The sequence below is a fragment of the Tumebacillus avium genome, from assembly GCF_002162355.1.
GTDB classification, from domain to species: Bacteria; Bacillota; Bacilli; order Tumebacillales; family Tumebacillaceae; genus Tumebacillus_A; species Tumebacillus_A avium.
On the sequence record NZ_CP021434.1, the window covers coordinates 2,966,022 to 3,190,675 of the forward strand.

A 224,654-nucleotide genomic window follows, 5' to 3' on the forward strand; every position below is an offset into this window, starting at 1 on the left:
CCCGCAGCTGGCGATGGCGCCGGGAGCGACGATCGGCGCGGCCGAAGTCCGGCAAGGCGATGGCGAGCAGGCCGACCCGAAAGTGGTCGCGTTCTGGCGGGCGGAGATGATCGCCGCCGCCGAGCATACGGGGCGCGACACGAAGATCGTCTCCGGGATGGTCGACCGCAATGTCGAGATCCCGGGCGTGAAAGAGAAAGGCGAACTGATCTCGCTGTCGGCGGAGCAGGCGGTGCAGCACAAGCTGGCCGATGGAATTTTTCCTGACCTGAACGCAGCGCTGGCCCATTACGGGTACGAGGATGCACCGACGCACGTCTACCAGCCGACCTTGTCGGAGCGGATCGGACGTTTTGTCACCCAGCCGCTGGTGATCCCACTGTTGCTGGTGATCGGGCTGATGGGCTTGACGTGGGAGATCGTCGTGCCGGGCAAATTGTTCCCAGGCGTGATCGGCGCGGGCAGTCTGGCCTTGTATTTCTGGGGGCATATGGCGGCCGGATTTGCGGGCTGGGAGTCGGTGATCCTCTTTGTGGCCGGCGTGGTGCTGATGATCGCGGAGATCTTTGTCGCCGGATTTGGCATCGTCGGGGCGCTGGGTGTGATCGCGCTGGGCTCCGGGGTGGTGCTGGCGGCGCATGACACGTCCTACGGGCTGAAAGCGATGCTGTTTGCGATCATCCTGTCGGTGGTGCTGGGCGCGGTGCTCTTTAAATATTTTGGGCACCTCGGGATGTGGAAGAAGATCATCCTCACCGACCAGCAGGAAAAAGCGGACGGCTATGTGCCGGCGAAAAGCTACCGCCACATGATGTACCAGACCGGGCGCACGGTCACGCCGCTGCGGCCGTCCGGGACGGCGGTGTTCCACGGGCAGCGCTTTGACGTGGTCAGCGAAGGCAACTGGCTGCCGGTCGATACGGACGTCCAGATCGTGCTGATCGAAGGCACGCGCATCGTCGTGCGCCAAGTGGCCGGGGATGCGAACAAGGTGATCCCCGTCCAAGAAGACGAGGAGCAAGAGTAGAAGGAGGAGATTTTTGATGGATGCAACGCTTGTCGGGATGTTAGTCCTGATTGCGATCGGTGTCATCTTATTGGCTGTTATTTTTACATTTGTGCCTGTTATGCTGTATATTTCCGCGTGGGCGTCCGGCGTGCGCGTGTCGATCTTCACTTTGATCGGGATGCGTTTGCGTCGCGTGATTCCGTCGCGCATCGTCAACCCGCTGATCAAAGCGCATAAGGCGGGTCTGAACCTGACCACCAATCAGTTGGAAAGCCATTTTCTCGCCGGAGGGAACGTCGACCGCGTCGTCAATGCGCTGATCGCAGCGGAGCGCGCCGACATCAACCTGGCATTTGAACGGGCGGCGGCGATCGACCTCGCCGGGCGCGACGTGCTGGAAGCGGTGCAGATGTCGGTCAACCCGCGTGTCATCGAAACGCCGATCGTCGCAGCGGTCGCCAAAGACGGCATCGAAGTGAAAGTCCGCGCCCGCGTCACCGTGCGCGCCAACATTGAGCGACTCGTCGGCGGCGCCGGGGAAGAAACGATCCTCGCCCGCGTCGGCGAAGGCATCGTCACGACGATCGGTTCGGCCGAGTCGCACAAGCAAGTATTGGAGAACCCGGATAAGATCTCGCAGACCGTCTTGACCAAAGGGCTGGATGCAGGCACGGCATTTGAAATCCTCTCCATCGACATCGCCGACGTCGATGTCGGCAAAAACATCGGGGCGGAGCTGCAGACCGACCAGGCGGAAGCAGACAAGCGCATCGCCCAGGCGAAAGCGGAAGAGCGCCGTGCGATGGCGGTCGCCCGCGAGCAGGAGATGAAAGCGTACGTCGAAGAGATGCGCGCAAAAGTTGTGGAAGCCGAATCGGAAGTGCCGCGCGCGATGGCCGAAGCCCTGCGCACCGGCAAGCTCGGCGCGGTCGACTACCTGAACCTGCAGAACCTGATGGCCGACACGGAGATGCGCAGTTCCTTCTCCGGCCTGAACGGCGATGACAAATCAGGGGGCGGAGACCTCACCAAGAAGTAGGTGATACAGATGGAGTTTTTCCAATTTGGATGGGTCGTGATCGTTCTGGGCGGCGTCCTCTGGAACATCTTGAAACGGATCAAGCATGAAGCCGACCGCAGCGAATCCGCAAAGCCGAAGCCTAAGCCATGGCAGGATAGGCTGGAGGAATTGCTCAACGCAGTAACAGATCCGCAGCAAACGGCGGTTGCCGTTCCGGCGGAGTCGCCCCCGTCTGAGCACGTCTCTGCGCCCGCTCCTGCCCCGCGCATGAGCAGCGGCGCCAGAGGCCCGGCAGCGCCGTCTAAGCGCGCCGGGCAGCCTCCTGCGCCGTCTGCAGACACTGCGGGGCTCACGAGCCGCCAGAACCTCCGCAACGCCTTGATCTTGCGCGAGGTGCTCAGCGAGCCGCGTGCGAAACAACCATGGCGTCCGGGAGGGCGCAAATAAATCAGGAGAGACCTTCTTTTCTCAGGAAAAGGGGGTCTCTCCTTTTGTTTGTCTTCGTACTAGCAAGGGTGTTTCCAGCATATGTACATAGAAAAGGAGGGTGACCGCTGTGCGCACCAAGTGGCGTCAACGAGTACAAAAACTGGCCGCTGAAATGTTAGACGTGCCAAAAGACTCAGTCCTCGATCTGCCCCGCATCACCCTCATCGGTGGACTGCAACTGTATGTGGAGAATTATCGCGGTGTCAAAGAGTTTCGAGATGACTTGCTTCGCCTGGCGTTGTCCCAAGGCGAACTGTACGTGCATGGCAAGGAATTGACGATCAAAGCGATCTTTCCTGCCGAAGTAGTGATCGAAGGAAACATCTCTGGCATCCAATACAAAGAATAAGCCGTAACAGGAGGAACGCTCATGGTAGGAAGGTGGCTGCTTGATTTTTGGCGGGGCTACGTCGTCGTGACCTTGCGTGGCGAACGCATCCCGGAACTGCTCAATCGGGCGACAGAACAGGGCATTCTGTTTTGGGAGATCAAACAGGTGCGGGAACACGTCTACCGCTTGCGCATGCACCGGGAGGATGTCAGGGCGCTGCGCGGACTGCTCAGCAAGACGCGCACGCGCATTCATTTTGAACGCAAACTGGGGGTGCCTTTTCTGGCTTGGCGGGCGTGGCGGCGAAAATTTTTCGTCGCAGGCGCCCTGACCTTCCTCGCCGCGCTCTACACGCTGACCGCGTTCGTCTGGGAGGTGCAGGTGACCGGCGATCTGAAAGAGGTGCAGGAAGAGCGCATTTTGCAGGCGGCGTCGGAGATCGGGATTCACCCGGGCGTGATGATCGGCAAACTGCCCGACACCGACATTTTGCAGAATCAAATGTTGGACAAAGTCCCCGAGCTCGTCTGGACGGGGATCCAGATTCAAGGCACAAAAATCACGATCCAAGTCGTGGAAAAGATCCCCGGCGTGCAACCGCCGTCGACAGTGCCGCAAAACATCGTCGCCACCAAACAAGGGGTGGTCAAGCAGATTCAGGCCCATCGTGGCGTGGCGGCCGTCAAGCGCGAGACGTTCGTCAAACCGGGCCAGGTGCTGATCTCCGGCGCCTTGATCGACGGCAAGACCAACGTGCATGCCACCGGCGTCGTCAAAGCGGCCGTCTGGTACACGTCCAAGCTCACCGTACCGCTGAACACGACCCGCAAAGCGTTTACCGGAGAAGCGGTGAAAAAGCATTTCCTGACCTTCTGGGGCCATCCGGTGCAGATCTGGGGCTATGGCAAGGTCCCGTATGAGCAGACGGAGGAGATCTCCGAGGACAAGGCGCTGAAAATCGGTGACTTTGTCTTCCCGATTCAGCTCCGCCATTCGACCTATCATGAGGTCAGCGAAGAAAAAGTGACCTTAACTCAGGAGCAGGCTGAAAAAGAAGCGCTTCGGCTGGCAAGAATGGATCTTCAGGGCAAAATTGGAGAGGACGGGAAGTTCACCACACAAAAAGTTTTGCGGAGCACCATAAAAGATGGTAATTTAGAGGTAGAAGTCTTTAGCGAAGTACTGGAAAACATCGGCAAACCGCAAGGATACACGCCGGCACCTCCGCCGGCCGAACCGACAAAATAGAAGCTCTCATCAAAGGAGTGGAATCCTGGATTGGACAACCAACCGATCGTAAAAAAGCTGGCTTTGCAAGATAACCATGAGGCGACGCAACTGTTTGGCCCTCATGATGCCCATCTCAAGCAAATCGAAGGCGCGTTTGCCACCAAGATTCATGTGCGCGGCGTCGAGATCACGATGACCGGGGAGAAGGAAGAGATCGAAGTGCTGGAGAGCCTGTTCTCCGTCCTGCTCAAGCTGATCCGCAAGGGTCAAGTGATCAAAGAGCGCGACGTGGCTTATGCGATCAAGCTGGCGGGAACGGGTTCTGCCGAACAGCTCCTCGAGCTGTACAACGAAGAGATCGCCGTCACCTACAAAGGCAAATCGATCCGCATCAAAACGCTTGGCCAGCGCGACTACATCCACTCGATCAAGAAGCGCGACATCGTCTTTGGCATCGGGCCGGCCGGCACGGGGAAAACGTACCTCGCTGTCGTCATGGCGGTCACCGCGCTGAAGAAAGGCGAAGTGAAAAAGCTCGTCCTGACCCGTCCGGCGGTGGAAGCGGGCGAGAACCTCGGCTTCCTGCCGGGCGACTTGCAGGAGAAGGTCGATCCGTATCTCCGTCCGCTCTACGATGCATTGTACGACGTGCTGGGGCCGGAGAACACCGCCAAATACATGGAGCGCGGGATTATCGAAGTCGCGCCGCTCGCGTATATGCGGGGGCGGACGCTGGAGGATTCCTTCGTGATCATGGACGAAGCGCAGAACACCACGCCGGAGCAGATGAAAATGTTCTTGACGCGGCTTGGTTTTGGGTCGAAAATGGTCGTCACAGGGGACGTGACCCAAATCGACCTGCCGCGGGGCAAACTGTCCGGTTTGAACGAAGCAGTTCGCATCTTGAAAAAAGTCGAGGACATTTCGTTCATCTTCTTGACCGAGCAGGACGTTGTGCGCCATCACCTGGTGCAGAAGATCATCGCGGCTTACGACGTCGAGCAAGGTTGAGCGTTTGACCCGGCAAGGAAAAGGTAAGGAGAAGAAGCCATGATGAGGAGCAATCTGCTGAGGCATATTCGACAGATCACACTTAGTCCGGAAACCAAAAAAAGCCGCTCCTTGCGGGTGACGATCTATGTCGTTCTCTCGGTGCTCCTTTATTTTCTTTTTATCGGCAACGTGCTGCCGGAACGTTACGACTACCATGTCGGCTCGATTGCTGAAAAGCAGATCAAGGCGCCGACCGACGCCGTCGACAAGCGGGCGACCGAACTGGCCCGCGAAGAGGCGGCGGGCAAGATCACCCGTCAGTACAACCGGGACACCGCCGTGGAGCAGCGGGCGGTTGAGAACCTGAACAAATTTTTCGAAACGGTGGAGCGGGTGCAGGATGATCCCGCTTTTACCGAAGCGGACAAGCTGGAAGCGATCCGCAAAGCCAACCTGCAGGCGATGGTCAAGGAAGAGCAGTTGAAGAGCTTCCTAGCCGTCCCTGTTGACAGCTTGCCGGGCATGAACAAAGAAGCGGTGCGCATCGCGGAAAACATCTACTCTGAGGAGATCTATGAAGAGACGATGCCGGTGATCGACACCAAGCTCGATGCTCAGCTCGGCTATTCGGAACTCGGCCGGGATCAGCGGATGGTCGTCCGCGAGCTGGTCAAGACGGTGATCCGTCCAAACATGATCTACGACAAGGACGAGACGGAGAACAAGCGTCAGGAAGCGATGCAAAACGTTTCGCCGACGATGATCTACATGGGTGAGATCATCGTCAAAGAAGGGGAGCGCATTGACGAAGCGACGTACTCCAAACTGAAAGACCTCAAGCTGACCGATGAAGAGCCGAACTACCTGATGTATTTCGGGTTTGCCGGATTTATCGTGCTGTCGGTGCTGGTGCTCGCCTTCTATCTGGAGATGACCGGATCGAAAGTCGGCAAAAACAACCTGCTCCTGCTCTGCCTCGCGATCATCATCGTGCTGACCGCAGCCGGGATGAAGGTGCTGTCGCTCGGCGAGTCGCTCGGCTTTGCCACGATCGGCTATCTGACGCCGGTGGCGATGGGCACGATGCTGGTGACGATCTTGTTCGACACGCAGCTGGGCATTCTGCTCGCCTTCCTGTTTGCGATGTTCACCGGCGTGGCGTTCGATTCGAAGTTTCAGTTTGTGTTTGTGTCGTTTATCGCGGGGCTGGTCGGCACGTTTGCCGTATCCCGCGTCAAGCACCGCATGGTGATCATGCGCGCCGGGTTTATCATCGCCGGGATCAACCTGATCACGATCACGGTGATGCAGGCCTTGGGCTCGTCAGGCACGGAAGTGAGCCAATACTTGCAATCTCTGCTCTTTGGCATCATCTCCGGCGTCTTTACGGCGGTGGTTACGATCGGCGTGCTGCCGTTCCTGGAAAGCTCGTTTGGCATCCTGACGCCGATCTCGCTGCTCGAACTGTCCAACCCCAACCATCCGCTGCTCAAGAAGCTGCTGATGGAAGCGCCGGGCACCTACCACCACTCGCTGATCGTCGGCAACCTCGCCGAAGCGGCGGCCGAAGTGGTGGGAGCCGACCCGCTGCTCTGCCGGGTCGGGGCGTATTATCATGACGTGGGCAAGATGAAGCGTCCGTTGTTCTTCATCGAGAACCAGTTGTCCAAAGACAATCCGCATGACAAAGTCGCGCCAAGCTTGTCGCATCTGATCATCACCTCGCATGTGCGCGACGGGCTGGAGATGCAGGAGGAACACCGCCTGCCCAAGCCAATCCGCGACATCTGCGAGCAGCACCACGGCACGACGATCCTCTGGTACTTCTACAACAAAGCGCTGGAGCAGGACAAAAGCGGGTCGGTCAACGTTGACGACTTCCGCTATGACGGGCCGAAGCCGCAGTTCAAAGAAGCGGCGATCGTCATGCTCTGCGACGCGGTCGAAGCGGCCGTGCGCTCGATGAACCGCCCGACGCCCAACCGCATCGAGTCGGTGATTCACAAGATTTTCAAAGACCGCTTGAACGACGGGCAGCTCGACGAGTGTGACCTGACGCTGAAAGATCTCGACAAGATCGCCGATGCCTTTTTGCGCACGCTCAACGGCATCTATCACGCGCGGATTGAATATCCGGAACTGCCAAAGACAAACTAAACCCGTCAAGCCTATCTCTCAAGTCGCATGTTGAAGGAGTCACAGCTATGGAACCTGTCAATATCACAGTAGAAATCCTCGACGAGTACGGAGAACAGTTCGAATTTGCCGTCACCGAAGTCCTGAACAAAGCGATCGAGCATGCAGCGCGCCACGAAAACATCTCAACCGGCGAAGTGGTGATCTCGCTGGTCGACGACGAAGCGATTCATGAGCTCAACCGCACCTATCGCGGCAAAGACGCGCCGACCGACGTCTTGTCGTTTGCGATGATGGAGGAAGGCGCCGGCGAGCCGGAGATCTTCTTCGACCCGGAGGATGCAGCGGAGCTGGAGACGGAAGATATGCTCGGTGACATCATCATCTCCGTGCCGACCGCCAAGCGTCAGGCGGAGGAGTACGGGCACAGCTTGGAGCGCGAACTGGCGTTTCTGGCCGTGCATGGTTTCCTGCACTTGGTTGGCTACGACCACGGCACGGAAGAAGAGGAGAAAGAGATGTTCTCGCGTCAGGACACCATCATGGAGGCTGCGGGAATCACGCGGGGGTGAAGCCCGGGATGTTTAAAGGCAACAAGCTCCTCATGAGCTTTTCATACGCGATTGAAGGCATGACGCATGCCTTGACCACCCAGCGCAACATGCGGATTCATTTTGTGGTTGCGCTGGGTGCTATGATTTTGAGTCTGGTGCTTGATCTCAGCAAACTGGAGATCGTGCTGGTATTCTTTTCGATCATCGCGGTCGTAGCCGCCGAGTTGTTCAACACGGCGATCGAGGCGGTTGTCGACCTTGCGACCAGCGACTATCATCCGCTCGCCAAAATTGCCAAAGATGTGGCGGCAGCAGCCGTCCTGCTGACGGCAGTGCACGCGGTGATAGTCGGTTTTTTTGTCTTCTTTGACAAATTATTCCCGCTCAAGCTGCGCGACTTGGATGACACGGGGGAGATGGCGGTGTACGTCGCCTTCATTCCGCTGGGCATGCTGGTGCTGCTCTTGATCTCATGGCGGGCCTACACACGATCTAAAAAACAGGGGTGAGCCGAGATGGAACACTTGGAACTGGTAAAATTGGCGAAAGGCGCGCGGGAAAAAGCGTACGTCCCGTACTCCAAATTCCCGGTTGGAGCGGCGCTTTTGCTCGAAGACGGGGAGATCGTCACCGGATGCAACATCGAAAACGCGGCCTTCCCGCTCTGCTGCTGTGCCGAGCGAACTGCGATCTTTAAAGCGGTGTCAGAAGGGAAAGCTAAGATACAAAAGATTGCTGTGGTTGCAGATACGGACGGCCCGGTATCGCCATGCGGCTCATGCCGTCAAGTGATGGCCGAGTTTTGCACAGCCGACACGCCGGTCATCCTGTCGAACTTAAAAGATTCGCTGCGGGAAACGTCGGTCGGCGAACTGCTGCCATTTGCATTCCAAAAGGAGGATTTTGTGGAGTGACCAGTCAAGAGACCAAGCAAAAAACACGCTCCGGCTTTATTGCCATCGTCGGACGTCCGAATGTAGGGAAATCCACGCTGATGAACTACATGGTGGGCCAGAAGGTGGCGATTACCGCCGACAAGCCGCAAACGACACGCAACCGGATTCACGGGGTCGTCACGCATGAAAACAGCCAGATCATTTTCATGGACACCCCCGGCATACATAAACCGAAACACCGCTTGGGCGAGCACATGGTCAAGATCGCGGTGCAGACACTGCGCGAAGTGGAAGCGGTGCTGTTCTTAGTGGATGCCACGATGCCCAAAGGCGCAGGCGATGAATACATTATCGAGATCTTGAAAGATGTCAAAAAAGACACGCCGATCTATCTGGTGATCAACAAGATCGACCTGATTGAAGACAAGCAGAAGTTGCTTGAAATCATCACTTCCTACAAAGACGCGTTCCCGTTTACGGAGATCATCCCGATCTCGGCGGTGAAAGGCGACAACGTGGTGCGGATGCGCGACTTGATCCTCGACCTGCTGCCGGAAGGGCCGTTTTACTATCCGCCCGATCAGCTGACCGACCATCCGGAGCGCTTTATCGTCGCAGAGCTGATCCGCGAGAAAGTCCTGCACCTGACGCGCGAGGAAGTGCCGCACTCTGTGGCGGTGGAAGTCGAGCAGATGCAGTTGAAAGAAGACCGCAACATGCTGTACATCCATGCGGCGATCTACACGGAACGGGATTCGCAAAAGGCGATCATCATCGGCAAGCAAGGCTCCGTGCTGAAAAAAGTCGGGCAGATGGCCCGTCTGGACATTGAAAAACTGATGGGTTCGAAAGTGTACTTGGAGCTGTGGGTAAAAGTGAAAGCAGACTGGCGCAACCGCGAACACATGCTGCGCAACTTCGGATTTACAGAGGAGTAAGAGGTCATTCACACAATCATTTCTGACAGCATTTCCATAGTATAGGGTAAAGGTCGATTGCGAACTATAGAGTTACGATGTTTGGCAGAACCTCACTCTTGGAAGAAAGGATGAGCTGCATGAGAGATTTTTCGTGGCGATATTTCGAGAGTACAGGTGAGATTGATGCCTATCTTCTCTATAAAGCATGTCAGAACTTGAACCAGGACTGTGGTTGCGAAACAACCAATCAGAGCTTCGAACCGGAGATGGAGGCACGCACGGAATAGCGCTTGCTTGACCGAACGAAAGAGGCTGTCCGATGAAAAAAGTGGAAGCGATTGTGCTGCGCACAGTCGATTACGGGGAGAGCAACAAGATTCTGACACTGCTGTCCGATACGCAGGGGAAAATCGGGGCGATGGCGCGCGGGGCGAAGAAACCGCAGAGCCAGCTGAGCTCGGTTTCCCAACCGTTCGCATACGGCACGTATATGATTGCGATCGGTGAAGGACGCGGGATGGGCACCATTATACAAGCGGAGCTGAATGAGTCGTTTCGGGCGATTCGGGAGGATTTGTTCAAAGCAGCATATGCCTCCTACGTGGTAGAGCTGGCAGACCGCTTTGTGGAGGAGCGCGAACCCTCGCAAGGCGTATTTCTGTTAGTGCTGACCTTGCTATCTCATTTGGAGGACGGCAAGGACCCGGAGATCGTCGTGCGGCTTTGTGAGATGAAAATGCTGGATCTGGCCGGGATTCGACCGGAACTGTATCATTGTGCGCATTGTTTTCAGCCGGTGGAGCAAGCGCTGCGCTTCTCGATCATGCATGGCGGTCCGCTGTGCGGGAACTGCCATTCGTCAGACGAGCGGGCGATCTGGATCAAGCCGGTGACGTTGAAACTGCTCCGCACGTTTCAAGCGATGGATGTGCGGCGTTTAGGCGAAGTGAACGTAGGCGACGATGTGCGGCGGCAGCTCGGCAAGGTGCTGAAGCATTACATCGACGAGTACAGCGGTGTGACGTTCAAGTCTCGTGCGTTTTTGGAACAACTCCATAAATATGATCTTTAGTCGAAGCCGATGTGGAGGAGTGATCAGAATGACAGACCCGATGCTGGAGAAAGTGGACATTTTGCGCAAACGGTTTCAGATTTCCTACCGCGAGGCGTACGACCTGCTGGAGCAAAACGAAGGCAATGTCGTGCGGGCATGCATCGATCTGGAAAACCGCACGGCCGACACCGGCGTGGTTGGGCAGGTCGAAGAACGGATGCAGGTGATGGGCAAAGACCTGCTCCACAAGGTGCAGGACGCCGTCCGCACTGGACAAGCGTCGAGCATCCGCGTGATCCGCGACGGACAAACGGTGCTGACCATCCCGGCGGCGGTCGGCGTGGTCGGCGCGATGATCTTCCCGTATCTGACGGTGGCCGGTGCGGCTGCCGCAGTGGCGGCGCGCTATGAGATCGTCATCGACAAGCGGAAGAAGCAAGATGCCGACACGGGGCACCGTCCGGGCGTTGTGAATGTACATCATGAGTCGAGCGATTCGATTCCGGTCACGCCGTCGCTTTCCTCCGGGAAGATGGCGAGTCTGGAGCGCGTCGAGGCATAATCTTATCGGACATCAGCAAATCAGCAAAGGCAGTTGCCGCAGATCGAGTGCGGCGGCTGCCTTTTTTTTGTGCGTGTGTGGGTGTACCTTTCAGCAAACGGCCGATTTTCATATGAAAGTAGTACAACCAGAAAAAGGTGGTGAATTTGTGTGGGAAAAAGAAAGCTGCGACTCCGGCAGCCACTGACCCGGCATGATTTTGAAAATCTGTTTGATGTGATGCGGGATCAGAACAAGCATCTTGACCTGTGTGCCACCATCTCGGAGCTGTTAGAAAAGCACGCTCACGCCAAAAAGGGAGCAGATCGAGCGGAAGTTGTGGAAGAGATTCTGGAAGAGATCGTCGAAGAGTTGGCCGATGAATGGGAGGATTCGTACGAGGTGCAGGAAGAGGAGGAACCGGAGCAGCAGCAGTCTGGCATGGACATGCAGACCGGCCAGACTCCGTCCGGCCGCCGTCGGATGAAGTTCCAGCCCCGGCCCGGCCAAGAGTGCGGCTGCAGCGGTAACAACTGCCGTTGTGGACAGCAACAACCGTGCTCATCAACCTGCAACTGCGGAAGCAAGAACTGCAGATGCGGTCAGCAGAAGCCAAGTCATCAAACTTGCAGCTGCGGGAGCGGCAACTATGAATGCAAGTGTACCGAATCTCAATCCCACAACCAACGCGGCCATCTCGGCATGCAAGCACATTGCGGACCATTCCAAGCGCATCAACCATCTTTCTGCCAGGGTCACAACTTCGGCCATCCCTGCGAGCCGTTTTTGTTCCGTCCCAATCATCTGCTGGCCTCGCATCACTGCTGCATTCCGACCCACGTGCCGCATTATCATTGCGACCATCGCATCCAGCTGCGGCTGGGCGGTCTGACCGGCAACCTGAACTTCCACTTGTTCCGCGCCAAAGGCCGCCGCGTGAAGATCGAAGCTGACACCGGCTTCGCAACCGGAACGATCTGCGGCGTCGGCACCGACTACGTCGATCTGCTTCAAGAAGATAAAACGTTGGTCACCCTGCTCCACGAACACATCAAAAAAATCGAATGGCAGAACTGTGAAGAGGATGAAGACTAACAAAAAAGGCGAGGCACTCCGCGTGCCTCGCCTTTTTTTAGTTAGTGCAGCAGCTTTAGATAACAGATCTCCTGCAACTTCACCTGTTCCAGCACCTGCTCACCGGTCCGCACCTGAATCCGGCCTGCTTCCGACTCGCAGAGCACCCCTTTGACTTCATCCCCTGCTGTCACCACAACCACCTTGTTGCCAACATGATGCAACAGCTGCAAGTACAGCGGAATGCCAAGAAACAAGTTGATCAGCTCTGGGCTGCACGAGACCACCCTCCCGAAATTCAGCACCAGATTGCGCCGCAGCTCGGGGTCAGCATCGGCGAGCTCTGCACCATGATGTCCGCCGCCGCTCATGCCATGCGCTGCTTCCTGTTCGGCAGACGTTTCCCGAGTCAATTTTGCCAGGCGCGGGAAGGGGACAAACACGCTCTGCCCGACCTGGTTCAGCCGGATAAAGTCCCGCCCGACATCTTGCAAGAGACCAAGCAGATGGTGTGGCTCTTCTTGGCATTCCACGTCGACCCGCACCAGCCTCCCGCGCAGTTCCCGCAAGCGCAGCATCAGCCGGTAGAAAAAGTTCGGATCGCGCCGAATGCTCAGCGTCCGCAGCAGCTCATTGGCCGTTTCGATGCACATCCGCAACTGATCGGCTGCTTCCGCCGGCAGAGGGGAAGTCGGCGACGAATAGCGCGGTTCCTCATGATTTGGACTCATCATCACAACTCCCCCCTTCCAGCGGAGCCAAAAACGGCAGTTTGTCGCCGAGCACCCGCATGATGCCCCACATCCCCAGCTCAATGTCCCAGCGGATGTTGCCGGAACGGTACAGATAGTCGCCCGGAATCGCCAGCATCCCGCCCGCTCCAAAGGTCAGGTAGAAGCTGTCGGCCGTCCCGACGGTGTTTTGACCCTTCACCGGCACGATCGTGGAGTGGAGATCCTGCGGGCTGCGCAGCCACGTATGCCCGTGAATGTGGAAGGCATGCCCGCGCGCCCGGTCGGCCGGGAAGACGAACCTCACGGTCACCGGATCGCCAGCATAGGCATAGAAGACAGGTGTTGCCGGATCGCCATGCACCTGCGAGGAGAAGACGGCGGCGGGATCGAATGTCCGGCGCAGTCGGTGAATGATCCGCTCCGAGCGGTAGTTGAAGCCGCGCGAACCTTGATCTTCAAAGTCCTCCAGCCCTTCGAGTCCCTCTTCGACCAGGATCGGCTCCGGATCGAGAATCAGCCGATCTGCTTTGTCGAGCAGCCGCACTCCGTCATGCATCAAAAGCACGAACTCGCGCATCTCGCCCAGCAGCGGGTGAGCGATGATCGCCTGGCTCCCGGCGTCCGCCTCCTGCCGCGTGGCCGGGTCGAGCACCCGAGAGCCTTTTGCTTCGGTGATCAGAACGCCAAACGCCCCGTGGTGGCGGTGGTTGCGCACATCGGCCATGTCCCAGAGGTTGCACGAGCCGATATTGCGATCGAGATACCAGCGGTAGGTGATGCGCTCGCCGGGGCCGATCGTCTGATCCGGGTTAAATCCAACCGTCGCGCCGTCCGACCCGCGCACATCGTAATCAACGAGCTGCGCATGCAGCGAAATGCGGCGCGAAGGCGGGAAAAACGCGTCGACCGGCACCTGCGGATAACCATGAATTCCGTGGTGGTGGAACTCGCCGCTCAACTGGTTGTGCAACGTCACTTCCACCACTTCGCCGACATTCCCGCGCAGAATCAGCGGTTCCGGATTGAGCAGCCCGGCGTGAATCGCCTCCACATCCTTGGCCAGTGTAAAAATCAGGCCATGCGGATCGTGATCGCCCGCCGCGTTGTAGATCAGATCGGCATTGATCGCCGCCACTTCATAACGTCTGACCGGCGCACCGGGCGGCCCCGGCTGGCCCGGATGCGCCGCTTTTGGCGGTCGGGCTCCCGTTGGCCTTGGCAGCGGATGCGTCCGCACCGGCGGAGCAGGGCGGTCGGGCAGCGGCAGCAAGTGCGGAACCCGTTCTTGGAACGAGCGCATGATTCCCCAGTTGCCAAGCCACAGATCGTCGACCGACCCGAAATGATACAGCATGTCAAAATCTCCGTGGCCTTCGATTGCAAATTCAAACGTAAACGACTCGGAGATGCCGATATGCTGCTGCTGGACGATCTCCGAATCCAAATCGCGCCGTTCGCGATGCCAGCGCTGGCGGTGCAGGTTAAAGCTGTGCGACTCCTCATGTGCGCCTTGCAACAGACGGATGCGGACCGGGTCACCATTGTACGTCTCCAAAAGCGGTGTCACCGGGTCTCCGTGCAGATAAGAAGAAAACACATACGCCGGGTCGCAGTCCGGCTGAGCCAAACGGAACTGCAGCGGCTCATTGCGGTAGTTGATGCCCATCACGCCAGGGTCTTCATGCGAGCCGGAAAAAGGCGGCGGATTGAGCGGACAGTCCTGTTTGTCAAACAGCATCGCGAAGTCGTGCACAAACAAGGTGAATTCCCGGAAGTTCGGCACCAGCGGATTGACGATCATCGCCTGCGTGCCGGAGCGAACCTCTTCGCCCGTGTGCGGATCGAGATAGATCGAGCCGCGCGGTTCGATGTTGATGCTGCCAAACACGCCGTGGTTCTGAATGGTGTTGGCGAACAGATGGTCATGGAAGAACGTTCCTTTCAGTTCCACATCGGCATACCACTGGTACTGAATGGTCTGGCCGGGCAACACGCTGGAGTCGTAGTTCCAGCCGACATTTGCCCCGTCGGCGACAAGCGGGTCGAATTTGACAAAATGGATGTGGGTCGCCGCTTCATACGTGCGAATCGCCAGTTGAAAGGCATTGCCGCCGATGACCTCCGGCGTTTTGTTGGTGCAGGTCAGGCGCACACAGTCACCGGCATTGGCGCGGATGACGAGCGGTTCGGGCGGTTTGCGCCCGGCGCGCACATCTGCTTCATCTTCGGCCAGCACATAGAGCCGTCCGTGCGGGTCGTACCAGCCTTCCTTGTTGTAGATGATCGGCATTTCGATCAGGACGAGGTCATATTCCCGCAGCGGCGTATCGGGGCGGGTCGGATTGACGAACACCGCGCCGGGCAACGCGTTGGGCGCATACTGATTCTCCTCCAGCTCCGTCGATTCGCGCGCGCCTTCCCCGATGATCCCAAGCGGCGGGCGGGGCGCTTTGCAGCCGACGATGCCGGGGATGAAATTGGGGAATCCGGGGCGTTCCGGCGTTGGCAGCGGCGGAAGCGGACGGTCGGGCAGCGGTTGCAGCGCCAGGATCGGCTCTCCGTTCGGGTAGCACTGGCTGCCGTCCTGCAGCGTATTGAAGATCCGCTGCATCCCCCACATGCCGTCCATAAAGTGCGGATAGAGATGGCAGTGAATGATGATGTCGCCAATCGCCCCTTGCAGGCTGCCCGCTCCGTACAGCGGGGAAACGGTATAAAAATTCTGCGGCGAGATCGCCTGTGAGTCGATGATCTCCGAATCGGGGTCCTCCACTTCGAACAGCCACTGGTGGACGTGGTAATGAAAGACGTGCGTTTCTTTGACGCCGCCGTGAATCACGCGGATCTTCAGCGGATCGCCGACATAAGAGCGCAGGATCGGCGTCGCAGGGTCGCCAAACACCCAGGAATCGTGATGCACCTCCTCGCCTTCGCAGCCCGGCCCGACGAGACCGGCATGGAGCAGATGCATCCGGTTGTGCTCGGGCTCGCTGCGGTAGGAGATCGAGTGGACGGTCACTTCTTGCTGCGTGTGCGGCGAGATCGGCTTGTTGCCGGTCAGGTCTTTGATCTCCATCTCATCATGGAAGAAAAAGGCGTACTCCCGGAAGGACGGCAGCAGCGGGTGGTGCAGATCGGCATACAGACCGCTCGGCAGTTCGCCGCCGGTGACCGGGTCGGTCCACCACGAGCCTTTGGGCTGGACGATCAAAGCTCCGAACAGGCCGTGCAGGTTGCTGCCAAGCTCGCTGGAGAGCGGGTTGCCGAGGTCGGTGAAAATGTGGATGCCTTCGCGGATCACCTTCCAGCGGTAGACTTGAAACGCGCCGGGTCCGCAGGGCGGCGCTGTCGAGTTTTCATTGCATCCGACAAAAGCGCCGTCAGACGTCTGCACGTCGTACTCGGCGCGCTGAATGTGCATCGAAGTCGCGAACGGCAGCTCATTTTCAAACAGCACTTCGATCTCGTCCCCGACATTGGCGCGGATCGTCAGCGGCTCAACCAGATCGACCGGAGCGAAAGGATTGGCGGCGACAAGCTGTTTGACCTTTGCTTCGTTTTCTTTCAGCACGTACATCATCCCGTTGGGATCGTGCTCGCCAAACTTGTTGACCACGATGCGGATCTGGATCGCGACGATATGGAAAAAGCGTTTCAAGCGCCATCGCCACGCTTCGTATGCCGGCCAGGTTCATTTTCGATGCGCGGGATCGGCGGGCCATCCCCTTCGATATAAAACACTTCCACTTCGTCAATGTGCAGGTTGATCGTCCTGCCTTCGAGCTCGGTGATCGACGTCGTTTCGATGATCAGCTGCAGATAATCGTTGGCCACACCGACGATTTCGCCGATCACCATAAACGGAAACGGGTTGATCAGAATAAAAGCGCGCCGTCCTGCCGCTTCTTGAAAGGCGAGGACAACATCGCGGCGGCGCAGCTCATTGACCGGCTGGCCGGCTTGATTAAAGGGAGTGGGCATGGGCAGTCCTCCTCTGATCAGGGGATAGGGAAACGGGTGCCGCAGTCAAAAGGCAGGAAATTGGAGATGCGCTCAATCGGAAATTGCAATGGAGTGGGGAAGCGGTGAAACGGAGCATTATTCATCTTGATGATCACGGGGTCTAAGGTGATGATGCCGTCTGTGACTTCCACGAGACGGCCGCAGAAAATAGGGCGAAAGGTCTGTCCCATGATGTTTAACTGGTCAGACACGGTGGTCAGCAGGATCTCTTGTCCCAGCAGGTCGGCGAACAGTTGGTTCTCCGGAAGCACGCGATTGGCTTCATTCATGTAAACAGGTCTCCTTTCCTAAGAAGATCGCATACGGTTATTCGCATTGTATGGGACAAATGGAGGTGCCGCCTGTGTATTTGTTCTCATTCCTTGAAAAATAGATGCCTGTACCTGACAGGCGCACGGGCTGCTGCATATTGGTATTACTAACGAGGAGAGGGGGTGGCCCGAAATGGATCGCAAGCGAATAGGCTTGAAATTGGACGCGCACTCCAAAAAAGAGCTGCTGGAGCTCTTGAAGTCCCATGTTAAGCAGGATCATATGCCGAAATCGCTGCATGAACTCCTCCACAAATGGACGGACGGCGGCGATGAAGCCGTTTCGGAAGAAACGGACCTGGAAGAGGCAGACACGTAAGCAACAAAAAAGTGACATCCCGCATCGGGATGCCACTTTTGTTCTTTTAGGCGGTCTCCGCCTGTTTTGGCGCACTGGTCTTCGCCGGACGGAAACGCAGGTACAGCATAAACGCTGCCGCCAGCACCATCACGGCGAGGGAGGTCCACTGCGCCGCCGTCAGCCCGGCGAAGCGGTCCGTATCGCCGCGCAGGAACTCGAGGGCAAACCGGCCTGCCGAGTACAAGATGTTGTAGGCCAAGAACAGGTAGCCGGTTGGCAAGCGGCGCATCTTAAACAGGAACAAGAGCGCCAGCACGATCAGGTCCCATTGCCCTTCCCAGACTTCGGCCGGCCAGAGCGGCTGCGAGCCGAACTCGGCATGGGCGATCGTGCCTTCCGGATAGACGAGGCCAAAATCGCTGCCGGTGGGAGAGCCATACGCATCGCCGTTCATGAAGCAGGCGATGCGGCCGACCGCTTGTCCCAAAATGATGCCCGGCGCTACGATGTCGGCGAACTCCCAGAAGTGAATCTTGTGCTTCCACGTGTACAAGCCGCCGCCGATAAAGCCGCCGACCAGCCCGCCCTGGATCGACATCCCGCCGTTCCAGATCGCAAACACGTCGAGCAGATGCTCCGAATAGTACGCCCATTCGAAAAAGAGCACCTGCCAGAGCCGCGCCCCAAGCAGTGCGCCAAGAATCGCCCAGATCGCCATCCCGGAAACGTGCTCTTCGTATTTCCGCTCCTGTTTGGCCATATAGGTGGCCAGTCCGATCGCCAACAAGATCGCGATCGCGACGATCGTTCCGTAGGAACGGATCGGGAAATCCCCGATGTAAAACAGTATTTGATGCACAGCTTCTACCTCCCAAGAACGAGCAGCCAGTATTTTCTACCAACATTGTAGCCGACTCGGGAGCAGAAAGGAAGAGACGAGGGGAGACTACGCCTTGACGATCAGGATCGAACCGACCACAATAAGAACACAGCCGGCCACGATGCCCAGCGTCACTTTTTCCTTGAGGAACAAAGCAGCGAGGATCAGCGTGAACACGATGCTCAAGCGGTCGATCGGGGCGACTTTGGAAGCGGCCGCATTTTGCAGTGCGCCGAAGTAAAACATCCACGACGCCGCACCGGCGAGGCCGGAGAGCACGATGAAGATCATCGGACGCAGCGCGATGTCTCGCACCTGCCCGATCGTGCCGTTAAAGGTGATAAACAGCAGCGTCGCCGCCGCCATCACCACAGCCCGCACTGCTGTTGCCACATTGGAGTCGATGCCTTTGATCCCGATTTTCCCGAGGATCGCCACAAAGGAAGCAAACAGCGCGGAAAGCAATCCATACATCAGCCAAGACACAAATTTCTGCCTCCTTTGTCAATCAACAGTTTCTGTTGGTATGTGCAGGAAGGGCAGAATTTAAACTTTTTGTGCAAACATCACCTAGACTATAGCGGATTTGGTGACATTCTAATATGATGTACTATATAGCACATTGATCAGGATATTGTATGTCACATTTCATTCGAGCGAACAAAAGGTGGTGGACACCATCGAATTGACCAAACGCCAAGGGCAAATCCTCGAGATCGTCCGTGAAGAAGGGCCGATCACCGGAGAGCAGATCGCAGAGAAACTGGGGCTGACCCGGGCGACGCTGCGTCCCGACCTGGCGATTCTGACGATGGCCGGTTTTTTAGAAGCGCGACCGCGTGTCGGTTACTTTTATGCCGGGAAGAAATCCGGGCAGATTTTTGGAGAACAGCTGCGGAAGCTGAAAGTGAAGCAATACAAGTCAGTGCCTGTCGTGATCAACGAAGAAGCGTCGGTGTATGACGCGATCGTCACGATGTTTATGGAAGATGTGGGCAGCATCTTTGTGGTCAAAGACGGCGGAATTCTGTCCGGCGTGATCTCGCGCAAGGACTTGCTCAAGGTGGCCATCGGCAATCAGGAAACGCAAAAAGTGCCGGTGTCGCTGACGATGACGCGGATGCCGAACATCGTGACCCTGTCGCTGGAGGACAGCGTGTACGAAGCGGCGAAGCGCTTGATCGATTATGCGATCGACTCGATTCCGGTCGTGCGTCCGCTCGATGATGCGGGCAAGCAGTTGGAAGTGGTCGGCCGCTTTACGAAAACTACGATCGCCAAGATCTTTGTGGAACTTGGCGAGATCAACGAAGTGTAGGAGGGATGCGGATGACGCCGATCGTGTATGTGATTTCAGACTCTGTGGGCGAAACGGCCGAATTTGTGGTGCGGGCGGCTGCGAGCCAGTTTAATGGCAGCCGCGCGGAGATCAGACGGATTTCCTACGTCGATGATATGGAGCCGATCCGGGAAACGGTGCAAGCCGCCAAGGAGATTGGCGCGCTGATCGCCTATACGCTGGTCATTCCGGAATTGAAGGAAGGGCTGGTCCGGGAAGCGGTCGAGCATGGCGTGACTGCCGTCGACATCATGGGGCCGATGGTGTCGGCGTTCCAAACGACGTTCCAAGCCGAACCGAAAAACCGCCCCGGTCTGGTGCACAAGCTGGACGATGAGTATTTCCGCCGTGTCGAAGCGATTGAGTTCGCCGTGAAATACGATGACGGCAAAGATCCGCGCGGTCTGCTCCGCGCCGATGTGATTCTGATCGGGGTGTCGCGCACATCGAAGACGCCGCTCTCGATGTTCCTCGCGCACAAGCGCCTGAAAGCGGCCAACGTGCCGCTGGTGCCGGAAGTGGAGCCGCCCGAAGAGCTGTTTGAAGTGTCGCCGCACAAGGTGATTGGCCTGACCATCTCGGCGAGCGAACTCAATCTGATCCGCACGGAGCGCCTGAAAGCGTTGGGATTGCGGGAAGAAGCGAACTATGCGGCATTTGAACGGATCAAGATGGAGCTCGAATATGCGGAGCGGATCATGGAGAAAGTCGGCTGCCCGGTGATCAATGTGTCCAACAAGGCGGTGGAAGAGACCACCAGCATCATCGTGGACCAGATCAAACGGGGGAGCGGCCGCTAGTGATCGTCCCGTTTGCAGAAGGCAGCCGTGAACTGCAGCATTTGCTCGGGAACAAAGGCGCGGGGCTGGCTGAGCTGATGCGCCTCGGGTATCGCGTCCCGGACGGGTTTACGTTGACCACCGCAGCCTGCCGCGCCTACTACGCAGCAGGACGGACGCTGACCCCGGAGCTTCGCGAAAATTTGCTGCGTCACCTGCGCGGCTTGGAGCAGCGGACAGGCAAACGCTTCGGTGACCCTGCTCATCCGCTGCTGCTCGCCATCCGCTCCGGCGCCGCTGAGTCGATGCCCGGCATGATGGACACGGTGCTGAATCTCGGGCTGAATGAAGCGGTGGTGCAAGGGTTGGCTGAGCAGACGGGGGACAGCAAGTTCGCCGCCGATTGCCAGCGCAGGCTGCACGAGATGTACGGTGCGGTTGTCAGCCGCGAGATTCCGGAGTCGCCGCTGGAGCAGCTGTTTCAAGCGGTCTGTGCGGTATTTGACTCCTGGAACAACCGGCGGGCGGTCGTCTACCGGCAGATTCACGGGATTTCTGACGAGCTGTATACGGCGGTGAATGTGCAGGAGATGGTGTTTGGCAATCTCGGCGCACGTTCGGCCGCCGGGGTGGTGTTTTCCCGCCATCCGGCGAGCGGCGAACCGGCTCTGCACGGCGAGATCCTGTACGGAGCGCAGGGGGAAGATGTGGTCGCCGGCGCCTTGACGCCGGAGCCGATCGAGACGCTGCGTGCAACGATGCCCCATGTCTATGCAGAACTGCTAACGGCGGCCCGGCAACTGGAAGCGCACTACCAAGATATGCAGGAGATCGAGTTTACTGTCCAAGACGGAGCGCTTTATCTGCTCCAGACGCGGGACGGCAAGCGTACCGTGCAGGCGGCGGTGAAGATCGCTGTCGATCTGGTGCAGGCAGGGCTGCTCGACCGGGCGGATGCGGTGCAGCGAGTTCAATTGCAGGAACTGAACAAACTTCTGCATCCCAGGCTCGACCCGACTGTGCAGGCAGCCCCGCTGGCGGAAGGCATTCCGGCCCTGCCGGGCGCTGCGAGCGGGCGCATCGCCCTCGACGCAGAGACGGCACTGGAACAGAGCCGCGCCGGACACGCCGTGCTGCTCGTGCGGCGCGAGACCGATCCGGACGACTATGAGGCGATGACCGAATCCCGCGGCATCCTGACCGCGTTTGGCGGCACCACGTCACACGCCGCCGTCACGGCGCTGCCGCTCGGCAAGCCCTGCATCGTCGGCTGTTCGGCGGTGGTGATCAACCTTGCGGCCCGAACGGTGGAGATCGGCGGACAACTCTTCTCCGAAGGGGATGTCCTGACACTGGACGGCGCAACGGGACGCATCTTCGCCGGTGCGCTGCCGCTGGCGAAACCGGATGTGCCGCCGGAAGTGGACGTGTTTTGGAAGTGGTTAACCGTGGACAACAATGCATAAAAACCCCTGTTAACAGACAGGGGTTTTTTCTATGCTTGTGAACTTTCTGTGTCGAAAGGCAGGGAATTTGCAAATCGGAAGGATTTTTTGGCGAAAGAGGCGTACATATTTAAGAAATGTTGTTTTCGCTCTTGACAAATCAACCAGCATGCGCTCAAGCGCGGAATATTTTTGTAGATGCGCGTCTATACTAGGGACGTACTTTAGAGGCTTAGAAGTGATTTTTTGTCGAAACGTGTCAAAATGTGTTTTTGTGAGCAGGAAATCACTGTGCATCGTAGAATATCTTTGCTTCGGTACACCATTCTGTGCGTTCGATTTTGTGTGATAGGCACAGAAGGATATTGTTGAATGTTGGCGAATATTTTACGTACTCAATGACAGACGAGGGTGATACGATGAAAAAACGTCTGCCTGAGGAAATCATCGAACGAGTACGTCAACATTTCGACATCGTTGATGTGATTGGTGAATATGTGCCACTGAAGAAGAGCGGTCGCGGGTATATGGGCTGCTGTCCGTTCCACAATGAGAAATCGCCGTCGTTTTCCGTCTCGCAGGACAAACAGCTTTACCACTGTTTTGGCTGCGGCGCGAGCGGCAATCTGTTCTCTTTCCTGAGGGATAAGGAAGGGATCACCTTTTTCGAAGCGGTGGAACAACTGGCCAAGCGCGCCAACATCGCACTTCCTGTCGAAGAGTTGGAAGACATCGATTCGCCCGAGTACAAGCGGCGCAAAGAGATGTTTCGCGCGCACGATTTGGCGGCAAAATACTATCACCACATCCTGATGAACACCGATGCGGGCCTGCCCGGGCTTCGGTATCTCGAATCGCGTGGCATCACCAAGACGATCATCGAGACCTTTCAGCTCGGCTATGCGCCAAACGCGTGGGATGTGCTCGTAAAATTCCTCTTAAAACGGGGATTTGCCGAAGATTTGCTCGTTGAAGCAGGGTTATTGTCGCAAAGCGAGAAATATAAAGGCAGATACTACGACAAGTTCCGCCATCGTGTGATGTTTCCCATCCATGACGGCCAGGGACAGGTGATTGGATTTGGCGGACGGATTCTCGACAAAGGGGAGCCGAAATACCTCAACTCTCCGGAGACGCCGTTGTTCTCCAAAGGACGCCATCTCTACAACTTGCATCGGGCACGACCGGTGATGCGGCAAGAGGGGCGCGTGATTCTGCTCGAAGGGTACATGGATGTGATCATGGCCTATCAGCACGGCATACCGAACACGGTGGCTGCCTTGGGAACCGCCTTGACGAACGATCAGGTTCGACTCTTGCAACGCAACGTAGAAGAGATCGTCATGATGTACGACGGTGACGCTGCCGGTCAGAAAGCAGCCGTAAGATCGTCCGAAGTCATCAAAGAATCAGGCGCAACTGTGAAAGCCAGGGTCGCAACAATCCCGGACGGATTGGACCCGGATGAGTTCCTGCGCAAATACGGCAAAGACGCGTTCGTTCGTGTCGTGCTTGACAACTCAAGCTCGATGACGGCGTTTCGCATGCATTCGCTTCGAAAAGAGTTCAACCTTGGCACACAATCCGGCAAGGAAGACTATATCAAAGAAGTGATTCACAAACTGCTCGTCACGGTCGGTTCACCGATTGAACTGGAAACGCTCCTGCGCGAACTCAGCGAGGAGTTCGGCTATCCCAAAGAGGCCATGGAGAAGGAACTTGCGCTCGCCAAGAAAAGCCCTCCTGCGGGGGATAAACCTGACAGGAAGTGGAATACTAATAGAAATAATGCGGGTGAAGTGAGCTTTGCGAGCACAGGACAACTGTTGCCGGCTCATATCAACGCAGAGCGGAAACTCCTTACTTATATGTTAATCGATGAAGGGGTAGCTAGACAAGTTCAATACACGCTGGCAGACGAATTTTCTGTGGATGAGCATGGGGCGCTGGCCGCCCATCTTTACGCGTTTTACGCAGAACACACACAGGCGGACCTCTCGCTGTTTATCGGCGGCCTTGAGGACCGTGAGCTTTTGAAGCTGGCGACTGCTCTTGCGATGGAAGCGGATCACTTGGATCGGCGGTCTGATCGTGTAGACGCCCTGGTACGTGAATATATTCAACGCATCAAGGTGTATCATTTGCAACTGGAAATGAAACGTTATGAACGGCAGATGATCGATTGTGGAAATCGAGGCGATACAGAAGGAATGCAGACGGCATACGACGAAATGAATCGTGTGAAGTCAATGATTCAATCTCTGGAAATTGCGCAAGCCGAAATATAAACGTTCGTTAACTACTCCTTAGGGAAGGAGGGGTCGGGATGGTGAAAAAAGTGAAACACACAGACACTCAACAGATGTCTTTGGAAGATGTAAAACAGATGCTTGTCGAAATCGGGAAAAAGCGCGGCGTAATCACCTACAGTGAGATTATGGACAAACTTTCCGCTTTCGATCAGGATTCGGATCAGATCGACGAATTCTTTGACCACCTCTCGGAGCAAGGGGTCGAGGTGATCAATGAAGCGGACGATGAACAGCCGTTTGAAGATGATGACGACGATGAGGATGAAGACGGCCCGAAAAGCCTCGATGAAGAAGAGGAATTCGACCTCGAAGATCTGAGCGTTCCGCCGGGCATCAAAATCAACGACCCGGTCCGCATGTATCTGAAAGAGATCGGCCGTGTGCCGCTGCTTTCTGCTGAAGAAGAGATCAACTTGGCGCTGCGCATCGAAAAAGGGGATGAAGAAGCGAAGCGCCGCCTGGCTGAAGCGAACTTGCGACTGGTGGTCTCGATCGCCAAGCGCTATGTCGGCCGTGGCATGCTGTTCCTTGACCTGATCCAAGAGGGGAATATGGGTCTGATCAAGGCTGTTGAGAAGTTCGATCACCAAAAAGGGTTTAAGTTTTCTACGTATGCCACCTGGTGGATTCGTCAGGCGATCACTCGTGCGATCGCAGACCAGGCCAGAACGATCCGGATTCCGGTACACATGGTGGAGACGATCAACAAGCTGATCCGCATCTCCCGTCAACTCTTGCAAGAACTCGGGCGCGAACCTACCGCCGAAGAGATTGCAGCTGAGATGGACATGAGCCCGGACAAAGTCCGCGAGATTCTGAAGATCGCTCAAGAGCCGGTATCGCTCGAAACGCCGATCGGCGAAGAGGACGATTCGCACCTCGGCGACTTCATCGAAGACCAGGATGCACTGGCGCCTGCAGATGCGGCTGCCTACGAACTGCTCAAGGAGCAGTTGGAAGATGTGCTCGATACGCTGACAGAACGTGAAGAAAACGTGCTCCGCCTGCGCTTCGGTCTCGATGACGGCCGTACCCGCACGCTCGAAGAAGTCGGGAAAGTCTTTGGCGTCACTCGTGAGCGGATTCGTCAGATTGAGGCGAAAGCGCTGCGCAAGCTGCGCCATCCGAGCCGCTCTAAGCGTCTCAAGGATTTCCTTGAATAGAACAATACCTTCGAACCTTCGCAGCACTCACTTCTTTCTTGGTGAGTGCTTTTTTATGCGATTTATCCGGGAGGCGTGAATCTTTGAACCCTGAGCAGAAGAAACTGATCATCGGCGAGATCAAGAAGTGGCGTGAGAGCAGACTGATCCCGACCGAATATTGCGACTTTTTGATGAACCTATACGCGGAAGGCGATGCCTTTTCGCATGATCAACAAGCGGGGAGCAAGGCCAAATCGAACTGGAAAGCCAGCGCGAACGGCGGTGTCCTCGGCAAGGTGCTGCTTGTGATCACAGGCTTGTTGTTGTTCTTGATCTTTGCCCTTAATTTTACCTTGTTTCCCGAGCCAATGCAAATTGCTGTCCTCCTGCTCGGAACGGCCATTCCATTCCTGATGGCCTACCGAAAACGGGGCAAAAGCTCGCTGGCACAGACAGTTTGGCTGTTTGTCGCCGTGGTGATGGTGGCACTGGTTGGATATTATTACCTCAGCACCGACGGACTGCTCGCCGATCGCGGGGCGCTCAGCGGCACGATGGCTGTGGTGTTTCTGGTCTGGCTGCTGGCCGGAGCGGTGTTTCGCTCGCGGCTGGTCAGCGGGATCGGGACACTTGGGCTCTTGCTGTTGTACGCCAATTTCTTAGAAATTGTCGCGCAAGTCGGAACAAGCTCCTATGGTGTGCAGCATTTCTATTTTATGATCCCTGCGTTTCTGGCGCTGTTTTTCGCTGCGGTGCTGGGGCGATACCGCGTGTACATCGCGCCGGTTTTTCTCGGGGGAGGTCTGCTCGCATTATTTGGGCCTGATTTGCGGATGCTAGTGTTTGGGCTGAGTATGGACCTTTTCATGCAGATCCTCGTGTTTTTGAAGCTCGCGGTGCTGATCACGCTGTTCATCGTGTACCATCCGGGCATCAAAAAGTGGGTCGGACAAGTGTCACAATAGGGCGAAAAGTATTGCCGTTTCTGACGGCGGTTGTGTATAATGATTTTAGATGAATGAATACGCACTCATTTTTCCGTTTCCATAGAGGAGGGTATCTCAATGAACTTTGATCTGACGCAAGATCAGATTATGATTCGCAACACCGTTCGCGATTTCGCGGAAGCTGAGATCAGACCGAACGCAGAGCATGTTGACAAGACGGGCGAATTCCCGTTTGACACGTTTATGAAGATGGGCGAACTCGGCCTCTTGGGCCTGCCGATCTCCGAAGAGTACGGCGGCGCTGGCGCTGACACGATCTCGTACGCGCTGGCAGTCGAAGAAGTTGGCCGCGCTTGCGGTTCGCACGGCCTGTCCTACGCGGCAGCAGTATCCCTGGGTTGCAACCCGTTTTACGCATTCGGCACCGAAGAGCAGAAGCAAAAGTGGCTCGTGCCGCTGGCAGAAGGCAAGATCCTCGGCGCATTTGGCCTGACCGAGCCGAACGCAGGCTCCGATGCATCCGGCACGCAAACCACCGCTGTGCTCGATGGCGATGAGTGGGTTGTAAACGGTTCCAAATGCTTCATCACCAACGTGTCCTTCGCGAAGATCTGCGTGGTGACCGCTGTCACCGACCGTTCCAAAGGGTCGAAAGGCATCACCGCGATCATCGTTCCGACCGATACTCCGGGATTCTCGACTTCCACGCCGTATGAAAAGCTTGGCCTGAAAGGTTCGAACACCGCGGAGATCATCCTCGACAACGTGCGCGTTCCGAAAGAAAACGTGCTCGGTACGGTCGACAACGGCTTCATCCAGTTCATGAAGACCCTCGACGGCGGCCGCATCTCGATCGGCGCTCTGTCGGTCGGTATCGCACAAGCTGCGCTGGACGCTTCCCTGCAATACGCACAGGAGCGCAAGCAGTTTGGCCAATCGATCTCCAAGTTCCAAGCGATCCAGTTCAAGCTCGCTGACATGGCGATGAACATCGAACTGGCGCGCACCGCTGTCCACAAAGCAGCATGGCTGAAAGATCAAGGCAAGCCGTTTGGCAAAGAAGCGGCGATGGCGAAACTGTTCGCTTCCGAGATCTGCATGCGCGCTTGCGACCAGGCGGTTCAAATTCATGGCGGCTACGGCTACATGAAAGAATACCCGGTAGAGCGTTACTTCCGCGACGCGAAGCTGATGGAAATCGGCGAAGGCACTTCCGAGATCCAACGCATCGTCATCGCTCGTCATATCGGTTGCTAAATTTAGCTAAATCCGATATACTATTAAACAGCAATCAAATATCCATTTGAACGGGTATATTGAACGCAGTCAACCAACCAACAATCCGCAACACCCCCTCGTCCTTCCGGGCGGGGGCTTTTTTTCTTAAAGGGTGCAGAAATTCAAACTTCGCGAACTGGCGCAGGAGAAGTTCCTCGTGAAATGGAAATATTTAGGAGGGCAGGCACGCTGACGGTGTCTGCCTTTGCCTATTGGATGTTGGGAAGGAGTGTGCAGGATGAAAGCGATATTTTTCGATCTGGATGGAACGCTTGGCGCACATGGACAGGGCAGCGGGGCGTTTTTAGTAAAAGCGCGGGAAGAGCTGCAGGCGAAGTTTCCTCAGAGATCGTTTGGCGAACCTCGGGACTTTTTGATGTCGTACCGCAGCATCAACAACCATTCGTGGGGCGCATGGGTCAAAAAAGAGCTCTTGCTGCCGGTCGAAGGCGTGAAAGTACATATTTGGCGCGAGCAGTTGAAGAAGTTTGGCGTGCCAGACGAGCAGGCGGCAGCATTGGCCGAAGAGCTGAATGCGGCGATGCTCACCGAGCACCCCGACGATTGGCAGCCTGCGCCGGGCGTGCAGGACGTGCTGAAGTGGGCAAAGGAGCAAGGGGTGAAACTGCTCGTCCTGTCCAACGGGGCGGAAGAGGCGCAGGTGCCGAAGCTGCAGGCGCACGGGCTGCTCGACTATTTTGATCATCTGGTGTTCTCGCAGTCGATCGGCTATTCGAAGCCGGACCCGCTGTATTTTGAACATGCTTTAACGCTTGCCGGATGCGCCGCTGAAGACGTAGTGATGATCGGGGACAGCTTCACGCATGACATCGAGCCGGCCGATTTCCTCGGGATGCGCCGGGTCTGGATTTTCGAGGACGCGCCGATCTTGGGATTGCCCGACGACAACTCGGTAGCGGAACTGCGCGATGTTCCTGTTCGTTTGGCCGCTTCGCTGGCATGAACGATCGCGACTGGCTGATCCTCAAAGTTTTGTACGAGAAACAAAACATCACGAAAGCGGCCGAAAGCTTGTACATGTCGCAGCCGGCGCTGACCAAACGAATCCGGGGGATCGAACAGGAATTTCAAGCGGTCCTCGTCGAGCGCGGCACCAAAGGAGTGCATTTCACAGCGCAAGGCGAGTATTTGGCTCAATGTGCCGATGAGATGCTGGAGCGGCTGCGTCAGATCAAGGAGACGACGCTGAATCTGGACGCAGAGGTCAGAGGAACGCTGCGGCTGGGGGTCTCGAACTATATCTCCAAGCACAAGCTGCCCCGTCTGCTCAAGCTGTTTCGCGAGCAATTTCCCCAGGTGGACTTTAAAGTGCTGACCGGATGGAGCCGGGATGTGTTTCATCTCGTCTACAATCAGCAGGTGCACATCGGGATTGTGCGCGGGGATTACCACTGGCAGGAGTCGAAACAGCTTTTGTTCGAGGAGGACATTTCGGTTGCTTCGACAGAAAAAATCGAGCTGGCCGACTTGCCGAAGCTGCCGCGGATCGAATACGCGATGGACCCGCTGATGCGCATGCTGATCGAGAACTGGTGGAGCCGCACGTTTGCGCAGCCGCCGCTGATCGGCATGGAAGTGGACAAAGGAGACACCTGCCGTGAGATGGTGATCAACGGGTTGGGGTATGGCATTTTGTCCAGCGCTTTGGTGGAGAAGGACCGGGATTTGCACCGCATCACCGTGCGCGATGAGCAGGGAGCGCCGATCGTCAGGCAAACGTGGATGTTTTACCGCGAAGCTGCGCTGGAAACGAAGCTGGTGCGCGAGTTCGTTCGGTTTGCTGAAAAGCTGGATTTTAAAAACGATCTGTAAGTGCCGGAAAAGCGCAGGAGGCTCCTGCGCTTTTTTTGCGATTCCATTTGGTGATGGCAAGCGATATCCGATTGGTATTTTAAGTTATGGCAAAGCCGTTCTATGATCAAGAGAGAAAGGGGGCACGAAGATGTATATTTTATTCGTCATTCTGTTGAACGTCATCGCGCCTGTTTTCTTGTTGATTGGGCTTGGTGCATGGTTGCATCGGAAATTCCAAATGGATCTGGGCACGCTGTCGAAGCTGACCACCTATCTGCTGATGCCTGCGGTCTCATTTCTGAACATTTATGAAAGCAATCTGGAGGGCGAGGCAGTCCTCGATATTTTAAGCTTCCTGCTCTTGCAAAGCGGATGCCTGATCCTCTTAACTTACGCCGTCGCCAAACTGTCCGGATGGGAGCGCGGGCTGTCGGCAACGTTTCAGAACAGCGTGGTGCTTCCGAACTCGGGCAACTTTGGTTTGCCGGTGAGCCAGGCGGTGTTTGCGAACAACCCGCTGGGTTTGTCGGTGCAGGTGATCGTCCTGATCTATCAAAATCTGCTCACCTACACGTATGGCTATCTCAATTCCGTCTCTGTAAACGCCAAAGGCTGGCAAGTGCTGCAGGAATTTTTGAAAAATCCGATCTGCTACGCGCTCCTGCTCGGGTTGGGCTTCAATACACTAGATCTGGAACTGCCCGACTTCGCGGGCCGGCCGCTCGAGTATCTCGGGAATGCATTTTTTGCGGTGGCGCTAGTGACTTTAGGCGCACAAAGCGCCCATCTGAAAATCGCCCGGCTCAACTGGCCGCTGGTGCTGAGTCTGGCGGGGCGCTGCATTGCAGCACCTGTCATCGCCTATTTCATCATCACCTTGCTTGGCATCGAAGGCACGGTGGCCCAAGCGCTGCTGATCGCCAGTTCCTTCCCGGTCTCCCGCAACAGCGCTTTGTTCGCGCTGGAGCATAACAATCATCCGGAATATGCGGCGCAGGCGGTGATCTTGTCCACGCTGCTCAGCTGCGTGACGGTCACGCTGGTTGTCTATGCAGCGAAGATGCTTTTTTGAGCCCGTACAGACCGGTGGCGATGATCAGCAATGCGCAGAGCAGGATGCCGGTGGACGGCGATACGATTTGAAAAAGCGGCGCGGCCAGCAGCAGTCCGGCAGCAAGGCCGCTTCCGGCGAGCAGTTGGCGGATCGAATACATCTTGCCGACATGCTCCGCCGGAAAACCGGTCTGAATGCGTCCGAGGATCAGCAGGTCGCCAATCGGGCTGCCAAAAGCGGCGATCGCCGCGCCGAGCATCGCGATCCCAAGCGTCCCGACCCCCATCACGGCAAATCCGGCGCCTAAGATCAGCTGGCCGATAAACATCGCCCGAAATCCCACTCGTGCAGCCAGACCGCCCGTGACGAGCAAGGATAGCACGTTGCCAATTCCGTAAGCGGCGACGATCAGCCCGTAGTCGCTGGCGCTGTCCGACAAAAGCGGTGCGCCGATCATAAAAGCAGCGCCCCACGCCACGTTGACCACGGCGAGGCTGCACAGCGCAAACAGCAGGGTCTTGTCCTGCAAGAGCAGTTGCCAAGCGGTGCGGATGTCCTGCCCGAGCCGATTGTGCCGGGCGGTGTGCGGCTGGTGCTTGGGGAACTCCTGACCGATCAGGAACAGCACCGCGCCGGAGACGAGATAAGTCAGCGCGTCGAGCAGGAAAAAGTCGGGCAAGGTCAGCCACAGCAGCAAGAGTCCGGTCAGGCCGGGGCCGAGGATGCGGGCGAAGCGGTGCGTGCTGTCGATCAGCGCATTGGCCGCATACAGCACGCCCGGCTCTTTGGTCAAAGCGGGCAGGCTGGCCTGCAGCGCCGGCTGAAACAAAGTGCCAAGCGCGGCGACCAGAACGTGGACCAGCAAGAGCGGCCACAGCGTGCCTTCGCCGAGCCAATGCCAGCTGAGCGGCAGGAGTCCAACGAGGAGCGCGCGCAATAGGTCTGAAAAGATCATCGTTTTCCGCCGGTCGAAGCGGTCCGCATAGGCACCGCCGAACAGCCCAAGCAGCAAGGCGGTGACGGTGCCCGCTCCGGTGAGCAGTCCTGCGCTGCTCCCCATCTGTTGCACCGCCATCCAAGTGATGGCGATGATGTACAGCTGATCGCCAAACGCGGACAGCATTTGCGACAGCCAGAGCCACACGAGGTGCGGCGTGCGTAAAAGAATAAGATAATTCACGAAAACTCCTCCCTTAGCCATCATCGTACAAGGGGAGGGGTTATTTATCAATCCGATATGATCTATAATGATTATTAGATTTTTTTATGGGGTGAGGTGAAAGGAATCGATACCAATCAACTGCAGACGTTCGACCAGATCGTGCGGCTGGGCAGTTTCAGCAAAGCAGCGCGGGTCTTGGACATCTCCCAGCCAACGATCTCGGCACGTCTGCGCCAACTGGAGCAGGAGGTCGGCGGCGCATTGCTGCTCCGCGGCGGGAGCAGGCTGGAATTGACGGAGCTCGGGCGCAGTTTCCTGCCTTATGCCCGGCAAGCGTTGGCGGTGCTGTCCAAAGGGGTGGAGACGGCAAGGCTGGCCGAGCAGGGCAAGCGCGGACAGGTGGTGATCGGCACGCTGCCGACGCTGGCGGCGGGATTTTTTGCGTCCGCCTTGGCGCGGGTGCGGGAGGAGAATCCGCAGTTGGGGATCGCCGTGCATACGGGGCATAACCGGGAGATCGTCGAGATGCTCTATGACGGTTTTATCAAAATTGGCTTTATGATCTGGCCGTACCTGAACGCCGATATAACGACACTGCTCGAAGTCGAAGAACCGCTGTTTGTCGCCGTCCCGGCCGCGCATCCGCTCGCACAGCGGGGCAAGGTCACGCTGGAAGAGCTGAAGGAGGAAGCCAATCCGTTTTGGCTGATCGACTGGGGCCATGAGGTCAAAGGCTGGCAGACCCTGCTCATCCGCGAGCTTGGCACCGAGATTGAAGTGCCGCCGCAGACGGCGCTCGATCTGCTCTTGCGCGGGCAAGGCGCGGCGCTCTTGACGCGGGCGATGGCCGGACGGGCGCTGATGAGCGGAGAGCTGGTCGAACTGCAGGTCGACGGGATGCCGAAGCTGAGCCGGAAAAGCGTTTTGGTGCAGCTCGGGCGTGATCTCCTGCCTCCTGCGGTGGAAGAGTTTGTCCGCTTGTTTCGGGAAGAAGCCAAGTTGGGATATAATAGTTGAGACTGACTATCTTTACATAACAGGTGATCTCATTTGATAAACATATCAGAGCGTTTGGCGCGGATCGCGTCATTTGTGCCCCATGGGGTGAAGACGGCAGACATCGGCAGTGACCATGCGTATTTGCCGATCTATCTCGTCCAGCGCGGGCAGTCGGTGCAGGCGGTGGCCGGCGAGTTGAACGAAGGGCCGTTTCTCGGAGCGGAGCGCAATGTGCGTTCACACGGGTTGGCAGATAAGATTTCGGTAAGGCGCGGGAATGGACTGGCCGTGCTTACGTCGGGCGAGGTGGATGTGATCACCGTGTCCGGCATGGGCGGCGGGACGATCCGCGAGATTTTGGCGGCCGGGGTGGAGAAGCTGGAAGGCGTCTCCCGGCTGGTCTTGTCGCCGCAGGGCGACGGCGATTCGCTGCGCCGCTGGCTGCTTGCGCACGGCTGGAAGATCGTTGACGAAGACATGCTGATCGAGGATGAGAAGATCTACGAGATCGTCGTCGCCGAGCGCGGCGAGATGGTGCTCGAAGATCCGCTGCAGTTGGAGTTTGGCCCGCTGCTGTTGGCGCGCAAACATCCGCTGATTCTGGAGCGCATCGAATACGAACTGGGCAAGATCACGCTGGCGCTCAAAGGGCTGGAGAAAGCCAAAGGGGACAGCGGACAGGAAAGACGGGATGCGCTGCAGGCGCGGCGCAGGCAACTGGAGGAGGTACGAAGTCATGTCAGCTCATAAGACGACAGCGACGGTCAAGCAGATCGCAGCTTGTTTGGAGGAAATGGCGCCCTTGACGCTGGCCGAGTCGTGGGACAAGGTCGGGCTGCAGGTCGGCGACCCGAAACGCCAAGTGAAAAAAGTGATGCTGTCCCTGGACAGCAACGATGAAGGCGTGATCGACGAAGCGATCGCCAAAGGGGTGGACCTGATCATCGCGCACCATGCGATGATTTTCAAGCCCGTCCAGACCCTGCGCACCGACACGCCGTACGGACGCAAACTGCAAAAGCTGCTCGCCCACAACATCGGCGTCTATGTCGCGCACACCAACCTCGACATCGCAGAAGGCGGCATCAACGACATTTTGGCGGGGCGCCTGCATCTGGAAAACGTGGAAGTGCTGTCCCGCGTGCACAACACCCGTTTGAAGAAGCTGGTCGTGTTTGTGCCGGAAACCCACCACGCACAAGTCCTGACCGCGCTGGGTGACACGGGAGCTGGCTGGATCGGCAACTACAGCCATTGCACGTTTAACACGCCGGGCATGGGCACGTTTGTGCCGCAGGAAGGCACCTCGCCGTTTATCGGCGAGCAGGGCGTGCTGGAAAAAGTGGAGGAAGTGCGCGTCGAAACGATCGTCAGCGACCTCAATCAGGAGCGTGTGGTGCGGGCGATGCTGGAAGCGCATCCGTATGAAGAAGTTGCGTATGACATCTATCCGCTGGAGATCATGGGACAGGAGCTTGGCGTCGGGCGCGTCGGCGACCTCGTGCAGGAGATGACGCTTGAGCAGTTCACCAACTTCGTGAAGCAGCAGTACGGCGTCGAGCATGCGCGAATCGTCGGTCCCCGTGACCGCAACGTGCGCCGCGTGGCGGTGCTGGGCGGTTCCGGCGAGGAGTATTACCCGCAGGCGCTGCAAAAAGGCGCCGATGTGTTTGTGACCGGAGACATCCGCTATCACTATGCGCAGGATGCGCTGGCCGAAGGGTTGTGCATGGTTGATCCGGGACATAATACGGAAAAGATCTGCCTGCCCAGCGTCCAGGCGTATCTGGAAGCCAAGCTGCGCGAATACGGGTATGACGCCGAAGTTTTCGTGTCGGAAACGAACACCGAACCGTTCACTTTTTTGTAAGTTCAGAGCGTCTTTTTTCTGAGACAAACCCATACAGTGAAGTATGGGGGTGAACGAGCATGGCTCATCTGATCATGAGCGCAATTGCACTCATTGCTGTTATCCTGGCGTTTTCGTACGCCTATTATCTCCTACATTTGCTGCTGACGATCACAAAATGCCCCGACTGCGGACGGATCATGCAAAAGGTGATGTATACAGAACTGTCGGAGGACGGAGAGCAGAAGCAAGTGCTGTATGAATGTCGGTTCTGCCAGTCCAAACGGATCAAAAAGAGCAGCATGCCGCGCGGACGGAAGTTTACGTTGTACCCATGATTTGGTACTTGAAACTTGATGTGAAACCCTGTATACTTCTACTTTGTCAGGAATGATTTCGCTTATAAAACCGAAAAGTAAGCTGGGCAGTCGCCGGTGCAGTGTCGAAAGACCGCACGGGAGGAAAGTCCGAGCTTCACAGGGCGATGGTGCCGGCTAACGGCCGGTGGGAGCGATCCTAAGGATAGTGCCACAGAAAGAAACCGCCAGCGGCCTCTTCGGAGGTGCGGGCAAGGATGCAACGGTGCGGTAAGAGCGCACCAGCAGCATGGAGACATGCTGGCTAGGTAAACCCCACCCGAAGCAAGACCGGATAGGAGTCCACATGCGTCGGCCCGGCGCGGACTCGGGTAGGTTGCTTGAGCGTGCTGGCAACAGTACGCCTAGATAGATGATTGCCACTCCACAGTGCGAGGGTGACTCCCGTTTGCAGCACCAGGAGTACAGAACTCGGCTTACAGGCTTACTTTTCGGAGTCATATATAAGAAACAAAAGAACCCGGCGTCGGGTTCTTTTTTTATCTATCTATTGTACTTGTTAGTCAGTATTTGTAGTACAATGGTACATAGCAAGTGATGATAAGAGGAGCGGTGTCTCATGTGGTTTTTGCGGTTTCGGGAGCCGGTGAATACGTGGACGCATTTGGTGACGTGTTTGGCGGCAGTTGTGGGCATGGTGCTGTTGATCGTCTGGTCGCGGGAGAGCGCGGCGAAAGTATCGGTGATGGTGATTTACGGGGTGAGCCTGATCGTGCTGTTTATGGCGAGCGCGGTGTATCATGCCGTTCGTTCCACGCCGGAGAAGATTTTGGCGTTAAAGAAATTTGACCATATGGCGATCTATCTGCTGATCGCAGGCACGTACACGCCGGTGTTTGCATTTGGGCTGGACGGCGCATGGCGGATCACGATGCTGGCGGTCGTGTGGGGGCTGGCGTTGGCCGGGATGGCGCTGAAGCTGTTCTACATCAACGCCCCGCGCTATTTTTCCACCTTGCTCTATGTCGGCCTCGGCTGGATCGCGGTGGTGCCGTTTGTGAAGCTGGTCGAGACGCTCCCGATGGGCGCGATCTGGATGATGCTCGCAGGCGGCATCGCGTACACGGTCGGCGCGGTGATCTATGCGACCAAGTGGTTCGACTGGATTCCCGGCAAGTTCGGCTTCCATGAGATCTTCCACCTCTGGGTGTCGGCCGGCGCGACCTTGCACTTTTTGATGGTGGCGCGGTATATTGCGATTTAAGAAAAAGACCTGATCCTTTGCGGATCAGGTCTTTTTCTTGATCAGCTCGATCAGCTCTTGGTCGGTCATCGCTTCCACGACCGCGCGGACAGGGTCGTCGCCATAGCCTTTGGGGCGGCCTTCGAGTTTGAACTTGCCGGACCAGACGCCGGTGATTGCGTAGTTTCCTGACGGGAAAGAGTGGAGAAATAGCAGATAACGGCCGTTGGTCGCAAAGTCGCGGTAGATGTCTTCAGGGATCTTGAATGACTGGTGGAGGAGGGCAGGATCGCCTTTGAACAGGTCGGTGACGCGGTAGGTCTCATCGGCATAATTGGCGGCGACGATGGTGTCCGACTGCTCGATCAGGTCGTCGATCGTTTCAGGGGAACCGTATCGGTCGATCAACAGAGGGTTGTCGAGCGGCTGATCGAGGAAAGGCTGCCAACAGCCGTTGTCCCGCTTGCAGGACAGGCCGTTGATCGTCCTGGCCGTTTTGCCTTCGACGCGGTAGGTGACGCTGGTGATCTGATCGTTGCCAAAGGTGCGGAGCAGCTCATCGTGAAATTTTTTGATAAATTGCCCCTCGGAGCCGGGGGAAAGCGACAGTGCCCCTTTGCTGAGCGAGACTTCGAGATTTTTCTCCTTGATCTGGAGAGATTGCAGATCGACCTGCTCAGGGAGGTGCTGTTCGATCAGAGGTTTTACAACCTCGGGGTTGGCTTGTTCAATACAGCCGGTCAGCATCAGCGCTGTGGTCGCCAGCAGCAGAAGCGCTTTTTTCATCGTTCCCGTTCCTCCTTCTGTAATCGGATGGAGTGGTGCCGGTCTCTTTATGAAAGACGTAGGAAAAATGGGAAAGGTTCTGGTAGCCGACTTGGAGCGCGATTGTGGTCAGCGGCAGATCGGTCGAGGTCAACAACTGTCGGGCAGCGCTAATGCGGATCTGGGTGAGGGCTTCGGCCGGTGTCTGGCCGGTGGCTTTTTTGAAGGTGCGCTGCAGGTGATAAGGGGAGATGTGCAGGTGGTCGGCGAGCGTTTGCAGGGTCAAAGGCGCAGCGTAGCGGGACTCCAGCAGTTGCAGGACCGCCTGGGCCAGTTCGTTTTGCGGCACGGTTTCTTCGGGGCGGCAGCGCTTGCAGGCGCGCAGGCCGTGCGTAATCGCGTCATCGGACGTGGCGAAGATGCGGACGTTTTCGCGTTTCGGGGTGCGCGATTTGCAGGACGGGCGGCAGAAGATCCCCGTCGTCAGCACGCCGTAATAAAACTGGCCGTCTGCAGTTGCGTCGCAGTCGATGATCGCTTGCCACTGGTGGTCTTGCATGTGCATCCCTCCCGAACACGTATGGTTGGCACTATTGTATCCTGTTTTGTGGTAGGATGAAACCAATAGATGAAAGGATTGGGGGATTTTCCAAATGCCTTTGTTTTTTGCCTATGGCATCTCCACCGACCCGGAGCGGATGCAAGCGGAGATGGGCGGGTACAAGTCGTATCAAGCAGCGGTCTTGCCTGATCATGCCTGCACCTTCACTTACAACCCGGAGTATAACGGCGGCGCCACGACGCTGATCCCAAGCGATGGTGACGAAGCGCTGGGCGTGGTCTATGAGATCGAGGAGAACCAGCTCGCTCTGTTCGAAGAAGTGGACGAAGAGTACGCTTTGCACCAGATGCAGGTGAAGGCAGGCGGCGAACTGCTCACAGCGTACGTGCTACTGCCGCGCGAGGAAGAGACGTTGACCCTCCCGGCTCCTGACTATCTGGAGCGCGTGCGCAAAGGTCTGCTGGTGCACCATTCGGTCGATGAGGTTGAAGCGTATCTGCAAGCGGGCATCGAGCGCGTGAACAAAAGTGACCGCCATTAACCGTAACAAAACCCTTGGCATTTGCGCCAAGGGTTTTGTTGTCGCTACACCAGACGCACGTTGTAGTTGCGCATCCACGTATCGATTTGGGCGAGGTAGGCAAACAGCTGCGGGCCGGCCATCAGCTGGCCGAAGAAGGGGCGGACGAAGTTGGGATCGTCAGCGTTTTGCGTCGCCTGCAGCAGCACCTCTTTGTTGACCACCTGAAGCAGCGGCGAGGACGGATCGTCGAGGATCTCCAAGAGCCAGCTGCGCACGGCGTTCAGGTAAGCCGGGTTGTGCGTTTTCGGATACGGGCTTTTCTTGCGGTAGAGCACATCTTCCGGCAGCACGCCTTCCAGCGCTTTGCGGAGCAGCCCTTTTTCACGCTCGGCATGGAATTTCATCTCCCACGGCACGTTCCACATGTACTCGACGATGCGGTGGTCGCAGAACGGCACGCGCACTTCAAGCGATGCGCCCATCGTCATGCGGTCTTTACGGTCGAGCAGGGTCGGCATCCAGCGGAACAGATTGAGATAGGACATCTCGCGCGCCCGCGCTTCCGCTTTCGTTTCGCCGTCCAGCTTCGGCACTTCGGCCAGCGCCATCCGGTAGCGACCGTCGATGTGCGCCGCGACGTTGATCTTGGCCGAGAATTCTTCATTCAGCCAGGAAGCGCGGCCATCCACGTTGCGCGACCACGGGAAGGTGTCGGCGTTGACCATCTCTTCACGGTAAAACCACGGATACCCGCCAAAAATCTCGTCGGCGCACTCGCCGGACAGGGCGACGGTCGCTTCTTTTTTGATCTCCTTGGAGAACAGGTAGAGCGAAGCGTCGATGTCGGCCATCCCCGGCAGATCGCGGAAAGTCACCGCTTCTTTGAGCGCCTGCACGAGTTGCGGCGTGTCGATGACGATGTTGTGGTGCTCCGACCCGATGTACTCGGAGACGCGCTTGATCCACGGGCCGTCCGGGTTGGGCTGGAAATCGCTCGCCGTAAAATGCTTGTCGTTATCCAAGTAGTCAACAGAGAACGTGTGCAGCTTCTTGCCTTCCTGTTGGTACTTCAGCGCCGCAAACGCGGAGATCATGCTCGAATCCAGCCCGCCGGACAACAGGGTCACCAGCGGCACGTCAGAGACCAGTTGGCGCTCGACCGCGTCTTGGAGCAATTCGCGCACTCTTTCCACCGTCGTGTCAAAATCGTCGGTGTGCGGGGCGCTTTCCAACTTCCAGTACGGCGCGATCGTCGTGCCGTTGCGGTCGAAGAGCACATAGTGGCCCGGCTTCAGCTCAAACACGTTTTTGAACACGCCGTGACCCGGTGTGCGCGCAGGGCCGATCGCGAACACTTCGGCCAGCCCGTCGCTGTCCACTTCCGGCTCGACCAGCGGATGGGCGAGCAGCGATTTCAACTCAGAAGCGAAGAGCAGGCCGCCGCCGCGCTCCGCATAAAACAGCGGTTTGACGCCAAGCCGGTCACGGGCGACGAACAGGTTTTGCTCCTGCTCGTTCCAGATCGCGAAGGCGAAGATGCCGTTCAGCTTCTCCACACAGGCCGGGCCCCACTCCATGTACGAAGTGAGCAGCACTTCGGTGTCAGAGTGGCCTTGGAAGCGGTGGCCGCGGGCGAGCAGTTCCTTGCGAATGTCTTCGGTGTTGTACAGCTCACCGTTGTAGATGATCGTATATGTGCGATCGCCGAGGGCGCGCGTCATCGGTTGGATGCCGCCTTCGATGTCGACGACAGCCAGGCGGCGGTGGGCAAATCCGGCGTGGGGAGACAGCCAAATGCCTGCTTGGTCCGGGCCGCGGAGGTGTTGCAAATCTGCCATTTGTTTGAGAATCGAACTCTGTTCTGTGAGATCGACTTTCCAATCGATCCATCCACTAATCCCACACATCTTGTTCGTTCCCCTCCCATTCTGAAGTCTAGACGTTCGCCCAGCATGAGATAACCTATGCGAAGGGGGAAAAAGATGTGCAGGAAATCAGATCCCGTTGGGGCGAACCGACGCAATCACGTTTTCTGCGACTTCTTTCGACGCCAATCCTTCAAGGAACCAGCGCGAGAGATCGACGGCAGCCAGGCATCCGGCAGCGGTGGCGATCTTGTCATGCGCGACGATCGGCACATCGAGCACTTCGACGCCCATCGCGGCGAGCTGCTTGACCCGCGTCGGATAGGTGGTCGCGGTCAGGCCCTCCAACAGCCCCAGCTTGGCGAGCAGCAAGGCGCCCGAGCACATCGAGCCGATCATCTGGCGGCCGGGGTCGAGCAGGCTCTGCATCCGGGCCAGAAAAGCTTCATCATGGATCAGCGTCTGCACGCCGGGGCCGCTTTCGATCAGAACAGCGTCCGCTTCCGCTATGTAGGAGAGATCGGCCGACATCGGGATGGTCAAGCCGTTTTCTGACGTGTGGTGAGATTCGGTTCCGACCAGTTTGACCTCCCAGTCCGGCAGCATCTTGAAACGCGCCACGCGGTTGAGCAGATCCCAAGGCAGAAAGACATCCAGATCGGTGAAGCGGTCAAAAACGAGGATCGCAAGTTTCATCGGGCAAGCTCCTTTTTGTTCAAAGTGTTGCTTCTATGGTACGATGAATCGGTGAAGACGTACATACAGAATCAGGAAAGGGTGTCGCACCTATGTTTATCGCAATGAACCGTTTGACCGTTCCGGCTGACTACCGCTCTCATCTCGAAGAGCGCTTTGCCGGTGCCGGCGCACGCATGAAAGACGTGCCGGGCTGCCTCGAATATCAATTTTTGCTCCCGACCGAAGGCGATGAGCTCATCGTCTACACCAAATGGGAAACGGAAGACGCGTTTAACGCCTGGACGCAAGGCGAAGCGTTCCAACGCGCTCACCAAGGCGCCAACCCGAACTCTCCGGTCAAAGGCGATCTGCGCAAATACACCGTGAAGTTCTCTTCCTAAGCAATAAGAAAAGCGCACCTCTGCAGGTGCGCTTTTTGCGTGTTACTTGGTGATTTTGATCGTTGCTGCGGAGCGGTCTTTCGCTTCTTTTACCACTTGGATCTTCAGGCCGTACTTGAGCAGCTTGAGGCCGGAATCCGGGTTGGAAGCCGTCCAGTAGGAATCGCGGTCGCTAAACGCCTTCTCAGCCGATTGCGCGCGGGAGAAGATCGAGGAGCCGTCCGGGTATTGGACGCTCAGGTCGTTGCCTTTCTTCAGCGAGAAGGTCGCATCTTTCAGCTGGAAGCGGGAGGCAGCGACTTCGCCGTCGTTCCATTTCACAACGTTTTGGTGCGAGTCGACGACGCCGAGGAAGCCGTAGCCCGGGTGAACGCCAACCCAGTTGTTGTCGTACGCTTCATTGACGTACCACACCAGCATGCCCGGGTCGTAGGACATGATCGAGTTGCCGCGCTTCAGGTGCGCCAGACCTTGGTCCACGCCGTCATGAGTACGCCATTCCACTTGGTAGTAGTGTTTGGTGTACGACTTGCCCGGGTCTTTCGTGAAGCCTTGCAGGTCGAAGGACGGAGTGCCTTCCGCGCCGTCCGCAAATACTTCTGCGCCGTCAGCGGTCACAGTTACGTTGTCCACGTAGAAGCCTTCGAGGTTGGTGCCCCAGTCGCTGATCGAGCGGAACTGCAGCAGGATTTCCTGGCCGGCATAGGCGGACAGGTCGATCGATTCATGCACCCAGCCGTTCGAGGAACCGGTGTAGCCCGGCAGGTTCGGCTCGATCGTCGGGTACGCGCCGTTGGCGATGTCGGTCGACGTGCGGTCGGTCGCGAGGGAGGTCCAGGTCGCGCCGTTGTCGGTGGAAACTTGCGCGAAGGCGTAGTCCCATTCAGATTCGATGTTGTACCAGGTATCGAAGTCAAGGGAGGCGGACGTTTTGCCGGTCAGGTCGACAGCGCGCGCCATCGAGTGATCGTGCTCGTCGCCTTTGCCGCCCCAGAACTCGAAGGAGCCGGCAGCCGGGGTGTTGACGACCGTCTCTTGATCCGGCAGGTCGATGCGGACGACATCTTCGTTCTTGCCTTTGGTGGTCGCTTGGTCAAGCGTCACTTCCAGGCCTTTGCGCGGGATGTCAGACAGCGAGATCGTCGTGCCATGCTGCCAGTTGCCGCCGATCGTCTCTTGGAAGAACTCTTTGCCGTACGGGGAGAAGCCAACCGGCTCGGTGCCGCCGATCTTGCCCGCCCAGGAACCGGCCGACATGATCGACCAGTATTCGATCGGTTCGCCGTTGCCGGAGTAGATCGTGTCATACTCGTCCGGCAGACCGAGGTCATGGCCGTACTCATGCGCGAAGACGCCCGTTGCGCCGTCTTCCGGCATGATGATATAGTCGAACGCCGCCATTTGGCCGCCCCAGTACGGAACGTCGGTCGCGGAGCCCGGAACTGCATACGGGGAGGACAGGTCCCAGCGGTGCGACCAGATCGAGTCGCCGCCGAGGTTGCCGCCGCCAGCTTCTTCGCCCACGCCGGCGTGGATGACCGCCATGTGGTCGACGAGGCCGTCCGGCTCGCGCGTGTTGCCGTCTCCGTCGAGGTCGTAGATGTCTTCTTGGTCGTATTCGGACAGGTCGACGCCTTGGGCAACTGCTGCTGCCAGACCGTCGCGGATCAGCTGTTTCGGGTCGTTATCGTCGCCGTCGACGCCGTCCACGTTGCCGCCGTAGTAGGCAGCAGACTTCGGAGCTTTCACCCAGCCGACAACATCGCCTTCAACTGTGTAGGAACCGCCGGATTGCTGCAGATAATATTGAGCCATCGAAACGAAGTGTTCACCGTTCGGGCCGGTGTAGCCGGTCGGGGAGAACATCATTTGTTGATAGTGTTCAGTGGTGTAGTCCGGATAGAACATATCGGTTTCTTCCGGAGTGATGTTGTTGTGCTCATAGTCGTCGAATTCAACGAGCAGGACGAGCAGCTTATCTTTGCGCACATCGCCGGTCCACGGCTGCGGCTGGGCAGGCTCTACTTTCTTGCCGTTATTGCCTTTTTTGCCTTTGGCAGCTTTCGTGACTGCGGCAGCGCGATCTTTAAACGAGTTGCCTTGGCCGATCGAAACGTTCGGCTTCTTGCCTTTGCCGGAGATGTAGTCTTTCATCGCCGCTTCTTTTTGCTCTTGGCTGAGACCTGGTTCGATGATCCCGCGCTTCACGAGCGAGTCGATGTAGCGGTCGGTGTTGATCACGTTCAGGTCGGCCGGCGTGCTTTCCCGGTCGGCTGCCTGCACGGTCACTTGTGCCGGAATGCCGGCAAAAAGAGAACCTGCGATCAGCGCCGAGGACAGGCCGATGCTTACTGCCTTTTTCTTCATTGCGAAAAATCCCCCTTACTCTCAATTGAATATTTAGACTTCTCAAAATAATATTTCAACAAAGGACAAGAAAGTCCTTCGAGCTTCGAATAAAATATTGAATATTGTAATTGTTATTAATAAAAAACGCACCCGGGAGCGGGTGCGTTTTTCGGTGTGAAGCTGTTACTTGGTGATCTTGATGGTTGCTGCGGAACGGTCAGCCGCTTCGCCTACCACTTGGATCTTCAGGCCGTAGTTGCCCAGCTTGAGACCGGAGTGCGGGGAAGACGGGGACCAGTACGAGCTCTTGTCATCGAACGTGGAAACCGGGTTCTTCGCAGCGTTGTACAGGTGCTGGTCCGGACCGTAGAACACGTCGAGGTCAGAGCCTTTTTGCAGTGAGAAGGCTGCATCGTACACTTGGTAACGGGTGCCTGCTATCGCGCCGTTCGACGCGTAGCCGCCCCAGTGGTGAACGTTTTGGTGCGCGTCGACGACGCCGAGGAAGCCGTAGCCCGGGTGAGCGCCAACCCAGTTGTTGTCGTACGCGTCGTTCACGTACCACACAACCATACCTTCATCGTAGGAGAGCAAAGACTTGCCGCGAGCGATGTGCGTCAGACCTTGGTCAACGCCATTGTGCGTGCGCCACTCGACGAGGTAGTGGTGCTTGGTGGAGAATTTGCCTTCCGACTTGGAGAAGCCGTTCAGTGCGAAGGACGGAGTGCCTTCCGCGCCGTCAGCAAATACTTCTGCGCCGTTTTTGGACACTTTCACGTTGTCGACGTAGAAGCCGTCGAGGTTGGTGCCCCAGTCGTTGATCGAGCGGAACTGCAGTTGGATCGATTGGCCAGCGTAAGCGGACAGGTCGATCGTCTCATGCACCCAGCCGTTGGAGGAACCGGTGTAGCCCGGCAGGTTAGCTTCTACAGACGGGTAAGCGCCGTTTGCCAGGTCGGTACGGGTGCGGGAAGTAGCCAGAGAGGTCCAGGTTGCGCCGTTGTCGGTGGATACCTGTACGAACCCGTAGTCCCAAGATTCTTCGATGTTGTACCAGGTATCGAAGTCGAGGGAAGCGGTGGTTGCGCCGGTCAGGTCAACCGTGCGAACCATCGAGTTGTCCGCTTCATCGCCAGCGCCGCCCCAGTATTCGAAGGAGCCTGCAGCCGGGGTGTTGATGGTGCGGACTTTGTCCGGCAGGTCGATGCGGACAACATCTTCATTTGCGCCTTTGGTGGTCGCTTGGTCAAGCGTCACGGTCAGGCCGTTCGCCGGGATGTCAGACAGCGAAACGGTCTTGCCGTGCTGCCAGTTGCCGCCGATGGTGTCTTGGAAGAATTCTTTTGCATACGGGGAGAAGCCGGTCGGCTCGGTGCCGCCGATTTTGCCTGCCCAGGAGCCTGCAGACATGATCGACCAGTATTCGATCGGTTCGCCGTTGCCGGAGTAGATGGTGTCGTACTCGTCCGGCAGGCCGAGGTCATGGCCGTACTCGTGCGCAAATACGCCGGTAGCGCCGTCTTCCGGCATGATGATGTAGTCAAATGCAGCCATTTCGCCGCCCCAGTACGGAACAGCAGCCGTGGTGCCCGGAACTGCATACGGGGAGGACAGATCCCAGCGGTGCGACCAGATCGAGTCGCCTGCCAGGTTGCCGCCGCCAGCTTCTTCGCCCACGCCGGCGTGGATGACTGCCATGTGGTCGACGAGGCCGTCCGGCTCGCGCGTGTTGCCGTCGCCGTCGAGGTCGTAGATGTCTTCCTGGTCGTATTCGGACAGGTCAACGCCTTGTGCTGCCGCTGCAGCCAGACCGTCGCGGATCAGCTGTCTTGCATCGTTGTCGTCGCCGTCAACGCCGTTTACGTTGCCGCCGTAGTAAGCTGCCGATTTCGGAGCTTTCACCCAGCCGACAACATCGCCTTCAACGGTGTAGGAACCGCCGGATTGCTGCAGATAATATTGAGCCATGGAAACGAAGTGTTCGCCGTTCGGGCCGGTGTAGCCGGTCGGGGAGAACATCATTTTTTGATAGTGTTCAGTCGTGTAGTCCGGATAGAACATATCGGTTTCAGCCGGGGTGATGTTGTTGTGCGCATAGTCGTCGAATTCAACGAGCAGCACGAGCAGCTTGTCTTTGCGAACGCCGCCGTTCCAGGACTCGCCTGCAGCCGGAGCTACGGTCGTGCCGGAAGTTTGCTTGGAAGCAACGGTGGTGTTTTCCGCAGCGCCCTTTACTTTTTCGGAGCGTGCTTTGAACGTGTTCTTGGCAGCGGTTGCTGCAGCGCCTTGGCCGTTTTGCTTCAGGTACGAGCGCATTGCTGCTTCTTTCTCTTCCTGGTTCAGGTTGCTTGCGATGATGCCGCGCTTCACCAAAGATTCGATGTAGCGGTCGGTGTTCACCACATTCAGGTCTGCCGGCGAGCTTTCGCGGTCTGCTGCCTGAACAGATACTTGTGCCGGAACTGCGGCAAACAAGGAACCTGCGATCAGGGCAGAGGAAAGGCCGATGCTTAGTGCCTTTTTCTTCATAAGTGACTCCCCCTCTATTCTCTGTTGAGATTTATATCTCAGGTAATACAATTCAACAGTAAATAGATAATTCCTTCGCAATTCGAAGAAATTTTTGAAAAAAATAATCTTCTAGGAAATACCAGCTTACTTATTTGTTAATGAGTTTTAATTGATATTTCTTCTAGGAAAATTGGGCGATATGGTACAATGGGGGAGGAAGGAGAGATACATTTTGCATCGGAACTTACGAAGCTTTATCCATACATTGCGCCAAGAGCGCGACATCGTGGAGATCACGGCAGAAGTCGATCCGTATTTGGAGCTGGCGGAGATTCACCGCCGCGTCATCCAGGACGGAGGCCCTGCCCTTTTGTTCACCAATGTAAAAGGCAGCCGCTACCCGGTGTTTTCCAATATGTTCGGGACTTCGCGCCGCGTCGATCTGGCGTTTGGGCCGCGTCCGGAACAGTTGATGAAAGACATCGTGGGGCTGACACATAAGCTGGTGCCGCCGACGCTCGGGAAGATCTGGGGCGAACGCAACCTGCTGCTCGACGTGGCGAAGACCGGCACGAAGACGGTCAGCGCGGGACAAGCTCCGATTCTGGAGATGGTCGACGCGCCGGCTAAACTGACCGAACTTCCGGTGCTGACCTCGTGGCATGAAGACGGCGGTCCGTTTGTGACCTTGCCGCTCGTGTACACCGAACATCCTTCGAAAAACGACCACAACCTCGGCATGTACCGCGTGCAGATCTATGATGACAAAACGACGGGCATGCACTGGCAAATCCATAAAGGCGGCGGCTTCCACTATCATGAAGCGGAGAAGCAGAACCAGAACTTCCCGGTCACCGTGTTCCTCGGCGGACCGCCCGCGCTGATCGCCTCGGCGATCGCGCCGGTGCCGGAGATGCTGCCGGAACTCTTGCTCACTTCTCTGATCATGGGCGAGAAACTCCCGGTCGCCAAAGACCCGCACGGCGGCAAATATCCGCTGATCGCCGAGGCGGAATTTGCGATCGTTGGCCACGTGCCGCCGCATGAGCGCCGCATCGAAGGGCCGTTTGGCGACCATTACGGCTACTACTCGCTGGCCCATGAGTTCCCGGTGTTTAACGTCGACCGCGTCTATCACCGCAAAGATGCGATCTATCCGGCGACGGTCGTTGGCAAGCCGGTGCAGGAAGACTACTACCTGGGCGAATTTTTGCAGCGCCTGCTCTCGCCGGCCTTCCCGCTGGCGATGCCGGGCGTGCGCGATCTGTGGACATATGCGGAGACGGGCTTCCACGCGCTGGCCGCAGCGGTCGTGCGCGAAAGCTACAAGCGCGAAGGTCTGGTCAACGCCTTCCGCATCTTGGGTGAAGGTCAGCTGACGTTGACCAAGTTCCTGATCCTGACCGACAAGCCGGTGAAGCTGGAGAACTTCACGGCGCTGTTCGAGCAGGTGCTGGAGCGCTTCGATCCGGCACAGGATCTGTATGTGCTTGGCAACACCTCGATGGATACGCTCGACTACACGGGCCGCCGTCTGAACCATGGTTCGAAGGCGATCATGCTGGGTGTTGGCGAGCCGATGCGGACGCTGCCTGACACGTATCAAGGCAGCGACTTGCCGGGGATTCGCAAGATTGAATCGTACTGCAAAGGGTGTCTGGTCGTGGAAGGGGCTTCGTTTGAGGAAGATCCGGAGCTGGCCCCGCGCCTGGTTGATCTCGCCGCAGACAAACTGCGCGAGTGGCCGGTGGTCTTCTTGGTGGATGATGCATCGGTGGCCAAAGCGCAGTCGTCGTTCCTGTGGACGACGTTTACGCGCTTTGACCCGGCGCATGACATCTATGCGGAGCAGGAACTGCAGCGCCACCATGTCGGCTACAAACTGCCGCTGGTGATCGATGCGCGGATGAAGCCGGGCTATCCGGATGAAGTGGTCACCCGCCCGGATATCGACCAAAAGGTGTCGGAACGGTGGACGGAGTATTTTGGCAAGACGAATTTTTAAAGAACAGCAAAAGACCCCGTGGCAGTTGCCACGGGGTCTTTTCGTTTAGAAGGGCTCTTTCCAGTCGGACAGCACTTGGACACCGGATGCCTGTACGGTTTTGCGCAGCTGGTTGACGTTGACCAGATGGTTTTCGTACTCGACGGTGATGATGTGGTTCCCCGGGTCGGCCAGCGCGCGCTCAACGCCAAGCAGCGAGTTGAGCGAGGTGGAGACGCGGCGATACTCTTCCGGCGATGCATTTTTGATCATGATGTGTGCGATGGACATAACGGAACACCCCCCTGACGTAAGTATGGATTGTGTGGCTTGTATTTAGTCGATGGTCGAAGAACCAAAATGCGTCACTCCTAGTCTCGCAATCGGCTGCACACACTACTCCCAGGGGGTGCTATATACGATGACCGAACGTTCGATGAAGAAGCGTCTTGAATGGCTTGACCGCAAAGCACGGAGTGGTAAGCTGACGAAACAAGAGCAATTCGAACTGGGCCAGGCGTTTTTGACACCCGCATTTGAAAAAAGCAGCAAGTAGCAAGTCTTGCCTGCATCCTGCCGCATTGTCAGCGGCAGGATGCTTTTTTATGAAACTTTTTGGAAACTGTATCGTATAGATAGGTGTTCGTCCTGAAACCGCGAAGTAAGTTTTGGGAGAAGGAGGGGTGTGGGTTGCTGGAACTCTATTATGGATGTTTGATCGGCGGCATCCTGTTCGCGGTAGCTGTGCTGATCTTTGGCGATCTGCTGCACCTGCACGGGCCGGAGTTTTTTGATCCGACGGTGATCGGCGGCTTGGTTACGACGTTTGGCGGCGTTGGCGTAATGCTAACGACCTACACAGATCTGGCAGCGGGAGCGGTGGTCTTTTTGGCGGCGCTGGCCGGGATCGTGCTGTCCTTTTTGGTCTATTTTTTCTATGTAAAGCCGATGAAAAAAGTGGAGAACTCGACCGGATTCTCGCTGCAGGATCTGGAAGGGAAATTGTGTGAAGTTTCGGTAGCCGTTCCGGCAAAAGGCTTTGGCGAAGTGCTGGTCAAAGTCGGGGCGGGGAACACCAACCAGATTGCGGCGAGCTTTGACCGGCAGAACATCCCAACAGGGAAAAAGGCGGTCATTGTGGAAGTGAAGGACGATGTGTTATATGTATCCGCTTATGATGAATTGGAGTAAGCAGGGAGCAGGAGGGGTTATTGTATGCCGAGTTTTCTCTTAATTCCGGCAATTGTTGTCGGTGTATTGGTGCTGTTGGCGCTGGCGTTCTGGGCGCGTTATAAGACGGTAGGCCCGGATGAAGCGATGATTGTTACAGGTTCTTTTCTGGGCAGCAAAAACGTCTTGACCGATGAATCGGGGCGCAAGATCAAGATCGTGCGCGGGGGCGGCGCCTTTATTCTGCCGATCTTCCAACAGGCGGAGTTTCTGTCTCTGTTGTCGCACAAGCTGGATGTATCGACACCGGAAGTGTACACCGAGCAAGGTGTTCCGGTCATGGCTGACGGTGTCGCGATCATCAAGATCGGCGGTTCGGTCGAAGATGTCGCAACGGCAGCCGAGCAGTTTATGGGCAAGCCGGTCGAAGCGTTAAAATCGGAAGCGCAGGAAGTGCTGGAAGGCCATCTGCGTGCGATCTTGGGCACGATGACGGTGGAGGAAGTGTACCGCAACCGCGATAAATTTGCACAGGAAGTGCAAGGTGTGGCGGCAAGAGATCTGAAAAAGATGGGTCTGCAGATCGTTTCGTTTACGATCAAAGACGTTCGCGATAAACATGGCTATTTGGAAGCGCTCGGGAAGCCGCGCATTGCGGCGGTCAAGCGCGATGCGGAAATCGCCGAAGCGGAAGCGGTCCGCGATGCGCGGATTCAAAAGGCGCTGGCCGAAGAGCAAGGGCAGAAGGCCGAACTGGTGCGCGATACGAAAATCGCGGAAGCAGCGAAGGAAAAAGAGCTGAAAGTCGCGTCCTTTAAGAAGGATCAGGACACGGCGAAGGCGGAAGCGGACCAGGCGTACCATATTCAAGAAGCGCGTGCGAAGCAGCAGGTTGTGGAAGAGCAGATGAAGATCGAGCTGGTGCGCAAAGAGCGCGAGATCGATCTGGAGACGAAAGAAATCGTGCGCCGCGAGCGCCAGTACGATGCGGAAGTCAAGAAAAAGGCCGATGCGGACCGCTATGCGGTCGAGCAGTCGGCAGAAGCGGACAAAGCCAAGCGTATGCGAGAAGCGGATGCGATGCAATATAAGATCGAGGCGGAAGCGAAAGCAAACGCCGAGCAGAAGCGTCTGGACGGTCTGGCCATCGCCGAAGCGGAGCGCGCGAAAGGTACTGCCGATGCGGAAGTCATCCGTCTGCGCGGTTTGGCCGAAGCGGAAGCGAAAGAAAAGCTGGCTGAGGCGTTTGAAAAATTCGGCCAGGCAGCGATCCTCGACATCATCGTGAAAATGCTGCCGGAGCTGGCTGGGAAGATCTCCGAGCCGATCGGCAAGATTGATAAACTGACCGTTGTCGACACCGGCAAAGGCGAAGGGGCTGCTCGTGTCAGCAACTACGTCACCGAACTGATGGCGACGGCGCCGCAAATGCTGAAAGACGTGTCTGGCCTGGATCTCGAAGCGATGATCAAAGGCCTCACGCAGCGCGGCGGAACGAACGCTGTGCAGCAAGTGATCGAGTCGGTCGTGCAGGAAGAGAAGTAAACTCGGAACTCGGATCGAACACGGGGAGCCAAATTTATCGCCAGACGGCGGTAGATTTGGCTTTCGTGCTATACTGGAAGCATCGCCCAGTTCGGTTGTAAAAATGAAAGGGAAGTGTTTCGAAATGGTGTTCTTGCAAGTGATCGCAGTGCTGGTGTTTGCGTATTGGGTGGTGATGACCGTTTTGAATGTGCGGGGGCTGCGGATGATTCCGGAGCTGACCGGGGGAACGGTCGCAGGAGAGCAACCTTTGGTCTCGGTGATCGTGGCGGGCAAGGATGAGGAAGCGGCGATCGAGCGGACGATCGAGAGCCTGCTGGCGCTGGAGTATCAGAACTATGAACTGATCGTGGTCGATGACCGCTCGGAGGATCGGACGGGCGAGATTGTGGACAAGGTGCAGCAGCGTGCGGCAGAAGCAGGATCGAAAATTCGGTTTGAAGTGATACATATTGAGCACCTGCCGCAAGGATGGCTGGGGAAAAATCACGCGCTGTATCGCGGCTATCAGTTGGCGCGCGGGGAGTACATCCTGTTTACCGATGCGGACGTGCGGTTTGAACGGAACGCGCTGGGGACGGCGATGGCGTTTGCGCTTAAGGAGCGGGCTGATCATGTGACGATGACGCCGACGATGGAGGCGGGCAGCTTTTGGCTGCGGGCGTTTGTGCATTATTTTTTGTTTTCGCTGTGTCTGGTGATGCGGCCGTGGCTGCCAAATGTCGATACGCAGGACAAGGTCGGATTTGGCATCGGGGCGTTTAATTTGATCTCGCGCAAGGCGTATGAAGGGATCGGGACACACCGCGCACTGCGCATGCGGCCTGACGATGATCTGCAGCTCGGCACGATGGTCAAGCAGGCCGGGCTGAGACAGCGTCTGGTCACCGGGACGAAACTGCTGACGGTGGAATGGTACCCGACGCTTGGCGAGGCGATCCGCGGGTTGGAGAAAAACACGTTTGCCGGGCTGAACTACTCGATCCTGATGGTTATCGTCGGTGTGCTCGGACAGCTGCTCGCGTTTTTCCTGCCGTTTGTCGCTTGGCTGGTGCTGGGCTGGGCCGGACTGCTGTATGCGGCATCGGTGGTGATGATGGCGTATCTGTACCTGCGGTACACGCGGACGCTGAGCCCGTATCGCGGCGAGGAGGCGGTGGCTTTGCCGCTGACCGCACTGTTGTTTGTCTACATCATCGTACGTTCGACGTACCTGACGCTCAGCCAAGGCGGGATCTACTGGCGCGGGACGTTTTATCCGCTGAAGGAACTGAAGAAGATGAAGCAGGGGAGAGGGATCTTGTGAGTGAGCAGGAGAACCGGGTACAGGGGATTCAAGCGTATCACGAGCAGACGAAACATCATTTTCACCGCTATGCGAGGGCGCTTCCTGATCTGGACTGGGACACGCAGCCGGAGCCGTTTCGGACGTATGACGGGGCAGAGAAGATTCCGCTGTTGAGAGTCGAGCCAACCGAACAGCCGGGCTATGATCAGGCGTTTGCGCCAGGTGCGGTCGCGGCGGCGCCGTTGAATCTGCAGAGCATCTCGCAGCTGTTTTATGACAGCATGTCGATCGTGCGCTGGAAGATGTCTTGGAACGGTACGCAAAAGCGGGCGGTGCGCGTCAATCCGTCGAGCGGGAACTTGCATCCGACAGAAGCGTATCTGCTGTGCGGCGCAGTGGAAGGCGTGACCGAACAGCCGTTGGTCGCGCATTACTCGCCGAAAGTGCATGAGCTGGAAAAGCGGGCCGAGCTGCCCCGTGAGCTGTGGGAGCGGGTAAGCGGCGGGCTGCCGGACGGAGCGGTGCTGGTCGGGCTGACATCGATCTACTGGCGCGAATCGTGGAAGTACGGGGAGCGAGCGTTTCGGTACTGCCATCTCGATGTTGGACATGCGCTTGGCGCATTTGCCGTTGCGGCGGCCGGGCTGGGCTGGCAGGTGCGGCTCGTGGAAGCGCCGGGCACCGGGCAGTTGAACACCATGTTTGGCGTCGCCGGACAAGACGGGCCGGAAGCGGAGCATGCGGATTGTCTGCTCGCCGTGTTTCCGCAGGGGAGTCAGTTGCGGGAAGAGGCAGTCGATCTGTCGGTCGTGGAGGAGTTTACAGCTTTGAATTGGCTGGGAGAGCCAAACGTGCTGAGTCAAGATCACCACCCATGGGAGATCATCGATGAAGCGTCGCACGCAGTTGAAAAGCCGGAGACATCACACCTGGTTTTGAAGACCAGGAGTGACCAGCAAGGCTCTCTTTACAAAAATAATGAAAGAAACATCCCCCTGCGGAAGCTGGTACGCCAGCGCAGAAGCGCGGTGGCGATGGACGGGAAGACGGGTATTTCCCGGGAAGTTTTTTATGGGATCATGAAACGGCTGGCCCCGGCAGCGTTTGAGCTGCTACCGTGGGAGCCGAAGATGAGCATGGCGGTATTTGCGCATCGGGTGGAAGGATTGACCCCTGGCATGTACATGCTGGTGCGCAATCCGAAACACTTGGCAGCGCTGAAAAGCGCGTCGCACCCATCCTTCCGCTGGACCAAGCCGGAGTCGTGCCCGGATGGTCTGGAGTTTTATTTGCTGGCAGAAGGCGATTTCCGCAAAATTGCCCGCGACGGCTCCTGCGACCAGGACATCGCGTCACATGGCAGTTTTGCCGTGGCGATGTACGCAGAGTACGAAGCGCCGCTGCAGGAGCATGGCGCCTGGTTCTACCCGCGTCTGCACTGGGAGTGCGGGCTGGCCGGGCAGCTGCTCTATCTGGAAGCGGAAGCGGCCGGTGTGAGCGGCACGGGGATCGGGTGCTTTTTTGACAATCCGATGCACCGCACCTTCGGGCTGAAAGGCAAAGCGTGGCAGGATCTGTATCATTTCACCGTCGGCGGCGCTGTGTTCGATGAGCGGCTGACTGATCTGCCCGATTATGGGGGATAAAGGGAAGTAGCACTTTTTTTCAAGGAGAATCTGCATGATCAACAAACGGCTCCAAGAGTTGAGTTTGCTCGCCGGCGGTACAATCATCGTGTTTGGCGCTGCTGTCCTGCTCGTGACAGCTTTGCTGTGGGCGTTTGGCATCGCGATCAGTACGTGGAATCTGCCCGCAGGCGCCGGTCTTGCTGTCGTGGCGCTGGCTTTAGGCGTGAACCGCTATGTGGAAGGGTCACTGCAGAAAGCGGTCGTTTTCGCTGGCGTGCTGGCATTTGCGGCAGTGCTGTTGTGGCTGTCGGTGCTGCTCGGCGGCTCTTATTTTGACGTGTCGTATGACGGGCAAGGCTACCACACCGATGCGGTGATCAAACTGCATGACGGGTGGAATCCCTTTCATCAGCCGTACACGGGCAACGTCTGGAATGATCATTATGCAAAAGGCTCCGAGATCCTCGCCGCTTCGCTCTATCGGGTGACCGGCGTGCTGGAGCAGGGGAAAGCGTGGAATTTCCTGCTCTTGGCGGCGTCGTTTCTGCTGGCCTTTGCCGGGCTGCTCAGCTGGGATAGACAGGTCTGGCGGGCGCTCTTGGCGGCGGTCGTGCTGGCTTGGAATCCGGTGGTGATCAACCAGACGCTGACCTTCTACATCGACGGGCAGCTCGGCTCGCTGCTCTTGTGTCTGCTCGGGCTTGGCGCACTGATCGCCGTGCGCGGCGACCGCTGGATCGCATTGGTCTGTGCCATGGTGCTGGTGCTGATCTTGAATAACAAATTCACCGGCGTCGTCTATGCGGTTGTGCTGTGCGGCGGGCTGCTGGCCTTGCTCTGGGCGGTCGGGAAGCGCCGGGTCACAGGCGGGATGACGGCGGTGATCGCTGTGGCGTTTGTGGTGGGCATCCTGTTTGTCGGATGGAATCCCTATCTGCACAATACAATGGAAAAAGGGCACCCGTTCTACCCGGTCGCGGGCGACGGGAAGCTGGACATCATGGATCGGCAGGTGCCGGGCAATCTGGTCGGGCTCCCGGCGTGGAAAAAGCTGGCCTGGTCCGTTTTTGCCCACTCGGAAAATGTGCTGGCGACGCAAAAGGCAGTGCTGAAAACTCCGTTTTCCTGGACGGAAAAAGAAATCAAAGCGTTCAAAGGCCCCGACCCGCGCATCGGCGGCTGGGGTCCGCTGTTCGGCGGCGCGGCGCTGCTGGGGATCTTGGTGGTTGTTTTGTCCTTTCTGCTCACTCCGTGGCGGCAGGCACTGCTGGCCAGCGGCGTGCTGCTGATCGTCGCCTTGTCGGTGCTGGTCAATCCGGAAGCGTGGTGGGCGAGATTTACCCCGCAGCTGTGGCTGATACCGGCGCTGGCGGCCGCGTACGGGCTGGTCGTGAGCAACAGCCGGACGCTGCAAGCGCTGAGCCTAGCCTTGCTGGTGCTGATGGGGACGAACTCGTGGCTTACATCGCAAGAGTATTTTGTGCGGCAGGGTGAATACACGGCGCTGGTCGAGAAGCAGTTGTCTGTGCTGCAGCGCGTCTCACAGAAAGAGCCGATCCCTGTCGTGCTTGGCACGCCTGCGCATGGGCGAAGGTTCGCCGAGCACGGAGTGCGTTTTCTCGCCGTGAAAAAGCTGGCTTGCGACGGGCAGACGCAGTTGCAGGCATCCACGACATTTGTTTGCACGCCGCCGGAACTGAAGGAAAAAAAGGCCAAGTAGGGAAGTAGTTGTTGATGCAACCGACTCTAGATACAAGGTGGGGTACATATGACAGCAATTGAGTACGTGCGTGGTTTGTTTGGGCAAGAAGATGACATTTTGACCGGTGTCCGCCAGTCGATCGTCGACCGCGACATGCCGGCGATTTCCGTATCGCCGGAAGTAGGCACGTTTCTAACGATGCTCGTCAAGATGAACGGCGCGAAAAACGTGCTGGAGATCGGCGCGCTCGGCGGCTACAGCGGCATTTGCCTCGCGCGGGGGCTGGGCGAAGACGGCACGCTGACTTCGCTGGAGTTGGAAGCGGAGTATGCCGAACTGGCCCATGAGAATTTGAAAAAAGCGGGCTTTGGCGACAAAGTGCAGTACCGCCTTGGCGAAGCGTTGACCAGCCTGGAGCAGTTGGGGGCGGAAGGGGCCAAATTTGACCTGTTCTTCATCGACGCGGACAAGGTGAACTACCTCAACTACTACAACTGGGCGCTGAAGCTGGCCAACCCGGGCGCGCTGATCGTTGGCGATAACGTGCTGCAGAGCGGGCGGGTGTTCGACCCGGAAAACAACGCGGAAAACACGCTGGCGATTCGTGCCTTCAACGAGCAGATCGCAACCGATGACCGCGTGGATTCGATGCTCCTGCCGATCGGGGATGGCCTGTCGGTCACCCGCGTCAAGTAGGAGGCCGAGCATGAAGACGCTGCTGTTGTGGGACATCGACGGGACCTTGCTGCGCAACAAAGGGGCAGGGAAACGGGCGATGAACCGTGCGTTTGCCAAGATGACCGGAGAGGAAGGCGCTTTTGACAGCATCGACATGGCAGGCGGCCTTGACCTGAACATGATCGGCGGCGTGTTTGCCCGGTACGGGGTGGATGCGTCGCGGATGGAGGAGTTTTTGACGTTGTATTACCCGTGTTTGGAAGATGTGATGCGGGATGGCAACTCCAAGCTGATGCCCAATGTCGTGCAGGTGTTGGAGCGGGCTGAGCGCGATGCGCGTTTTTACAACGCGTATGGCACGGGCAATGTCGAGCGCGGGGCGCGGATCAAGCTGGAGCATTTCGATCTGAACCGCTTTTTCCCGGTCGGCGGGTTCTGCTACGGGCCGGTCGAGCGCTGGCAGTTGCTGCAAGATGGCATAGAGCGGGCGCAGCAGCACTACGGGGTGGAATTTGCCCCGGAGCGGGTGATCGTCATCGGGGACACCCTAAAAGACATCGAAGCCGCCCGCAAGATTGGCGCGAAAGTCGTCGCTGTCGGCACCGGCGGGCATGCGTATGACGTGCTGGCAGCAGCGGAGCCGGACCTGCTCTTGGCGGATATGACCGACGAGGAGCGCTTCTTCGCCTTTTGCAGCGAGTAAGCGGCAGCCCTTAATGGACACCCTACCCTCATAGAAGGAGGGATCGTCCATGGGCGAAAAAATCGTAGCCGTGCAAAAAAACGGCGACGGCGACATCACCGCCGTCAAAACGGACAGCGGCCGTGTGCTGCAGTACGATCAAGCGATCACCGAAGCCAAAAGTGGGGCTCTGGAGCATGTTGACGTCTTCCAACGCTACGGGCGCGACATTCTGCGCTCCGAGCCGGATGGAGACAAGAGCAACAACCTGGATAACCTGCCGAAGTTTTAGCGAGCAATGAGAAAACGCCCGGTTCCTAAACGGAACGGGGCGTTTTTTTCGTGACCCACCGCACCAAAACGCGGTGTGGAAAGGCTCGGTTCTGCTCACGGCAATGTCATCAGCATGACCGATTCGGCAGGCGTTGCGGTTGCGGAGTATTCGTGGGGGGACTTGGGATTGATCTATTTGAGGTCAGGCAAAACAGTCAAACGAGTTAACCTTCTTGGAAATGAAAATTGAAAAATATGGAAGGGTCTTTCTTTTTCGGCTCAACTTGTGAGAGATAGTATATCATTTCTAAGATGAATGGGCAGAAATATAAAGTTAGCCTCAATATTAATAAAGGTGAACTGAGGAGCTTCGATGTAATGCCGTTTACGTCGGTCAATCCTAGACACTACAATATTTGGGATCCTAGTGTGAGGTGGTAAAAAATGCAACACAACGAACTACTCAAGGAGATCAGGTCTCTTTGCGGACAGAACAAAGTCTTCGAAGTTGAAGGATTGCTCGAAGAAGCCTTAACAAGAGACAAAACAAACATTGATTTATGGCTGCGTCTTGCCCGCTTGCAGCTGGATCTCCATGTATGTGACTATGAGAAATGTTTAGAGTGCTTAGACCATGCTCACGAGGCAGATCCTGGGCACCCCTATCCCTTGCTTCTCATGGCATATGTTCACGAATACTATTTCGCCGGCATCGACAGCATCTTGTTCCACAAACTGATGAATTTTGCTGCTCGTACGGAGCAAAAGGATGTCCAGTCTATGTTGGTGTACATGGCGTCTTGGCACTGTCATGACGAGGATGGAGCTCAGAGAGAAAAGATGTTGCGTGATTCGATTGTCCTCTATCCGGATCATGCACAACATTACTTGGTTTTGTCCTGGCGCTATGATGCAACAGATCGCCATGCAGAAGCATTGGAGATGAAGAAACTGGCATTCCCGCACATTCGAGCAATAGATGATCTGTTGTACGAAAACTGGGATTGTACAGACTATGAGGCTCTGATCGATGAACACATCCGGGGAACCCTTACAACCAAGGAAAACTATGATTCGTTATTCCGGGAAGTAAATGGCACCTAATAAAAAACCCGCTCCTAAGAGCGGGTTTTCTCATTTCTTACGCTTTCGGAGCAGCCGATTTGATCGCTTCAGACACGCTCTCGAATTTGCCGAAGTTCTTGATGAAGCGGGAGGCGAGGTCTTTCGCCTGCACATCGTACGCTTCTTTGTTTTCCCAGGTGTTGCGCGGGTTGAGGACTTCGGACGGAACGCCTTCGACAGCGGTCGGGAGCGCGAGGCCGAAGATCGGGTCGGTTTCGAACTGCGCCTTGTCGAGGCTGCCTTCGATCGCTGCGGTGACCATCGCGCGGGTGTAGGACAGCTTCATGCGGGAGCCGGTGCCGTAGCCCCCGCCGGTCCAGCCGGTGTTGACGAGGTAGACTTTCGCATCGTGCTTGGTGATCTTCTCGCCGAGCAGCTCTGCGTACACGGTCGGTGCCAGCGGCAGGAACGGTGCGCCAAAGCAGGTGGAGAAAGTCGCTTCCGGCTCGGTGACGCCGCGCTCAGTGCCGGCGAGCTTGGAAGTGTAGCCGGACAGGAAGTAGTACATCGCCTGTTCCTTGGTCAGTTTCGCGATCGGAGGAAGCACGCCGAATGCGTCTGCAGTCAGGAAGACGATCACGTTCGGATGGCCGCCGACGCTCGGGATCACTGCGCCCGGAATCGCATCGAGCGGGTACGCCGCGCGGGTGTTTTCGGTCAGTTGATCGCTGTCGTAGTCCGGCAGGCGGGACTCGCGGTCAACCACCACGTTTTCCAATACAGATCCGAACTTGATCGCGTTCCAGATCTCCGGCTCGTTCTCTTGGGTCAGTCGGATGCATTTCGCATAGCAGCCGCCTTCGAAGTTGAACACGCCGTTGTCCGACCAGCCGTGCTCGTCATCGCCGATCAGGTTGCGGTTCGGGTCGGCGGACAAGGTGGTTTTCCCGGTGCCGGAGAGGCCGAAGAACAGCGCAACGTCGCCCGACTTGCCAACGTTCGCCGAGCAGTGCATCGGCATGACGCCTTGCTGCGGCAGGAGGAAGTTCATCACGGAGAAGATCGACTTCTTCATCTCGCCTGCATAGTGCGTGCCGCCGATCAGGACGACTTTTTTCTCGAAGGAGACGAGGATAAACGTCTCGGAGTTGGTGCCGTCAACCGCCGGATCGGCTGAGAAGCTCGGAACGGCGATCACGGTAAATTGCGACTCGTGCTTCGCCAGCTCTTCAGCGCTCGGGCGGATGAACAGCTGGTGCACAAACAGGTTCTGCCAGGAGTATTCGTTGATGATGCGGATCGGCAGGCGGTAGGTCTCGTCAGCCCCTGCAAAGCCGTCAAAAACAAACAGCTCTTCTTTGGTCTTGAGATGATTCAGGACTTTCGCGTAAAGAGCATCGAACTTTTCCTGAGAGAAAGGCTGGTTGACCGGACCCCAGTGCACTTGGTCTTGGGAGAGCGAGTCTTGGACGATAAACTTGTCTTTCGGGGAACGCCCGGTGTATTTGCCAGTGGTTACGCTGAGTGCGCCGGTGGAGGTGGTGATGCCTTCGCCATACTTCACTGCGGTTTCCACGAGAGTAGGTACGGAAAGATTGCGATGCACGGTTGTATTGTTCAAGATCTCTTGGAGCTCAGCGGTCATCATGTTCGTTGTCATGGGAAAAGTTCAGTTCCTTTCCTTTGGGGATAACTGTTATTATAATAGTAGTCAAACGTGGAAATTGGTGCAACACAATTTGACAATTTGTCACGGGATTTTTCTTAATTAGGTCATACTATTTGCCTTCAGTATAACACAATGGATTTGGGACGTGTATCGTTTTTTTCGTGAAAATTTGGCAGGTTTATGTCCGACTGTAGTGTATCCAAGTTGAGAGGAAAAAACAAGAAGGAGGTGGCAGCAAATATGATTCGTTTGATCGCAATCGACCTCGATGACACGCTGATCGCCCCAAACGGGCAGATCCCGCCGGCCAATTTGGCGGCCCTGCGCCGCGTTCGGGACGCCGGGGTGCAGGTGGTGATCGCCACCGCCCGCGGGTATGCGGGAGCGAAGCGGTTTTATGATCCGCTGGAGCTGACCACGCCGATGATCGTTTCGTCCGGCTCCAATGTTGTTGACGGGCAAACGGGCGCTGTGCTGCGCCGCCGCCTGCTGCCGCTCGATTTTGCGCGAAAAGTGGCCCAGTTTGCCCAAACGCACGACATCGCCTTGCGCGTGTATGTCGGGAGCGAGGTCTGGAACAATTTTGACTACGACCCGGTCAATGGCACCAACCGCACGATCGAGCGGACGGTGGAGCAACTGCCCGAGCGGCTCGTCGATGAGCCGTATCAGATTTTTGTCAAAGGGAACCGGGAGTCGCAATTGCTGCTGGAAGCGTTTGGCGAGGCGGGGGACGGGTACTGCTGCCGTCATCATGTCTATGGTGACGGCATCTCCGAGCTGAACATCCTGCACCCGAAAGCGACGAAGCAGGACGCTTTGGCGGAGCTTTGCGAGGCGCTGGAGGTGCCGCGTGAACAGGTGATGGCGCTCGGAGACAGCCGCAACGACCTCGGGATGATCAAATGGGCAGGGATCGGCGTGGCGATGCGCTGGTCGCCTCCTGAGGTGCAGGCTGTGGCTGATTGGGTGCTGCCGGCAGATGCCGAGCGCCTGACAGATGATGAAGATGCCGATGTGGCCGAAGCCCTCTTGCGCTTCGTGCTGTCGGCGGAAGCACAATCGAAAAGTTCCTAAAAAGATCGATCCGGCTCGTAATGAGTCGGATTTTTTTATTTGTAAAATACGTATCTAAATATTCTTGCAATAGAAAGAAAGGTTGTGATATTTTTGAGATGTGGTTTAACTTTTGCATTTAAATTAACATCTGCAATCGCGTAATTTGAACTGATGAGTCTAAAATAAAGAGAGGGAGGCTACATCAATGCATCGAATTAACGGAATGTTAGGACAAATGGAAGCGGAGGAACTGCACAAACTGCTTGTTTTGTGGAACGACACGGCGGCGGAGTTTCCCCGGGAGCTTTGTTTGCATGAGCTGTTTGAACAACAAGCGGAGCGGACACCCGATGCGCCTGCCGTTTTGTATAAAGAGCAGATGCTGACCTATGCGGAGCTGAACTCGCGGGCAAATGGTGCGGCGGAGCGGTTGGTGGAACTTGGCGTCGGCCCGGATGTGCTGGTCGGGATCTCGGCGCAGCGCAAGCCGGAGCTGGTTATTGCCGTGCTTGGCGTTTTGAAAGCTGGCGGCGCTTACCTGCCGCTCGACCCGGACTATCCGCCGGAACGCCTGCTGTTCATGCTGGAAGATTCCGGCGCGCCGATTTTGCTGACGCAAGCGCATCTGTCAGAACGGTATGCCGGCACAAGTGCGCGCCTGCTGTTTTTGGAAGAGATGACGGCGGAACGGGAAGAAAATGTGACAACGGCTGTAACGGCAGCCGATCTGGCTTATGTGATCTACACGTCCGGCTCGACCGGCCGGCCGAAAGGGACGATGATCGAGCATCGCAGCATCGTCAATTTTGTCTGGGATATGAAAACGCGGCTGGAGCTGGGGCCGGGCAAACGGGTGCTGCAGGCCGCCTCGTTTAGTTTTGACGCGTCGGTGCTGGAACTGTTCACAGCGCTGACCACAGGCGCGCTGCTCTGCATGGCCGATCGGGAGGACCTGCTGCCCGGGCAGCCGCTCGTCGACCTGCTGCGGGAACTGCGCATCACCAATCTGTTGATGCCCGCTTCTGCGCTGGCTCAGCTGCCTGAGGCAGATCTGCCCGATTTGACCACGCTTTGCAACGGCGGGGAAGCATGCTCGGCAGAACTTGCGGCGCGGTTGTCAAAAGGGCGGAGATTTTTCAATTTTTACGGACCGACCGAAGCGACGATCGCCACTTCGGCAGAGCAATGCGACGGGTCGCGGAAACCGGCGATCGGCCGGCCGTTTCACAACGTGCGGTATTATGTGCTCGATGAGCAGCAGCAACCGGTGCCGATCGGCGAGCCGGGGGAACTGCACATCGGCGGGATCGGGCTGGCACGCGGGTATTTGAATCGTCCGGAGCTGACCGTTGAGCGTTTTTTGCCCGACCCGTTTTCGGCTGAACCGGGGGCGCGGATGTATAAGACGGGGGACCTCGTGCGCTGGCTGCCTGAGGGGACGGTAGACTATTTGCGACGGATCGACCAGCAGGTGAAACTGCGCGGGTTGCGCATCGAATTGGGCGAGATCGAGCAGCGACTGGCGGAACATCCGCAGGTTGGCGAAGCGGTGGCGATGGTGCGCGAAGACTTGCCGGGCGACCCGCGCTTGGCGGCGTATGTTTTGCCGTTGCCGGGCGAAACGATTTCGGGACGCGAGCTGCGCGGCTTCTTGAGCACACGCCTGCCTGCCTTCATGGTGCCGGGCGCGGTGGTGGTGCTCGACCGGCTGCCTCTGACGCCAAACGGCAAACTCGACCGCCAGGCGCTGCCGGTGCCGACCTGGTCGAGGGAAGAGCTGTCCAGCGAATATGCAGCGCCGCGCGATGAGGTGGAAGCGAAGGTTGTTGCCGTGATGGCAGACGTGTTGGGCGTGGCGGAAGTTGGCGTGCAGGACCGCTTTTTGGAGCTGGGCGGGCACTCGCTGTTGGCGACCCAGGTGATCTCGCGAGTGCGGGAGCTGCTGGGGGCCGACGTGAGCGTGCGCGACCTGCTGGAAGGACAGACGGCGGAGGGGCTGGCGTTGGCGATCAGACGCCGGATGCAAGACGGTGTAAAGGCGCCGGACAAGATCGCCCCCCGCGGCTTGCTAAAAGCGCCGCTGTCGTTTGCCCAGCAGCGATTGTGGTTTTTGCAGCAGATGGAAGGGAGCAGCGCGGCGTACAACACACCGTATGCGGTGCGGCTGACCGGCAGTCTGGACGTGGATCGTCTGATCGGGGCGCTGCACGGGGTCGTGGAGCGGCATGAGTCGCTGCGCACCGTGTTTGTAGCGGAAGACGGGTTGCCGATGCAGGTTGTGCTGCCGGAGATGAAAGCAACTGTGCAGGTGCATGACCTGCGGGGCAGAGCGGACTGTGAAACGTATGCCCTGCAGTTGGCGGCGGACGCGGCTGCCAGGCCTTTTGATTTGGAAAAAGGGCCGCTGTTGCGCTGCGAATTGGTGCGGCTGGCAGAAGCATCGTGGCTTTTGCTGCTCAATCTGCACCATATCGTTTCGGACGGCTGGTCGATGGGCGTGCTGCTTGGCGAACTGTCAGCTTTGTATGACGGACGCCCGCTGGCAAAGCTGCCCGTGCAGGTCATCGACGCGGCGGAGTGGCAGCGCGAGCAACTGCAGGGGGAGGAGTTGCAACGGCTGCTGGCGTTTTGGAAGCAGCAGACGGCAGGCGCCCCGACCGTGCTGGAACTGCATCCGGATTACCCTCGCCCCGCCGTGCAAAGCGGGCGCGGCGCGGCCCATTTTTTCACGGTGCCGGCCGGTCTGGCGCAAGGGCTGAAGCGCGTTGGACAGCAGGAAGACGCAACGCTGTTTATGACCCTGCTGGCTGCTTATCAGACCCTGCTGCACCGGTATACGCGGCAGGACGACCTGCTGGTCGGGTCGCCGAGCGCGGGACGCACGCGGGCGGAGCTGGAAGGGCTGATCGGCTTCTTTGTGAACACGCTGGTCTGCCGGGCCGATTTTTCCGGAGAGCCGAGCTTCCGCGAACTTCTGCGGCAGGTGCGCGAACGGGCACAGGCGGCGTATGCGCACGAGGAACTGCCGTTTGAAAAGCTGGTCGACGAGCTGCAGGCGGAACGCAGTCTGAGCCATCACCCGCTGATTCAGACGATGTTTACGCTGGAAAGCACCGCGCCGGTGCAGTCATGGCAGGCGGATGGAGTGCAGGCGGAGTACGTGCAAGTCGACAACCAAACCAGCAAATTTGACCTCGCGCTGCGCCTGATCGTCACGGAGGACGGGCTGCGCGGGGAGTGGGAATACAGCACCGATCTGTTTGCTGCCGAGACGGTCGGGCGGCTGACCGGGCACTTTTTGACATTGCTGGAGGCCGTCGCGGAGCAGCCGGATGAGCAGGTGGCGCTGTTGCCGCTGTTGACCGGGGAGGAGCGCCGGATGCTGCAGGCGGAAGCGCACCGTACGCCGCTTGACGGGCCGGATCGCTGCATCCATCAGCTGATCGCGGAGCAGGCGGCGAAAACTCCCGAGGCGATCGCGCTGCGCTGTGCGGGGCGCGAGGTGACGTATCGCGAAATGGAAGCGCGGGCGAATCAGCTGGCCCGCCATTTGCAAGCGCTGGGCGTGGGGCCGGATGTGCTCGTCGGCCTCTCGATGGAGCGGTCGCCGGAGATGGTGATCGGGATGCTTGGCATCTTGAAAGCGGGCGGTGCCTATCTGCCGCTCGACCCGCAGTATCCGGGCGATCGGCTGGCCTTTATGCTGGAAGACGCGCAGGTGCCGGTGCTGGTCACGCAGGCACATCTGCTGGACCGGTTACCGCAGCATGTTGCCCGTACGGTGTGTGTGGACCGCGACGGGCAGGAGATCGCTTTGCAGGCTGCCGGTCCGGTGCAGTCAAACGTGACGGCGGGGCATCTGGCCTATGTGATTTACACGTCCGGCTCGACCGGGAAGCCAAAAGGCGTTTTGCTGGAGCATCGCGGGCTGTGCCATCTGGTCACAGCGGTGAACGACCGCTTCGGTATTCGTCCGGGCAAACGGGTGCTGCAGTTTGCCACGTTTAATTTTGACGCGTCGGTGTATGAGATTTTTACGACGCTGAGCGGCGGGGCGACCTTGGTGCTGGCCGACAGCGAATCGCTGCTGCCTGGGCAGAATTTGCAAGAACTGCTGCGCGAAGCAGGAGTGAACACGGCGATGCTTCCTCCTTCCGCGCTGGCGGTGACAGACGCGGACGGTTTGCCTGAGCTGACGACGGTGATCTCCGGCGGGGAAGCCTGCACAGCGGAGCTGGCAGCCAAGTGGGCGCAAGGACGCCGTTTTCTGAACGCCTACGGGCCGACGGAAGCGACGGTCGCCTCCACGCTGGCCGAAGCGGTGGACGGAAGCGAAAAGCCGGCGATCGGGCGGGCGTTGGAGCATGTGCAGCTGTATGTGCTGGACCGCCATCTGCAGCCGGTGCCTGCCGGGGTACCGGGGGAACTGCATATCGGCGGGACGGGGCTGGCGCGGGGGTATCTGAACCGGGCGGAGTTGACTCGCGAGAAATTTATCCCGCATCCGTTCGCGGACGATCCTGCGGCGCGGCTGTACAAGACGGGCGATCTCGTGCGCGTGCGGCCGGACGGACAGCTCGATTACCTTGGCCGCATCGACGATCAAGTGAAAATTCGCGGATTCCGCATCGAAACGGGGGAGATCGCGGCGGCGCTGCTGCAGCACCCGGCGGTGCGCGAAGCTGTCGTGGTCGTACGGGAACCGAAGCCGGGCGACAAACGGCTGGCGGCGTATGTGGTGCCTGAGCCGGAGGTGGCGCTGACTGCAAGCGAACTTCGCGAGTTTTTGAAAGCGGGCTTGCCGGGCTATCTGGTGCCGTCCGACTTTGTCATGCTCGACAAGCTGCCGTTGACGGCGAATGGCAAGGTGGACAAAAAGGCGCTCCCGGCGCCTGATGTTGCAGCTGCGGCGGAGGAGTATGTCGCGCCGCGCGATGCTCTGGAGCGGCTGACGGCGGAGATCTGGCAAGCGGTCCTCGGGATCGGGCAAGTGGGTGTCTGCGATGATTTCTTTGCGCTGGGCGGGCATTCGCTGACCGCGACACAAGTGGTGTCGAGACTGCAAAAAGCGGTGGGGGCGGAGGTGTCGGTGCGCGACCTGTTTGCCGGACCGACGGTGGAAGAGCTGGCCGCTGTTGTGCGCGGGCGCAGTCAGCATGAGCCGGAGACGGGCATCGTGCGGCGGGAACGGCCGGATGGTGTGGCGCCGTTGTCGTTTGCCCAGCAGCGGCTGTGGTTTTTGCAGCAACTGGAGCCGGAATCGGCTTCATACAACATCGCGTTTGCGCTCCGGCTGCGCGGACCGCTCGATCTGCTGGTGATGGAACACAGTTTGCGGGAGCTCGCCCTGCGGCAGGAAGCGCTGCGCACCTCGTTTGCCGAGCAGGACGGGATGCCGGTGCAGGTGATCGCAACTGTGGCCGATGTGTCGCTCGTCGTGCAGGAGGTGCCGGAAGCGGCGGTCGGGCAGTCGATGCGCGACGAGGCGCAAAAGCCGTTTGACTTGACGGCCGGGCCCTTGTTGCGGGCAACGGTACTGCGGGTGGCGGAGCAGGAACACGTGCTGCTGCTCACGATGCACCACATCATTTCCGACGGCTGGTCGATGGGCATTTTCCTGCGCGAACTGACGGAGATTTACCGCGCGCGGGAGCTCGGTGAGGAGCCGCAGCTTGCCGAACTGCCGGTGCAGTATGCCGATTATGCGCAGTGGCAGCTCCAGCATCTGCAAGGAGAGAAGATGGAGGGGCTCACTTCTTATTGGAAACAAAAATTGGATGGAGCGCCGACCCTGCTTGAACTGCCTGCCGACCGTCCGCGCCCGGCGGTGCAAAGCCATGCCGGGGCGTATCTTCCGCTGGAGTTGCCCAAATCGTTGTCGGAGCGGCTGAAAGCACTGTGCCAAGGGGAGGATGTGACCTTGTTTGCCGCGCTGCTGGCGGCGTATCAGGCGTTCTTGTACCGCATGACGCGGCAGGAGGATCTGCTGGTCGGGTTTCCGGCGGCAGGGCGCAACCGGGCGGAGACGGAAGGGCTGATCGGATTTTTTGTGAACACACTGGTCAGTCGGGCGGTCTGCGCTCAGGAGATGACGTTCCGCGAGCTGCTCGCACAGGTGCGCGAAGGCGTGATCGAAGCGTATGCGCAAGAGGAGATGCCGTTTGAAAAGCTGATCGAAGAGCTGAACGTGCCGCGCAGCCTTAGTCACAACCCGCTGATTCAGACGATGTTCCTGCTGGAGCGGGAGCCGATGCATACGCAGTGGCACTTGCCGCATCTCGAAGCGGAAATGGGCGAGACGGACAGCGGCACGACGATGTTTGATCTGACCTTGCACCTGACCGACACAGAGGGAGGTCTGGCCGGGGGCTGGCAGTACAGCACAGATCTGTTCGACGCCGCGACGATCAAGCGGATGAGCGGCCACCTGGTGACGATGCTGCAGGCCATCACCGCCGATCCGGGGCAAAAGCTGGCCGACCTGCCTCTGCTCACGGCAGCGGAAGAGCACAGCCTGCTGGTGGCGTGGAATCAAACAACAACCGTTCCGGCTGCGCAGTTGTGCGTGCACGAACGCTTTGAACAGCAAGCCGCACAGCATCCGGACCAGACGGCGGTGGTCTGCCAAACGGCAGCGTACACCTACGGTGAACTGAATGCGCGCGCCAATCAAGTGGCGCATCGACTGTGCAAGCTCGGTGTGGGCGCTGAGACGCTGGTCGGCGTGTGCATGACGCGCACGGCGGAACTTCCGGCTGCAATGCTTGGCATTCTAAAAGCGGGCGGGGCGTATGTGCCGCTCGACCCGGAGTATCCGGCCGACCGCATCGCGCTGATGTTGGAAGATGCGGGCGTATCGGTGCTCTTGACCGAAAGAGAGCTGCTGGCCACCCTGCCGGAACAGGGGGCAGCCGTGTTGTTGATGGAGGATACGTTCGAGGAGCCTGCCGAAAACCTGTCCGCCTGCACAACATCGGCCAACCTCGCGTATGTGATCTACACCTCCGGCTCCACGGGCCGCCCGAAAGGCGTGGCGGTGGAGCACAGGAGCGTCAATGCGCTGATCGAATGGTCGCACGGATATTATGCGGCAGATGAATTGGCGGCGGTGCTCGCTTCCACGTCGATCTGCTTCGACCTGTCCGTTTGGGAGTTTTTCGTCACTTTGTCGCTCGGAGGGAAACTGGTGATCGCAGACAACGCGCTTGCGCTGCCACACCTGCCAAACGCAAACGAGATCACGCTGATCAACACCGTGCCATCAGCGATCAATGAGCTGTTGCGCCAAGACGCGATCCCGGCTTCCGTGCGCGTGGTCAACCTGTGCGGGGAACCGTTGAAAGGGCAGATCGTCGACCGCCTCTACGCTTTGGGCACCGTGGAAAAGGTGATCAACCTGTACGGTCCGACCGAAGACACGGTGTACTCGACATGGTCACTGACACAGGCCAAGCAGCCGGTTACGATCGGCCGTGCAATCGCGGGGACGCAACACTTTGTACTGGACGGACAGATGCGTCCGGTGCCAATCGGCGTGGCCGGTGAACTGTATCTGGGCGGGGCCGGCTTGGCGCGGGGGTATCTGCACCGACCGGATTTGACGGAGGAGCGTTTTCCGGCGAGTCCGTTTGCCGTGGGGGAGCGTCTGTACCGGACGGGCGACTTGGTGCGCTGGCTGGCGGACGGCACGCTCGACTATCTGGGCCGTCTCGACCACCAGGTGAAAATTCGCGGGTATCGCATCGAGATCGGGGAGGTGGAAGAGACGCTGCTGCGGCACGAGGCGGTGCTGGAGACGGTGGTGATCGCCGGAGATGACCGTGCGGGCAGTAAACGCCTCATCGCGTATGCCGCGCTGGCTAAAGAAGCGGCGGCTGGCGACCTGCGCGCCTTTTTGAAAGAGAGCCTGCCCGACTACATGGTGCCGTCTCTGTTTGTGCTGCTCGAAGAACTGCCGCACACGCCAAACGGCAAGATCGACCGCAAGCGGCTGCCCGAGCCGGATTTTGCCCTCATGCGAGCGGAAGAAGGGCATGTCGACCCGCGAAATGAGGCGGAAGCGGCACTGGCTGCTCTGTTTGCGGAAGTGCTGGGCTTGGAACGGGCTGGCGTGCACGACAACTTCTTCGACTGCGGCGGGCACTCGCTTTTGGCTACGCAGCTCATCTCCCGAATCCGGGCGCTGCTCGATGTGGAACTGCCGCTGCGGATCTGCTTTGAAGCTCCGACGGTTGCGGAGCTGGCCGAGCATCTGGCCGGAGCTGTGCACAGCAGGCAAGAGGCGATCCCCAGAGCTTCGCGTGAAGGCAGCCGGCCGCTTTCGTTCACCCAGCAGAGATTGTGGTTTATGCACCGTCTGCAGCCGAACAATCCGATGTACAACCTGCCGACCCTGCTGCGGCTGCGCGGCGACTTGCAGTTGCAAGCGCTGGAAGCGGCGCTTGGTGAGATCGTCTGCCGCCACGAAACGCTGCGCACGGTGTTTGTCGGGCAAGAGGACGGCGTTGTGCAGGTCATCGGCGAGCCGAAGCCGCAGCGTGTCACCTTGCTCGACCTGACCCGGCTGCCGGAAACGGAGCGCGAAGCGGAAGCGCAGCGCATCTTGCAGGAAGAGATCCATCGCCCGTTCGAACTGAGCAAAGGCCCGTTGTTCCGCGTGCTGCTGGTGCGGATGCGGGACGACGAACATCTGCTGCTGTTGCTGTTGCACCACATCATCTCGGACGGCTGGTCGAACGGCGTTTTGCTCCAAGAGCTGGCGGCGCTGTATGAGCAGCACACGGGCGGACGTGAAGCGGCGCTGCCTGCGTTGCCTGTCCAATACGCCGACTATGCCGTCTGGCAACGGGAGTGGCTGCAAGGCGAAGCGCTGGACGGCCAGATCAGCTACTGGCAGCAGCAGCTCAGCGGAGAACTCCCGGTGCTTACCCTGCCGACCGACCGTCCCCGTCCGGCCGAGTTCAGCTATCGCGGCGCATATGAGCCGTTCCACCTGCCCGAGGAGCTGACGGCGGACCTGAACTCGCTGTCCAAGCAGGAAGGCGTGACGCTGTTCATGACGCTGTTGGCGGCATTCAACACCTTGCTGCACCGCTACGCCGGGCAGGACGATATCATCGTCGGTTCGCCGATCGCCGGACGCAGCCGCACGGAGATCGAGCCGTTGATCGGTTTCTTCGTCAACATGCTTCCCTTGCGCACCGACCTGTCCGGCGCGCCGACGTTCCGGGAGCTGCTGCAGCGGGTGCGCGCCGTGACGCTTGGGGCGTATGCGCATCAGGATGTGCCGTTTGAACAGTTGGTCGATGTGCTGAAGCCGGAGCGCGACCTGTCTCGCACGCCGCTGTTCCAAGCCTGTCTGATCCTGCAAAACCTGCCTGAGCAGGTGTGGAGCCTGCCCGCTCTGGACATGACAGCAGAGTCGGTCACCGGCGATACGGCAAAATTTGACCTGACATTCGCCTTGCAGGAACAAAAGGGTCAACTGCTGGGCATGGTCGAGTACAATACCGACCTGTTTGACGCCGCCACGATCCGCCGGATGATCGGCCACTGGACCCGGCTGCTGGCGGGCATCGCCGAGGAAGCCGGACGGCCGCTGCATGAACTTCCCTGGCTCTCGGAAGCGGAAAAACACGAGCTGCTCTGGCGTTGGAACGATACCGCGACCCCGTATCCGAAAGATAAAACGATCCAAGAGCTGTTCGAAGAGCAGGCAAGCCGGACGCCAGACGCCGAGGCTGTGCTGTTTGCGGGGGAGACGATGACGTACCGCGAACTGAACGAACGCGCCAATCGGGTGGCACACCGCTTGATCGCGCTTGGCGTTCAACCGGATCAGGGAGTTGGCCTCTCGGTTGAACGTTCCTGCGACATGCTGGTTGGCGTGCTCGGCATTGTAAAGGCGGGAGGCGCGTACGTCCCGCTCGACCCGGAATATCCGAACGAACGCCTGGCCTTGATGGTGGAAGACGCCGGGCTGGCGATCATTTTGACGCAGGAGCGCCTGCTCGACAAACTGCCTGCTACGCAGGCGGTCACGCTCTGTCTGGACCGCGAGGAGTTCGCCGGGGAGAGCAGCGAGAATCCGCCGTGCCGGAGCACAAGCGAACATCTGGCCTACATCATCTACACGTCCGGGTCGACGGGACGCCCGAAAGGCACTTGCATCCTGCACTACGCCGTGAACCGCCTGGTGAAAAACAGCAACTATGTGACGTTTACCGCTGCCGACACGATCGCGCAGGTGTCCAACTCGGCGTTTGACGCTGCGACGTTCGAATTCTGGGGCGCCTTGCTAAACGGTGGACGCCTCGTGATCCTGCCCAAAGAGCTGGTGCTGGACGCCGATTTGTTTGCCGAAGCTCTCCACGAATACGGGGTGACCTCGATGTTCCTCACCGTCGCCCTGTTCAACCGGATGGCTGCGCTGCGCCCAGATGCGTTTCGGGGGATGCGGGATCTGCTCGTCGGCGGGGACGCGCTCGATCCGAAGTGGGTCAAAGAAGTGCTGAAGCACGGCCCGCCATTGCGCCTGCTCAACGGATACGGCCCGACCGAAAGCACGACGTTTGCAGCTTGGCATGAGATCAAGTCGGTGCCGGAAGGAGCGGGCTCAGTCCCGATTGGCCTTCCGCTCTCCAACACCACGCTCTACGTGCTGGATGCACAGCTGCAGCCGGTGCCGATCGGCGTGCCAGGCGAGCTGTACATCGGCGGAGACGGTTTGGCACGGGGTTATCTCAACCGTCCTGAGCTGACGGAAGAGCGTTTTGTGCCGCATCCATACAGCGCAGACGATAACGCCCGCCTGTACAAAACGGGCGACCTCGTGCGCCGCTTGGCGGACGGCAGCATCGAGTTCATCGGCCGCGTCGATTTTCAAGTCAAAATCAGAGGATTCCGCATCGAGCTGGGCGAGATCAAAGAAACGCTGCTCCGCCATGACCTCGTCCATGACGCGCTCGTGCTGGCCCGCGAAGACGAGCCGGGCGAAAAGCGCATCGTAGCCTACATCACGCCAAGCGGTGAGCAGGCGGACCTTGTGCCGATCCTGCGCGGCGCTCTGAAAGAGCAGCTGCCCGCCTATCTGGTACCGTCGGCGTTTGTGGTGCTGGAATGCTTCCCGCTCACGCCAAACGGCAAAATCGACCGCCGCGCCCTGCCCAAGCCGGAGGACGTGCCGACCGAAGCCCGCCGTGTCGAACGGCCGCTTGCAGATGGGCTGGAACATGACATCCGCAGCGTCTGGCAGGAAGTGCTGGGGATTCGCGATGTCGGGCTGCACGACAACTTCTTCGACCTCGGCGGACACTCGTTGCTCCTGACCACCGCGCATCAAAAGATTCAGGAGCGCATCGGCCGCACCTTCCCGCTGGTGAACCTGTTTAAACACACCACCGTAGCCGCTCTGACCGCTTTCCTGCAAGGCGAGCGCCCCAGCGCCGCGCGGAAACAAGCGGAGCCATGCAACACGCGCACAGACAGCACGGGCATCGCCATCATCGGCATGTCGGGCCGCTTCCCGGATGCGGGCGATCTGGACCAATTTTGGCAGAACCTGGCGGACGGCGTACAGTCGGTGCAGTTTTTCCCGGAGGAGCAGCCGGCGATTGCGTTGCCGGGCATGGTGATGGCAGGTGCCTTGCTGCAGGACCCGGAGTATTTTGACGCTGCCTTTTTCGGAATGTCCGACCGGGAAGCGCTGATGACCGACCCGCAGCAAAGGCTGCTGCTCGAATGTTCGCAGGAAGCGCTGGAAAGCGCCGGGTACATCGCGCAACGTTTTGACGGCAAGATCGCCCTGTACGCAGCGGCGGGTGAAAACACGTACGGGCAGCTCCTGCTCCAAGATCCGTCCGTGCTGCAGGACACCGAGAACCTGATCCACTTCTCGACCGGGAATGACACCAACTTCCTGGCTGCCAAAGTCTCTTACCGCCTGAACCTGAAAGGCCCAAGCTTTGTGGTGCAGACAGCCTGCACAGGATCGGCCGTCTCGATCCACCTCGCCTGCCAAAGCCTGCTCGCCGGGGAAAGCGACATGGCGCTGGCCGGGGGCACCAACGTCAAAATGCCGCAAAAGCAGGGCTATCTCGCATTTGAAGGCGGCCCGTACTCGTTCACAGGCGACAATTGCCGGCCGTTTGACGCCGACACGGAAGGGGCGTTTGCCGGATCTGGCACCGGGGTGGTGCTGCTCAAGCGCCTCGACGATGCGCTTCGGGACGGCGACCCGATTCACGCGGTGATCCGCGCCTCCGCCTTAAACAACGACGGTGCCGCGAAAGTTGGATTCACCGCGCTGGGCGCAGAAGGCATCGAGCGCGTCATCCGCGAGGCGGTCGACCGATCGGGCATCGACCCGCAGACGGTGGGCTACATCGCCGCTCACGGCATGGGCACCCCGCTCGGCGACGCGATCGAAGCGGACGCTTTGGCCCAAGTATACGGCGCAGGGGCGGAAAAGTCGGGCTGGTGCGCTTTGAACTCGATCAAGCCGAACATCGGGCATACCGGTGTCACTGCAGGCGTCGCCAACGTGATCCATACCGTGCTCGCCATGCAGCACAAAATGCTGCCGCCGCTGCTGGGCTTTCAGACGCCCAATCCGCAGATCGATTTTGCGAACAGCCCGTTTTACATCAACACCGAAAGCAAGCCGTGGCTGACAGAGGAAGGAGTCCCGCGCCGCGCCGGGGTGAACTCGTTTGCGCTGGGCGGCACTAACGCGCATCTCATCCTCGAAGAAGCGCCGGAGCGGAAAACTGAACCTTCCAAGCGCACCGAGCATGTGGTGGTGTTGTCCGCCAAGACGCCGAGCGCGTTGAAGAAAATGGCGCACAACCTCGCCGATCATCTGGAGCAGCACCCGCAGTTGCAGCTCGCCGATGTTGCCTACACCTTGCAGACGGGCCGCGCCGAATATCCACACCGCCGCGTCTTGCTCTGCCGCGACTTGCAAGATGCGGTCGACCAGCTTCGCGGTCACAACGTGCGTCTGGTGGTACCGGAAGAACTGGATTGGAGCGCACACTATGCGGATGAAAAACGTCTCCGCGTGCCGCTGCCGACCTATCCGTTTGAAAAGAAGCGCTACTGCGTGGAACCGCAAAAAGAAAAAACCACCCTCTCTTGAGGGTGGTTTTTCGTTTGTTACGCCAACACGTCCCGCTTGGTAAACGAAGCGAACGACACAGCCAGCGAAGCGGCCGTCCAGATCGCCAGCACGACCAGCGAGTAGCCGAGCGTCAAGCCGTCGACAGCGGGCGGTGCGCCGTTGATGTAGCCGGCGAGGTTGAGGTGTGTGGTGAACACGTATTTCGTCAGCGGGAAATCGGTCGCCAGCTCCACCATGATGCTGCCGCCGATCAGCACGGCAAGCATCACGCCCATGCCGGTCGCCGTGCCGCGCACCAGCACCGAGACCATAAAGGACAAGCTCGCCACAGCGATCGCCGCGATCCAGCCGAGGCCGTAGTTCATCAGGAGCAGGTGCCAATGCGGGATCACCCGCACGTTTTCCGCATCCAGCGTGCCGTTGACGATGCTGAAGCCGGTCAGCATCGGCGCATCCCAGCCTTTGTAGCCGAAGAAGATCCCGGAGATCAGATAGGACAGCACGCCCATCGCCAGCACCGTCAGCGTGGTGAAGATCAGGAGCGTCAGATACTTGCTCATCAAGATCCTCCAGCGCTTGACCGGCCGGGTCAGCAGCAGCTTGATCGTCCCGTCCTGATGCTCAGATGACACGATGTCGGTCGCCACAACGATGACGAGCAGAGGCAGGAACAAGGAAATGCCAAACTGCATGAAAATCCGCGCAAACGTCGTCGCGCCAGGTTCGGACGGGTTGATGTCGCGATCCAGATAATATTTGTTCTGTTCGATCCGCAAGGTCAATTGCGTGCGCCGCGCCTCGTCGAGCGTCGGGTTTGCCAAGCGGCGCTCCGTCTCGGTGATCTCTTTGCCAAGCTCGGCGCGCCAGTCGGTCACGCCGGTCTGCGCCTTGATCTTCTGCTGGTCATGGTATTGTCCGTACGCAAAGAGCGGGATCAGCACGGCGAGAATCAGCATCACGACGAGAAAGCGTTTCTTGCGCAGCACTTTCAACGTCTCGTTGCGCGTCAGTTGATAGAGGTTACGCAATCGAATCACCTCCTGTGATCTCCATGAACAGCTCTTCGAGCTGCCCCTGCACTTGCACGCCGTACAGCTTGATGCCGGCGGAGATCAGCTTTTGGTTGACCAGCGCGGTCTGGTCGGCGGAAAGCACCGCCACAATTTTGTTATCGCCGAGCAGTTCGACCTGTGCGCCCGCTTCCTCTGCGATCAGACCGAAGGCAAGTTCGCGCTGATCGACCGTCCACTCCACGCGGTTGATGCCGGTGTGTACGATCTCGTCCACAGTCGCGACTTTCAAGATCTGGCCGTGCGACAAAATGGCCACCCGGTCGCACATCATCTGGACTTCAGCCAGCATGTGGGACGAGACAAAGACAGCGAGGCCTTCTTCCCGCGCCAGACGGCGGATGAACTCGCGCAATTCGCGAATCCCCGCCGGGTCGAGCCCGTTGGTCGGCTCGTCCAAGATCAGGAGCTTCGGGTTGGCGAGCAGCGCCTGGGCGATGCCGAGGCGTTGACGCATGCCCAGCGAATACGTTTTGACTTTGTCATGAATCCGCCCGTCCATCCGGACCTGCTTGACCACTTCTTCGATGCGCTCATCGGGCAAGTCGAGCATGCGGGCAAAATGTTCGAGGTTCTGCCAGCCGGTCATGTACTTATACAATTCAGGATTCTCGACGATGCAGCCGACACAGCGCATCGCCGCGAGGAAATTTTTCTGCACATCATGGCCGCCGATCAGGACTTCGCCTGCGGTCGGCTTGATCAGACCTACGATCATGCGGATCGTGGTCGTTTTGCCTGCGCCGTTCGGGCCGAGGAAGCCAAACACTTCCCCTTCAAAAACATCAAACGTGATGTCCTGGACGATCTTGCGGCCGCGGATCGTCTTTTGCAGCTTGCGGACAGACAATGCGACGGGACGTTTTCTATCGTTCAAGCGTTGAACCTCCCAGCTTGTGAAAAGTTGTGAAAAGATGCACGATCTCTAGCTCCTATGATACACTAAAGTAAGGGAGGTGCCGTACACGAATATGAAGAAAAAACGTTCTTTTTTATGGGGCAGCGTCGTCACGTTGGCACTGGCCAGTGCAGCGGTCCTCAGTGCCGGATTCTATCTCGCGCTCTCGGAGCCGGGCGAAGCAGCATCCACGTTGCAGACCAATCCGTCCACGCCAGCCAAGCAAGAGGCACAGCCTGCTGTAGCTGTCGATAAAAAGGCAGAAGAGCCGTACCTGATCGTCGCGATCGGCGATTCGCTGACCAAAGGCATCGGCGACACGTCGGGCAAAGGTTATGTCGGCAACTTGAAAACACGCCTTGAGGCGGGCGGACAGAAAGTCAATGTCCAAAACCTCGGCATCAGCGGCCTCGAGTCGAACGAACTCGTCAAGTCGGTGCAGAATCCGGGCGTGCAGCAATACTTTAAAGATGCAGAACTGATCATGCTCTCCATCGGAGGCAATGACATCACACACTCCATCGGCGGAGTGGATAAACTGATCGGTGCCACCGGCATTGATGAAAAGGTCATCCGTGACACTCAGAAGCAATACACGAAAAACGTCCAAGACGTGCTGACCCTGATTCGCAAAAGCAATGCCGATGCGCCGGTCATCGTTTTAGGCTTGTATAACCCGTTCGAAGGCCTCTTTGAAGATGGAGGCAAGTCGGATCAAATGCTGCTCGACTGGAACGACAACTTGCGCAAAGTCGCGCAGACTTTCCCGCAAGTGAAAGTCGTGCCGATGTTCGACCTGTTCCAATGGAACAACAGCACGATGCTGTCCTACGACCACTTCCACCCGAACAACGACGGGTATGCGAAGATGGCGGAGCGGATTTTTAACGGCTTGCCGAAAGAGTTTCTGGAATAAGCGGCATTGCATGCGAAACATCTCAAACAACAAAAAGACCTTCTCTTACTTCGAGAGAAGGTCTTTCTTTATTTCCCGTACTGATCCACATACAATTCCATATTCCCGTCCACTTGCGCGAGGAAGACGGAGGACTGCGCAATCCCTTTCTCCTGCAGCTTGCCGTCCAGCCACTTCCGATCCACACCCAGCTTCTCCAGATGGCGGTCGATGACCACGCCGTCGAGGATGACCGTCTGCGGCATTTGTCTGCCCAGCGTCTTCTCTTTGAGCAGCACACTGATCTGGCCGCTGGGTTCGAGCAGGGCAAATTCCACGTCGGCGACGCGAAACACGTCTTTCATGCGCAACGTTTCGAGCAGTTCTTCCGAGTTGAGCCGTTCTTTGCGCAGGTTTTTGTCCAAGACCTTGCCATGTTCAATCAGCACGGTTGCGTTGCCTTCGATGATGTTGCGCACCCATTTGCTTTTCATCGCGAGAAATTCGAACACCAGGGGCAACAGCATGACGATCGACAGCGCCAAGATCCCGTCCCAAAACGACTCAGTTGGCGCCGACGTGATCTCCGCCGTGATCGAGCCGACGGTGATGCCGACGATGTATTCGAAAAAGGTCATCTGCGACAACTGGCGCTTGCCGAGAATTCGCGTCAAAAACAGCAGGTACAAAATCGCGGCGACCGAGCGGATCACAATGCCCATCCATTCCGGCATGAGGGATCGCCTCCTTACGCCATAGGATGAGCAAAAGACCGCCGGATCATTTCCCGGCGGTCTTGGTTTGCTACTATTTCGGTTTGATCTCTTCCACGCCGTTCATGTACTTGCGCAGCGCCTGCGGGATGTAGATCGTGCCATCCTTGCGCTGGTGGTTTTCGAGCAGCGGGATCAGGATGCGCGGCGTCGCCACCGCCGTGTTGTTCAGCGTGTGGCAGAACTGCAGCTGCCCGTTTTCATCACGGAAGCGGATGTTCGAGCGGCGCGCCTGGAACTCGTGCAGGTTCGACGCCGACTGCGTTTCCCCGTAGCTCTCGCGGCTCGGCATCCACGTCTCGATGTCGTACTTTTTGTAGACGCCTTGCCCGATGTCGCCGGTGCAGACGCTGACCACGCGGTACGGCAGTTCCAACGCTTGCAGCAGGTCTTCCGCATTTTTCGTGATCGCTTGCAAAATTTGCTCCGACAGCTCCGGGTCATTTTTGCAGAGCACAACCTGCTCGACTTTCGCAAACTGGTGCACGCGGTACAGCCCGCGCACATCGCGGCCCGCCGAACCCGCTTCGCTGCGGAAGCAGTTCGAGACGCCGGCGAAGCGGATCGGCTCTTCCACATCGACCGTCTCGCCGCTGTAGTAGGAGACGAGCGGCACTTCCGACGTGCCGACGAGGTACTTGTTGTCCTCCAGCGCATAGGTCTGGTCGAGGCCAAGCGGGAAGAAACCGGTGTTCGTAAACATCTCTTCGCGCAGCATGACCGGCACATCGACAACCGTAAAGCCGCGGTCGGTCAGCAGGTCGATCGCCAGCGACTGCACCGCACGATGCAGATACGCCCCGATGCCTTTCAAATAGTAGTTGCGCGTGCCTGCCACCTTCACCCCGCGCGGGATGTCGAACAGGTCAAATTTTTCCCCAAGCGCCACATGATCGAGCGGCTCGAAGTCAAACACCGGCACATCGCCCACGCGACGCACTTCCACGTTGTCCGCATCCGATTCGCCGATCGGCGTGTCCGGCGAGATGATGTTCGGCACGCGCAGCATCAGGTCGCGCAGGTTCGCTTCCACATCATTCAGCGAGGTCTCGAGCAAGGTGATGTCGGCGTTGATGCGGCGCACCTGCTCCTTGGTCTGCTCCATCTCTTCTTTCTTGCCTTGTTTCGCCAACTGCGGCATCATCTGCGACATTTGGTTGCGCTGCATGCGGTACTGCTCCAGGTCTTGCAGGATGCGGCGGCGTTCCGCGTCAAACGACAGCAGATCGTCGATCGACACCTCGATGCCTTTTTGCTTCGCGACCCTCTGCACCACTTCCGGATTCTCGCGAATGTAACGAATGTCCAACATGTTCATGCACTCCTCACTGTTAATTTTTTCCCGAAAAACACAAAAAGCGCCCTTATCCCGTTGGGACGAGGAGCGCTTCTCTCGCGGTGCCACCCAATTTGGCCAAACTCCTGAACATAAGAAATTCTGGCCCTCTTTAGCACTGCTGTAACGGGCAGTACCCGGTCTGTTCCTCACAGACGCCTCCGAGTTGGATGCTCTTCACCGGCATGATCCGCTCTGTAGATTTGTCTTATTATAAGATAAGATGCTGCGAAATGACAACGGGTATTCTTTTTCCCAGCAATTCTTTAGCAATTCTTTCACCATTTCGGGAAAACATGTACAATAGACAAGTTAGACTGAAACAGGTGAAACGGAAGGTGACTATAGATGAAAAAAGACTTGAGACGTGAAAACATCGAGCTGCTCGCGCCTGCAGGCAACTGGGAAGCGATGCGTGCAGCCGTGGCCAACGGTGCGAACGCCGTCTATTTTGGCGTCGAAAAGTTTAACGCCCGCGCCCGGGCGAACAACTTCCTGATGGAAGAGCTGCCGGACATTATGGAGTTCTTACATATGTACGGCGTGAAGGGCTTCTTGACCTTCAACATCCTCGTTTTCGAAAACGAGCTGGAAGATGCCAAAGAGCTGATCGATGCCTGCATCGACGCCGGGGTGGACGCGGTGATCGTGCAAGACCTCGGCCTGGTGAAAATGATCCGCGATATCTCGCCCGATTTCCCGATCCACGGGTCGACACAGATGACGATCACCTCCTCGGAAGCGGTGGAGTTTACGAAGCCGTATGACATGGAGCGCGTCGTCCTCGGCCGGGAGAACTCGCTGAAACACATCCAAAAGATCGCTTCCGAAACGGGCAGCGAACTGGAAGTGTTTGTGCATGGCGCACTGTGCGTCTCCTACTCCGGTCAGTGCCTGACCTCGGAGATGTGGGGCGGCCGCTCCGCCAACCGCGGCGAGTGTGCGCAGGCCTGCCGTCTGCCGTATGACATGATCGTCGACAACGAGCACAAAGACATGGGCAACATCGCTTACGTCCTGTCGCCAAAAGACCTCGCGGCGCTGGAACTGGTGCCGGAGCTGATCGAAGCTGGCGTGACGTCCTTTAAGATCGAAGGCCGTCTGAAAGCTGCCGAATACGTCGCCAACGTCACCGCTAAATACCGCCGTGCGATCGACGCGTATTTTGCCGGCGAAGACTACGACCCAAACATCATCGACATCGCGGAGCTGGAACAGAGCTTCTCGCGCGGTTTCACGCACGGCTTCCTGTCCGGCACCAACCACCAGCAACTCGTCGACGGCACGTTCCCGAAAAAGCGCGGCGTGTTCCTCGGCAACGTGAAAAAGATCTACCGCGACGCGATCCTCGTCGACCTGCAAGCGCCGCTCAAGCGCGGCGACGGCATCGTGTTTGACGCCGGCGACCCGACCCAGGACGAAGAGGGCGGACGCGTGTACGACCTGCGGATCAAAGGGCAGAAGATCGAAGGCGGAGTTGACGCGGGCATGTACGAGATCGTCATGGGCCGCAACGACGTCAACCTGAACCGCATTAACGTCGGCGACAAAGTATGGCGCACCTCCGACCCGGAGCTGGACCGCCGCCTGCGCAAGACGTTCGAAACGGAAAAGCCGTACCGCACATTCCCGGTCAACGTCTCCGTGCACGGCAGCCTCGGCCAGCCGTTGGTGACGATCTGGACGGACGTCAATACGGACAAAACGGTCACCATCTCTTCGGAAAAACCGGCCGAAGCGGCGATGAAGCGCCCGCTGAACGAAGAAGTCCTCCGCGATCAATTGGGACGTCTCGGCGGCACCGTTTACCATCTCGGCGAACTGTCGCTCGACATCTCCGGCGACATCATCGTGCCGATGTCGGAGTTGAACCGCATGCGCCGCGAAGCGGCTGAGCAGCTGCTGGCCTTGCGCATCGCGCGCCGCCAGTACCAAAAGCGCGACCTCGACGTCTACGATGACACCGTGACCGCCGAACCGGCCAACGGGGCCGAAGCGAGCCTGATCGCGCTGTGCCGTTCTTTGGAGCAGATCGAAGCGGCCGGGAAGACCGATGTGGATTATATCTACGCCGACTTTGAATTTGTTCGCGATTATCCGAAAGCGGTAGAATCGGCGCGCCAGGCAGGCAAGAAAATCGCCCTCGCCACCCCGCGCATCCTGATGCCGGGCGAGCGCGGCATCCTGCTCAACATCATCAAGGCACAGCCGGACGGGATCTTGATCCGCAACACAGGTGCGGCGTACTTCTACGAGCAGGAGCGCCCGGAAGGCATCGAGCTGATCGGCGATTTCGCGCTGAACATCGCCAACCACAAGTCGGCCAACCTGTTCCTGGAGCGCGGCATGAAGCGCATCACCGCGTCCTATGACCTGAACACCGAGCAGATGGTCGACCTGCTCTCCCAGTCGGACGCCAGCAAGATGGAAGTGGTCATCCATCAGCACATGCCGATGTTCCACACCGAGCACTGCGTGTATGCGACGTTCTTGTCGGAAGGCACCGACTATACCAACTGTGGACAAGTTTGCGAAAAGCACCGCGTCTCGCTGCGCGACCGCGTTGATTTTGAACACCCGGTTCGCGTCGACACCGGCTGCCGCAACACCGTCTACAACGCGGTCGACCAGTCTGGCGCCGAGTTCCTTAGCGAGTTCCTCGAATACGGCGTCAACACCTTCCGCGTCGAGTTCCTCGAAGAGGACGGCGGGCGCGTGCAGGAAGTGTTGAAGCTGTATCGCCAAGCCCTGCAGGGCGAAGTGACCGGCACCCACGTCTGGCGCACCTTGAACGCCACCAACCAGCTTGGCGTCACCCGCGGCCAGCTGACCAAGACCGGTGTGACCCGCGGCTAAACCAAAGCCATCTCAGGCAAAAGAAGCTGATCTTTCGATCAGCTTCTTTTTTGTTGCCCGAATTGGCTCCACAATTGCGAGACGAACTTTAGATATGGTTAACCTATAGCACATTGGATTGACTCACCGCTTTATCGTGATAAAATACGGGTATTGGCACTATTACTTTCTTTCTTTTCTAAAGGGGGGTGGCCGATGCACATCAACGAGAACGCTGAAGCGAACGGATTGATCGTGCAGACGGTCGTCGACGGCTGCGGAGTATTTATGAACCGGGCGAAGACGATCTTGCGCGAGAAGGGGATTGCAGAGATTGATGAACACGGTTGGTACCCGCTGCAAGCGGTGTTGGAAACGTTAGACGAACTGAAGCGGACGGTCGGCAAAGAGATCATCTGTGAAATCGGCAAGCACGTCGCGCTTCGGGCGAATTATATAGACGGCGTCGATACCTTCCAGCAGGCGATGCATTCGCTGAACGAGATCTGTCTCTTAAACCACCGGGGAGTCAGCAGCACGATGGTCTATCAATGCATCCAGCTTGAACCCAACCAATTGCACATCATTTGTAACATCCCGTATCCCCGCAGCTTCAACCTGGGAATCCTTCGCGGCATGGCCCGAAAATTCTCCATTCTGGTGCGCATCGAACCGCTGCCGTCCGATCATCGGGGCGGCGAGTTTCTCGTGACGCTGTAGCCCAAGTCAGAAGTGAATATAGAAGAGCATAAGACTAAAAAAAGACCACGTTCCGCAGCGGAACGTGGTCTTTTGCTATGCGAAAGCTTACGGCCAGCGCAGGCCTTTGGGATAATGATTTTTCACCACGCCGCCCGACTGTTTCCCCCAGCCGAGCGGAAAACCGTCCACCGTCAGCACGACCCAGCCTTTCGCGCTGTCCGCAGTAACCGTTTCGCCGCGCAGATACTGCAAGGTGGCCGGGCTGTCTGCCGTCAGCGGCACCGTGTGGCGAATCTCGTCAGGATGCAGGCCCAAGGCGAGGGCATGGCTTGGCTCAAAACGGTTTTTCTTCAGCGTCCCCAGATGCCAGCCCGGACGCACCACTTTCAAACCTTTCAGGTCGGGCAAGCCGCTTGGCACCAGGTAGAGGTTGTCCCCAAAGAGCAGGAATTCGCCCTCAGGCGTTGTCGTCAGCGCTTCTTCCGCAAACTGCCGGTGGCTTTTCAGCGCTTCGGGCGGAATCTTCACCGGTTTGACCTCTTTGCGGCGCGGCGCAGGTTCGCCGTCCGTCTTGCGCAGATGGGCGACATAATGGCCTTCCCCGCGCAGCCGATGCGGCCAGAGGCGAGCCGTTTTCTCAAGCTCAGCTCGGCCTGCTGCCGCCCACTCCGGACGGCCCGGCGCAAAGTGGTCAAACGTGTGGATCTCCAGCACTTCGAACTCCTCGTACTTCTGCAAAAACGCTTCGATCAGCCCTTCGTTTTCATCAGGCGCAAACGTGCAGGTCGAATACACCAGCGTCCCGCCCGCGCGCAGCATTTTCGCCGCCGAATCCAAGATATCCAGCTGCCGTACCGCACAGGCGGTGACATGCCCCGGACTCCATTCTCCGCAAGCGTCCGGGTCTTTGCGAAACATCCCTTCTCCCGAGCACGGCGCATCGACTAAAATTTTGTCAAAAAAGGCCGGGAAGCGCTCCGCCAGCCGGTCGGGCATCTCATTGGTGACGAGGGCGTTGCGCACGCCAAACCGTTCGATATTTTCGGAAAGAATCTTCGCCCGCTGCGGATGCGGCTCATTGGTCACGAGCAGCCCTGTTCCTTGCAGCAAGGCGGCAAGGTGCGTCGATTTTCCGCCAGGTGCCGCGCACAGATCGAGCACGCGGTCACCGCGCTCCGGCTGCAGCGCCTCGGCGACCGACATCGCCGACGGCTCTTGAATATAGTAAACGCCGGCCGCATGGTAGGGGTGTTTCCCCGGCCGCTCCGGCGCTTGAAAATAAAATCCGCCCGGCACCCACGGCACCGGCTCCAGATGAAACGGCGCGAGTTGGAGCAGTTGCTCCGCGCTGGTTTTTAACGTATTGACGCGCAGGCCCTGCACGGAAGGACGATCCAGCGTTTCGCGAAACGCCGCGTATTCATCTCCCAACAGTTCCTGCATGCGTGTCAAAAAAGCTTCCGGATAAAAAGTCCGCTCTTCTGCCAAGGACATCATCTCCCTGCCCACTAGGTTTTCCGAAACTTATCTTACCATGTGCGGACAAGCACGCATAGCTTCCCATCTCCTTAGGCACTTTACTAAAGGTATGTGAAAAAGGAGGGGTCAAGCATGGGCATCTTAAGCGGCAATCCGCAGCACGAACCGCTGCATTATGGAGAAGTGTATTCGCTCTGGACGTTCGTATCGGGCAACCAGTCGAAAATCGCCTGCTACCAGGCCTACCTGAACCATGCCGGCGACGGCGACCTGCGCAACTTGATCGCCGACAAGATCAACGAATGCAAAGATGAAGTAGCGCAAGTTGGTGAAGTGCTGAAGCTGAACGGTGTGGCGCTTCCGCCGGCACCTGCGGAAAAACCGGCCGCCGACTTGGAAAGCATCCCGCCGGGCGCGCGTTTCACCGACCCGGAGATCGCGATGGCGCTTTCGGTGGACACCGGAGCGGGCCTCGTGATGTGCAGCAAAATCATGGCGCAGTCGATCCGCGAAGACATCGGCGCGATGTTTGGCAAGTTCCATGTCAAAGCCGCAGCGTACGGTCTGCACCTGCTGCGGATGCAAAAAGAAAAAGGCTGGCTGGTCCCGCCGCCGCTGCATCTCTCCAAAGACCCCGAATAACGGGGTCTTTTTTCATTGCAACGGAGGGAAACCTATAATACAATTCGCGTAGAAAGTCACGCCTCACGCGATCAGGGGGATCAGAAGCTTGAACAGAGAACAGATGCAAACGTACCGGGTAGAGGGATACCGCCTGCTGCCTGTCAAACGTACATATAACGGGGTGACGCTCGACCCCTCAGAGATTTACGAGCGTTTGGGCTGGGATGGCCCGCACCACTTTTTGCTGGAGTCGGGCAAGATGGGCGAATGCTCATTTGTCGGCAGTAAGCCGTTTGCCACACTGACCGCCAAGAACGGCCGGGTGGTGTTTACGCATGGGGAGCAGCGCGAAGAGCGCGAAGGCGACCCGCTGGAGATCTTGCGCGAAAAAATGGCGGCGTTTCGAGCGCCGCGTTTGGAAGGATTTCCGAAGCTGCGCGGCGGGGCAGTCGGGTTTCTTTCCTATGACACCGCCCGCTATATCGAACGGTTGCCGGAGCGGAGCCGGGATGACCTCGGGACGCCCGATCTCTATTTTGTTTTCGTGGACAAGCTGTGCGTGATCGACCATCAGCAGGGGCTCGTGCATTTGATCGCGCACGCCGATCTGCTCGTGGAGGACGGGCTGGCGCAGGCGGAAGCAGGGCTGCAGGAGATGGAGCAAAAGCTGTTCCACGGCGAAGCGCAAACGCCTGTGTTTCCGGCGCTTTCTGTGCAGGAGGACTGGAGCTATTCGTTTTCGCAGGAAGCGTTTGAAAATGCGGTTGAGCAAGTGCAGGAGTACATCCGCCAAGGCGATGTCTTTCAAGTGAACCTGTCTGTCCGCCAAGGCCGGACGCTGGGCGCTGCGCCGTATGAGATTTACAAACATCTGCGCCAGATCAACCCTTCGCCGTATGCGGGCTATCTGCATTTTCCGGAACTGCAGATCGTGTCGTCTTCGCCGGAACTGCTGGTCAACGTCCTGCAAGGCGAATGCAACACCCGTCCGATCGCAGGCACCCGTCCGCGCACTGGTGATGCGGAGCAGGATCGCTTGGCGGTCGAAGAGCTGCGCAGCAACGAAAAAGAGATCGCCGAGCACATCATGCTCGTCGACTTGGAACGCAACGACCTCGGGCGCGTCTGCCGCTATGGTTCGGTGGAAGTGAATGAGCTGATGGTGATCGAGGAGTATTCGCACGTTTTTCATATCGTCTCCAACGTGCGCGGGCAGCTCGGAGCGGGCAAAGACGCGTACGATGTCATCCGCGCCACATTCCCGGGCGGCACGATCACCGGTGCGCCGAAGATCCGCACGATGGAGATCATCGAAGAGCTGGAACCGACGCGGCGCGGGATCTACACCGGGTCGATCGGCTGGATCGATTTTGACGGCGATATGGAGCTGAACATCGTCATCCGCACCTTGCAGGTGCAGGACGGCAAAGGTTATGTGCAGGCGGGCGCAGGTATCGTGATCGATTCGGTGCCGGAGCGGGAATACTACGAGTCGCTGCGCAAAGCAAAAGCCTTGTGGGTCGCGATTGAAAAAGCGGAGCAGGCCGCGCAGAAAGGGGGAGAGCAGGCATGATTTTGATGATCGACAACTACGATTCTTTTGTGTACAACCTCGTGCAGTACCTTGGCGAGATGGGGCATGAGCTGGTCGTGCGCCGCAACGACGGGGTGACGGTCGAGGAGATCGCCGAGCTCAATCCCCGCGTGATCGTCATCTCCCCGGGTCCGTGCTCGCCGAATGAAGCGGGCGTGTCCTTGGAAGTGATCCGCACGTTCGCCGGCAAAATCCCTCTCTTGGGCGTCTGCCTTGGACATCAGTCGATCGCGCAGGCGTTTGGCGGCACGGTGATCCGCGCCGAGCAGCTGATGCATGGCAAAACGTCGCGGATCGAGCATGACGGGAAGTCGATTTTTCAGGATTTGCCGTCGCCCTTGAACGTCTGCCGCTACCATTCGCTGATCGTTGAGCGCGAGACATTGCCGGAGTGTTTTGATATCTCGGCGTGGACGGAGACGGGCGAGATCATGGCGATCCGCCACAAGGAGCTGGCGGTGGAAGGCGTGCAGTTCCACCCGGAAGCGATTTTGACGGAGCATGGCAAAAAGATGCTGAGCAACTTCCTGGAAAGGCAGGGGCTGGTATGCTCGTCTATCTAAACGGACGCATCGTCCCGGCGGGGGAAGCGAGCGTGTCCGTATTTGACCATGGCTTCCTGTATGGAGCGGGGCTGTTTGAAACGATGCGCACCGCAGGCGGCGCTCCGATGTTCTGGCCGGAGCACGCCCGCCGCCTGCGCGAGTCGGCGGATTGGCTGGGAATCCCGATTCCGTGGAGCGATGCGGAGTTGGAGCAGGCGATTGTCGATACGGTGCGGGCGAACGAGTTGGAAGAGGCGTATGTCCGCCTGACCGTGTCGCGCGGGGAAGGGGCGCTCGGCCCCAGTGGGAAGACATGTTCGACGCCGACGGTGGTGATCTATGTAAAAGAGCTTCTCCTGCCGCCGGTGACGGGGCGGAATCTGATCGTGTTGGAGACGGTCCGCAGCACCCCGGAAACGCCGGTGCGTGCGAAGACGCTGAACTATTTGAACAGCCTGCTCGCCTATCGGGAGTTGGAGCAGCGTGGAGCAGCCGAGGGGATTCAGCTCACCCATGACGACTACATTGCAGAAGGTGCGGTCAGCAACCTCTTCTTCGTCGTGGACGGAGAGATCTGGACGCCGTCGCTCGACACCGGCTGCCTGCCAGGTATTACGCGTGAGTGGGTGATGCAGCAGCTTCCTGTAATCGAGAAGCGTTTTACGTTAGATGAAATCGCCTGCGCCACTGAAGCTTTCACCACCTCTTCCGTCGTCGGAATCCTCCCCGCGACATCGATTGAAGGAGTCCCGATCGGCTCCGGCCAGCCCGGTCCAATCACCCAAAAACTCATCGAAAACTGGAAGAAAAATACTTGCTAAAACCCTCTTGCAAACTACCAATCACCATGATATATTAATACCTGTCGCCGCGAGCTTCTTGCAGCGGCAGCCCCGCTAAGAACGCGACGTCCTGTCGCAACGCGGGACACGGTACATCCTGTACGTGAGCCATTAGCTCAGTTGGTAGAGCAACTGACTTTTAATCAGTGGGTCGAAGGTTCAAGTCCTTCATGGCTCACCATTTTTCAAAGGTAGCCCAGCTAAAAGCGCGACGTCCTGTCGCAACGCTGGACACGGTACATCCTGTACGTGACGTCCTGTCGCAACGCTGGAAGGTAGCCCCGCTAAGTGCGCGACGTCCTGTCGCAACGCGGGACGCATACATCCTGTATGCGGAAGTGGCTCAGGGGTAGAGCATCGCCTTGCCAAGGCGAGGGTCGCGGGTTCGAATCCCGTCTTCCGCTCCATTTTTTTTCAACAAAATATGCGGTCGTGGTGGAATGGCAGACACGCACGCTTGAGGGGCGTGTGGGGCAACCCGTGGAAGTTCGAGTCTTCTCGACCGCACCATATTTTTCGGGGGTATAGCTCAGTTGGTAGAGCACCTGCCTTGCAAGCAGGGGGTCAGCGGTTCGAATCCGCTTATCTCCACCATTTATGCCTTTTTAGCTCAGTAGGTAGAGCGCATCCATGGTAAGGATGAGGTCATCGGTTCGATTCCGGTAAAAGGCACCATTTTCTTGGCTCGTTGGAGAAGCGGCTTAACTCACCGCCCTTTCAAGGCGGCATTCACGGGTTCGAATCCCGTACGAGTCACCATTATCTTTCTCCCGCAACAAAACAACAGATGGCTCGGTAGCTCAGTCGGTAGAGCAGAGGACTGAAAATCCTCGTGTCGGCGGTTCGATTCCGTCCCGAGCCACCACTTTTGGATGCGGGCCCATAGCTCAGTTGGCTAGAGCGCACGACTGATAATCGTGAGGTCGGAAGTTCGAATCTTCTTGGGCCCACCATTCAACAAACGCAAACAAGGGTTCAAGCCTATAAACTCAGTATGCGCGAAAGCGGTGTCTCTTGACACCGCTTTTTTATTTTGGCATACATTGCTACTAACAGAGAGGAGGAGCAGTTGATGCCAATCGGCGGAATTAACGTCTTTGCCTTCAAAGTCAACGTGATCGACAAAGGATACATTAACATCGGCCCTTCCTTCGTGCAGGATTGGAACGGCTACAGCAAACAGAACTACGGTTCCGGGGAAGCAAACGGTGATGTGTCCTCACAAATGGCTGGAGCGACCAACATCATGGATACAGATCTCACCGATCAAAATGTCAGCCGGGCCAGCGCCATCTAAAAAAATCAGCACTAAAAAATCGTCGGTGTGCATCCTGCGCCGACGATTTTTTTATGGTTCGTTTTGAATGTTGATCCGTCGGACGGCGCCGTTCTTCTTGCGTCGGCGCGGCAGCCGGATTTCCAACAACCCGTTGCGGTACAGCGCCTGAATGTTTGCCTCCACAATGGGCTTGTCGATGGGGAGGGAAAGGGAAAATGGGCCGATAAAGCGTTCGGACCGCACCGGGCGCAGATCGGGGTAGGGACGCTCCAGCGTGCCTTTGACGATCAGATGTCCATGCTGCGTGTAAACTTCGACCGAGGATAGGTCTTTCAAACCGGGCAGTTCGATGTGCACAAGGATCTGCTTTTCCGTTTCGTACAGATCGACAGCCGGCTTTGAGGCAGGTGCAGACCTGCTGGAGCCTGGATCGGACGGCTCGACCGTTCCCGTACCGCGTTCATAGCTGCGGAGATCTTCACTGCCGCGGTGTTGCTGCTCTGCGTCGGGGATCACAGAAAGAATATCCGTCCAGAAGTCATCCCCAAAGAACTGACGGGCTTGTTTTTCCCACCGGGACCAACTTCGATTGTCTTTCACGGTGATTCCCCCCTTCAAGCGGTCACAGTCAGCCTATGCGGACAGAAATACAGGTGTGCGTTTGGGCGTTTGTCACCACCTCCTCAAGGCGCACATAGGCTGGAGTGTAGGTCGCAGAGGAGGTGGGCGAGATGGCTTTTACCATCAACATATTCTGTATCAAAGTCAACAATGTGGAGAATGCATCCGCACTGAACGTCGGGCAAAACCTCCTGAATGACTGGAAAAACAATTCCAAATACAACCAGGGCTTCGGCAATCTGAACGGTGACGAGAATGTCCAAAAACGCCTGAAAACGCGTGTCGATGACCCGGACTTCATCGATGCGCCGACTCGTGATACATCGGTGACACAACTTCCTTCCTTATTGAGGTGACAAGATGCAGATCAATGTGACAGAACTGAAAGTGACAACGATTGATAAAGGATTCCTGTCGATCGGACCCAGCGTGCAAAATGTCGTCCGCGGCCGGCAGCATTCCAACCAAGGCATTGGCCAGATCAAAGGCGATCTCAATTACACCGAAGCAGAGCGGACCGGCATCGATGACCGTGACGTGATCGACTTCCCGATTCGAAAAATTCATCTGAACGTGCCAGGGAACCGCAGATGAAAGTCTATTTCGATCTGAAAAATATCCGGATCAGTTCCATGGACAACGCCGCACTGAACATCGGGAAAAACTGGATACTCACTGCTCATCAAACAGGCGAAGAAGGTGATCGCAACCATGTGGGACGTATGGCAAGCCCTGCAGCAGCTCGACGCCAGAATTCGCAGGCTGGAAGCAGAAAATGCTGAATTGCGGCAGCAGCTGAACGCGAGCAAGCGTCCATTAAAAGTAAAAAAGATCGTCTATCACGTCCACTCGCTGCACATCCAAGAAATGAAAGGCACGATGAACCTGGGCATCACCGCACCTTTGCCGGAAGAAGAAATGGAGCAGATTCAAATGGATTTGCAAAAGCAGAGTGATTGAGAACTGTCGACAGGTTCAGGTTGGCAGTTTTTTTGTGAGTATGACCGCAAGAATTGGGCAACTTGTGGAAGGAAGTTACGAATTCGTTATCGAAGAATAGCATGATGCTGATTTACACGAGCACCGCTTGACTTGTGTCAAGTCAGGCAGTTACATAAAGGAGGTAACAACCGTGATTAACAAGGTCTATGACAGCGTACAAGAAGCCATTGCAGATATTCAAGACGGCGCCACGATCATGGCGGGCGGTTTCGGTCTGTGCGGCATTCCGGAGAACCTGATCCTTGCCCTGCGTGACAAGGGCGTAAAGGACCTGACCGTCATCTCCAACAACTGCGGCGTTGACGAATGGGGCCTCGGCCTGATGCTGCAAAACAAGCAGATCAAGAAGATGGTCGCTTCCTACGTCGGCGAAAACAAAGAGTTCGAGCGTCAATTCCTCTCCGGCGAGCTGGAAGTGGAACTGGTGCCGCAGGGCACGCTTGCTGAGCGCTGCCGTGCAGGCGGCGCAGGCATCGGCGCGTTCTTCACCCCGGCGGGCGTTGGCACGCCGATCGCCGAGGGCAAAGAGACCCGCGTGATCGACGGTAAGGAATACATCCTCGAGTACCCGCTGAAGGCGGATTTTGCAATCGTCAAAGCGTGGAAAGCGGACAAGATGGGCAACCTCGTCTATCGCAAATCCACGCAGAACTTCAACCCGATGATGGCGGCAGCAGGCAAGATCACCATCGCGGAAGTTGAAGAGATCGTCGAAGTCGGCGAACTGGACCCGGATCACATCCATACCCCGAGCGTCTATGTTCAGCGCGTTGTTCTTGGCAAGCACGAGAAGCGCATCGAACGCCGCACCACTCGTCAAGGGTAATCACAACGGATCTGAAAGGGGAGCTAAACAATGGCATTGACTCGTGACCAAATCGTTCAGCGTGCAGCACAAGAGATTCAAGACGGCTATTACGTTAACCTCGGTATCGGGATCCCGACCCTGGTGGCCAACCATATTCCGGAGGGTCTGAACGTTGTCCTCCAATCTGAGAACGGCCTGCTGGGCATCGGTCCGTACCCGACCGATGCAGAAGTCGACGCAGACCTGATCAACGCAGGGAAAGAGACCGTAACGACCATTCCGGGCTCGGCATTCTTCTCCTCTGCAGAGTCGTTCGCGATGATCCGCGGCGGCCACATCGACATCGCCATCCTCGGCGCGATGGAAGTTTCGGAAAAAGGCGACCTGGCCAACTGGATGATCCCGGGCAAGATGGTCAAAGGCATGGGCGGCGCGATGGACCTCGTCCACGGCGCGAAGCGCCTGATCGTCACCATGGAGCACACCAACAAGCATGGTGAAGCGAAGGTCCTGAACGAGTGCAAACTCCCGCTGACCGGCCGTGGTGTCGTGCACCGCATCATCACCGACCTCGCTGTGCTCGACGTGACAGCAGACGGCCTCGTCCTGCGCGAAGTGGCTCCGGGCCATACCGTAGAAGAGATCCAGTCCAAGACCGAGCCGCAGCTGATCATCCCGGCAGAAGGTGTTAAGGAAATCGCGGTATAAGACAAAAAGCTCCGTCCCTTGGGCGGAGTTTTTCTTTCTTCACCAGCAAAAATTGGGTGTATTTTTTTCGAGAAAAAGTATTGCATATCGATAGTTGAAATGATATATTATCTCTTGTCGACAGCGACACGGTTAAGGTTTCATGATATATAGCAGGTAACAAGAGCCATTAGCTCAGTTGGTAGAGCAACTGACTTTTAATCAGTGGGTCGAAGGTTCGAGTCCTTCATGGCTCACCACTGTTTTACTTAGGGCGCGACGTTCGTCGCGGAGGTAGCCCCGCTAAGATCGCGACGTCCTGTCGCAACGCGGGACGCTGCACATCCATGTGCGCGGAAGTGGCTCAGGGGTAGAGCATCGCCTTGCCAAGGCGAGGGTCGCGGGTTCGAATCCCGTCTTCCGCTCCATTCAATTTCATAGTATACTTTTGATTATGCGGTCGTGGTGGAATGGCAGACACGCACGCTTGAGGGGCGTGTGGGGCAACCCGTGGAAGTTCGAGTCTTCTCGACCGCACCATTTTTTTATTTCCAGGCTTTTTCTTTTCTCACTTTCAAACGCGGAGAGGTACCGAAGTGGTCATAACGGGGCGGTCTTGAAAACCGTTAGGGGGCAACCCCACGCAGGTTCGAATCCTGTCCTCTCCGCCATCTCTTACATAGCAAGGGGTAGAGTTACTTTTCGTCTTTCTGAGATAGACCGCAAGAAAACGGTCGAAATTAGAGAGTTCGCAAGGGTTCTACACTCACCTTACTTGGAAACCGTTACTCACGCCGATAGGAGCAATCCTGTCGGTTTTTTGCGTTGTATGGGGTCTATCCAAGGAGGACTCAATTACATGAAACGAAAACAAAAACGTGAACGGACAAACTACGCCCCGGAACAAGCAGCGATGGATGCAATTGAACGGTCACTGTCGCTCGAAGATGCAATGGGGGAGTTCTTGCTGTCCAAGCAAGCTGAACGAGTTGCGGAGCGCACGATCCGTGATTACAAGACTCATTTCAGGTATTTTAGGAGTTGGTTGGATGTGTCCTATTCAGGGGTGCGTTTGGCCGACATGTCATCGAAAATGGTGAAGGAGTACATTTCCTATATGTCGTCTGAAAAAATGCAGTATGACGACCATCCGACCCGTTCCTTGCGTTCTAAGCCTGGGGTTGTTGGCTTATCTCCAATGACGGTGAATGTGCGAATAAGAACGCTTCGTGCATTTTTCAACTGGTGCTACCGGGATGGTCATATTCAGAGCAACATTGTTCAGGATGTGAAGCTGCAGAAAGTAGACAACGACAAGATTATGGCGTTTACTACAGAACAAATCAAAAAGTTGTTGGCGATCCCAGACCGTTCTTCTTTCTCTGGTTTCCGAGATTATGTTCTGATGATGATGCTGCTAGATACCGGCTTGCGTATCGGTGAACTGTTGGGGTTATCTAAAGACGACATAGATTTTGAAGAACTGGTGCTAACTGTCCCTTGGGACAAAGCAAAAACGAGAAAAATGAGATCCATTCCGTTCTCAAAAAAAATTGGGAAGTTACTAGCCGAATTGATGCAGGAGAATCAGGACTTTGGAGCAAATGTAAAGAAACTTTTCTATTCAGCCTATGGCAACGAGTTATCGGTAAACTCAATAGATGAGCGTTTACATGAATATGGAAAACAAGCCAAACTGGAAGGTGTGAGAGTTTCTGCTCACACATTCAGACACACATTTGCTGTCCACTGGATTAAGTCTGGCGGAGATCCCTTCTCTCTACAAAAGATATTGGGACATACCGATATGTCAATGGTCAGGCGTTATGTACGTTTAACCGAAGGTGATGTGAAAGTGAAACATCGACAGTATTCACCGATAAATTTGTTGAACAAATAATGTTCTATTAGGGAGCAGGTCGATCTGACCTGCTTTTTGTTTTGAGAAGAAATAATATATCAAATAAAAAACTATTGAATATACATAAAGTGGTATTTTACAAATATATAATTTTGTTGTATTATATGATTCTCCAAGTCATATCTAGGAAGGGATTGATGACGTTCTTCGAAGAGGTGGTAAATAAACCTTTTCGCAATTATTAGCGGTGCCGATATTACCAGTTGAGATAATTTTACGGTAAAATATCACCCTAATATATACTGTTAACAAAGAAGACTATTAGCAAAGAAAACTACTACAAAGAAATTGGAGTCTTGTTTTTGAGGAAAGGAAAACACACCATGACCACACAAAAATTTTATATCCCTATCCCAAATTCGTTTTACGGAACAGAAAAGATTTCCTCTCATGCATTGTACTTGTATGCCCATCTATACCAAGGGAGGACTTATCTCACAAATACAACAAAAACGAACCTAAGTTTGATCGAATCGGAAATTAAATTTGTCAAGAAAGGTCAAGACAATCGAAATTATATCCTACAAGCCTTGGAATGCCTGATTACAAGAGGCGACATCGTATGTACATATCTTGATCTAAAAAAAGATAAGCAGCTCGACATTTCTTTTCCAAAAGTTAATGGTTATGAGAAAATTCCAGTTTCATACTCTGATATGACTGACAATCATGAGAAGTACATGATCCTCTGTTATATTACAAAAACCAAGCGAAGTATTTCGTTTTATGAGTTTGCTGATATACTTAGCTGCTCTCTTGCTCATGTCAAAAAGGTTATTTCTGAAATGGAGACAGAGGGATCGATACAAGTAAAACATGGGAAGTATTTCATTAACGCTGAAGGATTGCCTCAGAGGGAGAAAAATAGCTACTCTGTAAATTCTCGAACTAATAAGGCAGTAAGTTCACAAACTGAAACCGTTAACAGTGAAGATATGGAAGATGACCCTGAACACAATTGGTATGTTCGGGATGCTAAACTAAGTGTAAGAGATTTCCAATATTATCTGAGCACTGACGATGAGAAACTGATTCCCTATGCAGAAAAGCGTATCGAAGCCATACGTCAATCCGAGGCAGGAACGAAATTTATTGATCGTATGCTAAAAGAAGCAAAAGCCAATAATCGAGCATTTAATGAATACTTTGGTGATTCAGAAAGTCAATTGAAGAAAATAAACGAATTTCAAAGGATTACTCAGCAAGTAACTGAACGAGTTCAAAATCAGAGTGTAGAATCAAATAAAGTGATTGACTTAGCAACGCTATGGGACTAAGGGAGTGGCATTTGCCATTCCTTTTTTTGTATCTGGCGCGGTCAATTTAGATCGACAGTCGCGGTCAAGATCGACAGCAGATGGACAACACGACCAGCAGTTGTACGTATCAAAAATGACCAATTTTTGCGCTGTATTAGATTTTCAGATTCAATGCACCCAGTCCTCACCCTTTCAATTCAAGAACGTAATACAGGGCAAATACGGGGCTCTGAGAAAGGGGATGACAGACAGTTCTACTGGTATCAAATGAAATGGCGATTTCATCGGAAACAAAAAATGCACCCATAGGGGTGCAAGATTAATACATCAAGTTCAAGAATTAGTAATAATCCCGTGTGGCTTTGGGTCGAGGTCAGCTGCAACATTTGAAAAGTTGCTTCCTGTGCTGACGAGAACAACAAATGCACATAACGCTAACAGTGCCAGGATCTTTTTCATATCGACTCTCTACTCCCTTGCTAAGGATTCAAAAAGATCACTTCGTTTGCTTTGCAAGTCAAGAGCTTCTTCTAAATTCCCAGTCATACGACAAGAATCTACGGCAATTTGGAGGGCAGCAGCTTGATCTCTCACAAAACCTATTATAGCAAATATGTTAGAGGATTTTATAGCGAGTTCATGAGCTTGAATATAATTCTGAATTTTGTAGTGATATTTTGCAAAAACTGCATACAATTCTCCTAATTCAAGAGTTGTAGACATCTCAATAGATGGTGCCATGTTTTGTGCTTTGTTTAGATACTCACTTGCTTCTTCGATTCGATCAGTGAGCAGGAGAATTTCTGCGATTTTAGCGTAAACAAAAACTACGCCAGCAGGATATTTATCCAATTCAAATTGTTCAGCACAATGAATTAGATCCTGAATTGCTTGAGTGGGATTCTCTTTGTAGGTGATGGATGCGGCCATCGTCACCTGAACACGACTAAATAAAGAATTGTTATTCAGTGTCTGGTACAAGGTCTTCGCTTGATCAAAGAATTCAGATGCCCTTTGAAAGTCATCTGTGTTTTTATATGCAATACCTAATACATATAACGCATCAGCTAGTTTTCTGATGTCATTGACCTTTTCATAATATGATCCTGCTTTTTCGATATACGGGAGAGATTCACGAATACATCCTTTTCTGCGTAGAGTTAACCCGACATTGAAAGAGATATATGCCGCAAGATGATCGAATTCAATAAATCGGTTTATATAGTCAAAAGCACGCTTGTAGTTGTAGAGTGCTTCTTCGGTTTCTTGCAATTCCGTATAGTTATTTCCGATTTTGTTCCGTATCCAAGCAAGTAAGTACGCATCGTGAAAATTGGAGGACTCAAGACTTACAATCATTGGCTGCAAAATTGCCAAGGCATCTTGAAAACGTTCTTGTTGATACCTACAGTCAGCAAGAAAAACAGTGAGTCTTAATTTGTCATATTCGGAGAGCACTTCTTGTTGCAGTTTTATGATAAGTTCTTCTGCTTCTGCTGGTTGATTCTTTTCAATCAACAGCTCTACTAATTTGATCCGGGCGTGTAATTCCATATTTTTGTCTTCGTCTTGAAGCAATTCCTTTAATGGAATCAAAAAAGCATCTGCAATTTTGTTAAGAAGATCTGCAGACGGCATTGCACGATCCTGTTCAATTGTACTAATCCAAGATATTGTTACACCAACCAGATTTCCAAGGTCGGTTTGAGACAAATTCCGTTCTTTTCTAAAACGCCGGATTCTTTGACCTAATGTTTCATTCATGGACATCACCCGATTTACTGGACTTTATTGAATATTATACAGATTCAGTCATAAATCAGCAATGAATTACACAAACTTCTGTAACTTTTCACTGTTTAACACTTCACATCAAGAATTGATGTAATCAAACAAACACTCCTATAATCAGATCGAATAATGAAGAAGGGAGTGTTGAAAGTTGGCTATTTTGTCCCTTGGACATAGAATTCGTAAGCTACGTCAGAAAAAAGGTCTTACACAAATCGAGCTTGCAAAAGGGTTGGTATCGCCTAGTATGGTATCTCAGATCGAGTCAGATCGCGCTCGCCCATCCTATAAAGTTTTGGTGGCTATTGCTGCTCGATTAGATGTTCCACTTGAAGAACTTTTGAAAGATGTCAATCTGGATATCGAATATATCAGTAAATACAAGATGGCAAAAAGCATGGTTCGATCAAAAGAGTTTCAGACCGCGATTCCGTTGTTGAATGATCTAGTAGAACTATCCCCGCATCGGATTCCAAAAGAGGGGTTGTTGTTAGAACTTACACGTTGCTACATTGAGTTGGGAAATGTGCTGGAAGCGGAAAGCGTTCTGAATCAATTGTATCAATTGGTCAATAACGGTCAGAATGATCGACTAGCTTCTGTTGTGTTGCTGCATATGGGCAAGGTGGCCGCCTTGAAAAGTGATTATCCGATTGCCCTTTTTCACACCAACCGGGCTTGGGAGGAGTTGCAAAAGACGGAGGAGATTGAAGCAGATTTTCATGCGACAGTTTTGATGCAACTTGCGACCCTCCACGAAAAGGTTGGAAAGGCGGCAGATGCGGCTAAATATTACGAAAGGGCAATGCTCCTACAGCGATCCAAAGGAGAAGAACGAGGGAAGACATACCTAAGATTGGCAGAAGTGTATGATCGGCAAAAGCAGTATGAACTAGCAGAAAAGTATGCGACCAAGGCGTATGTGCTGTTAGAGGAACAAGCCGACAAGAAACAGTGGCAAGAGATGCAACACCGTTTGATCATGCTTGAGCGTGGGTCGAGTGATTGGGAGGTTTCTGTTCAAAAACTGATAACCCTTGCCGAACAGTTTGAACGAAACGGTGAAAACTCAAAAGCCGGAGAGGTTTATGCTGATCTCGGACTCATCTATTTAGAGAATCAAGAGCTTGATGAAGCTTGGGCATTCGCTGAAAAGGCGAGAATGCGTCTTTCCGATGATGATTCCACGATGGGGAAAGTCCATCGGGTCTTGTCGTTTGTTTACTTTCAACGTAACGATGAGAAGAAGGGTCAGAAACACCTCGACTGCGCCATGAGGATTTTTGAACAGCATGGCATGGTTGCGGAGGTGGAAGAGGTCACGCTGCATGTGTGCCAGTTTCTGAACGACAAGGGGGATCACAGGGCAGCATTTGAGCGAATGGAACGGTTTCATCAATACATGATGGGACAATTAGAACAGCGTGGGATCGTGTTGTGAAGTTTGAGTTGATGAACACCTACGAGAAGTTGAATTGGGAAAGTTATTCCCGAACAAAGATTCGGATCGGGGATTTAGCAGGCTGCCTGTTCATTCATAAAAAACATCGAGATCGTTGGTACTTTCGCGGTCATCGAGTAGAAGCGCAAAATTTCTCTCTAGCGATGACCAAACTTGAAGAGAGTGTTTTCGGTGCAGAGGGATTATCGGACGTTGCCTTATGGAAAAGAGTTGGGGTGATGTTCGGGGTGAATGGTAGATGGGGATACATGTACAAGAGCGAGACTAGGCATGGCGTTTGGCTATGGTGTGGGCATGAGGTTCAAGCTGAGTCAGAAAAGAAAGCTAAGGAGTATTTGCAACGCTTGGGCAAGGGAATATGAGTGGTGAGTAGGGCGACCCGTTGAGGTTGCCTTTTCTATTTAGTAGGACAGTGATCAGATTAGAGGTCAAAAGTAGCAAAAGAACACTTCTGCTTGGAGTAATTTGTTTTTCACCGATTCCGATTATCGGGGGTATTTTGAGGCTGTTTTGGGCTTGGATCGTAGTGGAATAGGGATTTTACCGAACGCGATCCCGAAAGCGATGAGCAGCATGAATGTAACACAATAGGTAAAGAGTTACATTCGCCAAAATGCCGCCAGCCCTTAATATATAAGGGTTTTCTGCAGATATAGAAATATTTGTTGCCATCAAATGTAACATATCGTATGATTTAGTTACATTAGATGTAACAAAACGTATATCAAAGGGGTATAGAAATGGAATTCGTACAGCCGATTCGAGACAAAAAGCAGATCGACGAGATGAAGAAGGTACTCAGAAAACAATCGCTTCGTGACTGGTTTCTGTTTGTCCTTGGGATCAATACAGGATTACGTGTAAGCGACGAACTCACCTTGAAGGTTAAGCATGTACGCAATCAAACACACATCACCATCAAAGAGAGTAAGACAGACAAAGACAAGAGATTCAAAATCAACGGGACTCTGCGTGAGTGCATTGACGAATATATTGAAGGAATGGACGATGAGGCGTGGCTATTCCCTTCTAGGAAGGGTGACAAACCAATTTCGAGGGTGCAGGCCTACCGAATTCTGAACGCTGCTGCTGAGAAGGTCGGGGTGGAAGAGATCGGGACTCATACCATGAGGAAGACTTTTGGCTACCACCACTATAAACAGAACAAAGACGTTGCCATGCTCCAGAAGCTCTTTAATCACTCTGCCCCGTCCGTGACGCTTCGCTACATTGGTATCGAACAAGATGAAATGGACGCATCAATTGAAGATTTTAGTCTTTAGCCATCTGAGAGGGTGGTTTTTTAGTATTGATAGGGGGTAGGAAAACATCGGATTGGGAGTTTCAAATGTCGAAAAGAGGGGGAGCACTTCCATTTCCAAAACCTTGTGAAGAAAATGAAATGAACGTTTTATTGGGAAGATGCCATTCTAAGATTATCAAACAAAAGTTTACAAACCATAACCAATACATTATTATTGGAGGGAAGATAACAGTAAAAGGAGGAATTTAATATGTTGCTCATGGAAGGTCAGAAAATTGTTAGAATTATTATTTCGAAACTGTTCGGTACAGACAATATCGACATAAATTTTGAGGGGTATGTGAAGATTCTCATCAGTGAGAATGGAACAGGAAAAACAACGATACTGAATGTAGTTTATTATACATTGACCAACAATTTTGAGAAATTACTTGAGATAAATTTTGAAAGTGTAGAAATACAGTTTGCATCTGGCAAAAAAATAAAAATAAACAGACAGAATGATGTCTTTAAATACTACAATGATTATGCTAGATTTAAGAATGAATTAAAAATGAATGACTTGTCATTCGGCCAATTTCTAAAGAGAATACAATCATCTTATTATATAAAAGATGTAAAAGGAATGAACAAGTCGAGAAAAAAGGTTGGTTTAAATATTAATAATGAATATGCAGATAACTTTGAGTCTTATAGAAAAAATCTGGACACTGAACTTACGGATATAGAAATTCTGTATTTCCCCACGTTTAGGCGGATCGAGGAGGACTTAAATAAGTTAGGTGTTTCAAATCGTCAGATTGACGATGGAACACTAATTAAATTTGGTATGGCAGATGTTGAAAATAGAATTGAAGCATTTAGGAAATCTATTTCTGATTCAACTTTGGCTTTGTTTTCTGAAGTGAACGGAGTAATGCTCACCCAACTAGTTGATGGAATAAATGTAACTGAAAGTATGAGGGAAAGTATCAAGAATATTGATGCACTTCAAGTTGTTCTCGACAGAACGGGTAAATTTTTACCCAGTGGGTATAAATATAATATTCAACACTTGATGAATAGTGGTGAATTGTATAGAAATCCCAAGTATGACACTTTGGTATTTTTCCTATCTAATCTGATTAAATTATACGATCAACAACGAGAAAAAGATAATGCTATCAAAAAGTTTGTTGAGGTGTGCAATTGTTATTTAGAGATCAGCGGCAAAAGATTCGAATATGACGAAAGTTCCGTTAAAATCACAATCAAACAGGACAAACATAGTGAGCCTATAGAACTGAGGAGTTTATCGTCAGGTGAAAAACAGATTGTTTCATTATTTGCAAGACTATATTTAAATTTCGAGGAGAAGAAATTTTTAATAATATTCGACGAGCCTGAACTCTCGCTGTCTGTTGAGTGGCAAAAAAGATTACTCCCTGATATTCTTGATTCTCAAAAGTGCATTTTTATGTTTGCCGTAACACACTCACCTTTTATCTTTGATAATGAACTGGATAAGTTTGCGAGAGGATTAGACCAGTATGTAACATACGTCAATGAGGAGAATGGGCAAAATGGATGAAAAGGTAGAGAAGCTGAGACAACAGCGAAAAAAGGGAGCTGTTGGATGGATGGAATTTTTGAAGTTGTATACTAAATATAAACAATCATATTTCTGTTTTGTAGAAGGAGATGATGATGGAAAATACTATGAGATACGTGTGTGTGCGATCTTAGGCAACACAGAAATTAATGTTATAAATTCAGGGGGGAAAGAAGGTGTTACAAGGTTTAAGAGAATATTATCAGAAAGTAGTGATTTTGAATTAATAAAATCGATGTTTTTTGTTGATCGGGATTTCGATCCACCTCTTAATGATCCACTGATATATGAAACTCCTTGCTATTCTATTGAAAATCTCTATACGACACAATCTGCATTCGGACGTATTCTCACTAACGAATTTGGTATTAGTCGTGGGGAAGAAGATTATGAAAGGTGCATTAATCAGTTTCGGGTACTACAAGAGTCTTTCCATAATGCAGTAATCTTGTTGAATAGTTGGATGGCTTGTCAACGAGAAATAAGTGCAAATGCCCAGTTGGGAAATAAAAAACACCCGAAGTTAAATATAAATAAGATTAATTTAAGAAATTTTATTGATATCAATATAGATTCTGTGATAGTGAAGTATAATTTGGAAACGTTGTTACAAAAATTCCCTGAAGTAGATAATATACCTGAATCGATGCTTGAATCAAAAATCTCAATGTTTACCAAAGTTGATAAACAAAGAGTATTTCGTGGTAAATTTGAAATTGAATTTTTGAGGAGTTTTTTAGAGGTGTTAAAAAGAGAAAAAGGATACTTTTTAGAGGAAAGAAATACCAAGATTGTACTAACTAAAGAGAATATACTCTCTGATCTTTCACAATACGCTGACTTCCCTGACTGCCTCCGGACTTATATTTCAGCTAGGAATCGGGAGTTTGCAGTTTCTTCTTGAAAACAAAAGGTATTCTTGATGTTTTTGTTTCAAGTTATGTCATCTCGTCTGTCTGAGATGTAGTTATTTATTCCGCATATTTCTAATTTCGCTCCTAAACTCCAAGTTAGGAGAGACCGCTACATTTCCTCCCACACATTTTCCACTTAGAACAAAAAAACGCTGGAATTAACGTTTCTAGGGGAGGTACCGAAGTGGTCATAACGGGGCGATCATGAAAATCGTTAAGGGGCAACTCGCTATTCAAATAAGAAACCGCATCCAATAGTGGAATGCGGTTTTTTTATAAGTCATGTGTATGAGTTTATTGGCTTTGAGGTTGCTTGAGTTTACGTCGATAGTAAAATTGTAGTAATCCAACCAATAATCAGAAAATCACCTACAAACTAAACAGTGAGGTAGAAGAAGCTCACGTTTCAAACAAGTCAAATCTCTTGAGAAATCAACCCTCAACGTCGACTCGATCCGCAACCTCTTCGGCAACACCGTCAACGTGGGCAAGGCGAAACCGACCAACTCGGAGTTGATCTCGATGGCAGCGAATACCTGAAGAAATCGCAATTGTTTAGAGATGGTCAGACAAATGTCAGTAAGTAAATGCCGTATCACTAGATACGGTTTTTTTGTTTTGATTTATAGGGGACAAATTTTCTGAGGGTTGATCATCAAATTTAATAGACTTATAATACTCTATGGAGACCGCAAGGCTTCTCCACATACCAAATCACTCATACAACGATAAATCCGCGTGATAACAGGCTTTCCAAAGAGAGGTACCGAAGTGGTCATAACGGGGCGGTCTTGAAAACCGTTAGGGGGCAACCCCACGCAGGTTCGAATCCTGTCCTCTCCGCCAAACGTTAAACAGCAAGAGTTCATGATGTTTCTCCACAGCTTGTGGAGAGACCGCATGGACTCTTTTTTGTTGTCGAGTTCGTAAGGGTGTGGCGGTCTGGTTAGTCATCGAGTTCGTTCGTGTGTGAGTTCCAACGAACGATTATTATCGAGTGAGGATTATTTCTTTCAATTGTTTTTATTCAAACGTCGATGAAAAGTATTTTCACTTTAAACAGACAAACACCACCGGTTCGTGATGGTGGTGTTTGTCTGTTAGAATCGAAATTTGCTTTCCTGACTAATTGACCAAAGTGATTCTCAATCTATAAAGTAAGAATTAGCATAAGCAATTTTATGATGTCTTATTTTCTCTAAGAGTCTTTAGAACGAGTGCTAGACATTGTACAGTACCTTGCATTACTGTTACTACTGCCCTATAATGTCCGTAAATTGACAGGCTCTGCTGTCCAAGAATTGACGAAAAAGATGACCGCGTGAGCGATGTTAAACCTGAAAGAAAAAACGGGAGAATCAAGTCAATTCTCCCGCGATTACCCGTTTCACCATGTGGTCGTCAATGATTCGATGCTTATTTGCTGCTCCATAGATCAGACTATGTGTGGCAGCCTTATTAACCAAGCGAATCGTACCACTTGAATAACGATAGATCTCATCGACCGCACCATCCGTGAAAATGTCACGGCTAACGCCCGCATATTCCAGATGACGAGCTATGTACGCCCCAACCTGTGCGCGGTCGTAGTGAACCAGTTTGCACTGTAGATCAATCCTTTGCCGAATGGCCGTAAACATCTGGAGTTGAAGGCGATCCCACAGTTCATTTTGTCCGACCAGGATCAGAGCCATTGGACTCTGGGCATCCATTTTGAAGTTCAGCAGAAACCGTACTTCTTCAAACATTTCTTTGTCTAGCAGATGCGCTTCATCGACCACCACGACTGGTTGCAGGCGATGAATCCCCCGCATCAGCTCAATTTCCCGATGCAGTTGTCTCTTGCTGTCCCCTCGATAAAACTTCGCTTCACACCCCAACTGTTCAAGCAATCCCTTGTAAAAATGGCGAGGCGTTAGCTTTGAATCGGATAGGTACAACAGTTTAAATCTCGATGTGTCGAGCACATCCGCGAATCGGCGGATGGTCGTTGTTTTACCAGTTCCGCAATCGCCGGTCACAACGGAGAACCATTGCCTTTCGGCCGTATATTCCAATCTCTCAAGCGTTTCTTCCAAAACATCCGACGCATACAGCTCATGGGTAGGCATATCACGAGAAAAAGGGGTTCTCGCCATTTCATAAAACGCCTCAAACATCTCGCTTCGCCTCCTCCCGAATTTTGCGGAATGAGACGGCGCGTGTTTGACGTTCTTTCCTGACTTGATTCTTCTTCTCCGCAGCGTCCAGTAACCGTGAACCTTCGACTATAAGCGGTTCAATTGTCGACGGGATAGAGGGGCGTCTTCCTGCCCATTCACCTATGATCAGTTCTTTCGCCTGCCACGGTGTATGGCTGCCATACTCAATTGTAATCGTCGAGATGTCACGCGGGTCGTAGACGACTTCAACCTTTTGTCCAATGAAAGAAAGCCCGACCTCGTATTTCTTCCCCATAAAACTAATACAGCCAGCCTTGTCCACTTTTCTCGTTTCGCTGTGTAAAAACGCATCCGCAATGAGAGATTCCTCGGCGAGCCGGAGCGGCGTCGAGCCGCTTCGAAATGCCACCTGCGGGCTAGAATTGTCATCGAGTGCGGAATGGGGTTTGGTCTGGTAACATTCGGTGAGCCAAACTTGGAACAACAGATTGAGCTGGTCGAGTGTCTGGGGCTTTTCAAGCGCAGCTTCCGTTAGGAAACTGTCTATGACCCGGTTGAAGCGCTCGATTTTCCCTTTGGATTCGGCTGCATATGGCCTAGTAAAGCGAAGACGTATGCCAAGTTTTGCACATGTACGAGTCATACTTTTGGTTCGAAATTGCTTGCCGTTATCAAAGTAGACAGAATCAGGTACGCCATTTGTTTGTATTGCGAAACGGAAGCAGTCTTCTACGATCGTTTGGTCGAGTGTTGGATAGAAAGCCGCATGCAACACATAACGAGTCGCATCGTCGATGAACGCAACGAGATAGACTTGCTTGTTGGCTCCGCCTTCACCAATCGGTAGATACGGCCCGAATTTTATGTCAGCTTGCCACAGTTGGTTACGCTGTTTGTGTTGAAAGCGTCTGGCCGCAAGGCCAGAGGTTGAGTATAGTCGCATGTGGCGAGTGCTGTAGCCGTTCTCCATCAATTTTTCCTGCAAGGTGCTGCGCTTGATCTCACCGGGCTTCGCTAAACCTTCCCACTCCAAGATCTGAATGATTTGTGCAACACTGCGGCTGGGTACTTCTCGGCGAAGCAGGATGGCTTGCTCAAGGAGATAGGGAGTAATTGCTTCGGCTGTTTGCCTTTGACCCTTCCCTTGAGGTCGAAGTCCGGCGAAACCTTCGGCCCGGTAGGCAGATAGATAACGACGGAGAGTTCTTTCGGATAAGCCGGTTTGTTCACAAATGGCTTTCTTCAGCTCTTTGGCTTTTCCAGGGTCAATACCATCGGCCAACAGAGGAGAGATCAACTGCATCCGTTCGACGGCGATCTCTTCTGCCTTTTTGTCGTTTTTCATAGGAATCTACAGTCCTTTCCAATAGGATGTAGATTCACGATACCTTAGGGAATCGCGGACAAGAAGGCGAAACGGGTATGTACCCATAATTGAGAATGAACGATGGGTCGGACAACTCTCGCCAGCCAACCTGCCTCTTGTCCAACGTAATGTCCGATCCTTTGGAGTGCAGACGGTGAAGGTACGGACAATGGCTCCACCGGATTTTCTTGACGCGCTGCAACCGTTGATAAACAATTAACCCAGTATTGCCAGCACACCTTGAACCAAATGTGCCAGCGATACAGGGTTGATTCATCAGCGGCTACGTCTGAGGTCTGCGCCTGAGACAAGACTGCTTCAAGGCATTCGGCTTCATAACGTTTATAAGGAACGAGCAGGTCCGGCAACTCATGATGGATCTTCCCGCACCCCTTGCAACGCAAACGACGAATGATATAGGTGACCCGTTCACTGGTTGGCTTACGCCCAATGCGACTCCTGCTACCGATCACGAACAGTTCATGCTCACAGACAGGGCAGATATGCTGCTCTGCACTCCTAACGAAAAACACCACGTTTTCTATTTTCTTCGAGCCCATAATTTGATAAAATGATCATGCGATTTTTTGGGACGACTCTGGTGCAACTGTTAGCGCAGCGGCACATCATACAGAGTCGTCTTTTTCCTTTTTTTAATTTGTACGTGGTCATTATATCCGTCAATTTTTGGACAGGCAATAGCGTCAGCTTTTGGTCAATTGGCATTGGCTGTAACAATTACCTCAAATATTTTCTTACAGGAAGTGTACTTTCCAACACCAAAAGATATAGTTCCATTATGTTTCTCTATTCCAGAATTAACTCTGGTATGAGGATGGTTATGTGTTGAGTCATTTCGTATGCTGCTTGCAAGTTGAAAATGAGCAGAATCAGTAATTTCTTTTAGTTTCGTTGCCAAATCTTTTTCGTCCATAGAGGCAAGTTTTCTTATGGCTGTATGATAACTTATTTTTTCTCGTTGATTTAGGGGTAATGAGAACTGTAGGAAAAGCAAATGGCCGATTGTATCGATTGCAGAGAAAGCTTGATGAAAGAAAAAATCCGAGTGATAATTGAAGGCCATATGTCTCACAAAATGCTTTTTTTCGAATTTAGGAAAATACTCTATTGATACACCGTTTTTTCCGGGAGAGATAAAATACGGATCATCGGGTATACCTTTATCTAAGTAAAATTTTGTAAAAGTCATTGCAATTAGAGCACGGTTAGATCTACTTGCAAAAAGATTTTCCCAATGCCTAATTTCAAGATTATCTAATAAATCACTAGGGGATTCTATTGTTTTCATAAAGATAGGATCAAATGTAAAAAGGGATTGGAATCCCAAGTCATGATAAATCTTATTGAAAACTTCGTCTGTTGGATAATCAGAAAACATCAATATAACCCCCGAAATAACAACTACGTATTTTTTGACAATTAAATACAATATTTTGTGAGATGGACGCATGATAACGGTAAGGTTGAATGAACCAATTTGGGTGGACTGAACGTTTCATAGCTAAAAAAAAAGCACCGTGAAGGTGCGAGTGTTTAATCAACCTTGATCATTGTATGAGGATCGGGAGTATCCCAAATCGCGACGGAAGCGGAATCGAAAGTTTGTGCTGAAATTGCTAATGCGAGCAACAGTATAAGCACGCTAATTTTTAACTTCACTGTTGTATCCCCCTTGAATCATCAGATAATAGAAGGCGATTGCACTTTTTTGAAATCTCTAGGGCGTTCTCGTAGTCACCAAGGTTTTGATAAGCAGTGACTGCAAGCTGCAAGGATTTCACTGTGTCCTTCAATAAGGACATTGTATCAAATATCTCTGATGATTTAAACGCGTACTCTAAGGCCTTATGAAAATTCAGACAGTGGTTATAGTAGTCTGAATAGGCGCGGTACAGGAGGGCTGCGTGGTAAGTGTTGTTGCGGGAGTATTGTTCGATGAAAGATCCTCCGGTTTGAAGGGATTTGAGTGCATTGGTCAAATTCTCCGTTGAGATTTCAACGTCAGCTATTTTAGAGTACGTCAAAATAATTCTGTTTATATCGTTCGCTTCTTCTAAAATTACAAGGCAATTTTTCAATTGTTGGATTGCCAATTGAGGATCAGTAACAGCGGTGATCTCCGATGCAATTGTGTGCTCGATGATTGCCGTTTGGGTTTTCATGTTTAGAACTTGAAGAATTGCCTTTGCATGATTGAAGCATTCAATCGCACGCTTATGATCTTTGATTCCTTGAAAAGCAATTCCTTGAGCAATAGCTGTATCCGCGATTTTCTGCATGTGATTTTGAAGTTTGTAGTAGTGGAAAGCTTTTTCAAGGTAATAGATAGCATCCTGGGCATCTTCAAATTTCAGCAAAGTAATCCCCATGTTGTAACATATCTTGGCGGCGAGTAGGTTGAACTCAATGAACCGGTTCTGGATGTCATACGCTTTTCGATAGTGATAAAATGCTTCCTTAAAAACCTGTTGTTTAAAAGAGCAACTCCCCATTAGGTTGTATGTCCATGCCAACAGATAAGAATCATGGTAGTTGATTGACTCAAAATGTTGGGCCAACGGGCGCAGAATTTCTAAAGCTGCATCATATCTTTGTTGTTGGAAATGGACTTCTGCCAGATGGATCGATAAGGTGTATTTTTGAGATGCAGAAAGGTCTTTATGATCTATTAGGCTATGGATTACCTTTTCCGCTTCATTCGTTTGATTGGTTTCGATTAACACTTCAACTAGCTTGCATCTGCTGACGAGTTCCATACTTTGATCTTCATCTTGCAGTAGTTCCCGTATCGGAATTTTAAAAGTGAAAGCGATCTTGTTGAGAAGTTCAGGTGAAGCGGTCGCCTTATTTTGTTCGATCTGACTGATCCAACCGATTGTTACTCCCACACTTTCGGCTAGTTGAGCTTGCGATAAATTTCTTTCAGTACGGAGTCTTCTTATTCTTGATCCAATTAATTCTTTGTTTGCTATATCTGAATTCATCTAGAATGCCTCCTCCTTTACAAAGGAAATCATCACCATTATACACTTGTCTATTATGTTAAACAATGATTCCGATAAGTTATAGTTAGTTCTGATGAGTACCAGATTATATAAAGAATTGATATAAAAGATGAAAAGGTACTACACTTTTCTCAAAAGAAGTAATTGAGGTGAGGATCGTGAGTACAAGTCTAGGACAAAGAATTCGTCAATTTCGCCTGAAAAAAGGTCTCACTCAAATTGAGCTTGCCAGAGGGCTGATTACCCCAAGTATGGTATCCCAGATTGAATCTGACCGCGCTCGACCGTCCTATAAAGTTTTGGAGGCTATTGCGGTTCGTCTCGAGATTCGGCTTGAGGACCTTATTAAAGGGGGAAACTTTGATCTCGAATCGTCGAGCAGATACAAGATGGCAATCAGTATGATTCGGGCGCAAGAGTTTCAGGCTGCTCTCCCGTTATTGAATGCACTTCTTGAAAATGATCAGCATCGGATACCTAAAGAAAAACTGCTGCTGGAACTTACCCAATGCCATGTTGAGTTGGGGAATGTCCTTGAGGCGGAAACAGTCTTGCATCAGTTGTACCAATTGAGTAACACGGAACGGAACGATCATTTGCACGTTGAAGTGTTGTTGCAGCTTGGGAAGGTCGCTGAGTTGAAAAATGAATATCCTATCGCACTCTTTCATACGAGTCGCGCTTGGGATGAACTGCAAAAGGATGGAGAGGTCGAAGCAGATTTTCAAGCCAAGATTCTCATGCAGTTGGCAACTCTCCATGAGCGGGTCGGGAAGGTTGCGGAGGCGGCCGAGTATTACGAGAAGGCATTGTTGCTCAATCCGTATAACGGTGAAGATCGAGGGATGACATTCCTGCGCTTGGCAGAGGTCTATGATCGGCAAAAGAAGTTTGAGCAAGCAGGGGAATACGCAATTAAAGCAACCGTGCTTTTGGAAGAGCAAGTTAGCAAGGGACAAAGGCGAGAGATGGAACATCGATTAATCATGCTGCAACGAAAGAAGAGCGGTTGGAAAGTGAGTGTCCAAAAACTGTTGAACCTTGCGGAACAACATGAGCAGATCGGTGACAAATCAAAAGCTGGGAAAGTCTTTGCTGACATAGCGTTCATCTGTTCGGAGAATGGTGAAATCGATGAATCCTGGGCTTATGCTGAAAAAGCAAGAATGAGTCTCTCGGATACTTCCCCTACTATGGGGCAAGTCCACCGTGTCCTATCGTTTGTCTATTTTCACCGTGGGGATGAGGAGAAAGGCAAAAAACATCTCGATAATGCGGTCAAGATTTATAAGCGACATGGCAAGTTTGCGGAGCTTGAAGAGGTAACGCTACACATGTGCCGGTATCTGAATGAAAAGGGGGAGCACCGGGAAGCATTCGAGCGGATGGAGCTATTCCACACGTATATGACAGGACAATTGGAGCAGCGTGGGATCGTACTTTGAAAGTCCAGTTGATGAGCGTGTTCGAGCGGCAGCATTGGGAGAGGTATTCCAGGACAATGGTGCGGGTAGGGAATTCAGCAGGCTACCTGTTCATTCACAAGAAAAACCATGATCGGTGGTACTTTCGCGGTTATCGAGTGGAAGCACAAGGCTTTTACGAAGCTATGACCAAACTAGAGGAGAGAATTTTCGGCATAGCGGGCTTGTCGAACGGAGACTTATGGGAACGAGTTGGGGCGATGATCGGAGTGAATGGCATCTGGGGTTATCAGTATAAGTGCAAGTTGAGACAAGGCGTTTGGGTATGGTGTGGGCATTAGTTTGAAGCGGAGACAGAGAAGAAAGCGAAGGAGTATTTGCAAGGTTTGAGCAAGGATATATGAGCGGTGATTTGGGCGACCCGGAGGGGTTGCCATTTCTATCTAGTAGGACGGTGATCGGATTAGAGGTCAAAAGTAGTAAAAGAATACTTCGAATTGGAGTGATTTATTTTTCACCAATTTCGATTATGGGGGGATATCTTTTGTCTGTTTTGAGTTTTTTGTTCGGGGGGGAAAAAATTCCTTTTGAGCTTTAGTTGTCCTAATATTTACCGATGCATCCTAATTGTGAAACGCCAACAAACTTGTTTTGAGACCTATAAACTACTTCCATCTCACCCGATAAATCCTCGTGATTTATCGGGTGTTTGCGTTTGAGCTTACAGACAGTACCAAGACTGTCTATTGGTGACCTGGCAGATTCAAAATATCGAAAAAAACTGTGTAAATAGAAAAAATAACACCGTAAATTTATCGAAAATAATTTATTTTATTTATTGTTGAAAACTACCATGGTTAATGTTATTGTATACGTGAAGGTGTTTTAATTAAACGACGTCTTCATATTCAATCCTAATGTTGAACTAATGTATCGCGCGACATTATCTTCTCTTTAGGCTGAAAACAAATATGAGAGGTGGCTGTTATGAAAAAATTGTTTGCAACTTTGGCTCTTTCGGGGGTTTTACTCTCTGCTGTTTTTACCCCAAATGCAATTGCTGGGAAACCGAGCGGTGAGTCTGTAGTTCTTGGCGAATACAAGACTCCGACCTATTCAGACGCGAAGGTAGATTTCATTGATTCGAAACTGGTAGGAACAACAAGATTTTCTTCCGGGATTGTTGTCGATGCAACCTATGCAGAGGAGTATTCTCATTCAACCTACTCCTTCGTTAGCAAATCGATAACCGGGTATGATACAAAGCCGCTAATCAACAACGTTTTTCTGAGAAGCTTGGCTCCGGGAATCACTATCGAATACACCACAACTCAAAGCAATACGGGATCTGTCTCGATCGGTGCATCTGTTGAAGCAAGTGCAGCAAGTGTTGTAAAGTACCACTTCACAGGAAACTACACAGGATCTTGGACTTCTGGCACCGGTGTAAAGTATACTTTATCTGCTCCTAGCAACTGTGGATGCAATTCATACAACTTCTATACAGCAACCGGGTTTGATACTTTTTCCACTACTTTGAAGAAGTATGATGTTTATAATGTTTATTCGAATGGAATCAAAACGGGTACTGTTACATACTCCAGTGGGAACATTAACGTAAACAACGTTTATGTTCCAAAACAGGTACAGTACGGACAAAAGGCGAATTATTAATAATGTGGGCGAATCGGCTAGGAAGTGCTCCTAGTCGATTTTCCAATTCTAAATGAGGTGGAATAAGCAAATGAGAAAATTATTATTGCCATTTGCATCGCTGGTGGTAGGGTTTTTGATCCTCAGCAGTGGTTGTTCTGAAAATGATACAGGTATTGGTTCTGTTGTAGAGAATAGCGAAAGTAATTTGTTTAGTGAAATAACTTTGCAGAAAGTAAGGACACAAACACTTGAACTGGTACATCTTGATCAAACCTACAAAGGTATAGAATATCAGTTCTATTTTCAAATCGCGGATAGAATATCAACTGAAGAAACGCTCAAACGTATCCAGGTGGAAATCGTATTTAATGGGAAAACAAAAGAACTTATTAATGTCGAGAGTCTGAAGAAGACTTTGGACTTAGTACAAGACGAACACGGAACAAACACTTATGTTGCTAGAGTTTCTTCCGTTTACAAGACTGAGTATACAGAGGCTGAGTTAAATTACCTGATCGATCATCCCACGGAGGTAGATCTGTACTTGTATGTAGATGGTGAGAAAGTTCGAAAGTTACAGTGACAAAAAAGCAAGCTGCAAGGCGAAACTGAAACTCGGTTTTCATCGCCATGGTTGCGGATCAACTGCGCATTGAGGCGAAGATTTCGTAGTTGTTCGCGAAGCCTTATGTAACAAGGGATTGTGGAAAATTGGCTATCATATATCCTAATTGTGAAACGCCAACCAACTTGATTTGAAACCTAGAAACTTCTTCCATCTCACCCGATAAATCGAAATGATTGATCGGGTGTTTGCGTTTGTAGCATGAGACGGGGGAAACGATGATGAAAGTAACAGGACTAGAGTTTCACATGGAGGATTTTCTGTTGTATTGTCAGAACAAAAATCTTTCCCGTAAAACGATTCAATCTTACGAACAGGCCTTTGCCTACCTGTCTAAAGAACATAGCGTAGAGCGGCTTGTAGAGGTGCGTACAGGGCATCTGCGGCAATATATCGCATACCTGCAAGAAAGAGGCAAATACACGGTTGTGAACCGCGAAGCATCCAAAATGGTGAATCACCCAGACAAACGATCTGATTTCAAAAAACAGGTTTCATCCGTCACGATCAACAACTACATCCGCAACATCAAGGTGTATTTCAACTGATACCGAAGTGGTCATAACGGGGAGGTCTTGAAAACCGTTAGGGGGCAACTCCACGCTGGTTCGAATCCGGTCCTCTCCGCCATCACTTACATCGCAAGCTTTGTACCGATAGGAGCAATCCTGTCGGTTTTTTGTGTTCGCGAACGGACAAACATCGCTCTGGAACAAAAAGAGACCACTTCGAGTGGTCTCTTCTCGTACAGCATTTAATTTATTCGCAACCACCATACCCAGGAACATAAGGACATTCGATCGATTCGGTCGTGTTCGCTGCAGCAGCTACACCAACGATCGAGAGGGAAAGCATCGATACAAGACCCAGCAAAGCAAGAGCTTTTTTCATGAGAAAACCTCCTTTATTTTGGATGTATTGTAATTATACGATAACAATTTATGTTTGTAAATTGTTAAATTTCAAATATGTTCTCGAACTTCAAGACCGAAGCGGTCTGCTACATGACATATGACTGGATCTATACTGGTGACTTCTACCGCAATGAAGGGTATCGTGCGGATTAAAAAAAGTTTTGAATTTTCGCATACTAATCTAGTTGAAAGGAAAAAGAACTGTTGAAACGAACCGGTTGTCCGTACCGAAAGTATCGATGCAGGAAACTGCACGTGCAGAGGAACAAGTCCAAGTCGTTGCATTTTTGAGATGCTGAAGTATGACTCTGACCACCAAGTGAAAGAGGCGCATTGGAAAAGTCCGGGTGGCGCGGCTGGAAGATCGCCAAAGTAGAAAACAATAAGCAATAACTGCTCACCCGATAAATTCTTGTGGTTTTATCGGAGCGAAGTGCAAATACCTCAGATATCGATTTCATTCGCCAATACAATCAATGTGGGCTAGACAAAACTGACCAACTCGGAGTTCATCGCTCATAATAAAATCCGCGTGATCAAAGACTTTCCAAAGGAGAAGTACCGAAGTACACATAACGGGGTGGTCTTGAAAACCGTGAGGGGCTGCTCCACCGCAGGTTCGAATCCTGTCCTCTCCGCTACATGTTAAATCAGCAAGAGTTCATGAGGTTTTTCCACAGCTTGTGAAGATACGAACTGCATATATTTCGGCAATCTACAGATAATAAATGAAAATTAGTGGAGGAGGAGTTTTTTGCGTGAAGAGGGTTATAGGTTATTTGCTGGGGATGATGTTAATATTCTTTGCTAATTCTACATATGCAGCTGAGATCAATCAAGGATATACAACGGTCGAGCAAGCAGTAAAACAGTTTGAAGAAAAGCATGGTCAAGGGATTAAGGCTCCGACATTTCTCCCTTTACAATACTCTCAACAGAAGGGGAGGGTTTATGACTCTGATGCTAAGCTAGAATTGGAATATACACATCAAAGCGAGACGCTTATCGTCTTCGTTAGCCCCAATAAGGAACCACTTCGCACTTCAGAATTTCACGAAACTGTGTTATTAAAGGATGGGACGAAGGCATATTATCGAGTCAGTACACCAGGCTTTCACCAACTAGATTTTACAAAAGGAAATCTTAATTATAAGATCTGGGCGAGTTCAAAATCCAAATATGTTACGTCGAGCAAAGAGTTAGTAAGAGTGGCGAATTCTATCATTTAAGAAAAAATAAAGTGACACTATCATTGATAGTGTCACTTTATTTTTTTATATGGGATTTTTTAGGGGGAATATAATGGATTTTTGTGGAAATGCACATGAAAACATGAAAGGGGTTATCGTATGAAGAAACGATTTGGGCATTTTACGCAAAATCTTCAGAAAGGAGTACTGTTCGCAGGAGCGTTTGTGATTCTGTTTACAGGGGGAGGAATTGCAGAAGCAACATACGATGCAAGAACGGCGGTTGTTCAACCGGAAGTGGCCGATATTGATTGTTCAGATTTTGAAACGTACTGTAAGAAGGCTATTTTAAGCAGTGGTCAGAGAGACTCAAATTCCTATTATCTATGGGTACCCCAGGGACTGACAGTGTATTATTATGTGGAGAATACAGGATATCAGTGGCCTGTAAGCTGTAAAGTCTTCCGGCAGGGTTTGGGCGAGGTTCCAAATACCACGAAACAAACTAGTTATTTCTATGGAGCAAACACCGGTGGATACTTTGTCTCTGAGGGAGACTATTATTTTATTCAGATCCACGGGGGAGACTCAACTGAACCATATACAGCAACTGGATTTGCTGAAATTAAGTATTACAGACCGTATTAGTCAGCAGGATTTCCGAAGAGAGGTATCGTCCGAAATGCACCATCAGCTTTTGCTGGTGGTGTTTTTTCATTAGCACTCATAAAAAAAAGAAGACTCCTGAAGGATTCAGAAGTCTTCTTCCGGCCGATTAACGACCGCCGGTATTGGTAGCCCAGGCAGGTCTACCGTAGGCGTCATACATAACTACGTTGCCATCATCTTGAACCGCGAGGGAGACGGCCGGCCCCGGCCAGGCCATCGGGATTCTGTAATAGCCATCCTGCCATGTCTTGGTATCTGCTTGCCAGAACGAAATCGTCCCGGAAGCATCTGTTACTCGCAGAGCGCCGCTGGTGGTGAGCGTCAATTTCTCGGGATGTCTGTAATACCAACGTTGCAGGAAGTTGTCGTAGTATTCAAATCTGTCACCATCCGTGTCCGTATCCCAGATCCCGTTGCCGGAATGATAAAGCACGAGATTCTCGTCATACTGCATGATCAGAGTAAATCGACCATCATTGGAGGTCAAACTTTGGCCTTTCACGAGGGATTGGCCAGCTGGGAGGTTGTTCGCTGCAAAGACATCAGCGGAAACGGTGAGCTGGAGCATGGATGCGGCGAGTAACGCGAATGCAAGCTTCTTCATAGAATATCGCTCCTTATTTGATAATAATTTTTAATACTAGAAAATATTGTACTATATGAAATAGATTATAACAACCATTCCGATTAAAATATTTAATTTCACCATATCTAAAAACTGCTTTTCCGACCCGGACTAGAACAGTGAAAAAAAAGAACCCATGTTATCATGGGTTCAACAGATAGTCGCGGCCGCAGTATTTATCCTTCTGCAATAATCGTGCCGTCGCTTTCGTTAATGTTGGCAGCTGCGCCATATGTCGTATCGCTGCCGGATGCGTCGGTGTTGTTCTCGGCTGGGCTGTTGGTATCTTCTTCGCCTTTGATGCGGAAGTATTTGCCGATCAGGGAGCCGGAGTTGAGCGGGGCTTTGACGATGTTCCAGTTGCCGACGCCGTCTACGTTTTTCTTGTAGTTGATGTAATAGCTGGAGCGCCAGCCGTTGAAGGCGTGGCGGTTGGTGACACTGTTCAGCGGCCAGAAGTTGTCGATTACATCGTTGCCGCCAAAGCCCAAGTCGCGCACATGGTCACCGTCTTCGTTGTGTGCGGACAAGTCATAGCCAAGGCTGGCGAGGACTTGGTTGTAGGCTTGTTGGTTGACGCGGGTCTTGCCGTGTTTCGGGGTGTTCGGCCAAGCGGCCGCTCCGGCGACGTTGGCGGCGTTGACTCCGAAGTTGTAGTTGTTGCCGTGCTGGTCTTGGACGGCCGGGTTGCCGCCAAAGGGATTGAGCACAGTCGGCACAGCGACGCCGGTGGTGTAGTCATTGACGGTGATCGCATTGTAGGATGCCTGTGGCTTGTACCACGTGATCGGGATCGGATCACCGGCGGTGCCTTGATGGTAGCGCACGTTGCCGGCACTGCCTGCTGTGGCATCGGTGTCCAATTCGACGATCGGCATTTTCGCGCCCAGCACTTGGGCGACGATGGTGGAATTGATCGTCACAGCGCACTGAATGTAGGCGTTGACGCGCGCTTTTTCAGTTGCTCGAGCGTTGTTCAATTTGATGGAAATTTTATGCATGTCGCCTTCGAGTTTCTTGAGTTCGTCACCTAAGTCCGCATATTTGTCGGGGTTGGTAACTCGTACTTTGCGGCGATCACGTTTTATCTTATCGATCTTCTCGTCGTTTTTGGAAAAATCCTTCTCGAATCCCTGGCGGCTTCGAGTGGCGACGCGACAGGCGGACAAGCGCTGGGTCAGCGTAATATTTAACAATTGGTTGCGGCGCAGATCTTGGTGAATCTCGTTGATTTCCATCCAGTTGGAGGCGACGCCAATCTCCACTTCTTGCCCGACTTTTTTGTATTCGATGGTGTGAGTTTCGCCGACGAGGTCGATTGGTTGATTGTCTTCCAAGGTGAGTTCTTCGGCGGTTCGTTGTTCGGTGCCCGCATCGTCTGGCAGCTCTGGTTCGAGTTCTGCTGCAGACGTTTCGGTTGCCTCGTCGCCATTTTTTTGCGCAGTGCGCAGCAGTTGCAGAACTGCTTGGTTGCCGATGGTGCGCTGCAATTGCAAGATGTTTTGGCGAGTCAGGCTTTGTGGTGCCTGGACACGCTGCAACACGGTGTCGGATTCTCGTTGTTTGCGCTCCGAAGCAGAAGTGTTCGGTTCGGTGCTGACCACTTTTGTTGAGGGGGGTTGCACTTGTGGCGTAAACATCGTCTTCTAGACCTCCTTGGTAGTTCTGCGGTTTATGAAAGCCCCTCTATTTCACTTGTTGCTAGTATCGTACCACAGTCGAGGTGCTACCGTCTGGGAAGAAATGACGATTCATGATGGCCTTTTTCTCTTTGCTTTCATCCCAAAGGAATGTTTGTCCACCTTATCGAAATACAATAATAGTAATTGAGAATCCGTAATGAAAGCGGTGCATATAGCATGTTTGGGATCTTGGGTGTGTCTGGTCTTTCGTTCTTGCTTGTAGCATTCTTTACACCACTGCTTATTTGGGGGCTGCGCGTTCTCAAGCTAACACAGCCCATTCGATCTGTATTACCTCCTGACCATCAAGCCAAACGGGGAACACCACTGATGGCCGGCCTGATTTTGCTGATCGGTGTGGTAACGTCACTGCAGTTTCTTCCTTCCCCATTGATGATCTTTTTATGCGTTACGTTTCTCTTGTTCAGCTCGATCGGCTTTATGGATGATTTCAAAAAAGCAGCATGGCAAGATCCATCCGGTATCTCCTCAAAGACAAAACTTGTTTTGCAATTCGCATTTACTGGTGTGCTGCTTTTCACATTGTTTCGTTCGTTCTCGCTGACGAGTGACATTACGTTGTTCCACGGGTTTCAACTACATCTGCCCGTTTACGTGTACATCGTAATCATGCTGCTCTTTGTGGTTGGATCAGCGAACGCGATCAATTTTACGGATGGTCTGGATGGGCTGTTGATCAATGTGGCGATTCCAACGTACTTTTTCTTCTTTATGATCTCAGACAAACCTGAGGTACAAGCATTTTCGCTCGTCATGATCGGCTGTCTGCTCGGTTTATTTCTCTACAACATATATCCCGCCAGAGTGTTTATGGGGGATACTGGATCACTCGCAATTGGCGGGTCGCTTTCCTTTTTAGCGGTTATTGAAAAGGTTGAGATTTTAATCCCAATCCTGTTTATCGTCTATTTGGCCGAACAGTTATCAGTCATTTTGCAAGTCTGGTACTATAAGCGTACAAAACTGCGCTTGTTCAGAATGACTCCGATTCATTATCACTTCAGCCTCAAATATGGCTGGAGCGAGAATAAGATCGTCGTGGTGTTCGGTTTCATTTCCTGGGTATCTGTTTTCGTTTGTTTGGCGATTTGGAAGTACGTCCTTTAGGCTGAAGAATGCATGATGAAAGAAACAGCATCCGAGTGGATGCTGTTTTCAAGTTTTAAAGTGCACAGGTTTTTTCAATAAGCATGTTTGCCGTTGTGAGTCTGTCGCGAAGGGTTTGTTCTTGCTCAGGAGTGCAGTGAAACACGACGTGAAACGGAGTAGGCAGAGTTGGGAACTCTTCATCGTCACGGCCATTGACCCACTCCTTCACGCTTTTTTTCAGGTACTTGACGAAGGTTGGCAGGTGCGCCTCATGATCAAGGAGCAACTGATCGGCATCTGCAATACAAAGCAGATAACTATCTGCATCTAACCAATCTAGATCGTTGAGACAGTCGTTGAGGGCCGGCCAATTTCGACCGAAGTAGTCCGGGAACGGAAAGGCGAGGGCGATTTCAAGGAAAAAGGAATCGTAATCCCTTGCTGCGGACCCTTTCATATATGCTGTAACGTGTTTGCTACCTGCAGATTGATTCGCAACTTGTTCCAGCAGTTGCGACAAATCCTCCTGCGTGGCTGTAACGAGATGAAAGTATGGGGCCTCTAAACGAAGTACCTGATGCGCTATTGACATACCGATCACATTCCTCATTTCATTTTTTCATGTCAAATAATGATCATTTTTGTAGCAGGCAGACCCAACTGCACCAACAACAAGCCTCATTTTTCCTCGATTTTGCAGGTTGTATGCTGAGGCAGTATTTCCCTTCCGTCTGTTTCGGATGCACCATTAGCTCTTGCTGGTGGTGTTTTCGTTAGCAATTCGAGAAATCATTTTGAGGAAAAGAATCAAGGATTGAAAAATGTGTGCAGCAAATCTTTGATGGGAAGGGTTTAAATGAGGAGTGAATATTTAGGGAAGCAGGGAAGGGCAAATGAAAAAGATATTAATCATCGATGACGAAGCAGACCTGCGAAACCTGCTGGCTGATTATTTTGAAGTAAACGGCTATCACGTAATGACGGCACGGGACGGCAAGGAGGCGCTGCGGCAAGCAGAACAGCAGCCGGACATTATTTTGCTGGATATCAATATGCCTGAGCTTGACGGTCTTGACGTTTGCAGGAAGATCCGGAATTTTGTATCTTGCCCAATCTTATTTCTTACCGCACGTGTAGATGTTTCCGATAAAATTTCTGGTTTTCAAGCGGGAGGAGATGACTACATTCTAAAGCCGTTCAGCATCCATGAACTTGGCGCCAGGGTGGATGCCCATTTGCGCAGAGAAATGCGAAATCAAAAGAAATCCGCGGTTAAGTTTAGTGACGACCTTGTCATTGATTATTCAAAGCGGACGCTTTACTGTAACGACATACAAATTTCTTTGACAAAAAAGGAGTTTGCGATCATCGAGCTTTTATCCACACATCCGGGGATGGTTTTTGATAAAGAACGCATGTATGAACGGGTATGGGGACTGGACGAAGAAGGCGACAGCTCCGTGATCGCTGAGCATATCAGGCGCATTCGATCCAAAATGAAGGAGCATGGCTGCGAAAACAGGATCGGAACGGTCTGGGGAGTAGGATACAAATGGCAAAATTAATAAGCTTTCTCCGTTTGGAAAGAATGACGATCCTCCAATCTTTCATCGCTTTAAACTGCGTGTATCTAGTCGCCGTATTAACAGCTATTGTGTTGGAATTCGAATGGGCCGAACGGATTCGGCAGCGCTTTGCCGGACACCCTTCTGGAGATGATTGGGTTCTGCCCGCCCAGATTCTCGCGATGCTGTTGACAATCGGCATTGGGGTAGTGTTGATGGGAAGCCTCTTCTATAAACTGAAATTGAAAAAACCTCTGGAGATCTTGATGGACGCATCGGAGAAAATCTCGGAGAACGATCTGGGGTTTCATGTTTCATATGACAGCGGGGATGAAATGAGTGTGCTGTGCGATGCATTTGAAAAGATGCGCAGTCAATTGGAAAGCAATTTTAAAGCCCTTTGGCGCTCGGTCGAGGAACGCAATCAGCTCAATGCAATTTTTGCTCATGACTTGCGAACGCCGCTGTCGATCATGAAAGGATATTGCGAGTTTGTAACCACTTATCTGCCACAAAACAGAATTTCCGAGGAGAAACTGCTCGATACGTTCAAAACGATGGAAGTCCACATTTTGCGTATGGAGCGTTATGTAGAGGCTATGAATTCGATACAGAAGCTGGATGATATGCCGATACACAAACAGGAGATTGAAATCGACACCCTCATCGCCTTGCTGGATGCCAGCGCCCTCCGGATCGCAGCCCAAAGCGGCAAAACATTCGACTCGTGCCGAACAGCAGATTCGACAAGGGTGTTTCTCGACATGGACCTCGTACTGCAGGTCTTTGAAAATATGGCGGCAAATGGAGCGCGCCATGCTTCCAGTCATGTGAAAATCGAATACCTTCTTTGCGATGGCATTTTTTCCGTAACGGTACTTGATAACGGGTCCGGGTTCTCCGATGATGATCTGCGGATGGCGGTGCTGCCTTTCTATCGCGGAGAGGACTCGGAAGCGACTGAGCAACAAGGTTTAGGTCTCTATATTTGCAAAGTACTGTGCGAAAAGCATGAAGGTGGCTTACAGGTAGCAAACAGTTCGTTCGGCGGTGGAAAAGTAACCGCAAGATTTTTATGCTGAGTTGATAAAAAGTTGAGATTTATGTCGTAGCATTTCCTTATCTCAAAAAAAGGAGTGCTACCCATGACGATCACGAGTAAGATATTGCCCGTTTGCTTGCTTCTGGCACTGTGTCTTTCCGCATTGCCTGCTGCCGCTTCTCAAGCTCGAAATAAAACGGAAATTGTGGCCGAAATTGATGACTATGTGAGAGAAAATATGGAAGCAAACCGAATTTCCGGTGCAGCGCTTGCCATCACGTATGGGGAAGAAGTTTTTTATTCGAGAGGGTACGGTGAAGATGCAGAAGGCAGAAAGATAACGGACACAACGTCTTTTCCCATTGCCTCGTTGAGTAAATCGATGACGGCGCTGGCTGTTTTGCAACTCGTGGATGAGGGACTGATCGAGCTTGATGCTCCGTACGGCTCCTACTTTCCCGGTATCTTACCCGAGAACCATCATTTCAACCAGATCACGGTTCGAAACTTGCTAAATCAAACAAGCGGCCTTACCGATAAAGTGAATCCTGACATGACAAGATCTGTTCAATTTCAATCCTTACAGGAGATAAAAAAATCTTTGAACCTCGTCAAGCTGGCCAATGATCCAGGTGAAACATACAGCTACCATAACCCGAACTATCAATATCTCGCTTTGCTGGTTGAACAGGTCAGCGAGCAGCGATTTTCTGAATATCTCCAGCATCATATCTTTGTGCCGTTAGGGATGAAGGACACGTTTAGCGTCAGTACGACAGAACAAATCAATGAGCATCCTGCCGTGGTGCAAGGGCATTATCTCTTGCTGGGCAAGCCGACCCATACAGACGAACCGTTATGGTTTATCGAGGGGGCGGCCGGAGTGATCTCGACCGCCCGGGATATGGAAAAATGGATGCGTGCGCAATTTGATCCTCGACTTCTCTCCCCTCAACTCATGGAACAGTACCATGCTGCCGGGCAACACTCCCCATATGGTATGGGGTGGCTTGCTTCCAATGATGACGGTTGGGGCAGCACAATCTCTCACTCGGGAATTTTCTGGACGTACAAGTCTGAAGAACGTGTATTTTTGGAGAAACAGTTGGGGATCACCATGATGTTCGACACCGGCATAAACGCTTTCGTTGATTATTCCTCATTTGTAAGAGGCATCTCCCAAATCATGAATGGAGAAAAAGCCGACATTCCCGCTTTAAACAGCCGAAACATGGAAATGGCAATGAGTTTGCTGATGGTTGGAACGATTTTCTGGGGCGGGTATTCTTACTTTCGAATGAAAAAGACCGATAATTGGAAATCGTCATTTCGCCGAAAGTTGATCTTTTCTTCCATTTGGTCGTTATCCCCCGTGCTTGTACTTTTATTTCTTTCGCCTATTTTCTCATTGATCGGCGGCGGGAGGGTATTGCCTTGGATCGGAATCTGGTTGACAATGCCATCTCTCATCATCTGGCTCGTCCTCTTATCGCTTGTAAATCTACTAAGCATTATCTGCCGTTGCTGTATTTATTATAAAGTAAAAAAGGAGAGTAAAAGCGGCGTAGTACCGCAATGAGTATCAGCAATTAGCATTCGATTTTTCAGCACAGAATGAATACAGCCGAAAAAAACATAACCTGAGTTCGATTGAATACCGAACTCACCGACGCAGCGACCGGCCACTGGGCAATGAAGGTAAGGGATGTAGAGTTGGCTCTTTGAACCGGGTATGCTCTCCAGAAGCAAAGGAGATAGTATGGTGGGACGGAAGTTGAAGTTCGAAAGGGGATGTAGGGTTTTGAAAAAACTCCTGCTTACTGCCTGTCTGCCTTTGACCTTCCTCACCTGCTTTACTCAAAATATTCAGAGTGTGGATGCAATACCAACGAGTCAGGAACAAGTGAAAGCGCCTGCGCCGTACGATGCGAATGCTGCACTTCAAGTCTTGCGAGATGGAAACGAACGTTACGTTGCGGACAGAATGAAACATCCCAATCAAACGGCAGCCCGGCGTTCAGCGGTTGCGAAGGGGCAGCTTCCCTTCGCGATGATTCTGAGCTGCTCCGATTCCCGCGTTCCGCCGGAAGTCGTGTTTGACCGGGGGCTTGGTGATCTGTTTGTCACTCGCGTCGCCGGCAACGTGATCGGTGACGAAGTGCTCGGAACGTTAGAATACGGTGCTGAACACCTGCATGTGCCGCTCATCGTGGTGATGGGACACGAGCGATGCGGGGCAGTCCAAGCAGTTGTGCAAGGCGGTGAACCGCCAGGACGCGTGAAAAGTTTGCACCAGCGCATCGCTCCCGCTGTGCAAGCAGCGAAAAAGCACCACCCTGCCGATCTGGTCGACGAGTCGGTTCGCATGAATGTGAAGCTGGTTGTCGATCAGATTCAGCAGTCTCAACCTGTGCTCGCCTCGATGATCCGGCAAGGGAAAGTCAAAGTCGTTGGAGCGCGGTATGACCTTGACAGCGGTGTGGTAGAATGGCTGTAAGCAAACATATGAAAACCGACAGGACAATCCTGTCGGTTTTTATATACTCTAAATTAGAATAAAGAGGCGGCGATCAAACATTGGGCGGCATAATACGTCACCATGACGGATAGATCCCCGGCGATCGAAGTTTTCTTGAAACGACACCACGCGAGTATTGAATCGGAGATCAAAAAGGATACCGCACCTGCCACAAGGAATGTATCGCCTGACCGGTAAGCCGACCAGACCATGACGAGAATCACAAGGATGTAGCAAGCAACGGCGAAGAGCAAGCCGCTTCCTCCTGATGACTGCACACTGCGGAACAAAAGTAGAAAATAGACGATGCCAAACAAGGCTAAGGCGAGGGCTGCTCCGATGCCTGTTTCACTTCCTGCACTTTGTTGTAAAAACGAGACGATGTAACAGAGATGGGCAGCCAGAAACGACACCAACCCCAGAACAAACCGATCGCTCGGCAACACCAAAAACACATCTCCGGCCAACGAGAGAACCAACCCGATCAGAATCCATACGGCCGTCGATTGCTCAAGGTCCGCACCGAGCCAAGCCATCAAAAGAATCAAAATCATCGTCAAAGGCTTCCATACATACCGCGCCTTCTTCCATCCGCGCGTGATCGCTGCAAGATCCATCAAGCCGCTCCCGATGACAGCACCCGCTATCACCCACATTTTTACGCCCTCCTTTTTCAAAATCTTCCAAGTAAATCGTAACACACCTTCTCCTATTCAATAAACCCCATCAGCCGTCTGACATGATTGGCATTTTCCTTCGAAGTGAGGAGTTCCAAAAGGGTGAAAGCAACTTCGAAAGCGGTCGAAGGGTTGTAAGAGGTGATGATATTCTGATCCACCACAATCGGCTGATCCGGAATGACAGTGGCGCCAAAGGCAGCCAACTGTTTTTGGCGGACGCGATCGTTGAGGTTGTAGGTGGTCGCATTTCGGCCTTGCAGAATTCCGCTTTTGCCGAGCACCAAAGCCCCTACGCAGATCGAAGCGATCACTTTGCCTTGTGCGTTGAACGCCCGGATTAAATCGAGAACATCCTCGCGGTAGGCATCCTCATAAAAACCGGCCGTTTCAAATCCTCCTGGGAGCGCCAAGGCATCAAAGTCATCGACATTGACGTCCGACACCAACAGATCGGGCAAGACCGTAAAAGCAAACGTGCAGCGCAATTTCTCACGGGTGCCGACCGTAATAATATCTGTTGTGCCGTCGCCTTCGTCTTTGTTCCAGCCGACCACATCTGAAAATACGCTGGCCTCCACAGCTTCAAAACCGTTTGGCAACAGCAAGCAGACTTTTTTCATCTTGATCATCTCCCGAATGTTTTGAGTTCGAACAGTACCGGTACTACTCAGAATGTTATAATACAAATACATATTCGTAAAACTGAATTCACTAAATGTTATCTTTAGAATATCTGATAATACCCGTTGCCCAGGGAGGGAAACGCCATCGAAATTCGTCAGTTTCTCACGTTCAAAACGGTCGTTGATTTGAAGAGCTTTACCAAAGCTGCGCAAGCGCTGCAATATTCGCAGGCGACGATCACGTCTCATATCCAACAGCTGGAGGCTGAAATGAAGACTCCTTTGTTTGATCGGCTGGGGAAGAAAATTGAACTGACCAACTTCGGACGTGAGCTGTATCCCTATGTGGAAGAACTGCTCACGGCCTATGAGAAGATCCAGACTATCACCTCTGAAGATCACAGGATCAAAGGGGATCTGCGGCTCGGAGCGTCGGAAACGATGACGGTCTACAAACTTGGCCCCATCTTGTCGGAGTATAAGCGGCGGTATCCCGAGGTGAACATTTCTCTGATCAATGATGATTGCATCAATCTGCGTGGGCGGCTGCATGCGGGAGAGATCGATCTGGCGATTGTTTTGGAACCGAAAGTCGAAGATCCCAATTTGACTGTGGAAGTCTATTCGGAAGAGCCGCTGGTTTTTATCGCCGGCACCGATCTGCCCATCTCCAGCGTGGAGCAGGCGGGCGGAGAGTGTATGATTTTTAGCGGCAAAGAATGTTCGCTGCGGCGGTTTTTTGAGGCCTATCTCGTGGGAAAAGGGATCGATACCTCGAACAAATTGGAGTTTACCAGCATGGAAGCGATCAAACAGTGTGTGGCAAACGGTCTTGGAATCAGCCTGCTGCCTTCGATCAGTGCCGAAGCTCTGCTCCGTGAGCACAAGGTCAAAACGCTAAGTTCGGCAGAGGGCGACCCGCTTTTTTATGCCCAAGTGGTATACCACAAAAACAAATGGCTGTCCCCGGCACACCGGAAGTTTATGGAGTGCATGTTTGAGTGATCATCGATCCTGTTCGGAGGAGATACAATGGGGAAGTACATGAGAATTGGCGGATACTTAACCCTACTGTTCATCGCGGGCGCTGTTATCTTGCGATTGGTTCTTAAAGAAACGGGCATTCTGATGTTTTGGAACTATTTGATCTTTGGGGTTCCGATCCTGATCGCGTACTTCTCTGTTTGATACGATGGATAATCCGGAGAATCTTCATGTGAATGTGCCTAATGCACAGCGGACGATGTTTGGCTGTTAAATGTGGATTTTAAATGTTAGGATATGAAGAAAAGGGGTGTTCTCATGAACAATCAACAACTGCTCGCCGCTTTTGCCAATCTTTCCACACCGCTGGTGGCCGATGCTTGTTTGCGTTTGAAGATACCGTATCGGATGGCGCCGACAGGGTTGCGTCCGGTCATGACCGGTGCGCGCACCGCAGGCAGGGTGCTGCCGGTGAGGCACTATGGCAGCGTCGATATTTTCCTGGAGGCGATGCATGCCGCACAGGCAGGGGACGTGCTGGTCATCGACAATCAGGGCAGAACGGATGAAGCCTGCATTGGCGATCTGACCGTTTTAGAAGCCAAAGCCAGCTCGCTTGCCGGGATGCTGGTCTGGGGATTGCATCGCGATACCACCGAACTGATCGAGATTGATTTCCCTGTCTTCAGCTACGGCTCCGTCCCCAGCGGCCCGCAACGGCTGGCGGAGCGCGAGCCTGAAGCTCTGCACAGCGCGGCGGTTGGCGCGTTCACAGTCAGTGGTGAAGATGTGGTGTTTGCCGACAACGACGGGGCGCTTTTTGTTGCTGGAAAAGCGGATCTGGTGCAACTGATCGAAGTTGCGCAAACGATCGCCCAAACGGAACGCCGCCAAGCGGACATGATCTCCTCCGGGAAAACGCTGCGCGATCAGCTGAGATTTGCTGAGTATCTGGATAAACGGGCGGCAAACGCCGAATACTCGTTCCGCGATCACCTGCGCACGATTGGCGGTTCGATTGAAGAATAGCAATAAAAAGTCGAACTGGACGTAGTGGCTGTGCAACGATGGCCTAAGATGAACCCCTGAGGGGTTCTTTCTTTATGTTAAAATGAGGAAGAGGTGAGACCATGGAAAACCTGACGATCGAAGTAGTAAAAGACGGCAACATCGAACAGTGCCGGGAGTTGTGCAACGAACTGATGGCGTTTCAAAAGTCGATGGCGGTGATGGCGCCGGAGAGTTTTGACACGATGACCTTTGATACCCGCATGAAAAAAAGTTACGAAAACGCGTTGGCCAGCCAAGTCATTGTGGTGAAAGATAACGGAACTCCTGTCGGGTATGTGTTTTCAACGATTGATAACATTGAACACAGCAAAAACATGATCCCGGCTTGGGCTCCAGTTGAAGATCTGACAACCACAAAAGGATTTTATCCGGATTGGGCGGATCTCCCGAACAAAGTCGGCCTGTTGAACAACTTGTATCTGCGCGACGAATATCGGGCATCGGGGCTTGGTTCCAAGCTGTTTGAGAGGGCGATGGAGTGGCTGGAGAGCTTCGACGATGTGGATGTGATCTTTGTTTTTGTCTCCAACGGCAACGATGCGGCGCTGAAATTTTATTTGAGCCGCGGATTTACATACAGCCACGAGGTGTTTGACGGTTTTATCACGGCGGTGTACAAGTTTAAGAACGCTGAACCGAACCCGCGATAAAATAACGACTGATAAACCGCCCCAGGCAACCGATCAGGAAATAGATGGGGAAGGAATAGTAGAACTTCCACGAATAGGGCTCATACATGCCAAGCGCAACGACGATCGGTTCGCCGATGAACGCAAACACAAAGGATACGATCAGCAACGCCCAGGCAAAGCTTTTGGTCGAAGTAAAATATTTGCAGACCATCATGTAAGCAACAGGGAGCAACCCAAGGTCAAACGCGATGGCACGCGGCAGCAGCGGGACGAGTTCGTACGGATAGCCCCATAAGGTCAGAGTTGAACCGATCGTATCTAATAATGACGAGACGATCATGATGAACAAGGCGTTGGGGAGCAGGTTTCCGTCCTTTTTGCGGTCGCTGACCAGAATCCAAATGATCCAGGGGATGGTGAGGATGCCGACCAGAATCCACCAGCGATAGGTTAGGAATACATAGTGACTCCAATGATGGATATCCTGTGTGGCGAGTTTTTGCTGAATGTCGATCAGTTTGGCGAACTCCGCGTCTTTCATGTACACCCCTCCTCTGTGACCTTTCGGATAGTGTATCCAGACTTGGAATTCTTTTTACGTACTCCATGAAAGGCAGTTTCCTATGCTATAATTACCACATGTATCATTCGTAATCCGAAATAATTGGAAATGAGTGTGTTGCACGCAATGAACATGGGGTATCTATACGCAGTGCTGGCCTATGTGATGTGGGGGCTCTTGCCGATCTATTGGAAGCTGTATCAGGAGATCGGAGCCGGGGAAATCTTGGCGCACCGCATCATTTGGTCGGTTGTTTTTGTCATGATCTTGCTTACGTTTGCGAAGCGCTGGAGCAAGTTGAAAGTGGCCGTGCCGGATCTGAAGAGCAAGCTGGCTGTGGCGATGTGTTCGGTCTTAATCACGGCGAACTGGCTGATCTATATCTGGGCGGTGCAGAACGACCGCATTTTGGAAGCGAGCCTGGGGTATTACATCAACCCGCTGGTCAACGTGTTCCTCGGGGTCTTCTTATTAGGAGAACGCCTGTCGAAGCTCCAGTGGACAGCAATCGCACTGGCCGGGGTCGGGGTGTTGATCATGACCGTTTCCTACGGGCAATTCCCGTGGGTGTCGATCACGCTGGCGCTGTCGTTTGCACTGTACGGCTATACGAAGAAAAAAGTTCAGGTCGACCCGATTGTCGGACTGTCCTTGGAGACGCTGATCGTGCTGCCTTTTGCCGTTTTGTACCTCGTCTTGGTGGAACAGGGCGGGCAGGCGATGCAGGTATTGTCGGGCTGGAAACTGGCAGGTCTCACGCTGGCCGGCGTGGCGACGGCGCTGCCGCTGCTGTTCTTTGCAGAAGGCGTCAAGCGGCTGCCTTTGTCGGTGATGGGCAGCATCCAGTACATGTCGCCGACGATCTCGCTGCTGCTTGGCGTGCTGGTGTACGGAGAAGAGTTTACGACCATTGAGATGATGAGCTTTGGCCTGATCTGGAGCGCGTTGGTGCTGTACTCGCTGCAGATGGTGAAAAAGAAAAAAGTGGTCGTTACCACGCCTGTGACGACAACGACCACGTAGATAGAACGCCATCGGTCTTGGACTGGTGGCGTTTTTGTTTTGGGTCTTGCAAGAACTGGGCGGCTTGCATAGAATTGGATATAAAAATTGGGGGAGTTAAGATGCAAACGGTGCTGGGTACATGTAAACTGCGTCCGGCTGTACACGGGGACGCGGAGGCGGTGACCGAACTGATCATCGCGACCGATATCGAAACGTTTGGCAAGCCGGATTTTTCGTTGGGAGACTTGCTGGAGATCTGGGAGAAGCTGAGCTTGGCGACGAACACCTGGGTAGTGCTCGGGGCAGACGGGGCGCTGCATGGATATGGCTCGGTGGAAGAGATGGGCGAAGGGCGTCTGGATACATACATCTATGTCAACCCGGCCAGCAAGGGGCTGGGGATCGGCAGTCTCTTGCTCGACAAGGCGGAGGCGCGGGCGTGTGAGTATGTGGCAGACTATCAGCGCAAAGGGATCGAATATGAATTTAATAACATTGTGGCAGGCCGGAACGGACTGGCTTTTGAGCTGCTGGAGAGCAGAGGGTATGCGGTCAGACGCCTGCATGCCCGGATGGAGATCAAGCTGACCGAATCCCCGGCCCTGCCGGAAGCGCCTGCGGGCGTGACGGTGCGTCCGTTTGAGCAAGGGCGCGATGAGAGGGCGTTTTATGAGGCGCATCGCCAATCGTTCCAAGATTCGCGGGGCTTTCATGAAAAGCCGTTTGCAGAATGGCTGGAAGGCAAGACGGGGGAACAGTATGACCCGCGGCTGTGGTTTCTGGCCACGGTGGACGGCGATGAAGAGTCGGCCGGGTTTATCATCGTCAAGCATTTGCCCGATTGTGTCTGGGTGGACCTGCTCGGCGTGACGCGCGGGGCGCGCAAGAGAGGGATCGGGGAGTATCTGCTGAAGAAGGTCTTTTATGAATCTTGGCAGCAGGGGCGCGACACGATCGCCCTCACCGTCGACCTCGGCTCCCTGACCAATGCCAGCCGCTTGTATGAGCGGGCGGGCATGCAGGCCGACTATGAGCTGTTTATGTACGGGAAGGAACTGTAAAACTGAATGATAGAAAAAAGGTTACTCGGGCGAGTAACCTTTTGTTTGTTATCGATTAGTCCCAGTAGAATGCGCCGGTCAAAGTGATGTTGTACGTGTTGGGGTTGTACAGGTATACATCATAGGTGCCAGCGGTTACGCGCGGGAGCTTGTTGATGTCAGCCGAGTAGCTGCCGGCCGATTGGGTGAAGTTGTAGACGATCGTAGTTGTGCCCGGCACACGGAAGAACACGCGGTACGGACCGCTGAAGTTCCCGCCGATCGAGGTCAGCCCGGTCGTATAGAAGGTGCCGAGTTTTACCGAGTAGCTCGGGTACAGCAGGGAATTAAACGAGAAGGAACCGGTCGCATCCGGCGCAACCACGTGGCTTTGCGTAATCGGCGCTTTCGATGCTGTTTTGGTCGGAGCTGCAAGAGCTGCAGACGGCGCAACCGTCGCCAGCACAGCAAAGGTGGCAGCGAGAAGAACAGATTTTTTCATTTTGGTAACCTCACTTTAGTATATAATAGGAATAACAACTATAATATAATATTATAAAATAAAATAATCAAGATAAATATAAAGAAAAAGAGGACATCTTATAAGAAGATGTCCTCTTGCTTTACGATGTTAAATTTCGGCCGAGCTTTTACTCGACCACCGTTGGTTCTTTTGGCACGATGTACTTTTTGATCAGGCGCAGGCTGTCTTTGTGGCGGGAGACCAGCCCTTTTTTGTTGTCGAATTTCTTCGCGATGTCGCTTGGCTTGGCGGCCGGTTTCAGCAACGGGTTGCGGCGGGAGACCATGCCGTTGCTGAGGTAGAAGTTGTGCGTGATCACCGTCTTGCCGGCGCGAAGAACGAACTCGATCACCGCAAACAGCTGGTCGAGGTCGCGGGAGATCATTTTGAAGGAGTCGCGGAACAGAAGCGAGATCTCTCCGTTTTGAATCTGTGTCAGATCATTTTGCAGGCTGCCATCTGCGATCTGTTCCAGTGACGGCAACTCGGTGCTGCCTGCCGTGACAGCTTCATAGGTCTTGGGCAGACGGGTGCTGTGCGCGAGCTGGTAGAAAGCAGTCCAGGCGAGGGGATACTTATCCTGTAACGCTCCAAACGGGTCGTTATCCGGCGCGGTCAGCTCGCTGGCTGCCGCTGCGAGGTCAACGTCTGCGAAAAATTCGATCGCCTGCGTGGTGATCGCCCGGATTTCGCTGTCATCGAGCAGCCCTTGTGCGCTGTGCAGATCCTGCAACTGCTGGCTGTTGCGCACAGCCAGCACGATCAGCGCGTTGACATCACGGTGAAACGGCATGTAAAACGTGGCTTCTTCCAGCGCCGGTTGGAGCAGGGTAGAGCGGTACTCTTCATCGTTCCAGCGAGCGAGCAGTGCGGTCAAGCGCTGCTCGATCTCGCCGGATACAGCGGCCACGGTATCATCGTTCAGGTCTTTGTTGCGCAGGAACACGCTCAAGTGTTCCGTGAGATAAGTCGAGATTGGATTAATGATCGATCACTCCTTGGGGATTGCTGTCAATCTATACAAGTATTATCGCCCGGCTCCTTCTTGTCAATTCGATATCGTGCAGCAATGCGTTTTTCGTTTAGCTGTAAACAGGAAGTTAGCCTGCACATCTCGAAAAAAGGAAAGAAGGAGTGGGAAGGGGAGCGGAAAATGCACTTTTTACGGCCATATGTAAAAAAATACGCGAAGCCATTTAGTGTGGCAGTTTTGTTTTTGACATTTGAAGCGATCTGCGACTTGATGCAGCCAACGATCATGTCGATGGTGATTGATGAAGGGATTGCCAATCGGGACCTGAGCTACGTGTTTCAAATGGGCGGGCTGATGCTGCTGATCACGGCGCTTGGCGCAGTGGCCGCTTCGGTGCGCAACGTGGCGGCGAGCGTGGTCTCACAGAACTTCGGGACGGAACTTCGCTCCGATCTCTATCGGAAAATTCAAACTCTGTCCGCCCACAACTTGGACAAATTTGACCAGGCATCGCTGATCACCCGGCTGACCAACGACGTGACGCAGGTGCAGGTGTTTGTGAACGGGATGATGCGCATCTTCGTCAAAGCCCCGCTGATCTGCATCGGCGGGCTGATCATGGCGACCCGGTTGAATCCGCAGTTGGCGGTGGTGCTCGCGGTCGTTGTGCCGGTGGTGGCGGTGATGATCGTCATCAATATGAAGATCGGCTACCCGTATTTCCAAAAGGTGCAGAAGGCGCTCGACCGCGTGAACGGCGTGATGCGGGAGTATCTGTCGGGCATGCGCGTCGTCAAGGCGTTCAACCGCTTTGATTACGAAGTGGCGAAGTTCAGCGGCGCCAATGAAGAATTTCAGACCCGCTCGATCGCGGCCGCCCGCGTGATCGCCGTGTTCAGTCCGATGATCATGCTGACCGTCAACATCGGCATCGTAGCCGTCCTGTGGATCGGAGGCGTGCGCGTCGACCAAGGCAACATGCAGGTCGGGCATATCATCGCCTTCACCAACTACATGACGCAGATTCTCTTTTCGCTGATGCTGATCTCGATGGTGTTTAACATGTTTGTCCGCGCGCGGGCCTCGGCGGGGCGGGTCGGCGAAGTGTTTGCCGAAGAGAACGTGATGACCTGGCAGGAGGAGCAGCCGGCCCCGGTGGCCGATATGCAGGGCCGGATCGATTTTGAAGGAGTGTCGTTCGCGTATGACGGCGAGCCGGTGCTGAAAAACATCACGCTGAGCTGTCTCCCGGGGGAGACGATCGGTCTGATCGGCTCGACCGGCTCCGGGAAGAGCTCCCTCGTCGGACTTCTGCTCCGCTTTTACGATGCCGACACGGGGACGATCAAGGTCGACGGCGTGAACATTCAAGAGCTGAATCCGAAGAGCCTGCGGGAGAAGATCTCGATCGTGCCGCAGAAAACCACGCTGTTCACCGGCACGATTTTGGAAAATATCCAGTGGGGCAATGAAAACGCGACCTTGGAAGAGGTGGAACGGGCAGCAAGGATGGCGGAGGCGGAAGAGTTTATCGCCAAAACTCCGGAAGGCTACCACACCCGCCTCGGTCAAGGCGGCGTCAACCTGTCCGGCGGACAGAAGCAGCGTCTGTCGATCGCCCGCGCCTTGGTGCGCAATCCGGAGATCCTGATTCTCGACGACAGCACCAGCGCCGTTGACGTGGCGACCGAAGGCAAGATCAAGACGGCGCTGAAAACGTACGCCACAGGCTTGACCTGCATTCTGATCGCCCAGCGAATCACCTCGGTCATGGACGCCGACAAGATCGTTGTGCTCGATCAAGGCGAGATCATCGGGCTCGGCACGCATGAAGAGCTGATGAACACCTGTGACATCTATCAGCAGATCTACCAATCCCAGATCGGCAAGGAGGTGCAGTAGCATGTCGGATGGAGCAAAACGACAAACGCAGGCACCGCAGCCCGCACCTGCGATCCCGGGACGGCCCGGAGGGTTTGGCAACCAGCGCGGAGGTCCGGTCGTCAAGCCGAAGAACTTCAAGTCCACGCTGAAACGGCTCTGGCACTATTTCGGCAAAGAGCGCAAAATGCTGTCTTTGATCTTTGCGCTGATCCTGATCGATGCGGTGATCATGTTTACGGCACCGTATCTGATCGGGCGGTCGGTCGATGCGATGTCCCTGACAGGCGGCGGGGTGGATTTTGGCCTGTTGGAAGTGACGGTGCTCGTGCTGCTGATCGCCTATGTCGCTGATGCGGTCCTAACGTTTATGCAAGGCTGGCTGATGGCCGGGGTCTCGCAGCGGATCGTGAAAAATCTGCGCGGGGCGCTGTTTGGCAAACTGCAGAAGCTGCCCGTCTCCTTTTTTGACACGCGGACGCACGGGGAATTGATGAGCCGTTTGTCAAACGACATCGACAACGTGAGCAACACGATCTCGCAGTCGACGACACAGCTGATGTCCGGCTCGATTCTGATCCTCGGGACGCTGGGGATGATGATCGCGCTCAGCCCGATTTTGACGGTGGCGACCTTGATCACGATCCCGCTCGTCTACTGGCTGACGCGGTCGATCGCCAAGCGCACGAGCGTGTTGTTTAAAAACCAGCAGATCCAACTTGGCAAATTGAACGGACATATTGAAGAGACGGTCACCGGACTGCAGGTGGTCAAAGCGTTTAACCATGAAAACAAAGTGATCGAAGAGTTTGAAGAAGTGAACCAGGCGCTGCGGGAAGTCGGCTTGAAGGCGCAGATCTGGTCGGGCTTCCTGATGCCGATCATGAACGTAATCAACAACCTTGGATTCGCAGTGGTCGCGGTGGTTGGCGCGGTCTTGGCGATTCAAGGGGATGTGACGATCGGGATCATCGCCAGCTTCCTGACCTATTCGCGGCAGTTCGTCCGGCCGCTGAATGATCTCGCGAACACGTTTAACGTGCTGCAGTCGGGCGTCGCCGGAGCGGAGCGGGTGTTTGAAGTGCTCGACGAGCAGGAAGAGCCGGCCGACCGTCCGGGCGCGGTGGAGCTGAAAGACCCGAAAGGCCATGTTGTCTTCGAAAATGTCAGTTTCGGCTATCGGCCGGATGTGCCGATTCTAAAAGATGTCAGCTTCGAGTCCCCGGAAGGCAGCAGCACCGCGCTGGTCGGACCGACCGGGGCCGGCAAAACGACGGTGGTCAACCTGCTGACCCGCTTTTATGATGTGACGGGCGGGGCGATCTATTTGGATGGCCGCGACATTCGCGATTATACGCGGGACAGTTTGCGCAAAAGCTTTGGCATCGTGCTGCAGGACACCTATCTGTTCTCCGGCACGATCAAGGAAAACATCAAATACGGACGTCCTGACGCCACCGACGCGGAAGTGGAGACGGCGGCGAAGATGGCGAACGCGGATGTGTTTATCAAACGCCTGCCCAAGCAGTATGACACGCTCCTGTCCGAAAACGGCAGCAACCTCAGCCAAGGGCAGCGTCAATTGCTCGCCATCGCGCGCGTCATTCTCGCCAAGCCGGGCCTTTTGATCCTCGACGAAGCGACGAGCAGCATCGACACGCGCACCGAGCTGCACATTCAGGAAGCTTTGCTGCAAATTCAGCAAGGGCGCACCTCCTTCATCATCGCGCACCGCCTGAACACGATCCGCGACGCGGACACGATCATGGTCGTCGATCAGGGGCGCATCGTGGAGCAGGGCAGCCACGATCAGTTGATCGAGCAGCAGGGCCGTTACTACAACATGTTTGTGAATCAGTTTAAGAACCTCGAAACTTTGCTCGATGATCCTGAAAAAGGCCACGGACTCGCTTGAGTCTGTGGCCTTTTGCTTTGCTGCTTGCATATTTCTACATTTAGTGACATTAATTGTAGAAGTAAGCAGTAACAAAAGGAGGAAGTAACATGCCGAAATTGATCTGCATCGACCCCGGACACGGCGGGTATGACCCGGGCGCGGTGGCGCAAGGCGTGCGGGAGAAAGACATCACCTTGAAGATTGGTCTGCAATTGCGCGACCTGCTGCGCAAAGCGGGCTTTGACGTGATGATGACGCGGGAGTCCGATGTGTCGCCGGGCGGCTACAAACAGGTCGCGGCCGACTTGCGGGAGCGCTGCCGCATCGCCAATACCAAAGGAGCGGATGTATTTCTGTCCCTGCATGTCAACGCAGGCGGCGGGCGCGGCGCGGAGCTGTATGTATATGACAAGGGCGGCCCGATCGCCAAGCTGGCGAAAGGCGTGATCACGGGCGTTTCGACGATCTGCGGAACGCATGGACAGGCGGTGCGCGACGGCGGCCCGAACGGGACGGGGTTTGCCGTGATCTGCAGCACGGAAGCGGATGCGATGCTTTTGGAGATCGGGTTTATCGACTCGGACGACCTGCCGAAGATCCAGGCCAATCTCGACAAATTTGCCCCGCTGATCTGCCGGGCATTTTGCGAGTTTTATGGCGTGAAGGAGACTGACGGCCACACCGACGGTCAGGAGCCGCCTGTGCCGCAGATCCTCGACCGCAAAGCGGCAAATCTGGTGATCGCCCAGCTCGGCGCATTGACCAAGACCGGAACGGACGACGTGCTGGTCGCCTGCAATTACGCGGCCAACTCGCTGCGCCGCGCCTTGTCCCTGCCGATCACCGAGACCAAAGGCGTCCCGACGGCCAGTGCGGCCGGCAATGTGATCGAAGTGCTTGGCGCGCTGTGGAAGTGTGCGGAGAGTCAGGACATTCAAGACGCGTACCACTATGCGGCAGATGCTTTGCGTGGGGCGCAGCAGAACTGATCGCCTGGTTATTTCAGCTCCTGGGAGACCGTGTTCACGTTGCCGAGCGGGTCCTGAAAGTTGAAAAAGCAGACATCCGGATAGCGCTGAATCTCAGTCAGCAGCGTGGCGCCTCGCTCCTCCAGGAAGTGGTACGCGGCTTCGATGTCATCCGTGTCGAACATCATCGTCAGCGTGAAAAAGAAGACCGGGCCCTCGACGTTAGCAGGTTGCGAAAAAATCAGTCATATTTTACCAGACCGTGGCCGCGATGGACGCGGTTTTTGTTTGTCCAGCGTGGATTTATGGTAAGCTATGGGCAAAGGAGGAACGAACTCATGACCTCTCATTTTTTTACCAAATTAGGTCTGGCGCTGTTTCTTGGCCTTCTCATAGGGATCGATCGTCAACTGCGCAACAAGCCGCTTGGTGTGAAGACGAGCATGGTGATCTCCGTGGCGAGCTGTCTGATCACAATCGTGTCGATCGAGTCGGTGCACCTCTATTCGGACCCTGGACACACCACGATGGACCCGATGCGACTGGCCGCCCAGGTCGTCAGCGGGGTAGGTTTCCTCGGCGCCGGTGTCATCTTGCGCCGCGGCGACGATGTGATCTCAGGTCTGACCACCGCGTCGATGGTCTGGGCGGCGTCGGGGCTTGGCATCGCCGTGGGTGCGGGCTTTTATCTGGAATCGATCACCGCGATGGTGCTGATCATCCTGGCGATCAACATCTTCCCCGCCTTCATCAAACGAGTTGGCCCAAGCTCGCTGCGAGAACGGGACTTGACGGTCAAACTGATCGTCGATGTGGAGAGCGGAGACGATCTCGACCAGATCTTCAAACAGATCAAGCAGCTCGACATGCAGGTCAGGCGTGTGAAGATCAAAGACTACGAAAAAGCGTACCAGCTCTTAGAGATGATCCTCATCGCCCCCAAAGACCGCTACACCACCGACGTTTACGCGTCACTAAAAGGCCTCCCGCACATCGTGACAGTGGAAGTGCAAAGCAGGTAAACTAGAGGAAAGCGGGAGGGATGCACGATGAGTGAAAAACAAGTGACATCGGAGCGGGGACTTACGCTGCTCGGGCAGGTGCGGGAGATCGCGATGCGGTTGCCGGAAGTGATCGAGGCGGTGGACAAGTTTGGTCACACGTCGTTCCGGGTCAATGACAAGCCGTTTGTGATGATGGGCGAAGGGGACGGCGAGACTTCGCTTTCATTGAAAGTGCTGAAGGAGACGCAGGAAGTGCTGCTCCAGCGCGGCGGCTTTACAAAGACGCATTACATCGGACACCACGGATGGGTGACGCTGGACACAGAAGTTGCGCCGGACTGGAACGAGATCGGGGAACTGATCACCGAAGGCTATCTGCGCAGCGCGCCGAAACGCCTGCAGAAACAAGTCATGACGCCCTAGACAGGGCGTCATTTTTTATGCCTTGGCAAGTTTCTCGAGAATCTCAAGCGGCAGTTCGAACCGGCACGTCTTCAACGGGTCGACGACCTGACAGATCTGCAGGTTGCCGCCGATGCTGAGCAGGGCGATCGCTTCGTGTTTGCTCATGCCGCACTCGCTCTCCAAATACTGCACCATGTTGCGGGTCGCCGTCGCAGCCGCATCATCGAGCAGATGCTCAGAGGCGATGGTGTAAAGATGGGTGTCCGTCTTGGCCATCGGCAGCGGCCACCGTTTGCCTTTGAGCAGCGACAGCGTCACCGTCACTTCGCCTGCGATCTCCACGCCGCAGACGCCAACTTCACCGTCGCCCATCGCAGCATGCAGGTCGCCTAACGCAAACAAGGCGCCCGGCACATTGACGGGGAGGTAAAGCGTCGTGCCTTCGCGGATCACTTTGCAGTCCATGTTGCCGCCGTGTTGATCGGGCGTGCCGCAGGAGACGGGGTCACCGGCCGGCGCTGTGCCAATCACACCGATCATCGGGTTCAGCGGCAAGGAAATACGATCGGAAAAAACGGCCTGGCCATCCTCGATCGGAATCAGCCGAATCACGTTCTCTTCCAGCAGGTCCCCGATCACGCCAAGCCCGGGGCCGGAGACCATCACGCCGCGGTCGCCGATCGCAATGCGTTCGATCTGCACTTGCAGCACATCGCCGGGCTGTGCGCCTTCCACATAAACCGGGCCGGTCGCCGGATTGATGCGGTTCCAGTCCAGCTCGGCAAACGGTGTATCGGCCGCCGTGATCTGATTCTCGAAGCAATCGCAGGTCTCAAATACAACTTGCGCGCCATCTTCGACCGTCAGCACAGGAGCGTTCTCAGACGACATCGCATAGATCAAGTCGCGTTTTGATACTCGGTACATGGCAGACACTCCTTTTGTTAGACAATTCTACTTTCTTGATTCTACCTGACGTAGCGCCGTACCTTTGTTGCTGCAAGGATTATTTCGGGTGTTTGTGGGAAAAGTGGTGGTAAAAAGGAGACTGCAGTCATGCACTTGCTCGGAGATGCAGCAATTACATTTTTAATCCTCAGCATCGTATTGGTAACGGCATACCGGGTCAAGAAACACCTGCACCGGATCGAGATCGCCGTTTTGTATGTATTTTTCAGTGCCGTCCTGTCTGATGTTGTAATCGTCATCTCGTTAAACAACAAGTTCTGGCAAATTGAAACGGACGGCCTGTTCATCTATATCCTGAACCTGATTCACCGGCTGATCATCATGCCGACGATGGCTGTGCTGTTCGTCAACGACATCACCGGCCGGCAAGGACTGTTGAAAAAATCGGCCGTCTACCTCAAGTGGCTGCTGCTCTTTCTGTTTGTGGCGTATGCTTCGGTCTGGATGGATCTGGTGGAGTACTTGCGCTGGCCGTTTTATCTCTCCTTGCTGGAATGGGGGCTCATGCTGGCGCTGGCGCTTGGTGCGAAGAAACTGTACCGCTGGCTGCTGAAACGGGAATACGGGGAGTTGGAGGAGGTGCAGCCGTGATCATCTTTGCTGACAGTATCAAATGGGATGGGAATGAAGCGTTTATTCTCGGGCTGATCCTCCTCCTCGTGGCGCTGCAGTGGTATCTGATCCGCAAGTTTCCGCTGCCGGTCACCGTTTCGATCTGGGTGCTCAACTATCTCCTCGTCAAACTGGCCGACTTGACGATCGGTGTCCCACCGCTGGACTTTTACGACACGATGGACCGGCCGATGTATGAGTGGAGCGACATCTCAACGCATGCGTTTGTCTATCCGATCCTCGGCTTCCTCTTCATCTATGCTTATCAGCGCTGGCAACTGCGCGGCATCCGACTGGCCGCGTACATCGTGCTTTGGAGCGCCGTCTCGGTGGTGTTTGAGTGGAGTGCGGTGTATTCGCAGATTTTCCATTACAAAGGATGGAAGATAGGGTGGTCGTTTTTTGTGTACCTCACCGTCTTCCTGATCAACCTCATCTTCTATGAAAACGTGCAAAAGTGGCTGCGCGCGGTGGTAAAATAGGGGCATGAGGTGAGACATTTGAATCTGCAAGCCTACCAGCAAATGATGAGCTCGATCAGCCAGTTGCTGCCTCAAGAGGCATCGATTGCGCTGTCCGACCAGTCGCAATATGTATTATACCGCCCAAGCGGCGCGATCGACTTGAACATTCACCCCGGCGATCCGCTCAAACACGGGTCGATCGCCAAACAAACCCTGGCCGCAGGAAACAAAGTCGCCCATTTTGTTTCGCCCGAGCTGTTTGGCATCCCCTATTATGGGCTCGGCACGCCGCTGTATGATGAGCACAACCGGGTGATCGGCGCGATGACACTGATCGTGCCGCCGGAGCGTTCACACCTGTTCCCGGCCATTCCCCGCACCGAGTACATCGCGGGTCTCGCCGACAACCGGATCGTGCCGGTGCATGAAAGCGAGATCGCCTACTTCTCGAGCAGCGAAGGCACGACATACCTGCACACCAAGACGGAGGTCTACAAAGTCAAACAGACCTTGCAGGCGCTGGAGTGGCTGCTGCCCGGCCACCAATTTGTGCGCTGTCACCGCGCCTTTCTCGTCAACATCGGGTGGATCGGCGAGATCCAGCGCCATTTTCACTCGACATTTCTGCTGCTGATGAAGGACGAGCTGGAGTCGAAGATTCCGGTCAGTCAAAAATATGCGAGCGTTTTTCGCAACTTGCTTGGCTTTTAACAGGAGGCATTCCGCCTCCTTTTTGCTGTTTTACCCCCCGATTCTGCTGTCCTGCGGCAAAAGCGATACAGGCGTGCCTGGCCGGTGATAGACTTGTGAAAGCGTTATCATATGGTTCATTGGGGGTCATCGAGATGATCGAACAACGGATACGAAATAAAGCCTTTCTGGATAAAATAATCAGTTCTGAAGCAGCTTCTCTGCTGATCAAAGACGGCATGACGGTAGGTCTGAGCGGCTTCACTCGCTCCGGCGACGCGAAAGTCGTTCCGCTGGCCTTGGCCGACCGCGTGCAAAAAAGCGGGGAAAAGCTGAAGATCAACCTGTTCACCGGCGCGTCGATCGGCGACGAAGTGGACGGAGTGCTCGCCGAGGCCGGCCTGATTCACAAGCGGCTGCCGTTTCAAAATGAGCGCAAGATGCGCAACAAGATCAACGCGGGCGAAATGCTGTTCATCGACCAGCATCTGTCGCACACCGCCGAGCAGTTGCGCAACGGCTTCTTGCCGCCGGTCGACGTGGCGATATTGGAAATCGTCGCGATCACCGAGGACGGGCAGATCATCCCGTCGACTTCGGTCGGCAACTCGTCGATTTTTGCTGCGCTGGCAAGTCAGATTATTCTGGAGCTAAACGTCGCCCAGCCGCTGGGGCTGGAAGGGCTGCACGACATCTATGAGCCGGGCATGCGCGGGCAGCGTCAGCCGATTGCACTGACTTCTGTCGACCAGCGCATCGGCACGCCATACATCAAGATCGATCCGGACAAAGTGGCGGCCGTCGTGGTCACCGAGAAATCCGATTCGACTTCGGCGATCAAAGCTCCCGACGAAGAGACGGAAGTGATGGCCGGGCACCTGATCGAATTTTTCGAGCATGAAGTGAAAAAAGGGCGTCTGCCGCGCAGCCTGGCACCGCTGCAATCGGGCATCGGGTCGGTAGCGAACGCGGTCTTGCACGGATTTTTGAAATCGGACTGCACCGATCTGGAAGTGTATTCGGAAGTCCTGCAGGACGCGGTGTTCGATCTGATGGATGCAGGCAAAGTAAAATTTGCTTCGGCCTGCTCGATCACGCTGTCTCCGGAACGGGCGGCCGATGTGATCCCGAACATCGACAAGTACCGAGACCGCATTCTATTGCGTCCACAGGAGATCTCCAACCATCCGGAGATCATCCGCCGCCTGGGCTTGATCTGCATCAACACGGCGATCGAGTGCGACATCTACGGCAACGTAAACTCGACACACGTGATGGGCTCCAACATGATGAACGGAATCGGCGGCTCCGGCGACTTTGCGCGCAATGCGCTGCTCGGCGTGTTTGTCACCAAATCGACCGCCAAAGACGGCAAGATCTCTTCCATCGTGCCGTTTGCTTCCCACGTCGACCACACCGAGCATGACGTTGACCTGATCGTCACCGAACAGGGCCTCGCCGATCTGCGCGGCCTCGCGCCCCGCGAACGGGCGAAAGTCGTGATCAACAATTGCGCGCATCCGTTGTACAAAGATGCCCTGCTCGACTACTACAACTCCGCAGTCAAGCGCGGCGGCCACACACCGCACCTGCTGGAAGAGGCGCTGGCGTGGCATGCGAAGTATCTGCAAACGGGTTCGATGAAATAGCAAGCTTAGAGTAACGCCGCAGGAAATCTCCTGTGGCGTTTTTGTGATTTTATGATAAAATACGACATAAACAAATATTGGAAATGTGCAGAATTGCAAGACACTTGCAGGATTACTAGGAACCTGCAACTATTGGAACTTATGGCGGGGAGAAAATGTGGAATGGTAAGTAACACATACTTTGCAACTCAATGCGGGCGGAGGGTGGTCAGATGAGAAAGAGATTGTTCCGCTACGGACTTCCTCTCTTGTTGCTGCTGGCTGTGCTCCAAGTGTTTGCTGTCGGATCGACCGATGCCTACCGGGTGTATCAGGGGACAAGAGAGAAAAAGACGTTTTCTAATGTGGGTGGGGCGATCCATTATGCGGTCAATCTGCCTAGGTCGTATGTGATCCGCACGGCGACGCGCCGCGAAGTGTGGACAAGCGAAGTGCCGATTTTGGAGTATCATGCCTTTTCGACGAAGCAGGAGCACGACGTGTGGTTTGTCACCGCCGATGCGTTTGAGAAACAGCTGCGCTACCTGTCGGAGCACGGCTACAGCTCGATCTCGTTCCAAGAGCTGGCCAAGGCCTGGTACGAGCATCGTCCTTTGCCGCCGAAGCCGGTGATCATCTCGATTGATGACGGTTATATGAACAACTATACGATTGCGTATCCCTTATTGAAAAAATACAAGATGAAAGCTTCGATTTTCCTCACCACCAAGATGATCGGGGCAGATGCTAATCATTTTGGCTGGCCGGAGATTCGGGAGATGGAGGGGAGCGGCCTGGTGACTTTTGAGGCGCACGGGGTGAGTCACCAGAACCTGACCAAGCTCTCCGAAGCGCATGCGCGGCGGGAACTGGTCGATGCAAAGCAGGTGCTGGAGGAGAAATTGGAGCATCCGGTGGTCTGCTACAGCTATCCGGGCGGCTATAACAATGCGAAGATCAGGCAGATGGTCGAAGCGGCCGGCTACTTTTTCGGCACAGTCGGCAAAGGGGGTTACGCGTCGATGTCGCAAGGCGCGTATGAACTGCAGCGCATCATCGTCAATGGCACTCAGCCGCCGTATCAGTTTGTCGAGAGTTTGAAAGACAAATAGAAAGAGCTTGGTATCATAGATACCAAGCTCTTTTGGTTTCGATTCGTCTAGGAGAACCAGATTCAACTACCGGAAACATCGCAAGCCCTACCTCTCTTGCGACCATATGGCTCCGAAGACCATGCCTGTTTGAATCCTAGTTCACTTGTTTGAAGCATTTCGTGCAACGTTACAAAATTCTTCTCTATAATCCGATTCTCAAACGATCGTCGTTGTAGCTTGCGGGAATGTTAAGATTGAAAACTTTCAGCAGTAGATAACCTTCAGTATAGCGCGTGTCAGAGCAAGTGTCAATGTCTTTATCTATTTTTTTAATACTCTTCTAGAACTTGGACAAGATAAAGACAACAACTGACAAAGTTCGACAAAGGGAAGGGCTTGATGCATGGTACACGTGATCTATCCGATTCTGTGTCTGGCAGTGCTCGTGTTGTTTCTGAAACGCCGTCCGTATTTGGCGCCGGTGGAAGTGGTGGCCGTCTATCTGTTCTCGACGATTCTCTATATGGTGACGGTGGCAGCGGTTTCGATCACCATGTTTCTGCCGGAACTGCTGAAGACTTCCACGGAATATCGCCTGATGCCTTACATCGTACTGAATCGCATGTTGGTATACCCGCTTCTGTTGACGCTGTTCGTGAATTGGGTGCAGGGCAAACGCAGCTGGACGGTCAGGGCGGGGCTGTATGTGCTGTGGGTCGGGGTGTTGACGGGCATTGCGTGGCTCAACGATTACTTTGCGATCTTGCTGTATATCAAGTGGACAACGTTTGATTCACTGATCATGTGGGCGGTGATGCTGCTGGTGCCGGTCGGGTTTGCAAAATGGTTTCAATCCTTGCGGCGAAAGGATCTGGCTGAAGTATGAAGTTTGGCGGGAACGATGTATTTATCCTGGTGTCTGCTGCTGTATTGCTGATTGTGTTTGTCCGCCTGCCGCGGCGGTTTCCGCGGCAGGTGACAGTGCTGATCTGGCTGTTTAACATCTGGCTGGTCCAGTCGATCGATTATGTGATGGGGATTCAGCCGCTGAACTTATATGATTTTATGGATGTTCCGAAATGGGAGCCGACTTATGCAGTAGCCCATTTTACGATTTACCCGATTTTCGGGTACTTGTTTCTCTATTATCTGCAGTCGATCCCCAAGACAAAGCGAATCAGGGTTGGCTATATACTCCTCGCCACTGCCGGAGCCACGCTGTATGAATATCTGTGCATGCTGGCGGGTGTGATCAAATATATCCGGTGGGAATTGCTCTATTCAGCGGCATTTTACGTCGGAATTTTTCTGATCGAGATCGTGGTCTACCGGTATTTTCGAACGTTGTTGAGACGAAGTTGACGGAGGTTGGACAGATGGGGGTTACTTGGGAGGAGAGCTACACGGGGCAGCTTCGCCAGATGGTCGGGCATCAGAAGCTGATCATTCCGTCGGTACGGGCGATGCTCTGTAATGAGCAGGGTCACGCGCTGTACATTGCACGGAGGGGCGAAGGCTCGTGGGGAATGCCGGCGGGCTCGAGCCGCGAATTGCGCTTTTTTGCCCCGGAGGAACTGCCGGAGCGGATCGCGCCGGCGATTGTGCCGATTTTGCGGGCGTACCTCAAGCGATAGAAAAGCCAAGGCAGATGCTGCCTTGGCTTTTTTTACAGGCGATTGTGATTTTTCAGCGTGTGCAAGATCAGGGTCGACATGTATGGCTGCCAGTAGGTCAGGCCGTGCTCGTCGTCCCAGCCGCCGTCTTCGCGCTGCGTGCTGCTCAGGTGGTTGAGCAGTTTTTCCAGCAGTGCGGGCGGGAGGGCGCGGGTGAGTTCCGAGTTCGGATCGTAGGCGTAGTGGCAGAGCGCGAAGAAGCTTTTTTCCGGCGCTGCTTCGGCCAGACGGATGATCGCGGTGATCGTCGCTTCCCGCAGCGGGCGCGTGTCGGGCGTGTCTTCAAGGGTCAGATAGTAGTCATATGCATGGTACGCCATGAACAGCCAGTCGGTCGCGTTGATCTGCTCGACGTTGAGATGCTCCGCTGCCCACTTGGCGGTCGACGCTTCCAGCGACGGGGTGGCGAGGCCGAGGCGGCGCAAGTTGCCGACGGTGGAAGCGGGGATGGTCTGGCCGCCCTGGCTCCACCATGGAGCATACGGATAGTCATGCAGCGTGGGCGGATTGAGCAGCGACCCGTCCGCTGCGCGGTTGCGCTCGACCCAAGATGCGCTGCCATCAAACAGGCTGCCGGCCGGAATGCCCGTTTCGCGGACGACGGTCAGCAGAAATTCCAATGCCAGCGGGTTGGAGTCGGGGCATTTGATATCATGCTCCATGCCGTGGCCGAAGCCGCCGTCTTCATTTTTATAAGCGAGCAGGCACTGATGCAGATGGGCAAGCGAGCCGCCGTCAAAGAGATAGGCGAACAGGCTGCGCTCCCACAACGCGCCGTTTTTGTAGACGAACTCTCTTGCGTTTTCGATCGAAGCCATGAGCATAGTCCCCCTGTATTTACCAGATGGTGTGCCTATTCGCGACAGGGTGGTCTAGTTCCTGCTACGAGTCTCTGTCTGATAATGATATAATTTAAGTTATGAACGAGAGAGCTGAAGGGACGGATGGCAGTGGCGGTTCAATTGAGTCAGCAATGGGCAAGAGTATTCAAATACAGCGGCCTGCGCGAGGAAGATCTGCAGGTGCTGGCGAAGCACCGCAATCTGTTTGAGACGAGCAAGCGCGAGTTGGTCGACCGCTTTTACGAAGAGCTGCAGAAACATCCGGCGCTGCAGGAGATCGTGCAGGATCACAGCACGATCGAGCGCCTGAAGGGAACGCAGATCGACTACTACGTGTCGCTGGCCAGCGGCGTGATCAATGACGAGTATGTGGCGACCCGGGAACGCATCGGGCTGGTGCATGCGCGCATCGGCCTGACGCCCGATTGGTTCATGAGCGCGACCAACGTGTATGTGAGCCTGTTCTCCGAACTAGTGCAGGGACATGAGCAGGAAGTGGCGCTGGTGCGGGCGTTTACGAAGCGCCTGCTGTTCGATTCCTCGATCATCTTGCAGCAGTACGACAACACGTACCGCAAGAACATGGAGCAGATCTCGAATGATATCGAGACATCGATGCATCATGTGTCGACGATTGCGACGCATTATGCCGTGTCGGCAGAATCGCTGTCGAACGCGCAGGAGAACATCTCGGAGTCGATGAAGAACCTGACCGGGTACAGCAAGGAGATCGAATCGGTGATTCGTCTGGTGATGGGCATCGCCAACCAGACCCATCTGCTTGGCCTGAACGCGCAGATCGAATCGGTGCGCGCCGGGGAGCACGGGCGTGGATTTGGCGTGGTCGCCAATGAAGTGCGCAAGCTGTCTGAGGAGGTCAAGCGCTCCTCGAAAGACATCCAGAGCTCGGTCGAGCGCATCATCAAGCAGGTCGCAGAGATGAACGAGCAGACCGCATCAACCTTGTCGATCGCAACCGATCAGGCGGCGTACGCGCAGGAGCTGAACGCCTTGATCGAAGAGGTGGAAGCGGCGACAAACGAATGGAACCAGCGTGCCCGCTCGAAGCAGCAGACGCAGATGAAATAGCAGGAAAACAAGAACACCACTGCCGGTTAGAGCAGTGGTGTTTTTTTGAGCGAGCGGGTGTAGAGGTAGATCTTGCGGGTAAAGGGGGCGCCGGTGAGGGGCTTGTAGACGATCCCGCGATGGGTGACATGCTCGGCGAGCATGCGCGGCACGAAGGACAGGCCCAGCCCGGTGGCGGTAAAGCCCAGCAGGGACTCATTAAATGACGCTTCCAGCACGATGTCCGGCTCGATGCCATGTGCGGCGAACGTTTGCAGCAGGGCATGGCGAATATCGCAAGGGGACTGGTGCAAAATGATCTTCTCACCGGCCAGATCGGAAAAAGCCACCTCGGCAAGCTGCGCAAATGGATGCGCGTCCGGCACGACCAGCAGATAAGGCTCTTCCAGCAAAAACGCATGCTCCAGCTTCCCGTCCCCGTCGACATCTTGCACGAGCGCTGCGTCCACCTCGCCGGTTAACACCGCTTCGAGCAGTTCGGCCGACGTGTCTTTGACCACCGTCTCCGGACGAGACAGCTCTTTCTGGGCGATCAGTTCCGGCAGGTAATAAGACGCCAGGCTGGGCAGCGCCCCGATCGTCAGGCGGGCAGATACCGCCATGTCTTTCCAGACTTGGTCGAGCTCCTGCACCAAGGGCCGGATGCGCTCGCAAAACTCCTGGCCATGGGCAGTCAAAACGGCCCCGTGCACGGTGCGCTCAAACAGCTTGATGCCAAGCGACGCTTCGAGCAGCGCAATCTGTTTGCTCAAGGCAGGCTGGGTGATAAACAGGCTCTCTGCCGCTTTGGAAAAGCTCTTCCAGCGGGCCAAAGCGAGGCAATAGCGCATCTGCTGCAACGTCATCCGCAGCACTTCCTTTCCTCGAAATTCCCACTATAACTTTTGGTTATACCTTGATAACTTTTGGCAAATATTCACCGTCAGCTCCCCTTGCTATGATGAACTCACGAAAGTTCAAAGAGGAGTGAGCGCTGTGATCCTGATCTCGTATCTGTTGATGTGCCTGGTGTTTGGCACCACGTATCTGTTTATCAAAATCGGACTGGAGGCGGGTATTCCGCCGTTTTATCTGGCCGCTTTGCGTTTTCTGATCGCCGGTGTGCTGGTGTTGGCCTATGCGTGGGTCAAACGCATGGAGTTCCCGAAAACATGGCGCGACTATGCCGAAGTGTTATGGCTGGGCATCTTGATGACGGCGATTCCGTTTACCGCGCTGTTCTGGGCGGAGCAGTACATCACGTCCGGCATGGCAGCTCTGCTCGTGGCGACCGCGCCTGTTTTCATCGGGCTGTTCTCTCGCCTCGACCGCATGCAGTGGGGCGGCGTGGCGTTGGCGGTGCTCGGCATCGTGCTGGTCGTACTGCCCGACTTGGCCAACGAAGAGACGACTTGGCACAGCCTGTTTGCCAAAGCGGCGCTGATCGCCGCCGAATCGGCGTTTGCGTATGGCGCGGTGCGCTCGAAAGCGTATTTGGAAAAAGCGTCCTCGCCGCATCTGTTCAATGGGCTGCAGATGGTGTTTGGCGCGCTGATCATGCTCGTGTTGTCGGTGGCGACCGAGTCGCCTTGGCAGACGGTCTGGTCGTCGCAAGCGGTGTACAGCCTGCTCTACCTCGCGATCGTCGCTTCCATTTTCGCATCGGGCATCTATTATTGGCTGCTGAAGATCACCAATCCGATGTTCCCGACCACGTGGACTTATGTCGCGCCGGTGATTGCGATGCTGGCCGGAGCCGTCTATTTGGAAGAGGCGTTTCCGATGTCCGCACTGGCCGGTGCGGTGTTGGTCATCGGCGGCGTGCTGTTGATCAACCGTGATAAATTGTTTAAAAACAGTTCCATCGTAACACAAAAAAGCTGACCGGCGGGATGGCCGGTCAGCTTTTTCTTGCCGTGTTGATGTGTTTACGATGTTAGCGCGTTTGGTACGTATGCAGGAACGTCTTAGCGGTATGACCGCTCATCGTCGGCACTTGGTACATGCCGCGCGCGTTCAGGTACTCGAACACTTCATAAGCATGGTAGTTGCAGGCGTTTGCGCCGTTGAGCAGCATTTGGCGAATGTACGGATCGGCGCATTCCAGCGATGCGTTCATCTGGTTTTTTGCCGAGTTTTTGTGTGAGAGCAAGAGCGAGCGCGCGATCTGCGCGTCGTAGAACTGGTCGAGCCCGGTCGGTCCAACGGGAGCCGGGTTATGAAGCCCGTATTGGATGTTGCGCGGTGAAGTGACTTGCGAGAACTGCACTTCGATCGGCACGACGGCGCGGTAGTCGTGTGTGTAGGATGCCAGTTGATTGTAGTGGGTCAACGCATGTGTGCGGTGACGGTGCAGCAGTTCCAGCAAGGCCGGGTCGCTGCACATCTCCGCGTACATCGCGAGGTGGTCGATCAGGCAGATCTGTTCGTTTAACACCTCATGGACTTCCATCGATTCATGAGCGCCAAATGGCATGGGAGCACCTCCTGTTTATTCGGAGATAGTCTGTCTCTCTTCGTCGCGACTATGCGTCAGGTGATCGCTAGCCAAGCCATTTTTCCACAGCATCGCACAGTTCCTCCCGCGCCCAGAAGGTCAGCGTTTCTGTCAAGCCGCGCTCTTCATAGACGGAGCGGACAAAATCGGCTCCGAGCAGATAGCCGAGCCGGTTCAGTCCATATCTTGTCCCGCCCGATAAGCGGAACCATTCGCGCTCTTTTTCAAAAGACCAGTCGGCGGCGTCTGCGCGGTAGGCGTTCCGAATCTCTTCCCGATGCAGATGATAGTAGTCGGTCCACGGCTGACCCGCATCATCGAAGGAGAGGTAGACGGATTGCTCCAGACCGGGAACTGCCAGCTGGGAGAGCAGCGTCGCTACGCCCTCGACGTACAAGGCACCGTGCGGCTCGCGGGCAAATTTGCCCCAGTCAAAACCGGCCTGTCTCAGCCAGGCAAAATGGAGCACGTGTCCCATCTCATGCGCGGCCAGCACTTGCAGGTGTGCGGGTTCCGGAGACATTTTCTCAATGGCAAACTGGATACGGCGCGTCAGAGCGCGCTCCACGTAAGCGTTAGAGCCAAATCCGCCAACGAGCAGCCGGCATTCCCATTCGATCGGGATCGGGAGCAGGCGTTCCACTGTGTGAGCGGTCTCGGCGAGGATGTTAGGAAGCCGATCTGCCGTTTGTTTCATCGATTGATACACATCCGGATACCGTGCGAGCGCAGCAGACAACCGCTCCGGTGTCCGCTGGCAGTGCGAGGCAAAGTAATCATCGAACAGGTCGGGGTGTTGCTGATAATACAAATCCAATTTTTCAAGCGTCATCTGCTCCCCGTCTTCATACAAGGCAAAAAAGGAACCTGTTGTGTCAAGAATTTTCATAAGATCCCTCCAAAACGAACTCTTAACGATGAAAGGGGAAGGTTTTTGCTAAAAAGTGCAAAAACCTTCCCTTTGTAATTTTACCAGCTAGATCTTATGTACGGGTATTTATCTGTGCTGATCGATAAGAATCTGATTTCCGTCCGGATCTTCCAATGTCAAATAGGCGGGGCCATCAGTCGATTCATCTGCTTCGGCTTGAAGATTAATTCCTTGTTCTTTCAGCTGTTTTTGAAGTTCACGAACGTCGGTAAACGATTCGAGGTGTTCGGCATTTTGATCCCAACCTGGATTAAATGTCAGGATGTTTTTTTCAAACATGCCTTGGAACAGGCCGATCACACAGTTCTCATTTTTCAGGACGATCCAATTTTGAGTGATGTCGCCGCCTTTGTGCTGAAAGCCTAGTTTTTCGTAAAATGCTTTTGAGGCATGAATGTCCTTAACGTTCAAACTAACGGAGAATGCGCCAAGTTTCATTGTTCTACCACCTTTTTTAAAGTGTAAGTTCTATCGTTATGTAATTATAACATTCAAAGTCGCGCTGAGGTGAAGTCCCCCCTAATAGAAAGATGGGACTATTTTTATTTTGCAGAAACCCCAAATATCGGGTTCCCATTCATACATCTAATGAGCATCTTTTTATCATTTATCCTTCTTCTCGGTACAGTGCCGGGAACTGCAACTACCGTGCAGGCGACAGAAGAGCAGCCGAAGCTTGGCAAAGATGTTTCGTTTTCCGAAGCCCCATCCGAACCGAAAGAATTGGTCGAGGCACGGACAGCCAACTCCAAACGCTTTTTCAATCCGGATGGAAGTACGAAAGCAAAGCAAGGTTTTAACAAGGCTAAGAAGTGGTTCGATGATCTTTTGGAAGGAGGGGGGAAAAAAGGCTGCAATTGCTTTACTGCCGGAACAAAAGTTCTCACTAAAGAAGGGGAGAAGAACATCGAAGACATACTATAGGGTATCCGTACAAAATAAGGGTACTCTTACAAGAGAAGGCAGAATTCCTGATGACATGGCAGCTACGCACATTGATTTAACGGATGATTACGTCTCACAAATTCAAAAGATAATCGAAAACTATGTTAAGACAGGTGGAAAGTGAGGGAAATGTGAGGATGGAAAACCTTCAGGATCTCTTGAATTGTTTATGGGCAGGAGTAATTGAGAAACACACTGTTGATTTGTTTAATCACACTATTGAATTTGATGTAAGAACAAATTGGGGTGGTGTGATTTCTTATCACCATTTGAAATTCACCGGAGTGAAAGCTGTATATTATATCAATGACCAGTTTCCCTCCGAACCAGAAGAGGGGGATTATTTAGAACTAAGCTCAGTATCTTATGATAAAGATATGGAGATGGAAGTAAAAGTCAGTGCAGATTCAAAAGAGTATAGTCATTTGAACTCAAAAGCAAATTTCCTTCTGGAAATTTGGGGAAGAGAAGTACTCATTGATGCTTTGAGTGTTGAAGTCGATGGAAAATTCTTCGAAGTAGGATGTGCTTAAAAAGTATTACCCAGTCTATGCCTTGAGGGAAGTTTCTCCCTCGAGGTTTTTTTTCGAAATGCAAACCCAAGTACAACTATTTTTGGAGTATAATAACTTTTAATCATTCTCATAATATTGTTTCAACGGAATTTGGAGACGAGTTTCCGCATGAAGGATCAAATCAATCGCGAGAAATACAAGCGAGAGGGAAGTAGATAAGATGAGCGAACAAAAGACAATCGCATCAGCACCCATGCCGCGCACACGCCAAAGTCTGGCGGACGACTTGCGGGCGCTGGGGCTGCGGGAAGGGATGACGGTGATCGTCCACTCGTCGTTGTCGTCGCTGGGCTGGGTCTGCGGAGGTGCAGTGGCGGTGGTGCAGGCGCTGATGGATGTTTTGACTGAAAAAGGTACGCTGGTGATGCCGACGCACTCGTCGGAGTTCTCTGACCCGAAGTATTGGCAGAATCCGCCGGTGCCGAAGGAATGGCATGAGATCATTCGTGAGACGATGCCTGCCTTTGACCCGCAGATTACGCCGACGCGCGGGATGGGGAAGATCGTGGATACCTTCCGCACGTTTCCGGGCGTACTGCGCTCGTATCATCCGCATGTATCGTTTGCGGCGTGGGGCAAGCATAAGGAACTGGTGACTGCCAACCACTCGCTCGCCTATGGGCTCGGCGATGGGTCGCCGCTGGCACGCATCTATGAGTTGGACGGCTCGGTGCTGCTGCTCGGCGTCGGGTATGACTGCAACACTTCGCTGCACCTGTCGGAACACCGCGCGCCGGGCACCGTACTGGAAAAGCTCGGCTCGCCGATCTTCAAGGACGGCCAGCGCATCTGGGCGACGTTTGAAGACATTGAGATCGACTCTTCGCAGTTTCCGGAAGTCGGTGAGCAGTTCGAAGCTGCCCACCCGACTCAGGCAGGAAAAATCGGCTCAGCTGATGCAAAACTGATCGGGCAGCGGGCTCTGGTCGATTTCGGGACGGCGTATTTTGCGAAAAAGCGGGGCTTCTAAAACAAAACGATCTGAGACGAAATGAAACAAGATCGACCTCGACAAATAGAAAAACACCTCTGCTCTTTAAAAAGGCAGAGGTGTTTTTTTATTTCCCAAACAGCGCCACAACAGCATCGGCAAACGTTTCGCGCCAGCAGACCCAGTCGTGGCCGCCTTGGAATTCGGCGAAGTGGACGGATGCTCCTTTTTGTTGGAGCTGGTCGCGGATGGCATAGTTCGCTTCGATGATGTCCGGCTGCTCGCAGGTGCCGACGTCCATATAGACGTTGAGGTGCACCTGTTCGGCTTTGTCCAACTGATGCATGAACCACTCCGGCTCGCCGTCATAGCCCCAGGCAAACGCGCCAGACTGGGCGAGGACGTTGCCGTACACGTGCGGATTCTGCATCGCGACGATCAACCCCATCAGGCCGCCGTTGGAGCAGCCGCCGATCGCCGAATGGGCCGGGTCGGTCGTGACGTTGTAGTGTTCGCGTACAAATGAAGTGACTTCTTCGGCCGCAAACTGGGCAAACATCGCCGTGCCGCGCATCTCTTCGTTGCGGCGGTCGTTGGCGTTGACGAAAACGGCGACGACCGGCGAAATTTTTCCATCGGCCAGCAAATTATCTAAAATTGTCGGCGCCGAGACGATCTTGTCATACTCAAATCCGTCAAACAGCACCAGGACGCTGTACGGCTCACCGTCCTTCGCATAGCCCGGCGGCGTATAAACCCAGACGCTGCGCTCGTTTTCAAGGATCTCGCTGCGCAGACGGTGCTGCGTGATCTCCCCTTGCGGCGCATGCTGACGCACGGCGCGGTACGGGTTGGGCTCAAAGCCGGGATAGACCAGCACGGCGGTTGTCGCATCTTTCGTCGACGGCTTGTCCGGGTTGGCCGGATGCACGAGAAAATGCAAGTTCAGCGGGTCTTCCTGCAGGTTGGCAAGGCGCGCCGACCAGTCATCGCCAAAAGTATCGTACGGCGAAACATAATATTCGGCCACGCTGCGCATCGGCGTGCGCACGGTGCGGTAATAGACATCTGTATCGAGCAGTTGCACCAGCTTGGCTTCTTCCAATTTCCAGCCGGCCGGACCGCCCAGCATATAAACGCTGTCGCCCACTCCTGTTTCGGACTGCCACAGGAAGGTCAACAGCACTTCGTTTTCGTTTTCGGTCTCTTCGATCAGGGGAGCGCCTTCTTTTGCGATGTAGTCCCAGAATGCTGGTAACGCTTCTGTATGCCCGTCTTTCAGCTGCTGCTCAAGGTGGGCAAGGGTAGGACTTGCTTTGATTTCTGCCATTTGGTATGAACCCCCAATTTGACGTGAATTGAACTTTATGGAGATAAATTCTATTTTACTTTCGAAATTCCTTCACTTTCACGAAAACTTTCTTCACAACTTCTTGACATCTTCTTGAAACGATGTGGAGACCAGTTTTTATGATCGTAGCAGAACGATCAGGAAAGTGCGAAACCGGAGGGATGAAAGATGACGGCATTGTTGGAAGCGCGGGGCGTAAAGAAGGTGTTTGGCGAAGGGGCGCGTGGGGATGGTGGTGGGCGCGGTATACGTGCTGACCGGGCTGGTGTCGCTGCCGATGGCTTGGAAGATGGGGAAGGGGACTGTTACGTGGGATTTGGTGGTGGAGTGAAAGGACGCCAGCCTGCTTGGGTGGTCGGGTCCGGGCGGGAGGGTTTATAATGGGGAAAGAATTGACAGTTAGCGGGAGTTGTTGACAATGGGGTCGAGAATGATGCACGTATGGGTCGCGTATGCGACCGGGCGCAGGCTTGGGGTGGATGACTTCCCGCGCTTTTTGCTGGGGGGCATCGCGCCGGATGCACATCATGTGATGCAGGAACCGAAGGATGCGTCGCATTTTTTACGATGGGATGAGGCGTTGCAGCGCAAGTATGTGGATGTGGAGCGCTTTGCTGAGAAGTATGCGGACTCGGCTGGAGATGATTATTATCGGGGATATTTGACGCATTTGATCGCCGATGATGTGTGGCTGACGACGGTGTTTGAACGGCATGTTTTGTATGCCGGCAAGGAGGAGCGGGAGCGGATTCTGCCCGCGTATTACGCGGACTTCCGCACACTGAACGGTCTGTTGATCGAACGCTATGGGGCTCAGGACGCTCTGGTTGAGCTGCTGCAAGCAGGCAGGCAGCGGGCTGGAGATCGATGAAGTGGCGTTTGAGGCGGTGCTGCGATTGAAGGAGGAAGTCAGGCAGGATTATGCGTATGCGCCTGAGGATCTGGAGACGCCGCTGCAACTGTTCAGCTTGGAGGAGATTGTGGAGTATCTGGAAGCATCGATCGACCGGGCTGTGGTTCGGCTGGAAACTGGAAGTCCCGTTCGCTAGAGAACGGGACTTTTATTTTTGATTTGATTTGTCGAGTTTTGTATTTAAATATATGTCGCAATATTATAAAAATAATATGGACAAGATAACATTTATATGATAAATTTTTGATCACAAATATAAATAACCTATAGAAAAAGGGAGGCAACATCCATGCTGAGCAAAAAGTTTGTTGGCGTCACTTTGGCTGTCGGCATGCTCGCGTTCACTTCGGGCGCAGCAGTCGCAGCGCTGTCGGGCAGCTCCGCATTTTTCGGGGGCGGCTTGACCGCAGCGAAGATCGGGAACATGTCGTACTGGGAGAGCTCGACCGTTTCTGCAAACGGGTACGCAACGTACGCGTCTGACGCACGCAATGACTGGCAGGGCATCTCGAATGCAGATGTCGATTATTCGAACGCATCCTCCGAATCCACTGCGACGATCCGCTCGTACGCAGGCAACTACGGCCTCGACTATGCGGGGCGCATCGTGCCTTACTCCGGCGGTCGGGAAGCATCGACGAACTCGACGTGGGATATGGTGCAGATCATCCTGAACGACTACTACATGGACAGCTACGGCTACTCGAACGCGAACCGTCACAAGACGACGATCCACGAGTTTGGCCACTCGCTGGGGCTGGTGCATCAGGACAGCGCGACCGATTCGGTCATGAAACAAGGGCTGTACACGTACACCAACCCGACGAGCCTCGACGTGAGCAACATCCAGTGGAAGTACTAGGATAAAGGAGGAGAGCGAAGATGAAAAAAGCAGCAATCGCAACGGTTACAGCGCTCGTGATGGCGCTTGGCGGATATACGACCGTGTCCGGCTTTGACAAGGATGTGCAGTTGGCGATCCACGAAGCGGACTACGTGGCGTTTGACACGGTGGCCGACATCGAGCAACATTCCGACCTGATCGTGCAGGTCGAGTTCACCGGCGACCGCACGCTGAAGCAATGGGATGTGGAGAAGGCGTCCGAGTCGAAAGTGCAGATCAACAAGGTCTACAAAGGCAGCCTGAACAAAGGCGACGTGATCTCGGTCTATGAGGCCGGCTATCAGGCGGACGACAACACGGTCGTCTCGGTGGAAGGCTATAACCTGATGAGCGAAAAGGGCAAATACGTCCTCTTCCTCCGTCCGTTCACCGACGGCAACTACATCATCGTCGGCATGTACCAAGGCAAATACGACCTGAACACGAAAGCGCTCGCCAAGGAAGCGGAGCAAAACGCAACGTACACCGACCTCAAACATCAGGAGTACTTCGGCGACCGCACGGCAGCGTTTAACAAGCTGAAAAAAGAAGTGCTTGCCAAATACAACTAATTCAATGCGGAAAAAGCCGCCCGGGCACATCCGGGCGGCTTTTTCAGGCTGTTACATGGGATCGTTTCTTGGTTACCCTTCTTTTTGCTCGTGCTCGAGAAGCATACGGTCTAACATCTTGCGGCGCTCGCGCTCTTTTTTCCTGTACTCGCGTGCCTCTTCTTCCAGCGCTTTCAGCAGTGACCAGCACATCAGCACCATGATGATCGCAAACGGCAGCGCCATTACGATCGAGGCGGTCTGCAAGGCGCTTAATCCGCCGCTGTACAAGAGGACCATTGCGATCGAAGACTGCAAAATGCCCCAGGTCAATTTGACTTTGGCGGAAGGGTTGAGATCGCCGTCCGAAGAGAGCATGCCCAGCACAAAAGTTGCCGAGTCGGCCGACGTGATAAAAAAGGTGATGATCAACAGCGTGGCCAGCCCGGCCAGGATCGTCCCAAACGGCAGGTGGTGCAGCGTTGAGAACAAGGCGGCCGTCGTGTCGGCCTGCACCGCTTCGGCGATCGGATGGCCGCGGAAGATCTCGAACTCCAGCGCCGTGCCGCCAAAGACGGAGAACCAGATGAAACTGAGCAGGCTCGGCACCAGCAGCACGCCGATCACAAATTCGCGGATGGTGCGCCCTTTGGAAACACGGGCGATAAACATGCCGACAAATGGCGCCCAGGCGATCCACCAGGCCCAGTAAAAGAGCGTCCAGCCTTGAATCCAGGTGCCTGGCGAAAACGGGGTCAGGCGCAGGCTCATCTGGATCAGGTTCTGCAGATAGCTCCCCAGCGTCGTGGTGAAGGTGTCAAAAATGAAGAAGGTCGGGCCCAAGAACAGCGTGAACAACAGCAGGGCGAGCGCCACGACCAGGTTCAAGTTGCTCAGCGTTTTGATGCCGCGGTCGAGTCCGGTCGAGGCGGAGAGCATGTACAAGACGGTGATCGCCACAATGATGATCGCCTGCACCGTGAAGGTGCCGGGCAGGTCGAACAGGTAGCTCAAGCCCCCGTTGATCTGCAGCACGCCAAAGCCAAGCGAAGTTGCCACCCCAAAGGCGGTGGCGAAAATCGCCAGCACGTCGATCGTTTTGCCGATCGGCCCGTTGACCCGTTCGCCGAGCAGCGGGTAAAACGTGGCGCTGATCAGCCCTTTTGCCCCTTTGCGGAATTTGAAATAGGCGAGTGACAGTGCGATCACCGCATAGATCGCCCATGGGTGCAGCCCCCAGTGGAAAAACGCATAGCGCATCGCGGCGCGGGCCGCATCGACCGAACTGCCTTGAATTTCCTGCGGCGGGTTGATGTAGTGGCTGACCGGTTCGGCAACGCCCCAGAACACCAGACCGATCCCCATCCCGGCGGAAAACAGCATGGCAAACCACGTCAGGTTGCTGTATTCCGGCTCGTCATCGTCATCGCCGAGCTTGATGTGACCGAATTTGCTGAACGCGATGAAAAAGGCGAAAAGCAGAAAACAAAAGGTGACGATCAGATAGAACCAGCCAAATTTTTCGGTGGTGAAGTTGAGCATAGCGGTTGTCGTGTCAGCCAGTGTAGACGGGGAGACTGCGCCCCAGAGCACAAAGAGCAGCACGACGATGATAGCGATCCAAAAGACCATTGGCAAACCTCCACAAAGATCGGAACTTAATGTAAGTATGACCTGTAAAAGACCTGCTATTCGTGGGATAATAAAAGCACTACGGATGCGGGAAGGGGCACGGAGATGGACATTGGGAAGATCATCCGCGACAACCTGATCGATTATGCGTTGAAAGAACGGGACTTTGCCTACGCACAAGACGTGCTGGCCTGCGATTTTGCTGTGGATGCGCCGGAGCATGAGGATAACCGGTTTCATTTTGAAGTGGTGGCCATCGAAGAGATCGACCGGCTTGCGGCGGACGGCTGTGCCTTGGTGTTTGACGGGCTGGAGCTGGCCGGGGAGGACGATGCGTATTACCTCGGTTTTATCGATGATGAAAATACCGGGCTGGGCCTGCTTGTGCCGGCTAAAGAGTATACAGAATACAGCCGCACCGCGAAACGGCGCGTGATGAACCGCCGCAAGCTGCACGAACTGTGCGCTTACTCCAAGCAGTGCGGGCTGAATAAGTGGTAATCGGAAAAAGGAGCTGTCTCTGCCGGATATGAAGATTCGTTCGATTGAGAAACACGAGATTCCACGCCTACTGGAACTGATCCGTGAAGCGTTTACGTTTTACGGCAAGGACCCCGAGCCTGAAAACGGCCAGGTGCATGTGGAAACGTTTGAAGAAGTGTACGCACGGGAAGACCTTGACCCGGAGCTGATCATCGTGGCTGAAATGGAAGGTCAACTGGTCTCGATGTGCAGCTTGCTGCCCAAGCGCCTGCGCTTTGCGGGCAAGGAGTTGACGACGGCGGTGCTGTCTCCGGTCGGCACGCTGCCCGGATACCGGGGCCAAGGGCTGGCGGAGCAGGTGATTTTGTTTGCGCTGGAACGGGCGAAAGCGAAAGGATATGCGCTGTCCCATGTGCTGGGGCATCCCACGTATTATCCGCGGGTCGGCTATGTGCCGGTGTTTCCATTTCATTATGTAGAAACGAACGCAGTGGCGGCCGATGATTCGAAAGCCGCAACGTCGCGTCCTGCCGCCGCCGGGGATCTTCCGCAGCTGATGGCGCTCTATGAAGGGGAGCATCGGCACCACCTGATGAACCCGGTGCGCACGATCGAATGGTGGCAAAGGGAGCTCAGTGCGCGCGCTGGCACCCGGCATAGTTTTGTCGTCAAAGAACTGGCCGACTTGCGCGTGTTTACGGCAGGGGAGGCGATCATCGGGTATGCCATTCTCGCGGAGGCGCAGGACGCGTTGATCATCGCCGAGTGCAGTCTGGCTGCCTCCGAGCATGTGGAGAGCGTCTGGCACGCGCTGCTGCAGGAAGCGGCCCGCCGCCGGAAATCGAAACTCAAAGGCCCGTACAAAAATCTCCCCCGCCTGGCTGCCGACCTGCGCAAACGCGGCGCGGAAGAGATCTCGTATGCCCCGTCCGCCTGGATGATGCAGGTGCTCGATTGGGATGTTGTGCTGTCCGCCTATGCGGGACAGGCGAACCTTGCAAAAGTGACCGGGATTCCGCTGCGGCTGGCCTATCGGGACGGGAACCTGCAGGTGGACTGGGGCGAACGTTCGACGCGGACGGCGCTGTCACCGGCCGCGCTCACGCAGTTGCTGATGGGGACGTTTGCGCCTGAAGAGCTGACCGAGTTTGATGACCTGCTGGCATTGATCTTCAAGAAGGACATTCCCTATTTCAACCACAATGAGACGCTGCAATAAAAAAGCACCTGCCAGTACTGGCAGGTGCTTTTTCTTCCGGATTAACGGCAGCGCACGATAAAGATACGGCGACCGCAGCGGATGACTGTGGATTGACCTTCCCGAAGGTTGATCACAATAATACGACGGCGGCGGCGATTGTCATCACTGCCGCGCCCGCGACCACGTCCACGACCCATGAGCTGTCCCCCCTTTCAGAGCTTTACATTATCCTATGTAAAGGGTCGTCCCATGGAAAGGGACAGACTACCTCTGAAAAACGACCAATTTCCCACCCGTAAAAAGCGGCGCTGTGACGTTGGCCTCATTTTGCCGCCAGCGTGCAACTTCTGCGGTCGGCGCATCGTCTTACAGGTACACAACTGGATTGGAGATGATCAGCTTTGAACAAACGGATGCTCCTGGGAGCGCTATTGATCGGTGCAAGTCTTATGGTGACGGCGTGCGGTTCGTCGCAGCAGCCGTCTTCCGGTTCGCAGACGCCGCCCTCAGCTAACCGTGGCGAAACTCCGGAGGCCAGCCAGGTCGAAGTCACCGTCTATCGCGGCAACCAGGACGGCACGGCGATCATCAAAGAAAAAGCGTCGATCTCCAAGATCGAGGATACAGAGAAGAAGATGGACGCCCTGTTCAGCCTGCTCAAGGAAAAAGGCAAAGACACCGCCCCGTCCGTCCCGCAAAAGGTGCAGCTGAACAGCGCGGCGCTCGCAGGCGGCGTGCTGACACTCGATGTGAGCCAAGACGTGCAGAGCATGAGCTCGACCGAGGAGCTGATGTTCCTCAAAGCGCTGCCGGCCACCGTCTTTGATAATTTCCCGGACGTGACCACGATCAAATTTACGATCAACGGCGAGGCGGCCGAAGCGCTGAGCCAAACCGATGTCTCGAAAGGCATCAACAGACCGTAATCGCATCTGCCCGAAAAAAAGAGACCTCAGGTGAGGTCTCTTTTGCTTTCCTTTGGCTTGCCTGTGTAAACACCGCCGAAATAGGTGGTCAGCGGGATGCGGGAGCCGATCCAGGTCAGTCCGCACGTGAGCAGGGTGATCAGCACGTAGAGTGAAATCATGCCGAGGTTGCCTTCGAACAGGCCGCCGTAGCCGTATTTTTTCAGCTGGTTGCCCAGCAGGTTGAGCACCAGCGGGTGGAGCAGGAAGATCAGGAAGGACTGCGCAGACAGCCAATCGAGCAGTTTGCCGAAGCGGCTCTTGGTGTCAACAAAACGCAGGGCGGCGACATAGAAGAACAGGAAGGACAAGATCGTGTACAGCATGACGCTGGGCTTGATCGAGTAGGCCCACTTTTTCGTGAAGTAGCCGTCGAGGAAGAGCACAGCCAACGATCCGAGCCACAAGAGGCCGACCCAGACGCTGTTGCTTTGCAGTTTCGGCTTCCAGTCCGCGCGGTTCCTCGCGAAATACATGCCAAACACGAAGTAGAAGACCCAGAACGGGAAGGATGTGAAGCGCCAGCCGGTGTCCCAGCCCATGTAGAGCGACGTTTGCGCGTACAGGGTGAGCAGGAACGTCCCGCCGAGCAGCCAGAAGGGCTTGCGGTTCATCGCGTCGCGCAAAAGCGGGTAGAGCAGGTAGAGCTGGAACGTGATGATCAGGAAATACAGGTGGTAAAACGCCGTTCCGTAATACAGATGGTCGAGCGTCGGCCCCCACAGGCGCGGGATGCCTTCGACGCCGTTGTCGCGCAGGAACTGGCGGGCGATGTACAAGACGTACAAGAGCGTCCAGAGTACATAAGGAATCAGCACTTTGCCGATCCGTTTGCGCTGGAACTGGAGATAGGACAGGCGCGGCCGGCCCATTTCGATGTTATAGAGCACAAATCCGGATAAGATGATAAAGAGCGGCACCGCATACCGCATGATCTCATTCCACGCCCGGCCAAGCGCCGTGTCGGTCACGTAGCTGGCCGTGATGTGGATGGCGATCACCGAAAGCGCGGCGATGGCGCGGATGAAGTCGATTTCACGCAAACGCATGTGTGGCAGTCACCTTTCCTGTCCAAAAGAAGTCATCAAGAATCGCAGTTTATTATACCAGCAAATCACACAAAAAGGGCTGGCAGAACCAGCCCTTTTGAGAGTCGTGCGATCAGTTGATAAAGTTGACCGTCTTCAGCATCCGGTACAGCATGTCGGCCGCCATGGCGCGGTCGGCCGGCTTGGTGGCTTTGAAGCTGTTGAAGGTCGGTCCAGTCAGAATCCCTTCTTCGATGCACAGCGCGAGCGGCGCGCGGGCATAGGCGAACATGCCGGTGGTGTTGGCCAAGGTCACGAGGCGGTTGGAGATCTGCTCTTCATCAAGCGTCTTAGTGAACTCCGCATAGCGCAGCGCTGTGGTGACCATCGTCGCCATCTCCTGTGCGGTGATCAGGTCTTCCGGCGCAAAGATGCCGTTGCCGCGCCCGGTGAGCAGTTTGGCCTCGAAGGCGGTGTTGACGACGCTGCTGTACCATTTGTCGGCAGCCACGTCGGTGAAGACGGAGACGGCTGAGGTGTCTTCTTTGATCCCCAGCGCCTTGACCAGCATCGCGGCAAACTGCGCGCGGGTCACCGTCTGCTGCGGGCGGAAGGTGCCGTCTTCGAAACCGGCGATGATCGACCTTGCTGCCAGCGACTCGATCGAGTCTTTCGCATAATGAGACGACAGCACGTCAGGGAAGCTGACCGTCTTTTTCTTCACGGCAAACGTCGCCGTGCCCCGGTAGCGGAGTTCGGCGGAAATGCTGCCGTCGGTGTTGACGCTAAACAGGGTCGGCACCGGCTCAAACGTTTCGGTCAGGCGCACGCCGGACAGGGACTTCATGTCGGACGCCTTGGCGTTTGGCACGGGGACGGTCAGTGTCAGGTAGGCGCTGCTGTCGGTGACCGCAGTCTCCTGCTTGTTGGCGTCAACAAGCTTGACGGCGATGTTCAGCGGGACCGTCTCATAGTCGGACGGACGGGCAGCTGCCAGCTGTTTCAAGTCAAATTGCACGGTGTGATCGGCAAGGTTGATCCCTTTGTCATGCGCCATGTCGGCGATCTCCTGCACGGGGATCGACAACTGGCCAAGCACCGTGTTCAGGCGCAGTTTCGCCAGCGCCGAGTTGGACAGCAGTTGCTGGGCGATCTTGCCTTGCACTTGCACCGACATGTCGGCGCTGTCCGCTTTGACCGGCACGAGCAGGTGGTGCAGCGTTTTGTCAGCAGCCAGTTCGGCGAGCACGGCGTCGTCCGCAACTTGCACGTCGGTGTGCACCGCGTAGTCGGTGGTCACGGTGGTCAGGGTCAGCTTGTCCTGCGGGACGACGTAGAGGTTCGGCTCGATAAAATAGTCTTTGGCAGCCGATTGCACCGAGTCGTCGGAGGAGTTGTTGTTTGCGCCAAGCGTTTGCACGCGGATGTAGTACGCGCCGGTCGCATGGATCAGCGAGCTCAGGTCAAGCTGGGTGCTGTCTTTGGGCGCCTGCAGGAAGCCGACGACCGCCTGGGTGCCCGCCTGATAGACGGAGACGCGGTAGCCGTTGTTGCCTTCGACGCCGCTCCAGGTCGCGAGGCGCTTCTCGGTCAGTTCCAGCGTCGTCGGCGCGGTCAGGCGCAGGGCCGGTTTGATCTCTTGCGTGCCCGAGGCGGTCGACTCTGGAGAGTCTTCCATCGTCGTGCCGTCGCCTTTGGCGATCAGTTTGACATAATAGAGACCAAGCGCCGGGATCAGGCCGGTCACGTCGGCGGACACCGCGTCTTTGCTAAGCGGTTTGCTGCCGACAAGCGTGTTGCTCGGCGAGTGGTAGACGTTCAGCACATAGCCGTTGTTGGTGCCGGCCGTCCACGAGACGAGACCGGTGCCGGACAGGGTCGGCTGAGCCGGAGCGGGCAGGGTCATCTTCACCGAAACGGTCAGCGTGTTGGAACGGGCCGACTCGTCGGAGTTGGTGTAGCTGTAAGTGTTGCCAAGCGCAGTGACGCGGGCGTAGTAGGTGCCGTTTTGCAGGAGCAGGTCGCTCAGCGCGTACTTGGTCGTGCCGTACCCGGCATGGCGTTCGGCGATCAGTTTGTCGGCTGCATCATATACTTTTACGGTGTATCCAGATGAATTTTCCACCGCTTTCCAAGTGACGGTGCGGTCGGGTTGCAACAGGACGTCGGTCGGCGCAGCGAGCTTCGACGCCGCATAAGCAGACTCGGTCTGTGCCAGCGGCACGGCCGGAGCTGCCAGCAAAAGCGCGGCGAGCAGAGCGGAGATCTTTTTCTGTGTCATAGGTATCCAATTCCTCCATATCCTTTTCTGCCCAGTCTGGTTTCGACAAAAAGGTCGAAAGTCCTGCTATAATGGAACTATCGAAACTGCTAAGAGGAGCTAAGAGATGAGACTGTTATCGCAAGTGATCGAGTCGTTTAAGTCTCAGACCCTGAAAGGGATTTTACATAAGATGCTGCAGTCGCAGGACTGTCAGTTTGAGCAGGATAAAACGCTGGGCGAAGCGGGAGGCAAGGCCGATCTGTACATCGAAGCGGATGAAGTGATCTATCTGGTCAAGACGGTCGAAGCGTTTCAAGTGCAGGCGCTGGGCGCCGAAGCGGTCGAAGAGGTGGCGCAGGCGCGCAAGCATCTGCTGACCCGCACCTACAAGCGCGTCGTTCCTGTGCTGATCATCGGGCAAAACGCGCAGAGCCGGTCCTTTATGGAAGCGGGCTATAAGCACCAGGCGTTGATCGTGCACGGGCCGATCGAGGAGTGTGCCCATCAGCTGGAGTTTCTGCTGCAGCATCAGGTGATTCCAACCTATCAGGTGTCGGCGAGAAATAAGGATGCAGAACTGAAGTTCTACGGGATCTAATTGCGGATCAAAGCCAAGGAGGGTCTGAATATGCAGCGAGCGATTGAATTGGAGTACAAAGGTCAGATTTTGCGCGGGATGGAGCATATGCCGGAGCGCAAGGAAGGCGAACGGGTGCCGGCGGTGATTTTGTACCACGGGTTCACCGGCACCAAGCTGGAGCCGCACCGGATCTTTTTGAAAATCTGCCTCGCGCTGGAGGGGATGGGCATCGCCTGCTTCCGCTTTGATTTTCTGGGCAGCGGGGAGAGCGACGGGAATTTTGAAGAGATGACGGTCAGCGGTGAAATCGCCGAAGCGGGCGCGATTCTCGATCTGATCAAAGGGGACCCGCGCGTCGACCCGGAGCGGGTGACGCTGCTCGGGATGAGCCTCGGCGGGCTGGTCGCCTCGGTGCTCGCCGGAGAGCGGGCGCAGGACGTGCACAAGCTGGTGCTGCTGGCGCCTGCAGGCGAGATGTACCTGCTGATCAAAGACATGGTCGACGGAGTGCTGGCGGTCCCGGACTTGCAGGTGTATGATTTTAACGGCAACCTGATCGGACGCCCGTTTGCTGAAGATCTGAAGACGCTGAACGTGTTCGAGCGCTCGAAAGGCTACCAGGGCGATGTGATGATCGTTCACGGCACGAAAGACCCGACTGTGCCGTATCAGGTGTCGCTCGCCTATCAGGCCCAGTCGTATGAAGGGCGGGCGCTGGTGCATCTGATCGAAGACGCCGACCACACGTTTAACAAAACGCTGTGGGAGCAGGATGTGATCGGCAAGATCTGCGATTTCCTGCGCTAGTCTTCTTGACAAGGCGAAAGGGTGTTTTGTATCATGAAGGTGAGCCAGAGTTTAGTGTGATTCAAGTTTTCAGTAGAGAGTTTCAAGTGAGAATGATTCAAAACAGAGACATCCAGAGTGAGCAGAGCGAGTGAGTGTTTTTTTTAGCAGAGCGGAGGCCAGTGGAGCGGAGACGGGTGTCGTATGTCTACATACGGGAACCTGCAGCCGGGTGCGCCTATCGCGCGTCCGGCTTTTTATGTTGAGCTGAGTGGAAATTTAGAAGGAGCCAGAGGAGCTGAGTTGAGATGATTATCGTGATCGACAACTATGATTCGTTTACGTACAACATTGTGCAATATTTGCGCGAACTGGGCGCTGACGTGCTGGTCAAGCGCAATGATGAAATTACCTTGGAGGGGATCGAAGGGCTGAACCCGACGCACCTGCTGATCTCGCCGGGGCCGTGTACACCTAATGAAGCGGGGATCTCGATGGCTGCGATCCGCCATTTTGCCGGAAAGATCCCGGTGCTTGGCGTCTGCCTTGGGCACCAGTCGATCGGGCAGGTGTTTGGCGGCAAAGTCGTCAAGGCGCAAAAGATGATGCATGGCAAAACATCGCGCGTCTCTCACCAGGGCGCAGGGATTCTGGAAGGCGTGCCTAGCCCGTTCACAGCGACCCGTTATCATTCGCTGGTCGTGGAGAAGCTGACCTTCCCGGAGGAGCTGGAAGTGATCGCGCAATCGGAAGATGGCGAGATCATGGCCCTGCGCCACCGCAAACTCGATGTGACCGGCCTGCAGTTCCACCCCGAGTCGATCCTGACCGAAGGCGGCATGCAGATGCTGCAAAACTTCGTGACCGGCAGAACGGGGGTGTCGGCATGACCCGCAAAATCGGAGTTCACACCCGGCAAAAAAGCTACCCGCGCATCTGCGAATCGTTTGAAGTGTTCCAAGCCTTGACTGAGACGTACGGAGCGGAGAACGCCTTTTTGCTCGATTCGGTCAAAGACGTGCATTCCCGCTACTGCCAGTCCAGCATCGCGCTGTTCCCGGTGCTGAACGTCCGGGTGAAAGGGCGGCGCTTCGCGCTGGACGGCCAGCCGGCGCTGACCGAGGTGATCGGCGCCAATCTGGTGCAGGACGGCACCGATTTGACTCATTTTGCAGGCAAAGTTTCCAAACTGCTCGACGGGGTGATCCACTCGTTTGAGCTGCACGACCGCCAGACGATGAGCAAATATTCGTTTGGCTTTGTCGGCCATCTCTCGTATGATGCGATCCGCTATTTTGAAAACATCCCGCAGACGACCGTCGATGACCGCGCGATTGATGACATCCGGCTGCAGGTGCACCAAGTGGTGCTGCAGTTTGAGCGCGACGCCATCCACGTGCACATCAATGAGATCGAAGGGCTGCCCACTCCGAGTTTTGCAGAGATCGAAGCATTCCTGCGGGAGTATGCCGAGCCGGAATTTGCCGGTTATGACCCGACACTTTTGCGCGTGGAGGAAGACGTGAAGGAAGCGGACTTCCTGAAGCGGGTGGAGCGGTGCAAAGCGTACATCGAAGCAGGCGACATCTTCCAAGTGGTGATCTCCAAGCGCAACCGCGTCATCGGGCAGATCGACTCGATGCAGGTCTACTACCGCCTGAAGCAGATCAACCCGTCGCCTTACATGTATTACGTGGATTACGGCGACTACAAGATTTACGGCACGTCGCCGGAGCTGCAGATTCGTCTGGAGGACGGCGTGGCGCAGATGCGTCCGATCGCCGGAACTTCGAAAGGCAAAGGCAAGCGGCCTGAGGAAAATGTGCAGTTGATCGAACGCCTGCGCAACGATGAGAAAGAGCGTGCCGAGCATCTGATGCTGATCGACTTGTGCCGCAACGACCTGGGCCGATTTTGTGAACCGGGGTCGATTTACGTGAAAGACTTTATGGTTGTCGAGGAGTATTCGCACGTCTACCACATGGTCTCGACGGTGGAAGGGCAGGTCGATTCCAGCCGCAACGTGTTCGACATGTTCCTCGCCACGTTCCCGGCGGGGACGCTGACCGGGACGCCGAAAGTGCGGGCGATGGAAGTGATCGACGAGCTGGAGGAGTTCGATCGCGGGGCATATGGCGGGGTGATCGGCTTTATCGATTTCCTGGGCAATATGAACACGGCGATCGTCATCCGCACGATCATCCAGCGTGATGATGTCGCGTACTTCCAAGCGGGTGCGGGCATCGTTGCCGACTCCGATCCGGAGCAGGAATGGGCGGAGTGCGACCACAAGCTGCGCGCGCTGACCGCGACCTTGTTGAAGCTGGAAAAAACACCCGTCCGCAAAGCCACATTGGTCTAGCAAAACAGCACATAAAAGGAAAACCGATCGGGAAGCGTATGCACACAGGGGGTGAGAGACGGATGAATCTCCGAAGTGCGTTCCTGGTCGGTTTCTTTTTGCTGGCCAATGTGGCGAGCCTTCCCGCGAGTGATTCCTACATTAAAATCGACAAGTCGGATAACAAGCTGACCTACTACTTTTACAATGTGCCGATCCGTTCGTTTTCTGTTGCCACCGGCAAGCTGCAGGTAGACACGCCGACCGGCACGTACGGCGTGATAATGATGGTGAAGAACCCGTGGTATCTCAAGAAAAACATCCCCGGTGGCGACCCGGAGAATCCGCTGGGCGTACGTTGGATCGGGCTGGATGTTCCCGGCACGGACGGTTCCAAATACGGCATCCACGGCACCAACCGCCCGGAGCTGATCGGCACGCATGCGTCGGCCGGGTGTGTGCGCATGAAAAACGATGAAGTCAGCTGGCTGTATGACCATGTGCATCCGGGCACCTTGGTGGAAATCGTGGATTGAACTTCTGGTAGACAACGAAGAGGTTCTTTCGCTAAAGTAGAAGGGAAACACAGCTCTTGGCGAAAGGGCTCTTTTTTATAGTTGTACGAGTTTTGTAACATTAGGTGCTAGACTGGTATGTTATAATCGTTGCATTCTTGCTACTTTTTACAATTCGCAGACTAGAAGGGTTTGGATATAGATGGAGAGCAGAAAAGACAAGTATAAGAAGACGAAGCCAAGCGGCAAGCCGCCAGCGTCTCCAAAAGGGAAAAAGCGGTGGTGGAAAACGAAGGCGTTCAAATGGACGGTTGGGATCATCGCCATTCTGCTGGTCGCGATCATCGGCGTGTACGCATATTTCATCGGCAGTTTTATTAACAACATTCAAGAAGGCCAGAAAGACCCCAATCAAACGCTGGTCGAAGTGGAAGAGTGGAGCGGCACCGACCCGGTGAACATCGTGCTGCTCGGTGTCGACAACCGGGATAATGATGAGCATCCGCGCTCCGACAGCATCGTGGTCGTCTCGATCGACCCGAAGACGAAGAAGGCAAAAGTCATGTCGGTCATGCGCGACTTGTGGTACAACATCCCGGACGATTACGGGTATGAGAAGATCAACGCGGCGCATGCGCTGGGCGGTCCGGACTTGACGATTCGGACGCTGAAAGACTTGCTGCAGATCCCGATCCACTTCTATGCGAAGACCGACTTCCAAGGGTTTATCGGTATCGTCGACGCCGTTGGCGGTGTCGAGATCGACGTGGAGAAGCCGCTGCATTACGCGGATGACGGCGTCTATGACATCCATCTCGATCAGGGCCTGCAGACCCTGGACGGCAAAAAAGCGCTGATGTATGTGCGTTTCCGCTATGATGCATTGGCCGACTTTGCCCGCACAGAGCGCCAGCGCAAGTTTATGGTCGCCTTGTCCGATAAAATGGCGACGCCGGCTACGCTGGTCAAGCTGCCGAAGATTCTCGATGCGATCGAGCCGTACATGGAGACGAACATCAAATCGACCGACATGCTGAAACTGGGCCGACTGGCCTTGGAAGTGGACTCTTCGAACATCGAGACTTTGCAGGTACCGCCGCCAGATACGTTTAAGAGCGGTTGGGCCGGCGGCGGACAATCGGTCTTGCTGCCGAACGTCTATGAGGTGCGCAAGGCGGTCTATGAGTTCCTCGGACTTGATGTCACCAAGATCGTCGAGGACCCGGAAGACCAGCCGCAAGAATACTACCAGCCGGACCCGGTCGTTCCGGCCAATCCGAACGTAGAGCCGGAGCCGAACCAACCTGCGGTCGACCCGGAAGATGTCAATCCGCTGCCGGACGGCGGCACTGCACCGGGCGGCGGAACAACCACACCGGGCGGAGGGACGACCACGCCGGGCGGAGGAACCACCACGCCGGGTGGCGGGACGACCACGCCGGGCGGAGGAACCACCACACCGGGTGGCGGAACGACTACGCCTGGTGGTGGGACGACCACTCCGGGCGGAGGGACAACCACGCCGGGCGGAGGAACGACCACGCCGGGCGGAGGAACGACGACACCGGGCGGCGGAACGACCACGCCGGGCGGCGGAACGACCACGCCGGGCGGTGGCACGACGACACCGGGTGGCGGAACGACCACGCCAGGCACTGGCACGACGACACCGGGCACCGGCACTGGCGGAACGACCGCACCGGGCGGAACGACGACGCCGGGCACAGGCACCACGTCCGGGCAGGCGATTCCGGGAACGGTGCTGCCGGGCGGCACCGCCGTGATGATCCCCGCTTCGTAATTCGTGATCGGAAGACAGCTGACCCCCTCTGGAGCAGAGGGGGTCTTTTTTGCGGTTCCCGCTCATACAATTTCGCATCAAACGCAAGGGAGGTAGGGGAATGGATGACCTGCTTCGCTTTCTTGGTGTGATGTCCGCATTGTCCGCGTCGGCGCAGACGATGACGCAGCAGTTGCGCCGACGCCTGCGGTGGTTTGAAGCCAAGCCGTGTGACCAAGAGCTCGACGGGCAACTGCTCACCCTCGCGGAAGGCAAGCTGCACGCCAACGTGCATCTCGTCTGCGGGGTCAACGGCTTCCTGCTTGCCGCGCTCGGCAACATCCATCCGCTCTCCTATCTGGGGTTGACGCCGATTTGGGCAATGGCCAACTCGCCCTGGATCTCCTACACGCTGGACTATATCTGTGCCGGGGTGCTGGTCGCGTACGGCGGACCGTGGTTTCATGAAGTATTAGGAATTCTGCGCGAATACAAGAAAAGCTTGCGAGGCAAGCCCTGAGCGGCGGCTTCGCTTCTTTTTTTTTCAGGGCAACAGGTGTATCATGTAGGGATGATAGAGGATAGGAGGAATCGCTTTGTACGGCCTACGGTTCCAAGCGGCGGTGTTCGCCGCGAAAATGACGAAAAAAATACTTACGCTCACGGGCCGCAAAGGGACGACGCTGCCGGGGCAGATCGCCCTGCGCATCTGTCCGGATCTGCTCGCCGTCTACGGCAAGCTGCTCGGCCAGCGCACCGTCTTTATCACCGGCACCAACGGCAAGACGACGACGAGCAACCTGCTCGTGCACTTCTTGCGTCAGGACGGTCGGAACGTGATCTCCAATAGCTTAGGGGCGAACCTGATCCAAGGGATCGCCACCACGCTGATCGAAGGTGTGAACCTCGCCCGCCATCAGGATCAGGCGGTCGTGCTGGAAGTTGACGAAGCGACGATCGGCAACGTGATCGGCCACCTGCAGCCCAAGGCGGTGGTGGTGACCAACTTCTTCCGCGACCAGATGGACCGCTACGGCGAGCTGGACACGGTGGTCGACATGGTCGGACGAGCTTTGCAAAAAGCGCCCAACAACACGACGGTGATCCTGAACGCCGACGACCCGCTGGTGACGTCGATTGCGCCAGATGGCAAACCGGTCGTCTACTACGGCATCGAGTCCAGCCAGTTTGACTCCGAAGCGCACTCCGAAGTGCGCGACGGCAAATTCTGCCGCAAATGCGGCGGCAACCTGCAATACACGCTGTACCACTACGGACAGCTCGGCTTCTACGACTGCCCAGACTGCGACTTCACCCGCCCGGCCCCTTCGGTGGTGGCGGAAGACGTCGCCCTGCATGCGGAAGGCATTCAGTTCCATGTCGGCTCGGTGACTGGCTTCATCAATTCTCCGGCGCTGTATAACGTCTACAACGCTTTGTCTGCGATCACCGCGTCCACCGTGTTTGGCGTGCAGGACGAAGTGCTGGTGCGCGAGATGAGCTATATGAAAACACAGCTCGGGCGCATGGAACGCCTGACCTCTGCAGACGGGCGCAACCTGATGCTGACCCTGGTCAAAAATCCGACCGGATTTAACGAAGTGCTCAAGGTGGTCGAGCATGAAAAGCGCCCGGTGGAGCTGGTGATCATCTTGAATGACCGCTATGCGGACGGCACCGACGTGTCATGGATTTGGGACACGAACATCGAGCGCCTGCACCAGTTCGCCGATCTGCGCCGCATTTACGTCGCAGGCACGCGGGCGGAAGACTTTGCGATCCGCCTGCGCTATGCCGACCTCGGCAGCATCACGGAGATCGTCGAAGGCGATATCAACTGTGTGGAACAGGCGCTGCGCGACCTGCCGGACGGGCACATGCTCTACATTTTGTCCACCTATACCTCGCTCTACAACATTCGCGACCATCTGCTGAACCAAGGAGGTAAGGAACTTGCACCTGAAAATCGCGCATCTGTATCCTGATCTGCTCGACCTGTACAGCGACCGCGGCAACGTGATCATCCTGCAAAAACGCGCCGAGTGGCGGGGCCTGCGCGCCACCGTCGACGAGATCACCGTCGGCCATGAGCCGGACCTGTCGGAGTACGACATCCTTGTCATGGGCGGCGGCATGGACCGCGAGCAGGGCATCGTGGCCGGCGACTTGCAAAAGCGCTGCGAGAACTTGCAGCACGCCGTTGCGACCGGCACGGTGATTCTGGCGATCTGCGGCGGCTATCAACTGCTCGGGAACTATTTTGAAACGAGCGGCGGCCAGCGGATACCGGGGATCGGCCTGCTCGATATCGAAACGGTTGGCGCCAAAGTCCGCATGGTTGGCAACGTGGTCGCCGAGATGGAGATCGACGGCGTCAAAACCAACATCATCGGCTACGAGAACCACTCCGGCAAAACGTACCTTGGCAAAGGTGTGCAGCCGATGATGAAAGTGATCAAAGGCTATGGCAACAGCGGCGAGGACAAGTTTGAAGGCGTGCGTCAAGGCACGGTGTTTGGCACCTACCTGCACGGTCCGCTGCTGGCGAAGAACCCGACGCTGGCCGACCACATGATCACATTGGCTCTGAAGCGCCGAGATCTGTCGGTCAAGCTGGAAGGACTCAATGACGACCTGGAAGCGCGGACACAGCAAAAGCTGTACAAGCGGCTGGTCGAATCCCGTTAAGAAAAGCCGTTCGGGCCAGGAGCCCGGACGGCTTTTTGTGCTTCCCAAAAGGATGGGAAGTGCCTTATAATGGAATTTAATCATTCATGAGGAGGAGTTTTCATATGACAGTTAAAAATCCGGTATCTGAGGCAGCAGGCAAGTAACCTCCGAAAACAGGATGTCCTGCGTTTCGGAGGATCCGAAAACAGGAGGAAATATTGAGTATGAATCAATTGCAGATGCATTCGCGCGCGGATCATAACATCCGGATTTTGTTTTGGGCCACGCTGTTTGGCAGTGTCAATTTTCTGGAACCGATCTTGACATTGTTTTATTTCGAACGGGGGCTGTCCGAAGCCGGTGTGTTGTGGATGACGCTGTGCTGGTGCATGGCTGTTTTAATTTTCGAAGTGCCGACCGGAGCGTTTGCCGACCGGTACGGCGCGAAAGCTTCGTTTCTCCTCGGCAGTTTTGTTGGTATGCTGAGCACCGCGGTGCTGTTTTTTGCGGACAGCCTGCTTCTGTTCTGTCTGGCCAACGTGCTGAGCGGTATGGCGGTGACGTTCTTCTCCGGCGCGGAAGAAGCGTTGATCTATGAATCGTTAAAAGAGGAACAGCGCGAAGGGGAAATGAGCGGCGTGATGGGCAAGATCCAGTCGGCGATCTATTTCCCGGCGATTGCGGCGACCTTGTTTGGAGCTTTCTGGGCGCGTGATCTGGCGGAAGATCAGTTCCGTCTGCTGATTCTGCTTGGGCTTGCTGCCCAGGCGGTGCGGTTGCTGCTGGTGCTGCGCATAGCCAATCCGCAGCAGGAAGACAGCTTCCGCGACAACCCGTTCCAACATGTCAAAAATGGCCTGTACGTGATCAAAAAGACGCCCGACCTGATCAAGCTGTTCCTGAACTTCACGGTGGTCTTCATCCCATCGGTCGCTGTGTTTGGCAAGTTTGAGCAGCCGTATCTGAACATGGCCGGACTGCCCGTGGAGTGGCTGGGCGTGCTGTATGCGGCCGGATCGGCGGTGGCGCTGCTGATTGCGCGCAGGCTGGACTGGCTGACCGAGCGCTTCTCCCGCGTCACGTTGATGCAGGTGACGGGGATCGCCACGTTCCTGATGGTGCTGACCGCGACGTTTGTGCAGAACTCTCTGGCGGCGGCTTTGACGGTGTACTTCGTGCTCCGCATTTCGCGCACGATCCGCTATCCGTTGTTCTCGCATCTGGCGAACGGTTATATCCCGTCCGGCAGCCGGGCGACAACTTTGTCGCTCTTGTCGATCGCCGACTCTTTGTTCGACCTGCTGATCATCGGCGGCGTCGCGCTGATCACCACGCTGGGCGTGGGAGCGGCATCGTACTCGTCGATGACGGTGATCTTTGGGGTCTGTGCCCTGATCATCCTGCTTGGCAATCTGGCGCCGGTGCGCGTGGCTAAAGAAGAGACCAGGCTGCAATAAGCAAAAGCCCTGTTCCGCTGTGGAACAGGGCTTTTTGTTACAACTCCAGCTCGGCGGCGCTTTTGCCTGCGACGTAGCCGGTGGAGAAGGCGACGGTGATGTTAAAGCCGCCGGTGTAGCCGTGCAGGTCGAGCACTTCGCCACAGAAAAACAGGCCGGGCATCAGCTTGGACTGCATGGTGCTTGGCGTGACTTCTTTCAAATGCACGCCGCCGCCGGTGATAAACGCTTCTTCGATCGACAAGGTGCCGGTCGCCGCAATCGGCAGCGCCTTGAGCAGCCCGGCTAACTCGGTGAGCGGCTTTTTCGGCAGGTTGGCGAACGTGGTGTCTTCCTGCAGCCCGGCCTTGCTGAGGTAAAGCGGGATCATCCGCTCCGGGATGTAGCCTTTGATCACATTTTTGAACGCTTTCTTCGGCTCGTTTTCGGCGAGTTTGTACAGCTCATTCTGCACTTCGTCCAGCCGTTTGTCCGGCAGGAGGTCGAGCAGCATCTGCACGGTGTTGCCGCCTTTTTTCAACTCTTTGACGACAAATTGGGAACAGCGCAGCACAGCCGGGCCGGAGATGCCGAAATGGGTGAAGATCATGTCGCCTTCGTGCTCGATCACTTTCTTGCCTTTGGCGTTCAGCACGGTGAGCACGATCTGGCGCAAGGACAAGCCCTGCAGGTCGCGAATCCACAGTTCTTTCGACTTGATCGGGACTTCGGTCGGGTAGAGCTCGGTGATCGTGTGGCCCGCCTCGCGCGCCCATGCGTAGCCGTCGCCGGTCGATCCGGTCTTGGGCACCGACATCCCGCCGACGGCGATGATCACCGACTTGCTGTCGAAGCTACCGCCGCCGCGCAGTTGGACGCCGGCGACGTGACCGTCTTCATAGCGGACATGGGCGACCGGCGTGGTGGTTTTGATCGTGATGTCTAGTTCGTCCATCTTGCGGAGCAAAGCGTCGAGCACCGACTTGGCCTTGTCCGATACGGGAAACATGCGCCCGCGGTCTTCTTCTTTGAGTTTGATGCCGAGATTTTCGAAAAAGGAGATGATGTCACGATTGTCAAACACAGAAAACGGCCCGTGCATAAAGCGGCCGTTGCCTGGGATGTGCTTGATCAGCTCATCGGTGTCTTTGTTGTTCGTCACGTTGCAGCGGCCGCCGCCGGAGATGAGCAGCTTGCGGCCAAGCTTGTCCCCTTTTTCGAGGAGCAGCACTTTGGCTCCGTGCAAGCCTGCGGAGATCGCCGCCATCAGGCCGGACGGTCCGCCGCCGATGACGATGCAGTCGTACTTCATAGGAGTTCCCTCCAGGGGTGTTTTATGATATGAAAAAGCCACTGTCCGCAAACAGTGGCATTTCAATTTAACGATTACTCAGCGTCAGCCATCTTTTCGTAAGCTGCTACAACGCGGTTCCACTCTTGCTCATCTTCGATGTCGATGAGGTATTCTTCGCCCTCTTCGTCTTCTTCGATACGCATGATGAAGCCATCGTCTTCAGTGCCGTCAGCAGCTACGAGGATTGCGTAGTGCTGCTCTTCCACTTGCATAGTCTCAACGATGATAAACTCACGCTCGTTGCCCTCGTCATCGGTCAGGATAACGACTTCTTCATGCTCGTGGTCGTGGTTGCAGTTCTCGTCATGTACATGGTTGTTGTCGGACATGAGGTGATCCCTCTCTTCCTTAGGTAAAAGTCTTGGATAATAATAGCATGCTCGTTTTTCGCCGTCAAATACAGGAAGATTCAGGTGCTATTCGGCCGGCGTTTCCGAGATCGTCGATGCTATTTTGTCCGTGACTGCCCGCAGCAACTCGTCCACTTTTTGCATCGCTGCTTTGTAAGCTTGGACTTCCGGGTAAGCGTCAAGCTCGGCCTGCATCCGCTTCATGTCCTGACGCAGCCCGTCAAGGTGCGGGCCTTGCGAGTATTCGGCGAGGCGGTCGTAGTTTTCCTGCAGTTCTTTGAACTTGGAGACCTTGGCTCCCAGCTCAGGGTTGGCCAGCATCGCTTCTTCACATTTTTTATAATGATCGACCTCCGGCGTGCGCAGAATCATCTCACCGAGTTCAAACGCCTGTGCCCAGATTTCATTGCGGTCGAGTGTGCTCATAAGTAAATACCCTCCTGACTGAAAGAATCCACACCCCAACCTGGGATGTGGATACGATGAATTAGTGCTTGTATTGATGGTTCGCGTTCAAATGTTTGAACTTCTCGTCGCGTTTATTGTCGTAAAGTTCAGTAAGGATACCAACTGCGATTCCGGCAACAACGGAGAGGCCCAAGAGTGCATAGGATTGCGAAATGATCCCGACGACGACCAGCACGAAGCAGACCGCGTAGAAAAAGTAACGATTAAGCATCGACATGGGACGAGTCCTCCTTTTCTTCCTCTCCCCATTATAGACGAAACCCCACATCGGTCGCAATGTGGGGCGGAGGTTTTAATCGGTGTTGTTCACAAATCCCCAGGATTCCACATGCCCGTGCGGCCATTTGGTTTCGGCGATGTGTGCGAGCGGGGAGGAGCTTTCCTCAGGCGAGCCCGGCATGTAGATGCCTTCGAGCACGTATTTGGCCGTCTCCAGGCAACGGCGCGCGTTTGGCATCGCGTCAGGAAGGCTCGGGTCGCTCAAGTAGAACAAGGCGGAGTTGATCAGTCCGCGCGTCGACTGCTCGACGTTGCCGACTTTGTTTTGATAGTTGTGTGGAAAATTGTCCATGTGTACCCTCCTTTGCTGTCGCTGCTAGTTTCTGCTCGTTCGTTCAAGAGATATTCACTTGACGTTCAGGGACGGTACTTTTATTCTAAAAGGGGTATATGTATAGCGCTTTCTTGTAAAGGGTATATGAAAGACTGGAAAGGGGGCGACGCGCGATGATCGGAACGATCGCTGCCGTAGCCGCAGTTTTCGGCTTGCTCTTCATGTGTGCTTCGATTACGAAGGAAAACACCGAGAAGGCAGTTCGAAAGCAATACGAATCCTGGGAAAATTAATCCCAACCTCTGACAGCAGGGCCGTGCAAGCAGCCCTGCTGTTTTTCCCAAAAAGGAGTGACAGCTTTGGAACACCACAAGTTTCGGTTTTTAAAAGGCCGTGAATATGCGTTTTTCCACGAGGACGTTCACCTGCTCTTGATCGATTTTGAACGCGACGAGAAAAAGGAAATCTACCGCATCGACGATCAGGAAGCGGATGGCACATACATATTGGAGTACCCGGGCGAATTGTACATCGAGCAGATCAAAGAGATTATCACGGCGATCTTCTTTGTGCAGGTCAACGAGGAGCACCGCGAAGGCCGCTATGCGATGGGGGCGTATTTTACCTGCCAGCGCAAGGAGTACGCCTTGTTCTATGACCGCGAGAATCTGGAGAACACCGAGCTGATCTTCTTCCGCGCGGCTGCGACCGGCACCGGCGACTATGAGCTGTCGAACATCACCGACGAGGACGAGTACCGCGAAGTGGTGGAGCACATTCAGGAGCGCTACGGCCACATGTTTGCCTAAAATGAAAAAAGGCATGTCGCAGCGACATGCCTTTTTCTTGTTGCTTGTTCGGTTTGCTTATTTCGGGAGGTTGCCGAGCAGGAACTCAGCCAGCTCCTCGGTCTCTTCCTCGTCGTTCAGGCCAAACTGCGCGGCGAGGATGTGCAGCTTGTCTTCTTCGAGGTCCTCTTTGTCGAGGATGGCGCTGCGGCCGGACTGGATGTTGGTGACAAGGCTTTTGCCGTAAAAATGGTTGGTCTGGGTGATTGCCAGATCCCAGCGGTGGTTGCCGACGAAGCCGACGAAACGGGTAACCGTATCTTCCTGGTCGTCATACATGTTGATATACATAGAAGGAGCACCTCTTTTGTTCGATGATGGTTATGTACTCATCCTATAGTACGATTTTCAATGTGCTTCTACAAGTCCTGCGCGGCAGGGTTTATAATGAGAACAAACAGAACTGACACAGGGAAGGGGAATCCGGGGATGGGGACGTTCCGCTTACAGCTGTTTCCTTTGCATACGGTGCTGTATCCGCATGGACTGCTGCCCTTGCACATTTTTGAACCGCGTTACCGCACGATGATCGAGATGTGCGTCGAGCATGATGTGCCGTTTGGCATCGTGCAGATCGTGGCCGGCGTCGAGTCGGGCGGCAAGGCCAAGACGGCCGAGGTGGGCACGGTGGCCCGCATTCAGAGCCTGACGCGCCTGGAGGACGGGCGCATGCTGATCACAACAAGGGGGGAAGGGCGTTTTAAGATCTTGTCTTCCGCTTATGACGGGGAGTGCCTGACCGCCGAGGTGGAGCCGCTGGATGACCAGCCGACACCGGAGCTGGTGCTGGCGTCTGCCACCGAGGAGAGCGCCGATCTGCCGGCGCTGTTTGACCGCTATCACCGGCTGTTGACCGCGTCGCTGAACGCCGTGTACGACAAGATCGACCTGCCGGGTGACCCGGAGCTGCTGTCGTGGATGATCCCGGCGTTTTTGCATGTTCCGACCGAGCTGAAGCAGGCCGTGCTGATCAACACCTCTTTGACGGAGCGCTTGGAGCTGGTGCGCGAACTGCTCGCCGAGGAGACGGAGAAGCTCGAAGATATGATCCGGGAAGCGCGCGGAGAGTAGTTATGCTATAATAGTTTTCGATCTGAAAGGAAACGATAGAACACAGGAGGGAAACGTGCAGATGGAAGCTACCAAAGCGCAGCTCCTCAAGCTGATTGAGTCGATGGATGAATACATCGGGCAAGCGAAAGCAGGCATGAAGAAGAATTACGAGCAAATCGAAGGCATGCGCGCGGAACTGACCGAGCGCGGCTTCGGCGAAGCGCTGGACGAAGTGGAAGGCGTGGTCGAGATCACCGGGCACCACGGACAGGCGCTGGGCCGTTTGACGATGGCCGGCATGGTGCGCGGCGAGCTCCAGAAGATCCTCGACGGGCTGGAATAGACAAAATACCGTCAAACACTGTTTGGAAACTCTAATTTACAACCTATCTCTTCTTTGTTACCATAGAATACGACTATGAATGGCTGGAAAGGTGAGGGTCGATCATGAAAAAAGCTCTGTTGATCACCGATATTCAATCTGATTTTCTCGGCAACATGGATTACATATATCCGCTCTGTCAAGAATACCTCGACAAATCCGGCGATCAGTATGACCTGGTCATTCTGACGCACTGGAAGCACGAGGAGAACCACAATGAGCACACCCTGCTGCTCAAGCATCCGAAAGCAAACGTTGTCGAGAAGCGCGGTTATTCCGCGTACAACGACGAAATGAAGAAGCTGCTCGAAGACAACAAGATCGACACCGTGCATCTGGCTGGCATCGACTCCGACATGACCGTTCTGGCGACCATGTACAACCTGCTCGACGCAGGCTACAAAGTACAGGTGCTTGAACGTCTGCTGGCATCCTTCTCCACCCGCGGCTGGGAATCGACCACGATCATGCGCTTCGTGCTGGGCGATGAGAACGTGCTGACCCTCGGCGGCGGCCGCGTTTGGGTCTAATTTTCAACTGTGTGCGAACCTGCCCGCCTTTAGCCGGGCAGGTTTTTTCTGTCAGGGTTAGCCCCCTCGCCTCGCGGTAACACTAAGGTCAAATTCGAAGCGAGGTGAGGAACTTGTCTTGGGTCTATTGGGCAGGATTGTACGACAGCAAGTTCGAGGCCTATTGTGCCGTGATGTGGGTAGAGGGCGACAAGCGGATCTATGGGCAGCAGCCTCCGCAAGAAGTGGAATTATACCGTACGAATCGCGGCAAATTTGGTGTTCGTTTCAAATAGTCTGTTTAAAGCAGACAGGGTCAGGCAAAACTGAATCTGTAACTCAAAGCCCGCTTGTGTCACTTGAGTCGCACAAGGGGCTTTTGTGTGAGAGGAGACCGTTTGATGAGTGACAAGCCGAAAGTAATCTTGGACATTCGCGGCGAAGAGGAATACATAACCGGACACATTCCGGGCTCGAAAAACATCGGCTTGCAGGAACTGTCCTTTGCCTTGGGCGATGTGGAGCCGGAAGATAAAATTTTGCTGGTCTGCCGCACCGGGAAACGCGCCGGGCAGGTAAAGCTGTTATTGGAAGACGAAGGCTTTCATAATGTAGAAGTACTGGCGGGCGGCATGGAAGCGTACAAGGGCGAGATTGCAAAAGAGGAGTAAGCAAAAGAGTCAGTTACTTCTTATTTTTGACCAAATTTGACCTTTCTTGACCTTCTGACCGTCTTTGACCTTTGGCAATAAATCAGTATACTTAGAAGTAAGGCAAATAACAAAAACGCACGTTGTAAAAGGAGGATTTTCAGATGAATCTCGTCCCATATGTAATCGAACAAACTTCGCGCGGTGAGCGCTCTTACGATATTTACTCCCGCCTGCTCAAAGACCGCATCATCTTCCTCGGCACCGAAGTGAATGATGATGTGGCCAACTCGATCGTGGCACAGCTGCTGTTCCTGGCTGCCGATGATCCGGATAAGGACATCCACCTGTACATCAACTCGCCGGGCGGCTCGATCTCCGCAGGTTTTGCGATCTATGACACCATGCAGTACATCAAGCCGGACGTTTCGACGATCTGCATCGGGATGGCGGCGTCGATGGGCGCGTTCCTGCTCGCAGCAGGCGCAAAAGGCAAGCGCATCGCGCTGCCGAACGCCGAAGTGATGATCCACCAGCCGCTGGGCGGCGCGCGCGGCCAGGCGACCGACATCGAGATCGCGGCGAAGCGCATTTTGCACACGAAAGAAAAGATCAACCACATCCTCTCCGAACGCACTGGCCAGCCGATCGAGAAGGTCGCGGCAGACTCCGACCGCGACAGATGGTTTGATGCTCCGGAAGCGCTGGAGTATGGCTTGATCGACAAGGTAATCGAGAACATCAACGAAGTGAAATAGTCGAAATGACAAGCGGCAGGGGACCCTTCTCCTGCCGTTTTTGAGTTTGAGAGCGAGGGTACATTGATGACCGAGTTGGGGAAATGGATCGCAGAGCAGATCAGAAAAAGCGGCCCGGTGCCGTTTGCGCAGTTTATGGAGTGGGCGCTGTACCACCCGGAGCTGGGCTATTACACCGGCGAGCGCCGCAAGTTCGGCAAGGAAGGCGACTTTTATACCAGCCCGGGCGTCAACCCGGTGTTTGCCGAAGTGCTGGCCGATCAGTTGGCGGAGAAAGCGGGGTTGCTTGGGGACGAGCCTTTTGTGCTGCTTGAGTTCGGCGCGGGAGAAGGGATGCTGGCGCGGGATATTTTGAACCGCTGGCAGGCGGAGCATCCGGCGTTGTATGCGCGTGCCGAGTACCGCATCGTCGAGATCTCGCCGACACTTCGCGCCCGGCAGGCTGAACTGACGCAGGAGCATCAGGGCAAAGTGGTCTGGCAGACGCGAGAGGAAGTTACGGCTGGCGGAGCTTTTGCGGGGGCCGTGCTGACCAATGAGTTTGTCGATGCCTTCCCGGTGCATCGCGTGGTGAAACAGGCGGACGGCATGGCCGAGCTCTATGTGGATTGGGATGGGGAGCATTTTGTCACCAAAACTGGCGAGCTCTCGACTCAAGTGATCGGTGAATATGTGGATGCTTACGCGACCGCGATGATTCGCGGGCAGGTGACCGAGGCGGGGCTGGCAGGGCTTGATTGGTATCGGGAGGCGGTCGGGCTGCTTCGAGCCGGGTGGATCGTGACGGTGGATTACGGCTTTGATGCGGAGATGCTGCATCACAAGAGCCGGATGGACGGCACGCTGCGCGGGTTTTATCAGCACACGCTGGTCGACGACCCGTTTGCGCACATTGGCGAGATGGACTTGACGGCCGATGTGAATTTTACAGCCTTGCAGCAGATCGGCGAGCAGAGCGGCCTGGAGACGGAATTTTACGGATCGCAGGCGAAATATTTGCTGCAAAGCGGGATCTTGCAGCGCTTAAAAGACGTGCACAGCGCCGACCTGATCAACGACCCGGACATGAAGCGCAACCGGGCGATCAAGCAGCTGATCATGCCGGGCGGGATCGGCGATCATTTTAAAGTGCTGGTGCAATCGCGGGATATCTCTGTGCTATAATGGACGGGTATGGCAGTAAAGGAGTGACAAGCCCGTGTTTTTGAAACGATTGTCCATCGCGCTGTTTGTCTTCTGCGTGCTGTTCTTGGCCTTGGGCCTTTGGTTTATGAGAAGCGGCAACATGGTCGGCTGACCATGTTGCAAAAAAGCCACGGATTTCCTTTTGACAGGAGCCGTGGCTTTTTTTATTATGATTGGGCTACATACAACAGGCCGGTGGTGCCGGCGCCGACATGGGCGCCAACGACGCCGCAGATCTCGATGATCGCCGTGTTTGTCACCCCTTGCTCGTGCAAAAGAGTCTGGAGTTCCAATGCCTGCTCCGGCGCCGCGACGTGGCCGATGCCAAAGATCAGCTCGGGATCGGGCTGATGCTCCTGCACATAGCGCAGGACCGTCGCCAGTGCATTTTTCTTGCCGCGCACCTTGTCGTACTGCTGCACGACCCCTTCCCGGTCGAGCATCAGGATCGGCTTGATGGCGAGCAGCGAACCGAACAGGAAGGCGAGGTTGTTGATGCGCCCCGACTTGCGCAGGTTGTCGAGCTGGGCGACAGAGAATACCAATTGAGAGCGCTTTCTTAGATCTTGCAGGCGTGCCGTAATCTCCTGTGCATTCTTGCCCTCGCGCGCCAGCTTGGCTGCTTCCAAAGCCAAGACGCCTTGGCCAAACGAAACGTTCAGCGTGTCAAAGATCGTCACGCGCTCCGGGTTGGTCACCATGTCGCGCCCGATTCTGGCCGACTGAACGGTGCCGGAAAGCGTCGAGGCGAGGCCGACGTAATACACGTCGTCGCCGGCATCGAGAATCTTCTGGAACCGGTCGCGCATCAGAGCAGGACTCGGCTGCGACGTGGTCGGCAGCGTTTTCGAAGCGGCCATCTTTTCGTAAAATTCTGCTTTGCTGATCTCAATTCCGTCAGCATATGTTGTTCCTTCGAAGATCACATTAAGCGGGACAATGTCGATCCCGTATTCTGCGACCATCGAAGAAGTGAGATCTGAAGTGCTGTCCGTTACGATTCGGAGCATAATCATCCGCCTTCCATTCCACAGATTTTGTTATTATAACATAGAACTAGTTATTAGGACTAGGTCTTGAGCTTTCTGCCAATTGTGACATACTTTTTCAGAAATTAGACGAATATAGTGTGGAATATTGGCAAGTTGTTGTGTAAAATAGGGTAGAAACTAACGTAACAGTCTGCTGGGGAGGTACTTATAGATGTCTATCAAACTTGCAATTAACGGTTTTGGCCGTATCGGCCGCATGGTGTTCCGTGCAGCTGCTCTTGACCCGCAAATCGAGATCGTGGCGATTAATGCAACTCACGAAGTGAAAGCGCTTGCGCATCTTTTGAAATATGATTCCGTACAGGGCAAATTTAATGCAGAGATCGAGACGACCGCTGACAGCATCATCGTGAACGGCCGTGAGACGAAGATCGTCGGCGACCGCAACCCGTTAAATCTGCCGTGGAAGGAACTCGGCGTTGACATCGTAATCGAAGCGACCGGCAAATTCCGTTCCAAGGAAACGGCCGGCCAGCACATCACCGCAGGCGCGAAGAAAGTCATCATCACGGCACCGGGCAAAGATGAAGACGTGACGATCGTCATGGGCGTCAACGATGAAGTCTACAACCATGAGCTGCACGATGTCATCTCCAACGCATCCTGCACCACCAACTGCCTCGCGCCGGTGGCAAAAGTGCTGCATGACAAGTTTACGATCCTCAACGGCCTGATGACGACCGTTCACTCTTTCACCAACGACCAGAACAACCTCGACAACCCGCACAAAGACCTGCGCCGCGCCCGCGCTTGCGGCCAGTCGATCATCCCGACCACGACCGGCGCTGCGAAAGCGGTTGGCCTTGTGCTGCCGGAGTTGAAAGGCAAGCTGAACGGCTTTTCGATGCGCGTCCCGACCCCGAACGTCTCGGTCGTGGATCTCGTGGCGAACGTGGCGCAAGATGTGACGGTGGAATCGGTTAACGCTGCGCTGAAAGAAGCGGCAGACGGCCCGCTCAAAGGCATCCTCGGCTACACCGAAGAGCCGCTGGTGTCGATCGACTTTGTCGGCGACTCGCGCTCCTCGATCGTCGATGGTCTGTCCACGATGGTCGTGGGCGAAAAGACGGTCAAAGTCATCGCCTGGTACGACAATGAGTGGGGCTACTCCGAGCGCGTGGTGGACCTCGCCCGTCTCGTCGGCAAGAAACTGACCGAAAAAGTGTCCTGCTAACAGCATATGCACGTAAAATTGCCAATAAGAGTCGCCACAGGGCGGCTCTTTTTGTATAATGGGGAACGATACATCAGGGAAGCATAGTAAGCACTATGGGCTGGCAGTGCCCCGAGAGGTGGGGTGTTACGATGAAACAAGAGATTTATCTGGACAACAGCGCGACCACCAAGCCGTATCCGGAAGTGATCGCAAGCATGGTCGCGATGATGGAAGCCAACTACGGGAATCCGTCCTCCTTACATAAAAAAGGCCTGGTCGCCGAGAAGGAAGTCGACAAGGCGAGAGAGCGCGTCGCCAAAGCGCTGGCGGTGAAGAAAACTGAGATCGTGTTTACGTCGAGCGGCACAGAGGCGAACCATCTGGCGCTGTTTGGCGCCGCCGAGCAATACATCTCGCGCGGCAAACACATCATCACGACCGGCATCGAGCATGCCTGCGTCTATGATGCAGCCAAAGCATTGGAAGCGCGCGGCTGGCAGGTGACGTTTGTCGGCGCAGGCGCAGACGGCCTCGTTTCTGTCGATAGCGTGAAAGCGGCGTGGCGCGAAGACACGGTGCTGGTGTCGGTGATGTATGTGAACAACGAGACGGGCGCTCTGCAGCCGATCCGCGAAATCGGCGCTTTTTTGAAGGACAAGCCCAAGACGTTGTTCCATGTCGATGCGGTGCAGGCGCTGGGGAAAGTGCCGATTAAGATCAAGGAAACGGGGATCGACCTGCTTGCCGTCTCCGCACACAAGATTCACGGACCCAAAGGGGTTGGCGCGCTCTATGTGCGCGACGGGGTGAAACTGACGCCGATGTTTTACGGCGGCGGTCAGGAGAAAGGCCTGCGTTCCGGCACAGAAAACGTGCCGGGCATCGTCGGATTTGGCGTGGCGGTGGAACGGACGATGAAGGAGATGCCGCAGGCGGCTGGCCAGATGCGCGAACTGCGCGATTATCTGGCCGGAGAGATCACGGCGAGAATCCCCGATGTGCGGATCAATACGCCAAATGATGCTGCGCCGCACGTGCTGAACGTTTCTTTTGAAGGGGTGCGCGGCGAAGTGCTGGTGCACACGCTGGAGACGCACGGCTTGTTTGTATCGACCGGTTCGGCTTGCTCGTCGAAGGAAAAGATCTATTCCCGCGTCCTGAAAGTGATGGGGCTGCCGGAGAAGCAATTGGAAGGCGCGATCAGGATCTCGCTGGATGCGGCGAATACCCGCGAAGAGGCAGATCAGTTATTGGCAGCTTTGAAATCAAGTGTTGAAGATTTGCGACTGTTTTCACGGAGGTAGGACAGATGTATACAACGTTTATCGTTCGCATGGGCGGCGAGATCGCCATCAAAGGCAAGAACCGCCCGCAATTTGAGAAAGCATTGCTGGAAAACATGCGCCTGTCGGTCAAAGGCATGGGCGTTAAGATCACCCGCATGGGCGGCCGCATCGAAGTGAATGTCGGCGAGGGCGACCCGCAGGAAGTGGCGGAGCAGTTGACACAAGTGATGGGCGTCTCTTCGATTTCGCCGGTGGCGGAAGCGGACCTCGACCTCGACAACATCAAGGAAACCGCCTTGCGCGTGGTGCAGGATGCGCTGGAGAAGCGCCAGACGCCGGTCACCTTTAAGGTGGAGGCGCGCCGCGCCAACAAGCTGTTCCCGCTGGAATCGCCGCAGATCATGCAGGAAGTGGGCCGCTATGTTTTGTCCAAGATCGGCGAAGGCCGCTTGAAAGTTGATGTGCGCAAGCCGGAGCTGACCCTGACGGTGGAAGTGCGCGAGACGAAAACGTATGTCATGTGCGACGTCCTCGACGGTCCGGGCGGCTTGCCGGTCGGGACGTCGGGACGCGTCATGCTGCTGCTCTCCGGCGGCATCGATTCGCCGGTCGCCGGATGGCTGGCGATGAAGCGCGGGGCGACGGTGGAAGCGATTCATTTCCACTCCTTCCCGTTCACTTCGGAGCGCTCGCAGGAGAAGGTCAATGACCTGGCGAAGATCCTCGCCAAACACGGCGCGCGCGTGCGCTTGCACAACGTGCATTTTACGGAGATTCAAAAGGCGATCCGCCAGCAGGTGCCGGAGGAATATTCGATCACGATCATGCGCCGCTTCATGATGCGCATCGCGGAGAAGCTGGCCTATCAGCGCAAAGCGTTGGCGCTGGTGACGGGCGAATCGCTCGGTCAGGTGGCGAGCCAGACCCTGGAGAGCATGTACACGATCAACAACGTGACGAACATGCCGATCCTGCGTCCTTTGGTAGCGATGGACAAGCGCGACATCATGGACATCGCCAAGAAGATCGGAACGTACGAGACTTCGATTTTGCCGTATGAAGACTGCTGCACGATCTTCACGCCGAAAAATCCGAAGACGCGCCCAAAATTGCACGAAGCGGAGCGGGCGGAAGAGAAGCTCGACATCGAGGCGCTGATCGCCGAAGCGCTGGAGAAGACCGAGTCGATTTTGTTCACCCGCGCGGAAAGCATGTAAGCCGAGCCGGGCGAACTCCCACATAGTACCGCGAATTGGCGGACACACTACTCCCAGAACTTAATTTTCTTGGAGGAGTGTGAGACGATGGCTGTAAAAGTGATGCGTACGCTGCGGATCGTCTCCACGATCGCAGGGGTCGTGGCGGGCGTGATGGAGCTTCGAAACATGTATTTCCGCCGCAAGCGGATGTGGCATGTGCTGCGTCTATTGATTCGTCAGGTCGGGTAGTCGATACCACCTCTTTCTATAAATTGGAAAGAGGTGGTTTTTGCGTTGCCCACATGATGAGGTTAAATTTCGTTGAATTGGCATATACATAGAGAACCTCAACTTTTCAGACAATTCAACCGGCGAAGGAGGGCCCTTCGATGAAAAAAGTACGTCAGGATGCATGGTCCCAGGCAGACGACAGCTTGCTCGCGGAGATCATTTTGCGCCATGTGCGCACCGGCAGCACCCAGCTGGCCGCGTTTCAGGAGGCGAGCAAGTCGCTTGGCCGAACGGCTGCCGCGACCGGCTACCGGTGGAATGCGATCGTGCGCAAAGAGTATGCGGCGCAGATTGAGATCGCCAAAGCGCAGTGGCGAGATGAGAAAGGTCAGGTCAAGGCGGACGGCATGGTGCCTAGCGTGCTCTCTGTCTTTGTTCCGGAGGAGACGGCGGCTGCTCCGGCGCTCGACTGGCCGGACGTGCTGAAGTTTTTGAAAGGGCAAAAAGGGGAAATCGGGCAGTTGCAGACCCGGCTCGCGCAACTGGAGCGGGAGTTGGCGGTGAAAACGGCAGAAACTGTGCGGCTGGCCGAAGAGAACCGGTCGCTTGGCTCGGAGCTGAACCGCGTCGGGCAGGAGCTGTCGATCGTCAAGGACGACTACTCCGCGCTGGTCGGGATCATGGAGCGGGCCCGCAAGATGGCACTGGTCGGCGAGCAGTTGATCGAGGAGAACCCGGTGGCTTTTGTGATGGAGGAAAACGGCAATCTGGAGCGGATGAAATAGCGGGAAACAAGAAAGTGCGCTGACCTAGGTCAGCGCACTTTTGTTTAGTGTTTCGTCGAGTCGTCCTCATCGACAAACTCGATCGCTTCTAATTGTTCGCGGAAGTTCTTGCGGAACACATTGAGGTACTCTTCGCGCAGGGCTTGTTGTTCCTTCGCTTCTTCCGGCGTCAGCGTGCCTGCCTTTTTCTTGCGGGCGAGCACATTGATGCGTTCGATTTTATCAGGGGTCAGCATGTTGCTGCCTCCTTTCTATCTGGGCAAAATAACTCCCCGTTAGTGTACAAGAAAAAGAACTGGGCGTCAAAAATTGCACGCCCAGCCGAACGGTGTTACGCTTCCGGCTGCCACACGTACGGGTTCTCCCCGCGGTCGCGCACCGGGTCGTATTTGACAGGTTTGAAGCCGAGCTTCAGGAAAAAGTCCTGTGCGCCAAGCCGGACGTTTGTCTTGACCGGCAGTCCTTGCTCTTTGGCGAACTGGACGAGCAGTGCGCCGTAGCCTTTGCCTTTGTAGCCGGGCAGAACTTCCAGCTTCATCAGCTCATGGTACGAGGTAGGCGGATCGAAGTAACGGTCATATTTGTCGAGAATGCGGTATAAGCTCATGCGGGCGACGAGTTTGCCTTCTTCGTAGATCCCGTAAAAGGGCGAGACAGTCTGATCTTCGACCAGGTCTGCTTTTAAATCCTCCATCATCGACAGCTCTTCCAAGCCGTTTTCACGGAATTTGCGGAACTCCTCGAGGGTCTTGTAGTTGATCTGCAGCTTTTGCACTTGCGGCGACATGGCTGTCCCTCCCTTCAGCGTGTGTTCTTCCCTTTATTATATCGGAAAAGAAGAAACATTTGCCACAAATTGTTCGTCAAATTAAAGGAAGGGACGGCGGTCAGGCAACGCGAAGTGTCAGGAAGGCGCTGATGATTTCGCGGAGATGGCCGCTCGGGTTGTCCTGCAGCGGGAAGTGCTCGGCCGGCAGATTGGCGGGCGGAACATGTCCGGCTGTGGTCAGCACCAGTGTCGGGATCTGCGCAGGCACGTCCGGGGTGTGCTCCGGCGGGTTGAGCAGCAGGATTCCGGCGATGCGGCCGGGCAGACCGGCTGCCACTTCCAGCGCCGGGATGCAGTCCGCTTCCGACGCGGCGAGGATCACGCGCTCCCAGACCAGAGCATCGAGGACTTCCATCGCTTCGGCAGACGAGTCGATCGTCAGCACGGCGGCCGCGTAGACGGGAGTCGGGTCGGCGGAGATCTCTTCGAGCAGGGTGGAGCAGGCGTTTTTTTGCAGGATGAGCACGTGTTTGTACATGAATAAATTCCTCCGTTCCTAGCAAGTGGTTTACGAGATTGATATGCTCGCCGGGAACGGTTTATGCAGAAGGGGATTGAAAAATGAACGTGGTTTTGATCGATTTGGATGAGACGCTGTCCGATCACCGGCATTCGTCACGCGCGGGCATCGGCACGCTGTGGCACGAGCATCCGGCTTTGCAGCAAAAGACGGTCGAGGAGCTGGAGCATGAGTTTTGGATCATGCTCGACAGCATGCACAGCGAAGTGCTGAAAGGCAACCTGACGCTGGAGCAGGCGCGGGTGGAACGCTTTCGCCGGCTGTTTGCCGGATGCGGGCAGGAGATGGCGGCGGTGGAGATCGACGCGCTGACCGAGCGCTATCAGGACGCCTATCGCCGTTCGCGGCGCGCGGTGCCGGGCGCGCATGAATTATTAAGGTGGCTTCGCGAGCAAGGGGCGAAGATCGCGGTGATCACCAATGGATTTACGACGGTGCAGCAGCAAAAATTGCGGGAGTGTGCGATCGAAGAGCTGATCGATCATCTGGTCACATCGGAGGCGGCCGGGGCGCAGAAGCCGGATGAGGCCGCATTTGCAGAAGCGCTGCGCTTGACGGGCGGCCTTGCAGAACACGCCGTGATGATCGGCGATTCCTGGCACGCCGACGTGAACGGCGCGGCACAGCTTGGGATCAAAGCGTTCTGGCTGAATCGGCGCGGGGAATCCTGCCCCGACCCATCGCTGGCGGTGGAGATCAGCGACTTGTCGGAACTGCCCGCTCTATTGTCGGCCCATTGGAACACCCTCAAAAACAGCCGCGCCTGACGAAATCTTAGGGAGAGCATTGTTCAACGCCAAGGTAACATTTCTGTTACAATCTAGCGTTTTGCGTCTATCTTCTGACTGGAAGGTATAAACTAGTAGAAATGTTACCCGCATAATCCACGGTTTTGATACGTATTACGTATATGATGACCCGCGAAGATTGTCCGATTGTCTGAGTCGCGGGGAATACGACGGGGGGATTGGCATGAACGAGCGAATCTTGGCAGGCCGGTACCGGCTGCAGGAAGCGATCGGCGGTGCATCCGATCTGTTTTTGGCACACGACGAGTCGCTGATGCGTCAAGTGGCGGTGAAACGCTTGCCGGGAAACGTGACGGATTCGAACCGTCAACATTGGGAACAGGAAATCGCCAAAGCGGCAGGGCTGCATCATCCGCATCTGCTGGGAGTATATGATGTGGTTGTCGAAGCGGACGGCATATATTTGATTACGGAAGACTTGGAAGGGGATACGCTGTCCCGCTGGCTGCGCGTGCAAGGCGCGGTTGGGGCGGAAACGGCGATCGACATCGCCCGGCAGCTGGCCGGTGCGGTCGTGCAGGCGGAGAAACACGGGATCTTGCAGATCTCGATCGACCCGGGCACGGTGCTGATCAACCAGGACGGCTTTTTGAAAGTGATCGGCTACGGACCTTTGTTGTCCGGGCGGGCGCAGACGGAGCGGGACTTGATCAAGACGATCGGCGTGCTGTTCTACGAGATGCTGACCGGCAAGCCGTTTTCGCATCTGGCGCCGGTGCCGCAGGTGGTGCAGGAGCTGCATCAGAGCCTGAGAGGGTCGGGCGTCGTGCACAGCTGGCTGCCCGAACGCATGGAGCGCATCGTGCTGCGGGCGCTTGGCTTTGTGTCGCAGGGCAGTTATGAAGGCATTCATGACCTGTACCGCGATGTGAAAGCGGTGCACCATGCGCTTGGCCAGCAGGCGGATCGTCCGGCCGAACCGGAACCGGAAGCGGGAGCGTCCTACATCGAGCGGATGAAAGACTCGATGCTCGAAGCTGCTCAGGAAGGCATCGAAAAGGTCGCCAAGCTGCGCCACATGGAATTTGCCAAAAAAGTGGCGGAAGAGAGCACGCCGAAGCGCTTCTCGCTGCTGCCGTATATCGGCGTGCTGGTGGTCGTGGTGCTGGTGATCGGCGGTTTGTGGTGGTCGCTCGGCGATGAGACGACCACAGCGTCGACCGACGCGCACCAGCAGGGGTCGAGACAGTTTGTGATGCCCGATCTGCTGGGCAAGACGGAGCAGGAAGCGGTGCAGGCGCTGGCCGACAACGGCTATCCGAAAGCGAAGATTCAATGGGTCTTCAGCGTGACCGATGACAGCGAGACCAAAGGCAAGATCTATCGCCAGTCGGTCGATCCGGGCGAGAGCGTGACCGGGCAGGAGAAAATGATCATCCTGACTGTCAACGGCACCGCTTCCACAGCGGGCAACTCAGCCGGAAATGCGGGCGATCCGTCCGGCGAGGAACCACGCGAGCCGGTGGCGGCCGGTGAAATTCCCGACCTGCGCGGCTTGAGCAAGCAGGAAGCGGAACAGTTGATGCTTAAACACGGGTACCACTATTCGTTTTACATCAACAAAGGCGATACCCCGTCCGGCACGGTTTACAGCCAGTCGCCGGCGGCAGGCACAAAAGCTGCGCAAGGCGCCGATGTGACGTTTTACGTATCGCAGTAAGCAAAGAAAAAGAAAGGCAGCCTGCATGTGCAGGCTGCCTTTTGTTATGTTAGAGAATTCGCGGCTTGAGAAGTTCGAGGACTTCGCCTTCTTCCGGGAAGCGGCCGAGTTCCTTTTTGGAGAAGATCAGCTCTCCGTTGAAGGTGACTTCAAAAACGCCGCCGCTCGCCGGGATCAGCGTGAATTCACCGATTTTCGTCGTAAAGTGTCCAAGCAGTTCGTCCGTCAACCTGACGGCTGTAGGCAAGTAGTTTCACATGTTGCAGTAGGCCAGTGTGATCACCGGTTTTTCCATGTGCAATTCCCCCTTTGATGGTTGTGTTGATGCTTACGATTTATTTTAGCATAGATGAGACTCTCTTTCGACAAACTGCGGATACTAGTGATAAAATTTAGAGAAAGAACGGAGGAATCGAATTGACGATGGAATCGCTTGACATGTTTGAACCGGTCAGCGGGCTGGAAGATCTGGTGCAGATCTTGGAGACCTTGTTTGCGGATGACCGGGTGAGTGTGCGTTTGGAAATGCAGATGGAGCGCGGAGAAGCGGTGACCGAGCTCGTGCTGGCACAGTTTAACGGCAGGCTTGACCTGTGCGATATCGTGATGTCGGAGCTGGAAGAAGAAGTGGCGCTGGAATTTTTGTTTCAGGAGATGAGCGGGCCGGAAGAGGCAGAGGAGCCAAGCGTCGTGACGATGCCGATCGACCCGCAGGATACGGAAGTTGACCTGCATGAGCAGAAAGTGACGCTGGAGAGCGGACTGTTTACGCTGACGCTGACTCGTCTGCCCAAAGACCTCGCATGAAACAGCTCGTCGTCACAGCTGCTGTGATCGAAAAGGACGGGCGTGTGCTGGTCGCCCAGCGCAAGCCCGACGCCCATATGGGGCTGAAGTGGGAGTTTCCGGGCGGCAAGTTGGAGTGGGGCGAAGATCCGCGGGCCGGGCTGGTGCGGGAGATCGCCGAAGAGCTTGGCATCGAGATCGCGGTCGAAGAAGTGCTGGAAGTGGTGTCTCATACGTATGAAGACCGCCACATCGTGCTGATCGGCTACCGCTGCCGCTACCTGCGGGGGAACTGCGCCGCCTGGATGTGTATGATGTCCGCTATGTGGAACCGCAGGAACTGAAGCTGCTGGACATGGCGCCGGCCGACTGGCCGATCGTGGACAAACTGCTCGGCAGCAGCTAGAGGAGCGGACGTTCCGGCGAGTAAAAGTCGCTGTGCGTGTATTTGCCGGCGAGTTCGGCGAGCGTGAGGTGGCGCAGGTCGTAGAAGATCTCGGGAAGATCGGAGCCGACGTAAAACAGGGGATTGGACGCATAGCGCAGGTCGTATTCGCCTGGGGCTCCGGCCGCTTCCACGAGGTGGACTTCGACGTGCCCGTCAAAGATGGCGAGCGCGGTGTTGGGGGCGACCAGGCAGCCGGGAATGCGGAAATGCCCGCCCGTTTCTTCGTTGGGCCAGCGGATCAGGATCAGAGATTGCATCGTGTGATACCTCCCTAGCAGGAATGGGGTGCGCTTGGTATAATGGGTGCCGCAGAGGGTGTTTTTGGTAGTTTGATTATAGGTTGAAACTATAGTGTGAGTCGAAAGGTTGAGGGGTGAAGGGGAGCGGAGAGGTGGTATTAGCTCTCGTAGGCGCTCTTTTTTGCCTGTCAGGGTCGTTTTTTCGTGAGAACGTGTGTTCGGAGGTGCGGGAACATGTCAGAGCTGGGAGAGCGCATTCGCCGGGCGCGCCAGAGCCGGAATATCACGGGCGCGCAGCTGGCCGGGTGCATCGGCGTGTCGGCCAACTATATCAGCGAACTGGAGCGCGGGGTGAAGAAAAACCCTTCGATGCAGGTGATCGCCGGGCTCGCGGAAGTGCTGGGCTGTCCGGTCGATTACTTTTTCGGGGTGGAAGAGAAGCGGTTGAGCGATTACATACCGGAAGATTTGAGCGGCTATGTGCGGGAGTCGATCGTGGCGAGGTACGGAGCGCAGGAGCGCGACCTGCATGAGCTGGGCGACGCTGAGATGATGGAGGCGCTCGTCGGGTATCTGCGGGAGATGAAGAACAGATCGGAAGGATGAGTGGCGTGAAGAAAGGATTGTTCTGGGGCGCTGCTCTGCTCGTGGAAGTCGTGCTGCTCGTCATCTTGTACATGCGGTACAAAGATGTGGAGTGGCGGATCTTCCTCGTGCAGGGCCAGCAGGCGTACCGCTATGCGGAGCTGCATCAAGAGTGGCTCGCCTATTCGGGCGGCATGGTGCTGATCGGCCTGGCGCTGCCGTTTACGGTGTATTTTTTGCTCGGCGCGCTGCGCAGGAAGAAAGGGTGAGCGGGAGATGAAGATCGGATATGACACGGTTGCCACGCCGCTTGGCGAGCTCTATGTGGCGGTCGACGAGACCGGCGTGCGCAAGGTGGCGATGACGGCTGAGGAGTGGGAAGCGTACGCTGCCGAGCTGGGCGGGGTGCCGCGGGATGCGGAGATGTGCAGCGAAGCGGTGCGGCAGCTCAAGGAGTATTTTCAAGGAGCGCGCCGCGAGTTTGACCTGCCCTTGTCGGTGCACGGCACGCCGTTTCGCAAGCAGGTCTGGGCGGCGTTGTGCGAGATTCCTTACGGGGAAGTGCGCAGCTATGGCCAGATCGCCGAGCGAATCGGCAAGCCGAAAGGGCCGCGTGCGATCGGCCAGGCCAACCGCAACAATCCGCTGCCGATCCTGATTCCCTGCCACCGCGTGATCGGCAAAAACGGCGACCTCGTCGGCTATGCCGGCCCGCGCACCGATCTGAAAAGCGTGCTGCTGGAACTGGAAGGCGTATTGCCTGCAAAATAAGGCTCGGGAGCTGACCCGGGCTTTTTTTGCTGCTATACCTTGTATAGTGAGGTAGTTCGTTATATGATGGTGATGTGGGGGTGGAAGTGGTGAATTTTGACAAAGAAGTGCTCAAAGGCTACATCGACATCATCTTGTTAAGCATGCTGGCCGACCGCCCGAAGTATGGGTTCGAGCTGGCCAAGCAGGCGCGCGAGACGAGCGGCGGCAGCTTTGAAATGAAAGAGGCGACGCTGTACATCGCCTTGAAGCGTTTGGAGAAACAGGGATATGCCACCTCGTTTTGGGAGGACTCGATCAGCGGCGGCGGACGGCGCAAATACTACCGCCTGACCGAGGAAGGCCTGGCGCGGGTGCGCGGCAAAAAGCAGGAATGGGAATACCTCAAGGGGATGATCGACCGATTTCTGAAGGAGGTGGAGCTGTGAGCAAGCAAGAGCGAGAGAATGAACAGAAACTGAGCCGCACGGCGCAGGAGCAAATCGCCCGGCAGGTGGAGCGGCTGTGCAGGCATCTTGACGAGCCGGAAGCGGTGGTCCGGGAATTTCGCGAGGAGATGACCGGCAATCTGACCCTGAGCGTGGAAGACCTGCTGGCAGCCGGGTTGCCGGAAGTGGAGGCGGTACGACAGGCGCTGGAGCGCTTCGGCGAACCGCAGCGGGTGACGGAGGAATTGGAGAGCTTGTACCGGATTCGCAAAAATTATGCGAACTGGCTGCTGAAGACGGCGCTGGTCTGCGGAGTGCTGGGGATGCTGGTGTTCGGGAGCTTTTTTGCCTGGAATAAGGGACTGCATCTCATTGCGGTGAAACAGGTGAACCACGAGTTGTTCGCAGATGTCGAGGCTGGCAAAGTCGGCACCGAGATCACGCCGGAGATCAAAGCGAAATTGCAGGCGGCGGTGGATGACAATCTGTCTCTGCGCAGCGCATCGGCGGTCATCCGCGATATGAAGCGCACCGTGCCCTTTACCTACCACTATCCCGCGAATTCGCCGCTTGATACGACCGGCGGAGTACAGCGGGTGGACGGACTCTTTTTCTATACCTTTTACACCGGCGCAATGATCCCGATCGGCGATCAGGGCCGAGGACTCGACGTGTCGCTGCAGCAATGGCTGTTCAGCAGCGGCTATTTCATGCTCGGCTATGTGTTTGTTTTTGCCTATTGGGTGCTGTTTGCGGCATGGGGCATTCTCAATGTGTACTCGCGGCGTCCGATCACCGTATTTTGGGCGCTGATGATCATTTTGTTTAACGCGCTTGGGTATTACGCCTACCTGAAACTGCGGCAACTTTCAATCTTTCGTCCGGCGCTTGCCAAATCTTGATTTTTTCTTATCATAGACACAGAAGGCATCACTCCCCTACATACAATGCTCCTAGAAGGAGCGTGGGAGCATGGGGGAATTGAGCTATCAGGATCTGCTGGCCTTGTTTGGGATCGGCGGGGCGCATCCGGGCGGAATCGCGCTGACGGAAGCAGTGCTCGCCGGTGAAAGGCTGAAGAAGACGACGCGCGTGCTGGATGTCGGCTGCGGAACGGGGCAGACGGCAGCCTTTCTGGCGCGGACATACGGGTGTCAGGTGACGGCTGTCGATCTGCATCCGCTGATGCGCCAGAAGGCGCAGGAACGCTTTGCCAAAGAAAAGCTGCCGGTCAAACTGCTGAAAGGCGACGCCAACAAACTGCCGTTTCCAAGCGGGCGCTTCGACTTGGTGCTGGTCGAATCGGTCACAGTGTTCACCGACCTCGCCAAGTCGCTGAAAGAATACGCGCGGGTGCTCCGTCCGGGCGGGATCTTGCTCGATTTGGAGATGACGGCGGAACGCCCGCTGTCGGCGAAGGAACTGCAGGAGCTGCAAGGCGTGTATGGAACGAAACAGGTGCCGACCGAAGCGGAGTGGATCGGACGCCTGCAAAAAGCCGGGCTGCGCGACGTTCTTGCAGTCAAAGGCGGCACCGTCGCCTCCGCGCTGCCCGATGCAGAGTCGGGCGAAGGCGTCTGGCCGGAGTTCAACCCGTCAGAAGGCATCGACCCGGGCATCTACAAGATCTGGGAACGCCACCAGCAGGTGACCGAAAGCTTCAAGCACCGCTTGGGCTACCGCGTCTACCGGGCGAAAAAAGGGACGAAATCATCATCTTAACTCGATTTGAATGAAAGAAGGGCTTCAGCGATGTCACAAACGATGAACGACTTGATGGAACAACAAGTGCCGGTGTTTCAGACCTACAGAGAGGTCGAACAGGCTGTGATGGCCGCAGTGGAAAAAGAGATCATCAACGGCCGCTTTTTGAAAACGCTGCACAACGGAGGTTATTCGGCAGCGCAGATCCGCGAGTTTGCACTGCAGTACAGCTACTACAGCCGCAACTTCCCGCGCGTGCTGGGCGCAGCTGTGGCTGCTGTCGAACCGCTCGACCGCTGGTGGGTGCCGCTGGTCGACAACCTCTGGGACGAAGCGGGGCGCGGCAATCCGAAAGGCTACCATTCCAAGATGTACCGCACGTTTTTGGAAAGCGTTGCGCCAGACGTCGCCGTCAGCGACGAACACGTGCCGGACTATCCGGTCGGCGGCGCGACGCAGAAAGCGGTGAAGTCGTTCCTCTCGTTTTTGAAAAGCGCCACCACCCTGGAAGCGATGGCGGCGGTTGGCCTCGGCTCGGAGCTGTTCGCAGGCCTCGTGATGGGCGAGATCGGGCAGGGATTGCGCCACCCGAATTACAACCAGGAGACGCGGGTCAATGTCGGCTTCTGGATGGCGCATGCCGATGAGCATGAGCCGCGCCACTATCAGCTCTGCAAAGACGTGCTGCTCGACTTCTCCTCCCCGGAGGAGTTGCAGACGATCTACCGGGCCGGCCTGACGATCGCGCTGTCGGAAGCCCGTTTTTATGATGAGCTGTACGAAGAGATGATAGCGAAATAAATAATATAGCTTGGAAAGGTCATCCTAACGAGACATAGGATGGCCTTTTTGCATGTTTTGACCGGAAGGGAGGCAGAACGTGGTCCGCATCAGACGCAAAGGCAAAGCACAGCGCAAGCAGGCGATCAACGAGCGGAGATTCGAGGAGAAAGTGGAAGCGCTGGACGGAGAGGACCTGTCCGCCGCGCTTGATCAAAATTTGGCCTGGCTGCAAGAGCAGATGGGGCACAGCGACGATGTGGTCGTTCGCGAATTTTATTACGAAGGAGACCGCCGGCTGCGCGCAGCGCTGGTGATGATCGACGGCTTGACCAACTCGGAGCGCATCCATGAAGACGTGCTGCGGTCGATGATGCTGACCGGGCCGGGCACCCAGTCGCATCAGGAGTTTGAACCCGCGCAGGCGGCGCAGCACCTGATGCGCTATAAACTGCCGGTCGGGGAGGTCCGCACGATCCGCAAGCTGCGCGACGTGATCAAAGTCGTGCTGTCCGGCGACACGGCGCTGCTCCTCGAGGGGTGTCAGGAAGCGCTCGTTATCTCCGCCAAAGGCTGGGCCAAGCGCGGCGTCGATGAGCCGAAAAGCGAATCGGTTGTGCGCGGCCCCCGCGATGCCTTCGGGGAGACAATCCGCACAAACACCGCTTTGCTTCGCCGGAGAATCAAGGACCCCGACCTGCGCATCAAAAACTTCACGGTCGGCACACGCAGCAACACCGATGTGGCGATCGTGTATATCGCCGGCGTCGCTCAACAGGGGATCGTCGATGAAGTGGAGCGCCGGATTTCAGAGATTGAACTGGACGGCATCTTTGAAGGCGGCTACATCGAGCAGTTCATCGAAGACAACCACTGGTCGCCGTTTCCGCAGATTCAAAACACGGAACGTCCCGACAAAGCGTCCGCCAACCTGCTGGAAGGCAAAGTGATCATCCTGATCGACGGTTCGCCGTACTCCTTGATCGCCCCAAGCGTGCTGACCCAGTTTTACCACAGCCCGGAAGACTACTATGAGCGTTTTTTGATCTCGACCTTGCTGCGCTTCATTCGGGCGCTGTCGATGACGATGGCGCTGCTGTTGCCGTCGTTGTACATTTCGTTTTCCTCCTTTCACCCGGAGATGATCCCTTCCAAACTGGTGATCGCCATGGCGGCAGGGCGGGCGACAGTGCCGTTCCCGTCTGTCGTCGAGGCGTTTGCGATGGAAGTGTCGATCGAGATCCTCCGCGAGGCGAGCGTGCGCCTGCCCGGACCGATCGGCCCCACCATCGGCATCGTCGGGGCGTTGATCGTCGGGGAAGCGGCGGTGCAGGCGGGGATCGTTTCACCGATCATGGTCATCGTGGTGGCGCTGACGACGATCGGCTCCTTTGCAGCTCCTTCCTACAATGCGGCGATCGCGCTGCGCATGCTGCGCTTCCCGATCATGCTGCTCGCCGCGATGTTCGGCTTGTACGGCGTCATGCTGTTTTTGATCATCATCGTGGTGCATCTGTGTTCGCTGAAATCGTTTGGCGTGCCGTATCTGTCTCCCTTTTCACAAGGGTCGTTCCGCGCGCTTGGCGATTCGTTGATTCGGATTCCGCTTTACAAGATGACCAAACGGCCGGACGTGTTCTCACAGGACGCAGAACGCAAACGCACCAACTCTTCATCGGCGGAGGATATCGACCATGACTCAGCAAGCAAAGGCCCGGCCGACCGGCCACAGGAAAAGTAAGAAACCGCATTATTACCTGACCTATTCGCAAAGCTTGTCCCTGATCGCCTCGACGATCATCGGTGTCGGCGTGCTGACCCTGCCGCGCTCCACCACCGCCGACGCTCATCAACACGGCTGGGTAGCGGTGCTGATCGCGCTCTTGTGCGCGATGGCGACGGTGGTGATCATCGGCAAGCTGTGCGCCCGCTTCCCGGGAAGAACGCTGGTCGAACTGTGCCGCGAACTGCTCGGTTCGAAGAAACGACCGTGGGTCGGCAACGTGCTGGCCTTTCCGATCATCCTGCTCTACACCTTGTTTTGGCTGACCGTGACCGGTCTTGTCGCCCGCACGTTTGGCGAAGTGGTGGTCACGGCGGTGCTGGTCAACACACCGCTGGAAGTGATCGTCGGCACGATGCTCTTTTTGTGCTTTTACTTATCCTTTTTCGACAGCGAAGTGGTGGCGCGAGTCAACGAAGTGCTGTTGGTGATCATCGTCGTGCCCGTTTTGTTCATCTCGGTGTCGGCTTATCAAAACGCCAAATTCGAATACATCATGCCGCTGATTCCGACGATGCACCTGATGGGCATCGCCATGGCGATTTTGCCGGCGATGGACACCTTTTTGGGACTGGAGATCCTGCTGATGTTTAACGGCAACCTCAAGCACGACAAAAAACTGTTGCGCTATCAGGTGTACGGCGTGTTGGTGCCGGGCATCGTCTATCTGCTGATCGTCATCGCCGGGACGATGAGCTTTGGCTATGAAGAGCTGTCGCGGCAGGCCTGGCCGACGCTGGAGCTGATCAAGTCGGTCAACGTGCCCGGACTGATCCTGGAGCGGCTGGAAGCCGTTTTTCTCGGAGTCTGGGTGGCGGCGGTGTTCACGACGGCAGGCAATTGGTTCTACTGCGCCAACTGGTCTTTCAAAAAGCTGCTTGGCATCAAAAAACCGCTCTGGACGTCCTTGTTCTGCTATGCGGCCAGCTACTTCATCGCGATGAAAGTGGCGCAGAATATCCAAGAGCTGTTTTACTATCTCGAGATGGTCGGCTACTTCGGCATCCTCGTTGCGGTGGTGCTGCCGCTCTGCTTCCTGCTGTTGGCCATCGTCCGGAAGATGGATGGCCGCGAAGCGGAGTCCGGCGGGAAGGAGGCGTCGTTGCATGAAGCGTCCTGACCGGATGATGCCGCTTTTGCTGCTGCTTTGCCTCCTTGCGACGCTTAGCAGCGGCTGCTGGGACCGCAAGGAGCTTGAACAGCGCACCTCGGTGGTGGCGATGGCGATCGACTTGGCGGAAAGGCAGGGAGGGGAACGGCCGATGATCAAGCTGTCGGTGCAAATCCCGATTCCGATCAAAATCACCGGTTCCGGCGGTGGCGGAGGGGAAGGCGGCAAAAGCGCGGTCAAAGTGATGAGCGCGACCGGCTTCTCGATGGCCGATGCGATGCGCAACCTGCAGTCGCGTTTAAATCAGGAGCTCTTTTACGGGCATACCCGCGTGATTGCGGTCTCGGAGCGGGTGGCACGGACCGACATGTCGGGCATCATCGACTCGCTGCGCAGAAGCCCGCAGATGCGGCGGCTCCTGTGGGTGCTGATCACGCCGGAGCAGGCGGTCGATCTGCTGCATGCCGATCCGAAGCTTGAGCAGATCCCGATCGTCTACGTGATGGACTTGATCCAAAACGGAGCGGAGCGCGGCCGCATTCCCGACATCACGCTGGGCCGATGGTTTATCGACCGTTCATCGAGCGGGATCGAACCGACCGCCAACTTCGTCAAGTCCAACAAGCAGGACATCAAATGGCACGGCATCGCCCTGTTTCACGATGACAAGATGGTCGGCCGGATCGAAGAGGAACAATCATGGGCGCTCCTGCACATGCGGGACAAAGCGATCGGAGGCGACATTACGATCCCCTGCCCGGCTGCCAAACAAACCGGGTCGAACAGCGAGCGCAAATACATCACCGCCCATCCGAAAAAAGTGCACAGCAAGTCAACGGTAGCGCCGCATCAGGGCACGTTTCGCATGGACGTCAAAATCACGGCCGAACTCGATATCGTCGAATCGATGTGCGATCTCGATTACCGCAAAAAACAGGTTGTCCAACAGATCGAAAGCGCGATCTCCACAGAGCTGGAGAAGCGGGCGCAAAAGCTGGTCGAGCTCTGCCAAAAAGAGTACAAGGTGGACGTGTTTGGCATGGGCAACAAAGTGCGGGCCAAGTACCCGCACGAATTTGAGCGTCTGAAATGGTATGACGAATTTCCACAGACCCAGATCAACGTCAACTATGACGTGGAGATTCGCCGCGTGGGAATGAAAATGCGGTAATGGGCGAACGCTATGACAAAAGGAGGGGAATGGTCACATGAACCACGAGGATCAAAAGATGCAGGAACGCAAAAAGTTCGATGATAAATTTGAAGAAAAATTGCACAAGCAGTATACCGATATCGAGGAAGAATATCATGCGGCCTATCCAAACACCCCGGCTCCGTGGACGATGGGCTTTCTGACCGGCCTGTTCTCGCGCTACGGACGCGGCATGCTGCTGTGGGCGCTGGTTGGTGCGGCGGTGGCGGCGGCGCTTTGGATCGCGTATATGATCATCAACCCGTTCCCCGCATAAATCGGGGAGCGGGGACCCGCGGTCTTATTCTCCGGCGACCATTTGGTTGTCGGTTTTTTCATTTTTCATTATAATGGTAGAACCTATCGAAAGGAGGGGACGCAGCATGGAGCAGCATCTGTTGTTTGACCTCGATGATACTTTGATTCACTGCAATCGTTTTTTTAATGAGGCTCGCGATGAATTTTTCGCTGCCATGGCCGATTTCTTTCGAGACTTCCCGCTCGATTTGCGGATGGTCGATGAGACGCAGCACAACATCGATCTGTCCGGCATCGTGCAGCACGGTTTGGGCAAAGACCGCTTTCCGGAATCGCTGGTCGCCACGTACCGCCTGATGTGCGACAAGCATGGCAAGAAACCGAGCGAACGGGAAGAAAAAGAGCTGTTGTCGATCGGCTACGGCGTGTACGTCAAACCGGTCGAGATGTACCCGCACGCGCATGAGACGCTGCTGAACTTGAAAAATGAAGGGCATGAGCTCTATCTTTACACCGGCGGCGATCAGGAGATCCAAACGTCGAAAGTGTTGCGGGCAGGACTGGATGACATTTTCCCGGCGAACCGCCGCTTTATCTCCGAGCATAAGAACCGCGACGTTTTGCAAAACATCCTCACCGCCAACAACTTGAGCCGTGAACACACGTGGATGATCGGCAACTCGGCGCGCAACGACATCCGTCCGGCGCTGGAAGAAGGCATTCATGCGATCCATCTGCCCGACAAAGGGGGCTGGGCGTTCGACCATGCTGACCTGAACGTGCCGGTGATCGGCAACAAGTTCCACACGCTGGAGACGATTCAGCATGTGCCGCACGTGATCAAAAGCTTCGTCGAAGAAGTGAAGGAGAAGTCCGGCAGCGGTCAGAAGCGGTCATGACGATCTGGATCGACGGTGACGGCTGCCCGAAAGGCGCCGTCCGTTCGACGGTTGACGAAGGTAAGCGTCGCGGCATCAAAGTGGTGCTGGTGACAAACATCCACCATGAGACGCAGGCCGAGCACCGCCTTGTCGTCGACGGGAGCGCACAGGCGGTCGACCTGGCCATCGCCAACCGGATGCAAAAAGGCGATCTTGTGATCACACAGGACATCGGCCTCTCTGCGCTGGTGCTGAGCAGGCAAGGCTATGCCTTGTCGGTGACCGGGCAGGAATACAAGAGCGACGACATGGGGCTGATCCTCGAACTGCGCGAAGCAGCCGCCAAGCACCGCCGGGGCGGCGGGCGCACCAAAGGGCCGAAAAAGCGGACCCAACAGGATGAAGAGCGTTTTTTGCAAGCGCTCCGGGACCTGCTCGACCGCATCGGCGCGACAACCGAAAATGGGTAAACGAAAACTCTGGCAGAGGCAGGCCGGGGTTTTTTGTTTGCCCTTTTTTGCTGTCTGTACTCTGTCTGTATTCTGTCCGTACTCTATGAATAAGTTTTGGGAGATTTGCATGACTTGTTGGTATATCGGTAGGACATGGCTCATAGAGATGAAGTATCAACGCGATAGGACAGGGGTGAGAGAAAGATGATCTTACGAACCATCCCGGGCACAGGCGACATCTTGAGCGTTATTCGCGAACAGATCGCCCCCGTGCTGCCCGTGCGCATCCGGCAGGCGCTGCTGAGCATGCCTGGTGAGGTGCTTCACCAGTTGGAAGAGATCAGGCTGCGGCTGGGCCGGCCTTTGCAGATATTATCTGGCGGCAAGGACGGGTTCCTCTCCATGCAGGGAAAAGTGATCCCGGAGCCAGAGGCGGGAGACCCGCTCACCGAAGAGGACTTGGCGCAGACGTTAAACCTGATGAGCGGTTCGTCCTTGTACGCGCTGGAAGAGGAACTGCGGCGCGGTTACATCACGATCCAAGGCGGACACCGCGTCGGCATCGCCGGACGAACGCTGCTCGACGGCGGCGGTAAGGTGCGGGGCATGAAAGAGATCGCCGCCTTCAACATCCGCATCGCCCGCGACGTGAAACACGCGGCCGACGGGGTGGCGCACCTGCTCATCGACTCTGCCGCCTATCGCCTGCACAACACGCTGCTCATCTCGCCGCCGCAATGCGGGAAAACGACGCTCTTGCGCGACCTCGCCCGCAAAATTTCGCAAGGGACGCTGCATCCGAAGATCGCCGGACAAAAAGTCGGCATCGTCGACGAACGCTCCGAGATCGCCGCTTCCTGGCACGGTTCGCCGCAGCATGACCTCGGGCCGCGCACCGATGTGCTCGACGCCTGCCCGAAAGCGGAAGGGATGGCGATGATGATCCGCTCGATGTCGCCGCAAGTGCTGGTCACCGACGAAATCGGACGGGCTGAAGACGGACATGCGCTGCTCGAAGCGATCCACGCCGGGGTCACGGTGATCACCACCGCCCACGGGTTTGGGATGCATGAAGTGCGCACCCGCCCTTTGCTGCGGCAACTGTTCGAACTTGGCGCCTTCTCCCGCTACATCGTCCTCTCCCGCCGCCGCGGGCCGTGCACGATCGAAGGCGTGTATGACCGGACAGGCGACCCCATCCAAACAAGAGGCGATGCCCCATGATCAAGATCTTGGGAAGCGTGATCATCCTGCTCGTCGCCACGCTCTTTGGCTTTCGGATGGCCAACCGCTATGCGGAGCGCTCCAAGCAGCTGCGGCTGTTCATCACCGCGCTGAAAATTTTGGAGACGGAGATCTTGTACGCGGCGACCCCGCTGTCGGAAGCGGCGTCGAAAATCGGAGAACGAATCCAAGGGCCGGTTGGGACATTTTTCGCCGAGCTTGGACATAAGCTTCGTGAAGGACAGGGTGTTACCGCCGGGGAGATTTGGCGCGAGACGCTGGCAGCGCACCACACGAGCCTTCGTTTAAAGGAAGGCGACCGCGACGTGCTGCACAGCTTCGGCCGGACGCTCGGCATCTCCGACCGCCAGGACCAGATCAAACACATTCAGCTCGCCGTCGCGCACCTTGGCACCGAAGAGCAGGACGCGCGCGCAGAGCAGTCCAAGAACGAGAAGATGTGGCGGTATCTGGGGGCGCTGATGGGGCTGACACTCGTGATTCTCTTGTATTGAGGAGGGACGGCCATGAACTCAGACGTGAACACCATCTTTTTTATCGCCGGGATCGGCATCCTGACTGCAGTCATCCACACGGTGCTCAAGCAGTCCGGCAAAGAGGAGTTCGCACACTGGGCGACACTCACCGGCTTTATCGTCATCATGCTCACCGTGATCACGTACATCAGCGATCTGTTCGATAAGGTGCGCAACGTGTTTCTAATGAACTAACGCAGGCGGCTGCAGAAAGGGTACGACAGACATGGAAATCATCCAAATCGTAGGGCTTGGACTGGCCGCCACCATTTTGATCGTCGTGCTCAGGGGGCAATCTCCCCAAACCGCTTTTCTGATCTCGCTTGTCACCGGGGTTTTCATCTTCATCTTTTTGCTCGACAAAATCGGACTTGTCATCCACCTGCTGGAGCGATTGTCCGTTGCGGCCGGCGTGGAGATGATCTTTTTGCAGACGATCTTAAAAATTATCGGAATCGCCTACATCGCCGAATTTGGCGCACAGATCGCCAAAGACTCCGGCGAAGGCGCGATCGCATCAAAGATCGAGCTGGCAGGGAAAATCCTGATTCTCGTGCTCGCACTGCCGATCATCCAGCGCATCATCGAGCTGGTGATGGGGCTTCTGCCCAGTTGAGAAAGGGGGGTGAGGCGATGCCCAAACGGTTTTACCACCTGATGTTCTTGTTAGCGCTCCTGATCGCGGCCAGTTTCGGCTCCCTCACCGCGCATGCGGAGGGGACCTCGCCGCCTGCCGCCGGCATTCCGCAGGTGCAGACGGACGGAGGCACCCCCGGCGCGCCGGGCAGCCAGATCACCGATCCGCTGGTGGAGCAGCAGATGAAAGAGCTCGATCTGCACGAATTTGATCAGTTTTTAGAAGAATTGACCGAAGAGTACCGCGAGTATCTGCCGCCGGAGATCAAAGGACATTTTCTCGAGCTGATCCTGCAAGGGGAGCTTGGCGTCGTGTTCAAAGGCGTGCTGATGGGACTGCTCAAATTCCTGTTTCACGAGCTGTTCCTCAACTCCAGGCTGCTCGGGACGATCCTGGTGCTCGCCGTGTTCGCCGCCCTGCTCGAATCGATGCAGACGGCGTTTGAAGCGAACAACGTCTCCAAGATCGCCCATGCGATCTGCTTCCTGGTCCTGATGATCCTCGCTGTGCAGTCTTTCGCCGCTGCCACGTCGTATGCGAAAGACGCGATTCAAACGATGGTCGATTTTATGATCGCTTCCATCCCGATGTACCTCGCCTTGCTCGCCGCGACGGGCGGCCTGGCGTCGGCGGCGATGATCCACCCCTTGATCGTGTTTTTGATCAACGTGATCGGTGACCTGATCATGTACGTGGTCTTCCCGCTGATCTTCTTCTCCGCCATCCTCACCCTGGTCAGTCAGATCTCCAGCCGCTATCAGGTGACGCAGCTTGCCAACCTTTTGCGCGGCACCGCCGTCTGGGTGCTCGGCGTGTTCTTCACGATCTTCCTCGGCGTCGTGTCGGTGCAAGGCGCGGCCGGCGCGGTGGCGGACGGCGTGTCGATCAAGGCGGCGAAATACGTCTCCTCCAACTTCGTGCCGGTGGTCGGGAAATTGTTCTCCGACGCGGCCGACACGGTGGTTGGCGCTTCGCTGATCTTGAAAAACGCCCTCGGCGTGACCGGTGCGGCGGTCGTGCTCCTGATCTGCGCGTTCCCCGCCTTGAAAGTGCTCTCGCTCGCCTTGATCTACAATGTCTCGGCGGCGCTGATGCAGCCGTTGGGCGACTCGCCGATCATCCGCTGCCTCTCCACGATCGGCAAAAGCTTGATTCTGGTGTTCGCCGCGCTCGCCACGGTCGGCTTCATGTTCTTCCTCGCCATCACCGTGATCATCGCCGCGAGCAATCTCTCGGTGATGGTGAGGTGATGCCAAGATGATGGAGTTCCTGAGCGAGTGGATGCGGGGATTGATCCTGATCATCTTCCTGGCGGTCGTGCTCGACATGATCTTGCCGAACAACGCCATGCAGCGCTATGTGAAGCTGGTGATGGGCCTGCTGATCATCCTGCTGATGCTAAGCCCCGTGCTCAAGCTGTACGGCACCTCGGTCTACGAGCTTGATTTTGCCCTCGACAAGTTTCTTACCAAAGAAGGCGTCGGCAATTTGAAAAGCATCGACGAGATCACGGCGCAAGGGCAGCGGCTGCAAGAGCAGCAGGCCAGCACCACCGTCGAACAGTGGAAAGCGATGGTTTCGGAAAATGTGAAGCAGACGGTCGAACACGGATACGGGGTGACGGTCGACTCGGTGGAGATGCGCGTGACACAAGACGCAGAAGGCCAGCCGACCGCCATCGAGTATCTCGCGGTGATCGTCATGCCGAAGCCGGAAGCGGGCACAGGCGCAGCGAAGCCTGTCGAAGCAGTCGAGCCGGTCATCATCGGCGGAGGCGATGCAAATGAGTTGCAAAAGCCGCCGCCCAAGGTGAACAACGAGACGACCAATGCGATCTTGCAGCAGCTGTCCACCGAGTTCCAACTGCCGAAGTCGAGTATCAGCGTGATCTGGCAAGAAGCGCAGGGGAGGTGAGGAGATGGAAAAAGAAAACATGCAGACCCGCATGCAGAACCTGATAAAAAACAAAAAAATGCTGATCCTCTTAGGCGGTCTTGGCGTCCTGCTGGTGCTAAACCCGCTGGCCTGGTTCCAAAGCGCGCCGAACACCGCGCAGCTCCAAGCCGGGCAGGGCGCCGAAGCGGGCCAGGTCGTCAACAACTCCAACCCCGGCGACATGGGGCAATATGAGCAGGTCGTCGAAACGGAGCTGACCGACATCCTGAACATGGTCACCGGCGTCACCGACGCTACGGTGATGGTGACGATCGACTCCAGCGAAGAGGTGATCTACGCCGAGAACCTGCAGGAGAACCGCCAGACCACCAACGAAAACGACACCAAAGGCGGTACCCGCGGCATCACCCAATATGACAAAAACGGCCAGCTGGTGCTGACCCGCGAAAGCGGGGTCGAACAGCCGGTGGTGGTGAAGACGATCAAACCCCGCGTGCGCGGCGTGGTCGTTGTCGCCAAAGGCGCCGAAGAGATCAAAACCGTAGCGTTGATCAAGGAAGCCGTCCAGCGAGCGCTGGAGGTGCCTCCACATAAAATCTCAGTTTTGCCGAAGAAATAACGAACTCAAAAATTCATTTGGTGAACTCTAAGGAGGAATTTTACAATGGCTAAGCGTCAAACGATCTGGTTGTCCACGATGATGGTGCTCTCCCTCATGCTGATCGGTTTCTACACCGTCAACAACAACGTCGAGCCGGTCAACACCGACCCGGCACAAACGGCAAGCCAGCAGGACAAAGGCGGTGAGCAGCCGGTGGTAGCGGAAGGCAGCGACTTCTTCATTAAAATGCACCTCGATGCGCAAGAGAAGTTCTCCGCCCGCGTTGAAGAGCTGAACAACATGATCGCGTCCGGCAAAGATGCAAACGAAGTGGAAAAAGCGAAAAAAGAGCTGGAGACGATGAACAACCTCGATGAGAAGATCGAAAGCACGATCGACCTGATCACCGCAGAAGGCTACCCGGATGCATTCATCGAAGCGAAAGACAACAACAAGTTCCACGTCACCGTGCAGGCGCAAGACCTCGACAAGATGAAAGCGGTCAAGATCATTGGCATCGTGGCGAAGGAGATGGGCGTTTCCTCCTCCAAAGTCATCGTCGAAAAGCACAACTAACAACTAAAAAAGTCCCCCTGGCAGCAATTCGGGCGAGGGGGATTTTTTAACTGACCGAAAAGTAGAAAGAAAAACTTGGGTTATGATATACTATTGTGGATGTTGTGTACAAGAAATTACATAAATGCACGAGGAGTGTGACATACAACATGTTCAAACTCAATGAAATCCGCGAATTGGTGCGTCTGCTCGATGAGACGAGCATCGCCGAATTCAACTACGAAATAGAAGGCGCCAAGCTGTCGATCAAGAAGACGGCAGAAGGCGTGCAAGTGCTGGCTCCGGTCGTACAAGCCGCTCCGGCAGCAGCACCGGCGGCAGCGCCTGTCGCAGCAGCACCGGCTCCGGCAGCAGCTCCTGCTCCGGCCGCACCGGCAGCAGCACCCGCTCCGGCAGCGCCGAAAGCGGAAGACCCGTCCTTACATAAAGTAGTGTCGCCGATGGTCGGCACCTTCTACAGCTCTCCGGCGCCGGACGCAGCTGCGTATGTAAAAGCGGGCGCGCGCGTCGAAGAGAAGACGATCGTCTGCATCGTGGAAGCGATGAAGCTGATGAACGAGATCGAAGCGGATGTGCGCGGCGAAATCGTCGAAGTGCTGGTCGAAAACGGTCAGCTGGTTGAATACGGTCAGCCGCTCTTCTTGGTAAAGGTTGACTAGAACGGGGGACTTTGCGAATGTTTCATAAAGTGCTGATTGCTAACCGTGGTGAGATTGCGGTGCGTGTCATTCGCGCCTGCAAAGAGCTGGGCATTCCGACCGTTGCGATCTATTCGGAAGCGGACCGTGAGGCCCTGCATGTGAAGATGGCGGATGAAGCATACTGTGTGGGACCGACCTTATCCAGAGATTCCTACCTGAACATCAAGAATATCCTGTCGCTTGCCACTTCGATTGGCGTTGACGCGATCCATCCGGGGTATGGCTTCCTGGCTGAGAACTCCGACTTCGCCGAATTCTGCAAAGCATGCGGCATCACGTTCATCGGACCGAGCGTGGAAGCGATCGAGAAGATGGGCGATAAAGCAGTCGCGAAAGACACGATGAAAAAAGCGGGCGTTCCGATCGTACCGGGCACCGAAGGCCTCGTGGAAGACCTCGACGAAGCTTTGAAGATCGCCGACGAGATCGGCTACCCGATCATTATTAAAGCAACGGCAGGCGGCGGCGGGAAAGGCATCCGCATCGCCAACTCCAAGGACGAGCTGGCCCGCCTGATCCAGATGGCGCAGACCGAAGCGCAGACTGCGTTTGGCAACGCCGGCGTCTATCTGGAGAAATTCATCACCTCGATGCGCCATGTCGAGATCCAGGTGATGGGCGACTCGCACGGAAACGCGATTCACTTCGGCGAGCGCGACTGCTCCATCCAGCGCCGCATGCAGAAGCTGATCGAGGAAGCGCCGTCTCCGGCGCTGACGCCGGAGAAGCGCGCCGAGATGGGCGCGGCAGCCGTTGCGGCGGCGAAGGCCGTTTCCTACTGCGGCGCCGGCACGATCGAGTTCATCTATGATGAAGACGGCAACTTCTACTTCATGGAGATGAACACCCGCATCCAGGTCGAGCATCCGGTGACCGAGATGATCACCGGCATCGACCTGATCAAAGAACAGATCCGCGTCGCAGCAGGTCTGCCGCTCTCCCTGACCCAGGAAGAAGTGGTCTTTGACGGCTGGGCGATCGAGTGCCGCGTCAACGCGGAAGACCCGGACAAGAACTTCATGCCGAATCCGGGCAAGATCGTGACCTACCTCCCGCCGGGCGGCTTTGGCGTGCGCGTCGACTCCGCTGCGTTCTCGGGCTACACGGTCACTCCGTTCTACGACTCGATGATCGCCAAGCTGATCGTTTGGGCGCCGACCCGCGACGAAGCGATCTTGCGCATGCTGCGCGCGTTGAGCGAATTTACCATTGAAGGCATCAAAACGACGATTCCTTTCCACCAAAAGGTGCTCCGTCACGAGAAATTTATCGAAGGCGATGTCACCACCAAGTTTCTGGAAATGTATCCTTTGTCATAAAAGGACAGGAAGTTTATACTAATAGAAACAGGGACAAGATGAGGAAGGGAGCGAATCAGCCATGAATATGGAGTTTGATACGACCGATATGGGCAACATTCGCATTGCGAACGAAGTGATCGAGATCATCGCCGGTCTCGCCGCGACCGAAGTGCGCGGGGTCGCCGGGATGTCGGGCGGCGTAGCAGGCGGCATCGCCGAACTGCTCGGCCGCAAGAACCTCGCCAAAGGCGTCAAGGTTGAAGTCGGTCAAAAACAATGCGCGGTGGACGTGTCCATCGTTGCTGAATACGGTGTGCGGATCCCGGAAGTCGCCAGCGAGATCCAAGACAACATCAAGCGCGCCATCGAGAGCATGACGGGACTGGAAGTCGTCGAAGTCAATGTTCACGTGCTTGGCGTCACCTTCAAGGGCAAGGACGAGGAAAACGGCAGCAAGGAAGAGGAACGAGCGCCGCAACAACCGCCGAGCCGCGTGCTGTAAAGATTGTTCCGTGAACCCCCCTGATCTGCAGGGGGTTTTATGGCTAGGAGAGGAGGACAAGCTTTTGAAACTGTTTCCACGCATCATCCTGTGGCTGTACGCGCTCGGGGTCGCGGCAGCTTGTGTCGTCATCCTGTTGCAATACGCAGGCACCGAAGTGCTTGGCCGCAATTTTGAAATCTACGATGACGGCGCAGCGGCAGCGGTGATTTTCCTGCTGCTCTCGATCTTCTTTTTGATCTACCGCTCCAAACGCGGTGACCATGAGCCGCAGACGATCACGCACAAGCTGGACAACGGGGATCTCAAGATCTCCTACGACACCTTGGAGCAACTCGCGCTGAAAGCTGCATCCCGCGTGCGCGGCGTATCCGATCTGAAAGCGCGCGTGCATCTGAACGAAGGCGGCACGATGCGCATCGCCATGAAATTTTCGATCGAAGCAGGTCTGGAGATTCCGAAGACGACAGCCGAACTGCAGGACGCGGTCAAACACTTTGTGGAACAAACGACCGGGATTCCGGTTGAACAAGTGACGGTCTACGTACTGGAACTGGCCCAGGCGCAGACAGCTGTCGTCAAGAAGCGGGTGGAGTAGATCATGGACAAGTGGCTGAAGCTGTTTGAAACGCTCTCCGGCAATAAGAAACTGCTCGGTACTGTCATCGGCGTGCTGTTCGGCCTGTTTTTCCTGATCTTCGGACTGCTCAAGACGATCATCTTCGGCTTTTTCGTGGTCGGCGGCTTTTATGTCGGCAAGATGATTGACGAGCGCGAAGACTGGCGTGATGTGATCGATAAGATCGTACCCGATAAGTACCGGGACTAACCACCAGAACTTGGTGGTTTCCTTTTTGTCCTTCGGGAATACTAACAGAAACAAGACGATATAAGGAGTGCGAGAGATGAGCCGTAGAACTTCTCGTGAGTTTGCGTTGCAAGGATTGTTCCAGATTGATGTCGCTAAGGCGGATGTGCTCGAGGCGATTGAGCATGTGCTTGAACAGGAAGGTGCTGAGATCGACCCGATGTTCGTGCGCGACCTGGTGAACGGAACCACCAAGCATGTTGATAAGATTGACGCGGTGCTGAGCAAACACACCACCGGCTGGGATTTGAACCGGATGGCGAACGTGGACCGCAACGTCCTGCGCATGGCGCTGTACGAAATGCTGTTCCATGATGAGACGCCGACTTCGGTTGTGCTGGACGAAGCGATCGACATGGCGAAGGCGTTCTCGACGCCCGACTCGGGCAAATTCGTCAACGGCGTGCTGGCGAAGATCGTGCCGGAGATGGACGGGCTGCGCGGCGAGTTCGCAGCGCAGGAGTAGTCGAATGTACGTGCTTGGCATCGACACCAGCAACTATACCACCTCGGTCTGCCTGATCGACGAAGCCGGGCAGATCGTCAAGGAGGAGCGTCAACTGCTCCTGGTGGAACAAGGGGAAAGAGGGCTGCAGCAATCGGCGGCCCTCTTCCAACATGTTCAGAACCTGCCTACTATGATCGAACGGCTCGGGAATTTGACCGGCCAGCTGCGCGCGGTGATCGCTTCCACGCGTCCCAGACGCCTCGAAGGCTCCTACATGCCGGTGTTTACAACCGGCAGCGGCATGGGGCGGGCGCTGGCGTCGACGCACGGGGTGCCGTTTTTCGAAACGACTCATCAGGAGGGCCATATCTCGGCAGGTGAAGGCAGTGCCGGGGTGGTGCCGGCCGACCATTTCCTCGCCGTGCATCTGTCCGGCGGCACGACCGACTTGCTGGAAGTCAGACGGCTTGCCGACGGCTACGACATCGCGGAGCTGGGCACGTCGACCGACTTGCACGCCGGGCAGTTTGTCGACCGCGTCGGCGTGGCGCTGGGGCTCCCGTTCCCGGCCGGTCCGCATCTGGAAAAATTGGCCCGGGAATCCGCCGACGAAGAGGTGACATTGCCGTCTCCCGTCGACGGGTACAACCTGTCCTTGGCAGGGCCTGAGACAGCGGCGATGCGTCTGATCGCCTCAGGCGCCAACCCGGCCGACGTGGCGCGGGCGGTGGAGCGTTGCATCGCCAAAGGCTTGGAGAAAGTCCTGCGCAAAGCGGTGCAGGAACTTGGGGTGAAGTCGCTGTTGATCGTCGGCGGCGTCGCGGCCAACCTGTACATCCGCGAGCGGCTCGTCTACCGCCTGGAGCACCGCGCAGTCGGGGCTAAGCTGTATTTTGCCCTGCCGAAATATTCGACCGACAACGCATTTGGCGTGGCCAGGCTCGGGTTACAACTTCTACCGTAATCGAGCTTGGTTAAATCATAAAATTATTGTATAATAGATTTTGCCTTACTCGAAAAACTTGTCGAAAAAAATAGAGAATGATCATGGAGGAAGTTAGCATGGCAGACGTACAAGATCTGAAACATGATGCTGAGGTGTTTGATATTACGATCGTAGGCGGCGGACCGTGCGGCTTGTTCACCGCGTTCTATGCCGGGATTCGCGATGCGAAGACCAAGATCATCGATTCGCTTCCGCAGCTCGGCGGCCAATTGGCAGAGCTGTATCCGGAGAAATATATTTATGATGTGGCGGGCTTCCCGAAAGTATTGGCGCGCGACCTCGTCAACAACCTCAAAGAGCAGGCGTTCCAATACAACCCGACCGTCTGCCTGAACGAGCGCGTCATCGGCCTTCAGAAGCTCGAAGACGGCACGTTTGAACTGACCACCAACACCACGGTGCACCGTTCGAAGACGGTGATCATCACCGCAGGCATCGGCGCATTTACCCCGCGCTCCCTGCCGGCTGAAAACACCAAGGACTTCGAAGGCAAAGGCATCCATTACTTCATCGACAACCTGCAGAGCCACAAAGGCAAGCAGGCGCTCGTCGTTGGCGGCGGCGACTCCGCAGTCGACTACGCGCTGATGCTTGAAGAAGTATGCGACAAGGTGACCTTGATCCACCGCCGCGACCAGTTCCGCGCGCATGAAGAGTCGGTCAAGAAGCTGTATGATTCGAAAGTCGACGTCAAAGTCTTCAATGAGCTGAAGTCGGTGCACGGCGCAGACGCATTGGAAAAGGCGGTCCTCGTCAACAACAAGGACAAGTCCACCGAAGAGATCGATGTCAACCTGATCATCGGCGCACTGGGCTTCTCCGCTTCCCTCGGCCCGATCCTCGAGTGGGGTCTGGAAGTGGAAGACAACATGATCGTCGTCAACACCAAGATGGAGACGAACATCCCGGGCATCTACGCTGCGGGCGACATCGTCACCTACCCGGGCAAGGTCAAGCTGATCGCGACCGGCTTTGGCGAAGCGCCGACCGCTGTCAACAACGCGAAGCAGTTCTTCGACCCGAACGCGAAGCTGCATCCGGGCCACTCTTCGAACCGCAAAGAATAGTTCTGACCAAGAGAGTTCACGCCGCACAGGCGTGAACTTTTTTATGGTATGATAAGCCTGTGATTTTTGTCGAAAAAGCGAGTTGATACCATGTTGCAAACCCAACAGCACATTCCGACCGTTTCGGAACTGACTGCGAAGATCAAAGGGATGTTTGAATCGGACCCCCAGTTGCAAGACTGTTTTGTAAGGGGGGAGATCTCCAACTTTACCCACCATAGCAAAGGGCACATGTATTTTACGCTGAAAGATTCGCAGAGCCGGATCAAAAGCGTAATGTTTGCGGGGAACAACCGCTATTTGAAGTTCGTCCCGAAAGAAGGCATGAAGGTGATCGCGCACGGGTATGTGTCGGTCTTTGACCGCGACGGCGCATATCAGTTTTACGTGGATGACCTGCAGCCGGACGGGCTGGGTTCGCTGTTTTTAGCGTTTCAGCAGCTGAAAGAGCAACTGGAGCGCGAAGGGCTTTTTGATCCGATGCACAAGAAGCCGATCCCGCGCTACCCGCGTGTCGTGGGCGTCATCACCTCGCCGACGGGCGCTGCGGTGCGCGACATCATCACCACCATTCGCCGCCGCTATCCGGTGGCGCATATCCTGCTGCATCCGGTCATCGTGCAAGGGCCGACGGCAGCCGCTTCGGTCGCCGATGCGATCGCGGCAATGAATGCACTGAACGAAGTGGATGTGCTGATCGTCGGGCGCGGCGGCGGGTCGCTGGAAGAGCTGTGGGCGTTTAACGAAGAGCCGGTCGTGCGCGCCATTTATGCTTCGCTGATTCCGGTCATCTCTGCGGTCGGGCATGAGACCGACACGACGCTGGCCGATTATGTGGCCGACTTCCGTGCGGCAACGCCGACCGCAGCGGCGGAGATCGCCGTACCGAACTTGTATGACCTGAAGCAGCATGTCGAGCTGTTGACAAACAGGCTGCACCGTGCGCTGGACGGGAAGATGCGCGACGCGAAACAGCGCATTCAGCGCATTGAGACCTCGACCGTCTTTACCCGTCCGACCCATCAGCTGCACCAGTGGCAACAGGTGGTAGACAACGCGGAAGACCGGCTGCAGCTGGCCTTGACCAAGCTGTCCGGCCAAAGCGAGCGCCGGTTGGCCCAACTCGAAGGGCGATTGCTGCGGACAAGCCCGATCGAGCGGGCGAAGCGGATGGATCAGACGCTGAAGTATACGGTCGAGCGCCTGCAGCGCTCTGCTGCCGACCGGGTCGGCAAAGAAGCGGGCAAGTTTGAACGCCTGCTCGACAAACTGGACGTGTTAAGCCCGCTGTCGGTGATGAAGCGCGGCTATTCCCTGACCTACACGGGTGACAAGCAACAGTTGATCAAGAGCATCGACGACGTGCAGCTTGGCGACAAGGTGCAGGTGCGCGTTGGAGACGGCTGGATCGACTGTTCGGTATGGGGACTGGAGGAGGAGAAAACGAATGGCTGACAGCAAAAAACAAGAGCAGGAACAGACATTTGAACAGGCGCTGGAGCGTCTGGAAGCGATCGTGCGCGCGATGGAAGCGGGCGATCTGCCGCTGGAAAAGGCGATTTCCGAGTTCCAGGAAGGCATGCAGTTGGCGCGCATCTGCCGCGAGAAGCTTGATCAGGCGGAACAGAAGATCGAGATGCTGGTCGCAGAAGCGGGCGGGCTGACCAAAAAATCTTTTCAAACAGAGGAATGAGTAAACGAACATGAGCCAAGAGGATCTCAAACAGTATCTTCGCACGATGAGCGAGCGGATCGAGCTGGCGATGGACCAACTTGTGCCGCCTCAAGACCAATATCCAGAAGCTCTCTATGACGCGATGCGCTACTCGCTGTTTGCGGGCGGCAAGCGCCTGCGCCCGGTACTGACCATGGCAACGGTCGAAGCGCTTGGCGGCGACGTGGAAGCGGCGCTGCCGGTGGCGTCGACCTTGGAGATGATCCACACCTATTCGCTGGTGCATGACGATCTGCCGGCGATGGATGATGACGATTACCGCCGCGGCAAGCTCACCAACCACAAGGTGTACGGCGAAGCGACGGCGATCCTCGCCGGGGACGGGCTCTTGACCCAGGCGTTCCAAGTGCTCGGCACAATCGACGCTCAAGGCCGCGAAGCGGTGCTGCTGCGCATCGTCGGCGAGTTGGCGACGGCAGCCGGTTCGGTCGGCATGATTGCCGGCCAGATGGCCGACATGGAGAATGAAGGGATGAAAGCGGACGAAGAGCGCCTCGCCTTCATTCATGCGCACAAGACCGGGGCGCTGCTGACCGCGTCGGTGCGCATCGGCGCCATTTTTGCTGAAGCGAGCGAAGACCAGCTGCTGGCGCTGACCTCCTACGCGCAAAAAATCGGCCTGGCCTTCCAGATCGTCGATGACATCCTCGATGTGGTGGGCGAAGCGGAGAAGCTGGGCAAAGCGGTCGGAGCAGACGCTGCGCACGGCAAATCGACCTACCCGGTGCTCTACGGGCTGGAGGAGTCGCGCGAGATGGTGCGCCGCCTGACTGCAGAAGCGCATCAGGCGCTGCAAAGCGTTCCGCTGCGGACCAACCGCCTGCAGGAGATCGCCGACTGGCTGGTCAACCGCGACGTGTAAACGAAAGCATGGGGTCATTTGCCCCGTGCTTTTTTTCATAGAGCGCAAGGAAACGACACACACTAGCCTTACAAGGATTTTCCAAGGGAGGCTTGTTCATGGAAGAATATCGCTATCTATGGGCTCCGGTCGTGATCTTTATCGCCGGTTTTTTCTTATTGCGCATCGCCGGGAAGCGCGCAGTCGCCAACATGTCCAGCTTCGATCTGTTTGTGGTGGCCGCGATGGGCGCATCGCTGGGCGGGTTTATTACCGTGCCGGGCAATCTGAGCAAAACTCTGATCGGGGTGCTGGTCCTTGTACTCACCTATCTCGGCTGGTCGTACCTGATGCTGAACAACAAAATGCGGGTCGTGCTGAAAAATAAACCGTCCATTTTAGTGCATAAAGGACATATCAGTGAAACCGGCATGCGCGAAGCGCGTATAACAGTAACAGAGCTGCTGGGTCATTTGCGTATCAAAGGCTACAATTCGCTGGCCGATGTGGAGTTTGCGATCATGGAAGAGGCCGGTGAAATCTCCGTGATTCCCAAAGCATCGGTCCGGCCGATCCAGCCGGGCGATCTCGACCTGCAGGTGCCGCCTGTGCTGCGTCAGGTGCCGGTGTTCATCGACGGCGAGTGGATTGAAGATAACCTGAAAGTGCTCGGTTCCAGCAAAAACGATGTGATCATGAAACTGCAGGCACAAGGGGTGCTTGCGGCCAAAATCAAAGAACTGACGCTTGTCACGCTCGATGAGCAGGGGACGCTGTGGTATGATGCGGCCGACAAAAAGCCGAACGGACAAAAGCCGCCGAAGCAGTATGACAGCGGAGAACAGGCCACCACCGGCGTGCCGACGGAAGCATCGAAACAGGCGACAGAGAAAAATTAGGCAGGTAAGTAGCTGGCAGGTGTGATATAATATTGTCGTTTTAAACCAAGGCTCGCGTGCACCTACTCTACAAAAGAAGTGAGGCGGTAACTGCATGTTGCTCGACAAAGTAAACTGCCCCTCTGATATAAAGCAATTATCGGTTGAACAACTGGGCATTCTGGCTGAAGAGATTCGTCACTTTCTGATTGAGAACCTGGCCACCACCGGCGGCCACTTCGGTTCCAACCTCGGCGTGGTGGAGCTAACTTTGGCGTTACATCAAGTGTATAACTCACCGGTTGACAAGATCATCTGGGACGTGGGTCACCAGGCATATGTGCACAAGATTCTCACCGGACGCAAGCATCTGTTTCCCACCTTGCGCAAGTACAAGGGCATGTCCGGTTTTCCCAAGCGCGGCGAGTCGGAGCACGACATGTTTGACGTCGGCCATTCCAGCACGTCGATCTCGGCGGCGCTTGGCTATGCGATCGGACGGGATCTGAAAAAAGAAAACAGCAAGGTGGTCGCCGTGATCGGGGACGGCGCGATGACGGGCGGGATGGCGTTTGAAGCGCTCAACCATGCCGGGCACGTCAAGTCCGATATGGTCGTCGTGCTCAACGACAACGAAATGTCGATCGCGACCAACGTCGGCGCGATCACCAACTACCTGACCAAGCTCCGCGTCGACCCGCACTATTCGTCATTCAAAAAGGATATCGCCAACGTCCTGCACAAGATCGGCAATGTCGGCGACAAGACGGAGAAATATCTCAAGCGTCTGCGCGATTCGTTCAAAACACTGCTCGTGCCGGGCATGCTGTTCGAAGAGTTTGGCTTCACCTACATGGGGCCGATCGACGGGCATGACCTTGCCACGTTAAAAAAATATCTCGAACAGGCGAAAAACACCAAAGGCCCGGTACTCTTGCACGTCGTCACCCAAAAAGGCAAAGGCTACGCGGTGGCGGCCGATGCGCCCGACAAGATGCATTCCGTCTCTGTCGGCTTTAACGCCAAGCCTGGCAATGCGCCGAAAGTGATCAAACCGGCCGCTCCGACCTATACCAAGGTCTTTGGCGACACGCTGATCAAACTGGCCCGCCAAAATCAAGACATCGTTGGCATCACTCCGGCGATGCCGATCGGCTCCGGCATGATCAAATATGCCGAAGAGTTCCCGGACCGCTTCTTCGACGTCGGGATCGCCGAGCAGCACGCCGGCACGTTTGCGGCAGGTCTGGCCTGCTCGGGCAAACGTCCGGTGCTGGCGATCTACTCGACGTTCCTGCAGCGCGCGTATGACCAGGTCATTCACGACATCTGCATTCAGAATCTGCCGGTCACGATCGCCATCGACCGCGCAGGTCTGGTTGGCGAAGACGGGGAAACGCACCAAGGGGCGTTTGACATCTCCTTCCTGCGCTGCATCCCGAACATCAAGATCATGATGCCGAAAGATGAAAATGAATTGCAGCACATGCTCTATACCGCATCTGTCCATGGCGACGGTCCGGTCGCAGTTCGTTATCCGCGCGGCACCGGCTACGGCGTGAAGATGGATGAAGAGTTTAAGGTGATGGAAATCGGCAAGTCGGAAACGGTGCGCGAAGGCAAAGATGCGGCGATTCTGGCGCTGGGCCCGATGGTGCATGTCGCGGAAAACGCGGCGGAGCTGCTCGCAGCGGACGGCGTGGAGGCGCGCGTGGTCAACATGCGCTATGCCAAGCCGCTCGATGAAGAGCTGCTGCTCGAACTGGCGGAGCGCGGAACGCCGATCATCACGATCGAAGAAGCGGCGATCGCCGGGGGCTTAGGCTCCGCGATCCTCGAGTTTTATGCGAAGCGCCGCATCACCGGCGTGGAGTTGTTCCCGATGGGGCTGCCCGACCTGTTCGTCGAACACGGTTCGCCGCAGCAGCTGTTGGATTCGGTCGGCTTGAACGCAACGACGCTGGCCGACTATGTCAAAACGATGGTGCCTTTGAAGCAAAAGCGTGCCTGATCAGTTCCAAAGTGTTCATTCTTGCGGGTGGGACGCATGTCCCTCCCGTTTTTAGTGAACGGTAACTACTAATGCATCCTACAGAAGAACGAGGGAACGTTTTATGACCACTCCAAAACCGGGCGCCAAAGAGCGCCTCGATGTCCTGCTCGTCGACAAAGGGCATTTTGATTCACGGGAAAAAGCAAAAGCAGCGATCATGGCCGGGCTGGTGCTGGTGGATAATGAACGGGTGGACAAAGCCGGCACCAAGGTCAAAATTGAAGCGGCGATCATCGTCAAAGGCGATCTGCACCCGTACGTCTCGCGCGGCGGGCTGAAGCTGGAGAAGGCGCTCAAGGAGTTTGACGTGACGCTTGATGACAAGGTTGTCGTCGACATCGGCGCTTCCACCGGCGGTTTTACCGACTGCGCGCTGCAAAACGGCGCCAAGCAGGTCTACTCGGTCGATGTCGGCTATGGTCAACTGGCCTGGACCTTGCGCAACGACCCGCGCGTCGTCGTCATGGAGCGCACCAACTTCCGCCATCTGAAGCGGGAAGATCTCAAAGGCGAAACGCCGCAGGTCGCCGTGATGGACGTGTCGTTCATCTCGATCCGCCTGCTGTTGCCGGTGATTCATTCAATCTTGACCGAAGACGGGCAACTGCTCACGCTGATCAAGCCGCAGTTTGAAGCGGGCCGGGAACGCGTCGGCAAAAACGGGATCGTCCGCGACCCGGAGGTACACCGCGATGTGCTGCAGCATGTGCTGGGCACGGCGGTGGCGCAGGGCTGGCAGGTGCAAAAGGTCACCTTCTCGCCGATTACGGGCGGGCACGGCAATATTGAATTTTTGGCGCACCTGACCAAACAAGGCGCAGGTTTGGCGCCGGAAGCTTTGCAGGCGGCGATCGACGGGATCATTGCCGAATCGCACAAGACATTGGAAAAATAAAAGGGATTTTAATCCCCGTTCTCGAATTGACTTGATATACCGCACTCCCTACATAAAAGCTGATTTTGCTCGACTATAGAGGAATTTTTATGCCGTATCGAGAAGGAGGAGCCAGAGATGAAGGTGATAGGGCTTTTGGTCAACCACACCAAGCCGATGGCGCAGGATGTGGCGCGCCGCCTGATCGAGATCATCGAGAAGCACGGCGCCGCTGCCCGGATTGACGAGAAGACAGCGGAGACGATCGGCCGCGACGACATCTGCCTGCCGCAGAGCGAGTTTGCCGATCATGTGGATCTCTTGTTCGTGCTAGGCGGTGACGGCACGATTCTCGGCTTCGCGCGCCAATTTGCCAAGACCGGCCTGCCGCTGCTCGGCATCAACATCGGTCATCTCGGCTTTCTGTCGGAAGCGGAACCGCAAGACCTCGAAGATTCGGTCAAGCGGGTATTAGACGGCAATTATTGTTTGGAGAACCGCCTGATGCTTGAAGCGCAGGTCGAACGCGGCGGCCAGGTGATCTATCAGGACCTGATTGCGCTCAACGACATCGGGATTGTCAAAGACCGGTTTGGCACGATGGTGACCAACCGATTGTTTGTGGATGATATGTACGTCGACCAGTACACGGGGGACGGACTGCTCGTCTCCACGCCAACCGGTTCGACCGCTTATTCGCTGTCCTGCGGCGGGCCGATTGTGTCGCCGCACATCGACGTGATGCTGATCACGCCGATCTGCCCGCATACGCTGCACTCCCGTCCGCTGGTCATCGCCGCCGATCAGGAAGTGCGGGTCGAAGTGACCGGCACGCATGAAGAGATGGTGCTGCTCGTCGACGGGCAGGATTTTCGCACCTTGGAAAACCACGATATCATCCGCGTAAAGCAAGCAGCTTACAAGACGAAGCTGATCAAATGGCGCGACCGCGAATTTTATGAAGTGCTGCGCCGCAAGCTGCACAACGCGCCGTAAACGGTGAAGGAGTTTGATTGAAAATATGAAGGGCCAACGCCTGCTTAAAATTCGAGAGATCATCTCGACGCAAGACATCGAAACACAAGAAGAGCTCGTTGATCGGTTGCGCCTAGCCGGGTTTCAGGTGACACAAGCGACCGTCTCCCGCGATATTAAAGAGCTGCACCTGGTGAAAACGCCGACCCAGAGCGGCACCTATAAATATTCGCTGCCGGCCGAGCCGAGCTACAACCCGGAGCAGAAGCTGCGCCGCATGCTGCTCGACTCGTTCGTTTCGATCGACCGGGCGGAGAACTTGGTCGTGATGAAAACATTGCCTGGCAACGCCCATGCGGTCGGCGCAATCATCGACGCGCTGGACTGGTCGGAAGTGCTTGGCACCATCTGCGGCGATGACACCATTTTAATCATCGTCCGCACCAAAGAAGTGGCACCGGAAATTGTGGGCCGCTTTCTCTCCTACGTCTAGGGGGTCTGCCCATGTTGCTCGAACTGTCTGTTAAGAATTTTGCTTTGATCGAAGAAGTGCGCCTGTCTTTTGAGACGGGCCTCTGCATCCTGACCGGGGAGACCGGGGCAGGCAAATCGATCCTCCTTGACGCTGTGAGTCTCATCTTAGGCGGTCGGGCCTCGTCCGAATATGTTCGGCAGGGCAAAGACAAAGCCACGATCGAGGCTCTTTTTGCCGTTGAACCTTCGGCTGAGTTTCAAGAACTGCTCGACGAATACGGCCTGGAAGTTGAAGACGGCAACATCCTGATCGTCCGCGAGATCTCCGCCGCCGGAAAAAATGTTTGCAGAATAAACGGAAGAATGGTCACCGTGCAGATGCTCAAGAATTTTGGGCAATACTTAATCAACATGCATGGACAGCATGAGCACCAGACCCTGCACGATGTGCGCGAACAGCTTGCTTTGATCGACGGGTTTGGCGGGGAAGAGCTGCTGACTTTGCGCGCCGAAGTGGAAAGTGCCTATTTTGCCTACCGCGATGCGAAAAACCGCCTGCGCGAAGCTACGTTTGGCGAGCAGGAGCGCATTCAGCGCCTCGACATCCTGCGCTTTCAACTGCAGGAGATCAAGGAAGTCGCGTTGCGTGATGGGGAAGATGAGCGGTTGGAGGAAGAGCACAAGAAACTCTCCTTCTCCGAAAAGCTCTTCGACGCCGCCAACTCCTCCTATGAGGTGTTGTACAGCGGCAGTCGCGCCAGCACATCGACCCTCGATGGCGTCAACCGTGTGATCCGCGAACTGGAGAGTGTCGTCCGCTATGACGAGACGCTGTTCCCGGTGCTCGATCTGGTCAAATCGTCTTTGTACCAATTAGAAGAAGCGGCGCATTCCCTGCGCGATTACCGGGACGGCATCGAGTTCAATCCGGCGCGGCTGTCCAACCTGGAAGAGCGGTTGAACCTGATCAACCGCCTGAAGAAAAAGTACGGGGATTCCGTGGCGGACATCCTTGCCTTTGCTGCCCGCATCGAAGGGGAACTGCACACGCTGGAGCATCATGAGGAAAGCTTGGAGATCCTGTCCAAAGCTGTGGAAAGCACAGGCCTCCTCCTCGCCAAGCGCGCTGTGGCTTTGTCCAAAGCGCGCCGCCAAGCGGCTGAAAGGCTGTCCCAGTCGGTGATGGACGAGCTGTCTGAGCTGATGATGCCCAAGACGCAGTTTGCGATCACCTTCACGCAGATTCAAGATGCGGACGGCTTGCCGATCGGCTCACGGAAAGTGCATGTCAGCGAGTGGGGCATCGACCGGGTGGAATTTTTGTTTTCCCCGAACGTCGGCGAACCCCTGCGCCCGTTTGCCAAAATCGCATCGGGCGGCGAACTGTCGCGGACGATGCTGGCGATCAAGACGATCCTCGCCGATGTGGACAACGTAGGCACCTTGATCTTCGACGAGGTCGACACCGGCATTTCCGGCCGGGCCGCGCAGGCGGTCGCGGAAAAACTGGGGCTGATCGGCACGAAGCGCCAGGTGATCTGTGTGACGCATCTGCCGCAGGTCGCCTCGATGGCCGATGCGCACTACCTGATCCAGAAACGCCAGGATGAGACGCGCACGCGCACAGAAGTGATCCAACTAAATGAAGAACAGCGGGTCGAAGAGATCGCCCGGATGCTGTCCGGCGCGGAACTGACCGAGACCACCTTGAAGCATGCCGCCGAAATGCTCGAGCGCGCCTGCCTGATCAAAGCCTGATCAGCGTCAAGACTGCCAAAAGCGCGTATGCATGGCAGATGTTTGGCAGGATAGCCGGACGGCGAGGGTGGCATTCTATAGCTATCACTCCAAGACGACACTGTCCTTTCGGCAGAGGTATACGGAGGTGCAGACAGGGAAGGAAGGGGAGCGTGAGATGGTTTGACAAAACACACTCGCAGAAAACTCTTAGGACTTTTCGTCGCAACAATGTTTGTCGCTTTGTGTTGGTTCACACCTATTCATCAGCTCGCAAGCATTCCCCAAGAACTACGGATTTTGCAAGGCACCAGCACGGCGCTTGATTTCGGGCTGCACTCGTTTGCTACAGTGACCACGTCCGAACCGGCTGTCGTCTCGGTTGCCGGATCTCCGGAGGCAACAGTTGCATCCAGCCGCAAACAACCTCTCAAGATCGATTCAGGCAAAACCGGCTCGGCCGACTTGCAAGTCAAACTTTTCGGAATGATCCCGGTCAAATCGGTGCATGTCAATGTCGTGCCCGACTTGAAAGTCATTCCGGGCGGTCAGTCGATCGGTGTCAAACTCAAATCTTCCGGAATCATGGTCGTTGGCTACAACCTCGTCAAATCGGGCAACGATTCGATCTCGCCCGCAGAGCAGGCGCAAGTCAAGGTT

General features: G+C 55.1%; 230 protein-coding genes, 13 tRNA genes, 1 other RNA gene and 1 pseudogene (2 of these 245 cut by a window edge). 186 read left to right on the forward strand and 59 right to left on the reverse strand.

Annotated elements, in window-relative coordinates:
• From CBW65_RS14195 to CBW65_RS14265, 15 genes are all read left to right on the forward strand, one after another.
• Positions 1–1,027, forward strand: the 3' portion of a protein-coding gene (locus CBW65_RS14195) for an NfeD family protein (RefSeq protein WP_087457389.1). It extends 338 nt beyond the left edge of the window; the window shows 1,027 of its 1,365 coding nt (coding positions 339–1,365); the start codon falls outside the window, past its left edge; the stop codon is at positions 1,025–1,027.
• 16 nt (positions 1,028–1,043) lie between these two features.
• Positions 1,044–2,048 carry a flotillin-like protein FloA gene (gene floA, locus CBW65_RS14200; RefSeq protein WP_198299622.1) on the forward strand — a complete coding sequence of 335 codons (1,005 nt, stop codon included), beginning with the start codon at positions 1,044–1,046 and terminating at the stop codon, positions 2,046–2,048.
• Positions 2,049–2,057: 9 nt separating this feature from the next.
• Positions 2,058–2,477 carry a hypothetical protein gene (locus tag CBW65_RS14205; protein ID WP_087457391.1) on the forward strand — a complete coding sequence of 140 codons (420 nt, stop codon included), beginning with the start codon at positions 2,058–2,060 and terminating at the stop codon, positions 2,475–2,477.
• A gap of 109 nt (positions 2,478–2,586) precedes the next feature.
• Positions 2,587–2,868 (forward strand): sporulation protein YqfC, encoded by a 282-nt coding sequence (yqfC, locus tag CBW65_RS14210; RefSeq protein WP_232463333.1) that lies wholly within the window; start codon positions 2,587–2,589, stop codon positions 2,866–2,868.
• 21 nt (positions 2,869–2,889) lie between these two features.
• Positions 2,890–4,098, forward strand: coding sequence for a sporulation protein YqfD (gene yqfD / locus CBW65_RS14215; RefSeq protein ID WP_087457392.1), 1,209 nt, complete (start codon positions 2,890–2,892; stop codon positions 4,096–4,098).
• A 30-nt stretch (positions 4,099–4,128) separates the two neighbouring features.
• The gene (locus tag CBW65_RS14220; protein ID WP_087457393.1) at positions 4,129–5,091 is read left to right on the forward strand and encodes a PhoH family protein; all 963 of its coding nucleotides are present in this window, start codon (positions 4,129–4,131) and stop codon (positions 5,089–5,091) included.
• Between the two features lie 39 nt (positions 5,092–5,130).
• A complete protein-coding gene (locus CBW65_RS14225) occupies positions 5,131–7,230 on the forward strand; it encodes an HD family phosphohydrolase (protein ID WP_232463334.1) in 2,100 nt (699 codons plus the stop codon).
• Positions 7,231–7,277: 47 nt separating this feature from the next.
• Positions 7,278–7,781, forward strand: a complete 504-nt coding sequence (ybeY, locus tag CBW65_RS14230; RefSeq protein WP_087457394.1) for an rRNA maturation RNase YbeY — start codon at positions 7,278–7,280, stop codon at positions 7,779–7,781.
• Between the two features lie 8 nt (positions 7,782–7,789).
• Entirely contained in the window at positions 7,790–8,272 is a 483-nt protein-coding gene (locus CBW65_RS14235) for a diacylglycerol kinase (protein ID WP_087457395.1), read from the forward strand.
• Positions 8,273–8,278: 6 nt separating this feature from the next.
• Positions 8,279–8,677 carry a cytidine deaminase gene (locus CBW65_RS14240; protein WP_087457396.1) on the forward strand — a complete coding sequence of 133 codons (399 nt, stop codon included), beginning with the start codon at positions 8,279–8,281 and terminating at the stop codon, positions 8,675–8,677.
• Complete coding sequence (gene era, locus CBW65_RS14245) at positions 8,674–9,597, forward strand: GTPase Era (RefSeq protein ID WP_087457397.1); 924 nt, start codon at positions 8,674–8,676, stop codon at positions 9,595–9,597. The genes CBW65_RS14240 and era overlap by 4 nt, the downstream gene beginning before the upstream one ends.
• A 119-nt stretch (positions 9,598–9,716) precedes the next feature.
• A complete protein-coding gene (locus tag CBW65_RS14250) occupies positions 9,717–9,866 on the forward strand; it encodes a YqzL family protein (protein WP_087457398.1) in 150 nt (49 codons plus the stop codon).
• Between the two features lie 32 nt (positions 9,867–9,898).
• Entirely contained in the window at positions 9,899–10,651 is a 753-nt protein-coding gene (recO, locus tag CBW65_RS14255) for a DNA repair protein RecO (protein WP_087457399.1), read from the forward strand.
• 28 nt (positions 10,652–10,679) lie between these two features.
• Positions 10,680–11,195, forward strand: a complete 516-nt coding sequence (locus CBW65_RS14260; RefSeq protein WP_157721950.1) for a DUF4342 domain-containing protein — start codon at positions 10,680–10,682, stop codon at positions 11,193–11,195.
• A 150-nt stretch (positions 11,196–11,345) separates the two neighbouring features.
• Positions 11,346–12,269 (forward strand): hypothetical protein, encoded by a 924-nt coding sequence (locus tag CBW65_RS14265; protein WP_087457401.1) that lies wholly within the window; start codon positions 11,346–11,348, stop codon positions 12,267–12,269.
• Between the two features lie 41 nt (positions 12,270–12,310).
• Here the strand turns inward: CBW65_RS14265 and CBW65_RS14270 are convergent, their stop codons facing one another.
• The 4 genes from CBW65_RS14270 to CBW65_RS14285 are packed head-to-tail and all read right to left on the reverse strand — an operon-like array spanning position 12,311 to position 17,274.
• Positions 12,311–12,982 (reverse strand): hypothetical protein, encoded by a 672-nt coding sequence (locus CBW65_RS14270; protein WP_087457402.1) that lies wholly within the window; start codon positions 12,980–12,982, stop codon positions 12,311–12,313.
• On the reverse strand, positions 12,963–16,640 hold the full coding sequence (locus CBW65_RS14275; protein ID WP_087457403.1) for a cupredoxin domain-containing protein: 3,678 nt from the start codon (positions 16,638–16,640) through the stop codon (positions 12,963–12,965). The genes CBW65_RS14270 and CBW65_RS14275 overlap by 20 nt, the downstream gene beginning before the upstream one ends.
• On the reverse strand, positions 16,637–16,963 hold the full coding sequence (locus tag CBW65_RS14280; protein ID WP_087457404.1) for a hypothetical protein: 327 nt from the start codon (positions 16,961–16,963) through the stop codon (positions 16,637–16,639). The genes CBW65_RS14275 and CBW65_RS14280 overlap by 4 nt, the downstream gene beginning before the upstream one ends.
• Before the next feature lie 17 nt (positions 16,964–16,980).
• A complete protein-coding gene (locus CBW65_RS14285; protein WP_087457405.1) occupies positions 16,981–17,274 on the reverse strand; it encodes a hypothetical protein in 294 nt (97 codons plus the stop codon).
• A gap of 175 nt (positions 17,275–17,449) precedes the next feature.
• On the opposite strand from CBW65_RS14285, the gene CBW65_RS14290 reads away from it, so the two are divergent.
• Complete coding sequence (locus CBW65_RS14290) at positions 17,450–17,635, forward strand: hypothetical protein (protein WP_087457406.1); 186 nt, start codon at positions 17,450–17,452, stop codon at positions 17,633–17,635.
• Between the two features lie 46 nt (positions 17,636–17,681).
• Here the strand turns inward: CBW65_RS14290 and lgt are convergent, their stop codons facing one another.
• A complete protein-coding gene (gene lgt, locus CBW65_RS14295) occupies positions 17,682–18,476 on the reverse strand; it encodes a prolipoprotein diacylglyceryl transferase (RefSeq protein WP_087457407.1) in 795 nt (264 codons plus the stop codon).
• Positions 18,477–18,563: 87 nt separating this feature from the next.
• A complete protein-coding gene (locus tag CBW65_RS14300) occupies positions 18,564–18,983 on the reverse strand; it encodes an EamA family transporter (RefSeq protein WP_232463335.1) in 420 nt (139 codons plus the stop codon).
• A 181-nt stretch (positions 18,984–19,164) separates the two neighbouring features.
• On the opposite strand from CBW65_RS14300, the gene CBW65_RS14305 reads away from it, so the two are divergent.
• The 10 genes from CBW65_RS14305 (at position 19,165) to CBW65_RS14350 (ending at position 30,629) form a co-directional block, all read left to right on the forward strand.
• Entirely contained in the window at positions 19,165–19,815 is a 651-nt protein-coding gene (locus CBW65_RS14305; protein WP_408646489.1) for a transcriptional regulator CcpN, read from the forward strand.
• Positions 19,816–19,820: 5 nt separating this feature from the next.
• Positions 19,821–20,636, forward strand: a complete 816-nt coding sequence (locus CBW65_RS14310) for a pyruvate, water dikinase regulatory protein (protein ID WP_408646490.1) — start codon at positions 19,821–19,823, stop codon at positions 20,634–20,636.
• Positions 20,636–22,081, forward strand: coding sequence for a pyruvate, phosphate dikinase (locus CBW65_RS14315; protein ID WP_157721951.1), 1,446 nt, complete (start codon positions 20,636–20,638; stop codon positions 22,079–22,081). Before CBW65_RS14310 ends, CBW65_RS14315 begins: the two co-directional genes overlap by 1 nt.
• Positions 22,082–22,479: 398 nt before the next feature.
• Complete coding sequence (dnaG, locus tag CBW65_RS14320; protein WP_157721952.1) at positions 22,480–24,348, forward strand: DNA primase; 1,869 nt, start codon at positions 22,480–22,482, stop codon at positions 24,346–24,348.
• A gap of 38 nt (positions 24,349–24,386) precedes the next feature.
• Positions 24,387–25,535 (forward strand): RNA polymerase sigma factor RpoD, encoded by a 1,149-nt coding sequence (gene rpoD, locus CBW65_RS14325; RefSeq protein WP_087457411.1) that lies wholly within the window; start codon positions 24,387–24,389, stop codon positions 25,533–25,535.
• Positions 25,536–25,618: 83 nt separating this feature from the next.
• Entirely contained in the window at positions 25,619–26,482 is an 864-nt protein-coding gene (locus CBW65_RS14330; RefSeq protein WP_087457412.1) for a hypothetical protein, read from the forward strand.
• A gap of 99 nt (positions 26,483–26,581) precedes the next feature.
• Positions 26,582–27,721, forward strand: coding sequence for an acyl-CoA dehydrogenase (locus tag CBW65_RS14335; RefSeq protein ID WP_087457413.1), 1,140 nt, complete (start codon positions 26,582–26,584; stop codon positions 27,719–27,721).
• Positions 27,722–27,980: 259 nt separating this feature from the next.
• Positions 27,981–28,706 (forward strand): HAD family hydrolase, encoded by a 726-nt coding sequence (locus tag CBW65_RS14340; RefSeq protein ID WP_087457414.1) that lies wholly within the window; start codon positions 27,981–27,983, stop codon positions 28,704–28,706.
• Positions 28,703–29,575 carry a LysR family transcriptional regulator gene (locus tag CBW65_RS14345; RefSeq protein ID WP_087457415.1) on the forward strand — a complete coding sequence of 291 codons (873 nt, stop codon included), beginning with the start codon at positions 28,703–28,705 and terminating at the stop codon, positions 29,573–29,575. The genes CBW65_RS14340 and CBW65_RS14345 overlap by 4 nt, the downstream gene beginning before the upstream one ends.
• Before the next feature lie 130 nt (positions 29,576–29,705).
• Positions 29,706–30,629 (forward strand): AEC family transporter, encoded by a 924-nt coding sequence (locus tag CBW65_RS14350; RefSeq protein ID WP_087457416.1) that lies wholly within the window; start codon positions 29,706–29,708, stop codon positions 30,627–30,629.
• Here CBW65_RS14350 and CBW65_RS14355 read toward each other — a convergent pair.
• Positions 30,592–31,791 carry an MFS transporter gene (locus CBW65_RS14355; protein WP_157721953.1) on the reverse strand — a complete coding sequence of 400 codons (1,200 nt, stop codon included), beginning with the start codon at positions 31,789–31,791 and terminating at the stop codon, positions 30,592–30,594. The genes CBW65_RS14350 and CBW65_RS14355 overlap by 38 nt on opposite strands.
• Positions 31,792–31,887: 96 nt before the next feature.
• On the opposite strand from CBW65_RS14355, the gene CBW65_RS14360 reads away from it, so the two are divergent.
• The 6 genes from CBW65_RS14360 (at position 31,888) to trhA (ending at position 36,202) form a co-directional block, all read left to right on the forward strand.
• Positions 31,888–32,790 carry a LysR family transcriptional regulator gene (locus CBW65_RS14360; RefSeq protein WP_087457418.1) on the forward strand — a complete coding sequence of 301 codons (903 nt, stop codon included), beginning with the start codon at positions 31,888–31,890 and terminating at the stop codon, positions 32,788–32,790.
• Between the two features lie 33 nt (positions 32,791–32,823).
• Complete coding sequence (locus tag CBW65_RS14365) at positions 32,824–33,522, forward strand: tRNA (adenine(22)-N(1))-methyltransferase (protein ID WP_087457419.1); 699 nt, start codon at positions 32,824–32,826, stop codon at positions 33,520–33,522.
• Positions 33,509–34,642, forward strand: coding sequence for a Nif3-like dinuclear metal center hexameric protein (locus tag CBW65_RS14370; protein WP_087457420.1), 1,134 nt, complete (start codon positions 33,509–33,511; stop codon positions 34,640–34,642). Before CBW65_RS14365 ends, CBW65_RS14370 begins: the two co-directional genes overlap by 14 nt.
• A gap of 59 nt (positions 34,643–34,701) precedes the next feature.
• The gene (locus CBW65_RS14375) at positions 34,702–34,959 is read left to right on the forward strand and encodes a hypothetical protein (protein WP_087457421.1); all 258 of its coding nucleotides are present in this window, start codon (positions 34,702–34,704) and stop codon (positions 34,957–34,959) included.
• Between the two features lie 74 nt (positions 34,960–35,033).
• Positions 35,034–35,433: RNase P RNA component class A (gene rnpB, locus CBW65_RS14380), an RNA gene on the forward strand.
• Positions 35,434–35,557: 124 nt separating this feature from the next.
• Entirely contained in the window at positions 35,558–36,202 is a 645-nt protein-coding gene (trhA, locus tag CBW65_RS14385) for a PAQR family membrane homeostasis protein TrhA (RefSeq protein ID WP_087457422.1), read from the forward strand.
• A 24-nt stretch (positions 36,203–36,226) separates the two neighbouring features.
• Here trhA and CBW65_RS14390 read toward each other — a convergent pair whose 3' ends face one another.
• Positions 36,227–36,967, reverse strand: a complete 741-nt coding sequence (locus tag CBW65_RS14390; protein WP_087457423.1) for a hypothetical protein — start codon at positions 36,965–36,967, stop codon at positions 36,227–36,229.
• A complete protein-coding gene (locus CBW65_RS14395; protein WP_232463336.1) occupies positions 36,909–37,505 on the reverse strand; it encodes a bifunctional transcriptional activator/DNA repair enzyme AdaA in 597 nt (198 codons plus the stop codon). The genes CBW65_RS14390 and CBW65_RS14395 overlap by 59 nt, the downstream gene beginning before the upstream one ends.
• Positions 37,506–37,599: 94 nt before the next feature.
• Here CBW65_RS14395 and CBW65_RS14400 point away from each other — a divergent pair, with 94 nt between their 5' ends.
• Entirely contained in the window at positions 37,600–38,049 is a 450-nt protein-coding gene (locus tag CBW65_RS14400) for a gamma-glutamylcyclotransferase family protein (protein ID WP_087457425.1), read from the forward strand.
• A gap of 44 nt (positions 38,050–38,093) precedes the next feature.
• On the opposite strand, the gene asnB is transcribed toward CBW65_RS14400, so the two are convergent.
• Both asnB and CBW65_RS14410 read right to left on the reverse strand, forming a co-directional pair.
• Positions 38,094–39,938 carry an asparagine synthase (glutamine-hydrolyzing) gene (gene asnB, locus CBW65_RS14405; protein WP_087457426.1) on the reverse strand — a complete coding sequence of 615 codons (1,845 nt, stop codon included), beginning with the start codon at positions 39,936–39,938 and terminating at the stop codon, positions 38,094–38,096.
• An 87-nt stretch (positions 39,939–40,025) separates the two neighbouring features.
• Positions 40,026–40,592 carry a DJ-1/PfpI family protein gene (locus CBW65_RS14410; RefSeq protein ID WP_087457427.1) on the reverse strand — a complete coding sequence of 189 codons (567 nt, stop codon included), beginning with the start codon at positions 40,590–40,592 and terminating at the stop codon, positions 40,026–40,028.
• A gap of 92 nt (positions 40,593–40,684) precedes the next feature.
• Between CBW65_RS14410 and CBW65_RS14415 the strand changes: the two genes are divergently transcribed.
• Complete coding sequence (locus CBW65_RS14415; protein WP_087457428.1) at positions 40,685–40,975, forward strand: antibiotic biosynthesis monooxygenase family protein; 291 nt, start codon at positions 40,685–40,687, stop codon at positions 40,973–40,975.
• Positions 40,976–41,017: 42 nt separating this feature from the next.
• Here the strand turns inward: CBW65_RS14415 and CBW65_RS14420 are convergent, their stop codons facing one another.
• A complete protein-coding gene (locus tag CBW65_RS14420; RefSeq protein WP_087457429.1) occupies positions 41,018–43,342 on the reverse strand; it encodes an immune inhibitor A domain-containing protein in 2,325 nt (774 codons plus the stop codon).
• A gap of 165 nt (positions 43,343–43,507) precedes the next feature.
• Positions 43,508–45,853 carry an immune inhibitor A domain-containing protein gene (locus CBW65_RS14425; RefSeq protein ID WP_087457430.1) on the reverse strand — a complete coding sequence of 782 codons (2,346 nt, stop codon included), beginning with the start codon at positions 45,851–45,853 and terminating at the stop codon, positions 43,508–43,510.
• A 211-nt stretch (positions 45,854–46,064) separates the two neighbouring features.
• Here CBW65_RS14425 and CBW65_RS14430 point away from each other — a divergent pair, with 211 nt between their 5' ends.
• Positions 46,065–47,840 carry a UbiD family decarboxylase gene (locus CBW65_RS14430; RefSeq protein WP_087459249.1) on the forward strand — a complete coding sequence of 592 codons (1,776 nt, stop codon included), beginning with the start codon at positions 46,065–46,067 and terminating at the stop codon, positions 47,838–47,840.
• Positions 47,841–47,885: 45 nt separating this feature from the next.
• Here CBW65_RS14430 and CBW65_RS14435 read toward each other — a convergent pair whose 3' ends face one another.
• Positions 47,886–48,110 (reverse strand): hypothetical protein, encoded by a 225-nt coding sequence (locus CBW65_RS14435; RefSeq protein WP_087457431.1) that lies wholly within the window; start codon positions 48,108–48,110, stop codon positions 47,886–47,888.
• Positions 48,111–48,240: 130 nt separating this feature from the next.
• Between CBW65_RS14435 and CBW65_RS25115 the strand changes: the two genes are divergently transcribed.
• The 10 genes and pseudogenes from CBW65_RS25115 (at position 48,241) to CBW65_RS14480 (ending at position 57,889) form a co-directional block, all read left to right on the forward strand.
• Complete coding sequence (locus CBW65_RS25115) at positions 48,241–48,375, forward strand: hypothetical protein (protein WP_269767936.1); 135 nt, start codon at positions 48,241–48,243, stop codon at positions 48,373–48,375.
• Positions 48,376–48,509: 134 nt separating this feature from the next.
• Positions 48,510–49,010: an NfeD family membrane protein gene (locus CBW65_RS14440; protein WP_087457432.1), complete on the forward strand. Its 501-nt coding sequence runs from the start codon at positions 48,510–48,512 to the stop codon at positions 49,008–49,010.
• Between the two features lie 24 nt (positions 49,011–49,034).
• Positions 49,035–50,534 carry a flotillin lipid rafts scaffold protein FloT gene (locus CBW65_RS14445; RefSeq protein ID WP_087457433.1) on the forward strand — a complete coding sequence of 500 codons (1,500 nt, stop codon included), beginning with the start codon at positions 49,035–49,037 and terminating at the stop codon, positions 50,532–50,534.
• Between the two features lie 124 nt (positions 50,535–50,658).
• Complete coding sequence (locus CBW65_RS14450; RefSeq protein WP_087457434.1) at positions 50,659–51,840, forward strand: glycosyltransferase family 2 protein; 1,182 nt, start codon at positions 50,659–50,661, stop codon at positions 51,838–51,840.
• On the forward strand, positions 51,837–53,468 hold the full coding sequence (locus CBW65_RS14455; protein ID WP_087457435.1) for a SagB/ThcOx family dehydrogenase: 1,632 nt from the start codon (positions 51,837–51,839) through the stop codon (positions 53,466–53,468). Before CBW65_RS14450 ends, CBW65_RS14455 begins: the two co-directional genes overlap by 4 nt.
• A gap of 34 nt (positions 53,469–53,502) precedes the next feature.
• On the forward strand, positions 53,503–55,170 hold the full coding sequence (locus tag CBW65_RS14460) for a hypothetical protein (RefSeq protein WP_087457436.1): 1,668 nt from the start codon (positions 53,503–53,505) through the stop codon (positions 55,168–55,170).
• A 48-nt stretch (positions 55,171–55,218) separates the two neighbouring features.
• Positions 55,219–55,848 (forward strand): O-methyltransferase, encoded by a 630-nt coding sequence (locus tag CBW65_RS14465; RefSeq protein WP_087457437.1) that lies wholly within the window; start codon positions 55,219–55,221, stop codon positions 55,846–55,848.
• Between the two features lie 10 nt (positions 55,849–55,858).
• Entirely contained in the window at positions 55,859–56,533 is a 675-nt protein-coding gene (locus CBW65_RS14470; protein WP_232463337.1) for an HAD family hydrolase, read from the forward strand.
• Positions 56,534–56,585: 52 nt separating this feature from the next.
• Positions 56,586–56,804, forward strand: a pseudogene (locus CBW65_RS14475) (DUF3892 domain-containing protein); the annotation flags it as partial.
• 425 nt (positions 56,805–57,229) lie between these two features.
• Positions 57,230–57,889: a tetratricopeptide repeat protein gene (locus CBW65_RS14480; RefSeq protein WP_087457440.1), complete on the forward strand. Its 660-nt coding sequence runs from the start codon at positions 57,230–57,232 to the stop codon at positions 57,887–57,889.
• 37 nt (positions 57,890–57,926) lie between these two features.
• On the opposite strand, the gene pckA is transcribed toward CBW65_RS14480, so the two are convergent.
• Complete coding sequence (gene pckA / locus CBW65_RS14485; RefSeq protein WP_087457441.1) at positions 57,927–59,510, reverse strand: phosphoenolpyruvate carboxykinase (ATP); 1,584 nt, start codon at positions 59,508–59,510, stop codon at positions 57,927–57,929.
• A 249-nt stretch (positions 59,511–59,759) separates the two neighbouring features.
• On the opposite strand from pckA, the gene CBW65_RS14490 reads away from it, so the two are divergent.
• Positions 59,760–60,596, forward strand: a complete 837-nt coding sequence (locus tag CBW65_RS14490; RefSeq protein WP_157721954.1) for a Cof-type HAD-IIB family hydrolase — start codon at positions 59,760–59,762, stop codon at positions 60,594–60,596.
• Between the two features lie 187 nt (positions 60,597–60,783).
• On the forward strand, positions 60,784–73,716 hold the full coding sequence (locus CBW65_RS14495) for a non-ribosomal peptide synthetase (RefSeq protein WP_087457443.1): 12,933 nt from the start codon (positions 60,784–60,786) through the stop codon (positions 73,714–73,716).
• Between the two features lie 17 nt (positions 73,717–73,733).
• Here CBW65_RS14495 and CBW65_RS14500 read toward each other — a convergent pair whose 3' ends face one another.
• A complete protein-coding gene (locus CBW65_RS14500) occupies positions 73,734–74,726 on the reverse strand; it encodes an ABC transporter permease (protein WP_087457444.1) in 993 nt (330 codons plus the stop codon).
• Entirely contained in the window at positions 74,719–75,645 is a 927-nt protein-coding gene (locus CBW65_RS14505; RefSeq protein WP_087457445.1) for an ABC transporter ATP-binding protein, read from the reverse strand. The genes CBW65_RS14500 and CBW65_RS14505 overlap by 8 nt, the downstream gene beginning before the upstream one ends.
• 94 nt (positions 75,646–75,739) lie before the next feature.
• On the opposite strand from CBW65_RS14505, the gene CBW65_RS14510 reads away from it, so the two are divergent.
• The gene (locus CBW65_RS14510) at positions 75,740–76,582 is read left to right on the forward strand and encodes a GDSL-type esterase/lipase family protein (RefSeq protein ID WP_087457446.1); all 843 of its coding nucleotides are present in this window, start codon (positions 75,740–75,742) and stop codon (positions 76,580–76,582) included.
• 68 nt (positions 76,583–76,650) lie between these two features.
• Here CBW65_RS14510 and CBW65_RS14515 read toward each other — a convergent pair whose 3' ends face one another.
• Together CBW65_RS14515 and serS are read right to left on the reverse strand one after the other, a co-directional pair.
• Positions 76,651–77,295, reverse strand: coding sequence for a DUF421 domain-containing protein (locus tag CBW65_RS14515; protein ID WP_087457447.1), 645 nt, complete (start codon positions 77,293–77,295; stop codon positions 76,651–76,653).
• A gap of 73 nt (positions 77,296–77,368) precedes the next feature.
• On the reverse strand, positions 77,369–78,646 hold the full coding sequence (gene serS, locus CBW65_RS14520; RefSeq protein ID WP_087457448.1) for a serine--tRNA ligase: 1,278 nt from the start codon (positions 78,644–78,646) through the stop codon (positions 77,369–77,371).
• A 372-nt stretch (positions 78,647–79,018) separates the two neighbouring features.
• Here serS and CBW65_RS14525 point away from each other — a divergent pair, with 372 nt between their 5' ends.
• Together CBW65_RS14525 and CBW65_RS14530 are read left to right on the forward strand one after the other, a co-directional pair.
• Complete coding sequence (locus tag CBW65_RS14525; RefSeq protein WP_087457449.1) at positions 79,019–81,526, forward strand: U32 family peptidase; 2,508 nt, start codon at positions 79,019–79,021, stop codon at positions 81,524–81,526.
• 195 nt (positions 81,527–81,721) lie between these two features.
• Positions 81,722–82,225, forward strand: a complete 504-nt coding sequence (locus CBW65_RS14530) for a hypothetical protein (protein WP_087457450.1) — start codon at positions 81,722–81,724, stop codon at positions 82,223–82,225.
• A gap of 87 nt (positions 82,226–82,312) precedes the next feature.
• On the opposite strand, the gene CBW65_RS14535 is transcribed toward CBW65_RS14530, so the two are convergent.
• Positions 82,313–83,695: an RsmF rRNA methyltransferase first C-terminal domain-containing protein gene (locus CBW65_RS14535; protein WP_269767938.1), complete on the reverse strand. Its 1,383-nt coding sequence runs from the start codon at positions 83,693–83,695 to the stop codon at positions 82,313–82,315.
• A gap of 123 nt (positions 83,696–83,818) precedes the next feature.
• Here CBW65_RS14535 and CBW65_RS14540 point away from each other — a divergent pair, with 123 nt between their 5' ends.
• From CBW65_RS14540 to CBW65_RS14600, 13 genes are all read left to right on the forward strand, one after another.
• Entirely contained in the window at positions 83,819–84,328 is a 510-nt protein-coding gene (locus tag CBW65_RS14540; RefSeq protein ID WP_087457451.1) for a DUF3231 family protein, read from the forward strand.
• 103 nt (positions 84,329–84,431) lie between these two features.
• Positions 84,432–85,883: an anthranilate synthase component I family protein gene (locus CBW65_RS14545; protein ID WP_087459251.1), complete on the forward strand. Its 1,452-nt coding sequence runs from the start codon at positions 84,432–84,434 to the stop codon at positions 85,881–85,883.
• The gene (pabA, locus tag CBW65_RS14550; RefSeq protein WP_087457452.1) at positions 85,880–86,467 is read left to right on the forward strand and encodes an aminodeoxychorismate/anthranilate synthase component II; all 588 of its coding nucleotides are present in this window, start codon (positions 85,880–85,882) and stop codon (positions 86,465–86,467) included. The genes CBW65_RS14545 and pabA overlap by 4 nt, the downstream gene beginning before the upstream one ends.
• The gene (locus CBW65_RS14555; RefSeq protein WP_087457453.1) at positions 86,452–87,270 is read left to right on the forward strand and encodes an aminotransferase class IV; all 819 of its coding nucleotides are present in this window, start codon (positions 86,452–86,454) and stop codon (positions 87,268–87,270) included. Before pabA ends, CBW65_RS14555 begins: the two co-directional genes overlap by 16 nt.
• Positions 87,271–87,396: 126 nt before the next feature.
• Positions 87,397–87,472 (forward strand) — tRNA-Lys (locus CBW65_RS14560).
• Positions 87,473–87,623: 151 nt separating this feature from the next.
• Positions 87,624–87,698, forward strand: a tRNA-Gly gene (locus tag CBW65_RS14565).
• 19 nt (positions 87,699–87,717) lie between these two features.
• Positions 87,718–87,801 (forward strand) — tRNA-Leu (locus CBW65_RS14570).
• 8 nt (positions 87,802–87,809) lie between these two features.
• Positions 87,810–87,885, forward strand: a tRNA-Ala gene (locus CBW65_RS14575).
• Positions 87,886–87,890: 5 nt separating this feature from the next.
• A tRNA-Thr gene (locus CBW65_RS14580) sits at positions 87,891–87,966 on the forward strand.
• A 7-nt stretch (positions 87,967–87,973) separates the two neighbouring features.
• A tRNA-Glu gene (locus CBW65_RS14585) sits at positions 87,974–88,050 on the forward strand.
• 30 nt (positions 88,051–88,080) lie between these two features.
• A tRNA-Phe gene (locus CBW65_RS14590) sits at positions 88,081–88,156 on the forward strand.
• An 11-nt stretch (positions 88,157–88,167) separates the two neighbouring features.
• Positions 88,168–88,244: transfer RNA gene (locus tag CBW65_RS14595), tRNA-Ile, on the forward strand.
• 119 nt (positions 88,245–88,363) lie between these two features.
• Positions 88,364–88,588 carry a spore germination protein gene (locus tag CBW65_RS14600; protein ID WP_087457454.1) on the forward strand — a complete coding sequence of 75 codons (225 nt, stop codon included), beginning with the start codon at positions 88,364–88,366 and terminating at the stop codon, positions 88,586–88,588.
• A 51-nt stretch (positions 88,589–88,639) separates the two neighbouring features.
• Here CBW65_RS14600 and CBW65_RS14605 read toward each other — a convergent pair whose 3' ends face one another.
• Complete coding sequence (locus CBW65_RS14605; RefSeq protein ID WP_157721955.1) at positions 88,640–89,170, reverse strand: Hsp20/alpha crystallin family protein; 531 nt, start codon at positions 89,168–89,170, stop codon at positions 88,640–88,642.
• A 131-nt stretch (positions 89,171–89,301) separates the two neighbouring features.
• Between CBW65_RS14605 and CBW65_RS14610 the strand changes: the two genes are divergently transcribed.
• The 11 genes from CBW65_RS14610 (at position 89,302) to CBW65_RS14660 (ending at position 94,886) form a co-directional block, all read left to right on the forward strand.
• Positions 89,302–89,547 carry a spore germination protein gene (locus tag CBW65_RS14610; protein ID WP_087457456.1) on the forward strand — a complete coding sequence of 82 codons (246 nt, stop codon included), beginning with the start codon at positions 89,302–89,304 and terminating at the stop codon, positions 89,545–89,547.
• A gap of 4 nt (positions 89,548–89,551) precedes the next feature.
• Complete coding sequence (locus CBW65_RS14615; protein WP_087457457.1) at positions 89,552–89,785, forward strand: hypothetical protein; 234 nt, start codon at positions 89,552–89,554, stop codon at positions 89,783–89,785.
• A gap of 117 nt (positions 89,786–89,902) precedes the next feature.
• A complete protein-coding gene (gene gerPC / locus CBW65_RS14620; RefSeq protein ID WP_087457458.1) occupies positions 89,903–90,151 on the forward strand; it encodes a spore germination protein GerPC in 249 nt (82 codons plus the stop codon).
• Between the two features lie 175 nt (positions 90,152–90,326).
• Complete coding sequence (locus tag CBW65_RS14625) at positions 90,327–91,019, forward strand: CoA transferase subunit A (RefSeq protein WP_087459252.1); 693 nt, start codon at positions 90,327–90,329, stop codon at positions 91,017–91,019.
• Positions 91,020–91,049: 30 nt separating this feature from the next.
• Positions 91,050–91,709 (forward strand): CoA transferase subunit B, encoded by a 660-nt coding sequence (locus CBW65_RS14630; RefSeq protein ID WP_087457459.1) that lies wholly within the window; start codon positions 91,050–91,052, stop codon positions 91,707–91,709.
• A gap of 163 nt (positions 91,710–91,872) precedes the next feature.
• Positions 91,873–91,948: transfer RNA gene (locus CBW65_RS14635), tRNA-Lys, on the forward strand.
• A 93-nt stretch (positions 91,949–92,041) separates the two neighbouring features.
• A tRNA-Gly gene (locus CBW65_RS14640) sits at positions 92,042–92,116 on the forward strand.
• Between the two features lie 28 nt (positions 92,117–92,144).
• Positions 92,145–92,228 (forward strand) — tRNA-Leu (locus CBW65_RS14645).
• 42 nt (positions 92,229–92,270) lie between these two features.
• A tRNA-Ser gene (locus CBW65_RS14650) sits at positions 92,271–92,359 on the forward strand.
• 188 nt (positions 92,360–92,547) lie between these two features.
• On the forward strand, positions 92,548–93,588 hold the full coding sequence (locus tag CBW65_RS14655; RefSeq protein WP_157721956.1) for a tyrosine-type recombinase/integrase: 1,041 nt from the start codon (positions 92,548–92,550) through the stop codon (positions 93,586–93,588).
• A 344-nt stretch (positions 93,589–93,932) separates the two neighbouring features.
• Positions 93,933–94,886, forward strand: coding sequence for a hypothetical protein (locus tag CBW65_RS14660; RefSeq protein ID WP_087457461.1), 954 nt, complete (start codon positions 93,933–93,935; stop codon positions 94,884–94,886).
• 450 nt (positions 94,887–95,336) lie between these two features.
• Here the strand turns inward: CBW65_RS14660 and CBW65_RS14665 are convergent, their stop codons facing one another.
• On the reverse strand, positions 95,337–96,632 hold the full coding sequence (locus CBW65_RS14665; protein WP_198299623.1) for a helix-turn-helix domain-containing protein: 1,296 nt from the start codon (positions 96,630–96,632) through the stop codon (positions 95,337–95,339).
• 178 nt (positions 96,633–96,810) lie between these two features.
• On the opposite strand from CBW65_RS14665, the gene CBW65_RS14670 reads away from it, so the two are divergent.
• The 5 genes from CBW65_RS14670 to CBW65_RS14690 all read left to right on the forward strand — a co-directional run bounded on the left by CBW65_RS14670 (position 96,811) and on the right by CBW65_RS14690 (position 101,880).
• Positions 96,811–98,100, forward strand: coding sequence for a helix-turn-helix domain-containing protein (locus CBW65_RS14670; protein ID WP_087457463.1), 1,290 nt, complete (start codon positions 96,811–96,813; stop codon positions 98,098–98,100).
• An 11-nt stretch (positions 98,101–98,111) separates the two neighbouring features.
• Positions 98,112–98,483, forward strand: a complete 372-nt coding sequence (locus tag CBW65_RS14675) for a hypothetical protein (RefSeq protein ID WP_157721958.1) — start codon at positions 98,112–98,114, stop codon at positions 98,481–98,483.
• A gap of 378 nt (positions 98,484–98,861) precedes the next feature.
• Positions 98,862–99,404, forward strand: a complete 543-nt coding sequence (locus CBW65_RS14680) for a site-specific integrase (protein WP_087457465.1) — start codon at positions 98,862–98,864, stop codon at positions 99,402–99,404.
• Positions 99,405–99,635: 231 nt separating this feature from the next.
• Positions 99,636–100,955: an AAA family ATPase gene (locus CBW65_RS14685; protein ID WP_087457466.1), complete on the forward strand. Its 1,320-nt coding sequence runs from the start codon at positions 99,636–99,638 to the stop codon at positions 100,953–100,955.
• A complete protein-coding gene (locus tag CBW65_RS14690) occupies positions 100,948–101,880 on the forward strand; it encodes a DUF4435 domain-containing protein (RefSeq protein ID WP_157721959.1) in 933 nt (310 codons plus the stop codon). Before CBW65_RS14685 ends, CBW65_RS14690 begins: the two co-directional genes overlap by 8 nt.
• A 1,368-nt stretch (positions 101,881–103,248) precedes the next feature.
• Here CBW65_RS14690 and CBW65_RS14700 read toward each other — a convergent pair.
• From CBW65_RS14700 to CBW65_RS14720, 5 genes are all read right to left on the reverse strand, one after another.
• Complete coding sequence (locus tag CBW65_RS14700; protein ID WP_087455883.1) at positions 103,249–104,049, reverse strand: ExeA family protein; 801 nt, start codon at positions 104,047–104,049, stop codon at positions 103,249–103,251.
• Positions 104,042–105,397: a DDE-type integrase/transposase/recombinase gene (locus CBW65_RS14705; protein WP_087455884.1), complete on the reverse strand. Its 1,356-nt coding sequence runs from the start codon at positions 105,395–105,397 to the stop codon at positions 104,042–104,044. The genes CBW65_RS14700 and CBW65_RS14705 overlap by 8 nt, the downstream gene beginning before the upstream one ends.
• Positions 105,398–105,441: 44 nt before the next feature.
• Positions 105,442–105,978, reverse strand: a complete 537-nt coding sequence (locus CBW65_RS24885; RefSeq protein ID WP_232463330.1) for a DUF6431 domain-containing protein — start codon at positions 105,976–105,978, stop codon at positions 105,442–105,444.
• Positions 105,979–106,133: 155 nt separating this feature from the next.
• Positions 106,134–106,817, reverse strand: coding sequence for a Cthe_2314 family HEPN domain-containing protein (locus CBW65_RS14715; protein ID WP_087457468.1), 684 nt, complete (start codon positions 106,815–106,817; stop codon positions 106,134–106,136).
• Between the two features lie 277 nt (positions 106,818–107,094).
• Entirely contained in the window at positions 107,095–108,423 is a 1,329-nt protein-coding gene (locus CBW65_RS14720; protein ID WP_087457469.1) for a helix-turn-helix transcriptional regulator, read from the reverse strand.
• Positions 108,424–108,593: 170 nt separating this feature from the next.
• Between CBW65_RS14720 and CBW65_RS14725 the strand changes: the two genes are divergently transcribed.
• The 4 genes from CBW65_RS14725 (at position 108,594) to CBW65_RS14740 (ending at position 112,697) form a co-directional block, all read left to right on the forward strand.
• Complete coding sequence (locus CBW65_RS14725) at positions 108,594–109,889, forward strand: tetratricopeptide repeat protein (RefSeq protein ID WP_087457470.1); 1,296 nt, start codon at positions 108,594–108,596, stop codon at positions 109,887–109,889.
• Between the two features lie 966 nt (positions 109,890–110,855).
• Positions 110,856–111,542, forward strand: coding sequence for a hypothetical protein (locus CBW65_RS24275; protein ID WP_157721960.1), 687 nt, complete (start codon positions 110,856–110,858; stop codon positions 111,540–111,542).
• Positions 111,543–111,612: 70 nt separating this feature from the next.
• On the forward strand, positions 111,613–112,107 hold the full coding sequence (locus CBW65_RS14735; RefSeq protein ID WP_087457472.1) for a hypothetical protein: 495 nt from the start codon (positions 111,613–111,615) through the stop codon (positions 112,105–112,107).
• A 260-nt stretch (positions 112,108–112,367) separates the two neighbouring features.
• Positions 112,368–112,697, forward strand: coding sequence for a site-specific integrase (locus CBW65_RS14740; protein ID WP_232463339.1), 330 nt, complete (start codon positions 112,368–112,370; stop codon positions 112,695–112,697).
• Between the two features lie 211 nt (positions 112,698–112,908).
• On the opposite strand, the gene CBW65_RS25120 is transcribed toward CBW65_RS14740, so the two are convergent.
• On the reverse strand, positions 112,909–113,040 hold the full coding sequence (locus tag CBW65_RS25120; protein WP_269767939.1) for a hypothetical protein: 132 nt from the start codon (positions 113,038–113,040) through the stop codon (positions 112,909–112,911).
• Between the two features lie 575 nt (positions 113,041–113,615).
• Here CBW65_RS25120 and CBW65_RS14745 point away from each other — a divergent pair.
• The 3 genes from CBW65_RS14745 to CBW65_RS14755 all read left to right on the forward strand — a co-directional run bounded on the left by CBW65_RS14745 (position 113,616) and on the right by CBW65_RS14755 (position 114,901).
• Positions 113,616–113,701, forward strand: a tRNA-Ser gene (locus tag CBW65_RS14745).
• 120 nt (positions 113,702–113,821) lie between these two features.
• A complete protein-coding gene (locus CBW65_RS14750; RefSeq protein WP_087457474.1) occupies positions 113,822–114,292 on the forward strand; it encodes a hypothetical protein in 471 nt (156 codons plus the stop codon).
• 120 nt (positions 114,293–114,412) lie between these two features.
• The gene (locus CBW65_RS14755; RefSeq protein ID WP_087457475.1) at positions 114,413–114,901 is read left to right on the forward strand and encodes a hypothetical protein; all 489 of its coding nucleotides are present in this window, start codon (positions 114,413–114,415) and stop codon (positions 114,899–114,901) included.
• A gap of 127 nt (positions 114,902–115,028) precedes the next feature.
• On the opposite strand, the gene CBW65_RS14760 is transcribed toward CBW65_RS14755, so the two are convergent.
• Together CBW65_RS14760 and CBW65_RS14765 are read right to left on the reverse strand one after the other, a co-directional pair.
• Complete coding sequence (locus tag CBW65_RS14760) at positions 115,029–115,526, reverse strand: hypothetical protein (RefSeq protein ID WP_087457476.1); 498 nt, start codon at positions 115,524–115,526, stop codon at positions 115,029–115,031.
• A 197-nt stretch (positions 115,527–115,723) separates the two neighbouring features.
• On the reverse strand, positions 115,724–117,187 hold the full coding sequence (locus tag CBW65_RS14765; protein ID WP_087457477.1) for a hypothetical protein: 1,464 nt from the start codon (positions 117,185–117,187) through the stop codon (positions 115,724–115,726).
• Between the two features lie 219 nt (positions 117,188–117,406).
• On the opposite strand from CBW65_RS14765, the gene mraY reads away from it, so the two are divergent.
• Positions 117,407–118,357: a phospho-N-acetylmuramoyl-pentapeptide-transferase gene (gene mraY / locus CBW65_RS14770; RefSeq protein ID WP_087457478.1), complete on the forward strand. Its 951-nt coding sequence runs from the start codon at positions 117,407–117,409 to the stop codon at positions 118,355–118,357.
• Between the two features lie 55 nt (positions 118,358–118,412).
• Here the strand turns inward: mraY and CBW65_RS14775 are convergent, their stop codons facing one another.
• On the reverse strand, positions 118,413–118,859 hold the full coding sequence (locus tag CBW65_RS14775; RefSeq protein ID WP_198299624.1) for a barstar family protein: 447 nt from the start codon (positions 118,857–118,859) through the stop codon (positions 118,413–118,415).
• Between the two features lie 373 nt (positions 118,860–119,232).
• Here CBW65_RS14775 and CBW65_RS14780 point away from each other — a divergent pair, with 373 nt between their 5' ends.
• From CBW65_RS14780 to CBW65_RS24595, 4 genes are all read left to right on the forward strand, one after another.
• Positions 119,233–119,904, forward strand: a complete 672-nt coding sequence (locus CBW65_RS14780) for a response regulator transcription factor (RefSeq protein ID WP_087457479.1) — start codon at positions 119,233–119,235, stop codon at positions 119,902–119,904.
• A complete protein-coding gene (locus CBW65_RS14785) occupies positions 119,892–120,986 on the forward strand; it encodes a HAMP domain-containing sensor histidine kinase (protein ID WP_087457480.1) in 1,095 nt (364 codons plus the stop codon). Before CBW65_RS14780 ends, CBW65_RS14785 begins: the two co-directional genes overlap by 13 nt.
• 63 nt (positions 120,987–121,049) lie before the next feature.
• Entirely contained in the window at positions 121,050–122,525 is a 1,476-nt protein-coding gene (locus CBW65_RS14790) for a serine hydrolase domain-containing protein (protein WP_087457481.1), read from the forward strand.
• A 471-nt stretch (positions 122,526–122,996) separates the two neighbouring features.
• On the forward strand, positions 122,997–123,443 hold the full coding sequence (locus tag CBW65_RS24595; RefSeq protein WP_198299625.1) for a carbonic anhydrase: 447 nt from the start codon (positions 122,997–122,999) through the stop codon (positions 123,441–123,443).
• 53 nt (positions 123,444–123,496) lie between these two features.
• Here CBW65_RS24595 and CBW65_RS14800 read toward each other — a convergent pair whose 3' ends face one another.
• The gene (locus CBW65_RS14800; RefSeq protein ID WP_087457483.1) at positions 123,497–124,120 is read right to left on the reverse strand and encodes a lysoplasmalogenase; all 624 of its coding nucleotides are present in this window, start codon (positions 124,118–124,120) and stop codon (positions 123,497–123,499) included.
• Between the two features lie 53 nt (positions 124,121–124,173).
• Complete coding sequence (locus CBW65_RS14805; protein WP_087457484.1) at positions 124,174–124,764, reverse strand: DJ-1/PfpI family protein; 591 nt, start codon at positions 124,762–124,764, stop codon at positions 124,174–124,176.
• A 189-nt stretch (positions 124,765–124,953) separates the two neighbouring features.
• On the opposite strand from CBW65_RS14805, the gene CBW65_RS14810 reads away from it, so the two are divergent.
• The 3 genes from CBW65_RS14810 (at position 124,954) to CBW65_RS14820 (ending at position 127,472) form a co-directional block, all read left to right on the forward strand.
• Positions 124,954–125,772, forward strand: coding sequence for a LysR family transcriptional regulator (locus tag CBW65_RS14810; protein ID WP_232463340.1), 819 nt, complete (start codon positions 124,954–124,956; stop codon positions 125,770–125,772).
• Between the two features lie 297 nt (positions 125,773–126,069).
• Positions 126,070–126,780 carry an RraA family protein gene (locus CBW65_RS14815; protein ID WP_198299626.1) on the forward strand — a complete coding sequence of 237 codons (711 nt, stop codon included), beginning with the start codon at positions 126,070–126,072 and terminating at the stop codon, positions 126,778–126,780.
• Between the two features lie 101 nt (positions 126,781–126,881).
• Positions 126,882–127,472, forward strand: a complete 591-nt coding sequence (locus CBW65_RS14820) for a GNAT family N-acetyltransferase (protein WP_087457485.1) — start codon at positions 126,882–126,884, stop codon at positions 127,470–127,472.
• Here the strand turns inward: CBW65_RS14820 and CBW65_RS14825 are convergent.
• Complete coding sequence (locus tag CBW65_RS14825; RefSeq protein ID WP_087457486.1) at positions 127,444–127,995, reverse strand: CBO0543 family protein; 552 nt, start codon at positions 127,993–127,995, stop codon at positions 127,444–127,446. The two genes, CBW65_RS14820 and CBW65_RS14825, sit on opposite strands and share 29 nt — an antisense overlap.
• A 147-nt stretch (positions 127,996–128,142) precedes the next feature.
• On the opposite strand from CBW65_RS14825, the gene rarD reads away from it, so the two are divergent.
• Together rarD and CBW65_RS14835 are read left to right on the forward strand one after the other, a co-directional pair.
• A complete protein-coding gene (rarD, locus tag CBW65_RS14830; protein ID WP_087457487.1) occupies positions 128,143–129,039 on the forward strand; it encodes an EamA family transporter RarD in 897 nt (298 codons plus the stop codon).
• A 101-nt stretch (positions 129,040–129,140) separates the two neighbouring features.
• Entirely contained in the window at positions 129,141–130,082 is a 942-nt protein-coding gene (locus tag CBW65_RS14835) for a GNAT family N-acetyltransferase (protein ID WP_087457488.1), read from the forward strand.
• A gap of 55 nt (positions 130,083–130,137) precedes the next feature.
• Here the strand turns inward: CBW65_RS14835 and CBW65_RS14840 are convergent, their stop codons facing one another.
• Together CBW65_RS14840 and CBW65_RS14845 are read right to left on the reverse strand one after the other, a co-directional pair.
• Complete coding sequence (locus CBW65_RS14840; protein ID WP_087457489.1) at positions 130,138–130,563, reverse strand: hypothetical protein; 426 nt, start codon at positions 130,561–130,563, stop codon at positions 130,138–130,140.
• Between the two features lie 148 nt (positions 130,564–130,711).
• Positions 130,712–131,530, reverse strand: a complete 819-nt coding sequence (locus CBW65_RS14845) for a hypothetical protein (protein WP_087457490.1) — start codon at positions 131,528–131,530, stop codon at positions 130,712–130,714.
• Positions 131,531–131,737: 207 nt separating this feature from the next.
• Between CBW65_RS14845 and CBW65_RS14850 the strand changes: the two genes are divergently transcribed.
• The 3 genes from CBW65_RS14850 (at position 131,738) to CBW65_RS14860 (ending at position 136,324) form a co-directional block, all read left to right on the forward strand.
• Complete coding sequence (locus tag CBW65_RS14850; RefSeq protein WP_087457491.1) at positions 131,738–133,459, forward strand: ABC transporter ATP-binding protein; 1,722 nt, start codon at positions 131,738–131,740, stop codon at positions 133,457–133,459.
• Between the two features lies 1 nt (position 133,460).
• Complete coding sequence (locus CBW65_RS14855) at positions 133,461–135,353, forward strand: ABC transporter ATP-binding protein (RefSeq protein WP_087457492.1); 1,893 nt, start codon at positions 133,461–133,463, stop codon at positions 135,351–135,353.
• Positions 135,354–135,442: 89 nt separating this feature from the next.
• Entirely contained in the window at positions 135,443–136,324 is an 882-nt protein-coding gene (locus CBW65_RS14860; protein WP_087457493.1) for an N-acetylmuramoyl-L-alanine amidase family protein, read from the forward strand.
• An 8-nt stretch (positions 136,325–136,332) separates the two neighbouring features.
• On the opposite strand, the gene CBW65_RS24280 is transcribed toward CBW65_RS14860, so the two are convergent.
• Complete coding sequence (locus CBW65_RS24280; RefSeq protein WP_157721961.1) at positions 136,333–136,488, reverse strand: VOC family protein; 156 nt, start codon at positions 136,486–136,488, stop codon at positions 136,333–136,335.
• A 153-nt stretch (positions 136,489–136,641) separates the two neighbouring features.
• Between CBW65_RS24280 and CBW65_RS14865 the strand changes: the two genes are divergently transcribed.
• Both CBW65_RS14865 and CBW65_RS14870 read left to right on the forward strand, forming a co-directional pair.
• Entirely contained in the window at positions 136,642–137,325 is a 684-nt protein-coding gene (locus CBW65_RS14865) for an MgtC/SapB family protein (RefSeq protein WP_087457494.1), read from the forward strand.
• A 27-nt stretch (positions 137,326–137,352) separates the two neighbouring features.
• Positions 137,353–137,730, forward strand: a complete 378-nt coding sequence (locus CBW65_RS14870; protein ID WP_087457495.1) for an MmcQ/YjbR family DNA-binding protein — start codon at positions 137,353–137,355, stop codon at positions 137,728–137,730.
• Positions 137,731–137,745: 15 nt separating this feature from the next.
• On the opposite strand, the gene CBW65_RS14875 is transcribed toward CBW65_RS14870, so the two are convergent.
• Positions 137,746–138,639 (reverse strand): acetamidase/formamidase family protein, encoded by an 894-nt coding sequence (locus tag CBW65_RS14875; RefSeq protein WP_087457496.1) that lies wholly within the window; start codon positions 138,637–138,639, stop codon positions 137,746–137,748.
• Between the two features lie 129 nt (positions 138,640–138,768).
• Between CBW65_RS14875 and CBW65_RS14880 the strand changes: the two genes are divergently transcribed.
• From CBW65_RS14880 to CBW65_RS14915, 8 genes are all read left to right on the forward strand, one after another.
• Positions 138,769–139,272 (forward strand): hypothetical protein, encoded by a 504-nt coding sequence (locus CBW65_RS14880; protein ID WP_087457497.1) that lies wholly within the window; start codon positions 138,769–138,771, stop codon positions 139,270–139,272.
• A complete protein-coding gene (locus tag CBW65_RS14885) occupies positions 139,269–139,775 on the forward strand; it encodes a hypothetical protein (protein WP_087457498.1) in 507 nt (168 codons plus the stop codon). The genes CBW65_RS14880 and CBW65_RS14885 overlap by 4 nt, the downstream gene beginning before the upstream one ends.
• A gap of 9 nt (positions 139,776–139,784) precedes the next feature.
• Positions 139,785–140,468, forward strand: a complete 684-nt coding sequence (locus CBW65_RS25125) for a LytTR family DNA-binding domain-containing protein (protein ID WP_269767941.1) — start codon at positions 139,785–139,787, stop codon at positions 140,466–140,468.
• A 134-nt stretch (positions 140,469–140,602) separates the two neighbouring features.
• Positions 140,603–142,096, forward strand: a complete 1,494-nt coding sequence (locus tag CBW65_RS14895) for a succinyl-CoA:acetate CoA-transferase ScpC (RefSeq protein WP_087457500.1) — start codon at positions 140,603–140,605, stop codon at positions 142,094–142,096.
• A 212-nt stretch (positions 142,097–142,308) separates the two neighbouring features.
• Complete coding sequence (locus CBW65_RS14900) at positions 142,309–143,187, forward strand: polysaccharide deacetylase family protein (protein WP_157721962.1); 879 nt, start codon at positions 142,309–142,311, stop codon at positions 143,185–143,187.
• A gap of 385 nt (positions 143,188–143,572) precedes the next feature.
• Positions 143,573–144,055 (forward strand): hypothetical protein, encoded by a 483-nt coding sequence (locus tag CBW65_RS14905; RefSeq protein ID WP_087457502.1) that lies wholly within the window; start codon positions 143,573–143,575, stop codon positions 144,053–144,055.
• Complete coding sequence (locus tag CBW65_RS14910) at positions 144,052–144,531, forward strand: hypothetical protein (RefSeq protein ID WP_087457503.1); 480 nt, start codon at positions 144,052–144,054, stop codon at positions 144,529–144,531. Before CBW65_RS14905 ends, CBW65_RS14910 begins: the two co-directional genes overlap by 4 nt.
• 14 nt (positions 144,532–144,545) lie before the next feature.
• A complete protein-coding gene (locus CBW65_RS14915; protein WP_087457504.1) occupies positions 144,546–144,803 on the forward strand; it encodes an NUDIX hydrolase in 258 nt (85 codons plus the stop codon).
• 32 nt (positions 144,804–144,835) lie between these two features.
• On the opposite strand, the gene CBW65_RS14920 is transcribed toward CBW65_RS14915, so the two are convergent.
• Positions 144,836–145,660: a hypothetical protein gene (locus CBW65_RS14920; protein WP_087457505.1), complete on the reverse strand. Its 825-nt coding sequence runs from the start codon at positions 145,658–145,660 to the stop codon at positions 144,836–144,838.
• Positions 145,661–145,786: 126 nt separating this feature from the next.
• On the opposite strand from CBW65_RS14920, the gene CBW65_RS14925 reads away from it, so the two are divergent.
• The gene (locus CBW65_RS14925; RefSeq protein WP_087457506.1) at positions 145,787–146,773 is read left to right on the forward strand and encodes a globin-coupled sensor protein; all 987 of its coding nucleotides are present in this window, start codon (positions 145,787–145,789) and stop codon (positions 146,771–146,773) included.
• A 26-nt stretch (positions 146,774–146,799) separates the two neighbouring features.
• Here the strand turns inward: CBW65_RS14925 and CBW65_RS14930 are convergent, their stop codons facing one another.
• Positions 146,800–147,618 carry a LysR family transcriptional regulator gene (locus tag CBW65_RS14930; protein ID WP_087457507.1) on the reverse strand — a complete coding sequence of 273 codons (819 nt, stop codon included), beginning with the start codon at positions 147,616–147,618 and terminating at the stop codon, positions 146,800–146,802.
• Between the two features lie 130 nt (positions 147,619–147,748).
• On the opposite strand from CBW65_RS14930, the gene CBW65_RS14935 reads away from it, so the two are divergent.
• Positions 147,749–148,636, forward strand: coding sequence for a DMT family transporter (locus tag CBW65_RS14935; protein WP_087457508.1), 888 nt, complete (start codon positions 147,749–147,751; stop codon positions 148,634–148,636).
• A gap of 52 nt (positions 148,637–148,688) precedes the next feature.
• Here the strand turns inward: CBW65_RS14935 and CBW65_RS14940 are convergent, their stop codons facing one another.
• From CBW65_RS14940 to CBW65_RS14950, 3 genes are all read right to left on the reverse strand, one after another.
• A complete protein-coding gene (locus CBW65_RS14940) occupies positions 148,689–149,228 on the reverse strand; it encodes a spore coat protein (RefSeq protein WP_087457509.1) in 540 nt (179 codons plus the stop codon).
• Positions 149,229–149,295: 67 nt separating this feature from the next.
• Positions 149,296–150,138 (reverse strand): hypothetical protein, encoded by an 843-nt coding sequence (locus tag CBW65_RS14945; RefSeq protein ID WP_087457510.1) that lies wholly within the window; start codon positions 150,136–150,138, stop codon positions 149,296–149,298.
• A 108-nt stretch (positions 150,139–150,246) separates the two neighbouring features.
• A complete protein-coding gene (locus tag CBW65_RS14950) occupies positions 150,247–150,618 on the reverse strand; it encodes a VOC family protein (RefSeq protein WP_087457511.1) in 372 nt (123 codons plus the stop codon).
• 210 nt (positions 150,619–150,828) lie between these two features.
• Between CBW65_RS14950 and CBW65_RS14955 the strand changes: the two genes are divergently transcribed.
• The 3 genes from CBW65_RS14955 (at position 150,829) to CBW65_RS14965 (ending at position 152,670) form a co-directional block, all read left to right on the forward strand.
• Positions 150,829–151,104 (forward strand): hypothetical protein, encoded by a 276-nt coding sequence (locus tag CBW65_RS14955; protein ID WP_157721963.1) that lies wholly within the window; start codon positions 150,829–150,831, stop codon positions 151,102–151,104.
• Positions 151,105–151,262: 158 nt separating this feature from the next.
• Positions 151,263–151,658 carry a YxiG family protein gene (locus CBW65_RS14960; protein WP_087457513.1) on the forward strand — a complete coding sequence of 132 codons (396 nt, stop codon included), beginning with the start codon at positions 151,263–151,265 and terminating at the stop codon, positions 151,656–151,658.
• Positions 151,659–151,860: 202 nt separating this feature from the next.
• Positions 151,861–152,670, forward strand: coding sequence for an AAC(3) family N-acetyltransferase (locus CBW65_RS14965; RefSeq protein WP_087457514.1), 810 nt, complete (start codon positions 151,861–151,863; stop codon positions 152,668–152,670).
• 88 nt (positions 152,671–152,758) lie between these two features.
• On the opposite strand, the gene CBW65_RS14970 is transcribed toward CBW65_RS14965, so the two are convergent.
• A complete protein-coding gene (locus CBW65_RS14970) occupies positions 152,759–153,961 on the reverse strand; it encodes an alpha/beta hydrolase (protein WP_087457515.1) in 1,203 nt (400 codons plus the stop codon).
• Positions 153,962–154,412: 451 nt separating this feature from the next.
• Here CBW65_RS14970 and CBW65_RS14980 point away from each other — a divergent pair, with 451 nt between their 5' ends.
• The 4 genes from CBW65_RS14980 to CBW65_RS14990 all read left to right on the forward strand — a co-directional run bounded on the left by CBW65_RS14980 (position 154,413) and on the right by CBW65_RS14990 (position 156,350).
• A complete protein-coding gene (locus CBW65_RS14980) occupies positions 154,413–154,853 on the forward strand; it encodes a hypothetical protein (protein WP_087457517.1) in 441 nt (146 codons plus the stop codon).
• Positions 154,810–155,031 carry a hypothetical protein gene (locus CBW65_RS24285; RefSeq protein ID WP_157721964.1) on the forward strand — a complete coding sequence of 74 codons (222 nt, stop codon included), beginning with the start codon at positions 154,810–154,812 and terminating at the stop codon, positions 155,029–155,031. Before CBW65_RS14980 ends, CBW65_RS24285 begins: the two co-directional genes overlap by 44 nt.
• A 153-nt stretch (positions 155,032–155,184) precedes the next feature.
• On the forward strand, positions 155,185–155,757 hold the full coding sequence (locus CBW65_RS14985; RefSeq protein ID WP_087457518.1) for a matrixin family metalloprotease: 573 nt from the start codon (positions 155,185–155,187) through the stop codon (positions 155,755–155,757).
• Between the two features lie 20 nt (positions 155,758–155,777).
• Positions 155,778–156,350, forward strand: coding sequence for a hypothetical protein (locus tag CBW65_RS14990; RefSeq protein WP_087457519.1), 573 nt, complete (start codon positions 155,778–155,780; stop codon positions 156,348–156,350).
• A 72-nt stretch (positions 156,351–156,422) separates the two neighbouring features.
• On the opposite strand, the gene CBW65_RS14995 is transcribed toward CBW65_RS14990, so the two are convergent.
• Positions 156,423–157,961 (reverse strand): glycine betaine uptake BCCT transporter, encoded by a 1,539-nt coding sequence (locus CBW65_RS14995; RefSeq protein ID WP_087457520.1) that lies wholly within the window; start codon positions 157,959–157,961, stop codon positions 156,423–156,425.
• Positions 157,962–158,066: 105 nt separating this feature from the next.
• Between CBW65_RS14995 and CBW65_RS15000 the strand changes: the two genes are divergently transcribed.
• From CBW65_RS15000 to CBW65_RS15010, 3 genes are all read left to right on the forward strand, one after another.
• Complete coding sequence (locus CBW65_RS15000; protein ID WP_087457521.1) at positions 158,067–158,462, forward strand: hypothetical protein; 396 nt, start codon at positions 158,067–158,069, stop codon at positions 158,460–158,462.
• A gap of 28 nt (positions 158,463–158,490) precedes the next feature.
• Complete coding sequence (locus CBW65_RS15005; protein ID WP_087457522.1) at positions 158,491–159,663, forward strand: GNAT family N-acetyltransferase; 1,173 nt, start codon at positions 158,491–158,493, stop codon at positions 159,661–159,663.
• A 383-nt stretch (positions 159,664–160,046) separates the two neighbouring features.
• A complete protein-coding gene (locus tag CBW65_RS15010; RefSeq protein WP_087457523.1) occupies positions 160,047–160,571 on the forward strand; it encodes a GerMN domain-containing protein in 525 nt (174 codons plus the stop codon).
• Positions 160,572–160,597: 26 nt separating this feature from the next.
• Here the strand turns inward: CBW65_RS15010 and CBW65_RS15015 are convergent, their stop codons facing one another.
• Both CBW65_RS15015 and CBW65_RS15020 read right to left on the reverse strand, forming a co-directional pair.
• The gene (locus tag CBW65_RS15015; protein WP_087457524.1) at positions 160,598–161,659 is read right to left on the reverse strand and encodes an acyltransferase; all 1,062 of its coding nucleotides are present in this window, start codon (positions 161,657–161,659) and stop codon (positions 160,598–160,600) included.
• A 112-nt stretch (positions 161,660–161,771) separates the two neighbouring features.
• On the reverse strand, positions 161,772–163,919 hold the full coding sequence (locus CBW65_RS15020; protein WP_087457525.1) for an S-layer homology domain-containing protein: 2,148 nt from the start codon (positions 163,917–163,919) through the stop codon (positions 161,772–161,774).
• A 106-nt stretch (positions 163,920–164,025) separates the two neighbouring features.
• Between CBW65_RS15020 and CBW65_RS15025 the strand changes: the two genes are divergently transcribed.
• From CBW65_RS15025 to CBW65_RS15070, 10 genes are all read left to right on the forward strand, one after another.
• Positions 164,026–164,499, forward strand: coding sequence for a hypothetical protein (locus tag CBW65_RS15025; RefSeq protein WP_087457526.1), 474 nt, complete (start codon positions 164,026–164,028; stop codon positions 164,497–164,499).
• 30 nt (positions 164,500–164,529) lie between these two features.
• Positions 164,530–165,288 carry an alpha/beta hydrolase family protein gene (locus CBW65_RS15030; protein WP_087457527.1) on the forward strand — a complete coding sequence of 253 codons (759 nt, stop codon included), beginning with the start codon at positions 164,530–164,532 and terminating at the stop codon, positions 165,286–165,288.
• Positions 165,289–165,575: 287 nt separating this feature from the next.
• Positions 165,576–166,157 (forward strand): anthranilate synthase component II, encoded by a 582-nt coding sequence (locus tag CBW65_RS15035; RefSeq protein WP_087457528.1) that lies wholly within the window; start codon positions 165,576–165,578, stop codon positions 166,155–166,157.
• Positions 166,154–167,629: an anthranilate synthase component I family protein gene (locus CBW65_RS15040; protein ID WP_087457529.1), complete on the forward strand. Its 1,476-nt coding sequence runs from the start codon at positions 166,154–166,156 to the stop codon at positions 167,627–167,629. Before CBW65_RS15035 ends, CBW65_RS15040 begins: the two co-directional genes overlap by 4 nt.
• Before the next feature lie 62 nt (positions 167,630–167,691).
• Positions 167,692–168,144, forward strand: coding sequence for a L,D-transpeptidase (locus CBW65_RS15045; RefSeq protein ID WP_157721965.1), 453 nt, complete (start codon positions 167,692–167,694; stop codon positions 168,142–168,144).
• 181 nt (positions 168,145–168,325) lie between these two features.
• Positions 168,326–169,924: an LCP family protein gene (locus CBW65_RS15050; protein ID WP_087457530.1), complete on the forward strand. Its 1,599-nt coding sequence runs from the start codon at positions 168,326–168,328 to the stop codon at positions 169,922–169,924.
• Between the two features lie 100 nt (positions 169,925–170,024).
• Positions 170,025–170,423, forward strand: coding sequence for a hypothetical protein (locus tag CBW65_RS15055; RefSeq protein WP_087457531.1), 399 nt, complete (start codon positions 170,025–170,027; stop codon positions 170,421–170,423).
• Between the two features lie 76 nt (positions 170,424–170,499).
• Positions 170,500–171,888 (forward strand): MurT ligase domain-containing protein, encoded by a 1,389-nt coding sequence (locus tag CBW65_RS15060; RefSeq protein ID WP_087457532.1) that lies wholly within the window; start codon positions 170,500–170,502, stop codon positions 171,886–171,888.
• Entirely contained in the window at positions 171,857–172,591 is a 735-nt protein-coding gene (locus tag CBW65_RS15065; protein WP_087457533.1) for a type 1 glutamine amidotransferase, read from the forward strand. The genes CBW65_RS15060 and CBW65_RS15065 overlap by 32 nt, the downstream gene beginning before the upstream one ends.
• Before the next feature lie 206 nt (positions 172,592–172,797).
• On the forward strand, positions 172,798–174,030 hold the full coding sequence (locus CBW65_RS15070) for an MFS transporter (protein ID WP_087457534.1): 1,233 nt from the start codon (positions 172,798–172,800) through the stop codon (positions 174,028–174,030).
• A 37-nt stretch (positions 174,031–174,067) separates the two neighbouring features.
• Here the strand turns inward: CBW65_RS15070 and CBW65_RS15075 are convergent, their stop codons facing one another.
• From CBW65_RS15075 to CBW65_RS15095, 5 genes are all read right to left on the reverse strand, one after another.
• The gene (locus tag CBW65_RS15075) at positions 174,068–175,321 is read right to left on the reverse strand and encodes a BaiN/RdsA family NAD(P)/FAD-dependent oxidoreductase (protein ID WP_087457535.1); all 1,254 of its coding nucleotides are present in this window, start codon (positions 175,319–175,321) and stop codon (positions 174,068–174,070) included.
• 74 nt (positions 175,322–175,395) lie between these two features.
• Entirely contained in the window at positions 175,396–175,692 is a 297-nt protein-coding gene (locus CBW65_RS15080) for a DUF1292 domain-containing protein (RefSeq protein ID WP_087457536.1), read from the reverse strand.
• An 87-nt stretch (positions 175,693–175,779) separates the two neighbouring features.
• Positions 175,780–176,139, reverse strand: coding sequence for a YlbF/YmcA family competence regulator (locus CBW65_RS15085; RefSeq protein WP_087457537.1), 360 nt, complete (start codon positions 176,137–176,139; stop codon positions 175,780–175,782).
• Between the two features lie 61 nt (positions 176,140–176,200).
• Positions 176,201–176,398 (reverse strand): hypothetical protein, encoded by a 198-nt coding sequence (locus tag CBW65_RS15090; RefSeq protein ID WP_087457538.1) that lies wholly within the window; start codon positions 176,396–176,398, stop codon positions 176,201–176,203.
• A 75-nt stretch (positions 176,399–176,473) separates the two neighbouring features.
• Positions 176,474–176,752: a hypothetical protein gene (locus CBW65_RS15095; RefSeq protein ID WP_087457539.1), complete on the reverse strand. Its 279-nt coding sequence runs from the start codon at positions 176,750–176,752 to the stop codon at positions 176,474–176,476.
• A 341-nt stretch (positions 176,753–177,093) separates the two neighbouring features.
• On the opposite strand from CBW65_RS15095, the gene CBW65_RS15100 reads away from it, so the two are divergent.
• Entirely contained in the window at positions 177,094–177,543 is a 450-nt protein-coding gene (locus tag CBW65_RS15100) for a DUF1292 domain-containing protein (RefSeq protein ID WP_087457540.1), read from the forward strand.
• 57 nt (positions 177,544–177,600) lie between these two features.
• Here CBW65_RS15100 and CBW65_RS15105 read toward each other — a convergent pair whose 3' ends face one another.
• Positions 177,601–177,873, reverse strand: coding sequence for a DUF3055 domain-containing protein (locus CBW65_RS15105; protein WP_087457541.1), 273 nt, complete (start codon positions 177,871–177,873; stop codon positions 177,601–177,603).
• A gap of 138 nt (positions 177,874–178,011) precedes the next feature.
• Here CBW65_RS15105 and CBW65_RS15110 point away from each other — a divergent pair, with 138 nt between their 5' ends.
• The 6 genes from CBW65_RS15110 to CBW65_RS15135 all read left to right on the forward strand — a co-directional run bounded on the left by CBW65_RS15110 (position 178,012) and on the right by CBW65_RS15135 (position 182,098).
• Positions 178,012–178,653 carry an LON peptidase substrate-binding domain-containing protein gene (locus CBW65_RS15110; protein WP_157721966.1) on the forward strand — a complete coding sequence of 214 codons (642 nt, stop codon included), beginning with the start codon at positions 178,012–178,014 and terminating at the stop codon, positions 178,651–178,653.
• A 61-nt stretch (positions 178,654–178,714) separates the two neighbouring features.
• Positions 178,715–178,978: a hypothetical protein gene (locus tag CBW65_RS15115; protein WP_087457543.1), complete on the forward strand. Its 264-nt coding sequence runs from the start codon at positions 178,715–178,717 to the stop codon at positions 178,976–178,978.
• A gap of 104 nt (positions 178,979–179,082) precedes the next feature.
• Positions 179,083–179,547: an isochorismatase family protein gene (locus CBW65_RS15120; RefSeq protein ID WP_087457544.1), complete on the forward strand. Its 465-nt coding sequence runs from the start codon at positions 179,083–179,085 to the stop codon at positions 179,545–179,547.
• Between the two features lie 380 nt (positions 179,548–179,927).
• The gene (locus CBW65_RS15125; RefSeq protein ID WP_087457545.1) at positions 179,928–180,197 is read left to right on the forward strand and encodes a rhodanese-like domain-containing protein; all 270 of its coding nucleotides are present in this window, start codon (positions 179,928–179,930) and stop codon (positions 180,195–180,197) included.
• Between the two features lie 143 nt (positions 180,198–180,340).
• Positions 180,341–180,934: an ATP-dependent Clp endopeptidase proteolytic subunit ClpP gene (gene clpP, locus CBW65_RS15130; protein ID WP_087457546.1), complete on the forward strand. Its 594-nt coding sequence runs from the start codon at positions 180,341–180,343 to the stop codon at positions 180,932–180,934.
• A 66-nt stretch (positions 180,935–181,000) separates the two neighbouring features.
• On the forward strand, positions 181,001–182,098 hold the full coding sequence (locus tag CBW65_RS15135; protein ID WP_087457547.1) for a class I SAM-dependent methyltransferase: 1,098 nt from the start codon (positions 181,001–181,003) through the stop codon (positions 182,096–182,098).
• 188 nt (positions 182,099–182,286) lie between these two features.
• Here the strand turns inward: CBW65_RS15135 and CBW65_RS15140 are convergent, their stop codons facing one another.
• Complete coding sequence (locus tag CBW65_RS15140; protein ID WP_157721967.1) at positions 182,287–183,129, reverse strand: DegV family protein; 843 nt, start codon at positions 183,127–183,129, stop codon at positions 182,287–182,289.
• A 193-nt stretch (positions 183,130–183,322) separates the two neighbouring features.
• On the opposite strand from CBW65_RS15140, the gene CBW65_RS15145 reads away from it, so the two are divergent.
• The 5 genes from CBW65_RS15145 to CBW65_RS15160 all read left to right on the forward strand — a co-directional run bounded on the left by CBW65_RS15145 (position 183,323) and on the right by CBW65_RS15160 (position 187,828).
• Positions 183,323–184,345 carry a glyceraldehyde-3-phosphate dehydrogenase gene (locus CBW65_RS15145; protein WP_087457549.1) on the forward strand — a complete coding sequence of 341 codons (1,023 nt, stop codon included), beginning with the start codon at positions 183,323–183,325 and terminating at the stop codon, positions 184,343–184,345.
• A gap of 131 nt (positions 184,346–184,476) precedes the next feature.
• On the forward strand, positions 184,477–185,631 hold the full coding sequence (locus CBW65_RS15150; RefSeq protein WP_087457550.1) for a cysteine desulfurase family protein: 1,155 nt from the start codon (positions 184,477–184,479) through the stop codon (positions 185,629–185,631).
• Between the two features lie 5 nt (positions 185,632–185,636).
• Positions 185,637–186,830, forward strand: a complete 1,194-nt coding sequence (gene thiI, locus CBW65_RS15155) for a tRNA uracil 4-sulfurtransferase ThiI (RefSeq protein WP_087457551.1) — start codon at positions 185,637–185,639, stop codon at positions 186,828–186,830.
• Between the two features lie 87 nt (positions 186,831–186,917).
• Positions 186,918–187,061, forward strand: coding sequence for a hypothetical protein (locus CBW65_RS24290; RefSeq protein WP_157721968.1), 144 nt, complete (start codon positions 186,918–186,920; stop codon positions 187,059–187,061).
• 140 nt (positions 187,062–187,201) lie between these two features.
• Positions 187,202–187,828: an RsfA family transcriptional regulator gene (locus CBW65_RS15160; protein ID WP_087457552.1), complete on the forward strand. Its 627-nt coding sequence runs from the start codon at positions 187,202–187,204 to the stop codon at positions 187,826–187,828.
• 44 nt (positions 187,829–187,872) lie between these two features.
• On the opposite strand, the gene CBW65_RS15165 is transcribed toward CBW65_RS15160, so the two are convergent.
• The 3 genes from CBW65_RS15165 to CBW65_RS15175 form a co-directional block, all read right to left on the reverse strand.
• Positions 187,873–188,064: a DUF896 domain-containing protein gene (locus CBW65_RS15165; protein WP_087457553.1), complete on the reverse strand. Its 192-nt coding sequence runs from the start codon at positions 188,062–188,064 to the stop codon at positions 187,873–187,875.
• A gap of 95 nt (positions 188,065–188,159) precedes the next feature.
• Complete coding sequence (locus CBW65_RS15170) at positions 188,160–188,615, reverse strand: N-acetyltransferase (RefSeq protein ID WP_087457554.1); 456 nt, start codon at positions 188,613–188,615, stop codon at positions 188,160–188,162.
• A gap of 100 nt (positions 188,616–188,715) precedes the next feature.
• Positions 188,716–189,135, reverse strand: a complete 420-nt coding sequence (locus tag CBW65_RS15175) for a hypothetical protein (protein ID WP_087457555.1) — start codon at positions 189,133–189,135, stop codon at positions 188,716–188,718.
• An 83-nt stretch (positions 189,136–189,218) separates the two neighbouring features.
• Here CBW65_RS15175 and CBW65_RS15180 point away from each other — a divergent pair, with 83 nt between their 5' ends.
• Both CBW65_RS15180 and CBW65_RS15185 read left to right on the forward strand, forming a co-directional pair.
• Positions 189,219–189,944, forward strand: coding sequence for an HAD family hydrolase (locus CBW65_RS15180; protein ID WP_087457556.1), 726 nt, complete (start codon positions 189,219–189,221; stop codon positions 189,942–189,944).
• 205 nt (positions 189,945–190,149) lie between these two features.
• On the forward strand, positions 190,150–191,646 hold the full coding sequence (locus CBW65_RS15185; RefSeq protein WP_087457557.1) for a PASTA domain-containing protein: 1,497 nt from the start codon (positions 190,150–190,152) through the stop codon (positions 191,644–191,646).
• A gap of 49 nt (positions 191,647–191,695) precedes the next feature.
• Here CBW65_RS15185 and CBW65_RS15190 read toward each other — a convergent pair whose 3' ends face one another.
• Positions 191,696–191,941, reverse strand: a complete 246-nt coding sequence (locus CBW65_RS15190) for a SelT/SelW/SelH family (seleno)protein (protein WP_087457558.1) — start codon at positions 191,939–191,941, stop codon at positions 191,696–191,698.
• A gap of 122 nt (positions 191,942–192,063) precedes the next feature.
• Between CBW65_RS15190 and CBW65_RS15195 the strand changes: the two genes are divergently transcribed.
• On the forward strand, positions 192,064–192,453 hold the full coding sequence (locus tag CBW65_RS15195) for a hypothetical protein (protein ID WP_087457559.1): 390 nt from the start codon (positions 192,064–192,066) through the stop codon (positions 192,451–192,453).
• Positions 192,450–192,776: a (deoxy)nucleoside triphosphate pyrophosphohydrolase gene (locus tag CBW65_RS15200; RefSeq protein WP_157721969.1), complete on the forward strand. Its 327-nt coding sequence runs from the start codon at positions 192,450–192,452 to the stop codon at positions 192,774–192,776. Before CBW65_RS15195 ends, CBW65_RS15200 begins: the two co-directional genes overlap by 4 nt.
• 58 nt (positions 192,777–192,834) lie before the next feature.
• On the opposite strand, the gene CBW65_RS15205 is transcribed toward CBW65_RS15200, so the two are convergent.
• The gene (locus tag CBW65_RS15205) at positions 192,835–193,137 is read right to left on the reverse strand and encodes a hypothetical protein (RefSeq protein ID WP_087457560.1); all 303 of its coding nucleotides are present in this window, start codon (positions 193,135–193,137) and stop codon (positions 192,835–192,837) included.
• Positions 193,138–193,353: 216 nt separating this feature from the next.
• Between CBW65_RS15205 and CBW65_RS15210 the strand changes: the two genes are divergently transcribed.
• The 39 genes from CBW65_RS15210 to spoIVB all read left to right on the forward strand — a co-directional run.
• The gene (locus CBW65_RS15210; RefSeq protein WP_087457561.1) at positions 193,354–193,725 is read left to right on the forward strand and encodes a helix-turn-helix domain-containing protein; all 372 of its coding nucleotides are present in this window, start codon (positions 193,354–193,356) and stop codon (positions 193,723–193,725) included.
• Between the two features lie 5 nt (positions 193,726–193,730).
• Positions 193,731–193,973: a hypothetical protein gene (locus CBW65_RS15215; protein ID WP_087457562.1), complete on the forward strand. Its 243-nt coding sequence runs from the start codon at positions 193,731–193,733 to the stop codon at positions 193,971–193,973.
• A 7-nt stretch (positions 193,974–193,980) separates the two neighbouring features.
• Positions 193,981–194,475 (forward strand): methylated-DNA--[protein]-cysteine S-methyltransferase, encoded by a 495-nt coding sequence (locus CBW65_RS15220; protein WP_087457563.1) that lies wholly within the window; start codon positions 193,981–193,983, stop codon positions 194,473–194,475.
• An 89-nt stretch (positions 194,476–194,564) separates the two neighbouring features.
• Entirely contained in the window at positions 194,565–194,903 is a 339-nt protein-coding gene (locus tag CBW65_RS15225; RefSeq protein ID WP_087457564.1) for a PadR family transcriptional regulator, read from the forward strand.
• Positions 194,900–195,805 carry a permease prefix domain 1-containing protein gene (locus tag CBW65_RS15230; protein ID WP_087457565.1) on the forward strand — a complete coding sequence of 302 codons (906 nt, stop codon included), beginning with the start codon at positions 194,900–194,902 and terminating at the stop codon, positions 195,803–195,805. The genes CBW65_RS15225 and CBW65_RS15230 overlap by 4 nt, the downstream gene beginning before the upstream one ends.
• 70 nt (positions 195,806–195,875) lie before the next feature.
• Positions 195,876–196,625, forward strand: a complete 750-nt coding sequence (locus CBW65_RS15235; RefSeq protein WP_087457566.1) for a class I SAM-dependent methyltransferase — start codon at positions 195,876–195,878, stop codon at positions 196,623–196,625.
• 30 nt (positions 196,626–196,655) lie between these two features.
• Complete coding sequence (locus tag CBW65_RS15240; RefSeq protein ID WP_232463341.1) at positions 196,656–197,408, forward strand: iron-containing redox enzyme family protein; 753 nt, start codon at positions 196,656–196,658, stop codon at positions 197,406–197,408.
• Positions 197,409–197,487: 79 nt separating this feature from the next.
• On the forward strand, positions 197,488–199,128 hold the full coding sequence (locus tag CBW65_RS15245) for a spore germination protein (protein WP_232463342.1): 1,641 nt from the start codon (positions 197,488–197,490) through the stop codon (positions 199,126–199,128).
• Complete coding sequence (locus CBW65_RS15250) at positions 199,082–200,290, forward strand: GerAB/ArcD/ProY family transporter (RefSeq protein WP_087457567.1); 1,209 nt, start codon at positions 199,082–199,084, stop codon at positions 200,288–200,290. The genes CBW65_RS15245 and CBW65_RS15250 overlap by 47 nt, the downstream gene beginning before the upstream one ends.
• Positions 200,277–201,452 (forward strand): Ger(x)C family spore germination protein, encoded by a 1,176-nt coding sequence (locus tag CBW65_RS15255; protein ID WP_157721970.1) that lies wholly within the window; start codon positions 200,277–200,279, stop codon positions 201,450–201,452. Before CBW65_RS15250 ends, CBW65_RS15255 begins: the two co-directional genes overlap by 14 nt.
• Before the next feature lie 37 nt (positions 201,453–201,489).
• Positions 201,490–201,750, forward strand: coding sequence for a hypothetical protein (locus CBW65_RS15260; protein WP_087457568.1), 261 nt, complete (start codon positions 201,490–201,492; stop codon positions 201,748–201,750).
• A gap of 106 nt (positions 201,751–201,856) precedes the next feature.
• Positions 201,857–202,630, forward strand: coding sequence for an HAD family hydrolase (locus CBW65_RS15265; RefSeq protein WP_157721971.1), 774 nt, complete (start codon positions 201,857–201,859; stop codon positions 202,628–202,630).
• The gene (locus CBW65_RS15270; protein ID WP_087457570.1) at positions 202,627–203,082 is read left to right on the forward strand and encodes a YaiI/YqxD family protein; all 456 of its coding nucleotides are present in this window, start codon (positions 202,627–202,629) and stop codon (positions 203,080–203,082) included. Before CBW65_RS15265 ends, CBW65_RS15270 begins: the two co-directional genes overlap by 4 nt.
• 186 nt (positions 203,083–203,268) lie before the next feature.
• Positions 203,269–204,288: a stage III sporulation protein AA gene (gene spoIIIAA / locus CBW65_RS15275; RefSeq protein ID WP_087457571.1), complete on the forward strand. Its 1,020-nt coding sequence runs from the start codon at positions 203,269–203,271 to the stop codon at positions 204,286–204,288.
• Positions 204,285–204,803 (forward strand): stage III sporulation protein SpoIIIAB, encoded by a 519-nt coding sequence (gene spoIIIAB / locus CBW65_RS15280; protein WP_087457572.1) that lies wholly within the window; start codon positions 204,285–204,287, stop codon positions 204,801–204,803. The genes spoIIIAA and spoIIIAB overlap by 4 nt, the downstream gene beginning before the upstream one ends.
• A gap of 12 nt (positions 204,804–204,815) precedes the next feature.
• Positions 204,816–205,019 (forward strand): stage III sporulation protein AC, encoded by a 204-nt coding sequence (gene spoIIIAC / locus CBW65_RS15285; protein WP_087457573.1) that lies wholly within the window; start codon positions 204,816–204,818, stop codon positions 205,017–205,019.
• A gap of 31 nt (positions 205,020–205,050) precedes the next feature.
• A complete protein-coding gene (gene spoIIIAD / locus CBW65_RS15290) occupies positions 205,051–205,440 on the forward strand; it encodes a stage III sporulation protein AD (RefSeq protein ID WP_087457574.1) in 390 nt (129 codons plus the stop codon).
• Positions 205,441–205,457: 17 nt separating this feature from the next.
• The gene (spoIIIAE, locus tag CBW65_RS15295; RefSeq protein WP_087457575.1) at positions 205,458–206,711 is read left to right on the forward strand and encodes a stage III sporulation protein AE; all 1,254 of its coding nucleotides are present in this window, start codon (positions 205,458–205,460) and stop codon (positions 206,709–206,711) included.
• Between the two features lie 7 nt (positions 206,712–206,718).
• Positions 206,719–207,375 carry a stage III sporulation protein AF gene (spoIIIAF, locus tag CBW65_RS15300; protein ID WP_087457576.1) on the forward strand — a complete coding sequence of 219 codons (657 nt, stop codon included), beginning with the start codon at positions 206,719–206,721 and terminating at the stop codon, positions 207,373–207,375.
• Between the two features lie 4 nt (positions 207,376–207,379).
• Positions 207,380–207,976: a stage III sporulation protein AG gene (spoIIIAG, locus tag CBW65_RS15305; RefSeq protein WP_087457577.1), complete on the forward strand. Its 597-nt coding sequence runs from the start codon at positions 207,380–207,382 to the stop codon at positions 207,974–207,976.
• A gap of 45 nt (positions 207,977–208,021) precedes the next feature.
• A complete protein-coding gene (locus CBW65_RS15310) occupies positions 208,022–208,534 on the forward strand; it encodes a SpoIIIAH-like family protein (RefSeq protein WP_087457578.1) in 513 nt (170 codons plus the stop codon).
• A 149-nt stretch (positions 208,535–208,683) separates the two neighbouring features.
• Positions 208,684–209,193: an acetyl-CoA carboxylase biotin carboxyl carrier protein gene (accB, locus tag CBW65_RS15315; RefSeq protein WP_087457579.1), complete on the forward strand. Its 510-nt coding sequence runs from the start codon at positions 208,684–208,686 to the stop codon at positions 209,191–209,193.
• 17 nt (positions 209,194–209,210) lie between these two features.
• Positions 209,211–210,554, forward strand: a complete 1,344-nt coding sequence (gene accC / locus CBW65_RS15320) for an acetyl-CoA carboxylase biotin carboxylase subunit (protein WP_087457580.1) — start codon at positions 209,211–209,213, stop codon at positions 210,552–210,554.
• A 61-nt stretch (positions 210,555–210,615) separates the two neighbouring features.
• The gene (locus tag CBW65_RS15325; RefSeq protein ID WP_087457581.1) at positions 210,616–211,038 is read left to right on the forward strand and encodes an Asp23/Gls24 family envelope stress response protein; all 423 of its coding nucleotides are present in this window, start codon (positions 210,616–210,618) and stop codon (positions 211,036–211,038) included.
• A 64-nt stretch (positions 211,039–211,102) separates the two neighbouring features.
• The gene (gene amaP / locus CBW65_RS15330; protein WP_157721972.1) at positions 211,103–211,636 is read left to right on the forward strand and encodes an alkaline shock response membrane anchor protein AmaP; all 534 of its coding nucleotides are present in this window, start codon (positions 211,103–211,105) and stop codon (positions 211,634–211,636) included.
• Between the two features lie 3 nt (positions 211,637–211,639).
• On the forward strand, positions 211,640–211,867 hold the full coding sequence (locus CBW65_RS15335) for a DUF2273 domain-containing protein (protein ID WP_087457583.1): 228 nt from the start codon (positions 211,640–211,642) through the stop codon (positions 211,865–211,867).
• 76 nt (positions 211,868–211,943) lie between these two features.
• A complete protein-coding gene (nusB, locus tag CBW65_RS15340) occupies positions 211,944–212,372 on the forward strand; it encodes a transcription antitermination factor NusB (RefSeq protein WP_087457584.1) in 429 nt (142 codons plus the stop codon).
• Between the two features lie 4 nt (positions 212,373–212,376).
• Positions 212,377–213,318: a Kae1-like domain-containing protein gene (locus tag CBW65_RS15345; RefSeq protein WP_087457585.1), complete on the forward strand. Its 942-nt coding sequence runs from the start codon at positions 212,377–212,379 to the stop codon at positions 213,316–213,318.
• Between the two features lie 98 nt (positions 213,319–213,416).
• Positions 213,417–214,427, forward strand: a complete 1,011-nt coding sequence (locus CBW65_RS15350) for an NAD(P)/FAD-dependent oxidoreductase (RefSeq protein ID WP_087457586.1) — start codon at positions 213,417–213,419, stop codon at positions 214,425–214,427.
• A 90-nt stretch (positions 214,428–214,517) separates the two neighbouring features.
• A complete protein-coding gene (gene xseA, locus CBW65_RS15355; protein WP_087457587.1) occupies positions 214,518–215,882 on the forward strand; it encodes an exodeoxyribonuclease VII large subunit in 1,365 nt (454 codons plus the stop codon).
• Positions 215,875–216,120, forward strand: coding sequence for an exodeoxyribonuclease VII small subunit (xseB, locus tag CBW65_RS15360; RefSeq protein ID WP_087457588.1), 246 nt, complete (start codon positions 215,875–215,877; stop codon positions 216,118–216,120). Before xseA ends, xseB begins: the two co-directional genes overlap by 8 nt.
• A 10-nt stretch (positions 216,121–216,130) precedes the next feature.
• Complete coding sequence (locus CBW65_RS15365; protein ID WP_087457589.1) at positions 216,131–217,024, forward strand: polyprenyl synthetase family protein; 894 nt, start codon at positions 216,131–216,133, stop codon at positions 217,022–217,024.
• A 98-nt stretch (positions 217,025–217,122) separates the two neighbouring features.
• Complete coding sequence (locus CBW65_RS15370) at positions 217,123–217,902, forward strand: DUF421 domain-containing protein (RefSeq protein WP_087457590.1); 780 nt, start codon at positions 217,123–217,125, stop codon at positions 217,900–217,902.
• 94 nt (positions 217,903–217,996) lie between these two features.
• A complete protein-coding gene (gene dxs, locus CBW65_RS15375; protein WP_087457591.1) occupies positions 217,997–219,892 on the forward strand; it encodes a 1-deoxy-D-xylulose-5-phosphate synthase in 1,896 nt (631 codons plus the stop codon).
• Positions 219,893–219,995: 103 nt separating this feature from the next.
• A complete protein-coding gene (locus tag CBW65_RS15380; RefSeq protein WP_087457592.1) occupies positions 219,996–220,829 on the forward strand; it encodes a TlyA family RNA methyltransferase in 834 nt (277 codons plus the stop codon).
• A gap of 117 nt (positions 220,830–220,946) precedes the next feature.
• Positions 220,947–221,804 carry an NAD(+)/NADH kinase gene (locus tag CBW65_RS15385; protein WP_087457593.1) on the forward strand — a complete coding sequence of 286 codons (858 nt, stop codon included), beginning with the start codon at positions 220,947–220,949 and terminating at the stop codon, positions 221,802–221,804.
• A gap of 25 nt (positions 221,805–221,829) precedes the next feature.
• Complete coding sequence (gene ahrC / locus CBW65_RS15390; protein WP_087457594.1) at positions 221,830–222,276, forward strand: transcriptional regulator AhrC/ArgR; 447 nt, start codon at positions 221,830–221,832, stop codon at positions 222,274–222,276.
• 11 nt (positions 222,277–222,287) lie between these two features.
• Positions 222,288–224,015: a DNA repair protein RecN gene (gene recN / locus CBW65_RS15395; protein ID WP_087457595.1), complete on the forward strand. Its 1,728-nt coding sequence runs from the start codon at positions 222,288–222,290 to the stop codon at positions 224,013–224,015.
• Between the two features lie 162 nt (positions 224,016–224,177).
• Positions 224,178–224,654, forward strand: partial view of a SpoIVB peptidase gene (gene spoIVB, locus CBW65_RS15400; protein ID WP_087457596.1) — the 5' end (the start) only. The gene runs 837 nt beyond the window's last position; 477 of the gene's 1,314 nt are visible here — the first part of the coding sequence; its start codon is at positions 224,178–224,180; its stop codon lies beyond the right edge, outside the window.

Excerpts from the sequence above, each read along its gene's own strand:
- CBW65_RS15055 (WP_087457531.1), top strand. The coding sequence starts at position 170,025 with ATGGATGACCTGCTTCGCTTTCTTGGTGTGATGTCCGCATTGTCCGCG.
- CBW65_RS14660 (WP_087457461.1), top strand. The coding sequence starts at position 93,933 with ATGACCACACAAAAATTTTATATCCCTATCCCAAATTCGTTTTACGGA.
- CBW65_RS14600 (WP_087457454.1), top strand. The coding sequence starts at position 88,364 with ATGCCAATCGGCGGAATTAACGTCTTTGCCTTCAAAGTCAACGTGATC.
- CBW65_RS15115 (WP_087457543.1), top strand. The coding sequence starts at position 178,715 with ATGGAAGCTACCAAAGCGCAGCTCCTCAAGCTGATTGAGTCGATGGAT.
- CBW65_RS14815 (WP_198299626.1), top strand. The coding sequence starts at position 126,070 with ATGAACAATCAACAACTGCTCGCCGCTTTTGCCAATCTTTCCACACCG.
- CBW65_RS14895 (WP_087457500.1), top strand. The coding sequence starts at position 140,603 with ATGATCGAACAACGGATACGAAATAAAGCCTTTCTGGATAAAATAATC.
- CBW65_RS14525 (WP_087457449.1), top strand. The coding sequence starts at position 79,019 with ATGAAAAAAGACTTGAGACGTGAAAACATCGAGCTGCTCGCGCCTGCA.
- CBW65_RS14960 (WP_087457513.1), top strand. The coding sequence starts at position 151,263 with ATGGAAAACCTTCAGGATCTCTTGAATTGTTTATGGGCAGGAGTAATT.
- CBW65_RS14515 (WP_087457447.1), bottom strand. The coding sequence starts at position 77,295 with ATGCCGGAATGGATGGGCATTGTGATCCGCTCGGTCGCCGCGATTTTG.
- CBW65_RS14345 (WP_087457415.1), top strand. The coding sequence starts at position 28,703 with ATGAACGATCGCGACTGGCTGATCCTCAAAGTTTTGTACGAGAAACAA.
- CBW65_RS15205 (WP_087457560.1), bottom strand. The coding sequence starts at position 193,137 with ATGCAATCTCTGATCCTGATCCGCTGGCCCAACGAAGAAACGGGCGGG.
- CBW65_RS14720 (WP_087457469.1), bottom strand. The coding sequence starts at position 108,423 with ATGAATTCAGATATAGCAAACAAAGAATTAATTGGATCAAGAATAAGA.
- CBW65_RS15170 (WP_087457554.1), bottom strand. The coding sequence starts at position 188,615 with ATGTCGCCGCAAGTGCAAAAGCTGCAGATCAACTACAAGACCCTCGAG.
- CBW65_RS15270 (WP_087457570.1), top strand. The coding sequence starts at position 202,627 with ATGACGATCTGGATCGACGGTGACGGCTGCCCGAAAGGCGCCGTCCGT.
- CBW65_RS15050 (WP_087457530.1), top strand. The coding sequence starts at position 168,326 with ATGGAGAGCAGAAAAGACAAGTATAAGAAGACGAAGCCAAGCGGCAAG.
- CBW65_RS15040 (WP_087457529.1), top strand. The coding sequence starts at position 166,154 with ATGACCCGCAAAATCGGAGTTCACACCCGGCAAAAAAGCTACCCGCGC.
- recN (WP_087457595.1), top strand. The coding sequence starts at position 222,288 with ATGTTGCTCGAACTGTCTGTTAAGAATTTTGCTTTGATCGAAGAAGTG.
- CBW65_RS14400 (WP_087457425.1), top strand. The coding sequence starts at position 37,600 with ATGCCTTTGTTTTTTGCCTATGGCATCTCCACCGACCCGGAGCGGATG.
- CBW65_RS15035 (WP_087457528.1), top strand. The coding sequence starts at position 165,576 with ATGATTATCGTGATCGACAACTATGATTCGTTTACGTACAACATTGTG.
- CBW65_RS14985 (WP_087457518.1), top strand. The coding sequence starts at position 155,185 with ATGCTGAGCAAAAAGTTTGTTGGCGTCACTTTGGCTGTCGGCATGCTC.
- CBW65_RS15175 (WP_087457555.1), bottom strand. The coding sequence starts at position 189,135 with ATGTACAAACACGTGCTCATCCTGCAAAAAAACGCCTGCTCCACCCTG.
- CBW65_RS15235 (WP_087457566.1), top strand. The coding sequence starts at position 195,876 with ATGGGGGAATTGAGCTATCAGGATCTGCTGGCCTTGTTTGGGATCGGC.
- ahrC (WP_087457594.1), top strand. The coding sequence starts at position 221,830 with ATGAAGGGCCAACGCCTGCTTAAAATTCGAGAGATCATCTCGACGCAA.
- ybeY (WP_087457394.1), top strand. The coding sequence starts at position 7,278 with ATGGAACCTGTCAATATCACAGTAGAAATCCTCGACGAGTACGGAGAA.
- CBW65_RS15095 (WP_087457539.1), bottom strand. The coding sequence starts at position 176,752 with ATGGACAATTTTCCACACAACTATCAAAACAAAGTCGGCAACGTCGAG.
- CBW65_RS15385 (WP_087457593.1), top strand. The coding sequence starts at position 220,947 with ATGAAGGTGATAGGGCTTTTGGTCAACCACACCAAGCCGATGGCGCAG.
- xseA (WP_087457587.1), top strand. The coding sequence starts at position 214,518 with ATGTTGCAAACCCAACAGCACATTCCGACCGTTTCGGAACTGACTGCG.
- CBW65_RS14545 (WP_087459251.1), top strand. The coding sequence starts at position 84,432 with ATGCAAACGTACCGGGTAGAGGGATACCGCCTGCTGCCTGTCAAACGT.
- CBW65_RS15200 (WP_157721969.1), top strand. The coding sequence starts at position 192,450 with ATGAAACAGCTCGTCGTCACAGCTGCTGTGATCGAAAAGGACGGGCGT.
- CBW65_RS14780 (WP_087457479.1), top strand. The coding sequence starts at position 119,233 with ATGAAAAAGATATTAATCATCGATGACGAAGCAGACCTGCGAAACCTG.
- CBW65_RS14790 (WP_087457481.1), top strand. The coding sequence starts at position 121,050 with ATGACGATCACGAGTAAGATATTGCCCGTTTGCTTGCTTCTGGCACTG.
- CBW65_RS14655 (WP_157721956.1), top strand. The coding sequence starts at position 92,548 with ATGAAACGAAAACAAAAACGTGAACGGACAAACTACGCCCCGGAACAA.
- CBW65_RS14940 (WP_087457509.1), bottom strand. The coding sequence starts at position 149,228 with ATGCCATTTGGCGCTCATGAATCGATGGAAGTCCATGAGGTGTTAAAC.
- CBW65_RS14450 (WP_087457434.1), top strand. The coding sequence starts at position 50,659 with ATGGTGTTCTTGCAAGTGATCGCAGTGCTGGTGTTTGCGTATTGGGTG.
- CBW65_RS14495 (WP_087457443.1), top strand. The coding sequence starts at position 60,784 with ATGCATCGAATTAACGGAATGTTAGGACAAATGGAAGCGGAGGAACTG.
- CBW65_RS15015 (WP_087457524.1), bottom strand. The coding sequence starts at position 161,659 with ATGCGTTTGCGTGAAATCGACTTCATCCGCGCCATCGCCGCGCTTTCG.
- spoIIIAD (WP_087457574.1), top strand. The coding sequence starts at position 205,051 with ATGGAAATCATCCAAATCGTAGGGCTTGGACTGGCCGCCACCATTTTG.
- CBW65_RS14855 (WP_087457492.1), top strand. The coding sequence starts at position 133,461 with ATGTCGGATGGAGCAAAACGACAAACGCAGGCACCGCAGCCCGCACCT.
- rarD (WP_087457487.1), top strand. The coding sequence starts at position 128,143 with ATGAACATGGGGTATCTATACGCAGTGCTGGCCTATGTGATGTGGGGG.
- spoIIIAF (WP_087457576.1), top strand. The coding sequence starts at position 206,719 with ATGATGGAGTTCCTGAGCGAGTGGATGCGGGGATTGATCCTGATCATC.
- CBW65_RS15020 (WP_087457525.1), bottom strand. The coding sequence starts at position 163,919 with ATGACACAGAAAAAGATCTCCGCTCTGCTCGCCGCGCTTTTGCTGGCA.
- CBW65_RS15180 (WP_087457556.1), top strand. The coding sequence starts at position 189,219 with ATGAACGTGGTTTTGATCGATTTGGATGAGACGCTGTCCGATCACCGG.
- CBW65_RS14760 (WP_087457476.1), bottom strand. The coding sequence starts at position 115,526 with ATGAAGAAGCTTGCATTCGCGTTACTCGCCGCATCCATGCTCCAGCTC.
- CBW65_RS15165 (WP_087457553.1), bottom strand. The coding sequence starts at position 188,064 with ATGCTGACCCCTGATAAAATCGAACGCATCAATGTGCTCGCCCGCAAG.
- CBW65_RS14375 (WP_087457421.1), top strand. The coding sequence starts at position 34,702 with ATGGCTCATCTGATCATGAGCGCAATTGCACTCATTGCTGTTATCCTG.
- CBW65_RS14805 (WP_087457484.1), bottom strand. The coding sequence starts at position 124,764 with ATGAAAAAAGTCTGCTTGCTGTTGCCAAACGGTTTTGAAGCTGTGGAG.
- CBW65_RS14980 (WP_087457517.1), top strand. The coding sequence starts at position 154,413 with ATGATGCACGTATGGGTCGCGTATGCGACCGGGCGCAGGCTTGGGGTG.
- CBW65_RS14920 (WP_087457505.1), bottom strand. The coding sequence starts at position 145,660 with ATGGCTTCGATCGAAAACGCAAGAGAGTTCGTCTACAAAAACGGCGCG.
- CBW65_RS15365 (WP_087457589.1), top strand. The coding sequence starts at position 216,131 with ATGAGCCAAGAGGATCTCAAACAGTATCTTCGCACGATGAGCGAGCGG.
- clpP (WP_087457546.1), top strand. The coding sequence starts at position 180,341 with ATGAATCTCGTCCCATATGTAATCGAACAAACTTCGCGCGGTGAGCGC.
- CBW65_RS14925 (WP_087457506.1), top strand. The coding sequence starts at position 145,787 with ATGGCAGTGGCGGTTCAATTGAGTCAGCAATGGGCAAGAGTATTCAAA.
- pabA (WP_087457452.1), top strand. The coding sequence starts at position 85,880 with ATGATTTTGATGATCGACAACTACGATTCTTTTGTGTACAACCTCGTG.
- gerPC (WP_087457458.1), top strand. The coding sequence starts at position 89,903 with ATGTGGGACGTATGGCAAGCCCTGCAGCAGCTCGACGCCAGAATTCGC.
- CBW65_RS14685 (WP_087457466.1), top strand. The coding sequence starts at position 99,636 with ATGTTGCTCATGGAAGGTCAGAAAATTGTTAGAATTATTATTTCGAAA.
- CBW65_RS25115 (WP_269767936.1), top strand. The coding sequence starts at position 48,241 with ATGACCGAACGTTCGATGAAGAAGCGTCTTGAATGGCTTGACCGCAAA.
- CBW65_RS14950 (WP_087457511.1), bottom strand. The coding sequence starts at position 150,618 with ATGAAACTTGGCGCATTCTCCGTTAGTTTGAACGTTAAGGACATTCAT.
- spoIIIAE (WP_087457575.1), top strand. The coding sequence starts at position 205,458 with ATGCCCAAACGGTTTTACCACCTGATGTTCTTGTTAGCGCTCCTGATC.
- CBW65_RS15085 (WP_087457537.1), bottom strand. The coding sequence starts at position 176,139 with ATGAGCACACTCGACCGCAATGAAATCTGGGCACAGGCGTTTGAACTC.
- CBW65_RS15380 (WP_087457592.1), top strand. The coding sequence starts at position 219,996 with ATGACCACTCCAAAACCGGGCGCCAAAGAGCGCCTCGATGTCCTGCTC.
- recO (WP_087457399.1), top strand. The coding sequence starts at position 9,899 with ATGAAAAAAGTGGAAGCGATTGTGCTGCGCACAGTCGATTACGGGGAG.
- CBW65_RS15335 (WP_087457583.1), top strand. The coding sequence starts at position 211,640 with ATGGACAAGTGGCTGAAGCTGTTTGAAACGCTCTCCGGCAATAAGAAA.
- dxs (WP_087457591.1), top strand. The coding sequence starts at position 217,997 with ATGTTGCTCGACAAAGTAAACTGCCCCTCTGATATAAAGCAATTATCG.
- CBW65_RS15240 (WP_232463341.1), top strand. The coding sequence starts at position 196,656 with ATGTCACAAACGATGAACGACTTGATGGAACAACAAGTGCCGGTGTTT.
- CBW65_RS14735 (WP_087457472.1), top strand. The coding sequence starts at position 111,613 with ATGAGAAAATTATTATTGCCATTTGCATCGCTGGTGGTAGGGTTTTTG.
- CBW65_RS15350 (WP_087457586.1), top strand. The coding sequence starts at position 213,417 with ATGGCAGACGTACAAGATCTGAAACATGATGCTGAGGTGTTTGATATT.
- CBW65_RS15265 (WP_157721971.1), top strand. The coding sequence starts at position 201,857 with ATGGAGCAGCATCTGTTGTTTGACCTCGATGATACTTTGATTCACTGC.
- CBW65_RS15025 (WP_087457526.1), top strand. The coding sequence starts at position 164,026 with ATGAGACTGTTATCGCAAGTGATCGAGTCGTTTAAGTCTCAGACCCTG.
- CBW65_RS14915 (WP_087457504.1), top strand. The coding sequence starts at position 144,546 with ATGGGGGTTACTTGGGAGGAGAGCTACACGGGGCAGCTTCGCCAGATG.
- accB (WP_087457579.1), top strand. The coding sequence starts at position 208,684 with ATGTTCAAACTCAATGAAATCCGCGAATTGGTGCGTCTGCTCGATGAG.
- CBW65_RS14825 (WP_087457486.1), bottom strand. The coding sequence starts at position 127,995 with ATGAAAGACGCGGAGTTCGCCAAACTGATCGACATTCAGCAAAAACTC.
- CBW65_RS14460 (WP_087457436.1), top strand. The coding sequence starts at position 53,503 with ATGATCAACAAACGGCTCCAAGAGTTGAGTTTGCTCGCCGGCGGTACA.
- CBW65_RS14205 (WP_087457391.1), top strand. The coding sequence starts at position 2,058 with ATGGAGTTTTTCCAATTTGGATGGGTCGTGATCGTTCTGGGCGGCGTC.
- floA (WP_198299622.1), top strand. The coding sequence starts at position 1,044 with ATGGATGCAACGCTTGTCGGGATGTTAGTCCTGATTGCGATCGGTGTC.
- CBW65_RS15145 (WP_087457549.1), top strand. The coding sequence starts at position 183,323 with ATGTCTATCAAACTTGCAATTAACGGTTTTGGCCGTATCGGCCGCATG.
- CBW65_RS14690 (WP_157721959.1), top strand. The coding sequence starts at position 100,948 with ATGGATGAAAAGGTAGAGAAGCTGAGACAACAGCGAAAAAAGGGAGCT.
- CBW65_RS14225 (WP_232463334.1), top strand. The coding sequence starts at position 5,131 with ATGATGAGGAGCAATCTGCTGAGGCATATTCGACAGATCACACTTAGT.
- CBW65_RS14715 (WP_087457468.1), bottom strand. The coding sequence starts at position 106,817 with ATGTTTTCTGATTATCCAACAGACGAAGTTTTCAATAAGATTTATCAT.
- CBW65_RS14250 (WP_087457398.1), top strand. The coding sequence starts at position 9,717 with ATGAGAGATTTTTCGTGGCGATATTTCGAGAGTACAGGTGAGATTGAT.
- CBW65_RS14880 (WP_087457497.1), top strand. The coding sequence starts at position 138,769 with ATGCACTTGCTCGGAGATGCAGCAATTACATTTTTAATCCTCAGCATC.
- CBW65_RS14865 (WP_087457494.1), top strand. The coding sequence starts at position 136,642 with ATGACCTCTCATTTTTTTACCAAATTAGGTCTGGCGCTGTTTCTTGGC.
- CBW65_RS15160 (WP_087457552.1), top strand. The coding sequence starts at position 187,202 with ATGAAAAAAGTACGTCAGGATGCATGGTCCCAGGCAGACGACAGCTTG.
- CBW65_RS14995 (WP_087457520.1), bottom strand. The coding sequence starts at position 157,961 with ATGGTCTTTTGGATCGCTATCATCGTCGTGCTGCTCTTTGTGCTCTGG.
- CBW65_RS15070 (WP_087457534.1), top strand. The coding sequence starts at position 172,798 with ATGAATCAATTGCAGATGCATTCGCGCGCGGATCATAACATCCGGATT.
- CBW65_RS14390 (WP_087457423.1), bottom strand. The coding sequence starts at position 36,967 with ATGAAAAAAGCGCTTCTGCTGCTGGCGACCACAGCGCTGATGCTGACC.
- serS (WP_087457448.1), bottom strand. The coding sequence starts at position 78,646 with ATGTTGGACATTCGTTACATTCGCGAGAATCCGGAAGTGGTGCAGAGG.
- accC (WP_087457580.1), top strand. The coding sequence starts at position 209,211 with ATGTTTCATAAAGTGCTGATTGCTAACCGTGGTGAGATTGCGGTGCGT.
- CBW65_RS14840 (WP_087457489.1), bottom strand. The coding sequence starts at position 130,563 with ATGAAAAAATCTGTTCTTCTCGCTGCCACCTTTGCTGTGCTGGCGACG.
- CBW65_RS15120 (WP_087457544.1), top strand. The coding sequence starts at position 179,083 with ATGAAAAAAGCTCTGTTGATCACCGATATTCAATCTGATTTTCTCGGC.
- CBW65_RS14990 (WP_087457519.1), top strand. The coding sequence starts at position 155,778 with ATGAAAAAAGCAGCAATCGCAACGGTTACAGCGCTCGTGATGGCGCTT.
- CBW65_RS14875 (WP_087457496.1), bottom strand. The coding sequence starts at position 138,639 with ATGTACCGAGTATCAAAACGCGACTTGATCTATGCGATGTCGTCTGAG.
- CBW65_RS14945 (WP_087457510.1), bottom strand. The coding sequence starts at position 150,138 with ATGAAAATTCTTGACACAACAGGTTCCTTTTTTGCCTTGTATGAAGAC.
- CBW65_RS14260 (WP_157721950.1), top strand. The coding sequence starts at position 10,680 with ATGACAGACCCGATGCTGGAGAAAGTGGACATTTTGCGCAAACGGTTT.
- CBW65_RS14870 (WP_087457495.1), top strand. The coding sequence starts at position 137,353 with ATGAGTGAAAAACAAGTGACATCGGAGCGGGGACTTACGCTGCTCGGG.
- CBW65_RS14705 (WP_087455884.1), bottom strand. The coding sequence starts at position 105,397 with ATGAAAAACGACAAAAAGGCAGAAGAGATCGCCGTCGAACGGATGCAG.
- CBW65_RS14395 (WP_232463336.1), bottom strand. The coding sequence starts at position 37,505 with ATGCAAGACCACCAGTGGCAAGCGATCATCGACTGCGACGCAACTGCA.
- CBW65_RS14930 (WP_087457507.1), bottom strand. The coding sequence starts at position 147,618 with ATGACGTTGCAGCAGATGCGCTATTGCCTCGCTTTGGCCCGCTGGAAG.
- spoIIIAC (WP_087457573.1), top strand. The coding sequence starts at position 204,816 with ATGAACTCAGACGTGAACACCATCTTTTTTATCGCCGGGATCGGCATC.
- CBW65_RS24290 (WP_157721968.1), top strand. The coding sequence starts at position 186,918 with ATGGCTGTAAAAGTGATGCGTACGCTGCGGATCGTCTCCACGATCGCA.
- CBW65_RS15075 (WP_087457535.1), bottom strand. The coding sequence starts at position 175,321 with ATGAAGTACGACTGCATCGTCATCGGCGGCGGACCGTCCGGCCTGATG.
- CBW65_RS15125 (WP_087457545.1), top strand. The coding sequence starts at position 179,928 with ATGAGTGACAAGCCGAAAGTAATCTTGGACATTCGCGGCGAAGAGGAA.
- CBW65_RS14445 (WP_087457433.1), top strand. The coding sequence starts at position 49,035 with ATGCCGAGTTTTCTCTTAATTCCGGCAATTGTTGTCGGTGTATTGGTG.
- CBW65_RS15220 (WP_087457563.1), top strand. The coding sequence starts at position 193,981 with ATGAAGATCGGATATGACACGGTTGCCACGCCGCTTGGCGAGCTCTAT.
- CBW65_RS14490 (WP_157721954.1), top strand. The coding sequence starts at position 59,760 with ATGATTCGTTTGATCGCAATCGACCTCGATGACACGCTGATCGCCCCA.
- CBW65_RS15135 (WP_087457547.1), top strand. The coding sequence starts at position 181,001 with ATGACCGAGTTGGGGAAATGGATCGCAGAGCAGATCAGAAAAAGCGGC.
- CBW65_RS15105 (WP_087457541.1), bottom strand. The coding sequence starts at position 177,873 with ATGTATATCAACATGTATGACGACCAGGAAGATACGGTTACCCGTTTC.
- dnaG (WP_157721952.1), top strand. The coding sequence starts at position 22,480 with ATGAAAAAACGTCTGCCTGAGGAAATCATCGAACGAGTACGTCAACAT.
- CBW65_RS14665 (WP_198299623.1), bottom strand. The coding sequence starts at position 96,632 with ATGAATGAAACATTAGGTCAAAGAATCCGGCGTTTTAGAAAAGAACGG.
- spoIIIAG (WP_087457577.1), top strand. The coding sequence starts at position 207,380 with ATGGAAAAAGAAAACATGCAGACCCGCATGCAGAACCTGATAAAAAAC.
- CBW65_RS14785 (WP_087457480.1), top strand. The coding sequence starts at position 119,892 with ATGGCAAAATTAATAAGCTTTCTCCGTTTGGAAAGAATGACGATCCTC.
- CBW65_RS14765 (WP_087457477.1), bottom strand. The coding sequence starts at position 117,187 with ATGTTTACGCCACAAGTGCAACCCCCCTCAACAAAAGTGGTCAGCACC.
- CBW65_RS15260 (WP_087457568.1), top strand. The coding sequence starts at position 201,490 with ATGAACCACGAGGATCAAAAGATGCAGGAACGCAAAAAGTTCGATGAT.
- CBW65_RS14285 (WP_087457405.1), bottom strand. The coding sequence starts at position 17,274 with ATGAATGAAGCCAATCGCGTGCTTCCGGAGAACCAACTGTTCGCCGAC.
- CBW65_RS14340 (WP_087457414.1), top strand. The coding sequence starts at position 27,981 with ATGAAAGCGATATTTTTCGATCTGGATGGAACGCTTGGCGCACATGGA.
- CBW65_RS14280 (WP_087457404.1), bottom strand. The coding sequence starts at position 16,963 with ATGCCCACTCCCTTTAATCAAGCCGGCCAGCCGGTCAATGAGCTGCGC.
- CBW65_RS14680 (WP_087457465.1), top strand. The coding sequence starts at position 98,862 with ATGGAATTCGTACAGCCGATTCGAGACAAAAAGCAGATCGACGAGATG.
- CBW65_RS14540 (WP_087457451.1), top strand. The coding sequence starts at position 83,819 with ATGGGCATCTTAAGCGGCAATCCGCAGCACGAACCGCTGCATTATGGA.
- CBW65_RS14510 (WP_087457446.1), top strand. The coding sequence starts at position 75,740 with ATGAAGAAAAAACGTTCTTTTTTATGGGGCAGCGTCGTCACGTTGGCA.
- mraY (WP_087457478.1), top strand. The coding sequence starts at position 117,407 with ATGTTTGGGATCTTGGGTGTGTCTGGTCTTTCGTTCTTGCTTGTAGCA.
- CBW65_RS14835 (WP_087457488.1), top strand. The coding sequence starts at position 129,141 with ATGCAAACGGTGCTGGGTACATGTAAACTGCGTCCGGCTGTACACGGG.
- CBW65_RS15005 (WP_087457522.1), top strand. The coding sequence starts at position 158,491 with ATGAAGATTCGTTCGATTGAGAAACACGAGATTCCACGCCTACTGGAA.
- CBW65_RS14615 (WP_087457457.1), top strand. The coding sequence starts at position 89,552 with ATGCAGATCAATGTGACAGAACTGAAAGTGACAACGATTGATAAAGGA.
- asnB (WP_087457426.1), bottom strand. The coding sequence starts at position 39,938 with ATGTGTGGGATTAGTGGATGGATCGATTGGAAAGTCGATCTCACAGAA.
- CBW65_RS15250 (WP_087457567.1), top strand. The coding sequence starts at position 199,082 with ATGACTCAGCAAGCAAAGGCCCGGCCGACCGGCCACAGGAAAAGTAAG.
- CBW65_RS14425 (WP_087457430.1), bottom strand. The coding sequence starts at position 45,853 with ATGAAGAAAAAGGCACTAAGCATCGGCCTTTCCTCTGCCCTGATCGCA.
- CBW65_RS15000 (WP_087457521.1), top strand. The coding sequence starts at position 158,067 with ATGGACATTGGGAAGATCATCCGCGACAACCTGATCGATTATGCGTTG.
- CBW65_RS14610 (WP_087457456.1), top strand. The coding sequence starts at position 89,302 with ATGGCTTTTACCATCAACATATTCTGTATCAAAGTCAACAATGTGGAG.
- CBW65_RS14470 (WP_232463337.1), top strand. The coding sequence starts at position 55,859 with ATGAAGACGCTGCTGTTGTGGGACATCGACGGGACCTTGCTGCGCAAC.
- CBW65_RS14740 (WP_232463339.1), top strand. The coding sequence starts at position 112,368 with ATGATGAAAGTAACAGGACTAGAGTTTCACATGGAGGATTTTCTGTTG.
- CBW65_RS15185 (WP_087457557.1), top strand. The coding sequence starts at position 190,150 with ATGAACGAGCGAATCTTGGCAGGCCGGTACCGGCTGCAGGAAGCGATC.
- CBW65_RS15210 (WP_087457561.1), top strand. The coding sequence starts at position 193,354 with ATGTCAGAGCTGGGAGAGCGCATTCGCCGGGCGCGCCAGAGCCGGAAT.
- CBW65_RS15030 (WP_087457527.1), top strand. The coding sequence starts at position 164,530 with ATGCAGCGAGCGATTGAATTGGAGTACAAAGGTCAGATTTTGCGCGGG.
- CBW65_RS15325 (WP_087457581.1), top strand. The coding sequence starts at position 210,616 with ATGAATATGGAGTTTGATACGACCGATATGGGCAACATTCGCATTGCG.
- CBW65_RS14905 (WP_087457502.1), top strand. The coding sequence starts at position 143,573 with ATGGTACACGTGATCTATCCGATTCTGTGTCTGGCAGTGCTCGTGTTG.
- spoIIIAB (WP_087457572.1), top strand. The coding sequence starts at position 204,285 with ATGATCAAGATCTTGGGAAGCGTGATCATCCTGCTCGTCGCCACGCTC.
- CBW65_RS14675 (WP_157721958.1), top strand. The coding sequence starts at position 98,112 with ATGAACACCTACGAGAAGTTGAATTGGGAAAGTTATTCCCGAACAAAG.
- CBW65_RS24275 (WP_157721960.1), top strand. The coding sequence starts at position 110,856 with ATGAAAAAATTGTTTGCAACTTTGGCTCTTTCGGGGGTTTTACTCTCT.
- CBW65_RS24280 (WP_157721961.1), bottom strand. The coding sequence starts at position 136,488 with ATGTTCGACACGGATGACATCGAAGCCGCGTACCACTTCCTGGAGGAG.
- CBW65_RS14240 (WP_087457396.1), top strand. The coding sequence starts at position 8,279 with ATGGAACACTTGGAACTGGTAAAATTGGCGAAAGGCGCGCGGGAAAAA.
- CBW65_RS14270 (WP_087457402.1), bottom strand. The coding sequence starts at position 12,982 with ATGATGAGTCCAAATCATGAGGAACCGCGCTATTCGTCGCCGACTTCC.
- CBW65_RS15045 (WP_157721965.1), top strand. The coding sequence starts at position 167,692 with ATGAATCTCCGAAGTGCGTTCCTGGTCGGTTTCTTTTTGCTGGCCAAT.
- CBW65_RS14350 (WP_087457416.1), top strand. The coding sequence starts at position 29,706 with ATGTATATTTTATTCGTCATTCTGTTGAACGTCATCGCGCCTGTTTTC.
- CBW65_RS14900 (WP_157721962.1), top strand. The coding sequence starts at position 142,309 with ATGAGAAAGAGATTGTTCCGCTACGGACTTCCTCTCTTGTTGCTGCTG.
- CBW65_RS15110 (WP_157721966.1), top strand. The coding sequence starts at position 178,012 with ATGGGGACGTTCCGCTTACAGCTGTTTCCTTTGCATACGGTGCTGTAT.
- CBW65_RS14410 (WP_087457427.1), bottom strand. The coding sequence starts at position 40,592 with ATGAAACTTGCGATCCTCGTTTTTGACCGCTTCACCGATCTGGATGTC.
- CBW65_RS14555 (WP_087457453.1), top strand. The coding sequence starts at position 86,452 with ATGCTCGTCTATCTAAACGGACGCATCGTCCCGGCGGGGGAAGCGAGC.
- spoIIIAA (WP_087457571.1), top strand. The coding sequence starts at position 203,269 with ATGATCTTACGAACCATCCCGGGCACAGGCGACATCTTGAGCGTTATT.
- trhA (WP_087457422.1), top strand. The coding sequence starts at position 35,558 with ATGTGGTTTTTGCGGTTTCGGGAGCCGGTGAATACGTGGACGCATTTG.
- CBW65_RS14435 (WP_087457431.1), bottom strand. The coding sequence starts at position 48,110 with ATGTCCATCGCACACATCATGATCAAAAATGCATCGCCGGAAGAGTAT.
- CBW65_RS25120 (WP_269767939.1), bottom strand. The coding sequence starts at position 113,040 with ATGAAAAAAGCTCTTGCTTTGCTGGGTCTTGTATCGATGCTTTCCCTC.
- CBW65_RS24885 (WP_232463330.1), bottom strand. The coding sequence starts at position 105,978 with ATGGGCTCGAAGAAAATAGAAAACGTGGTGTTTTTCGTTAGGAGTGCA.
- CBW65_RS14850 (WP_087457491.1), top strand. The coding sequence starts at position 131,738 with ATGCACTTTTTACGGCCATATGTAAAAAAATACGCGAAGCCATTTAGT.
- CBW65_RS14800 (WP_087457483.1), bottom strand. The coding sequence starts at position 124,120 with ATGTGGGTGATAGCGGGTGCTGTCATCGGGAGCGGCTTGATGGATCTT.
- CBW65_RS15140 (WP_157721967.1), bottom strand. The coding sequence starts at position 183,129 with ATGCTCCGAATCGTAACGGACAGCACTTCAGATCTCACTTCTTCGATG.
- CBW65_RS15345 (WP_087457585.1), top strand. The coding sequence starts at position 212,377 with ATGTACGTGCTTGGCATCGACACCAGCAACTATACCACCTCGGTCTGC.
- CBW65_RS14820 (WP_087457485.1), top strand. The coding sequence starts at position 126,882 with ATGGAAAACCTGACGATCGAAGTAGTAAAAGACGGCAACATCGAACAG.
- CBW65_RS14910 (WP_087457503.1), top strand. The coding sequence starts at position 144,052 with ATGAAGTTTGGCGGGAACGATGTATTTATCCTGGTGTCTGCTGCTGTA.
- CBW65_RS14630 (WP_087457459.1), top strand. The coding sequence starts at position 91,050 with ATGGCATTGACTCGTGACCAAATCGTTCAGCGTGCAGCACAAGAGATT.
- CBW65_RS14970 (WP_087457515.1), bottom strand. The coding sequence starts at position 153,961 with ATGGCAGAAATCAAAGCAAGTCCTACCCTTGCCCACCTTGAGCAGCAG.
- CBW65_RS14235 (WP_087457395.1), top strand. The coding sequence starts at position 7,790 with ATGTTTAAAGGCAACAAGCTCCTCATGAGCTTTTCATACGCGATTGAA.
- CBW65_RS14415 (WP_087457428.1), top strand. The coding sequence starts at position 40,685 with ATGTTTATCGCAATGAACCGTTTGACCGTTCCGGCTGACTACCGCTCT.
- CBW65_RS14290 (WP_087457406.1), top strand. The coding sequence starts at position 17,450 with ATGGATCGCAAGCGAATAGGCTTGAAATTGGACGCGCACTCCAAAAAA.
- thiI (WP_087457551.1), top strand. The coding sequence starts at position 185,637 with ATGTATACAACGTTTATCGTTCGCATGGGCGGCGAGATCGCCATCAAA.
- CBW65_RS15080 (WP_087457536.1), bottom strand. The coding sequence starts at position 175,692 with ATGTCCGACAACAACCATGTACATGACGAGAACTGCAACCACGACCAC.
- CBW65_RS14860 (WP_087457493.1), top strand. The coding sequence starts at position 135,443 with ATGCCGAAATTGATCTGCATCGACCCCGGACACGGCGGGTATGACCCG.
- xseB (WP_087457588.1), top strand. The coding sequence starts at position 215,875 with ATGGCTGACAGCAAAAAACAAGAGCAGGAACAGACATTTGAACAGGCG.
- CBW65_RS15370 (WP_087457590.1), top strand. The coding sequence starts at position 217,123 with ATGGAAGAATATCGCTATCTATGGGCTCCGGTCGTGATCTTTATCGCC.
- CBW65_RS15150 (WP_087457550.1), top strand. The coding sequence starts at position 184,477 with ATGAAACAAGAGATTTATCTGGACAACAGCGCGACCACCAAGCCGTAT.
- CBW65_RS24595 (WP_198299625.1), top strand. The coding sequence starts at position 122,997 with ATGATTCTGAGCTGCTCCGATTCCCGCGTTCCGCCGGAAGTCGTGTTT.
- CBW65_RS14465 (WP_087457437.1), top strand. The coding sequence starts at position 55,219 with ATGACAGCAATTGAGTACGTGCGTGGTTTGTTTGGGCAAGAAGATGAC.
- rpoD (WP_087457411.1), top strand. The coding sequence starts at position 24,387 with ATGGTGAAAAAAGTGAAACACACAGACACTCAACAGATGTCTTTGGAA.
- CBW65_RS14370 (WP_087457420.1), top strand. The coding sequence starts at position 33,509 with ATGTCAGCTCATAAGACGACAGCGACGGTCAAGCAGATCGCAGCTTGT.
- CBW65_RS15090 (WP_087457538.1), bottom strand. The coding sequence starts at position 176,398 with ATGTCGATGCTTAATCGTTACTTTTTCTACGCGGTCTGCTTCGTGCTG.
- pckA (WP_087457441.1), bottom strand. The coding sequence starts at position 59,510 with ATGACAACGAACATGATGACCGCTGAGCTCCAAGAGATCTTGAACAAT.
- CBW65_RS15310 (WP_087457578.1), top strand. The coding sequence starts at position 208,022 with ATGGCTAAGCGTCAAACGATCTGGTTGTCCACGATGATGGTGCTCTCC.
- CBW65_RS14965 (WP_087457514.1), top strand. The coding sequence starts at position 151,861 with ATGAGCGAACAAAAGACAATCGCATCAGCACCCATGCCGCGCACACGC.
- CBW65_RS14530 (WP_087457450.1), top strand. The coding sequence starts at position 81,722 with ATGCACATCAACGAGAACGCTGAAGCGAACGGATTGATCGTGCAGACG.
- CBW65_RS15255 (WP_157721970.1), top strand. The coding sequence starts at position 200,277 with ATGAAGCGTCCTGACCGGATGATGCCGCTTTTGCTGCTGCTTTGCCTC.
- nusB (WP_087457584.1), top strand. The coding sequence starts at position 211,944 with ATGAGCCGTAGAACTTCTCGTGAGTTTGCGTTGCAAGGATTGTTCCAG.
- CBW65_RS14310 (WP_408646490.1), top strand. The coding sequence starts at position 19,821 with ATGCGGATGACGCCGATCGTGTATGTGATTTCAGACTCTGTGGGCGAA.
- CBW65_RS14420 (WP_087457429.1), bottom strand. The coding sequence starts at position 43,342 with ATGAAGAAAAAGGCAGTAAGCATCGGCCTGTCCTCGGCGCTGATCGCA.
- CBW65_RS14755 (WP_087457475.1), top strand. The coding sequence starts at position 114,413 with ATGAAGAAACGATTTGGGCATTTTACGCAAAATCTTCAGAAAGGAGTA.
- CBW65_RS14700 (WP_087455883.1), bottom strand. The coding sequence starts at position 104,049 with ATGTTTGAGGCGTTTTATGAAATGGCGAGAACCCCTTTTTCTCGTGAT.
- yqfD (WP_087457392.1), top strand. The coding sequence starts at position 2,890 with ATGGTAGGAAGGTGGCTGCTTGATTTTTGGCGGGGCTACGTCGTCGTG.
- CBW65_RS14335 (WP_087457413.1), top strand. The coding sequence starts at position 26,582 with ATGAACTTTGATCTGACGCAAGATCAGATTATGATTCGCAACACCGTT.
- CBW65_RS14480 (WP_087457440.1), top strand. The coding sequence starts at position 57,230 with ATGCAACACAACGAACTACTCAAGGAGATCAGGTCTCTTTGCGGACAG.